General features: G+C 71.8%; 208 protein-coding genes, 5 pseudogenes and 3 riboswitches (1 of these 216 cut by a window edge). Of the genes and pseudogenes, 105 read left to right on the forward strand and 108 right to left on the reverse strand.

The window, feature by feature from the left end; genetic code table 11:
* Positions 1 to 331 precede the first annotated feature (331 nt).
* A complete protein-coding gene (locus tag A3IC_RS0102600) occupies positions 332 to 1,219 on the forward strand; it encodes a class I SAM-dependent methyltransferase (RefSeq protein ID WP_020548503.1) in 888 nt (295 codons plus the stop codon).
* Between the two features lie 193 nt (positions 1,220 to 1,412).
* Here A3IC_RS0102600 and A3IC_RS0102605 read toward each other — a convergent pair whose 3' ends face one another.
* Entirely contained in the window at positions 1,413 to 3,092 is a 1,680-nt protein-coding gene (locus tag A3IC_RS0102605) for an MFS transporter (protein WP_020548504.1), read from the reverse strand.
* Positions 3,093 to 3,322: 230 nt separating this feature from the next.
* Between A3IC_RS0102605 and A3IC_RS0102610 the strand changes: the two genes are divergently transcribed.
* Positions 3,323 to 4,300, forward strand: coding sequence for a TetR/AcrR family transcriptional regulator C-terminal domain-containing protein (locus tag A3IC_RS0102610; protein ID WP_020548505.1), 978 nt, complete (start codon positions 3,323 to 3,325; stop codon positions 4,298 to 4,300).
* A 37-nt stretch (positions 4,301 to 4,337) separates the two neighbouring features.
* On the opposite strand, the gene A3IC_RS0102615 is transcribed toward A3IC_RS0102610, so the two are convergent.
* Entirely contained in the window at positions 4,338 to 4,766 is a 429-nt protein-coding gene (locus A3IC_RS0102615) for a response regulator (RefSeq protein ID WP_020548506.1), read from the reverse strand.
* A gap of 218 nt (positions 4,767 to 4,984) precedes the next feature.
* On the opposite strand from A3IC_RS0102615, the gene A3IC_RS0102620 reads away from it, so the two are divergent.
* The 7 genes from A3IC_RS0102620 to A3IC_RS52145 all read left to right on the forward strand — a co-directional run bounded on the left by A3IC_RS0102620 (position 4,985) and on the right by A3IC_RS52145 (position 11,560).
* On the forward strand, positions 4,985 to 5,590 hold the full coding sequence (locus tag A3IC_RS0102620) for a class I SAM-dependent methyltransferase (RefSeq protein WP_245599128.1): 606 nt from the start codon (positions 4,985 to 4,987) through the stop codon (positions 5,588 to 5,590).
* Positions 5,591 to 5,700: 110 nt separating this feature from the next.
* A complete protein-coding gene (locus tag A3IC_RS0102625) occupies positions 5,701 to 6,477 on the forward strand; it encodes an SGNH/GDSL hydrolase family protein (RefSeq protein ID WP_020548508.1) in 777 nt (258 codons plus the stop codon).
* A 127-nt stretch (positions 6,478 to 6,604) separates the two neighbouring features.
* Positions 6,605 to 7,450 carry a siderophore-interacting protein gene (locus A3IC_RS0102630; protein ID WP_020548509.1) on the forward strand — a complete coding sequence of 282 codons (846 nt, stop codon included), beginning with the start codon at positions 6,605 to 6,607 and terminating at the stop codon, positions 7,448 to 7,450.
* Positions 7,451 to 7,636: 186 nt separating this feature from the next.
* A complete protein-coding gene (locus tag A3IC_RS0102635; RefSeq protein WP_020548510.1) occupies positions 7,637 to 9,088 on the forward strand; it encodes a M1 family metallopeptidase in 1,452 nt (483 codons plus the stop codon).
* Positions 9,089 to 9,268: 180 nt separating this feature from the next.
* The gene (locus tag A3IC_RS0102645) at positions 9,269 to 10,522 is read left to right on the forward strand and encodes an MFS transporter (protein WP_020548512.1); all 1,254 of its coding nucleotides are present in this window, start codon (positions 9,269 to 9,271) and stop codon (positions 10,520 to 10,522) included.
* A 74-nt stretch (positions 10,523 to 10,596) separates the two neighbouring features.
* Positions 10,597 to 11,106 (forward strand): TetR/AcrR family transcriptional regulator, encoded by a 510-nt coding sequence (locus tag A3IC_RS52140; protein ID WP_020548513.1) that lies wholly within the window; start codon positions 10,597 to 10,599, stop codon positions 11,104 to 11,106.
* A gap of 34 nt (positions 11,107 to 11,140) precedes the next feature.
* Complete coding sequence (locus A3IC_RS52145) at positions 11,141 to 11,560, forward strand: YchJ family protein (RefSeq protein ID WP_026217809.1); 420 nt, start codon at positions 11,141 to 11,143, stop codon at positions 11,558 to 11,560.
* A gap of 4 nt (positions 11,561 to 11,564) precedes the next feature.
* On the opposite strand, the gene A3IC_RS0102660 is transcribed toward A3IC_RS52145, so the two are convergent.
* Positions 11,565 to 12,236, reverse strand: a complete 672-nt coding sequence (locus A3IC_RS0102660) for a B3/B4 domain-containing protein (protein ID WP_020548515.1) — start codon at positions 12,234 to 12,236, stop codon at positions 11,565 to 11,567.
* A gap of 62 nt (positions 12,237 to 12,298) precedes the next feature.
* Here A3IC_RS0102660 and A3IC_RS0102665 point away from each other — a divergent pair, with 62 nt between their 5' ends.
* On the forward strand, positions 12,299 to 12,907 hold the full coding sequence (locus tag A3IC_RS0102665) for a helix-turn-helix domain-containing protein (RefSeq protein ID WP_020548516.1): 609 nt from the start codon (positions 12,299 to 12,301) through the stop codon (positions 12,905 to 12,907).
* A 46-nt stretch (positions 12,908 to 12,953) separates the two neighbouring features.
* On the opposite strand, the gene A3IC_RS0102670 is transcribed toward A3IC_RS0102665, so the two are convergent.
* On the reverse strand, positions 12,954 to 13,781 hold the full coding sequence (locus A3IC_RS0102670; protein ID WP_020548517.1) for an MOSC domain-containing protein: 828 nt from the start codon (positions 13,779 to 13,781) through the stop codon (positions 12,954 to 12,956).
* Between the two features lie 207 nt (positions 13,782 to 13,988).
* The gene (locus A3IC_RS0102675; protein WP_020548518.1) at positions 13,989 to 14,831 is read right to left on the reverse strand and encodes an SDR family NAD(P)-dependent oxidoreductase; all 843 of its coding nucleotides are present in this window, start codon (positions 14,829 to 14,831) and stop codon (positions 13,989 to 13,991) included.
* Between the two features lie 110 nt (positions 14,832 to 14,941).
* Between A3IC_RS0102675 and A3IC_RS0102680 the strand changes: the two genes are divergently transcribed.
* Entirely contained in the window at positions 14,942 to 15,628 is a 687-nt protein-coding gene (locus tag A3IC_RS0102680) for an HAD family hydrolase (protein WP_020548519.1), read from the forward strand.
* Here the strand turns inward: A3IC_RS0102680 and A3IC_RS0102685 are convergent, their stop codons facing one another.
* Positions 15,629 to 16,009, reverse strand: coding sequence for an alpha/beta fold hydrolase (locus A3IC_RS0102685; RefSeq protein ID WP_020548520.1), 381 nt, complete (start codon positions 16,007 to 16,009; stop codon positions 15,629 to 15,631). It lies immediately after the preceding gene.
* Positions 16,006 to 16,185 (reverse strand): hypothetical protein, encoded by a 180-nt coding sequence (locus A3IC_RS0102690; protein ID WP_020548521.1) that lies wholly within the window; start codon positions 16,183 to 16,185, stop codon positions 16,006 to 16,008. The genes A3IC_RS0102685 and A3IC_RS0102690 overlap by 4 nt, the downstream gene beginning before the upstream one ends.
* A 305-nt stretch (positions 16,186 to 16,490) precedes the next feature.
* Between A3IC_RS0102690 and A3IC_RS0102695 the strand changes: the two genes are divergently transcribed.
* Positions 16,491 to 16,985, forward strand: coding sequence for a hypothetical protein (locus A3IC_RS0102695; RefSeq protein WP_020548522.1), 495 nt, complete (start codon positions 16,491 to 16,493; stop codon positions 16,983 to 16,985).
* A gap of 254 nt (positions 16,986 to 17,239) precedes the next feature.
* On the opposite strand, the gene A3IC_RS0102700 is transcribed toward A3IC_RS0102695, so the two are convergent.
* Complete coding sequence (locus tag A3IC_RS0102700) at positions 17,240 to 17,932, reverse strand: TetR/AcrR family transcriptional regulator (protein WP_020548523.1); 693 nt, start codon at positions 17,930 to 17,932, stop codon at positions 17,240 to 17,242.
* 201 nt (positions 17,933 to 18,133) lie between these two features.
* Between A3IC_RS0102700 and A3IC_RS0102705 the strand changes: the two genes are divergently transcribed.
* Positions 18,134 to 19,747 (forward strand): MFS transporter, encoded by a 1,614-nt coding sequence (locus A3IC_RS0102705; protein ID WP_020548524.1) that lies wholly within the window; start codon positions 18,134 to 18,136, stop codon positions 19,745 to 19,747.
* Positions 19,748 to 19,838: 91 nt separating this feature from the next.
* Here A3IC_RS0102705 and A3IC_RS52150 read toward each other — a convergent pair whose 3' ends face one another.
* Complete coding sequence (locus A3IC_RS52150) at positions 19,839 to 20,690, reverse strand: phosphotransferase family protein (RefSeq protein ID WP_020548525.1); 852 nt, start codon at positions 20,688 to 20,690, stop codon at positions 19,839 to 19,841.
* Positions 20,691 to 21,146: 456 nt separating this feature from the next.
* On the opposite strand from A3IC_RS52150, the gene A3IC_RS61725 reads away from it, so the two are divergent.
* Positions 21,147 to 22,301: an SMI1/KNR4 family protein gene (locus A3IC_RS61725; protein WP_158695781.1), complete on the forward strand. Its 1,155-nt coding sequence runs from the start codon at positions 21,147 to 21,149 to the stop codon at positions 22,299 to 22,301.
* A 279-nt stretch (positions 22,302 to 22,580) separates the two neighbouring features.
* Here the strand turns inward: A3IC_RS61725 and A3IC_RS0102720 are convergent, their stop codons facing one another.
* Positions 22,581 to 22,847, reverse strand: a complete 267-nt coding sequence (locus A3IC_RS0102720) for a helix-turn-helix domain-containing protein (RefSeq protein ID WP_020548527.1) — start codon at positions 22,845 to 22,847, stop codon at positions 22,581 to 22,583.
* Between the two features lie 48 nt (positions 22,848 to 22,895).
* Here A3IC_RS0102720 and map point away from each other — a divergent pair, with 48 nt between their 5' ends.
* The gene (gene map, locus A3IC_RS0102725) at positions 22,896 to 23,663 is read left to right on the forward strand and encodes a type I methionyl aminopeptidase (RefSeq protein WP_020548528.1); all 768 of its coding nucleotides are present in this window, start codon (positions 22,896 to 22,898) and stop codon (positions 23,661 to 23,663) included.
* Between the two features lie 167 nt (positions 23,664 to 23,830).
* On the opposite strand, the gene A3IC_RS0102730 is transcribed toward map, so the two are convergent.
* Positions 23,831 to 24,808, reverse strand: a complete 978-nt coding sequence (locus A3IC_RS0102730) for a Gfo/Idh/MocA family protein (protein ID WP_281174452.1) — start codon at positions 24,806 to 24,808, stop codon at positions 23,831 to 23,833.
* Positions 24,809 to 25,100: 292 nt separating this feature from the next.
* On the opposite strand from A3IC_RS0102730, the gene A3IC_RS0102735 reads away from it, so the two are divergent.
* The gene (locus A3IC_RS0102735; RefSeq protein ID WP_020548530.1) at positions 25,101 to 25,883 is read left to right on the forward strand and encodes a L,D-transpeptidase family protein; all 783 of its coding nucleotides are present in this window, start codon (positions 25,101 to 25,103) and stop codon (positions 25,881 to 25,883) included.
* 23 nt (positions 25,884 to 25,906) lie between these two features.
* On the forward strand, positions 25,907 to 26,431 hold the full coding sequence (locus A3IC_RS0102740; RefSeq protein WP_020548531.1) for an HD domain-containing protein: 525 nt from the start codon (positions 25,907 to 25,909) through the stop codon (positions 26,429 to 26,431).
* Between the two features lie 107 nt (positions 26,432 to 26,538).
* Here A3IC_RS0102740 and dprE2 read toward each other — a convergent pair whose 3' ends face one another.
* Positions 26,539 to 27,282 carry a decaprenylphospho-beta-D-erythro-pentofuranosid-2-ulose 2-reductase gene (gene dprE2, locus A3IC_RS0102745; protein ID WP_026217811.1) on the reverse strand — a complete coding sequence of 248 codons (744 nt, stop codon included), beginning with the start codon at positions 27,280 to 27,282 and terminating at the stop codon, positions 26,539 to 26,541.
* Positions 27,283 to 27,354: 72 nt separating this feature from the next.
* On the opposite strand from dprE2, the gene A3IC_RS0102750 reads away from it, so the two are divergent.
* From A3IC_RS0102750 to A3IC_RS0102760, 3 genes are all read left to right on the forward strand, one after another.
* Positions 27,355 to 27,966 (forward strand): GNAT family N-acetyltransferase, encoded by a 612-nt coding sequence (locus A3IC_RS0102750; RefSeq protein WP_020548533.1) that lies wholly within the window; start codon positions 27,355 to 27,357, stop codon positions 27,964 to 27,966.
* Positions 27,967 to 28,130: 164 nt separating this feature from the next.
* Positions 28,131 to 29,066 (forward strand): acyltransferase domain-containing protein, encoded by a 936-nt coding sequence (locus tag A3IC_RS0102755; protein ID WP_026217812.1) that lies wholly within the window; start codon positions 28,131 to 28,133, stop codon positions 29,064 to 29,066.
* 187 nt (positions 29,067 to 29,253) lie between these two features.
* Complete coding sequence (locus tag A3IC_RS0102760; RefSeq protein ID WP_020548535.1) at positions 29,254 to 30,054, forward strand: APH(3') family aminoglycoside O-phosphotransferase; 801 nt, start codon at positions 29,254 to 29,256, stop codon at positions 30,052 to 30,054.
* Between the two features lie 190 nt (positions 30,055 to 30,244).
* Here the strand turns inward: A3IC_RS0102760 and A3IC_RS0102770 are convergent, their stop codons facing one another.
* Positions 30,245 to 30,853 (reverse strand): TetR/AcrR family transcriptional regulator, encoded by a 609-nt coding sequence (locus A3IC_RS0102770; RefSeq protein WP_106668766.1) that lies wholly within the window; start codon positions 30,851 to 30,853, stop codon positions 30,245 to 30,247.
* A 281-nt stretch (positions 30,854 to 31,134) separates the two neighbouring features.
* Here A3IC_RS0102770 and A3IC_RS0102780 point away from each other — a divergent pair, with 281 nt between their 5' ends.
* From A3IC_RS0102780 to A3IC_RS0102800, 5 genes are all read left to right on the forward strand, one after another.
* Positions 31,135 to 32,022: a Vgb family protein gene (locus A3IC_RS0102780; RefSeq protein WP_020548539.1), complete on the forward strand. Its 888-nt coding sequence runs from the start codon at positions 31,135 to 31,137 to the stop codon at positions 32,020 to 32,022.
* 247 nt (positions 32,023 to 32,269) lie between these two features.
* The gene (locus A3IC_RS63835; protein WP_026217813.1) at positions 32,270 to 32,455 is read left to right on the forward strand and encodes a hypothetical protein; all 186 of its coding nucleotides are present in this window, start codon (positions 32,270 to 32,272) and stop codon (positions 32,453 to 32,455) included.
* Positions 32,456 to 32,509: 54 nt separating this feature from the next.
* A complete protein-coding gene (locus A3IC_RS52160; protein WP_020548541.1) occupies positions 32,510 to 33,247 on the forward strand; it encodes a hypothetical protein in 738 nt (245 codons plus the stop codon).
* On the forward strand, positions 33,244 to 34,188 hold the full coding sequence (locus A3IC_RS66625; RefSeq protein WP_020548542.1) for a DUF6895 family protein: 945 nt from the start codon (positions 33,244 to 33,246) through the stop codon (positions 34,186 to 34,188). The genes A3IC_RS52160 and A3IC_RS66625 overlap by 4 nt, the downstream gene beginning before the upstream one ends.
* Complete coding sequence (locus A3IC_RS0102800; protein WP_020548543.1) at positions 34,185 to 35,195, forward strand: serine hydrolase domain-containing protein; 1,011 nt, start codon at positions 34,185 to 34,187, stop codon at positions 35,193 to 35,195. The genes A3IC_RS66625 and A3IC_RS0102800 overlap by 4 nt, the downstream gene beginning before the upstream one ends.
* Positions 35,196 to 35,478: 283 nt before the next feature.
* Here A3IC_RS0102800 and dhaL read toward each other — a convergent pair whose 3' ends face one another.
* The gene (gene dhaL, locus A3IC_RS0102805; RefSeq protein WP_020548544.1) at positions 35,479 to 37,170 is read right to left on the reverse strand and encodes a dihydroxyacetone kinase subunit DhaL; all 1,692 of its coding nucleotides are present in this window, start codon (positions 37,168 to 37,170) and stop codon (positions 35,479 to 35,481) included.
* A 161-nt stretch (positions 37,171 to 37,331) separates the two neighbouring features.
* Positions 37,332 to 37,673, reverse strand: a complete 342-nt coding sequence (locus tag A3IC_RS0102810) for a S26 family signal peptidase (protein WP_245599130.1) — start codon at positions 37,671 to 37,673, stop codon at positions 37,332 to 37,334.
* Between the two features lie 333 nt (positions 37,674 to 38,006).
* On the opposite strand from A3IC_RS0102810, the gene A3IC_RS0102815 reads away from it, so the two are divergent.
* Complete coding sequence (locus A3IC_RS0102815) at positions 38,007 to 38,603, forward strand: LysE family translocator (RefSeq protein WP_205354170.1); 597 nt, start codon at positions 38,007 to 38,009, stop codon at positions 38,601 to 38,603.
* A 165-nt stretch (positions 38,604 to 38,768) separates the two neighbouring features.
* On the opposite strand, the gene A3IC_RS0102820 is transcribed toward A3IC_RS0102815, so the two are convergent.
* On the reverse strand, positions 38,769 to 39,473 hold the full coding sequence (locus tag A3IC_RS0102820) for an MOSC domain-containing protein (protein ID WP_020548547.1): 705 nt from the start codon (positions 39,471 to 39,473) through the stop codon (positions 38,769 to 38,771).
* Positions 39,474 to 39,625: 152 nt separating this feature from the next.
* On the opposite strand from A3IC_RS0102820, the gene A3IC_RS68250 reads away from it, so the two are divergent.
* Entirely contained in the window at positions 39,626 to 39,784 is a 159-nt protein-coding gene (locus A3IC_RS68250; protein WP_020548548.1) for a hypothetical protein, read from the forward strand.
* A gap of 100 nt (positions 39,785 to 39,884) precedes the next feature.
* Here A3IC_RS68250 and A3IC_RS0102830 read toward each other — a convergent pair whose 3' ends face one another.
* Complete coding sequence (locus A3IC_RS0102830) at positions 39,885 to 40,262, reverse strand: VOC family protein (protein WP_026217815.1); 378 nt, start codon at positions 40,260 to 40,262, stop codon at positions 39,885 to 39,887.
* 212 nt (positions 40,263 to 40,474) lie between these two features.
* Between A3IC_RS0102830 and A3IC_RS0102835 the strand changes: the two genes are divergently transcribed.
* The 4 genes from A3IC_RS0102835 to A3IC_RS0102855 all read left to right on the forward strand — a co-directional run bounded on the left by A3IC_RS0102835 (position 40,475) and on the right by A3IC_RS0102855 (position 46,163).
* The gene (locus A3IC_RS0102835) at positions 40,475 to 41,299 is read left to right on the forward strand and encodes a GNAT family N-acetyltransferase (RefSeq protein ID WP_020548550.1); all 825 of its coding nucleotides are present in this window, start codon (positions 40,475 to 40,477) and stop codon (positions 41,297 to 41,299) included.
* Complete coding sequence (mug, locus tag A3IC_RS52165) at positions 41,296 to 41,991, forward strand: G/U mismatch-specific DNA glycosylase (protein WP_020548551.1); 696 nt, start codon at positions 41,296 to 41,298, stop codon at positions 41,989 to 41,991. Before A3IC_RS0102835 ends, mug begins: the two co-directional genes overlap by 4 nt.
* A 515-nt stretch (positions 41,992 to 42,506) precedes the next feature.
* Positions 42,507 to 42,756, forward strand: a riboswitch (cobalamin riboswitch).
* A gap of 78 nt (positions 42,757 to 42,834) precedes the next feature.
* Positions 42,835 to 45,168 (forward strand): ribonucleoside-diphosphate reductase subunit alpha, encoded by a 2,334-nt coding sequence (locus A3IC_RS0102850; protein WP_079026230.1) that lies wholly within the window; start codon positions 42,835 to 42,837, stop codon positions 45,166 to 45,168.
* A 17-nt stretch (positions 45,169 to 45,185) separates the two neighbouring features.
* Positions 45,186 to 46,163, forward strand: a complete 978-nt coding sequence (locus tag A3IC_RS0102855) for a ribonucleotide-diphosphate reductase subunit beta (RefSeq protein WP_052173188.1) — start codon at positions 45,186 to 45,188, stop codon at positions 46,161 to 46,163.
* 112 nt (positions 46,164 to 46,275) lie between these two features.
* On the opposite strand, the gene A3IC_RS0102860 is transcribed toward A3IC_RS0102855, so the two are convergent.
* Positions 46,276 to 47,085 carry a helix-turn-helix domain-containing protein gene (locus A3IC_RS0102860; protein WP_020548555.1) on the reverse strand — a complete coding sequence of 270 codons (810 nt, stop codon included), beginning with the start codon at positions 47,083 to 47,085 and terminating at the stop codon, positions 46,276 to 46,278.
* Positions 47,086 to 47,217: 132 nt separating this feature from the next.
* Here A3IC_RS0102860 and A3IC_RS0102865 point away from each other — a divergent pair, with 132 nt between their 5' ends.
* Positions 47,218 to 48,231, forward strand: a complete 1,014-nt coding sequence (locus A3IC_RS0102865; protein WP_020548556.1) for a zinc-dependent alcohol dehydrogenase family protein — start codon at positions 47,218 to 47,220, stop codon at positions 48,229 to 48,231.
* Positions 48,232 to 48,309: 78 nt separating this feature from the next.
* On the opposite strand, the gene A3IC_RS0102870 is transcribed toward A3IC_RS0102865, so the two are convergent.
* Entirely contained in the window at positions 48,310 to 50,025 is a 1,716-nt protein-coding gene (locus A3IC_RS0102870; protein ID WP_020548557.1) for an alkaline phosphatase D family protein, read from the reverse strand.
* A gap of 236 nt (positions 50,026 to 50,261) precedes the next feature.
* On the opposite strand from A3IC_RS0102870, the gene A3IC_RS0102875 reads away from it, so the two are divergent.
* Complete coding sequence (locus A3IC_RS0102875) at positions 50,262 to 51,116, forward strand: amidohydrolase family protein (protein WP_245599131.1); 855 nt, start codon at positions 50,262 to 50,264, stop codon at positions 51,114 to 51,116.
* A gap of 37 nt (positions 51,117 to 51,153) precedes the next feature.
* Here the strand turns inward: A3IC_RS0102875 and A3IC_RS0102880 are convergent, their stop codons facing one another.
* Positions 51,154 to 52,695, reverse strand: coding sequence for an ATP-dependent DNA ligase (locus A3IC_RS0102880; protein ID WP_040876075.1), 1,542 nt, complete (start codon positions 52,693 to 52,695; stop codon positions 51,154 to 51,156).
* Positions 52,696 to 53,254: 559 nt separating this feature from the next.
* The gene (gene purB, locus A3IC_RS0102885) at positions 53,255 to 54,697 is read right to left on the reverse strand and encodes an adenylosuccinate lyase (RefSeq protein ID WP_026217817.1); all 1,443 of its coding nucleotides are present in this window, start codon (positions 54,695 to 54,697) and stop codon (positions 53,255 to 53,257) included.
* Positions 54,698 to 54,837: 140 nt separating this feature from the next.
* On the opposite strand from purB, the gene A3IC_RS0102890 reads away from it, so the two are divergent.
* The 3 genes and pseudogenes from A3IC_RS0102890 to A3IC_RS70560 form a co-directional block, all read left to right on the forward strand.
* Entirely contained in the window at positions 54,838 to 55,170 is a 333-nt protein-coding gene (locus A3IC_RS0102890; RefSeq protein WP_020548561.1) for a YnfA family protein, read from the forward strand.
* Positions 55,171 to 55,259: 89 nt separating this feature from the next.
* A complete protein-coding gene (locus A3IC_RS52170; RefSeq protein WP_020548562.1) occupies positions 55,260 to 56,552 on the forward strand; it encodes a YihY/virulence factor BrkB family protein in 1,293 nt (430 codons plus the stop codon).
* A gap of 12 nt (positions 56,553 to 56,564) precedes the next feature.
* Positions 56,565 to 56,966: pseudogene (locus A3IC_RS70560) on the forward strand (class I SAM-dependent methyltransferase); the annotation flags it as partial.
* A 16-nt stretch (positions 56,967 to 56,982) separates the two neighbouring features.
* On the opposite strand, the gene A3IC_RS0102905 reads toward A3IC_RS70560, so the two are convergent.
* The 6 genes and pseudogenes from A3IC_RS0102905 to A3IC_RS0102930 form a co-directional block, all read right to left on the reverse strand.
* Positions 56,983 to 58,017 carry an EamA family transporter gene (locus A3IC_RS0102905; protein WP_020548564.1) on the reverse strand — a complete coding sequence of 345 codons (1,035 nt, stop codon included), beginning with the start codon at positions 58,015 to 58,017 and terminating at the stop codon, positions 56,983 to 56,985.
* Between the two features lie 31 nt (positions 58,018 to 58,048).
* On the reverse strand, positions 58,049 to 58,714 hold the full coding sequence (locus tag A3IC_RS0102910; RefSeq protein WP_020548565.1) for a GOLPH3/VPS74 family protein: 666 nt from the start codon (positions 58,712 to 58,714) through the stop codon (positions 58,049 to 58,051).
* Positions 58,715 to 58,959: 245 nt separating this feature from the next.
* Positions 58,960 to 59,154: pseudogene (locus A3IC_RS52175) on the reverse strand (type II toxin-antitoxin system antitoxin); the annotation flags it as partial.
* Between the two features lie 9 nt (positions 59,155 to 59,163).
* A complete protein-coding gene (locus A3IC_RS0102920; protein WP_020548567.1) occupies positions 59,164 to 60,087 on the reverse strand; it encodes an SPFH domain-containing protein in 924 nt (307 codons plus the stop codon).
* A 639-nt stretch (positions 60,088 to 60,726) separates the two neighbouring features.
* On the reverse strand, positions 60,727 to 61,377 hold the full coding sequence (locus tag A3IC_RS0102925; protein ID WP_026217819.1) for a response regulator transcription factor: 651 nt from the start codon (positions 61,375 to 61,377) through the stop codon (positions 60,727 to 60,729).
* A complete protein-coding gene (locus A3IC_RS0102930; protein ID WP_026217820.1) occupies positions 61,374 to 62,627 on the reverse strand; it encodes a sensor histidine kinase in 1,254 nt (417 codons plus the stop codon). Before A3IC_RS0102930 ends, A3IC_RS0102925 begins: the two co-directional genes overlap by 4 nt.
* Positions 62,628 to 62,814: 187 nt before the next feature.
* Here A3IC_RS0102930 and A3IC_RS0102935 point away from each other — a divergent pair, with 187 nt between their 5' ends.
* Both A3IC_RS0102935 and A3IC_RS0102940 read left to right on the forward strand, forming a co-directional pair.
* Positions 62,815 to 64,191 (forward strand): FtsW/RodA/SpoVE family cell cycle protein, encoded by a 1,377-nt coding sequence (locus A3IC_RS0102935; protein ID WP_020548570.1) that lies wholly within the window; start codon positions 62,815 to 62,817, stop codon positions 64,189 to 64,191.
* The gene (locus tag A3IC_RS0102940; protein WP_020548571.1) at positions 64,188 to 65,654 is read left to right on the forward strand and encodes a penicillin-binding transpeptidase domain-containing protein; all 1,467 of its coding nucleotides are present in this window, start codon (positions 64,188 to 64,190) and stop codon (positions 65,652 to 65,654) included. Before A3IC_RS0102935 ends, A3IC_RS0102940 begins: the two co-directional genes overlap by 4 nt.
* A gap of 42 nt (positions 65,655 to 65,696) precedes the next feature.
* Here the strand turns inward: A3IC_RS0102940 and A3IC_RS0102945 are convergent, their stop codons facing one another.
* Positions 65,697 to 66,305: a TetR/AcrR family transcriptional regulator gene (locus tag A3IC_RS0102945; RefSeq protein WP_020548572.1), complete on the reverse strand. Its 609-nt coding sequence runs from the start codon at positions 66,303 to 66,305 to the stop codon at positions 65,697 to 65,699.
* A gap of 140 nt (positions 66,306 to 66,445) precedes the next feature.
* Between A3IC_RS0102945 and hpnH the strand changes: the two genes are divergently transcribed.
* Entirely contained in the window at positions 66,446 to 67,450 is a 1,005-nt protein-coding gene (gene hpnH / locus A3IC_RS0102950) for an adenosyl-hopene transferase HpnH (protein ID WP_020548573.1), read from the forward strand.
* An 87-nt stretch (positions 67,451 to 67,537) separates the two neighbouring features.
* Positions 67,538 to 68,238, forward strand: a pseudogene (locus A3IC_RS72910) (Tn3 family transposase); the annotation flags it as partial.
* Between the two features lie 72 nt (positions 68,239 to 68,310).
* Here the strand turns inward: A3IC_RS72910 and A3IC_RS0102965 are convergent.
* Entirely contained in the window at positions 68,311 to 69,285 is a 975-nt protein-coding gene (locus A3IC_RS0102965; protein WP_245599139.1) for a LysR family transcriptional regulator, read from the reverse strand.
* A 116-nt stretch (positions 69,286 to 69,401) separates the two neighbouring features.
* Between A3IC_RS0102965 and A3IC_RS0102970 the strand changes: the two genes are divergently transcribed.
* From A3IC_RS0102970 to A3IC_RS0102975, 3 genes and pseudogenes are all read left to right on the forward strand, one after another.
* Positions 69,402 to 69,695: a DUF1330 domain-containing protein gene (locus tag A3IC_RS0102970; protein ID WP_020548577.1), complete on the forward strand. Its 294-nt coding sequence runs from the start codon at positions 69,402 to 69,404 to the stop codon at positions 69,693 to 69,695.
* Between the two features lie 123 nt (positions 69,696 to 69,818).
* Positions 69,819 to 70,130 (forward strand): annotated as a pseudogene (locus A3IC_RS72915) (EthD family reductase); the annotation flags it as partial.
* A gap of 155 nt (positions 70,131 to 70,285) precedes the next feature.
* Positions 70,286 to 71,167, forward strand: coding sequence for a PhzF family phenazine biosynthesis protein (locus A3IC_RS0102975; protein ID WP_020548578.1), 882 nt, complete (start codon positions 70,286 to 70,288; stop codon positions 71,165 to 71,167).
* A gap of 312 nt (positions 71,168 to 71,479) precedes the next feature.
* On the opposite strand, the gene A3IC_RS0102980 is transcribed toward A3IC_RS0102975, so the two are convergent.
* The gene (locus A3IC_RS0102980) at positions 71,480 to 71,854 is read right to left on the reverse strand and encodes a VOC family protein (protein ID WP_040876040.1); all 375 of its coding nucleotides are present in this window, start codon (positions 71,852 to 71,854) and stop codon (positions 71,480 to 71,482) included.
* Between the two features lie 39 nt (positions 71,855 to 71,893).
* Positions 71,894 to 72,769: an acyl-CoA thioesterase gene (locus A3IC_RS0102985; RefSeq protein ID WP_020548580.1), complete on the reverse strand. Its 876-nt coding sequence runs from the start codon at positions 72,767 to 72,769 to the stop codon at positions 71,894 to 71,896.
* A gap of 78 nt (positions 72,770 to 72,847) precedes the next feature.
* Here A3IC_RS0102985 and A3IC_RS0102990 point away from each other — a divergent pair, with 78 nt between their 5' ends.
* Entirely contained in the window at positions 72,848 to 74,068 is a 1,221-nt protein-coding gene (locus A3IC_RS0102990; protein ID WP_191864139.1) for an MFS transporter, read from the forward strand.
* Between the two features lie 49 nt (positions 74,069 to 74,117).
* Positions 74,118 to 74,372 carry a hypothetical protein gene (locus A3IC_RS0102995; RefSeq protein WP_158695782.1) on the forward strand — a complete coding sequence of 85 codons (255 nt, stop codon included), beginning with the start codon at positions 74,118 to 74,120 and terminating at the stop codon, positions 74,370 to 74,372.
* Between the two features lie 137 nt (positions 74,373 to 74,509).
* On the opposite strand, the gene A3IC_RS0103000 is transcribed toward A3IC_RS0102995, so the two are convergent.
* From A3IC_RS0103000 to A3IC_RS0103015, 3 genes are all read right to left on the reverse strand, one after another.
* Entirely contained in the window at positions 74,510 to 74,965 is a 456-nt protein-coding gene (locus A3IC_RS0103000; protein ID WP_020548583.1) for a GNAT family N-acetyltransferase, read from the reverse strand.
* Positions 74,962 to 75,930: a helix-turn-helix domain-containing protein gene (locus tag A3IC_RS0103005; protein WP_020548584.1), complete on the reverse strand. Its 969-nt coding sequence runs from the start codon at positions 75,928 to 75,930 to the stop codon at positions 74,962 to 74,964. The genes A3IC_RS0103000 and A3IC_RS0103005 overlap by 4 nt, the downstream gene beginning before the upstream one ends.
* A 367-nt stretch (positions 75,931 to 76,297) precedes the next feature.
* Complete coding sequence (locus tag A3IC_RS0103015; RefSeq protein WP_158695783.1) at positions 76,298 to 76,615, reverse strand: hypothetical protein; 318 nt, start codon at positions 76,613 to 76,615, stop codon at positions 76,298 to 76,300.
* A 553-nt stretch (positions 76,616 to 77,168) separates the two neighbouring features.
* On the opposite strand from A3IC_RS0103015, the gene A3IC_RS0103025 reads away from it, so the two are divergent.
* The 6 genes from A3IC_RS0103025 (at position 77,169) to A3IC_RS0103050 (ending at position 83,139) form a co-directional block, all read left to right on the forward strand.
* Positions 77,169 to 77,948, forward strand: a complete 780-nt coding sequence (locus A3IC_RS0103025) for an enoyl-CoA hydratase/isomerase family protein (RefSeq protein WP_020548588.1) — start codon at positions 77,169 to 77,171, stop codon at positions 77,946 to 77,948.
* A gap of 5 nt (positions 77,949 to 77,953) precedes the next feature.
* Complete coding sequence (locus A3IC_RS0103030; RefSeq protein WP_020548589.1) at positions 77,954 to 78,850, forward strand: SDR family oxidoreductase; 897 nt, start codon at positions 77,954 to 77,956, stop codon at positions 78,848 to 78,850.
* Positions 78,851 to 79,083: 233 nt separating this feature from the next.
* On the forward strand, positions 79,084 to 80,223 hold the full coding sequence (locus tag A3IC_RS0103035) for a magnesium and cobalt transport protein CorA (protein ID WP_020548590.1): 1,140 nt from the start codon (positions 79,084 to 79,086) through the stop codon (positions 80,221 to 80,223).
* A gap of 102 nt (positions 80,224 to 80,325) precedes the next feature.
* Positions 80,326 to 81,066 (forward strand): alpha/beta fold hydrolase, encoded by a 741-nt coding sequence (locus A3IC_RS0103040; protein ID WP_020548591.1) that lies wholly within the window; start codon positions 80,326 to 80,328, stop codon positions 81,064 to 81,066.
* Positions 81,067 to 81,211: 145 nt separating this feature from the next.
* Positions 81,212 to 82,525 (forward strand): sensor histidine kinase, encoded by a 1,314-nt coding sequence (locus tag A3IC_RS0103045; protein WP_052173177.1) that lies wholly within the window; start codon positions 81,212 to 81,214, stop codon positions 82,523 to 82,525.
* The gene (locus A3IC_RS0103050) at positions 82,489 to 83,139 is read left to right on the forward strand and encodes a LuxR C-terminal-related transcriptional regulator (protein WP_020548593.1); all 651 of its coding nucleotides are present in this window, start codon (positions 82,489 to 82,491) and stop codon (positions 83,137 to 83,139) included. Before A3IC_RS0103045 ends, A3IC_RS0103050 begins: the two co-directional genes overlap by 37 nt.
* Positions 83,140 to 83,280: 141 nt before the next feature.
* Here A3IC_RS0103050 and A3IC_RS0103055 read toward each other — a convergent pair whose 3' ends face one another.
* On the reverse strand, positions 83,281 to 83,484 hold the full coding sequence (locus A3IC_RS0103055; protein WP_158695784.1) for a hypothetical protein: 204 nt from the start codon (positions 83,482 to 83,484) through the stop codon (positions 83,281 to 83,283).
* A gap of 556 nt (positions 83,485 to 84,040) precedes the next feature.
* Between A3IC_RS0103055 and A3IC_RS52180 the strand changes: the two genes are divergently transcribed.
* The gene (locus A3IC_RS52180; protein ID WP_020548595.1) at positions 84,041 to 85,468 is read left to right on the forward strand and encodes a hemolysin family protein; all 1,428 of its coding nucleotides are present in this window, start codon (positions 84,041 to 84,043) and stop codon (positions 85,466 to 85,468) included.
* Positions 85,465 to 86,532 (forward strand): hemolysin family protein, encoded by a 1,068-nt coding sequence (locus A3IC_RS0103065; RefSeq protein ID WP_020548596.1) that lies wholly within the window; start codon positions 85,465 to 85,467, stop codon positions 86,530 to 86,532. Before A3IC_RS52180 ends, A3IC_RS0103065 begins: the two co-directional genes overlap by 4 nt.
* 93 nt (positions 86,533 to 86,625) lie before the next feature.
* On the opposite strand, the gene A3IC_RS0103070 is transcribed toward A3IC_RS0103065, so the two are convergent.
* A complete protein-coding gene (locus A3IC_RS0103070; protein ID WP_020548597.1) occupies positions 86,626 to 87,774 on the reverse strand; it encodes an epoxide hydrolase family protein in 1,149 nt (382 codons plus the stop codon).
* A gap of 33 nt (positions 87,775 to 87,807) precedes the next feature.
* Complete coding sequence (locus tag A3IC_RS0103075) at positions 87,808 to 88,098, reverse strand: hypothetical protein (protein WP_020548598.1); 291 nt, start codon at positions 88,096 to 88,098, stop codon at positions 87,808 to 87,810.
* Positions 88,099 to 88,509: 411 nt separating this feature from the next.
* Here A3IC_RS0103075 and A3IC_RS52185 point away from each other — a divergent pair, with 411 nt between their 5' ends.
* The 3 genes from A3IC_RS52185 to A3IC_RS0103090 all read left to right on the forward strand — a co-directional run bounded on the left by A3IC_RS52185 (position 88,510) and on the right by A3IC_RS0103090 (position 91,333).
* Positions 88,510 to 89,031, forward strand: a complete 522-nt coding sequence (locus tag A3IC_RS52185; RefSeq protein ID WP_020548599.1) for a pyridoxamine 5'-phosphate oxidase family protein — start codon at positions 88,510 to 88,512, stop codon at positions 89,029 to 89,031.
* A gap of 54 nt (positions 89,032 to 89,085) precedes the next feature.
* Positions 89,086 to 89,637, forward strand: coding sequence for a TetR/AcrR family transcriptional regulator (locus A3IC_RS0103085; RefSeq protein ID WP_020548600.1), 552 nt, complete (start codon positions 89,086 to 89,088; stop codon positions 89,635 to 89,637).
* 127 nt (positions 89,638 to 89,764) lie between these two features.
* A complete protein-coding gene (locus A3IC_RS0103090; protein WP_026217827.1) occupies positions 89,765 to 91,333 on the forward strand; it encodes an MFS transporter in 1,569 nt (522 codons plus the stop codon).
* 144 nt (positions 91,334 to 91,477) lie between these two features.
* Here A3IC_RS0103090 and A3IC_RS0103095 read toward each other — a convergent pair whose 3' ends face one another.
* Entirely contained in the window at positions 91,478 to 91,954 is a 477-nt protein-coding gene (locus tag A3IC_RS0103095; protein ID WP_020548602.1) for a GNAT family N-acetyltransferase, read from the reverse strand.
* A gap of 139 nt (positions 91,955 to 92,093) precedes the next feature.
* On the opposite strand from A3IC_RS0103095, the gene A3IC_RS0103100 reads away from it, so the two are divergent.
* Entirely contained in the window at positions 92,094 to 92,936 is an 843-nt protein-coding gene (locus A3IC_RS0103100; RefSeq protein WP_020548603.1) for a metallophosphoesterase, read from the forward strand.
* A gap of 125 nt (positions 92,937 to 93,061) precedes the next feature.
* On the opposite strand, the gene A3IC_RS0103105 is transcribed toward A3IC_RS0103100, so the two are convergent.
* Positions 93,062 to 93,469 carry a VOC family protein gene (locus A3IC_RS0103105; protein WP_020548604.1) on the reverse strand — a complete coding sequence of 136 codons (408 nt, stop codon included), beginning with the start codon at positions 93,467 to 93,469 and terminating at the stop codon, positions 93,062 to 93,064.
* Positions 93,470 to 93,612: 143 nt separating this feature from the next.
* On the reverse strand, positions 93,613 to 94,449 hold the full coding sequence (locus A3IC_RS0103110) for a helix-turn-helix domain-containing protein (protein ID WP_158695785.1): 837 nt from the start codon (positions 94,447 to 94,449) through the stop codon (positions 93,613 to 93,615).
* 76 nt (positions 94,450 to 94,525) lie between these two features.
* Here A3IC_RS0103110 and A3IC_RS0103115 point away from each other — a divergent pair, with 76 nt between their 5' ends.
* Positions 94,526 to 94,978: an RpiB/LacA/LacB family sugar-phosphate isomerase gene (locus tag A3IC_RS0103115; protein WP_020548606.1), complete on the forward strand. Its 453-nt coding sequence runs from the start codon at positions 94,526 to 94,528 to the stop codon at positions 94,976 to 94,978.
* Here A3IC_RS0103115 and A3IC_RS61730 read toward each other — a convergent pair.
* On the reverse strand, positions 94,944 to 95,702 hold the full coding sequence (locus A3IC_RS61730; protein WP_158695786.1) for an HAD family hydrolase: 759 nt from the start codon (positions 95,700 to 95,702) through the stop codon (positions 94,944 to 94,946). The two genes, A3IC_RS0103115 and A3IC_RS61730, sit on opposite strands and share 35 nt — an antisense overlap.
* 30 nt (positions 95,703 to 95,732) lie before the next feature.
* Positions 95,733 to 96,889 (reverse strand): annotated as a pseudogene (locus tag A3IC_RS52195) (MFS transporter).
* Between the two features lie 189 nt (positions 96,890 to 97,078).
* Here A3IC_RS52195 and A3IC_RS0103130 point away from each other — a divergent pair.
* Positions 97,079 to 97,843, forward strand: coding sequence for an AraC family transcriptional regulator (locus tag A3IC_RS0103130; protein WP_040876084.1), 765 nt, complete (start codon positions 97,079 to 97,081; stop codon positions 97,841 to 97,843).
* 127 nt (positions 97,844 to 97,970) lie between these two features.
* Here the strand turns inward: A3IC_RS0103130 and A3IC_RS0103135 are convergent, their stop codons facing one another.
* Positions 97,971 to 98,747 (reverse strand): VOC family protein, encoded by a 777-nt coding sequence (locus tag A3IC_RS0103135; RefSeq protein WP_020548610.1) that lies wholly within the window; start codon positions 98,745 to 98,747, stop codon positions 97,971 to 97,973.
* A 278-nt stretch (positions 98,748 to 99,025) separates the two neighbouring features.
* The gene (locus A3IC_RS67225; RefSeq protein WP_158695787.1) at positions 99,026 to 99,646 is read right to left on the reverse strand and encodes a hypothetical protein; all 621 of its coding nucleotides are present in this window, start codon (positions 99,644 to 99,646) and stop codon (positions 99,026 to 99,028) included.
* A gap of 291 nt (positions 99,647 to 99,937) precedes the next feature.
* Between A3IC_RS67225 and A3IC_RS61740 the strand changes: the two genes are divergently transcribed.
* Genes A3IC_RS61740 through A3IC_RS0103170 form a run of 6 tightly spaced genes read left to right on the forward strand, consistent with a single transcriptional unit; the run spans position 99,938 to position 106,651 of the window.
* On the forward strand, positions 99,938 to 101,467 hold the full coding sequence (locus A3IC_RS61740) for an efflux RND transporter periplasmic adaptor subunit (RefSeq protein WP_020548612.1): 1,530 nt from the start codon (positions 99,938 to 99,940) through the stop codon (positions 101,465 to 101,467).
* Entirely contained in the window at positions 101,464 to 102,318 is an 855-nt protein-coding gene (locus tag A3IC_RS0103150) for an ABC transporter ATP-binding protein (protein ID WP_020548613.1), read from the forward strand. Before A3IC_RS61740 ends, A3IC_RS0103150 begins: the two co-directional genes overlap by 4 nt.
* Positions 102,315 to 103,535 (forward strand): ABC transporter permease, encoded by a 1,221-nt coding sequence (locus tag A3IC_RS0103155; protein ID WP_020548614.1) that lies wholly within the window; start codon positions 102,315 to 102,317, stop codon positions 103,533 to 103,535. The genes A3IC_RS0103150 and A3IC_RS0103155 overlap by 4 nt, the downstream gene beginning before the upstream one ends.
* Positions 103,536 to 103,595: 60 nt before the next feature.
* Positions 103,596 to 104,441 carry a DUF5666 domain-containing protein gene (locus A3IC_RS61745; protein ID WP_020548615.1) on the forward strand — a complete coding sequence of 282 codons (846 nt, stop codon included), beginning with the start codon at positions 103,596 to 103,598 and terminating at the stop codon, positions 104,439 to 104,441.
* 1 nt (position 104,442) lies between these two features.
* Complete coding sequence (locus tag A3IC_RS0103165) at positions 104,443 to 105,174, forward strand: response regulator transcription factor (RefSeq protein ID WP_020548616.1); 732 nt, start codon at positions 104,443 to 104,445, stop codon at positions 105,172 to 105,174.
* 10 nt (positions 105,175 to 105,184) lie between these two features.
* Positions 105,185 to 106,651 carry a sensor histidine kinase gene (locus A3IC_RS0103170; RefSeq protein ID WP_020548617.1) on the forward strand — a complete coding sequence of 489 codons (1,467 nt, stop codon included), beginning with the start codon at positions 105,185 to 105,187 and terminating at the stop codon, positions 106,649 to 106,651.
* Positions 106,652 to 106,751: 100 nt separating this feature from the next.
* Here A3IC_RS0103170 and A3IC_RS0103175 read toward each other — a convergent pair whose 3' ends face one another.
* Complete coding sequence (locus A3IC_RS0103175) at positions 106,752 to 107,162, reverse strand: VOC family protein (protein ID WP_020548618.1); 411 nt, start codon at positions 107,160 to 107,162, stop codon at positions 106,752 to 106,754.
* A gap of 583 nt (positions 107,163 to 107,745) precedes the next feature.
* Between A3IC_RS0103175 and A3IC_RS0103185 the strand changes: the two genes are divergently transcribed.
* From A3IC_RS0103185 to A3IC_RS73335, 5 genes are all read left to right on the forward strand, one after another.
* The gene (locus A3IC_RS0103185) at positions 107,746 to 108,588 is read left to right on the forward strand and encodes an FG-GAP-like repeat-containing protein (RefSeq protein WP_158695788.1); all 843 of its coding nucleotides are present in this window, start codon (positions 107,746 to 107,748) and stop codon (positions 108,586 to 108,588) included.
* A complete protein-coding gene (locus tag A3IC_RS0103190) occupies positions 108,576 to 108,833 on the forward strand; it encodes a hypothetical protein (RefSeq protein ID WP_026217831.1) in 258 nt (85 codons plus the stop codon). The genes A3IC_RS0103185 and A3IC_RS0103190 overlap by 13 nt, the downstream gene beginning before the upstream one ends.
* Positions 108,834 to 109,223: 390 nt before the next feature.
* Positions 109,224 to 111,164: a sensor histidine kinase gene (locus tag A3IC_RS61750; protein ID WP_158695789.1), complete on the forward strand. Its 1,941-nt coding sequence runs from the start codon at positions 109,224 to 109,226 to the stop codon at positions 111,162 to 111,164.
* A gap of 238 nt (positions 111,165 to 111,402) precedes the next feature.
* Entirely contained in the window at positions 111,403 to 111,978 is a 576-nt protein-coding gene (locus tag A3IC_RS0103205; RefSeq protein WP_020548622.1) for a TerD family protein, read from the forward strand.
* 192 nt (positions 111,979 to 112,170) lie between these two features.
* Positions 112,171 to 112,290 carry an Rv0909 family putative TA system antitoxin gene (locus A3IC_RS73335; RefSeq protein ID WP_379989414.1) on the forward strand — a complete coding sequence of 40 codons (120 nt, stop codon included), beginning with the start codon at positions 112,171 to 112,173 and terminating at the stop codon, positions 112,288 to 112,290.
* A 122-nt stretch (positions 112,291 to 112,412) separates the two neighbouring features.
* Here the strand turns inward: A3IC_RS73335 and A3IC_RS0103215 are convergent, their stop codons facing one another.
* Positions 112,413 to 113,195, reverse strand: coding sequence for a TetR/AcrR family transcriptional regulator (locus tag A3IC_RS0103215; protein WP_020548624.1), 783 nt, complete (start codon positions 113,193 to 113,195; stop codon positions 112,413 to 112,415).
* 69 nt (positions 113,196 to 113,264) lie between these two features.
* Between A3IC_RS0103215 and A3IC_RS0103220 the strand changes: the two genes are divergently transcribed.
* Positions 113,265 to 113,714 carry a PaaI family thioesterase gene (locus A3IC_RS0103220; protein WP_026217832.1) on the forward strand — a complete coding sequence of 150 codons (450 nt, stop codon included), beginning with the start codon at positions 113,265 to 113,267 and terminating at the stop codon, positions 113,712 to 113,714.
* A gap of 6 nt (positions 113,715 to 113,720) precedes the next feature.
* Here the strand turns inward: A3IC_RS0103220 and A3IC_RS72370 are convergent, their stop codons facing one another.
* Positions 113,721 to 113,843 carry a hypothetical protein gene (locus tag A3IC_RS72370; protein WP_020548626.1) on the reverse strand — a complete coding sequence of 41 codons (123 nt, stop codon included), beginning with the start codon at positions 113,841 to 113,843 and terminating at the stop codon, positions 113,721 to 113,723.
* Entirely contained in the window at positions 113,836 to 114,756 is a 921-nt protein-coding gene (locus tag A3IC_RS0103230) for a LysR family transcriptional regulator (RefSeq protein WP_020548627.1), read from the reverse strand. Before A3IC_RS0103230 ends, A3IC_RS72370 begins: the two co-directional genes overlap by 8 nt.
* Positions 114,757 to 114,844: 88 nt before the next feature.
* Here A3IC_RS0103230 and A3IC_RS0103235 point away from each other — a divergent pair, with 88 nt between their 5' ends.
* From A3IC_RS0103235 to A3IC_RS0103245, 3 genes are read left to right on the forward strand one after another with little or no spacing between them, the layout of a single operon-like run.
* Positions 114,845 to 115,558, forward strand: coding sequence for a succinate dehydrogenase cytochrome b subunit (locus A3IC_RS0103235; RefSeq protein ID WP_020548628.1), 714 nt, complete (start codon positions 114,845 to 114,847; stop codon positions 115,556 to 115,558).
* 5 nt (positions 115,559 to 115,563) lie between these two features.
* Positions 115,564 to 117,558: a fumarate reductase/succinate dehydrogenase flavoprotein subunit gene (locus A3IC_RS0103240; RefSeq protein ID WP_079026231.1), complete on the forward strand. Its 1,995-nt coding sequence runs from the start codon at positions 115,564 to 115,566 to the stop codon at positions 117,556 to 117,558.
* Positions 117,555 to 118,301 (forward strand): succinate dehydrogenase/fumarate reductase iron-sulfur subunit, encoded by a 747-nt coding sequence (locus A3IC_RS0103245; RefSeq protein ID WP_020548630.1) that lies wholly within the window; start codon positions 117,555 to 117,557, stop codon positions 118,299 to 118,301. The genes A3IC_RS0103240 and A3IC_RS0103245 overlap by 4 nt, the downstream gene beginning before the upstream one ends.
* A gap of 127 nt (positions 118,302 to 118,428) precedes the next feature.
* Here A3IC_RS0103245 and A3IC_RS52220 read toward each other — a convergent pair whose 3' ends face one another.
* Entirely contained in the window at positions 118,429 to 119,205 is a 777-nt protein-coding gene (locus tag A3IC_RS52220; protein WP_020548631.1) for a FadR/GntR family transcriptional regulator, read from the reverse strand.
* Positions 119,202 to 120,137, reverse strand: a complete 936-nt coding sequence (locus A3IC_RS0103255; protein ID WP_245599132.1) for an aldo/keto reductase — start codon at positions 120,135 to 120,137, stop codon at positions 119,202 to 119,204. Before A3IC_RS0103255 ends, A3IC_RS52220 begins: the two co-directional genes overlap by 4 nt.
* A gap of 115 nt (positions 120,138 to 120,252) precedes the next feature.
* Here A3IC_RS0103255 and A3IC_RS0103260 point away from each other — a divergent pair, with 115 nt between their 5' ends.
* The gene (locus A3IC_RS0103260) at positions 120,253 to 121,458 is read left to right on the forward strand and encodes a DegT/DnrJ/EryC1/StrS family aminotransferase (protein WP_020548633.1); all 1,206 of its coding nucleotides are present in this window, start codon (positions 120,253 to 120,255) and stop codon (positions 121,456 to 121,458) included.
* 99 nt (positions 121,459 to 121,557) lie between these two features.
* Positions 121,558 to 122,073, forward strand: a complete 516-nt coding sequence (locus A3IC_RS0103265; protein WP_052173178.1) for a MarR family winged helix-turn-helix transcriptional regulator — start codon at positions 121,558 to 121,560, stop codon at positions 122,071 to 122,073.
* Positions 122,074 to 122,262: 189 nt separating this feature from the next.
* Here A3IC_RS0103265 and A3IC_RS0103270 read toward each other — a convergent pair whose 3' ends face one another.
* Entirely contained in the window at positions 122,263 to 123,009 is a 747-nt protein-coding gene (locus A3IC_RS0103270; protein ID WP_026217837.1) for a nucleotidyltransferase family protein, read from the reverse strand.
* 126 nt (positions 123,010 to 123,135) lie between these two features.
* On the opposite strand from A3IC_RS0103270, the gene A3IC_RS0103275 reads away from it, so the two are divergent.
* The 3 genes from A3IC_RS0103275 to A3IC_RS0103285 all read left to right on the forward strand — a co-directional run bounded on the left by A3IC_RS0103275 (position 123,136) and on the right by A3IC_RS0103285 (position 125,027).
* The gene (locus A3IC_RS0103275) at positions 123,136 to 123,864 is read left to right on the forward strand and encodes a DUF3558 family protein (protein WP_158695790.1); all 729 of its coding nucleotides are present in this window, start codon (positions 123,136 to 123,138) and stop codon (positions 123,862 to 123,864) included.
* A complete protein-coding gene (locus A3IC_RS0103280; protein ID WP_020548636.1) occupies positions 123,861 to 124,451 on the forward strand; it encodes a DUF3558 domain-containing protein in 591 nt (196 codons plus the stop codon). The genes A3IC_RS0103275 and A3IC_RS0103280 overlap by 4 nt, the downstream gene beginning before the upstream one ends.
* A 111-nt stretch (positions 124,452 to 124,562) precedes the next feature.
* A complete protein-coding gene (locus tag A3IC_RS0103285; protein ID WP_020548637.1) occupies positions 124,563 to 125,027 on the forward strand; it encodes a glycoside hydrolase family 3 protein in 465 nt (154 codons plus the stop codon).
* A gap of 29 nt (positions 125,028 to 125,056) precedes the next feature.
* Here A3IC_RS0103285 and A3IC_RS52225 read toward each other — a convergent pair whose 3' ends face one another.
* The gene (locus A3IC_RS52225; protein WP_040876091.1) at positions 125,057 to 127,243 is read right to left on the reverse strand and encodes a phosphoinositide-specific phospholipase C-related protein; all 2,187 of its coding nucleotides are present in this window, start codon (positions 127,241 to 127,243) and stop codon (positions 125,057 to 125,059) included.
* Positions 127,244 to 127,451: 208 nt separating this feature from the next.
* Positions 127,452 to 127,916, reverse strand: coding sequence for a DUF4442 domain-containing protein (locus A3IC_RS0103295; protein ID WP_020548639.1), 465 nt, complete (start codon positions 127,914 to 127,916; stop codon positions 127,452 to 127,454).
* Between the two features lie 88 nt (positions 127,917 to 128,004).
* Between A3IC_RS0103295 and A3IC_RS0103300 the strand changes: the two genes are divergently transcribed.
* Positions 128,005 to 128,811 carry an enoyl-CoA hydratase/isomerase family protein gene (locus tag A3IC_RS0103300; protein ID WP_020548640.1) on the forward strand — a complete coding sequence of 269 codons (807 nt, stop codon included), beginning with the start codon at positions 128,005 to 128,007 and terminating at the stop codon, positions 128,809 to 128,811.
* 23 nt (positions 128,812 to 128,834) lie between these two features.
* Here A3IC_RS0103300 and A3IC_RS52230 read toward each other — a convergent pair whose 3' ends face one another.
* On the reverse strand, positions 128,835 to 129,191 hold the full coding sequence (locus tag A3IC_RS52230) for a hypothetical protein (RefSeq protein ID WP_020548641.1): 357 nt from the start codon (positions 129,189 to 129,191) through the stop codon (positions 128,835 to 128,837).
* Between the two features lie 201 nt (positions 129,192 to 129,392).
* Between A3IC_RS52230 and A3IC_RS0103310 the strand changes: the two genes are divergently transcribed.
* Positions 129,393 to 130,766, forward strand: a complete 1,374-nt coding sequence (locus tag A3IC_RS0103310) for a CoA transferase (protein WP_020548642.1) — start codon at positions 129,393 to 129,395, stop codon at positions 130,764 to 130,766.
* Positions 130,767 to 130,966: 200 nt separating this feature from the next.
* Complete coding sequence (locus A3IC_RS0103315; protein WP_158695791.1) at positions 130,967 to 131,473, forward strand: hypothetical protein; 507 nt, start codon at positions 130,967 to 130,969, stop codon at positions 131,471 to 131,473.
* A gap of 66 nt (positions 131,474 to 131,539) precedes the next feature.
* Here A3IC_RS0103315 and A3IC_RS52235 read toward each other — a convergent pair whose 3' ends face one another.
* Positions 131,540 to 132,220 carry an SAM-dependent methyltransferase gene (locus A3IC_RS52235; RefSeq protein WP_040876041.1) on the reverse strand — a complete coding sequence of 227 codons (681 nt, stop codon included), beginning with the start codon at positions 132,218 to 132,220 and terminating at the stop codon, positions 131,540 to 131,542.
* A 188-nt stretch (positions 132,221 to 132,408) separates the two neighbouring features.
* On the opposite strand from A3IC_RS52235, the gene A3IC_RS0103325 reads away from it, so the two are divergent.
* Positions 132,409 to 132,828 (forward strand): STAS domain-containing protein, encoded by a 420-nt coding sequence (locus A3IC_RS0103325; RefSeq protein ID WP_026217839.1) that lies wholly within the window; start codon positions 132,409 to 132,411, stop codon positions 132,826 to 132,828.
* Here A3IC_RS0103325 and A3IC_RS0103330 read toward each other — a convergent pair.
* Together A3IC_RS0103330 and A3IC_RS0103335 are read right to left on the reverse strand one after the other, a co-directional pair.
* Positions 132,733 to 133,728, reverse strand: coding sequence for a sigma-70 family RNA polymerase sigma factor (locus A3IC_RS0103330; protein WP_020548646.1), 996 nt, complete (start codon positions 133,726 to 133,728; stop codon positions 132,733 to 132,735). The two genes, A3IC_RS0103325 and A3IC_RS0103330, sit on opposite strands and share 96 nt — an antisense overlap.
* A gap of 107 nt (positions 133,729 to 133,835) precedes the next feature.
* A complete protein-coding gene (locus A3IC_RS0103335; RefSeq protein WP_052173179.1) occupies positions 133,836 to 134,159 on the reverse strand; it encodes a ubiquitin carboxyl-terminal hydrolase 14 in 324 nt (107 codons plus the stop codon).
* Between the two features lie 243 nt (positions 134,160 to 134,402).
* Here A3IC_RS0103335 and A3IC_RS0103340 point away from each other — a divergent pair, with 243 nt between their 5' ends.
* The 3 genes from A3IC_RS0103340 to A3IC_RS52245 all read left to right on the forward strand — a co-directional run bounded on the left by A3IC_RS0103340 (position 134,403) and on the right by A3IC_RS52245 (position 137,903).
* Entirely contained in the window at positions 134,403 to 135,887 is a 1,485-nt protein-coding gene (locus A3IC_RS0103340) for a flavin-containing monooxygenase (RefSeq protein ID WP_020548648.1), read from the forward strand.
* Positions 135,888 to 136,012: 125 nt separating this feature from the next.
* Positions 136,013 to 136,936: an SDR family NAD(P)-dependent oxidoreductase gene (locus A3IC_RS52240; protein WP_020548649.1), complete on the forward strand. Its 924-nt coding sequence runs from the start codon at positions 136,013 to 136,015 to the stop codon at positions 136,934 to 136,936.
* Positions 136,937 to 136,967: 31 nt separating this feature from the next.
* Positions 136,968 to 137,903 (forward strand): alpha/beta fold hydrolase, encoded by a 936-nt coding sequence (locus A3IC_RS52245; protein ID WP_020548650.1) that lies wholly within the window; start codon positions 136,968 to 136,970, stop codon positions 137,901 to 137,903.
* Positions 137,904 to 137,985: 82 nt separating this feature from the next.
* On the opposite strand, the gene A3IC_RS0103355 is transcribed toward A3IC_RS52245, so the two are convergent.
* The 6 genes from A3IC_RS0103355 to A3IC_RS0103380 form a co-directional block, all read right to left on the reverse strand.
* Positions 137,986 to 140,214, reverse strand: a complete 2,229-nt coding sequence (locus A3IC_RS0103355; protein ID WP_020548651.1) for a HelD family protein — start codon at positions 140,212 to 140,214, stop codon at positions 137,986 to 137,988.
* 291 nt (positions 140,215 to 140,505) lie between these two features.
* A complete protein-coding gene (locus tag A3IC_RS0103360; protein ID WP_020548652.1) occupies positions 140,506 to 142,077 on the reverse strand; it encodes a putative Ig domain-containing protein in 1,572 nt (523 codons plus the stop codon).
* 784 nt (positions 142,078 to 142,861) lie between these two features.
* Complete coding sequence (locus A3IC_RS0103365; protein ID WP_020548653.1) at positions 142,862 to 143,878, reverse strand: TIGR03617 family F420-dependent LLM class oxidoreductase; 1,017 nt, start codon at positions 143,876 to 143,878, stop codon at positions 142,862 to 142,864.
* The gene (locus tag A3IC_RS0103370; protein ID WP_020548654.1) at positions 143,875 to 144,780 is read right to left on the reverse strand and encodes an SDR family NAD(P)-dependent oxidoreductase; all 906 of its coding nucleotides are present in this window, start codon (positions 144,778 to 144,780) and stop codon (positions 143,875 to 143,877) included. The genes A3IC_RS0103365 and A3IC_RS0103370 overlap by 4 nt, the downstream gene beginning before the upstream one ends.
* Positions 144,781 to 144,885: 105 nt before the next feature.
* Entirely contained in the window at positions 144,886 to 145,518 is a 633-nt protein-coding gene (locus tag A3IC_RS0103375; protein WP_020548655.1) for a response regulator, read from the reverse strand.
* The gene (locus A3IC_RS0103380; protein WP_020548656.1) at positions 145,515 to 146,732 is read right to left on the reverse strand and encodes a sensor histidine kinase; all 1,218 of its coding nucleotides are present in this window, start codon (positions 146,730 to 146,732) and stop codon (positions 145,515 to 145,517) included. Before A3IC_RS0103380 ends, A3IC_RS0103375 begins: the two co-directional genes overlap by 4 nt.
* 270 nt (positions 146,733 to 147,002) lie before the next feature.
* Here A3IC_RS0103380 and A3IC_RS0103385 point away from each other — a divergent pair, with 270 nt between their 5' ends.
* A complete protein-coding gene (locus A3IC_RS0103385) occupies positions 147,003 to 147,560 on the forward strand; it encodes a GlcG/HbpS family heme-binding protein (RefSeq protein ID WP_020548657.1) in 558 nt (185 codons plus the stop codon).
* 188 nt (positions 147,561 to 147,748) lie between these two features.
* Here A3IC_RS0103385 and A3IC_RS0103390 read toward each other — a convergent pair whose 3' ends face one another.
* Entirely contained in the window at positions 147,749 to 147,952 is a 204-nt protein-coding gene (locus A3IC_RS0103390) for a hypothetical protein (protein WP_020548658.1), read from the reverse strand.
* Between the two features lie 963 nt (positions 147,953 to 148,915).
* On the opposite strand from A3IC_RS0103390, the gene A3IC_RS0103395 reads away from it, so the two are divergent.
* Positions 148,916 to 152,776 carry an ABC transporter ATP-binding protein gene (locus A3IC_RS0103395; RefSeq protein WP_020548659.1) on the forward strand — a complete coding sequence of 1,287 codons (3,861 nt, stop codon included), beginning with the start codon at positions 148,916 to 148,918 and terminating at the stop codon, positions 152,774 to 152,776.
* 654 nt (positions 152,777 to 153,430) lie between these two features.
* Here the strand turns inward: A3IC_RS0103395 and A3IC_RS0103400 are convergent.
* Genes A3IC_RS0103400 through A3IC_RS61755 form a run of 3 tightly spaced genes read right to left on the reverse strand, consistent with a single transcriptional unit; the run spans position 153,431 to position 157,437 of the window.
* Positions 153,431 to 155,971, reverse strand: a complete 2,541-nt coding sequence (locus A3IC_RS0103400) for an FtsX-like permease family protein (protein ID WP_020548660.1) — start codon at positions 155,969 to 155,971, stop codon at positions 153,431 to 153,433.
* A gap of 6 nt (positions 155,972 to 155,977) precedes the next feature.
* The gene (locus A3IC_RS0103405) at positions 155,978 to 156,757 is read right to left on the reverse strand and encodes an ABC transporter ATP-binding protein (RefSeq protein ID WP_020548661.1); all 780 of its coding nucleotides are present in this window, start codon (positions 156,755 to 156,757) and stop codon (positions 155,978 to 155,980) included.
* On the reverse strand, positions 156,754 to 157,437 hold the full coding sequence (locus A3IC_RS61755; protein WP_158695792.1) for a DUF2269 family protein: 684 nt from the start codon (positions 157,435 to 157,437) through the stop codon (positions 156,754 to 156,756). Before A3IC_RS61755 ends, A3IC_RS0103405 begins: the two co-directional genes overlap by 4 nt.
* A 314-nt stretch (positions 157,438 to 157,751) precedes the next feature.
* Here A3IC_RS61755 and A3IC_RS52255 point away from each other — a divergent pair, with 314 nt between their 5' ends.
* Both A3IC_RS52255 and A3IC_RS0103425 read left to right on the forward strand, forming a co-directional pair.
* A complete protein-coding gene (locus A3IC_RS52255) occupies positions 157,752 to 159,131 on the forward strand; it encodes a sensor histidine kinase (RefSeq protein ID WP_020548663.1) in 1,380 nt (459 codons plus the stop codon).
* Positions 159,128 to 159,802, forward strand: coding sequence for a response regulator (locus tag A3IC_RS0103425; protein ID WP_020548664.1), 675 nt, complete (start codon positions 159,128 to 159,130; stop codon positions 159,800 to 159,802). Before A3IC_RS52255 ends, A3IC_RS0103425 begins: the two co-directional genes overlap by 4 nt.
* Positions 159,803 to 159,990: 188 nt before the next feature.
* On the opposite strand, the gene A3IC_RS0103430 is transcribed toward A3IC_RS0103425, so the two are convergent.
* The 3 genes from A3IC_RS0103430 to A3IC_RS0103440 form a co-directional block, all read right to left on the reverse strand.
* Positions 159,991 to 162,525, reverse strand: coding sequence for an ABC transporter permease (locus A3IC_RS0103430; RefSeq protein WP_026217843.1), 2,535 nt, complete (start codon positions 162,523 to 162,525; stop codon positions 159,991 to 159,993).
* Positions 162,525 to 163,358, reverse strand: a complete 834-nt coding sequence (locus A3IC_RS0103435; protein ID WP_020548666.1) for an ABC transporter ATP-binding protein — start codon at positions 163,356 to 163,358, stop codon at positions 162,525 to 162,527. The genes A3IC_RS0103430 and A3IC_RS0103435 overlap by 1 nt, the downstream gene beginning before the upstream one ends.
* A gap of 167 nt (positions 163,359 to 163,525) precedes the next feature.
* Positions 163,526 to 164,992 (reverse strand): MFS transporter, encoded by a 1,467-nt coding sequence (locus A3IC_RS0103440; RefSeq protein ID WP_205354154.1) that lies wholly within the window; start codon positions 164,990 to 164,992, stop codon positions 163,526 to 163,528.
* Between the two features lie 256 nt (positions 164,993 to 165,248).
* Here A3IC_RS0103440 and A3IC_RS0103445 point away from each other — a divergent pair, with 256 nt between their 5' ends.
* Entirely contained in the window at positions 165,249 to 165,740 is a 492-nt protein-coding gene (locus A3IC_RS0103445) for a hypothetical protein (RefSeq protein ID WP_020548668.1), read from the forward strand.
* A 433-nt stretch (positions 165,741 to 166,173) separates the two neighbouring features.
* Entirely contained in the window at positions 166,174 to 167,253 is a 1,080-nt protein-coding gene (locus A3IC_RS0103450) for an aminotransferase class V-fold PLP-dependent enzyme (protein ID WP_020548669.1), read from the forward strand.
* A 331-nt stretch (positions 167,254 to 167,584) separates the two neighbouring features.
* Here A3IC_RS0103450 and A3IC_RS0103455 read toward each other — a convergent pair whose 3' ends face one another.
* Positions 167,585 to 168,466, reverse strand: coding sequence for a TIGR03620 family F420-dependent LLM class oxidoreductase (locus A3IC_RS0103455; protein WP_020548670.1), 882 nt, complete (start codon positions 168,464 to 168,466; stop codon positions 167,585 to 167,587).
* A gap of 267 nt (positions 168,467 to 168,733) precedes the next feature.
* Between A3IC_RS0103455 and A3IC_RS72375 the strand changes: the two genes are divergently transcribed.
* On the forward strand, positions 168,734 to 169,663 hold the full coding sequence (locus A3IC_RS72375; RefSeq protein ID WP_281174454.1) for an AIM24 family protein: 930 nt from the start codon (positions 168,734 to 168,736) through the stop codon (positions 169,661 to 169,663).
* 88 nt (positions 169,664 to 169,751) lie between these two features.
* Here the strand turns inward: A3IC_RS72375 and A3IC_RS0103465 are convergent, their stop codons facing one another.
* The 3 genes from A3IC_RS0103465 to A3IC_RS0103475 all read right to left on the reverse strand — a co-directional run bounded on the left by A3IC_RS0103465 (position 169,752) and on the right by A3IC_RS0103475 (position 171,530).
* Positions 169,752 to 170,612: a thioesterase family protein gene (locus A3IC_RS0103465; protein ID WP_020548672.1), complete on the reverse strand. Its 861-nt coding sequence runs from the start codon at positions 170,610 to 170,612 to the stop codon at positions 169,752 to 169,754.
* 114 nt (positions 170,613 to 170,726) lie between these two features.
* On the reverse strand, positions 170,727 to 171,155 hold the full coding sequence (locus A3IC_RS52265) for a proteasome activator (RefSeq protein WP_020548673.1): 429 nt from the start codon (positions 171,153 to 171,155) through the stop codon (positions 170,727 to 170,729).
* A gap of 45 nt (positions 171,156 to 171,200) precedes the next feature.
* A complete protein-coding gene (locus A3IC_RS0103475; protein WP_020548674.1) occupies positions 171,201 to 171,530 on the reverse strand; it encodes a hypothetical protein in 330 nt (109 codons plus the stop codon).
* Positions 171,531 to 172,021: 491 nt separating this feature from the next.
* Here A3IC_RS0103475 and A3IC_RS64180 point away from each other — a divergent pair, with 491 nt between their 5' ends.
* Positions 172,022 to 172,627, forward strand: coding sequence for a PadR family transcriptional regulator (locus A3IC_RS64180; protein ID WP_079026232.1), 606 nt, complete (start codon positions 172,022 to 172,024; stop codon positions 172,625 to 172,627).
* Positions 172,628 to 172,782: 155 nt separating this feature from the next.
* Here A3IC_RS64180 and A3IC_RS0103490 read toward each other — a convergent pair whose 3' ends face one another.
* The 3 genes from A3IC_RS0103490 to A3IC_RS52270 form a co-directional block, all read right to left on the reverse strand.
* Positions 172,783 to 174,156 (reverse strand): SDR family NAD(P)-dependent oxidoreductase, encoded by a 1,374-nt coding sequence (locus A3IC_RS0103490; RefSeq protein ID WP_020548676.1) that lies wholly within the window; start codon positions 174,154 to 174,156, stop codon positions 172,783 to 172,785.
* A 256-nt stretch (positions 174,157 to 174,412) separates the two neighbouring features.
* Positions 174,413 to 175,396, reverse strand: a complete 984-nt coding sequence (locus A3IC_RS0103495) for a ketopantoate reductase family protein (RefSeq protein ID WP_020548677.1) — start codon at positions 175,394 to 175,396, stop codon at positions 174,413 to 174,415.
* Positions 175,397 to 175,552: 156 nt separating this feature from the next.
* Positions 175,553 to 176,074, reverse strand: coding sequence for a GNAT family N-acetyltransferase (locus A3IC_RS52270; RefSeq protein WP_020548678.1), 522 nt, complete (start codon positions 176,072 to 176,074; stop codon positions 175,553 to 175,555).
* Positions 176,075 to 176,374: 300 nt separating this feature from the next.
* Between A3IC_RS52270 and A3IC_RS0103505 the strand changes: the two genes are divergently transcribed.
* The gene (locus A3IC_RS0103505) at positions 176,375 to 177,589 is read left to right on the forward strand and encodes a pyridoxal phosphate-dependent aminotransferase (protein WP_020548679.1); all 1,215 of its coding nucleotides are present in this window, start codon (positions 176,375 to 176,377) and stop codon (positions 177,587 to 177,589) included.
* Between the two features lie 74 nt (positions 177,590 to 177,663).
* Here A3IC_RS0103505 and A3IC_RS52275 read toward each other — a convergent pair whose 3' ends face one another.
* Together A3IC_RS52275 and A3IC_RS52280 are read right to left on the reverse strand one after the other, a co-directional pair.
* Complete coding sequence (locus tag A3IC_RS52275) at positions 177,664 to 178,581, reverse strand: LLM class F420-dependent oxidoreductase (protein WP_020548680.1); 918 nt, start codon at positions 178,579 to 178,581, stop codon at positions 177,664 to 177,666.
* Positions 178,582 to 178,634: 53 nt separating this feature from the next.
* Positions 178,635 to 179,585 (reverse strand): glutamate ABC transporter substrate-binding protein, encoded by a 951-nt coding sequence (locus A3IC_RS52280; RefSeq protein ID WP_158695793.1) that lies wholly within the window; start codon positions 179,583 to 179,585, stop codon positions 178,635 to 178,637.
* 190 nt (positions 179,586 to 179,775) lie between these two features.
* On the opposite strand from A3IC_RS52280, the gene gdhA reads away from it, so the two are divergent.
* From gdhA to A3IC_RS0103530, 3 genes are all read left to right on the forward strand, one after another.
* A complete protein-coding gene (gene gdhA / locus A3IC_RS0103520; RefSeq protein WP_020548682.1) occupies positions 179,776 to 181,137 on the forward strand; it encodes an NADP-specific glutamate dehydrogenase in 1,362 nt (453 codons plus the stop codon).
* A gap of 547 nt (positions 181,138 to 181,684) precedes the next feature.
* On the forward strand, positions 181,685 to 182,068 hold the full coding sequence (locus A3IC_RS0103525) for an RNHCP domain-containing protein (protein ID WP_020548683.1): 384 nt from the start codon (positions 181,685 to 181,687) through the stop codon (positions 182,066 to 182,068).
* 2 nt (positions 182,069 to 182,070) lie between these two features.
* A complete protein-coding gene (locus A3IC_RS0103530) occupies positions 182,071 to 182,478 on the forward strand; it encodes an RNHCP domain-containing protein (protein ID WP_026217847.1) in 408 nt (135 codons plus the stop codon).
* 180 nt (positions 182,479 to 182,658) lie between these two features.
* On the opposite strand, the gene A3IC_RS0103535 is transcribed toward A3IC_RS0103530, so the two are convergent.
* Together A3IC_RS0103535 and A3IC_RS0103540 are read right to left on the reverse strand one after the other, a co-directional pair.
* Positions 182,659 to 183,429: a siderophore-interacting protein gene (locus tag A3IC_RS0103535; protein WP_020548685.1), complete on the reverse strand. Its 771-nt coding sequence runs from the start codon at positions 183,427 to 183,429 to the stop codon at positions 182,659 to 182,661.
* A complete protein-coding gene (locus A3IC_RS0103540; protein WP_020548686.1) occupies positions 183,426 to 184,928 on the reverse strand; it encodes an MFS transporter in 1,503 nt (500 codons plus the stop codon). Before A3IC_RS0103540 ends, A3IC_RS0103535 begins: the two co-directional genes overlap by 4 nt.
* Before the next feature lie 123 nt (positions 184,929 to 185,051).
* Here A3IC_RS0103540 and A3IC_RS0103545 point away from each other — a divergent pair, with 123 nt between their 5' ends.
* A complete protein-coding gene (locus A3IC_RS0103545; RefSeq protein WP_020548687.1) occupies positions 185,052 to 185,963 on the forward strand; it encodes a LysR family transcriptional regulator in 912 nt (303 codons plus the stop codon).
* Between the two features lie 22 nt (positions 185,964 to 185,985).
* Here A3IC_RS0103545 and A3IC_RS0103550 read toward each other — a convergent pair whose 3' ends face one another.
* The 14 genes from A3IC_RS0103550 to A3IC_RS0103615 form a co-directional block, all read right to left on the reverse strand.
* Positions 185,986 to 186,438 carry a VOC family protein gene (locus A3IC_RS0103550; protein WP_020548688.1) on the reverse strand — a complete coding sequence of 151 codons (453 nt, stop codon included), beginning with the start codon at positions 186,436 to 186,438 and terminating at the stop codon, positions 185,986 to 185,988.
* Positions 186,439 to 186,626: 188 nt separating this feature from the next.
* On the reverse strand, positions 186,627 to 187,424 hold the full coding sequence (locus A3IC_RS0103555; RefSeq protein WP_026217849.1) for a PhzF family phenazine biosynthesis protein: 798 nt from the start codon (positions 187,422 to 187,424) through the stop codon (positions 186,627 to 186,629).
* A gap of 5 nt (positions 187,425 to 187,429) precedes the next feature.
* Positions 187,430 to 191,146, reverse strand: a complete 3,717-nt coding sequence (locus A3IC_RS0103560; RefSeq protein ID WP_026217850.1) for a vWA domain-containing protein — start codon at positions 191,144 to 191,146, stop codon at positions 187,430 to 187,432.
* Positions 191,147 to 191,206: 60 nt separating this feature from the next.
* Positions 191,207 to 193,126, reverse strand: a complete 1,920-nt coding sequence (locus tag A3IC_RS0103565; protein WP_158695794.1) for a vWA domain-containing protein — start codon at positions 193,124 to 193,126, stop codon at positions 191,207 to 191,209.
* A 3-nt stretch (positions 193,127 to 193,129) separates the two neighbouring features.
* Positions 193,130 to 194,140, reverse strand: coding sequence for a hypothetical protein (locus A3IC_RS0103570; protein WP_020548691.1), 1,011 nt, complete (start codon positions 194,138 to 194,140; stop codon positions 193,130 to 193,132).
* A complete protein-coding gene (locus tag A3IC_RS0103575; RefSeq protein WP_020548692.1) occupies positions 194,140 to 196,071 on the reverse strand; it encodes a hypothetical protein in 1,932 nt (643 codons plus the stop codon). Before A3IC_RS0103575 ends, A3IC_RS0103570 begins: the two co-directional genes overlap by 1 nt.
* Positions 196,072 to 196,343: 272 nt before the next feature.
* Complete coding sequence (locus A3IC_RS0103580; RefSeq protein WP_026217851.1) at positions 196,344 to 199,118, reverse strand: SAV_2336 N-terminal domain-related protein; 2,775 nt, start codon at positions 199,116 to 199,118, stop codon at positions 196,344 to 196,346.
* Between the two features lie 3 nt (positions 199,119 to 199,121).
* A complete protein-coding gene (locus A3IC_RS52285) occupies positions 199,122 to 200,291 on the reverse strand; it encodes an AAA family ATPase (protein ID WP_020548693.1) in 1,170 nt (389 codons plus the stop codon).
* Positions 200,284 to 201,150, reverse strand: coding sequence for a VMAP-C domain-containing protein (locus A3IC_RS0103590; RefSeq protein ID WP_020548694.1), 867 nt, complete (start codon positions 201,148 to 201,150; stop codon positions 200,284 to 200,286). Before A3IC_RS0103590 ends, A3IC_RS52285 begins: the two co-directional genes overlap by 8 nt.
* A 31-nt stretch (positions 201,151 to 201,181) precedes the next feature.
* The gene (locus A3IC_RS0103595; RefSeq protein WP_020548695.1) at positions 201,182 to 202,315 is read right to left on the reverse strand and encodes a caspase family protein; all 1,134 of its coding nucleotides are present in this window, start codon (positions 202,313 to 202,315) and stop codon (positions 201,182 to 201,184) included.
* Positions 202,312 to 203,538, reverse strand: coding sequence for a hypothetical protein (locus A3IC_RS61760; protein WP_020548696.1), 1,227 nt, complete (start codon positions 203,536 to 203,538; stop codon positions 202,312 to 202,314). Before A3IC_RS61760 ends, A3IC_RS0103595 begins: the two co-directional genes overlap by 4 nt.
* Positions 203,539 to 203,634: 96 nt before the next feature.
* Positions 203,635 to 204,216 carry a hypothetical protein gene (locus A3IC_RS0103605; RefSeq protein WP_020548697.1) on the reverse strand — a complete coding sequence of 194 codons (582 nt, stop codon included), beginning with the start codon at positions 204,214 to 204,216 and terminating at the stop codon, positions 203,635 to 203,637.
* A gap of 150 nt (positions 204,217 to 204,366) precedes the next feature.
* Positions 204,367 to 205,164, reverse strand: coding sequence for a CPBP family intramembrane glutamic endopeptidase (locus tag A3IC_RS0103610; protein WP_020548698.1), 798 nt, complete (start codon positions 205,162 to 205,164; stop codon positions 204,367 to 204,369).
* 28 nt (positions 205,165 to 205,192) lie between these two features.
* Positions 205,193 to 206,671 carry a glutamate-cysteine ligase family protein gene (locus A3IC_RS0103615; protein ID WP_020548699.1) on the reverse strand — a complete coding sequence of 493 codons (1,479 nt, stop codon included), beginning with the start codon at positions 206,669 to 206,671 and terminating at the stop codon, positions 205,193 to 205,195.
* A gap of 323 nt (positions 206,672 to 206,994) precedes the next feature.
* Here A3IC_RS0103615 and A3IC_RS0103620 point away from each other — a divergent pair, with 323 nt between their 5' ends.
* The 6 genes from A3IC_RS0103620 (at position 206,995) to A3IC_RS52300 (ending at position 212,059) form a co-directional block, all read left to right on the forward strand.
* The gene (locus A3IC_RS0103620) at positions 206,995 to 207,813 is read left to right on the forward strand and encodes a polysaccharide deacetylase family protein (RefSeq protein WP_079026218.1); all 819 of its coding nucleotides are present in this window, start codon (positions 206,995 to 206,997) and stop codon (positions 207,811 to 207,813) included.
* Between the two features lie 126 nt (positions 207,814 to 207,939).
* Positions 207,940 to 209,172 (forward strand): hemolysin family protein, encoded by a 1,233-nt coding sequence (locus A3IC_RS0103625; protein WP_245599141.1) that lies wholly within the window; start codon positions 207,940 to 207,942, stop codon positions 209,170 to 209,172.
* Complete coding sequence (locus tag A3IC_RS0103630; protein WP_020548702.1) at positions 209,172 to 210,158, forward strand: hemolysin family protein; 987 nt, start codon at positions 209,172 to 209,174, stop codon at positions 210,156 to 210,158. The genes A3IC_RS0103625 and A3IC_RS0103630 overlap by 1 nt, the downstream gene beginning before the upstream one ends.
* A 221-nt stretch (positions 210,159 to 210,379) precedes the next feature.
* Positions 210,380 to 210,949, forward strand: coding sequence for a hypothetical protein (locus tag A3IC_RS52295; RefSeq protein WP_020548703.1), 570 nt, complete (start codon positions 210,380 to 210,382; stop codon positions 210,947 to 210,949).
* Positions 210,950 to 211,103: 154 nt separating this feature from the next.
* On the forward strand, positions 211,104 to 211,304 hold the full coding sequence (locus tag A3IC_RS0103640) for a DUF5999 family protein (RefSeq protein WP_026217855.1): 201 nt from the start codon (positions 211,104 to 211,106) through the stop codon (positions 211,302 to 211,304).
* 164 nt (positions 211,305 to 211,468) lie between these two features.
* Positions 211,469 to 212,059: a TetR/AcrR family transcriptional regulator gene (locus A3IC_RS52300; RefSeq protein ID WP_020548705.1), complete on the forward strand. Its 591-nt coding sequence runs from the start codon at positions 211,469 to 211,471 to the stop codon at positions 212,057 to 212,059.
* Between the two features lie 42 nt (positions 212,060 to 212,101).
* Here the strand turns inward: A3IC_RS52300 and gcvP are convergent, their stop codons facing one another.
* The 13 genes from gcvP to A3IC_RS0103710 all read right to left on the reverse strand — a co-directional run.
* Positions 212,102 to 215,023, reverse strand: coding sequence for an aminomethyl-transferring glycine dehydrogenase (gcvP, locus tag A3IC_RS0103650; RefSeq protein WP_079026220.1), 2,922 nt, complete (start codon positions 215,021 to 215,023; stop codon positions 212,102 to 212,104).
* A gap of 61 nt (positions 215,024 to 215,084) precedes the next feature.
* A riboswitch (glycine riboswitch) is annotated at positions 215,085 to 215,221 on the reverse strand.
* Positions 215,222 to 215,223: 2 nt separating this feature from the next.
* A riboswitch (glycine riboswitch) is annotated at positions 215,224 to 215,320 on the reverse strand.
* A gap of 48 nt (positions 215,321 to 215,368) precedes the next feature.
* Complete coding sequence (locus tag A3IC_RS0103655; RefSeq protein WP_245599133.1) at positions 215,369 to 216,061, reverse strand: DUF4230 domain-containing protein; 693 nt, start codon at positions 216,059 to 216,061, stop codon at positions 215,369 to 215,371.
* 56 nt (positions 216,062 to 216,117) lie between these two features.
* A complete protein-coding gene (locus A3IC_RS0103660) occupies positions 216,118 to 217,467 on the reverse strand; it encodes a DNA polymerase IV (RefSeq protein ID WP_040876044.1) in 1,350 nt (449 codons plus the stop codon).
* A 49-nt stretch (positions 217,468 to 217,516) separates the two neighbouring features.
* A complete protein-coding gene (locus A3IC_RS0103665; RefSeq protein ID WP_020548709.1) occupies positions 217,517 to 218,203 on the reverse strand; it encodes a SanA/YdcF family protein in 687 nt (228 codons plus the stop codon).
* Between the two features lie 46 nt (positions 218,204 to 218,249).
* Entirely contained in the window at positions 218,250 to 218,864 is a 615-nt protein-coding gene (locus tag A3IC_RS0103670; protein ID WP_020548710.1) for a MerR family transcriptional regulator, read from the reverse strand.
* 425 nt (positions 218,865 to 219,289) lie between these two features.
* A complete protein-coding gene (locus A3IC_RS0103675; RefSeq protein WP_020548711.1) occupies positions 219,290 to 219,763 on the reverse strand; it encodes a bifunctional nuclease family protein in 474 nt (157 codons plus the stop codon).
* 146 nt (positions 219,764 to 219,909) lie between these two features.
* Complete coding sequence (gene ftsR / locus A3IC_RS0103680; RefSeq protein ID WP_020548712.1) at positions 219,910 to 220,662, reverse strand: transcriptional regulator FtsR; 753 nt, start codon at positions 220,660 to 220,662, stop codon at positions 219,910 to 219,912.
* Positions 220,659 to 221,177: an FHA domain-containing protein gene (locus A3IC_RS72925; RefSeq protein WP_020548713.1), complete on the reverse strand. Its 519-nt coding sequence runs from the start codon at positions 221,175 to 221,177 to the stop codon at positions 220,659 to 220,661. Before A3IC_RS72925 ends, ftsR begins: the two co-directional genes overlap by 4 nt.
* Before the next feature lie 373 nt (positions 221,178 to 221,550).
* On the reverse strand, positions 221,551 to 221,937 hold the full coding sequence (gcvH, locus tag A3IC_RS0103690) for a glycine cleavage system protein GcvH (protein WP_026217856.1): 387 nt from the start codon (positions 221,935 to 221,937) through the stop codon (positions 221,551 to 221,553).
* Positions 221,938 to 222,011: 74 nt separating this feature from the next.
* On the reverse strand, positions 222,012 to 222,941 hold the full coding sequence (locus A3IC_RS52305; RefSeq protein WP_425387298.1) for a DUF881 domain-containing protein: 930 nt from the start codon (positions 222,939 to 222,941) through the stop codon (positions 222,012 to 222,014).
* Positions 222,942 to 223,309: 368 nt separating this feature from the next.
* Positions 223,310 to 223,642, reverse strand: a complete 333-nt coding sequence (locus A3IC_RS0103700) for a small basic family protein (RefSeq protein WP_020548716.1) — start codon at positions 223,640 to 223,642, stop codon at positions 223,310 to 223,312.
* The gene (locus A3IC_RS52310) at positions 223,639 to 224,619 is read right to left on the reverse strand and encodes a DUF881 domain-containing protein (protein WP_020548717.1); all 981 of its coding nucleotides are present in this window, start codon (positions 224,617 to 224,619) and stop codon (positions 223,639 to 223,641) included. The genes A3IC_RS0103700 and A3IC_RS52310 overlap by 4 nt, the downstream gene beginning before the upstream one ends.
* A gap of 202 nt (positions 224,620 to 224,821) precedes the next feature.
* A protein-coding gene (locus A3IC_RS0103710) for a mannose-1-phosphate guanyltransferase (protein ID WP_020548718.1) crosses the window boundary here: on the reverse strand, positions 224,822 to 226,882 show its 3' portion. 435 nt of this gene lie beyond the right edge of the window; only the last 2,061 of its 2,496 coding nucleotides appear in the window; its start codon lies beyond the right edge, outside the window; the stop codon is at positions 224,822 to 224,824.

Raw genomic sequence — 226,882 nt, forward strand, 5'->3', positions numbered from 1 at the left:
AGAGCGGCGGAGCCGCCAGTTTGGACGGTGTGACCCGGAGCGAAGCGGAGGGACACACCGTCCCGAGCGAGGGGCCGCCTTTTTCTCGGAGGAGCGAAGCGGGGGAGAGAAAAAGGTGGTGCCTCGCGAGCCGGCGACGAAGTCGCCCAACAAGCAACCCCTCGCGAGCCGGCGACGAAGTCGCCCAACAAGCAACCCCTCGCGAGCCGGCGACGAAGTCGCCCAACAAGCAGGATTACCGCGCCCATGCCCCGACGTTGTCCCCCGCAACGCACAAGATCGGACCCGGCCGCCCACCGCGATGAGCGCCCCGACCTCGGGAGACCCAGCGATGACCATCCACTCCAGCCCCGACGATCTGGATCGGGACGCCGCCGGTCGGCACCTCGAACGCGAGGCCGAGCTGCATGCCCCGTTCCTGGAGCAGGCCGCCGCGCGCCTGCGCGATCTCGCGCTGTACGGCGACCACACGCTGGCCCGGGTGGACCGCATCCTCGACCTCGGCGGCGGCCCGGGGATCGCCTCCTGCCTGCTGGCTCGCTACTTCCCCAACGCCGACGTGGTCACGGGCGCGCCCAATCCGGGCCTGCTGGCCCGAGCCGGTGCCCGGGCCAGGCGCGAGGGCCTGGGCCACCGGGTTCGCACCCACCGAGTGGACCTGCCCGCCGACCTGCATACGCTGGGCAGCGCCGACCTGGTCTGGGCCGGCGACGTCGTACACCACCTGGGCGACCAACAGGCCGCGTTGGACGCGCTGGCTCGGGTGCTGCGTCCCGGCGGAGTGATCGCGGTCGCCGAACGCGGCCTGGCCCCACGCTTCTTGCCCCGGGACATCGGCATCGGCCGGCCGGGTCTGCAGGCCCGGCTGGACGCCGCTCACGAGGACTGGTTCGCCGAGTTGCGCGCGGCCCTGCCCGGATCCCGCGCCGAGGTCGAGGACTGGCCGGCCATGCTGGCCCGCGCGGGTTTGGTACCCACCGGTTCGCACTCGTTCCTGATCGACCTGCCGTCGCCCCTGGACGCCGCGCCCCGCGAACACCTGTACGCCGAACTGGCACATCGCCGGACCCTGTTGGCCGACCGCCTCGACGGGCGGGACCTGGCCACCCTGGACGCCCTGCTCGACACCGACGCCGACACCGGCATCCTGTGGCGCCCGGACGCCTTCTACCTCGCCGCCACCACCATCCACACCGCCCGCGCCTGCACCCGAAATTGACCCGCGTCCATCACTCGCGCGAGCCCCGGGACCGGATCGACGCACGGGCCCGGCCACCGGACGACCGCGGACATCCGCTCGAGCGGCGGGAAAGCGGGTACGACCGGCACCGAGCCAACCGTGTCCCCGTCCCCGTCCCCGCCGCCCGCCCACTCACCGCCGGTCCGACGCCTCCCCGACCCCAACCGCCGCCCTATCGCCCACTCACTCCACCCGAACCCGCACCGAAGCCCACGCCCACACCCGCGACCGAATCCCTACCCGCACGCGAATCCGCGCCCGCATCCGCGCCCGACCCCGCATCTCCCGAACGAACGCCCTCCCCCGCAGCGGCGCCATCCCCCGCACCACCACCGCTCGCGACCGGCACACCCCGCAGGAACCGGGCGCAGTACCCCGCCGCGACCAGCATCACCACCAACGCCCCGATCGCGGCCGCGTTCAGCCCGTCGCAGAACGCGTCCCGAGCCGAGTCCACCAGCGCCCGTCCGGAGTCTCCCGGCAGGTGCGCCGCGACCGCCTGTGCCCCACCGAGCGTCTCCCGGGCCGGGCCGCTCGGCGCCGTGTCCGCCATCGCGCGGTGATAGACCGCGTCGCCGATCGTGCCGAGCAGCGCCATGCCCAGCGCGCCGCCCAGTTCGCTCCCCGATTCCAACACCGCGGAGGCGGACGCGGCCCGATCGGCCGGCGCGACGCCCATCGCCATCTCGGTCACCTGGCTCATCACCGCGACCACGCCCGCCGCGTACACGGCCGCCCCACTGAGCACCACCCCCAACGAGGACTCCGGCCGCGCCCCGCTCAGCACCGCGAACCCGCCCGCGGCCAGTACGAACCCGCCGCACATCACCCACGCCCGATCGATCCGCCGGGCCAGCACGGTGGCCACCGGAGTGGCCACCGCAACCGCCAGCGATGGCACCAGACTCCACAGCGCGGCCCGCAACGGGCTCATCCCCAGCACCGATTGCAGATACTGCGTGGTGAAGATGGCGAAGCCGACGATCGCGAACATCGACAACACGTTGGCCACCACCGACCCGCCGAATGCCCGCACGCGCAGCAGCTCCAGATCCAACAGGGGGTGTGCGGCGGTGAGTTGACGACGCACGAACAGGGCGCCGACGAGCAACCCGAAGCCGATGCTCAGCACCGGCAGGACGGCCGCGCCGGAGCGGGCGATCTCCTTGATCCCGTACACCACCGGCAACAGCGTGCCCAGCGACAACACCGCGCCGATCAGGTCGAACGGCCCCTGGGCAAGGCCCCGATGGCGCGGCACGAACACCGGGACCAACAGCAGCAGAAGCGCCATCGCCGGCACGTTGATCAGGAAGATCGAACCCCACCAGAAGTGTTCGACGAGCACGCCGGACAGGATCGGCCCGAGCGAGATCCCGCCGGTCATCACGGCCGTCCAGATCGCGATCGCGGTCCCGCGCTGCCTGGGGTCGGCGAACATGGTGCGAATCAGCGCGAGCGTGGACGGCATCAGCGCCGCGCCGCCCACACCCAGCAGCGCCCGGGTCGCGATCAACGTCTCCGCGTTGTGCGCGTACGCCGCCGCCAGCGACGCGCCGCCGAACAACGCCGCGCCCACCAGCAGCAGTCGGCGGCGGCCGATCCGGTCGCCGAGCGCGCCCATCACGATCAGCAGGCCGGAGAGCACGAATCCGTACATGTCCAGGATCCACAACTGCTGCGTACCGGTGGGCTCCAGCGCGCGGCCGATGAACGGCACCGCGAAGTAGAGCACCGACACGTCCATGCTCACCAGCAGCAGCGGCAACAGCAGAACGGCCAGCCCGATCCACTCCCGCCGCCCCGCCAACGGCACCGACTCGGGCCGCTCGGATGTCTCGATGTTCGTCACTGGAGCTCTCCCCCGCTGATGCACCAATACGGCGTACGCCTTCGAGCGTACAGAGTATGCAAGGCCGACCGGCACATGCAATGGCGCCACCACCTGGGCAGATAAAGGCTTATTCAAGTAGTGCACCGAAACTAGTGCACCAAATCCCCACGCCGTGCGTGCCCTATAGTGCACTGACCGTCGCCCTAGTGCACCGCCGAACCGCCCGCCCCACCGCCCGGGAGGCCCCGATGCCCCGCCCCACCACCGCGACCACCCCCACGGCCCGGATCGTCGCCGAACTGCGCCGCCGGATCGAGACCGGCGAGTTGCGGCCCGGCGACCGGGTCCCCTCCACCCGGGCGATCACCGTCGAGTGGGGCGTGGCGATGGCCACCGCCACCAAGGCCCTGACCGCGCTGCGCGAGGCCGGCCTGGTTCGCGCCGTACGTGGCATCGGTACCGTGGTCGCCGACCACCCCGATCGCACCGGCCGCACCGAGGGCGCCGACCGCCCGCGTCCGCGCGCCGCGACCATCGCCGTACCGCCCGTGCATCCACCGCGCACCGACGCCGAACTCACCCGCGAACGTGTCGTGTCGGCGGCCGTGGCGATCGCCGACGAACGCGGCCTGGCCGCGGTGTCGATGCGCCAGATCGCCGCCGAACTGGGCGTGGCCGCGATGACCTTGTACCGGCACGTGCCCGGCAAGGAGGATCTGCTCGCGGCGATGGCCGACAGCGCGTTCGCCGAGCAGCCCATCCCGTCCCACGAGCGGGTGGGCTGGCGGGCCCGGTTGGAGATTTCGGCCCGGTTGCAGTGGCGGATGTACCGCGAACACCCGTGGCTTGCCCAGGTCATGTCGATGACCCGCCCGCTGCCGACCATGCGCGGCATGGCGCATGTGGAGTGGGCGATGGCCGAGTTCACCGGGCTGTCGCCGCAGGTGATGGTGCACATCGCGGTGACGATGTTGAACTACGTACGCGGTACCGCCGTCAACATCGCGGCCGAGTTCGAGGCCGAGCGGGCCACCGGCATCTCCAGCGAGGAGTGGATTCAGGCGCAGGACGAGACGATGGACCTGATCCTGCGCAACGGTCACTTCCCGATGTACGCCGCCGCGCTCAGCGATCCGGAGGTGGAAATGGACCTCGATTCGCTGTTCGGCTTCGGACTCGACTGCCTGTTGGACGGCATCGCCCTGCTGCTCCCCCCGACCGGGTGAGCGGGCCGCACCCGAACGGCGGGGTGTCGAGCACCGCTCACCCGCGCGGCAGGGTCACCAACCGCAGGAAGAACTCGTCGATGCCGCGCACCGCCGCCAGGAACGACTCCAACTCCACCGGCTTGGTCACGAACGCGTTGGCGTGCAGGTCGTAGCTGCGCCGTACGTCGTCCGGCGCGGCCGACGTGGTCAGCACCACCACCGGGATCGTCCGCCACCGCTCGTCGGCCTTCATCGCCGACAACAACTCGCGGCCGTCCATCCGCGGCATGTTCAGGTCCAGGATCACCAGGTCCGGCCGGGGGTGGGCGCGCAACCACTCCAGGGCCTCCATGCCGTCCGCGGCCCGGCACAGCGTGTGTCCCCCATCGCGATCGAGCAACGCCTCCTCGATCATCAACGCGTCGCCCGGATCGTCCTCCACCAGCAACACCGTCAGCGTTCCTGCCATCGCGGTCCGGCTCATCGCACCACCTTCGGTCGCCCCGACCGACCCGCTCCCCGGACCGGCATCACTCGACGAATTCGGCGCGCTCGCACCACCGACCCGCGTCACGAAGGCTAACGCCTCTCGTCCGTCGCGCAGGCGGGCGCACCGCACCCGCCGCTCACATCCTTGACGCCGCCCATGACATGGCCCATCGTGGTGCGCCGACCACACTCGGCGACCAGGGGGAGCACGCCATGCGGATGAACACGGTCGAGAAGATCGTCGTTGCCGGCCCCCTCCGCCGAGCGCCGCAGATCTGGTACGAGACGCCGTTGCTGCTGCGCCTGGGCGGGCGGCTCGACCCCGGTGCGCACGCCCTGGAGATCGGTTGCGGCACCGGCCGGGGCATCGAGCTGATCCTGAACCGGTTCGGCGCCGCTCGGGTTGACGGCATCGACCTGGACTCCGCGTTGCTCGCCAAGGCCCGCCGACGCTGGCACGGCAACAGCCGGGTGGCGCTGGTCGAGTGTTCGGCCACCGACCTGCGGGCCGGCATCGGCGCGGCGGACGCGAGCTACGACGCCGTCTTCGACTTCGCCATTGTGCACCACATCATCGACTGGCGTGCCTGTCTGGCCGAGGTAGGCCGGGTATTGCGCCCCGGCGGCCGGTTCTACTTCTCCGAGATGACCGCTCGCGCGCTGGCCCGGCCCAGCCTCGCCTTCCTGTTCGACCACCCCACCGAAGACCGGTTCGGCGATCGGGACTTCCTCGACGAACTCCCCCGGCACGGGCTCGACGTGATCGGCAGCAAGTCCCTGCTCGGCGACTACTTCTTCGGCGTGGCCCGCCGTCGCTGAGCGGCCGACCGTCGCCGAGTCCCGACCGTCGCCGGGCGGGCCGCCGGCACCGAGCGGCCGAGTCCGGCCGGTGCGCACCCCACGTCGACCGGGGCTAGGATTTTCCGGCCATGCACACACCACATCCCACCTTCACGAGTTTCGTCGCGGTCGGTGACTCCTTCACCGAGGGCATGTCCGATCTCGCCGCCGACGGCACCTACCGCGGTTGGGCCGACCTGCTCGCCGACCGGCTGTCCCTCGACACGCCGACGCTGCGCTACGCCAACCTCGCCGTGCGCGGGAAGCTGATCCGGCAGATCGCCGACGAACAGGTCGACACCGCCGTCGCGCTCGGCGGCGACCTGATCACCCTCGCCGGCGGTCTGAACGACGTGCTGCGCCCGCGTTGCGACGTCGGCGCGGTCTGCGCGGTGTTCGAACAGGCCGCCGCCAAGCTCGCCGCCGGCGGCGCGCATCTGGTGCTGTTCCGCAGCACCGACCCCACCCGCCGGCTGCGCTCCTCGGCCCGACTGATGCCCCGGATCGAGCAGTTGGTCGCCTTCGTGGACACCGTCGCCGCGCGGCACGACGCCACCGTCGTCGACCTGTTCACCGCGCGCGTGTTCGACGACCCTCGAATGTGGGCCGACGATCGTCTGCATCTGTCCACCGAGGGGCACCGCCGAGTCGCCGAGGCCACCGCACAGGCCCTGGGCCTGCCCGTCGAGTACGACTGGCGCGCGCCGCTGCCCGCCGCCGCGCCGCGGGCCTGGACCGATCGCCGACGCGCCGACGTGCGCTGGGCCAGGACCCATCTGGGCCCGTGGCTCGCCCGCCGCGCCACCGGCCGCTCCTCCGGCGACGGCCGCCCGCCCAAGCGCGCCGATCTCACCCCGTGGCGGTGAACGTGCGCCCGGGCGGGCACACCCTGCGCAGGAGAGCCACCCCCGAGGAACGGCCCGCGATCCGTGCTGGTTAGGTATACCTAACTGGCACGGCACCAGTCGCACAGTGCAGGTGAGGAGAACCTCCATGGCGGAACGCCCGGTACGCAAGAACCGCAAACTGATCGAACTCCAGGTACACAGCAGCGAACGGGTCGGTCCGCACCTGGTCCGGATCGTCGCCGGCGGCGACGGATACCGACACTTCACCGACAACGGCTACACCGACGCCTACGTCAAGGTGCTCTTCCCGCTGCCCGGGGTGACCTACCCCGAGCCGTTCGACATGGAGACCATCCGTGCCGAACTCCCGCGCGAGGACTGGCCGCGCACCCGTACCTACACCGTGCGCGCGAACAACCCGAACACCGGCGAGCTGACCATCGACTTCGTCCACCACGGCGACGAGGGCCTGGCCGGCCCGTGGGCGGCGAGTGCGCGCCCCGGCGACACGCTGCGTCTGATCGGCCCCGGCGGCGCCTACGCGCCCGACCCCGAGGCGGACTGGCACCTGTTCATCGGCGACGAGAGCGCGTACCCCGCGATCAGTGCCTCGCTGGAACGGCTCCCCGCCGCGGCCAAGGCGATCGCCCTCCTGGAGGTGGGCACCGCCGCCGAGGCCCCCACCGGCACCCTGCCCGCCACCCACCCCGAGGTGGATCTCGACCTCGCCTGGATCACCCGCGACGCGGGTCCCGATCTGCTCGAGGCGCTGCGCAAGCTCGACTTCCCCGCCGGCCGGGTGCACGCGTTCGTGCACGGCGAGGCCGGCGTGGTCAAGGAGTTGCGCCGACACCTGGTCGACGAGCGCGGGGTCGAGCGCGCCGACATCTCCTTCTCCGGCTACTGGCGCAAGGGCCGCGACGAGGACGGCTTCCAGGCGGACAAGGCCGCCGAGAAGGCCGCCGAACGCGCCGCCGAACCGCGCGCCTGACCCGCGACCGGCGGTCGGCGACCCGGGGTGGGCAACCGTCCCGGGCCGCCGAGCGGGTCGCCTACGAGCGTTCACCCGTCCGGTTGCCGACAATTGTGGCAAACCTCCGGAACGGGCCACGCCACGCGGGTGAAAGGGCGCATCGGGCACTACCGCGCGCGACGACGCCGGCACAAGGTAAGGCGCATGAGACATCCACCACATGCCCTCCTCGCCATCGCGACCGCCCTGACCCTCACCGCGGCCGGCGCGGCCGGCGCACACGCGAGCGACGCCCGGCCCACTCCCGGCGCACCCGGCATCGGCGACCCGCTACTGCCGCTGAGCGGCAACGGCGGCTACCGCGCCGACCATTACACGCTGGACTTCGACTGGCGGGCCCCCGGCGCGGCGTTCCCGGCGACCACCACCATGGAGGCCACCGCCACCCAGGCGCTGTCCCGGTTCGACCTCGACTTCGCGGGCAACACGCTCGGCCGCGTCACGGTCGACGGCAGGGCCGCGACCGCCACCCGCGAGGGTGACGAGCTGGTGATCACCCCGGCCCGACCGTTGCCCAAGGGCCGCTCGTTCACGGTGCGCGTCGAGTACACCGCCGACCCCACCCAACAGCGGCACCGCGACGACGCGATCGAGACGTTCGGCTGGATTCCCACGCCCGACGGCACGGTGATCTACCCGCAACCCGACGGCGCCAAGATGATCTTCCCGAGCAACGACCATCCCAGCCTGCGCACCCGCACGACGGTCGACATCACCGCCGCCGACGACCTCGTCGCGCTGTCCAACGGCACTCTCACGCACAAGCGCCGGGTCGCACCGGGCCGCACCCGCTGGACCTACGACAGCCGGCAACCCGTGGCCGGCCAGCTCTTCCAGCTCGCCGTCGGCAAGTACACGCCGATCGACGGCCGGGCCGCCGACGGCACCCGACTGCGCGACGCGGTGCCGCCGCAACTGGTCGACCAGGTCGAGCAGTACCGCTCGCTGACCCCCCGTCACCTGGCCTGGGTGGAGAGCAGGCTCGGCCCCTACCCGTTCGACAGCTACGGGCTGCTCGTGGCGGACACCGACCTGGGCGTCGCGCTGGAGACCCAGTCGTTGTCCCTGATCCCGAAGGCCGACCTGCTGGGCGACAGGATCAACGCCGAACGCAACATGGTGCACGAACTCGTACACCAGTGGACCGGCGACAGCGTGGCCATGAAGCGCTGGTCCGATTTGTGGCTGAGCGAGGGGCACGCCCGCTACTACGAGCGGGTCTACAGCGAGGAGAACGGCGGCGCCAACCTCGAGGCGCTGATGCGCGATGCCTACCGGCAGCACGACATCTGGCGCCGTGACACCGGCGCGCCCGCCGAGCCCACCGAGCCCAACCTGTTCAAGCGCATGCGCTACGACGGCTCGGCACTGGTCTTGTACGCGCTGCGCATCGAGGTCGGCGCGGACACCTTCGCCCGGATCGAGCGCGCCTGGACCACCCGCTACCGAGGCCGCGCCGCGGGCACGGCCGACTACATCAAGCTCGCGTCCGAGGTTGCCGGACGCGACCTGGCCCCGTTCCTGAACCCGTGGCTGTACGGCTCCCACGCGCCGCCGATGCCCGGTCATCCCGACTGGACGGTCGACCCGGCCTGAGCGGGCCCGATCCGGTGACGCGGCGGTCGGCGAACGAGCAGGCCGCCGCGTCGGCGTATCGGCGTGTCGGCGTATCGGGCAAGCCGATCGAGGTCGGAAAGCGGCTTGGCGCACCGCACGTCCCGTGATAGAAACTGGAACGAACGTCCCACTTTATTTTTTCTATCGACGGGAAATCCCGTGCGCAACCCCTACCGAGACATCTTCACCGCGCCCGGCGCCAAGGGATTCTCGGCAGCCGGCTTCATCGCCCGCATGCCCATCTCGATGACCGGCATCGGCATCGTCACCATGCTCTCCGAACTGCGCGGCGAGTACGGCCTCGCCGGCGCCGTGGCCGCCACGTTCGCGCTGGCCACCGCGCTGATCGCACCGCAGATCTCGCGCATCGTGGACCGCTACGGCCAGGGCAGGGTACTCGTCCCGGCCACCGCCGTCAGCGTCCTGGCGATGGGCGTACTGCTGCTCTGCGCCCGCTACGACGCCCCGGACTGGACCCTGTTCGCGTGCGCGGTACCCGCCGGCTGCATGCCCAGCATGGGCGCCATGGTCCGCTCCCGCTGGCTGGTGCTGTACCGGGGCTCGCCGCACCTGCACACCGCGTTCTCGTTCGAGTCCGTCGTGGACGAGCTGTGCTTCATCCTCGGCCCGATCATCGCCGTACAACTCTCCGTCGCGGCGTTCCCCGAGGCCGGCCCACTGGCCGCGATCGTCTTCTTCACCGTCGGCGTGCTGCTGTTCATCGTGCAGCGCGGCACCGAGCCCCCGCCGCACCCGCGCGTCGCCGGCAAGACCACGTCGGTGATGCGCATCCGCGGCCTCCAGGTGCTCGTGGTCACCCTGATCGCGATCGGCGCGATCTTCGGCACGGTGGACGTGGTCACCATCGCGTTCGCCGAGGAGCACGGCCAACGCGGCTCCGCGAGCTTCGTGTTGGCCACCTACGCGGCCGGCTCCTGTGTGGCCGGAATCGCCTTCGGCGCCTTCAGGTTCGCCACCCCGCTGCCCCGGATGTTGCTGATCAGCATCGGCTGCACCGCCGTGACCATCCCGCCGCTGCTGCTCGCGGGCAACCTGCCCGTACTCGCCGCGACCGTCTTCGTCGCCGGCATGTCGATCTCGCCCACCATGATCCTGACCATCAGCCTGGTCGAGCGCCTGGTCCCGCCCGCACGGCTGACCGAGGGAATGACCTGGACCACCACCGGCATCGGTATCGGCGTCGCGGCCGGCTCCTCGCTGTCCGGCATGGTCGTCGACCACTTCGGGGCTCGGGCGGGCTTCGGCGTCGCCGCCGGCGCGGCCCTGCTCGCGGCCTCGGTGGCCCTCGGTGGATACCGTGTGCTGCGCCGCACCGCGCCGCGCGCGACCACCGTCGCGCACAGCGGCTCGTTGGCCCGCGCCACCCCCGTACGAGAAGGTGAACCCCACTGATCGAGGAAGCCGTCGACGGCCGCCGAGCCAAGGGCGACCGCCGCCGTCGGGCGCTGATCGAGGCCACGCTGCGCGTGGTCGAGCGCGACGGTGCGGCCGGGGTCAGCCACCGCACCGTCTCGCGCGAGGCGGGCCTGCCGACCAGTGCCTCCACGTACTACTTCGCCGGCGTCGACGACCTGCTCACCGCGGCGCTCACCTCGTGCATGACCGCGGACGCGATACACGTGCGCTCGATCGCCGCCGCCCCCGGCGACACCAGGCGCGCACTGGCCGAACACCTGAACCACATCTGCACCTCGCCCGGCCTGTTGGTCGCCGAGTACGAGCTGTTCCTGCTCGCCGCCCGGCGACCGGAGCTGCGCGAGTCCACCGATCACTGGATGGCCGCGGTCACCGACTTCGCGCTGCGCTTCACCACCGACCCGGTCCGGGTCCGGGTCTTCGTCGGCGCCCTGGACGGCCTGCTCATCCAGGCCCTGCTCACCGACGCGCCGCCGAGCACCGACGAGTGGGAGGCGATGATCCGCGACCTGTTGCCGGGCCCGTGCCTGGCACCGTCACCGCCGGCCCACACCGGGTAGGCGCGACGCGACCCGGTTGGGCCAGAATCGGGGCATGTCCCGACGCACCCCACGCCCTCGACCGAACGCCGTCACCGCGAGTTCGCCGTGCCCATGCGGCCTGCCCGACACCTACGGCGCGTGCTGCGGCGCACGGCACGCCGGTTCCCCCGCGCCCACCGCGGAATCGCTGATGCGCTCGCGCTACAGCGCGTTCGCCGTGCACGACGCGGCCTACCTGCTGCGCACCTGGCATCCCGACACCCGGCCGCAGCGGGTCGATGTGGACGAGCACACCCGGTGGCTGGGCCTGGAGGTGCTCGCGAGCACCGACGGCGGGCCGTTCCACCAGGAGGGCACCGTCGAGTTCATCGCGACCTACCGCGAGCACGGACACCGGGACACACTGCGCGAGCACAGCCGGTTCGTCCGCCACGACGGCGCCTGGGTGTACGTCGGCCCGCTGCCTCGCTGATGCCTCAGGCGCCGATCAGGCGGCTCTCGATCCGCACCGCCGGGGACAGGTCACGCAGCCGCTTGGTCAGGTCCTCGCCCGCCTCGCGCAGCGCGTCCAACGTCATCGGCGCCAGCCGCTCCAACAGGAACAGCGCCTCGGTGGTGTCCTCGGTGATCCGGGTGCGCACACACTGGCGCCAGTTCCATCGGCGGCAGGTGACGCCCTCGTCGTCGCACCACACCACCTCGCCCGGCGAGGGATGGTCGATCGCGGGCACCCCGGCCTCCAGGACCTCGAACGGCTCGGTGCCCTCGGCCCGGAGCAGGCGGGCCGCGCCGCGGTAGCGGGACAGGTCCTCGCCGCCCACCGGCAGCACGTGTCGCACCGAGACCACGTTGTACAGGTCGACCAGGCGGTTCACCTCGGGCAGCCCGCCGCGCCGCATCAGCGCCTCCACCGAGCAGCGGGTGCGTTGCGGTTTGGCACCGAAGGCCCGGTACGCCTCCCGCCACGCGATGACGTTCGGGTGCTCCTCCGGCGGGGTCACGGGCAGCGACAGGGTCGCCTCGGCCAGCGCGGCGCGGGAGCCGTCGTCGCTCGGGCCGCCCGGCAGCCCGGTGGCGACCAGGGCCAGGACGACCGCGTCGGGACGCAGCGCGTGCACGGCCGGGTCGATGGTGATGGACGTGAGCACGTTCGGCTTCTCCTCCGCGAGCTGTCGACCCGATCGGGCCGTGGTCCATTAGTGTGAACCACATGGAACAAAATAATGACCCGTTGGCCGATCCCGGTCAAACCGCGGTCAGCCGCGCGATCGCGGCCAACGTCCGCGCCGCTCGCACCGCGCGCGGCTGGTCCCTGGAGGCGCTCGCGACGCGCAGCGGCCTGAGCAAGGGCGCGCTCGTGGGCGTCGAACAGGGCCGGGGCAACCCTGGCGTGCTCACCCTGGCCCGGATCGCCGACGCGCTCGGTCTGCCGCTGACCGGCCTGGTCGACCGGGCGCCCGCGCCGATCGTCGAGGTGGTCCCGGCGGGCGCCGGCACCCGGTTGTGGCGGGGCGAACACGGCGGCCACGGCGACCTGTTGATCGGCAGCGACCCGCCGGTCTCGGCCGAGCTGTGGCGCTGGACGCTGGCGCCCGGCGACACGCACGTCAGCGCGGCGCACGGCGCGGGCGTGCGGGAACTGGTCACCGTCCTGGACGGCACCCTCACCCTGGAGGTGGCCGGCGAGCGCGTCGACGTCGCCACCGGCGCGTGTGCGCGTTTCGCGGCCGACCGGGCACACGCCTACCGCAACGAGGGCACGAGCGCCGCGCGGTTCGTCGGCGTCGTGCTCCTGCCCGGCCGGCCTGACCTCGGCTGAGCACACCGACGCCGCCGCGTCGGGCAGCGGCGCGGCGGCCGCCGCGCTACACCTCGGCCGTACCCCACTCGGTGACGGCCAGTTCGTCGCCGACCGACAACTTGCCCGGCCGCAGTACGGCGAACTTGCCGCCGAAAGCCACCCCGCCCTGGGGCGCGCGCCGGTAGTCGGCGAAGGCGCGCAGCGGTTCCCGGCCCGCCTTGATGCCGGTCTCCTGGTCCACCAGCGTGACCGCACAGCGGATCGCGAGCTTGGCGTAGCCGAGTTCGGCCTCGCCGACCGTGCATCGGCGGACCCGGTCCTCGGTATGCGGCTCGGCCCAGCCCTCGACCACGACGTTGGGCCGGAAGCGGGTCATCGGCAGCGGCGCCTCGCCACGCTCGCCCAGGCGGGCGTTGAGCAGGTCCAGCGAGGTGCGCGAAAGCATGTGCAGCGGCGAGCTGTCCGCGTAGCCGGCGGTGCCCGGGATCGCGCCGTCGGTCACCCGCGCGTGCTCCGGCGGCACGCGGACCAGCCGGCTTTCCGCGCCGAGCGCCTGCGACAGCCAGTCGGCGGCCGCGTCGCCCTGGTCGATGCCCCGGAACGGGTTGCCGAACAGGTGCACGTCGCCCCGGGGACCGGTGGTGTCCACCTCGATCGTCACCGGGGCGGCGTCGGGTCGACGCAGGGTGAGGCGTTCGCCGGCGGCGTCGATGTGCGGGCGGATCCTCGCCAGTTGCGGATCGCGGCGCTGGGTGCGGAAGACGCCGTCCCCGTCGACCACCATGAAGGCGCGGTCGTGGGCGAGGCCGGCGGGGGTCAGCAGCGCCCGCTCGCACGGCGTGCCGGCGCAGCCCTTGATCGGATAGCAGATCAGTTCGACGACTGTGGCCATCGTGCGACCCTATCGACGGCGATCCCGCTCGGGCGCGCCGGCCCACCGGGCGCCGCGCCCGCCCGGGCGTATCGTGCCGGCCGTTCGCGCCGGACGTTCGCGCCGGACGGCGCGGCCACGGACCGGGCGCGGCCTCGGCGTCGCACGATCGGAGGGACCGCGCGCAAGCGTGGGATCGCCCGCAACCGTCGGAGCGCGCGCGGCCGCTCACGCGTCGGCCGGATGCAGTTCCTTCCAGACTCGCTGGGCGAACACCGTCTCGCCCGCGAAGCGATCGGCGTCGGCGGCGGTGGCGAGCCAGCCGACGATCTCGCCCGGGATGTCGGGCGTGGCCGCGGTGAAGTTGGCCTGGAGGTGGCCGCTCGATCCACGAGCCTTCTGCGACTCGGTGAGCACAAAGCCGGGGTCGACGTTGAACGCGCGCAGCCCACGCTCGCGATACTCCGCGTGCAGTACGCCGGCGACCCGCCCGAACGCGGCCTTGGACGCGGCGTAGGCGACACCCCAGCCGCCCGCGCCCGCCGGACCGGGCGGATTCAGTCGGGCCGAGCCCGAGGTCATGTTCATCACGTGGCTGCGCGGGTGTTCGAGCAGGTGCGGCAACAGCCTTTGGATCAGCACGAGTTGATGGAGGTAATTGCCCACGAGCAGGTCCTGCGCGGCCTCGATCGGCAGGTCGAGGATTCGGTCCATCGCACCGGGGCCTTGGTGAATGGCGTTGTTGAAGAGCAGGTCGATCCGACCCCAGGCGTCCAGGGCCGCGTCGCAGGCGTCGAGGATGGAGCGCCTGTCCATCAGGTCCATGCGAATCGGCAGCGCCCGCCGGCCCAGCGCCTCGATCTCGCCGGCGGTGGTCTCCAGGCTGCCGGGAATCGCGAACGGCGTCGGATCCGCCGTGGACGAGGTGGGCCCGCCGCGGCCCTCCCCCTCGCGGACGGTGCGGGCGGTAAGTACGACGTCGTAGCCGGCGCGGGCCAGGGCGATGGCTCCGCAACGGCCGATGCCGCGGCTGGCGCCGGTGACGAGAGCGACGGGAGTGTGGTGAGGCATGCGCCGACCATGCCGGATTACCTTGACGGAGTCCAGTAAATCTCCACGGAAACTCCGCCCTGGTCCGCCCCCCACGCCGCTCGGGAGGCGTGGCGCTCTAGGCTCCGTTCATGATCAACTCTGTGGGACTCGTCATCTTCGATTGCGACGGCGTCCTCGTCGACAGCGAGCCGATCGCCATCCGCGTGCACGTGGCACTGGGCGCCGAGCACGGCTGGCCGCTCACTCCGGCCGAGGTGATCGAGCGGTTCGTCGGCCGCTCCTCGACGTCGATCGCCGAGCAGATCGCCGAGCGCGTCGGGGCGGACACCGCCGCCGAGTGGACGCGTGGTTTCGAGCGCCTGCACCGGATCGAGGTGGACACCGCGCTGAGTCCGGTCGAGGGCATCGAGTACGCGGTGGACACCCTCGCCGAACTCGGCCTGCCCACGTGCGTGGCCTCCAGCGGAAGCCACGACAAGATGGCGCACACCCTGGGCCGCACCGGCCTGTACGACCGGTTCGCCGGCCGGATCTTCAGCGCGAGCGAGGTCGCCCACGGCAAGCCCGCGCCCGACGTGTTCCTGCACGCCGCGGCCCGCATGGGGGTGGCCCCCGAGCGGTGCGTGGTGGTCGAGGACAGCGTCAACGGCCTGCTCGCGGCCCGCGCGGCCGGGATGCGTTCGTTCGCCTACGCGAGCGACCTGATCGCGCCGCACCTGCTGGAGGGTCCGAACACCACCGTCTTCAAATCCATGCGCGACCTGCCGGCCCTGGTCACCGATTCGGGCCGACCCCCGACGACGCCATCGGCGTGATCAGCGAAACAGCTCGCGCAGTGCCCCGGCCACCTGGGTGGGCGCCTCCTCGGCCATGAAGTGCCCGCACGAGACCGTGGTGTGCCGCAGGTCCGGCGCCCATGCCCGCCACCGGGCCGCCGCGTCGAAGCCCAGCGCGGTACCCCGGTCCTGTTGGAGTACGGCCACCGGCATCCGCAGCCGCCGACCCGCCACGCGGTCGGCCTCGTCGTGTTCGACGTCGATGAACGCCGAAGCGCGGTAGTCGGCCACGATCGAGGAAATCGCCTCTCGCGAGGCCCGCAGATAGGCGGCCCGGATGTCGGCGGGAATGGCCGCCGGATCGTTGGTCCACAGGTCCGGGAAGTGGCCGACGAAGGCGTCCGGGTCGCCACCGATCAATGCGCCGCGTCCGCCGGCACGCCGCCGCCGCGCAGGTCCTGGAACGCCTGCGTCCCGAGGATGTCGACGCGCTCGCCCACCACTTCGTGCGGGCCGAGGGCCGGGTACCGGCCGAGCGGACCGCGCACCATACCCGGGCCGCCGCCGAGCGGGCCGAGCGGCGCTTCGCCCCGCACGAGGCGGCCCGGTTGTGGCGCGCGGCGGTCGACGCGCTGGACCGTGCCCCGGCCGATGCGGGCCCCGACGCCGACCGGGCCCGGGCGCGACTCGAAGCGGTCATGGGGCTGGTCCGGGCGCCGGCGGCCCGTACCGACTTCGCCGCCGCCGATCGACAGGCCGAGGCGGCCGACCGGCTCGCCGAGCGCTACGAGGTCCCGCTCGTCTCGGTCTTCACCGACGGCTGGGCCGCGCTGCGGCTGACCGCCCCGATTCGGCGGCAGCCGCGTACCGGGCTCTCGCGGCCCGGCTGCCGGATACCGGCATGCACGGATTGGCGGACGGTTTCCTGTCGTTCGCGCTCGCGTGCCTGCGAGTCCAGGCGGACCACCCGGTCGAACCGACACCGGAGGCCGAGGCCGACCCGGACGCACCCTGGATTCGTCCGCTCGAACTGCTCGCGCTCGGACGGCGGGACGAGGCGGCCCGGGCATTGCGACGGTTGCCCGAGTCACCTCGCGACCTGCTCCTCGAAGCCCGCCTGTGCCTGGCCGCGAGGGCCGCGCTCGACGACCGGCCGGCAATGGCCCGGATCCACGCCGACCTGCTGCCCGCGTCGGCCGAACTGGCGGGCGCAGGCAGCGGGTTGCTCACGCTGGGACCCGTCGCCCGGCATCCGGGCGACCTGTGCACGGCGACCGGCCGACCCGACCGGGCCCGCGAACACTACCGGCGCGCACTCGAACCGGCCCACCGGGCCGCGGCGCCGCACTGGGCCGCCGCGGCCCGTAGCGCACTCGAAGGGTCGGCAAACGGCTGAGCCCGTTCGGTACCCGGGCACGAGGACAACCGCCACACACCACACCGCCACCCCGACCCGACCCGACCAGCCGGCACCGCCGGACATCGCCGAATCGGGCCGAGTCGTCCCGGACCGTGCCTCGCCGTGCCGGCGAAGCGACCGCGCTGCGATTCCCTTCCGCTGCCTGCCCGATGCGGTGGGCGCGGCGAGGAGCCCGCAGGGCGGATCTCGGCGGTGGCGGAGCGGCGCGGCCGAGATCCGCCGGACGAGGTTCAAACCGTGTCCGCCGCCTCGGCCTCGTCCGCAGCGGCGACCCGGGTGACCACCTCGACCGCCCGGTCGGCCGGCACGCCCAGCGCGACCAACGAAGCCACCGCCTGGTCCACCGCGGTCACCTTCACGTCCTCGTTCACCGCCTGGAGCAGTGCCACGCACATCCCCTCCAGCGCGAGCGCCAGCACCGGCGCCGGCAGGTGGTCGGCGAACACGCCGGTGCGCTGACCCGCGGCGATCAGTTCGATCGAACGCTCCCGCACCGGCGCCAACATGGCCGGGATCCCGCCGTCGTCCAGATTGCGCTGGGCGAAGCTGATCAGCAGCCGATATCGATCACCGCCGCGCCAGGCGGCGAGATCGAAGCGGGCCACCGCCTCCTCGGGCGAGTCCTCGTCCCGCATCGCGCCCTCGACCGCACCCAGGATGTCCCGCCGTGCCTCCTCGGCCAGGCCCGCGACCAGCGCCTCACGGCTGGGGAAGTGCCCGTACACGGTGCGCCGCACCACGCCCGCCGCCCGCGCGATGTCGTCCATCGACGCGTCCGCGTCCCGGATCAGTTCGGTCCGGGCCACCGCCAGGATGCGCGCCCGATTGGACTGCGCGTGGCGCCGACGAGGCGGCGTGGCGGCGGCCGCCTGCGCGTGGCCGGCCTCGGCCGGAGCCCGCTCGGCTCCCGGTTTCGTCTGCATCGCGCGTTCCTTCCTGGGGTGACCTGGAGCCTGCCAGAAATTCGCTCCCGCCGGCATCGATCCCCGCGCCGAGTCGGAGAATCACCCGATTCACACCGACTTGTTCCAGCATATTTGCACAGCGTTGTGCAATCAACTAAGTTGCACATTGTTGTGCAATTACTGCGGCTACGCCGGCCGCCTGTCCCGAAAGGCGGATTGATGTCCGTATTCGCCACCACGCCGGTCGACCGGATGGACCGGCCGTACTCGCGCCGCTGGTGGGCGCTGGGCGTGCTCTGCCTGAGCCTGCTGATCATCGTCATGGCCAACACGTCGCTGATCGTGGCCGCGCCCGACATGACCCGCGATCTGGGCCTGTCCAGTCGCGACCTGCAATGGGTGATCGACGCCTACACCGTTCCGTACGCGGCGCTGATGCTCGTGTTGGGCGCGATCGGCGACAAGTACAGCCGGCGCGGCGCGCTGATCACCGGCCTGGTGATCTTCGCGGCGGGCTCGATCGGCGGTTCGCTGGTGCACTCGACGTCGGGCGTGATCATCGCTCGCGCGGTGATGGGCCTGGGTGCCGCGGTGATCATGCCCGCGACGTTGTCCCTGTTGGTCGCGTCCTTCCCGCGCAGCGAGCGGGCCAAGGCGATCACCGCGTGGACCGCGACCTCGGGCCTGGCGATCGCGCTCGGCCCGCTGCTCGCGGGCTGGTTGCTGGAGAGTCACGCGTGGGGTTCCACGTTCCTGATCAACGTGCCGGTCGCGCTGATCGCCGTGGTCGCCGCGCTGTTCGTGGTCCCGCCGTCGAAGGCGCACGACTACGGCCGGCTCGACCTGGTCGGCGGCGCGCTGTCGATCGCGACGCTGGGCTCGCTGGTCTACGCGATCATCGAGGGTCCGCACTTCGGCTGGGGCGGCGGCCCGGTGGCCGCGCTGGTCGTCTTCGTCCTCGGTCTGGCCTCGTTCATCGCGTGGGAACTGCGGCACCCGCGCCCGATCTTCGACCTGCGCAAGTTCGGCGAGCGGGTGTTCTCCGGCTCGATGCTCGCCGTACTGCTGTTCTTCCTGGGCACCTTCGGCGCGATCTACTTCCTCACCCAGCACCTGCAGTTCGTGCTCGGGTACAGCCCGCTGGAGACCGGTGTGCGACTGCTGCCGCTGGCCGGCGCGGTGTGCCTGGGCGCGATCGCCACCGGGCAGCTCACCCCGCGGCTGGGCATGCGGGTGACGGTGACCACCGGCATGGCGCTGGGCACGATCGGTGTGCTGCTGATGACGCGCGTCTCGGACGGCTCCGGCTACGCCGACTTCCTGGCTCCACTGCTGCTGCTCGGTGTCGCCATCGGCCTCAGCGTGTCGCCGTGCACGGAGGCGATCATGGGCTCGTTCCCGGAGAACGAACTGGGCGCGGGCGGCGGCGTCAACGACACCGCGGTGGAACTGGGCGGCGCCCTGGGCATCGCGATCCTGGGCTCGGTGCTGGCCACCTCCTACGAGTCGGAGCTGACCAAGGCCGTCGAGGGCAAGCTGCCGCCGGCCGCGATGGACGTCGCCACGGATTCGATCGGCGGCGCGCTCGCCGCGGCCGATCAGGTCGGCCGGGTCGCGGGCCCGCAGCAGGCTCACGCACTGGTCCAGGCCGCCGATCACGCGTTCACCCAGGCGGTCGCGCACACCAGCCTGGTCGGCGGGATCGTACTCGCCGTGGGCACGATCCTGGTCGGCCTGATCCTGCCGAACCGGGCCCGCACCCAGGCGGCGCGCGCGGACGTGACGGACGAAAGTACTGACGCGCCGGAGCGGGAGAAGCAGTCGGTGGGCTGAGCCACCGGTACGGCGACAAGGGCGGTCGACCTCGCGTCGACCGCCCTTTCGGCTGCCCGAGTCCCGGCCCCGGGCCCGTGTCACCCTCGTGTCAGCCCTTGGGCAGCGTCCGTACCGCGCGGCCCACCCACGCCTCGAAGCGCTGCCACTCGACGATCTGCGCACGGGTCTCCGGCTCCGGCCAGTCGAGCAGCGCGTCGCCCGCGTCGAGCAGATCCCAGTAGGGATGGTGGTCGTCGGTCCGGCCGGACGCCTTCGTGTAGGCGGGCAGGAACTCCTCTGCGACGGCCACCCCGTGGGTCAGCGCGAGATTGAGCCGGAACCGCGCCAGGTCGATGCCGCGCGGGCCGACACATCCGGTGGTCCAGTCCACGACCCCGGCGATCCGCTCGTCCAGCCACAGCAGTTGCTCCGCGTGGAAGTCCCGGTGGATGAAACCGGTTGCGGCGTCCGGGGGTTCCTCGGCCAGCGCGGCAAACATCCGCTGCCACACGCGCGGGCGCGTGGTCCAGCTCGGCACGGTCCGCGCACCGTCGACCGCCGGGTCGTAGTAGGGCGCGTACGCCGCCGGGTCTGCGTCGGTCGGATCCACCGCATGGATCGTCGCCAGCAACTCGGCCGCGCACGAGAGCAGTACGGCCGGATCGCCCGGCGGCTCGGGCGTGCCGGGTACGCGCGTGGTCAACAGCGCCGGGGTCGGACCGTCGAGGCGGGCCGCGATCAACTCCGGTGCGGGGACGGCGGTGTCCGCCAGCAGCCGCAACGTGCGGGCCTCCCGCTCCGGCCGGTACCACGGGTCGGCGGCCAGTCGGTCGGTGTCATGGAAGACCCGCAGGACCAGGTCGCCGACGGCGTAGAGCCGGTTGGCCCCGACACCCATGGGCTCGATCGGGACGTCGCCGACGAGTTCGCGCAGCCAGGCGAGAGTCTCGGCATTCGGCATGGGCACGGACGGTGCTCCTTCTCCTCGGGTCCGCTTCGCGACGGACCGCCGTGTGGCGAGCCGAGCCGGCGCCGGGCGAACCGGGCCACCGCGTGGCGCTGTGCCGACCAGCCTGCCAGGACCGACGCCGAGCTCGAACTTCACCCGCGCCGAGCGCAAGCCCGCCGGGAGCCGGGCGCGGCGGTACCAGCGGCGACCGGGCTGCCGCCGATCGCGAGCGCGCACCGGGGCCAACCACACAACATGCCCGCCGCCAGGCCGGCGACCACGCATACGCGGCGGGCGCCTCGGCGGTGATGTACGGCGTCGCGGCGCTCGCCACGGCCACCGCCGGGCTCGCGCTGATCCTGGTCCGACCACGCGTCCTGACGCCCGAAGGGGCCTCGACGCAACGGGAGTCGCTGATCATTGGCAGGATCTGGTGCCGCCGGAGTATGTGTTCGAACAGTGGCGTGCATGGGGGATCGGGTGAGTGGGATGGAGTGGCTTCCGTTTCTGCGGACGTGGAGCGAGGAGTGGATCGACGCACTGGAGCCGGAGGAGGCCGAGGTCTTCCCGCAGTCGGCGCGAGCGGCGGGCTGGCTCGGGTACGCGCCGGCCGGCGAGGAGCGCATCCGGGCGCTGGAGGAGCGGTTGGCACAGCCCTTGCCGCCGTCGTACCGCTCGTTCCTCGCGATCAGCAACGGGTGGCGCAACGTGGGCGAGTTCATCTACGCCCTGGGCTCGACCGAACAGGTGGGCCCGTTCCGGGAATTGTCCTCCCAATGGTGCCGGATTCTGCTCGAGTCGGAGGACGACGAGCACTTCCGCGCCGTCTTCGGCCGCGCGCTGCAGATCTCGCTGGAGGGGGACGCCGCGGTGCTGCTGCTGGATCCGGGCGAGGTGGACGCCGACGGCGAGTGGACGGCGTACTTCCATGCCTCGTGGACCGGTGACGTGCCGCGGCGATACGCCGGGTTCGCCGCGTTGATGCGGAACGAGTACCGCTCGTTCCACCGGCTGCGCAAGCCGGACAACGCGACGTCCCGGGCGTTGGAGGTGCGGATCGAGGAGGCCAGGGTGGCCTGTCTGGCCGGCGCGGTGGACGAGCCGCTCGCGGTATTCGAACAGGGCAGCGCGTTCGGCCGCCTTCGTGCGGAGTTGCTCCGCTTTCAACTGCACGCGCTGCTCGGCGGGTCGGTGGAGGCGAAACGAGCCTTCGCCACCATCGTGCGCGGCGAGCAGGACGATCCGGCGCGACGCGCGTTGATCGGCCGCGAACTGGTGCCGGCCTTCGGCGCGCTGGACCGCGATCAACGGCGGCCCGCCCTGGCGCAGAGCATCTTCGAGCGCGAACTCGACGAGCTGCGCGAGCGGTTCGGCGGCGCGGCGATCGGCGACGGTGACCCGGACGGCCCATGGGCAGAGGTGCTCGCGCAGGCTCGCACGGCTGCGGAGGCGGGTGCGGGGGACGCGGCCTGGCGCATGGTACTGGGCGGGCTGCCGCACTGGCGGCCACTGGGCCCGGATCACCTCGCGCCGGTCGCACTGCTGGGCGACCCGGTCCTGGGCCCGCTGTGCACTCCGGAACGGGGTCGCGAACTGCTCGGCCTCACGCGGGCGAGCCGCTGACCGAGCACGGTCGCAGGCCAACAACCTCCGACACGGCGCTCCACAGAGCGGGGGCGGTGCGTGACCGCCCCCGACTCGGCGAGCAAGTCGCGGGCCGGGCTCCACGCGTGAGTCGTGGACCCGGCCCGGCGGGCGCACCGTCGACCCGGCCGGATGAACGAGTCGTGGCCCCGACTCGGCGGGCGCGCCATCGGCCCGGCTACGCGGGCGTCGTGGGCACGGTTTCGCAGGTGAATCGTCGGCCGGGCTCCGCCGACCGAACCGAGCACCCGGACAGCCTCAAGCCGAGAGTGCGTCGGGATCCGGGATCACACACGCGGCGGCGACCTCGTCCAGTGAGAGGTCCAGTTCGAGGGCGAGCGCGACGATCGTGAAGAACGCGGGCGTGGGAGCGCGACCGGTCTCGATCTTGCGCAGCGTTTCCGGAGACAGACCCGCCGCAACGGCAACGTGGCCGATGCTGCGATCTCCGCGCGCGCTACGCAACAACGCGCCGAGATGCAGGCCGCGCTCGCGCTCCAGTGGGGTCAGTGGGGTTCGCACCATGAGCGTGATACTAATACCGGTATAAGAATTGGTCGAGGAGGGGACCTCATGGTCGAGATAAAAACCCGAGCCGAAATCGCCGCGATGCGCGAGGCCGGCCGCATCGTGGGAATCGCCTTGGAGGCGACCCGCAAGGTCGCCGCCATCGGCGTGTCGCTCAACGAGTTGGACGAGGTCGCCCACGCGGTACTGCGCGAGGCGGGAGCCACGTCCCCGTTCCTGGGCTACAAGCCGTCGTCCGCCCCGGTGCCGTTCCCGGGCGTGATCTGCGCGTCGGTCAACGACGTGGTGGTACACGGCATCCCGAACAACTACCGGCTGCGCGACGGCGACCTGGTGAGCATCGACTTCGGCGCGACGCTGCACGGCTGGACCGGCGACGCCGCGATCACCTTCACCGTGGGCACACCCCGTCCGAGCGACCTCGAGCTGATCGCCGCGACCCGAAGCGCGCTGGAGGCGGGCATCGCGGCGGCCGTCCCCGGCGGGCGCCTGGGCGACATCTCCGCCGCGATCGGCGCGGTCGCCCGCGGTGCGGGTTACGGCATGCCGCAGGGCTGGGGCGGCCACGGCATCGGCCGCACGATGCACGAGGACCCGCACGTAAGCAACGAAGGCCGCCCGGGTCGAGGCATGCTGCTGCGCCCGGGGCTGACCCTGGCCCTGGAGCCGATGCTGATCGCCGGCGGCAAGGACCGCTACTTCACCGCCAAGGACGGCTGGACCATCCACACCGCCGACGGCTCCCGAGCCGCCCACATCGAACACACCATCGCAATCACCGAGGAAGGCCCACAAATCCTCACCCTGCCGTAGCAGTCGATCAGCACAGGTCGGCATCGGGCGAGCACAGGTCGGGCGCGGTGGGCACGGCGGGCGCGGGTCGGTACGGTCCGCGCGGCGGGCCCGTCAACGCGGGTCCACACCGCCCGGCCCGGCAAGCACACTGCGGGAATGGCGGCCACACCCGCAGACAGCCGGCCCTATCGCACCCGCACCGTGCGTCCCTCCCGGCGGGACACCACGCACGCCTCGGCCACGGACTGGGCCGCGATGGCGTCCGGGCCGGGGCACGGGCTGGGGATTTCGCCGGCGGCCATGGTGACGAACGCGGCGAGTTCCGCGCGGTAGGCGTCGCCGAATCGGGTCAGGAAATCGCCCTCGGTGACGCCGCCGCACGCGTGCGTACCGTCCGTGCCCGCCAGTTCGAGCCGTACGTCGTATCCCGGCTCGTGCTGCCGACCCGCGTGCGCGGTGCCGAGGGTGCCGTCGGCGAGGCGGAAGAGCACCGCCGACACGTCGACGTCGTCGTACTCGCGGAACACCGCCGCGCCCCGGTTCGCGCCGATCGCGGTCACCTCCACGATCGGCATGCCGGTGACCCACGGCACGATGTCGAAGTCGTGGATGTGCGTGTCCCGGTAGATACCACCCGAGGTCGGCACGAACTCCGGCGGCGGGGGCCGACGATCCACGCTCACCGCGTGCACCCGGGTCAGCGTGCCGAGCGTGCCCGCGCGCACCGCCGTCCGAGCCGCGATGTACATCGGATCGAACCGGCGTTGAAAGCCCACCTGGAGCTCCGCGCCGCGTGCCCGCACGTACTCGACGATCTCGCGCGCGATCGTCGGGTCGAGCGCGATCGGCTTCTCGCACAGGATCGGCAGCCGCACGTCCGCCGCCCGGCGCAACAGCTCCACGTGTGCCGCCGTCGGCGCCGCGATCACGACCGCGTCGATCCCGGCGAACACCTCGGGCAACCGCGTCGCCTCGACCCCGGCTCGCGCCGCGAACGCCTCGGCGCGCCCGTGGTCCGCGTCCGCGACCACGACCCGCTCGACCGCCTCCATCCCACTCAGCGCCCGGGCGTGAAACGCCCCGATCCGCCCGACCCCAAGCACGCCGACCCGCATCGCTCCCCTTTCCGACATCCGATCCCGTCGACCATCCCACCGGCCCACCCGCACCCGACACCCGGCCCCACCGCCGATTCCGCGACATATGACCCTCGCCCGCCGCGGCGCGCCCTCGCAGCGCCCACCAAAACGACCACCGGTTCCCACCAAAGCCCCCACAGAGCACCCTCGAAGCACCCGCCGAAGCGCTCACTGCGGCACCAATCACAACACCCGCCCCAGCACCACCAAAGCCTCCCCCAATGAGTGACCCCGAACAGGGCCGACCGGGTGATGCCCCCGGACACACCCGTCACCGTGCACGCGTAGGTCGCGGAGAGCGGGTAGTCGTGGGCGAATGACGATCTCCCGACGCTCGCTGTTCCGCACGGCCCCCATCGCGCTCGCCCTGATCGCCGTGCCCTCCACCCGCAACGCCCTGATCACCGGATCCGGCCCCGGCAACGACGCCCGCACGGTCGCGAGCACCGCCACCGGCACCACCGCCGATCCGATCCCGGCCCAACCGCCGATGCCGGCCGCCGTCCCGACCGGCATCGGCCCCCGCTGGGCAGCCGAAATCCCGGCCGAGACCACCCAGTTGTTGCTGGTGGCCGGCGAGCACCCGGACAACGACCGCGCCACGGCCTCGTTGTGGACCCGGGGCCCGAGCGGCTGGCACACCCAAGGCGGCCAACCCGCGCGCAACGGCCGGCTCGGCTGGACGCACGACCACCACGAGGGCGATCTCCGCTCGCCGATCGGTGTCTTCACCCTCACCGACGCCGGCGGCCTGCGACCCGACCCCGGCACCAGGCTGTCCTACGACCGCTCCGACGACTTCGCCATCGACGGCATCGGGTTCGCCGGAGAACCGCTCGCCGGCACCTTCGACCACGTGATCGCGATCGACTACAACCGGGTCCGCGGCACCTCGCCACTGGACCCGACCCGCCCACGTGGCGATCGATTCGGCGGCAGCATCTGGCTGCACATCGACCACGGCGGACCCACCCACGGCTGTGTCACGCTGCCGGCGGAAGCGCTGCCGGAGCTGCTGCGCGCACTGGACCCGGCGGCACACCCGGTCGTGGTGATGGGCGATGCGCCGACCCTGGCGCTGGGCGGCCCCGCTTCCTGATGCCGTGGCGGGACTCTTACCCTGTGCGGGTGACCTCCGCCAAGCTCCGTCCGCTGCCCCCCGAAGTGGCCGTCCTTCTGGATCAACTCACGCCCTGCCCACGCCTGGTCGAACACCTGCGCATCGTGCACGACGTCGCGTACCGGCTGTGCGACTGGATCGAGGCGGCCTACCCGGACCTGGCCTTCGACCGCGACGCGGTGCTGTTCGGCGCCGCCACCCACGACATCGGCAAGACCCTGCACCCGGCGGAGTTGGCCGGCCCCGGGTCGTGCCACGAGCAGGCCGGCTACGACCTGCTGACCGCCCAGGGTGTGCCGCCCGCCCGGGCCCGCTTCGCCCGCACGCACGCGGCGTGGAATCCGAATGATCCGGACGAACTGCTCGTGAGCCTGGCCGACAAGGCGTGGAAGGGCAAGCGGGTCACGGCCCTGGAACAGGACCTGATCAGGCTGCTCGCGACCGCCTCCGGCTGCCCCGAGTGGGAAATCTTCCAGGCCCTCGACGACTTCCTGACCACGATCGACACCGACACCCCGCTGCTCTGACCACCACAGGCACCCGGCATAAGCACTCGGCACAGACACCCACCGCCCGCGACGACACCGGGCGGCGTCCGCCGCCCGCCCCTGCCCGGACCACATCCACCGACCGATCAGCGCGGCAACCTGCGCCACACCCGCCGCGGCACCAGCCGCATGCCCGCGAACACCGGCTGCAGTACGGCCGGCACCCACACCTCGCCCTTCCCGCGCAGCAACGCCCGGATCGTCGCGTCGGCCACCTGGTCCGGGGTGCTGGACAGCGGCGCGGGCGACATGCCCTCGGTCATCCGACCCACCACGAAGCCGGGCCGAACCAGCAGCAGCCGCACCCCGCTGCCCTCGAGCGCGTCGGCCAGGCCGCTCGCGAAGCCGTCCAGACCGGCCTTGGCCGAGCCGTACACGTAGTTCGCGCGGCGCACCCGCACACCCGCCACCGACGAGAACACGATCAACCGGCCGTGCCCCTGCGCCCGCAGCACACCGGCCAGGTGGGTCAGGACGCTCACGTGCGCCGTGTAGTCGGTGTGTACGACGGCGACCGCGTGCGCCGCGTCCGACTCGGCCCGGCGCTGATCGCCCAGAATGCCGAACGCGGTGACCACGATGTCCAACGGGCCGTGCCGAGCGATCACCTCGTCCAGCATCGGCCGATGCCCGGCCAGGTCGTCGGCGTCGAACTCGACCCGATCCACGTGCCGGGCGCCGGCCTTGCGCAGCAGCGCCTCCTCGTCGTCGAGGTCGTAACTGCGGCGCGCCGCCAACACGATGGTCCGCGCCCCGCGGGCGGCCAGCCGCTCGGCGACCGCCAATCCGATCTCGCTGCGGCCCCCGAGGACCAATACGGTTCCACTCACCCGCACAGTCTGCCGGATTCGGCCGGCGCCCCCGCTCCCCACGATCCATCCGGACTCAATAACCTTGCCTGCGTGACGGTGAACACGAACGCGGGTGCCCCCCCCGGGACCACGACGGCGGGTACGAGCACGAACCGGGACGAGGACCGGAACGGGCGACGGTTCGTGGTGCGCGCACCGGATGCCATCGAGCATGCGGTCGAGCCGGTGCACACGATCCTGAGCGAACTGGTCCTGGGCGGTGCCGCGCTCGGCTGGGTGGCCCCGCCCCCGCGTGCCGAGGTGGCCGCACTGCTCACCGACCTGGCCGCGGCCCAGCGCGCGGGCAACGCGTCGGTGCGGTTCGCCTACGCGGGCGAGGAACTGCTCGGGTTCGGCTACTGGCGCCGGTACACCCGCCCCACCCACCGCCCGAACGCCGACCTGGAGAAGCTCGCGGTCGCCCGGTCGGCACACGGTCGCGGAATCGGCCGGTTGCTCACCATGGCGCTGATCGAGGACGCCCGCGCCGAGGCGATCGAGATCCTCACCCTCGACGCCCGCGGCGACAACGTGAACGCGCTGCACCTGTACCGTTCGCTCGGTTTCGTCGAGTACGGCCGGCTGCACGACTTCGTGGCCATCGGCTCGGCCCGCTACGACAAGATCTTCTGCTCCATCGATCTACGGACACCCACCGCGTGACCGGATGGCGTGGGACCGCCGGCCGGCGATGGCGCGGTGCCAGGACCGGATCCGGGGCGGCGGTCGACCGGCGCCGGCCGAGTGGCCCGACGCCCGACGGCGCGGCGTCGCTTCGAGTCGAGTCGCTTCGTGCGGAGCCGCGGCTGGCCGCGTGGGTGGACGGGTTGGCCGATTTCGCGACCGGTGTCGAGGTGGCCCTGCCCGCGGACGACGACTTGGTCGCGGCGCTCTTGGACTTGGCCGTCCCACACGAGGACTTCAACGAACTCGTCGCGACCCGGGCGGGGCTGCTCGCCGATCCGGAGCTGCGCGCGTTGTTCGAGCAGGCTGTCCGGGCCTTGGTCGCGGGTATCGGCACGGTCGAGCAGCACCTGGAAGTCCCGCCGCTGCCGGCCGCGTCGGGCCCGGTCGGGCGCTGGTTCCATGTGTACGTGTTCATCGCCGCGCGCCCGTTCGTGCTGGCCTATCATCGCTCCCTCGGCATCCCCGCCGACGTCTCCCGCCGTACGCTCGCCGACCTCGGCCGGCACCTCGCGGTGCACCGACGTCGACGCGGCACCGGTGGGTTGCTCGCGCTGCACTGGCCCAAGCTGCACTTTCGCGGTGAGCTGTATCAGCTGGGCAGGCTGCAATTCCAACGCTCGTCGGTGCTCGAACGAGCCGCCACGAGCGCCGCCGAGCAGGGCCTCGCCTACCGGCCGCAGGATCCCGCGCTCGCGCTGCACATCCCGGACTTCCACGGCCCGCTGACCCCTGCGGCGTGCGACGAATCGCTGCGCCTGGCCGGCGAGTTCTTCCCGCGTCACTTCCCGACCGAGCGCTATCGGCTCGCGGTGTGCGGCTCGTGGCTGTTGGATCCACAACTGGGCGAATACCTGCCGGAGCACTCCAACATCATCCGCTTCCAGCGCCGCTTCCACCTGGACACCGAGTCGTCCGAGCGAACCTGCGACGACACCGCCGCGATCGGCTTCGTCTTCGGCGACCCCGACCTGCCGGCCGAGTCCCTCCCCCGGGACACCACCCTCCAGCGCGCCATCGGCGACCACCTCCGCGCCGGCCGCCACTGGCACGTCCGCACCGGCTGGTTCGAACTCTGACCCCGCCACCGCACCCCACTCCCGGCATGCGCCGGGCCCGCTGATCACCTCGACGTACGGTCCGGGCGGCCTGCCGACCGGCGAGGCGGTGGCGACCACGGCGGGCGCGCTGCCTGCCCGATGGGTGATCCCGGGGCCGCGTGAAAATTCGCCGGCGGGGGTGCGTCGCGCGAGTGAGGATGTCGTGATGACCAACGATCTTCGGCGCCGGTTCGCGGCGTATGCCTGGGAACCGGTCACGGTGGGCGCCTCCGGGACCGATGTGCATCGGTTGCGCCGGCATGGCGAGGAGTTCTACCTCAAGGTCGGCACGCCGAGCGCGCACCCGGATTCCGGCTTCCATCTCTCCGCCGAGTTGGCCCGCGGGCTGTGGGCGGCCGAGCACGGGATTCCCGTCGCCGAGATCCTCGACCACGACGTCGAGGCGCCCGTCGGCTGGCTGCTCACCCGTGCCGTGCCCGGCCGCTCGGCGGACGACCTCTGGCCCGTCGACCAACGCGACGCCGTCGTCGACGCACTCGCCGACACCGCCCGCGCCCTCCACGAACTCCCAGTCGAGGAATGCCCGTTCGACCGCAGTCTCGCGGTCACCGTCCCGGCCGCGGAGCACGCCCTCGCGGCCGGCCTGGTCGACCTCGACGACCTGGACGAACACCGCGTCGGCCGCACCGAAGCCGAACTCCTGGCCGAACTGATCGCGACCATGCCGGCCGACGAGGAGCCGGTCGTCGGCCACGGCGACTACTCCCCGCCCAACGTCCTGCTCGACCCGGAAACCCTGCGCGTGAGCGGCCTGATCGACCTCGGCCGACTGGGCCGCACCGACCGGCACGCGGACCCGGCCCTGCTCACCCGCAGCCTCCTCGACGACGACAACGGGCAGTACTCCCCCGCCCACGTGGCCCGCTTCCTGGCCCGCTACGACCCGCGGGACACCCTCGACCCGAAGCGCCTGGAGTTCTATCGCCTGCTCGACGAGTTCTGCTGACCACGCGCCGCCGGGCGAAGACGCGGTTCAGTCCTCGATCGGTCCCGGGAACAGCGCGGTCGGCCGAGGCGACCGCCTGTGCGTCCACGGGTCGTCGTCGAAGTCGAAATCCTCGCCGATCGGTTCGTCCGCCCGGTGCCGATCGAGGGCCCGCGACAACGCGTGAGCCGACCTCGCGACAGCGGCCCGCTCACGCCTCGTCGCGGACGAACACCCCCGCGCGCGCCGCCACCACCGCCGCGTCGGCCGAGCGCCGCGCCTGCCCGGCGTCGACGGGCTCGTGCGTGATGAACAACCGGTAGTAGAGCGCGCCCACGGCCGTGCGCACCACCTCGCCCGCATCGGTACCGGCCGGCAACTCGCCCCGCGCGATCGCCCGTTCGACGACCTCCTCGGCCTGCCCGAGCCGGCCCACCAGGAACCCGTGCAGGGCTTCGCCCATGGTCGGCTCGTGCACCGCCGCAACCACCAACGCCCGCGCGGTGGGCCCTCGGTCGGGGTCCTCGAATCCGCTCACCACCATCGCGGCGATCGCCCGCAGATCACCCTGCACGGAGCCGGTGTCCGGGAGCGGCCACGGCTCCTCCGCCGCCAGATCCAACGCGTCCGCAGCCAGCCCGGCGGCATTCCGCCAGCGCCGATACACCGTGGTCTTGTGCACTCCCGAGCGCGCGGCGACGGCCTCCACGGTCAGCCCGTCGAAGCCCTTCTCCGCCAATTCGGCCAACGTCGCCCGCCGGACCGCGTCCCGCGTGCGCGCCGTCCGCCCACCGGGCCGCACCCCACCGACGCCACTCACGCGCCGTCCCCCACCGACCGAACCCCCGACCCCACCGCGATCCGCATCCGCGCCGACCACATCCGGACCGACCAAAAGCAACCCAGTTGCATTAGTGCTCCTCCATCCGCCATGCTCACCTTAATGCAACCATGTTGCATTAGCCGCATCAACCCCGTGCAGCCGTCCGCCCAACCCCCGCCCGGCGCGTTCACCGGCGCGCTCGTCGCGACCTCCCACGACCGGACCCTGCCCCGGCGCTTCACCGGAACCCCGATCCGCCCGACCGAGGGAACCCTCGCATGACGACCACCACCATCCGCGAACTCCCGCTCGCCGGGTCCGAGTCCGGCCCGTACGCGATCACCCTGGGCCCGGACGGCGCACTGTGGTTCACCCTCGTGCACGCGGGCCGGATCGACCGGCTGGACCCGGCCGGGACGCATACCACCCACGACCTCGGCGACCCCGCGTGCGGACCGACCGTCCTCACTGCGGGCCCGGACGGCGCACTGTGGTTCACCGAGTACAAGGCACATCGCATCGGCCGGATCACCACCGCCGGTGCGGTCACCCACTTCGACCTGCCCACCGCGGCATCCGGTCCGTTCGGGATCACCTCCGGGCCGGACGGCGCGCTGTGGTTCACCGAGACGGCCGCGAACCGGATCGGCCGGATCGACCCGGCCGGCAACGCCACCGATTTCGCGTTGCCGATCGCGGACGCGTTCCCCTCCGCGATCACCGCCGGTGCCGACGGCGCGCTGTGGTTCACGCTGAACGCCGCCGACGCGCTCGGGCGAATCACCACGAACGGCCGGGTGACGGTGCATCCGTTGCCCACCAAGGGCGCCGCCCCGGTCGGAATCGCGGCGTCCGCGGACGGCTCGTTGTGGTTCACCGAGATCGGCGCGGGCGCGATCGGTCGGCTCGGCCCCACCGGGGACTACCGCCAATTCCCGCTCCCGGACCCGCGGTCTCGCCCCCACGCGGTGGCGCTGGACACGGCCGGCCACTGCTGGTTCACCGAATGGGGCACCGGACGAGTCGGCCGACTCGCCGGCGGGGGCACTCTGACGGAGTACGACTTGCCGATCCCCGGAGCCGAACCACACGGCCTCGTACAGGGCCCGGACGGCGCAGTCTGGGTCGCCCTGGAAATCGGCGCCCTGGCCCGGATCACCCCCTGAAGAACATCGAAAACGCCCTGGTGAGCGCCGATTCACCGGACGCGGCAGCCGCGCCGAACGCATCCGGTCGGACACGACGCGAACGAAACGCACTCCCCCTGACACGCCCCCGACACACGCCCCCACGCATCAACGCAATGTCGGCAACACGTCACCAAATGATGCGATTCGCCGCAGAAACTGCCTATGGTCAGAGCACGGGGGCATCGCCGAGCCCGGCGGTGAAGCCACGATGAGGGAGCACCCGATGCTTACTCAAGACATCCGTCAGTCCGCGCCCGTCACGCCGACCCAAGCGGGTACCGTCGCGACGCTCATGATCGAGGAGGAGACGACCATCAGTGACGCGCCGCTGTTCGTGCCGGAAGACATCGGCGCCGGACTGCTGCTGCTCGGCCTACTGCTGTCGCCGAAGCCCCCGAAGGAGCGCTAGGCCGGCTCAGATGTCCATGACATCACCGGTTTCGACGGGAAGTTGATCTCACCCATGCCCTTCGCCGACACCTCGCCACACGAGGACTACACGGCGGCGGTCGAGCGAGTGGCAGGTCGTGCCCTCGGCGTCCTCATGGACGTCGAGGGCACGGTCGTACCCGCCGGCTTCGCCCCCGCCGATCCTCGATTGGCCGACCCCCACGACCCCGACGCCGACCTGCCCGGCCTGCGTGTGCTGGGTTCCGACGCATTCGCTCCGCACGTACTGCGCGGCACGCCGCTGCCGGCCGATCAAGCCGAGGCCGCCGCCCGCGCCTTCTCCCTGTTCCCGCCCGACACGCTGGGCGCCTCGCCCGAGACCGCGTGGATCATCACCTGGCGCGACTGGGCCACCGCCCGCACCCTGACCCGCTTCGGCCTGGCCTTGGACGTGCCCCTGCCGGGCGACGGCGCCCAGGTCGCCGACGCCACGACCTGGCAGGCCTGGTCGGTGCGGATGGCCCAACTGTCCTCCCTGGCCCTGCCCGGCCTGGACGGCCCGATCCACGCCGCGGCGCGGCGAAACGCCGACTCGCTGGCCCGCGGAGTGGTGCGGGCGATGTTGCGCCGCGACTACCGCACCGCCGCGCGGATCGCCCGCTGGCTCGCCCTGCTGGCCGCCGACGGCGTCGACTCCCCCCTGGAGTTGGACCCGCTGCTGCGCCATGTGCGCCTGTTCGGCGGCGGCAGCACCCGCACCGTGCTCGACACCCGCATCGCCCAACACGTGACCGGACTGGAGGAGTCATGACCGGGGGACTCGTGCGCGGCGACGTGCTCAAGACCGCCCACACGATCGGCTCGCGGGCGCTGCGCTGGCTCCAGGACAACGCCCGGTTCGGCCCGTTGCCCACGCACACCGTGGTCGACTTCAACGACCGCGACAGCGCGTACAAGCCGCTCGGTGAGATCGCGCTGGCCGGCTCCCTGGTGCTGCGCGAGGGCGTCGCCGGACCCGGCGACCTGGCCGCCGCCCGCGCGTTGATCGACTACGCGTGGGGGCAGTTCCGCAACGGGGACTTCCTGTACGAACGCCAGGTGCGGCACCCGTTGATGACCGATCCGCTGGAGACGTACGCGCACTTCGTCCGGGCCGGCATCCGGCACGAGCGGATGGATCGGCTGCTGGTCCACCTGTCCGAGCTGCGGTCGGTGCACGCGATCGAGATGATGCCCAACCGCCGGCTCGCGGTGGCCAACGCGAGTCGGGTCGCCGGGTTGGCCCGGCGCCCGGACTGGCCCGCGCTCGCGGCCGATTCGTGGCTGGGCAGGACACCCGAGCCGTGGGTGATCGACTGGATGACCGCGTACAACATGACGCACGCGGTGTTCCACATCACCGACTGGGGCGCACACCCCGAGCTGTTGCCCGTCGAGATCCGCGACTACCTGAGGGTGTGGCTGCCGGTCTGGGTCGACGTGTGGGCGGAGGTGGCCCAGTACGACCTGGTGGGCGAGCTGTTGATCGTCGACGCGTGCCTGGCCGAACCGGTCTGCGACGCGCAGGGGTGGCAGACGCTCGCGGCGGCGCAACGCCCGAACGGGCTGCTCCCGCGCGATGCGGACCCGGTGGACGAGGACCCGGAGCGAGCGTTCAAGGACCACGAGCACACGGCGGTGGTGGCGGTCGTGGCCGGCACCGTCACGCTGGCCCGTTCACTGGGCACCGCGCCGGCGGCCACACTCGGGTGAGCGACGCGAACGGGGCGCCGATCGCGCCGCTGCTGCGGGCCGTACCCGCGACGGGTGCGCTCGTGGTGGCCACCATCCGGGCGGGCGAACACTCGGTGGTGTGTCGCGGGACGGCGGTGGATGCGGACTCCCGCTTCGAACTGGGCTCGGTGACCAAGACGTTCACCGCGCTGCTGCTCGCCGACGCGGTCGCCCGCGGCGAGGCCCGGTTGAACGATCCGCTGATCACCTACCTGCCACCGACCGCGCGCCCGCGTTGGTCTTCGGACATCACGCTGTTGCATCTGGCCACGCATACCTCCGGGTTGCCCAGGCTGCCGCGCGGTTCGCTGCGCACGGCGCTGCCGGCGTGGTACTCGAACCCCTACGCGGGCTACGACGACAAGCGCCTGTTCGCGCTGCTGGAGCGGGCCCGGCCGCACGCGCGTCCGGGCGCCCGGGTGTCCTATTCCAACCTGGGCGTGGGTCTGCTCGGACACGCGCTCGCGCGCGCCGCCGGGCAGCCCTACCCCGACCTGGTGGTCTCCCGGCTGGGCGTGCCGCTGGGCCTGACGATGACCACCTGCGACCCGAACGGCCCACAGGTGACCGGGTATCTGTGCGGCCGGCCCCGGCCGCCGTGGCGGATGCCGGGGCTGCCCGCGGCGGGCGCGCTGCGCAGCACCGGGACGGACCTGACCCGGTACCTGGCCGCGCACCTGGAGCCGGCCGGCGTGCAACCGGGCTCGCTCGCACGGGCGTTGGTCGAGGTGCGCCGCCCCCGGCTGATCGCGCCGCACACCGGCGATCGGCTGTGCCTGGTGTGGAATCTGCGCCCGCGCACCGGGCACGACCTGATCTTCCACGGCGGGGCGACCCGAGGCTTCACCGCATTCGTGGGCTTCAGCCCGCAGGCCGGGGTCGCCCTGGCGGCGCTGGTGAACACGGCGGCGGGGCCGCGGGCGCCGTTCCTCCAGGTCGCGTACGAGTGCCTACGCGACCTCGCGGCGACGGCGATACCGGGCTGAGCCCGAACAGGCGCGCCGGGCAGCGGGGTTGGGGACGCGAACGGATGGCCCGGGCAACGGGGTTCAAGAGCGCGCAAGCGGGCGGCCCGCGCGCCGGAGGGCGGCCCCGGCCGTGGTGGCCGTCACGGATCCGGTGATCGCCCCGGGCACCCGGAAGCCCGACTCGAACTCCCCTGCCCAGGCGGGCAGCCCGGCGCATCCACCCGGATCGCCGTCGCCTCCGCCCCCGGCGCCCGGCGCCCCGAAGCGCGTCAAGAAATCACCGCCCGGTCGGATCGGGCCGTTACGCGTTCCCCTCGTCGGCGTCCAGCGAGTCGGCGATTGCCCGGAGCCAGATCACCACCGCCTCGGCGCCCGGGTCGACGGTGCCGATCGCGCGGTCCCCGAGGTAGCTGCTGCGGCCCCGGCGGGCGCTGTGGTCGGCCGTCTCCTCGGTGCCGGCCGCGGCCGCGTCGATCGCCTCGGCCAGACTCGCGCCGCCCGCCAGCGTCTCACCGGCCGGTACGAGGGCGTCCAGCATGGTCCGGTCGCCGACCTGCGCCCCGCCGAGTTCGCCGATCGCCCGCGCGCCCGCGGCCAGTACCTCGCGCCAACCGCGCGGGCCGGTGTCCTGCGCCACGACCGCGGCCGCGCGCAGGAGCAGCACCGAGTACAGCGGGCCGGACGTGCCGCCGAGCGCCCGCCGCACGGTGTCCGCCAGGCCGCGCAGCACGGCGGCCGGCGTACCGCCGCCGTAGCCGGGCAACTCGCGCCGGATCGCTTCGGCCCCGCGCGCGAGGCTGATGCCCAGGTCACCGTCGCCGACGATCCGGTCCAGCTCGGTCAGGTGCGGTTCGGCCTCGGTCAGCGCCGCGCACACGGCCTCGATCGCCCGGGTCAGCGGCGTCGGGTCGGTCAGTGGCGTGCCGGCGTCGGTGCTGCCGGGCGCGGGCGCGGCCGGCAGCACGGTGACCCGACCCACGCGGCCGACCACCGGGGTCGGCCAGGCGGGCGCCGAGGTGGCCGCGTCCAGCCGGGTCAACCGGGCATCGTCGACCCGGAGCAGGGACAACGACATGCCGGCCATCTCCAGCGCGGTCAGGAACGAGCCGCGCCAGGCGCGTTCCAGGACCAGGCCCCGACGCGCGAGGTAGTGCACCGCGCCCCGCAACACGATGTCGAGTTCCATCGTGGGGGTGCCGCCGAGGTTGTTGACCAGCAATGCGACCCGGTCCCCGGCGGCCAGGCCGGTCTCCGCGACGATCCGGTCGAGCAGTTCGGTGACGAAGTCGTCGGCGGGGGCGACCTTGTCCCGCCGTACGCCTGCCTCGCCGTGGATGCCCAGGCCCAATTCGACCTCGTCCGCGCCGAGTTCGAACCCGGGCCGGCCGGCCGCCGGCACCGTGCCCGGGGTCAGTGCGACGCCCATCGTGCCGATCGCGCGTGCCGCGGCGTCGGCCTCGGCCGCGACCTCGGCCAGGGTCGCGCCGGCCTCCGCCGCGGCGCCCGCGACCTTGTGCACGAACACCGTCCCGGCGATCCCGCGCCGGCCCGCGGTGTCGTCGCCGGTCGCGAGCGCCACGTCGTCCGCGACCACGACGATCTCGACGGCGATTCCCTCGGCCCGTGCCAACTCGGCGGCGAGCCCGAAGTTGAGCCGGTCCCCGGTATACGACTTGACCACCAGCAGCACGCCCGCCGGCCCGGCGACGGTGCGGATCGCGGCCAGGATGGTGTCGGTGGACGGCGAGGTGAACACGTCTCCCGACACGGCCGCGGTGAGCATCCCGGGCCCGACGTACCCCGCGTGTGCGGGTTCGTGGCCGGCTCCCCCACCGGAGATCACCGCGACTCGGCCGCGCTCCGCGTGGGCCCGGGCGTCGGCGCGCAGCGCGACGTTCGCATCGGCCAGCAGCGCGATGTCGGGATGGGCGAGGGCCAACCCTTCGAGCATCTCGGGGACGACGTCGCGGGCGGCATTGATCAGCTTCTTCATGGCTGAATCTCTACCTGGAAGCGCACCGGACCAACCCCATCGGGGGGTTGCGGAGCGCGCGACCCGGTGCACGGCACCCGGGTACCCGCGGCCCGGTCGATCGTTTCCGAGGCGCACTCGACGGCCGACCGGCCGGCGGCGCCGGCCGACTTCGACGCGGGCTACTCCGTCGACACCGGTGCGCGTACCTTCCGGGAGGCGCCCGGTCGTGGGACGCCGTCCACCGACACGCAGATCCCGTACACCCGGGCCTGCGACGTCCAGCCGTTGGCACGGCCCCGGTTGTTGCTGATCTGCACGCGCGCGCGGGTGTCGTCCAGCGCGGAGACCAGGTGGAGGTACATCTTTCCGGCGACCCGGGCGAGCACGATGTCACCGATTTCGAGGTGGGCCGGATCGACCGGCGCGACGGTCACGAGTTGGCGACTGCGGATAAGCGGGACCATGGAGGCCCCGCGCGGGCGAAACTCGACGGTGGCGCCGTGCGCCACCTTGGCGGCCATGCTGTCCATCATCCCCATCGCGCAACAGGATGACGGATGAGCGCCGAGCCTGCCACGGGTTTTTTCTCGCCTCCGGGCGCAGGCCCGGGAAACCGGTCTCCCGGACGAGTTGGCCCGGAAGCGACGGATGGTGGGTCCCGAGGGTCGGTGGGCTCGAACGTCTCCGAGACCGGTCACCGGACAACCCGGTTGCCGGGAAAAGCGGGGACCGGACACAATCGCCCGACCAGCGAACGGCGGCGGCGACGATTGCGGCGACCGCCCGTATCACCTGCGGGGGCAAGTGTGATCGAGACCAGCGCGATACTCGGGGTGAGCGCCGTGGCGCTCGGGATGGTACTGACCCCCGGGCCGAACATGATGTACGTGACCTCCCGCAGCATCACCCAGGGCCGCCGGGCCGGTCTGGTATCGCTGCTCGGCGTCGGGCTCGGCTTCCTGATCTACATGTCGATGGCCAACCTCGGCCTGTCCGCGGTGTTCCTGGTGGTGCCGGAGCTGTACATGGCGGTCAAGCTCGCCGGTGCGGCCTACCTCGGCTGGCTCGCGTGGCAGGCGCTGCGGCCCGGTGGCATTTCGGCGTTCGCCCCGCAGGAGCTCGCGCCGGACTCGAATCGGCGGTTGTTCACGATGGGTCTGTTGACGAACCTGCTGAACCCCAAGGCCGCGATCATGTACCTGTCGCTGATCCCGCAGTTCGTCGACCCGGCCGCCGGGCACGTCCTGCTCCAGGGATTCGCTCTGGGCACCATCCAGATCCTGATCAGTCTCACGGTGAACACGATCCTGGTCCTGGCGGCGGGCACGATCGCGGTGTTCCTGGCCCGGCGGCCGTCCTGGCTGCGGATCCAGCGCTACGTGATGGGCACCGTCCTGGGCGGACTCGCCGTCAAGATGGCCACCGATCGCAGCCACCCGGCAACGGCGTGACTCGCCTCGCGACGCGGAGATCGGCACGCGGCTCGACGAGTACGCGAAGCAGGACGCCATCGGTCCGCGCGCCGATTCGGGCCGGCGAGGTCACCGCGGCCGAGGTCGAGCAGGCCGCGACCTTCGTCGGATGACACCGGGGCGAGCGGCCGTCGGCCGGACCGGCTACTCGGCGACCGGTTCGGGCAACGCGACCGGCACGGGGGTCGCGGCGGTGCGCTTGCGGGCCGACTCGCGTGTGTACTCGGGCAGTTCCTCGACGTCGAGCAGTCGTGGCAGCAGGTCGGCCTCGGTGGTCAGGGCCCGGAAACACTCACCGATGGTGAGGTCGTGGTGGGCGGGGCGGAAGACGATCGTGATCGCATCCCCCGAACCGATCTCGCCCGGTTCGATCACCCGCAGGTACGTACCCGGCAGTGCGCGTTCGGTGAACCTGCGCACCCAGCGCCGCTCGTCCAGCCACAGCGCGAAGGTCGCACACGGAATGCGCGGGAGGGATACCTCCAACAGCGGTCCGGCCGCGCCCACTCGCCAGCGCTCGCCTATCAGCGCGGCCTCCAGGTCCAGGCCGGACGTGGTGAGGTTCTCCCCGAAGCTGCCGTTGCCCAACTCGCGCCCGAGCTCCAGCGCCCACATGTCCAGGTTCTCGCGCGAATAGGCATAGACGGCCTGATCGTCCCCGCCGTGGTTGTGTCGGTCGTACACCCCGTCGCCGACCAACCCGCTGCCCAGCCCCTCGGGTCCGGATCCGGGTGCACGCACGGCGACCGGCTGGTCGACGGGTCGTTTGTCGATTCCGGTCGTTTCGACGCCGGACTTGGTCGGGTTGGGGCGCGGCCGGGCAAGGTTCACCGAGATCACATGCGGCATGTCGGCAGGCTACCGGGCCAACGGCGGCCCGGATTGGGCCGATTGCGGCGGCGCCGACCGCTTATTGGGGCCAGACCGGGGCAAAAACCTGTTATCGGCGCCCTCGGGGACGCCGTGGCCCGTCTGTCCGGGCTTCAGGGAGGGACCACGACATGAGTTCGCTGTCGAAGACGATCAAGAAGATCCAGAGTTATATCCGCCGCAATCCGCGCCAGGTCGAGCAGGGCCGTCGGCTCGTGCGCGACCGGCTCGGCCGCCGGCGCGGCGGCAGCGGGCAGGGCCCGGGCAACCCGCCGAGCAACACGGCCTGATCCGACCGACCCGGGGCGAACGCACCGCACTCGCACGCCGACTCGGCGCGTGCGCCCCGGCTCCCGCGACCGAGCGCGGTGCCATCGAGTGCGGTGCCACTCATTCGATCAGGGTCCGCTTGGCACGCACGACGCAGAACTCGTTGCCTTCCGGGTCGGCGAGTACCGTCCACGATTCGGTGCCGGTTTGGCCGACGTCCACGCGGCGGGCGCCGAGGGCGAGGACGCGCTCGATCTCCGCCTCCCGCTCGCCGGGACCGGCGCCCGGGGTCAGGTCCAGGTGCAGCCGGTTCTTGACCGTCTTGACGTCCGTCACCGGCATGAAGCAGATGCCGATCGGCGCACCCGGCTCGGTCCCGATGACCACCTCGCGGTCGCGCACCGACAAAATCTCCCACCCCAGCACGTCGGCCCAGAAGCGGGCAAGGCCCGGCAGGTCGTGCGCGTCGATGACGATGTGGTGCAAGGAAATGGCCATGCCCGCCATTGTGTGACCCGGGATCGATCGATCCAACGGGATTTCCGCTCACCCGCGCACCCGCGCCGCCCGCCGCCCGGACGCCGGCGATCACGCGTCGGCTCGGCGTATCCGGCCCGGTTCGACGACGCCCGGCCACCGCGCACCCGGCCGGTCGGCACCGCGCCCGCCGGGCGAAGTGGCAACGGAGCGGTCGTGTCACACTGGCCCGCATGCCGAAGTCCGCCGCAGAGATGCGCGCCCGCTTGGAGACGTTCTACGACGCGATGGCACGTCGGTCCACTCGCGCGGAGACGTTCGGCGGGTTGACCCTGTTCGTCCGGGAGGGCCAGGGGTGGCCCCGTTACGCACGACCCACGCTCGGCGGTTCCGTCGAGCCCACCGCCGCGGACGTCCGCGCGGTGCGGGCGCGGCAGAGAGAGTTGAAAGTGCCCGAGTCGTTCGAATGGGTCGACGAGACCACCCCGGCGCTGCGTGCGGCCGCGATCGAGGCCGAGTTGCACGTGCACGAGCACCCGCTGATGGTGCTCGATCCCAGCGAACGCCCCGCCGAACGCCCGGAGCTGCCGGACCTGGTGACGGTGCGTCGAGTCCGGGCGGACGCGACCGACCTGGCGATCGTGCACAGTGTCGCGACGGTCGGGTTCGCGAACCCGGGCACCGCGTCCGGAACCGACGGCCCGACCGAGCGGGACACCACCGCACTCGTCCAGGACCCGGACCTGCTGTCCTATCTCAACGAGCGGCTGCGCTCCGGCGAGACGGTGATGTTCGCCGCGTACAGCTCGGCCGGACCATTGTGCGTGGGCAGCTACCAGCAGTTGTACGACACGACCGAGATCGTCGGTGTGGCCACTCTCCCGGCGGCCCGGCGCGGTGGCCTCGCCGCCGCGGTGACCTGGGAGTTGGCCGGGCATGCGCTCGACGGCGGGAGCGACACGGTGTTCCTGTCGGCGGGCGACCAGGACGTGGCGCGCATGTACGGCCGACTCGGCTTCCGGTCGGTGGGCACGGCGCTGATCGCCGAGGCACCGTGAGCGGCGGGAAGGAATCCGAGTCGGGCCCCGCGAAGCCGCTCGTGCTGCCCGTCCCGCCGGGCCGCAATCCCACCGCCGCCGAGATGGCCGCCGCACACGGCCGGACCATCCCGGATGTGATCGGGCCGAACCTGCGGGTGTTGTTCTGCGGGATCAACCCGGGCCTGTGGTCCGGCGCCACCGACCGGCACTTCGCGCGTCCCGGGAACCGGTTCTGGCCCGCGCTGTACGCGAGCGGGTTCACCCCTCGGCTGCTCGCTCCGACCGAGCAGGACGAGTTGCTCGCGCTCGGCCTCGGCATCACCAACGTGGTGGCCCGCACCACCGCCCGCGCGGACGAGTTGACCAGGGACGAGTACGTCGCCGGCGGCGCGGCGCTCACGGCCAGGGTGCACAAGTACCGACCGGCCTGGCTGGCGGTGTTGGGCATCGGCGCCTACCGGACCGGCTTCGGCCGGTCCAAGGCGGTGGTCGGCCGGCAGCGGGAGACGATCGGCGACACCGGTATCTGGGTGCTGCCGAACCCCAGCGGCCTGAACGCGCACTGGACGGCGGCGGCCCTGGCCGAGGCGTTCGCCGAACTCCGCGCGGCGAGCGATCCCGACCCGGACTCGGGGTCGGTGTCGGGCTCGGGGTCGGCGGCCTCGGAAGCCCCGGACCCGGACGGACAAGGCGGCGCGCCGCCCGCATGACGCGGCCCGGGCCGGCGACCCCGCCCGCGGCCGGCCGCCCGCCGTCCGCCGGCGCCCGGCGTGCCCGTGCCCCGGGCGCGTCGGGATCGTTTCGACGACCTGTATCCGAGTCGACACGTCAACCGACCGAGTGGCATCACCCGGTTGGTGGTTACTTCGCGCCTCCTCGCGCGGTTGGATCGGCATGAAGATCCTGCGGGCCCCGTTCGGGCCGTGGCCCACCGAGACGTTCGAGACCCCCGTCTACGAGGCGTTGGTCGCGGAGTGGCGCGATTCGGGCCGGGAGGTGCCGCAACCGCTGGATCGATCTCACGACCGCCCGGCCCGGCACGCGCGCCCGCCCCGCCTCGGGCCCCGAACCGGTCGTCCCTGAGCCCGCAGGGCGCCGTAGCGCCCGGTGTCGAGGGCCGCGCCGCCGGGGGGGTGTGCCCGCCCTGCGGTGATCCGTGGTAAGTCGCGAACACGCGACACGACACAACACCTGGGGGTGCGACGAGCACCCCGCCACTACATATATGCTCTGCGACGCAGCTGGTTCGCCGTTCCGAGTTCAGCGGAAGGGCGAAGCAAGAGGGAATCCGGTGCGAAGCCGGGACTGCCCCCGCAGCGGTGAGCGGGAACGAACGTCGTCATGGAGCGCCGAACGCCGAGAGGCTTTCGGGAAGCGACGACCACTAGGCACTCCGCGGTCCGCCGAGCACGCCGTGCCCGGCGGTGCCCCGGCATGCCCGCGAGTCCGAATACCTGCCGGCTGCCCGTGCCCTCGGGCGCGGGGTCACTTGTACGTACGAGCTCGCGAGGAGAGAGCACGTGACCGTTGTGGACAGCGTGGGCGCGACCCGGATGCGGATCGACGAAAGCCCCGAGGACCAACTGGCGACGCTGGTGCGCACCCAGGCGCGCGATCTGCCGGAGGTCGATCCGGATCGGGTCGTCCGCCGGGTCGTCGCGGGCCTGAACGAGGGCGCGGACCAGGGTGCGGCCGCAGACCTGGCGGTGCGTACCGCCGCCGAGCTGATCGCCGAGGAGCCCGCCTATTCGCGGCTCGCCGCGCGCCTGCTCGCCCGCCGGATCGCGGACGAGGCCCGGGAGGCCGGCGCCGGCTCGTTCAGCGCCGGCATCGCGCTCGGTCACCGGGAGGGCGTCATCGGCGCGGAGACCGCGGCGTTCGTCGCCGAGCACGCCGCCGAGTTGGACGCCGCCGTGGACGTCGAGGGCGACCGCCGGTTCGAGTACTTCGGCCTGCGCACCGTGTACGACCGCTACCTGCTGCGCCACCCGGTTTCGCGCAAGGTGGTCGAGACGCCGCAGCACTTCCTGCTGCGGGTCGCGTGCGGCCTGGCCCAGGAGCCCGGCGAGGCGATCGGCTTCTACCGGCTGATGTCCTCGCTCGCCTACCTGCCCAGTTCGCCGACGCTGTTCAACTCCGGCACGGTGCACACCCAGATGTCCTCGTGCTACCTGCTCGACTCGCCCAAGGACGAGTTGGAGTCGATCTACGACATGTACGGGCGGATCGCCCGGCTGTCGAAGTTCGCCGGCGGCATCGGCGTGGCGTGGTCGCGGGTGCGTTCGCGCGGCTCGCTGATCCGGGGTACCAACGGGCACTCCAACGGCATCGTGCCGTGGCTCAAGACGCTCGACTCGTCGGTGGCCGCGGTCAACCAGGGCGGTCGGCGCAAGGGCGCGGCCTGCGTGTACCTGGAGACCTGGCACCCCGACATCCTGGAGTTCCTCGAACTGCGCGAGAACACCGGTGAGGACGCGCGCCGCGCGCACAACCTCAACCTGGCCAACTGGGTGCCGGACCTGTTCATGCGCCGGGTCGAGGAGGACGGCGTCTGGTCGCTGTTCGACCCGAACGAGCTGCCCGAACTGCCCGACCTGTGGGGCGCCGAGTTCGACAGGGTCTACGAAGCCGCCGAGCGCGAGGGCCGGTTCGTCCGGCAGCTGCCCGCGCGCGACCTGTACGCCCGGATGATGCGCACGCTCGCGCAGACCGGCAACGGCTGGATGACCTTCAAGGACGCCGCCAACCGCACCTGCAACCAGGCCGCGGAGCCGGGCAACGTGGTGCACCTGTCCAACCTGTGCACCGAGATCCTCGAGGTCACCAGCGACGGCGAGACGGCCGTGTGCAACCTCGGCTCGGTCAACCTCGGCGCGCACGTGACCGCCGGCGAGGGCATGGACTGGGACAAGCTGCGCGCGACGGTTCGCACCGCGGTGGTCTTCCTGGACCGGGTGATCGACATCAACTACTACCCGACCGACCAGGCCGCCGCGTCCAACCCGCGCTGGCGCCCGGTGGGCCTGGGTCTGATGGGCCTGCAGGACGTGTTCTTCACGCTCGGCATGCCGTTCGACTCGGTCGAGGCACGCGAGTTGTCCACGCTGATCTCCGAGGAGATCTACCTCACCGCGCTGGAGACCTCCTCGGCGCTCGCCGAGGTGCACGGCCCGCACCCGGCCTACGCCGAGACGCACGCCGCACGCGGCCGGCTCCAGCCGGACCTGTGGGAGGGCGTGTACCCGTCCCAGACCAAGCGCTGGGACGCGCTGCGCACGCGCGTGGCCGAGCACGGCCTGCGCAACTCGCTGCTCGTGGCGATCGCGCCGACCGCGACCATCGCCTCGATCGCGGGCGCGTACGAGTGCATCGAGCCGCAGGTGTCGAACCTGTTCAAGCGCGAGACGTTGTCCGGCGAATTCCTCCAGATCAACGCGTACCTGGTGCGCGAGCTCAAGGCCCGCGGCCTGTGGACCCCCCAGGTCCGCGACCGCATCAAGCGCGCCGAGGGCTCGGTCCAGGGCATCGCTGAACTGCCCGAGGACGTACGCGAGTTGTACCGCACCGCGTGGGAACTCCCGCAGCGCGCGCTGATCGACCTGGCGGCGGCCCGCTCGCCGTACATCGACCAGTCGCAGTCGCTGAACCTGTTCATGGCCGACCCGACCATCGGCAAGCTGTCCTCGATGTACCGCTACGCGTGGTCCACCGGCCTGAAGACCACGTACTACCTGCGCTCGCGCCCCGCGACGCGGATCCAGCAGGCGACCGTGCCGGCGCAGGCCACTGCCGCGCCGATCGAGGAGATCTCGGACCTCGCCCCCTCCGATGTCGAGATCATCGCCTGCTCGCTGGAGAACCCCGAAGCCTGTGAGGCGTGCACGTGAGCCTGCTCGATCCCGGAATGAACCTCACGCTGCGCCCGATGCAGTACCCGGACTTCTACGAGAAGTACCGCGCGGCGATCCGCAACACCTGGACGGTCGAAGAGGTCGACCTGCACAGCGACCTCGCCGACCTGGACAAGCTCAGCCCGGCGGAGCGACACCTCGTACAGCGCCTGGTCGCGTTCTTCGCGACCGGTGACACGATCGTGGCGAACAACCTGGTGCTGAACCTGTACCGACACATCAACTCGCCCGAGGGCCGGTTGTATTTGTCGCGGCAACTGTTCGAAGAGGCCGTCCATGTGCAGTTCTACCTGACCCTGCTCGACACCTACATGCCCGACCACGAGGAGCGCGAGCAGGCGTTCGCCGCGGTCGAGCACATCCCCTCGATCCGGCGCAAGGCGGAGTTCTGCTTCCGCTGGATCGACTCGGCGATGGGCCTGGACCGGCTCGAATCGCGGGAGGACCGGCGGCAGTTCCTGCTCAACCTGATCTGCTTCGCCGCGTGCATCGAGGGCCTGTTCTTCTACGGCGCCTTCGCGTACGTGTACTTCCTGCGCTCGCGCGGCCTGCTCAACGGCCTCGCCTCGGGGACCAACTGGGTCTTCCGCGACGAGTCCGCGCACATGGACTTCGCGTTCTCCGTGGTCGAGACCGTGCGGGCCGAGGAACCCGATCTGTTCGACGACGAACTCGCCGCGGACGTCCGGCGCATGCTGGCCGAGGCGGTCGAGGCGGAGACGGCGTTCGCCGAGGACCTGCTCCAGGGCGGGGTGTCCGGGATGACGGTCGCGGACATGCGCTCCTACCTGGAGCACGTGGCCGACCGCCGGCTGGCTCAGCTGGGCATGGCGCCGGTCTACGGCTCGGCGAATCCGTTCGGCTTCATGGAACTCCAGGACGTGCAGGAGCTCGCCAACTTCTTCGAGCGGCGGGTCTCCGCCTACCAGGTCGCGGTCACCGGCTCGGTGTCCTTCGACGAGGACTTCTGAGCCTGCGGCGTTGCGCTCGACACAACCGCCGTGCCGTCCCGGAAACGGGACGGCACGGCGGTTTTCGCGTTCTCGCGTGGTGCGGCCCGGTCGGCGGCGGCGCGGGATCGGCTCACGAGCGTTCGGCCGCCCGGCGGCGCAGTGCCGTGGCCGTGGCCTCGTCGGCCGGGAGGAACGCCTCCAAGTGCAGTTCGGCCAGGGTGATGTCGGTGGCCGTCGCGAAGGACGTCAGCGTCGTCAGCAGCCGCAGTTCGCCCGGGCCGTCGAGTTCGCGAAGGCGTAGCGGGACGGCGAAACCCAGGTGGTCGGGGCCGAGTTCGGCGTCCGGGACGTAGCCGCGCAGCTCCTCGACGAAGGCGTCCAGCAGCGGGTCCGGGCTGCGCAGCGCCTGGGCGCGCATGTTCTCCAACACGTGGTGGCCCCACGCGTTCAGGTTCCGCACGCGCGGCGCCATGCCCTCGGGATGCAACATCAGCCGCAGCATGTTCATCGGAGCCCGGAGCAGTTCCGGGGACGCTCCTTCGGTCAGTACGTCGACCGCGGCGTTCGCGGCGACGATCTGCCCGTACGGGCGCAGCACCATCGCCGGGTAGGGCAGGTGTCCTTCGAGCACCGCGCGCAGTGCGTCGTGTACGGGTCGCAACATCGGCGCGTCCAGGTCCGATTCGGGGAAGACCGGGGCGTATCCGGCGGTGTGCAGCAGTGCGTTGCGTTCGCGCAGGGACAGGCCGAGCGACTCGGCGAGTCGGATGATCATGGTCCGGCCGGGGCGGGATCGGCCGCTCTCGATGAAGCTGAGGTGGCGTTGGGAAGTCTCCGCGCGGGCGGCGAGTTCGAGTTGGCTCAACCGCCGGGCGGTGCGCCAGCGCCGCAACTCGGCGGGGAAGTCCGGGCCGTTGGCCCGGGTCGTCATCGTGCTCATGAGGCAGTTCTAGGCAGCCGAGGGTATCGCCGGCAATTCCCTCGCGGGAATTGTCCACCCCCGGCGCCGGTCGCATGATCGTCCCCACGGCCCGCCGAACGGACGGGCCGACCGGTCGAGGAAGGCAATCCGATGAAGAGCTACCACCTGCGGCCCGGCGCCGGCATCGAGGGCATCACGATCCGTGAGCACGAGCAGCCGGAGCCGGGTGCCGGTCGGGTGCTGGTCCGGGTCCGGGCGACCTCGCTGAGTCTGCGCGAACTGCTGGTCCTGGACGGCGGCTACCCGCTGCCGGTGCTGCCCGACACCATCCCGGGCTGCGCCGGGGTCGGCGAGGTGGTCGCGGTCGGCGCGGGCGTCACCCGCTTCCGGACCGGCGACCGGGTGGCCGCGACCGTGTTCCCGGACTGGATCGACGGGCCGTTCGCACTGGAGTACGCCGCGCAGCTGGGTAGTTCGCGCGACGGGATGCTGACCGAGTTCGCGGTGGTCGGCGAGCAGGCGCTCGTACACATTCCCGAGCACCTGTCGTTCGAGGAGGCCGCCGCCTTCCCGCTGACCGCGGTGACGGCGTGGAACGCGCTGACCGGGGGCCGCGCCCTGCTGCCCGGCGAGACGGTGCTCACGCTCGGCACCGGTGCCGTGTCGCTGTTCGCGGTGCAGTTCGCCAAGGTGTTCGGCGCGCGGGTGATCGCCACCACGTCGAGCCCGGACAAGGCGGCGCGGCTGCGTGCGCTGGGCGCGGACGAAGTGGTCGACTACCGCGAACACCCGCGCTGGGGCGAGGAGGTACGCCGCGTGACCGGCGGACGCGGGGTCGACCAAGTCGTCGACGTCGCGGGCAACTTGACCCAGTCGCTCGCGGCGACCGCGCTCGGCGGCGAGATCGCCTTCGTCGGGCACTGGCTGGGTGCGGACGCCCCCGACGCGTCGCCCTCGGCGTCGGCGCTGTTCAACGCGGGCGCCGTGCTGCGCCCGCTCGCGGTGGGCAGCCGCGCGCAGTTCGAGGCGCTGAACCGCGCGGTGCGGGGCGCGCGGCTGCGCCCGCTGATCCACCGCGAGTTCTCCTTCGACGAGGTTCCGGAGGCGCTGCGCTACTACCGCAAGGGCGGCTTCATGGGCAATGTCGTGATCGGCCACCCCTGAGCACGCACCCGCACCGCCCGGGAGCCGTCCGGCCGGATACCCGTCGCCCCGTCCACCTGTGCCGGGTGGGCCGTGCGCTCACTGCTTGCGCAGTGCCGCTCGGCCCACCCGGCGCAGGTGCGCGGCGCGGTTTCGCCGGCCGCCCTCCGCGCGCTCCAGCGTCAGCTCGGCTCGGCGGCCCCGCAGCGTGAGCGTCATCAGGTGGTTGCCGAACCACGGACCACCCAGCTTCGTCCACTCGACCGGCAGCGGGTTCAGCCGCGCGTGCCGGGCCAGGGCGCGGCCCAGTCGGGTCGCGATGCGCCCCCAGCCGAAGCGGAAGCCGATCCGGATCGCCGGCGGGACCGAGTTGTGCACCGGCGAGCAGGTCAGCTGGTAGACCCGGGCCGACTCGTCCGAATCCTCCCCGGCCCGTGGCCCCTCCCCCGGTACGAGCCAATGCGCCTCGGCCGCGTACACGTGGTGCACGTCCCCCGACAACACGCACACGGTCGCCGGCACCGGCCCGCCCGCGCGGGGTCCGTGCAGTGCGATCCGGCCGAGCAGCGCGGACAACGCCTCGAACGAGTCGCGGAACGCGGCCCAGTGCTCCAGGTCGCCCGCCCGCCGCAGCCACTCGCTCCACACCGCGACCCGAGGCCCGCGGGCGCCCGCGCACAGCGCCTCGTTCCACGACTCCAGGTCGTGGATGCCGTGCGGCAGCAACCAGGGCAGCGAGGTGCCGATCAACAGGTGGTCGTAACCGCCCTCGTCCGCCTGCTCGGTGATCCAGGCCAACTCGTCCGCGCCGATCATCGCCCGGCCGTCGCCGGTCAGCACCCGGCCGGCGCGCGAGTCGATCATCAGCAGACGGGTTCGGCCGAAGTCGCGTCGGAAGCTCCACCGTGTGGTCGCCTTGCCGTCCGCCTCCGCGTCCGCGCGCAGTGCGAACTCGTGCAGCAGCGGGCCGACGTCCTCGCCCGGCGCCGCCGCCCGGACGGCCGCCAGCACTTCGTCACGAGCCAGCGCGGCCGGGTCGAGATTGCCCACGTGCTGGTAGATCCAGTACGACGCGAGCGCGCCCGCGATCCGCTCGGACCACCAGTCGGTCGCGGCCATGTCGGCACGCCACGCATGCGAGGTGTTCCAGTCGTCGATCACGTCGTGGTCGTCGAAGATCATCGCGCTCGGCACGGTGGACAACAACCAGCGGATCTGCGGATCGGACCACGACTCGTGATAGAGCAGCGTGTACTCCTCGAAGTCGGCGATCTGCGGACCCGGCGCCTTGCTCAGGTCACGCCGGCGGGCGAGCCGGTTCTGCATCGCGCGCGAGGTCTCGTCCGCGTACACCTGATCGCCGAGCAACAACAACGCGTCCGGCAGGGGTTCGTCGGGCGAGCGCATGAGCCGGCGGGCGAGCGTGTCCAGCGCGTCCGGGTCCATCCGGCGCTCCTCGCCCGCCTCGGTGCTCGGCGGACTCGACCACCGGCAGGACCCGAACACCACCCGCAGGTCCCGCTCCTCCTCGTCGTCCGAGGCGGTGCGCAGCACGCTCGGCGGCCGGCTCGAATGCTCCTGCGGCCAGCACACCCGCTCGTCCAGCAGCACCCGGTACTCCCGCGACCGTCCCGGCGTGAGCCCTTCGAGCACCACCAGTACGTAGTGGTGCCCGAACACGTTCCAGGTGGCGGCCTCGGCCACGCCGTCCTCGCACGCCACGGTCACCACACACGGCGCGTCGGTCTCCACCCACACGGTGGCACTCGTACGATCCACGTGCCGCAGCACGGGACCGAGCAACAACTCGGCCATCGTCCTCGGCCCTCCCACCTTCGTCGACGCCCTCCGTGGCAGGTGCCTGCCCCGCACCGCGGGCGCCAATACTCGTCCTGCCCGCGGACTCTCGGACACGGTATGCGGCTTCCGCGCGGCTTGCGGGGTACGGCGGACTCGAACCGTTACGGTTTTCCGCGTAGCCGAGCCGTTCCCGGGTCGTTCCCGGGTCGTTCCTTGCCGGGCCGTTCCCGAGCCGCAACGGAGGTCGCGCCGTGCACGATTCGCCCACCGCGTCGCGAGACCCGAGCGCCCGACCGGTGTCCGACCGGCCGGCGGTCGAGCGCCCGGTGTTCGAGCGCCCGGTGTTCGATGCGCACCTGCACATCGTCGATCCGCGCTTCCCGCTGGTCGCCAATCACGGCTACCTGCCGCCGACCTTCACCGTCGACGACTACCTCGCCCGAACCGCCTCCCTCGGCGTGATCGGCGGCGCTGTGGTGTCCGGCTCGTTCCAGGGCTTGGACCGCACCCATCTGCTCGACGCGCTGCGCCGGCTCGGTCCGGGCTTCGTCGGCGTGACCCAACTCCCGGCCGACGTCGCGGACCACACGATCCTCGAACTGCACGCGGCGGGCGTGCGCGCGGTCCGGTTCAACATCCGTCGAGGCGGCTCCGCACGGGTCGAGCGACTGAATCGGCTCGCCCGGCGCGTGTACGAGCTGGCCGGGTGGCATGTCGAGCTGTACGTCGACGCCCGCGATCTGCCCGACCTGGCGCCCGTGTCGGCCAGGCTCCCGAAGCTGAGCATCGACCACCTGGGCCTGTCCCGGGAGGGCCTGCCGCATCTGCTGCGCCTGGTCGAACGCGGGGCCTACGTCAAGGCCACCGGTTTCGGCCGAGTCGACCTGGACGTCCCCGCCGCGCTGCGGGCCGTGCTCGCCGTCGCCCCGCACGCGCTCGTGGCCGGCACCGACCTGCCCTCCACCCGCGCGCCCAGGCCCTTCCGCGACACCGACCTCGACGTGATCGCCGAGGCGGCCGGCCCGGATCTGGCCGGCGCCGTACTGCACGACAACGCGCGGGCTCTGTACCGCCCGCGTCGGGACGCGGAACCGGCACCCGACTGACCGGGCGACCCGCCGTCGGGCCCGGTCGATCGCCGGGTCAGTCGCCGGCGGCCAATGCGCGGACCGTGTCCATGTCGTCCGCCTCCGCCGCCGTCTTGTCCTCGCGATAACGCAGCACCCGGGCGAACCGCAGCGCCAGCCCGCCCGGATAGCGGGTACTGGTCTGCAACCCGTCGAAGGCGATCTCGACCACGAGTTCGGGCCGCACCCACACGGTCCAGTCGTCCCGACGAACGGCCATTTCCTGCAATCGCTCGGTCTGCCACGCGAGCAGTTCGTCGGTGAGCCCCTTGAACGTCTTGCCCAGCATCACGAACCCGTCCCCACCCGGGTCCCGCGCGCCCAGGTGCAGGTTGCTCAGCGTCCCGCGGCGACGCCCGTGACCCCACTCGGCGGCCAGCACCACCAGGTCGAGGGTGTGCCGCGGTTTGACCTTGACCCACCCGGCGCCGCGCCTGCCCGCCGTATAGGGCGTATCCGACGACTTGACCATCACCCCCTCGTGCCCGCGCGCGACCGCGTCGGCGAAGAACGCGTCGGCGGCCGCGTCGTCCCCGGTGACCAGGCGAGGCACCAGCAGTTCGGCAGGCGCGAGCGCTTCGAGCGCGGCCCAGCGCTCGGCGCCCGGCCGGTCGATCAGGTCCGCGCCGTCCACGTGCAACGCGTCGAACAGGTACACCGTCAACGGCGTCTCGGCCCGCAGCCGCGCGGCGTCGTGGGTGCCGGTCCGGGATGCGGTGATCTGGAACGGATGCGGCCGGCCGTCCGGGCGCAGCGCGATCGCCTCGCCGTCCAGCACCACGGTGCGTACCGGCAGCGCGCGCACCGCCTCGACCAACTCCGGGACGCGCGTGGTGATGTCGTCCAGGCTGCGGGTGAACACCGCGACGTGGTCGCCGTCGCGGTGGATCTGCACCCGGATGCCGTCGATCTTCCATTCCAGCGCGACCCTGGCATCCGGGTCCTTGGCCCGCAGCTTGGCGAGCGCGGCGGGCACGTCCGGTGCGGAGGCGGCCAGCATGGGACGCACCGGGTGGCCCACCTGCAGGGTGAAGGCGGCGAGCGCGGCCTTGCCGCCGGCGAGCGCCGCGGCGGCCACCGGGCCGGCGGCGCCACGCAACATCAGCGCCCGGCGCACCGCCGCCACCGGCACCTCGGCGGCGCGCGCGACGGCGTCCGCCATCACCCCGTCCAGCGCGCCCTGCCGCACCTCGCCGACCAACAACCCGACCAGGAACCGCTGCTCGACCGCGGTCGCCCGGGCGAACAGGGCCTCGATCAGCGCCCGTCGAGCGGCCTGCGACCCGGCGCCGGTGGTGGTACCGATCGCCTCCAGCGCGGTGTCGACCTCCAGCAGGGTCAGCGACGGTGTGTCGGCCGGCTCCGGCAACGCGCGCAACGCGGCGGGCCCGACGCCGATCTGCCGCTGGGTGAGCGCGCCCGCCAGGTAGGCCACCAACACGGTCGCCTCCGCCGGATCCGCGCGCCGCAGACACCCGGCCACCAACTCCGCCTTCGCGGTCCGCCCACCCTCGCTCGCGATCTCCCGCGACACGACAGCCACCTCATGAAACAACAGCGACCCCACGCCACGACTCCTCACACCGAACGCCTCCCCCAACCATCGCCCCACCCACCCCGACTCATGCGCCCAACCCCCGGCCGGCCGAGCCACCCCGAACAAACGCACACCGGGCAAACACAGCGGGACCACACCGGCGCGGCAGAGCGGGGCGGGGCGCGGGCACGGCCATGCCAACGGAGCACGACGGGACGGACCGAGCGAAGCGCGGCACGGCAGAGCGCGACTGGACGGGGCGGAGCACCGCGGGCACGGCGAGGTGGACGGAGTGCGGCGGGACGGAGCGGGCGAAGCGCGGCACGATAGAGCGCGGCTGGACGGGGCGGAGCACGGCGGGCACGGCGACGCGGACGACGCGCGGCGAGGCCAAGCGGGCGAGGCGGAGCGCGGCACGACAGCGCGACGCGGGCCAGGCACAACACGGCGCGACAACCCGCGCGCGTCTGACGAAACTCGGGATCTCGGCCCCGAAGCGCCAATGGCCGGGACCCGGGGCAAGCCCCCGGATCCCGGCCCGGCACGGCGATCGATGCGGCGAGCCGCGAGACCGATTCGGCTACAGGATCGCGCCCGGGCGGTACTTCGCCGCCTCCGGGTGCTTTGCGGCCACCGTCTCCACCCGCCGGACCACCTCGGCCACCTGGGCCGCCGCCGCGCCGGTGAAGGACAGGCGGTCGGCGAGCAGCGTGTCCAGTGCCGCGCGGTCCAGCGGCAGCCGCTCGTCGGCGGCCAGCCGGTCGAGCAGTTCGTTGCGCTCGACGCCCTCGCGCAGCGCCAACGCGGAGGCGACCGCGTGCTCCTTGATCACCTCGTGTGCGGCCTCACGCCCCACCCCGCCACGGATCGCGGCCATCAGCACCTTGGTCGTGGCCAGGAACGGCAGGTAGCGATCCAGTTCGCGAGCGACCACGGCCGGGAACGCGCCGAACTCCTCCAGCACGGTCAGGAACGTCTCGATCAGGCCGTCGAACGCGAAGAACGCGTCCGGCAGCGCCACCCGACGCACCACCGAGCAGGACACATCGCCCTCGTTCCACTGGTCACCCGCGAGCTCGCCGACCATCGAGGCGTAGCCGCGCAGGATCACCGTGAAGCCGTTCACCCGCTCGCACGAGCGCGTGTTCATCTTGTGCGGCATCGCGGACGAGCCGACCTGGCCGGGCTGGAAGCCCTCGGTGACCAGCTCGTGCCCGGCCATCAGCCGGATGGTCTTGGCCAGCGACGACGGCGCGGCGGCCAGCTGCACCAGCGCGGTGACCACGTCGTAGTCGAGCGAGCGCGGGTAGACCTGGCCGACCGAGACGAACGCGTGCTCGAAGCCCAGGTGCGCCGCGACGCGCCCCTCCAACTCGGCCAGCTTGTCCTCGTCGCCGCCGAGCAGGTCGAGCATGTCCTGCGCGGTGCCCACCGGTCCCTTGATCCCGCGCAGCGGATAGCGGGTGATCAGGTCGTCGAGGCGGTTGTAGGCGACCAGCAGCTCGTCGGTCGCCGAGGCGAACCGCTTGCCCAGCGTGGTGGCCTGCGCGGCGACGTTGTGCGAGCGGCCCGCCATGACCAGCTCGGCGTGCTGCGCGGACAGCTCGGCCAGCCGCACCAGCAGGGCCACCACGCGGTCGCGGACCAGTTCCAGCGACGAGCGGATCTGCAACTGCTCGACGTTCTCGGTCAGGTCGCGCGAGGTCATGCCCTTGTGCACGTGCTCGTGGCCGGCGAGGGCGTTGAACTCCTCGATCCGGGCCTTGACGTCGTGCCGGGTGACCCGCTCACGCTCGGCGATCGAGGCCAGGTCGACCTGGTCGATCACCCGCTCGTAGTCGGCGACCGCACCCTCGGGCACCTCGATGCCCAGGTCGGCCTGGGCACGCAGGACCGCGAGCCACAGTCGGCGCTCCAGCACCACCTTGTGCTCGGGGGACCACAGCGTGGCCAGCGCCGGGGAGGCGTAGCGGTTGGCCAGAACGTTCGGAATGCGGGGCTTGCGCACAGGCTGGGACGTCACGAGCGGCGAGTTTACCGAGCCGTGGCGGCCGCTCATGACGTACGTCCACGTTCGCGCCCCGCGGCGCCGGCTCGCGCGGTCCGCCGACCCGTCCGCGAGCGGGCTTCACCCTGGTTCCGACGCGGCCCTAACGTACGTCCATGATCGTCGCGCGCTCGCTGGTCCTGTTCGTGCTCGCCGCGCTCGCCGAGATCGGTGGTGCGTGGCTGGTCTGGCAGTCCGTACGCGAGCATCGGCCGTGGTGGATGGCCGGTCTCGGGGTGATCGCGCTGGGCGTGTACGGCTTCGCCGCCACCCTCCAGTCGGACCCGAACTTCGGCCGGATCCTGGCCGCGTACGGCGGTGTCTTCGTCGCGGGTTCACTCGCGTGGGGGATGGCCGTGGACGGTTTCCGCCCGGACCGCTGGGACCTCGCCGGGGCAACCGTCTGCCTGGCCGGCGTCGCCCTGATCATGTACGCGCCGCGGCGCTGACGGCGCGTCACAACCCTTGTCCCGCACGGCATGTGCCGACCGCCGCCGGGTAGACGCCGGCCATCGCGGACGACGTTGGGGGCCGGCACATGGGCAGGTGGCAGGACGCACGAAACGCGCACAGGGAACGAGCCGAGCGCGAGGAGCGGACCGCCCGTGCGCTGCGTGGCGACGGCAGCCGGACGGCCGCGGACACCGAGCGGCCCGACGGCCCCGACGCGGCCGAGGAGCGAACCGGAAAGGTCCCGGGCCCGCGCAGGACCGCCCGCCCCGAATCCGAGCATCCGCCCGCCGACACGGTGGACCTCGCCAAGACCGAGCGCGACAGCAAGCACGGCACCGAGCACGGCACCGAGGACCCCGCCGAGGGCGCCGCCGAGCGTGCGCCGGCCCCCGAGAATCTCCCCGAGCGCCCCAGCGACCTGCCCAGGTCGTCGTGGTTCAAGGCCGCGTGGCGCACGATCCGGGAGTTCAAGGAGGACGACCTCAACATCTGGGCCGCCGCGCTCACCTATCAGAGCGTGCTGTCGATCTTCCCGGCACTGCTGGTCGTGGTCTCGCTGGTGGGCCTGGCCGGTCGCTCCGCCACCGACGCGCTGACCGAGAACGTGCAGAGCGTGGCACCCACCGAGACGCATCAGATCGTGATCAACGCGATCCAAAATCTCGAACACAGCCGAGGCACCGCCGGCCCGCTCGCGCTGGCCGGCCTGGGTCTGGCGTTGTGGTCGGCGTCCGGCTATGTCGCCGCGTTCATGCGCGCGTGCAACACGATCTACGACGTGCCCGAGGGCAGGCCGCTGTGGAAGACGGTGCCCACCCGGATCGCGGTCACCGTGGTGACCCTGCTGCTGCTGTCGGTCTGCGCGATCGCGGTGGTGTTCACCGGCTCGCTGGCCAAGCAGGCCGGACACGCATTGGGCGTGGGCGAGGCGGGCGTGCTGCTGTGGGACTACGCGAAGTGGCCGGTACTGATCGTGGTGGTCAACTTCCTGTTCGCGCTGCTGTACTGGGCCGCGCCGAACGCCAAACAGGGCTTTCGCTGGATCACCCCCGGCGGCGTCCTCGCGGTGCTGCTGTGGGCCGTCTTCTCCGCCGCGTTCGCCTACTACGTGGCCAACTTCGGCACCTACAACAAGACCTACGGCACGCTCGCCGCGGTGATCGTGTTCCTGATCTGGCTGTGGTTGACCAACATGGCAATCCTGCTCGGCGCCGAGTACAACGCCGAGATCGAACGGGCCCGGGCGATCGCCGGCGGCCACCCGCCGACGCTGGAGCCGTACGTCCGGATGCGCAACGCACCCAAGCCCAAGGGCGCCTGGAAACGATGGTTCCGGTTCGGTCGCACACCCGAGGCGGAGCGGGCGCGCGAGGAGTAGACAATCGAGGTCATGGACAAGATCCGGCCCGCGTACGAGGAACTGGGCGCCGAGGGCTTCTACGCCACGCACGGCGCGCGGTACCGCAACCCGCACGAGCCACGGGTGCGGGCGGTGCTGGCCCAGGCGTTGGCGGAGCCGGTGGCCGCCGAGCCGAAGCTCCTGGACAGCGTGCTCGACCTGGCCTGCGGCAGCGGCGAGGCCACCCTCGCACTGCGCGAACTCGGTGCGCGCGAGGTCTCGGGCATCGACCCGTACACGGGCGTCGCCTATCGCGAGCGGACCGGGATCGACGCCGAGGCGCTGCGCTTCGAGGAGATCGCGGCGGGCGCACTGGCGGGCCGCGCGTACTCGCTCGTGGTGTGCACATACGCCCTGCACCTGCTCGCCGAGTCCCGACTGCCCGCGCTGGCCTACGCGCTGACCGAGGTCACGTCAGCGTTCGTGGTGGTGACTCCGCACAAGCGTCCGGTATTGCGGCCGGAGTGGGGATGGCATCTGCGCCGGGAACTGGTGGTGGATCGGGCTCGGGCCCGGCTGTATCGGACTTCACCCGAACCCGTCGAGGCGACTGGGCCACGGTGACGCCGGCGCTGGCGATCACCACCAGCGCGATACCCGCGATCTGGATCGGCACGAGCGACTGGTGCAGCACGAGGAATCCGGCGATCGCGGCCACGGCCGGTTCCAGGCTGGCCAGCAGCCCGAACGTGGCGGGCGTCAGATGCTTCATCGCGAGCATCTCGAAGCTGTACGGCAGAGCCGAGGACAGCAGCGCGACACACGCGCCCAGGCCGAGCACCTCGGGCTCCAGGAGCGAACTCCCGGCCGTGGCCACGCCCAATGGGGTGACCAGCACCGCGGCCACCGCGAAGCCGAGCGCCAGGCCCTCGACGCCGTCGAAGCGCTTGGAGATCTTCGAGGCGACCACGATGTAGCCCGCCCAGCAGGCCGCCGCCGCCATCACGAAGGCGATGCCGACCGGATCCAGCCCGCTGAAGCCGCCGCGGCCCAGGAGCAGCACACCGACGGCCGCGAGCACGATCCACGTCATGTCGCGCAACCGGCGCGACAACACCACGGCCAGGCCGAGCGGCCCGAGGAACTCCAGCGTGACCGCCGGGCCCAGCGGCAGCCGGTCGATCGCCTCGTAGAAGAACATGTTCATGCCCGCGAACATCACGCCCAGGCCGACCACCACGACCCAGTCCGCCCGGGTGCGCCCGCGCAACCGCGGCCGGGCGAAGGCGAGCAGGATGCTCGCGGCCAACACCAGCCGCAGCGTGACCGCGCCGGCGGGTCCCACATACGGGAACAGCCGGGCCGCGAACGCCGCGCCGAACTGGATCGAGCACGCGCTCGCCAACACCAGCAACACCGAGCGCCCCTGTGCGCCCGGCAGCAGCCGGTCGACGAATGCGGGCAGCGCACGCGAGGTCGCGTCGGGGGTGGTGCGGGAGGTCATTCCTCGACACTACGGACATCGTCAAGCCGGTTCAGACGCCGGCCGTGGCGGATTTGCGATCCCGGACCACCTTGCGCAGGGCTTCGGGCACCGGGCCCAGGCCGGCTTCCAGCTCCCGGATACGGCTCTTGGCGGCCCGGCGTTCCCGACCACCGAGCACCACGCGCAGTTCACCCTCGTAGGCCAACGCGGCCAGCGCCGCGTCCGCCGCCGGGACACGTGCGACGGGTCGGCCCGGCTTGACCGCGTCCCACATCGCCCGGGTTGCGGCGGTGCGCAGTTGCGGTCGGCGCAAGAGCATCCGCCGGCTCGGGATGATGCCCAGGATCCGGTGCGACTCGAACCTGATCACCCGCTCGCGTTCGAGCCCGGCTCCGACGTGCCCGGTGGCCTGCCGGTCGCCCTTCTTGACCCAGTGGCGCCAGCGATGAGGCCGCTCGCTCGCGGTGATCCTGCCCAGCAGCTCGGCCGCCAGGTCGCAGTCCGGCACGGCGGCGCCCCGACGGGCGGTCGCCTTGACCTTGCCGGCGTCGTCATGGATGAGGCCCTGCTCGTAGAGGTCGTACAGGGCCGCCGCCTGGAGCGCGGCTCCCAGATTGCTTCGGCTCAGCAGTCGTTGCCGCTCGGGACTGTAGGCGAGCAGGAACACTCGCCGGGCCAGGGACACGTTCACGTGCACCTCCAGGGATACGTTCACGTCGACCTCCTCGGCGCCAGGGCGTCGCGTCGTCTTCGACCTTGTCGTCACGGCCCGGTACCGAGGTCGCCAGTGTCGCCACGGCCGCGGCCACGATTGCCGGGATCGCCAGGATCGTCTCGATCGCCACCGTCGCCTCCGCCGGACTCGGAATCGGACTCGGACTCGTGGGACTTGTGGGACTCGTCGGACTTGTCGGACTCGTCGGGCTCGGACTCGGCTTCGGGGGTCGGCCGGTGGGCGGAGTCGGTCTTGGGGGGTCGGCCCCGGCGGGCCGGACGGCCGGCGTTGCCCGGCATCCGGCCGGCGTCGCCCAGTGAACGCCGCAGCAGGAACTCGATCTGCGCGTTGGTGCTGCGCAGTTCGTCGGCGGCCCACTTGGCGATCGCATCGTGCACCGCCGGGTCCAGGCGAAGCAGGATCTTCTTGCGCTCGGTCACCGGGACCGGCTATGCGTAGAGGGAACCGGTGTTGACCACCGGCTGGGTGGCCTGTTCGCTGCACAGCACCACGAGCAGGTTGCTGACCATCGCCGCGCGGCGGTCGTCGTCCAGTTCGACCAGGTCGCCCTCCTCCAGCCGGTTCAGGGCGAGTTCGACCATGCCCACCGCACCCTCGACGATCCGCTGCCGGGCCGCGACCACCGCGCCCGCCTGCTGGCGGCGCAACATCGCCTGGGCGATCTCCGGCGCGTAGGCCAGCCGGGTGATCCGCGACTCGACGACGCTGACCCCGGCCGAGGCGACCCGCGCGCCGATCTCCGCGGAGAGCTTGCCGGTGATCTCGTCGGCGTTGTCGCGCAGGGACATACCGCCGTTGCCGTGGTCGTCGTAGGGGTAGCTGTTGGCGATGTGGCGCACCGCGGTCTCGGTCTGGATCGCGACGAACTCCTCGAAGTCGTCCACCTCGAACTTGGCCTGTGCGGTGTCCTCGACCTGCCACACCACAACCGCGGCGATCTCTATCGGATTGCCGTCGTTGTCGTTGACCTTGGCGGTCTGCGTCTCGTGGTTGCGGATGCGCGTGGACACCTTGGTGCGGTTGGTGAACGGGTTCACCCAGCGCAGGCCGTCGCGGCGCAGCGTGCCCTTGTAGTGCCCGAAGAGCTGGAGCACCCGAGCCTCACCCGGGGCGACGGTGGTCAAGCCGCAGAGCGCGAACAGCGACGCGACGATGATCACGATGCCGGCGATGACGGCCGCGACCTTCCCACCGTCGTGCAACAGGGCCCCGAAGATGATGAGCCCGACGCCACCGGCGACGAAGAGCACACCGACCGCGAGCGCGGACAAACCGGAGACACCGGTCACCACCTTCTCCCGGACCTGTGGGGCCGGCATTTCCACGATGGACTTGGGACCGATGTCACTCATGTGGTCACTCCTGCTCGATTTGATGTGCCATCAACACCATAGCAAAGTGATATCACTTTATGCCAGGGGCCACCCTCCCTCCCCGCCGGCCACCCGGGCGGGCGCGGACTCGCGAGCTGCGGGCGGTCGCGGACGTGCGAGAGACGCGAACGGCCGGGCGGCGCGGGCGCACGGGCGGGCGGCCCAGGTCAGCAAGCGCGGACGGCTGGGCGGGCGTCCCGGGTCGGCGAGCGCGGACGGCCTGGCCGCGCGGGCGGGCAGCGGTCGGCGGTGGGCACCCGGGCGCGGATAAGCGGTCGGCGCTGGTGGACGGTCGGTCCGGCGGGCGGTTCAGTGCGGGCGCACGGCCGGGCCGGCGCCCGCCGGTGTCGCTCCACGGTGGGCGGCAGGATCAGGCAGGCGAGCCCGACGAGTTCGGGGTGGCGCCCGACCACCGGAGCCTCGATGCGGCGCACTGCTCCCTGATCCAGCCCGCGGCGGCACAGGTCGACGAGATCCGCCCGGACCTGCCGGGCCCGCGGACGCTCCGGCCGCCCCGGACGCCGGAGCCCCGCAGTTCGGATCGGTCGGATCGGGTCGCCGGGTCGAGAGGCGCACCCCCGGGCATGTCGCGCCGCCGCTCCGCATCGGCGCCGCGCGTCAGCCGGGGCCGACGAAACCCGACTCGTAGGCGGCGATCACCGCCTGGGTGCGGTCACGGGCGCCCAACTTGCCCAGCACCGCGCTCACATGGCTCTTGACCGTCTCGGTACCCAGGAACAGTTCGGTGGCGATCTCGGCGTTGTTCAGCCCCCGGGCCATCGCCCGCAACACGTCGGCCTCGCGGTCGGTCAGATTGGCCCGGACCACCGTGTCACCGCGGGCCGCCTTCTTGTGCCGCTCGACCAACGCCCGCAGCTTGGCGGGGAACAGCAGGGAGTCTCCGGTGGCCAGTGCCCGCACCGCGCCGGTGATCTCGGCGGGGCGGGCCCGCTTGAGCAGGAAGCCGTGTGCCCCGACCCGCAGCGCCTCGTAGACGTATTCGTCGTTCTCGAAGGTGGTGATGATCAGGATCTTGGGCGGCTGTTCGAGATGCGCGAGCAGGTCCCGGGTGGCCTGGATCCCGTCCACGCGCGGCATCCGCACATCCATCGCGACCACGTCCGGGCGCAGCGCGCGAACCAGCGAGAGCACCCCCGCGCCGTCGTCGGCCTCGCCCACGACCTCCAGATCGGGCTGCGCGCCCAGGATGGCCCGCAGGCCCGCCCGAACCAGTTCGTCGTCGTCCACCAGCAGGATCCGGATCGTCACGACGCCCACCGTAGAGGCAAGCGCACGTGCACCCGCCAATAGCCCTCATGCGCACCGGCGGTGGCCTCGCCGCCGAGCAGCGCGGCCCGCTCGCGTATGCCGCGCAGCCCGCTGCCGCTGCCGGCGCCGACCACCCGCCGCTCGACTCCCGCCGCGGGCGCGCTGCTCAGCACGGTCAGCTCGACGTCGTGTTCGTCCACCGCCACGGTGACGTCGACCGGCACCGGGCCCGCGTGCCGCAGCACGTTGGTGAGCGACTCCTGCACGATCCGATAGCCCTCGCGCGAGATCACCGCCGGCACCGCGTCGACGGCGCCCGCCACCCGCAGTTCGACCGAGGCACCCGCGCCGCGGGTGCCGTCGACGAGCACCTTGAGCTCGGACAGGCCGGGTCGAGGCGCGGCCGGCTCCGGTGCGTCGCGCAACAGCAGCAGCATGCGTTCCAGGTCTTCCAGGGCCTGTCGGCCGGTCTCCTCGATAGCTTCGAGCGCCCGGTCCGCGAAGGCGGGATCGGTGTCGAGCAATTGCCGGGCGGCGCCGGCCTGAAGCACCGTCACGGACAGCGCGTGGCCGATCGAGTCGTGCAATTCGCGGGCGAGCCGATTGTGTTCGAGCAGTTGCTCGGTCCGCCGCTCGGCTATCGCGAGGCGCTCGGTCGCGGACGGCCCGAGCAGCCTGGTACCGAGCCGGGTGAGCAGCCAACCCACGCCGGCCAGGTAGTAGAGAGCCCCGACGATGACGAGCGCACCCAGGGGAATCAGCCACCAGTGCTCGGCACCGCCCGCGAAGGCGAGCCCGCCGAACGCCACGCCCGTATCCGTGGCCGGCGACATGATCATCGCGATTCCCACGAACACCCAGTGGCCCGTGAGTGCGAGACCGAGCCAGGCCAGGTCGACCCGCAACACCAGCCACAGCGCAGTGCGCCATCGGTCCCCCCACCCCTGGGACCGGGTGACCGCGATGTCGCTCTCGTCCCCGGGGCGCAGCAGCAGCCGGGCCAGGAAACCCTCGAACCGGCGCGCCTCGGCGAGCAGCCCGAACACGATCAGGATCGGAATCGGGACGACCAGCAGCGCGAGCCCGTCGGCCGGCCCGCTGTCGCCTTCCAGACCCGGGTACACCAGGGCGACCGCCACGCCCAGGGCCAGCGCCGTGAACAGGTGGAAGGCCCGCGTGTAGGTGGAGGCCGTGACGAGCGGCCGGGTGAGGCGGGTGAGCCAAGTGCGAAGCGGCGCGATCCGGGACATGCCGCCATCCTGCCGGGTCGCCGTGTGCACGACCTCCCCCGCCCGGGGGAGACCGTCCCCACGGTTGGGGGAATTGGCGCAGGGTCCCGAAATCGCAGTCGTGACGCGCCGCCACCACCGGCGGTACCCACCGCAAAGCAGCCGACCCTCCGGTTACCCAGGGTCACTTGTGGGCATCCCAGAGCGCATGTCCAGATGGCGGCGGCGCAAGACGGTGGCGGGAGAACCCCTGCCGCCCACCCGACGCAACACCGAGTTCCTGCTGCTCGTCTTCGCGGTCCTGGTCCCCGTCCTCGCGTATGCGAACGTCGGCCTGACCAAGGACGGCTCGGTTCCTCCGGATACCGCCGGATACGGACTCGGGCTCGGCTTCCTCGTGTTGGTCGCCCACATTCTGGTGCGCCGCTTCGCGCCGTATGCCGACCCGGTGCTGCTGCCGATCGCCGCACTGCTCAACGGCCTGGGGCTGGTGCTGATCTACCGACTCGACCTGGAGACGTCGAAGGCGCAGGCCGCGCCCTCGCAACTGGTGTGGTCGGCCGTCGGGGTGATCCTGTTCGCGGTGGTGATGATCGCCGTGCGCGATCACCGCACCCTGGGCAAATACGCGTACCTCGCGGCCGCCGTGGCCCTGTTCCTGATGATCGTCCCGGTCTTCTTCCCGGCCATCAACGGCGCCAAGGTGTGGATCCGACTCGGCCCCTTCTCGCTGCAGCCCGGCGAGTTCGCCAAGATCATCCTGGTGGTCTTCTTCGCGTCCCACCTCGCCACCACGCGCGAGACGCTGATGATGATCGGCCGTCGGTTCTGCGGCGTGAACCTGCCGCGCGGCCGCGACCTCGGCCCGGTCGTCGCGGTGTGGCTGACGTCGGTCGGCATCCTGGTCCTGGAGCGCGATCTGGGCACGTCCCTGCTCTACTTCGGCGCATTCGTGGTGATGCTCTACGTCGCGACCGCCCGCATCGGCTGGATCCTGGTCGGCCTCATCCTGATCGCACTCGGCGCGTTCGCGGTCGGCTCGGCCGAACCCCACGTGCACAGCCGCGTGCAGGACTGGCAGGACCCGTTCGCGAGCATCCACGCGGGGCTCGGACCGGGCCAACTGGCCCAGTCGTTGTTCTGTTTCGCGGCCGGCGGTCTGCTCGGCGCCGGCCTCGGCCTGGGGCACTCGATCCTGGTCGGCTTCTCCGCCAAGAGCGACTTCATCCTGGCCACCGTCGGCGAGGAACTCGGACTGACCGGCATCGCCGCGCTGTTCGTGCTCTACGCGCTGCTGGTCGCACGCGGCTTCCGGGCCGGCCTGACCGCGCCGGACCCGTTCGGCTCGCTGCTCGCCCACGGCCTCTCCGCCGTGCTGGCCATCCAGGTGTTCGTGGTCGCGGGCGGAGTGACCGCGCTGATCCCGCTCACCGGCATGACCATGCCCTTCCTCGCCCAGGGCGGCTCGTCCGTGGTCACCAACTGGGCGCTGATCGCACTGCTGATGAAGGTCAGCGACCGGGGTCGCCGACCACCCGCGCCGATCGAGGAGCCCAGCGCGCTTCCCGAGAAGGTGCTCGCGTGATCGTCACCGCCCGGCGAGCCGCCGGATTCTGTCTGCTGCTGCTCCTGGCACTGCTCGGCAACGCCACCTGGCTCATGGCGCACCAAGCCGACGCCTACGACCACATGGCGGGCAACCGCCGCCCACAGATCGTCCGTTACCAGCAGCCGCGCGGCGACATCCTGGTGGCCGGCCGACCGGTCACCGGTTCGCCGTACACCGCCACATCCTTCGACCCGGCCTACGGTCGCAGCTACACCGACGGCCCGCTCTACGCCCCGGTCACCGGCTTCGCGTCCCGGCTCTACGGCGCCACACTGCTCGAAGGCGTCGAGGACGACCTCCTGGCGGGCACCGACCCGCGTCTGGGCGCGTGGCCGGTGATCACCGCGATCACCCGAAGGCGCGGCCCCGCCGGCAACGTGGCCACCACGATCGTGCCCGCCGCACAGCAGGCCGCGTTCGCCGGTCTCGCGAACACCGGCAACAAGGGCGCGGTGGCCGCGCTCGACCCCGCCACCGGCGCGATCCTGGCCCTGGTGAGCACACCGTCCTACGACCCGGGCAGGCTGGCCGGTGGCGACAAGGCGACCCGGAGCGCATGGACCGCCCTGGACACCGACCCCGACCGGCCGATGCTCAACCGCGCGTTGCGCGAGACCTATCCCCCGGGCTCCACCTTCAAGGTGGTCACCGCCGCGGCGGCGCTTTCCTCGGGCATGGTGACCGATCCGGACGAGCCGACCGACTCGCCCGATCCCTATCCGCTGCCCGAATCGCAGGCCGGACTCGGCAACGCGGTGTCCGGCTGCCGCGACGCCTCGCTGCGCTACGCGCTGGCGATGTCCTGCAACACCGTGTTCGCCAAACTCGGGGTCGACATGGGTGCCGAGGTGATGCGCCGGCAGGCCGACGCGTTCGGCTTCGACCACCCGAAGCTGCGGATTCCGGTCGCGGTCACCGAGAGCGTGTTCCCGAAGCATCCGGATCGCCCGCAGACCGCGCTGTCCTCGATCGGCCAGTTCGACACCCGGGCCACCCCGCTCCAGATGGCGATGGTCGCGGCGGGCGTCGCCAATGACGGCGAGGTGATGCGGCCGTACCTGGTCGAGCGGCTCACCCGCCGCGACGGCAGCATCGTGCACGTCACCGACCGCGAGCCCCTGACCCGCGCGGTCTCCCCGCCGGTGGCCCGCCGACTACAGACGATGATGGAGGACGCGGTCGCCACCGGCACCGGCGGCAACGGGCGGATCGACGGCGCCGTCGTCGGCGGCAAGACCGGCACCGCCCAGCACGGCGAGAACAACCGGGCCGTGCCCTACGCGTGGTTCATCGCCTACGCGAAGGCCGACGCCGGACCCGCCGTGGCGGTCGCCGTCGTGGTCGAGGACGGCTCGGCCGACCGTGCCGACGTCACCGGCGGCGGCCTCGCCGCCCCGATCGCCAAGGCCGTGATGTCCGCGGTGCTGGACGCCCGATGATCCGCCGCCGGGCTCGCCTCGCGAACGGCTCCCGCGCGGCGGTCAGCTCTTGCGCAGCCCGGCCAGCACCCGGTCGATGACCTGGCCCACCTCGCGCCGGGCGTTCGCGGGGTCCGCCGCACGCGCGGTGTACATGCTCGCCTCGGAGATCAGCGATGCCAGCAGCCGGGCCAGCGGCCGCACCGGCAACTCGTCGATCTCGCCGTTGTCCATCGCCCTCCGCAACCAGGCGGCCAACAGCCCGTGTCCGTGCTCGTCCACGAGCGCGTCCCACGACCCGGGCCCGAGCACCGCCGGTCCGTCCACCAACACGATCCGCTGGAAGTCCCCGGTCGTGCACACGTCCAGGAACGATTGGAATCCGTGCCGCAGCTGATCCCACGGTTCGCTGGGGTGGTCCCGGGCATGACGCATCTCGTGGGCGACCAGCGCCTCGGCCGCCTCGGCCGCGACGGTCGCCATGACCGCGCGAAAGAGATCGGCCTTGTCCTTGAAGTGGTGATACAGCGCGCCCCGGGTCACTCGGGCTCGGGCCACGATCTCCTCGGTGCCGGTCTGCGCATAACCCTGGGTCGCGAACAGCTCGCGTGCCGCGGTCAGCAGCGCCGCACGGGTGTCCGCGACATGTTGTGCCCGACGCGTGACCGCCATACAACCCCCACGTTACGTACAGCCTGTATGTTGAAGATGTTGTCATCATCGGGCACACCCGGGCAACGACGCCACGCCGAGTCGAGTTTCAGCGGACGCCGACGCCCCCGGGTTCGGGGATAGAGAGGAAGCGAACGGTCATGGGCCTGCCGCTGAACCTGGCTGTGAAAATCGGCACTCACCTGGTCAAGCAGAAGATCAAGCGAGTCGACAAGTTCGCGATGATCGTGGAGGTCGAGCCGCTGTTCGCCTGCAACCTCAAGTGCGGCGGGTGCGGCAAGATTCAGCAGCCACACGACGTGTTGCGCAAGCGCATGTCGGTCGAGCAGGCCGTCGCGGCCGTCGAGGAATGCGGCGCGCCGATGGTGTCGCTGGCCGGCGGTGAGCCGTTGATGCACAAGCAGATCGATCTGATCGTCGAAGAACTGCTCAAGCGCAAGAAGTTCGTCATCATCTGCACCAACGCCGTGCTGCTGCCCAAGCACCTGCACAAGTTCAAGCCGAACAAGAACTTCGCGTGGATGGTGCACATCGACGGCCTGCGCGAGAAGCACGACCAGGCGGTGGACAAGGAAGGCGTCTTCGACGAGGCGGTGGCCGCGGTCAAGATGGCCAAGGCCGCGGGATTCCAGGTCTACACGAACAGCACGTTCTTCAACACGGACTCCCCCGAGAGCATCGTCGACGTGCTCAACTTCCTCAACGACGACCTCAAGGTCGACCGGATCCAGATCTCCCCGGCCTACGCCTACGAGAAGGCCCCGGTACAGAACCGCTTCCTGGGGGTCGAGCAGACCCGGAAGCTGTTCGCCTCCGCCTTCTCCGGCGGCAACCGCAAGAAGTGGCGGCTCAACCACTCCGCGCTCTTCCTCGACTTCCTGGAGGGCAAGCGCGACTTCGAGTGCACGCCGTGGGCCATCCCCTCCTACTCGCTGCTCGGTTGGCAGCAGCCCTGCTACCTGATGGGCGACGGCTACGTGCAGAGCTACCAGGAGTTGCTCACCGACACGGAGTGGGGGAATTACGGCCGCGGCAAGGACCCGCGCTGCGACAACTGCATGGCGCACTGCGGCTACGAGCCCACCGCCGTCCTGGCCACCATGGGCTCCCTCAAGGAAAGCCTGCGCGCGGTCGTCGCGGGCTGACCGCCCCCGGGGGTCGACGGACGAGGTTCCGTCGACCCCGGGCTTCGGTCGGGAACATCGGTACAGCGGCTGGCGCTGAGAACGATCTTGGTGTGCGTGCTGGAGCAGCTGTACCGGGCGCTGGTCAGCCGCGCGATCTTCGCTCCCCCTCGCACCGCTTCTCCAACCCGCGGGCCCGGCTGCTGGACGGCAAGCCGTGGCCGGCGGGGCGCGAGGGCGTACTGGCCGGCCTGAGCCTGGAGGCTCCCGTCGAGGAACATCCGGCGGAGCCGGTGCGGGTGCTGGACGCGGCGTGGAAGCAGATGGCCGAACACCTCGAAGAGGCCGGCGCGGATGCGAAGGTCAGCATCGAGGTGCAGCCCGACGGGCGGGCCAAGCTGAACGTGGACGCACTCGGGCCGCTCGGGGTGCCCAAGTCGCCGGCCTGGCTGCGCAAGCGGGTCGAGAAGATGCTCCCGAAGATCGACCTGCCGGACCTGTTGTTCGAGGTCGACCCGGTCGATGACACCTACCGGCGGCAGATGGGCAAGCAGCTCAGCGTCCAGGAGTCCCGCCACACCCTCGCCCGGGACATCTGCCACGGCAAGCGCGGCACCATCCACCAGGCATACCGGGACGGAATGGAAGATCAACCAGGGTCACTGGGACTGGTGTTGAACGCCGTCGTGCTCTGGACGACGAAGTACATCGACGCCGAGGTCGCCCGGCTGCGCGCCGAGGACAAGGAGATCAGCGATGAGGATGTCGCCCGCCTGTCCCCGCTGAAGTTCAAGAACCACAACGTCGTGCGGGGCGCGGGAGTGCCGCAAGGTCATCGGCCTCGCCACCGCGGAAGTTCGCCTGGCATGACCTGCTGCCCGTCAGTCCGGCAGCCAGTGCAGCTCGTGCGCCAGGGTTTTGGCGACGGCACGGACGCGGCGGTGCAGCGGCGACTGCTCGCGTGGGAGGACCAGGTGGATCGTCAGGCCGGGCGCGCCTCGCAGCGGTCGCCAGGTGAGACCGGCCGGTTGTGCCGTGGCTGCGGCTTCTCCGGCCGGGGCGAGGGTGACCCCGTCGCGCAGGTCGCGCTGAGACATGTCGAAAGAGACTGCGGGCGTGTGGAATCGGGGGTGTGGTCGGGTGTCTCGGAACAGTGCGGACAGCTGATCGTGGATCACGGGATTGGCCGCACGGTCCGGAAGTCGCAGCGGATACGCGGCCGCGTCGGCGATCTCGACCTCCGGGTGTTCGGCCAGCGGATGGTGCTGCGCCAGCTGGACCCCGACGCGCTGACGCCGCAGCAGGAACCGGCGCACGCCACGGCCCGGTTGTTCACCGCGGGTGATCCCGGCATCGATGCGGCCGTCGGCGACCGCGGGGGAGATCTCCGGTGTCGCCATCGGGACCGCGCCGACCTCGAGTCCGGGACTGCTGTGAATCAGCTTGTCCACCAGGGCCGGTGCCGTCTCGGCCCCGGTGCTGAGGCTGTATCCGATGCGCAGCGTGCCCAGTTCACCGGCCGCCGCGCTCCGGGCGGTGTCCCATGCCCGGTCCAGCGCCGCCAGCGCGGGCGGCGCGGACTCCGCCAAAGCCGCACCGGCCGTGGTCAATACGACGCTACGCGTGTTGCGGACCAGCAGGGCCGTACCGAGTTCCGCCTCCAATCGGCGCATCCGGGCGCTGAGTGCGGGCTGTGCGATACCGATTCGGGCGGCCGCGCGGGTGAAGTTCAACTCCTGCGCCAGCACCAGGAAGTACCGCAGGCTGACCGTGTCCGGTGCCACGTGCCCTCCCCGCCGATTGATAACGATCCGTTCTGAGTCTATCCCGTACCGGTCTTTCCCCCGACCGCACATCAAGCCCTAGCCTGCGCGTATGACGATCCAATTGACCGCAGTACCGGTCGGCGGGATCGATCGATCCGGGTGTCGATTCGAAGTCGGACGTGTCCGGCCGAACACAGGAGGTTTCCATGGCCAAGGGCTACTGGGTCAGTGTCTACCCCGCCATTTCCGACCCTGAGGCGCTGACCGCCTACGACAAGCTGGCCGGTCCGGCTGTCCAGGCTGGGGGCGGGCGCCTCCTGTCCCGTGGCGATCGAGTCGTCGCCCACGAGGCCGGAATCACGCAACGCGCCGTGCTGATCGAGTTCGACAGCCTCGAACAGGCCGTCGCGGCATACGAGAGCGAGGCATACCAGAAGGCGCTGGTGGCCCTCCCCGACGGCTACGAGCGCGACTTCCGCATCATCGAAGGCATCGACTGACCGGCGGGCCCAGCCATCGCCGAGCATCCGTCACCTGAAACGCACACGGTGCCGAACGACGACTCACGAGACGAGTTCGAAGCCATGCCCCGCGTCCCAGCAGGTGCGCTGCTCGCGCGCATGATGCCCGGGCGAACTGCCCGCGTGCGGTCACCGCACCGTTGCGGCGCCGGCCTCCCTCACCGAACGCATTCCAAACCCGCCGACCCTGACCACTTCCGCGACCGCTACGTGACCAACCACCTTCCACTGGTCACGAAATGGCCCGGCCTGCTTGCGTGGCGCCACAGCTTCGACGTGGCGGCGACCAAGGGAGAAGCGCCGTATTTCGCGGTCTTCGAAGGCGACTTCGCCGACGCCGCCGCCATGGCCGCGGCGCGGGCGTCGCCGCACGGCCGGCGGGTGGCCGCCGGTGTCGCCAACTACGCCACCGGCGGTGCGGTCATCATCCACTATCCGGTGCAGGACGGCACCGGCCGAGGCAGGACGGTACGCTCCGGGACGCGTTCGGTCGGCCGTCGCGGCCGGGTCCGGCCATCGGCGGAACGCCGTTCGCGGTCGCCGGTTCGTCGAGCGTCAAAGGTGGGCCGATGTCCTGGCCGGATGTCACGGTGGTTGATGCGTGCGTGCGGCGCGACGGCCGGGGCGGCAGCCCCACGGCCGTCACCGACGACGACCCGGCGGCGACGGACGCGGACCGGCGTGCGGTCGCTGCTGCGGCCGGCACCTCGCACGCGGCGTTCCTCGGCCCGGGGCGGACGCCGGACGGTGGCCGGCCGGTCCGGTTCTTCACCGCCACCGCCGAACTGTCCGGCTGCGGCCACGGCACCGTTGCCGCGCAGGCCGTCCGGTTGACCCGCACCGCGCTGGGCGAGCTGAACGACCGCCAACACACCGGCGGGCGCACGTTCGACACCGTCGCGATCCGCCGCCCCGCCGGCATCGAGGTGTGGTTCGACCAGGGCCTCGTCGCGCTGCGTCACCCGGAACCGGACGAGCGCGCCGCGATCGTCGCCGCGCTCGGGCTCACCGCGGACGACCCGCATCCGACCGACGCGCCACGGATCGCCGCGCCCGGCGCACCACGCATGCTGGTACCGGTCCACGACCGGTCGGCGCTGCTCCGAGTCCACCCACACCTCGGCAGGCTGACAGCGGCGTGCCGGCGGTACGGGCTCCTCGGCTGTTTCGTGTACGCACCGCCGGTGGGCGACCGACCGGGTGCGGCGCGGATGTTCGCGCCGGCGATCGGTGTCGACGAGGACGTCGCCAACGCCAACAGCACCGGCTGCCTGGCCGCCCACCTACTCGACACGACAGGGGCACAGACGGTCGCGATCGAGGTGGAGCAGGGTGACAGCCTCGGTCGACCGGCCGTCGTGCTCGCTTCGGCCCGACGCGGGCCGGCGGGCATCACGACCCGGGTCGGCGGGTTGGCGGTGGTCCGCGACGGACACCGAGGCGACAACTAGGCACCGCGTCCCGCTGACGGCCGCCACCGGCAGCCCGAAGGAAGGATGGACCAGACCCGCCCGCACTGCCGCGTCGTCTTCACCGTCTACGAGATGAAGCGCCTCGGCCGCGACGCCGCCGAACTCACCGCACTCGCCGACCACCTCACCGCCCGCGGCCTGGTCCCGGAGATGCTCGCCGGACCCCTGCCCAGCGCCAACCGCTGTACCGATGTTCCCCAAGCCCGGACCCCTACGTACCGATGCCGCCGCGTCCGGGGCCGCTCGGCCATGGCGGCACCGCGACGGCGCGGCGGCGTCGGCCGATGGCGGTCACGGGTTGCGCTGGGTCAATCCGTAGAAGTTGCCCTCGTTGTCGCGGAAGGTGGCCCACCAGCCCCATTCCTGCTGGGCGGGCTTGTCCGGGAAGTCGATGCCCCTGGCGACCAGTTCCCGGTACGTGCTCTGCAGGTCGTCGCACGTGAACAGCACGTTGTTGAGCGAGCCGACCTTCTCCATGTCGAAGCGGTGGCTGAACAGGATCAGCGTGATGCCGTCACCCGGAGCGCGGACCTCGATCCAGCGCGGGCTGCCGGCTTCGCCCATCGGCGTGTCCATGACCTCCTCGAAGCCCATCTTGTCGACCCAGAAGCGCTTCGCCGCGTCCTGGTCGCTGACGTTCAGTGAGACCTTTCCGACCTGCAACATGCGCACTCCCTCGGCAGGCGCCACCGGCCCTCGGCGGCATCACGACCGGTGTTCGACCGGCTCGCCGAACAGTGCCTCCTGACTCACCGTCGCAAACAGCGCGCCCGCCGCGTCGAAGATCCGGCCGTGCACCGTGCCGTGCGCGGCGTGCAGCGTGGTGCCCTCCTGGTCGTAGAGCCACCACCGGTCCGCGCGGAACGGGCGATGGAAGCGAATCGAGTGATCCAGGCTGGCCCGGGGAATCCAGCGCCGGCCCAGGGCCGCGGCGTGCGGCAGTACCAGCGTGTCCAGGATGCTCAGGTCGGTCGCGTAGGCGACGGCGCACGCGTGCAGCAGTGGGCGATCGGGCAGTTCGCCGTCGGCGCGGCACCACAGCGCGTTGTGCGGTGGTCGCGCCGTGGACGTCTCGTCGGCCCAGGTGGGCGGCTCGATGAAGCGCAGGTCCACCGGGTTGCGCCGGACCAACTGCGGCCGGCGCAACGGTCCGTTCAGCGCGTCCAGCCGCTGCGCGAGAGTGGGCAGCGTCGTCGGGTCGGGCACGGTGGGTGCGCTGGGCGCGTGGTCGAACGGCGACTCGGGCCGGGTCACCCGGAAGGACGCGACCAGGTGCACGACCACCTTGTCCGCCTGGAGCACGTCGACCTGACGATGGCTCAGTGTCCGGCCCTGCAGGGTCCGGATGACCCGGTAAATCAGCGGCAGCGTGGAGTCGGCCGGTCGCAGGAACGACGCGTGCAGCGAGTGGGGCACCCGGTCGCCGTCGACGGTGGCCCCGGCGGCGGCAAGCGCCTGCGCGACCAGCCAGCCGCCGAAGACTCGAAAGGCGTCCGGATCAGGGCTTTTCCCCTCGAATAGATCGGACTTGAGTCGGGTTGGCTCAACTTCTTCGACGAATTGGGTGACGGCGCTGCTCATGACTGCTAGTACAGCAAGGAGAGCCGCGACATCGACAACGAGGGGCACGGTGGGCACGTGGCGTGGGGTGCGGTAAAGGTGCTGAGGGATCGCAACGCGGGGCTGTACCTGAGCGGAGTGGTGATCTCCAGCTTCGGCAGCAGCGCGATGTCTCTGGTCGCGGGGGTTTGGGCCAAGACGCTGACCGGTTCCGACAGCGTGGCGGCGTTGATGGCGCTCGGGGTGTTCGCACCGACCCTGCTCGGCCCGCTGCTCGGCGCGGCCGCGGACCGATGGCCGGCCAAACGTCTGCTCCTGGCCGTCAATCTGGTGCTCGCGGCGCTGTTGACCCTCACCCTGACCGTGCGTTCGGGCGATCAGGTGTGGATCCTGTTCGCGGTGATGTTCGGTTACGGCATCGGCTTCGTGCTCCTGGACGCCGCCGAGTCGACCGCGCTCACGGCCGGCGTCGCGCCGGGCATCCTGGGCGATCTCAACGGGATGCGGCTCAGCGCGGCCGAGGGCATGAAGCTGATCGCCCCGCTGGCGGGCGCGGGTCTGTTCGCGTGGTCCGGCGGACACACCGTCGCCCTGTTGGACGCGGGCACGTTCGTCCTCGCCGCCGGCGTCTTCGCGCTGATGCGCTTCGATCAGCCGGTCCGGGCGAAGGCCGAGACCGGGTGGTGGGGGCAGGCCACGGCCGGCGCGGGTTACCTGTGGACGCATCGTCCGCTGCGCCGCCTGGTGTTCTCCGGCGGCCTGGCGATGCTGGTGTCCGGGGTCAGCGGCGGAGCGATCTACGCCGTGGTGGACCGGGGACTCGGCCGCTCACCGGCGTTCGTGGGCGTGCTGTACACCGCGCAGGGCGCCGGATCCGTGGTGGTCGGGCTGTGCGCGGGCACCCTGATCCGCCGGCTCGGTGCGCGCGGGTTCGCGGTGCTGGGTCTGGCGCTGTTCGCGGTCGGGGTGGGCTCGCGGGTGATCGAGTGGCTGCCCGTGGTCCTGGCCGGGAGCGTGGCGATCGGCTTCGGGCTGCCGGCGGTGCACGTGGCGGCGATGACCGTGTTGCAGCGGGAGACGCCGGGGCACCTGGTGGGCCGGGTCGCGGCGACCGCGGGGACGATCATGTTCGCGCCGACGGCCTTCGCCATCCTCGGCGTCGCGGGTCTGTTGACGGTGCTGGACTACCGCGTCATCCTGCTCGGCACGGCGGCTCTGGGCGGCGCGGTCGCGCTGTACTGCGCGGCGGGTCGCGGCGAGCGCGGGCCGGACCGGGAGCCGACGCCGGTGGAGGGTGCGCAGGATTCGCGCCACGTGTGACGCACGCATGTCCTAGGTCGAAGGCTGCTCGCCACCTACGATGATCCGCATGTATGAACCGGCGGAAATCCCGGCTGAGCTGGTTGCCCTCCAGCGGGACCGCGACCATGCGGCCGACGTCGTCACGACGTTCGCGCGCGAGAACCCCGGGCGGCTGGACGCCGAACTGACCCGTCAGTGGTCGGCGGCGGTTCGAGCGGAACGCAACGCCATACACGCGCTGCACGCGCACCCGATGATGGTGCTCGGACCGAACCGGTTCAAGATCATGCGGGCACTGCGCGCCGCCGCCAAGCTGACCTGACGACGGCCCGATCCGAACAGGGGCAAGAAAGCGTCGGACCGGACCGTCGAAGGACGTAGGTTACGCGGCCGCGCCGACAACCGGCGTCGACGTCGCGGACCGGTCCGCGTTCGGCTCCCGGCGTCGGGTGTTCGTGCTCACACCGACAGGCTTCGCTCGAACCGCATGCGGTCCGCGCCGGGGCCGTCCAGGTCCGCGACCGGGCCGTGCACGGTGAACCCCATCGCCGTGTGATAGCGGATCGAACCGGTGTTGACCGGGCCGGTGATCGCGCGCACCACCGTGCGCCCGTCCGCGCGCGCGAGAGCGAAGAAGCGCTCGTACAACTCCCGCGCCAACCCGGAGCGGCGCAGATCGGGCCGGACGCCGGCGAAGTGGATGTACGCCTGGTCCGGGTGCGCGGGCGAGAGCAGCCCGATCAGGAAGCCGCCGAGCCCGGCCTCGTCCTCGGCGACCAGGCTGGTCGGGTGGAAGTGGTCGAGGAACAGGCGGGGCAGCATGCCGGTCATCGGCCGGCCCCACCAGGCGTCCAGGACCGCGACGATGGCGTCGTAGTCGTCGGCGCGGGCGGTGCGGATCAGCGGTGCGGTCATGCGGTGGCGCTCTCGGGGCAGAAGGTCCGACGGTAGTTCTGCGGCGTGGTGCCGCGCCGGCGCAGGAAGTGGTGGCGCAGCGTCGCCGCGCTGCCGAAGCCCGAGCGCTCGGCGACGATGTCGATCGGCAGGTCGGTCTGCTCCAGCAGTTCCTGGGCCAGCAACACGCGCTGCGCGGTGAGCCATTCGTAGGGTGTGGTGCCGGTCTCCTGCTGGAACCGGCGGGCGAAGGTACGCGGCGACATCAGCGCGTGCTCGGCCATCTGATCGACCGTCACCTCCCGGGCCAGGCGCTCCTCCATCCACAGGAGGGTGGCCTGGAGCGGGCTGCCGGAACGCTCGGGCAGCGGCCGCGCGATGTACTGCGCCTGGCCGCCCTCGCGGTGCGGCGGCACGACCATGCGGCGGGCGATCGCGTTGGCCACCCGGGTGCCGTCCTCCAGTCGGACCAGGTGCAGGCACGCGTCGATGCCGGCGGCGGTACCGGCGCTGGTGATCACCCGCCGGTCCTCGACGTAGAGCACGTCCGGCTCGACGACGGCCTTCGGATACAGGCGGGCGAGGCGATCCGTGTACTTCCAGTGCGACGTGCAGCGCCGGCCGTCCAACAAGCCGGCCCGGGCCAGCGTGAAGGCGCCCGTACAGACGCTCATGATCCACGCGCCCCGGGCCTCGGCGGCCCGCAGCGCGGCTAGGAGCAGCGGATCGGGCGTCACGTTCTCGTCGTGCTCGGCGGACGCGGGAATCGCGACCAGATCCGCGTGCGCGACCCGGTCGAGGCCGTGCTCGACGTACAGGTCGTAGCCGGCCTTGGCCCGGACCCGGCCGGGGGTGACCGCGCACACCGCGAAGTCGTAGACCGGGCAGCCCTCCTCGCTCCGGTCGATGCCGAACACCTCGCACAGCACCCCGAGTTCGAAGGGCGCGACCCCGTCCTGAACGATCACGACCACATTGCGCAGCATGTGGCCAGCATGCCGGCAGTCCGGCCGAGATGGCAGGATATTGCGCACATAAGGCAGTCCTGCCACTCGATGCATGTGCAAGCATCGGGCAGTCTTGAGGCATGACAGTTCTGGCGGTTTTCCTGGTGATCACGATGGTTCTCGGTGGTCTGTCGGCCCTGGGCCGATCGGCCGACACGCGCGATCGGGACAAGTCCCGGTCGTGGCACCACTGAACGGCACGCGGGCCCGGCGGCGCTCGGGGCCGACGACGCTTCGGGTGAAAGACCGCGCGCCCGGCCCAAGGGACATGGGCCGGGCGCGCGGTGTGTTCCGGAACGAACGGGAGCGCTCGCTCGCGGAGCGCCTGATCGGGCGGAGCGCTCGATCAGTTGCGGCGCTTGAGTGCCCGCCAGACGAAGAAGATGATGATCGCGACGACGATGATGCCGATGATCGCGAAGATGAACTTGCCGGCCTTCTTGAAGAAGCTCTTCTTCTTTTTCTTGGCCTTCTTCTTGGCCGGGTGGCTCTGCTGCGCCGCGGCCTGGTGCGATGTGCTTCGGGCCGAGGTATCCGCGACCGTCTGCACGCCGGTCGAGGTGAGCACGGTCGACACCGTCGCGGACGAGACCTGGCGCACCTGCGCCTGAGCCGGCGCGGACGCGGCCTGCGCGGGCACGGCGGTCAGCACGGCCGCGAACACCGCGAGCAGGATCGGACCGGCGAGACGCCGGAGAAGACGATGAACCATCTGACAAGCCCCCATTTCAACCCGCGGAACACACGCCTCGCGGTATCGCCATGGCCCCGTGGTGGACCGATAGGCGCGCGAATCTACCCGACACGCCGGTGTCCACGCGCCACGAAGGGTCAAGATTTGGTTCGGAGCCGACCCATGCGACACGTGTCAACGACCATTCCGGTACGCTGACGATTCATCAGGTTGTGGCAGCCCGGTTGCCGGTGAGGGGTGACCGGGCTTCCCAATCCCGCCCACCCGCCTCGCGGGCGCGGCCACCGCCCGAACCGCATCCGGTGGCGGCCCACGGCGTCACCGGACCACCGCGTTGCCGTCGCTGTCGACCCGCCCGGTCCAGCCGCGGTCGCCGGTCTCGATCCCGCGTCCGATCCACATCCGGTGGTCCGCCGCGCCGCACACCGCGGGTCCCCTGCCGGTTGTGATCTTGCCCGCTTGGGGTCGTCGCGGTCGTCGTGGGTCTCGATTCCTGCGCGGCGTTGGGATATCCCAGGGTGTCATGGCGGACAAGGTGCTTCTCGACTACGACGGACCCATCGCGACGATCACGAACAACAACCCGGACAAGCACAACGCGTTCGACGACGACATGGATCAGCTGCTGTGGCAGATCCTCGGCGAATTGCGGCAGCGGCCCGAGGTGCGGGCGGTGATCTGGCGCGCGGAGGGCAGGTCCTTCTCCTCCGGGCGCGACGTGTCCTCGATCGGGGGTCACCGGGTCGAGTTGACGCACCATCAGCTGATGACGCGTGGGCATCGCGGTGTGCAGCAGTTGTTCGAGTTGGACGCTCCGGTGCTGGTGGCCTGCCAGGGCTGGTCGATCGGCGCGTCCTTCCAACGCGCGCTGTTGTGCGACATCCGGGTGGCCGCCGAGGGCGCTCGGTTCATGCTGCCGGAAACCACGCACGGGGTGATTCCGGACACCGGCGGCGTGGCTCGGCTCCACCAGATCTGTGGGCCCGGGGTGGCCGCCGACATGGTGCTCACCGGCCGCCCGATGCACGCCGCCGAGGCCTACGCGCACGGCATCGTCTCGCGCGTGGTGCCCGCCGCCGAACTGGACGCCACGGTGCGCGAGATGGCCGAGCGAATCGCGGCCGCGCCGGCGGTGACCGTCAAGATGGCCCGGCGCGTACTCGGCCACCTCGCCGAACCCGCCGTGCGCGCCTCGATGGCCGAGGAACTGATCGCGCAGACCTTCGTCAACAAGTCGGACGACTACGCCGAGTTCCGCGCCGCCCGCGCCGAACAGCGGCCCGCCCACTACACCGGGAGCTGACCCCCATGACCGAGGCATCCGACGGCATCATCGGCCTGCCCGAACCGCCCGCCCTGGGCGCCGGCGCGCTGCCGGCCGGGACCTACGCGGACCGTACGGTGTTCGTCACCGGCGGCGGCACCGGCCTGGGCAAGGCGATCGCGATCGAGTTCGCCCGACTGGGCGCGAATCTGGTGGTGGCCAGCCGCAAGGAGGACCATCTGGACGCGGCCCGCGAGGCACTGACCGAGGCCGGCGCCAAGGTGCGGACCGTGGCCTGCGACATCCGCGAGCCGGCCGAGATCGCGGCGGCCTTCGACGCGGCCGTCGACGCGTTCGGGCTCCCGGACGTGCTGATCAACAACGCGGCGGCCAACTTCCCGGTGCCGGCCGAGGAGATGTCCCCCAACGCGTGGCGCACCGTCGTGGACATCACCCTCAACGGCACCTATTTCTGCGCGCGCGAGTTCGCCCGCCGACACCTGGCGGCCGGCACGCCCGGTTCGATCGTCAACATCGGCGCGTCCTACGCCTGGACCGGCGGCCCCGGCTTCGCCCACAGCGCGGCGGCCAAGGCGGGCGTGAAGAACATGGTCGAGACCCTGGCCGTCGAGTGGGGCCCGTACGGAATCCAGGTCAACGGCCTGGTCCCGGGCCTGTTCCCGCACGAGGACATGACCGCCGACATCAAGGGCAACCTGGCCGGCACCCACGACAAGGATCCGTGCCAGCCCGCGATGCGCGTCGGCCGACCGCGCGAACTGGGCTGGGCCGCGACCTTCCTGGCCTCGCCCTACGCGCGCTTCATCTCCGGCCACACCCTGGTCGTGGACGGTGCCAACTGGCAGCGCCGCGGCCTGGTCAACCCGCCGGTGGTCACCGTGCGGCAACAAATGGGCAAGGGCCCGTTCGAGCTGCCGTAGGCCCCATCGGTCGCTCCGCCGGCAAACGCCCCGGCGCTTCGACACTTCGGTGCCGCGCCCCCGGCAGGCCGGGTTCTCCGGTTCGCCGGTAAGCAAACCGCCATATTGCATAAATCCGTGATATCTGCGCGCAAAGATGGACAATACGTTGGTCGGGTCGGTCGCGATTTCCCGGCGCGACCGGCCCGAGGTCACGTCCGTGCTGTTCGCCGCCCAGTGTCTCGGAGCCCCGCATGTCCGATCGGCGTCTGCCCTTCCGCGCCCGCAGACACGGTGCGAGCGAACCCCCCGAACCGCCGGAGCGCTCGATGGACCCGCGGGCGGCGGACTCTCCGGAGCCGCCGCCCGTCGAACACAGCCTGATCGACGCGGCGATCTACGTGGACGGGGTACGGGTCGCCTCGCCGAGCACGCTCGCCGACACCTACCGCGAACTGCACGTCCGGCCTGGCGCCATGGCCTGGATCGGCCTCTACCGCCCCTCCGAGAGCCAACTTCTCTCCGCCGCGGACGAGTTCGACCTGCACGCGCTGGCCATCGAGGACGCCATCGTGGCCCACCAGCGGCCCAAGCTCGAACGCTACGGGGAAACGTTGTTCGTGGTGCTGCGCGCGGCCCGCTACCTCGACGACCTCGAGGAGGTCGACTTCGGCGAGCTGCACGTCTTCCTCGGTGCCAACTTCGTGGTCACCGTCCGCCACTCCGAGTCCCCCGACCTGCGCGCGGTCCGCCGCTGGGCCGAGGACCGGCCCGAACTCCTGCGCCAGGGCCCGGAAGCGGTGCTGTACGCGATTCTGGACAGCGTCGTGGACGCCTACGCCCCGGTCGTCGGCGGCCTGCAGAACGACATCGACGAGATCGAGGCGGAGGCATTCCTCGGCGCCCCGAACGTGTCCCGGCGGATCTACGAACTCTCCCGCGAGGTGATCGAGTTCCAGCGCGCGACCCGCCCGCTCCTGCTCATGCTCACCGACCTGTCCACCGGTTTCGACAAGTACCACGTGGACCAGGAGCTGCGCCGCTACCTGCGCGACGTCCAGGACCACGCGACGATCGCCGTCGAACGCGTGGTCGGCTTCCGACAACTGCTCGAAGGCATCATGCGAGTCAACGCGATCGTGGTGACCCAGGCCCAGAACGAGGAGATGAGGCAGCTCACCGCGGCCAGCAACGCGCAGAACGAGGAGGTCAAGAAGATCTCCGCGTACGCCGCCATCCTGTTCGCACCGACCCTGATCGGCACCGTGTACGGGATGAACTTCGACGACATGCCCGAACTGCACTGGACCCTCGGCTACCCCTTCGCGGTCGGCCTGATGGTCGTGGTCTGCGTCGTCCTCTATCTCATCTTCAAACGCCGGAACTGGCTCTGAGCAGCACACCGGAGCGGAAACCTGTCGCGTTCTGTCAGGTATGCCGTCCAGGATCGTTCTCGCAAGGACGACGCAAAAGAACACCACCGGAGGAGCTCCACCATGGCGCACATCGTTCTCGTTCCCGGTTACTGGCTCGGCGCGTGGGCCTGGGACCGGGTGGCCGAACCGCTGCGGGCCGCCGGGCACGACGTGCTCGCGGTGACCTTGGCGGGCCTGACGGACGAGGCCGCCGACGCCGCCGGCATCGACCTCGCGGCGCAGACCGACGCCCTGGTCGAGGAGATCACCTCGCGCGACCTCACCGACGTGGTCCTGGCCGCCCACTCGGGTGGCGCTTTCACCGCCTACGCGGCACTGGGGCGGATCCCGGACCGGATCGCCCGGATCGTCTACGTGGACTCCGGCCCGGTGGCCGAGGGCGTCTCGCTCCTGGACCTGACCGATCCCACCGACCGGGCCCGGATCGAGGCCGAGGTGGCCGAACGAGGCGACGGTCGATACACCTACCCGTGGGATCCGACGAAGGCGCCCGAGATGCTCGACGGACTCACCCCCGCCGACCTCGAGATGTTGCGCACCCGCGCGGTGGCGCAGCCGTACGCGGTCGCGGCCGGTGGCGAGCGGGTCGGCGACCCGGCCCGGCTCAAGGTGCCCGCGCACATGATCACGTGCCTGTACCCGGCCGAGCAGGTCGAGGCCATGATCGCGCAGGGGCACCCGTTCATGGCCGAGTTCGCGCTGGCCGAGGACAGGAGCGTGCACGGACTGCCGACCGGTCACTGGCCGATGTTCTCCCGCCCCGAGGAACTGGCCCGGTTGTTGTCGGACATCGCTTCCTGAATTCGAGCGCGGAGCCGGCAAACCGGTGCGCGGGGGTGGGTTCAGCCCCACCCCCGCGCGGGGTGCCTCCCCAGTGACCTGCGCGCTCGTCGCCCGACACACTGGTGCAACCAGCAGCGCACGGTACATCCACGGGAGGACCCTCATGAGCACGCTCACGCCGCACAGCGCCGATCCACCGGCAAGGGGTCGGTGGTTGGGCCGGGCGCTGCTGTCCGCCTGGCGTGGCTTCGTGCTGGTCTTCCTCTCCGTACCGGCCCTCGCACTGTTCATCACCTGCGTCGTGTTCATGGCACTCGTGCCGCTGGGCGTCGGCCTGCTGTTCTTCTTTCCGCTGATACTGCTGCTGCGCGCCACCGCCAACCTGACCCGGACCGCGATGGGCTCGTGGTCCGACGTCCCGATCGCGGTCCCCTACCGGCGGTTGCCGCAGGGCAGGGGCGTGACCGGGCTGTGGCGGCGGACCCGGCAGGCGATCACCGAGGGGGCCACCTGGCGGGACCTGCTGTGGGCACTGTTGTACCTGCCGTCGAGCCTGCTGCTCGCGTGCCTGCCGATGATGCTGATCGTGAACGGCCTGCACGGCGTGCTGATGCCCTTCCTGTGGGAGGTGGCCTACCGACACGTCGACCCGCAGTGGTACACGTTCATCAAGGTGGACAGCTCGCAACGGGCCGGCCTCGCGCTGCCGTGGGGCCTGGTCCAGATGATCGCCGGCCTGGCCCTCGCCCCCTGGTTCGCCCGAGTCAACGCACTGTGGAACCGGTCCCTGCTCGCCCCCACCAAGGAGGCCGAGTTGGCGCTGCGGGTCCAGCACCTGACCGAGAGCCGGACCGACGCCGTGGACGCCTCGGCGGCCGAACTGCGCCGGATCGAGCGCGACCTGCACGACGGCGCGCAGGCCCGCCTGGTCGCGATGGGCATGAACCTGGGCGCCGCGGAGGCGCTGCTGAGCACCGACCCGGAGGCCGCCCGCACGCTGCTCGCGGAGACCCGTGCCGCCTCCGCCAAGGCCCTGCACGAACTGCGCGACCTGGTCCGGGGCATCCACCCGCCGGTGCTCTCCGACCGCGGTCTGGGCGACGCGGTGCGCGCGGTGGCCCTGGAGAGCCCGCTCGACGTCAACGTCAACGTCACGCTGCCCGCCCGGCCCGAGCTTCCGCTGGAATCCGCGGCCTACTTCGCGGTCACCGAGGTGCTCACCAACGCGGCCAAGCACTCCGGCGGACAACACGTCGAGATCGATCTGACCTACGTGGACGGCAAGTTGCGGATCACCGTCACCGACGACGGCGTCGGTGGTGCCGACCTGATGAAGGGCACCGGTCTGCGCGGCATCGAGCGGCGACTCGATACATTCGACGGAACGCTCGCCCTCGACTCCCCCGAGGGCGGCCCGACGACTGTGATCATGGAGCTGCCGTGCGACTTGTCCTCGCGGAAGACCTCGCTCTCCTGAGGGACGGGCTCGTCCGCCTGCTCCAGGCCCACGGCTTCGAGATCGTCGCCGCCGTGGACAACGGTCCCGAACTGCTCAGGGCCCTGGTGGAACACAAGCCGGACGTCGCGGTCGTCGACGTCCGGCTGCCGCCGACCTTCACCGACGAGGGCCTCCAGGCCGCCCTGGAGGCCCGTCGGCGTGTTCCGGGGCTGCCGATTCTGGTGCTGTCGCAGTACGTCGAGCAGCTGTACGCCCGCGAATTGCTCGCGGACGGCACCGGTGCGGTCGGCTACCTGCTCAAGGATCGGGTGTTCAACACGGACGAGTTCGTGGACGCGGTCCGCCGAGTGGCGTCGGGGGGCACCGCGATGGACCCCGAGGTGATCTCGAAGCTGCTCGCCCGCAATGTGCGGGACAAACCGCTGGCGCAGCTGACACCGCGCGAGCGCGAGGTGCTCGAGCTGATGGCCGAGGGCTGTTCGAACGCGGCCATCGCGGGGCGGCTGTTCGTCTCGGAGGGTGCGGTGAGCAAGCACACCACGAACATCTTCGCGAAGTTGTCGATCGACACGTCGGACGAGACGAATCGGCGCGTACTCGCCGTGCTGGCCTATCTCAACGGGAGCAACTGACACGCAGTCGACGGGGCCGGGACGCTTGTGGCAGGCCGGGGAACCTCCGACGAAGGCGACCGGACGAGGCAGTCGACCACACGGGCGATCGGTGGAAACGCTCTCACGACGGACGACCGGGTCGGGTCGCCGCGCGGGCGGTCACGAACCGGTGGTCAGCCGCAACAACCGGTCCCGTTCCTCCTCCACGATGCGCTGCGCGCGCAGCACGACGGCCTCGGGCACGCCGTCCGGCAGTTCTCCGAAATCGCGGAATCGGCGGAGGTCGCGTGGACGAACACCGGTGATGTCGTAGGCCTTCAACGCGGCGAGCGACACGGCGTAGTCGTCGAGTGTGCGAGGCATGGTCTCCTTCTCGCGCGCTGGGAGGTCCGATGCGGGCACCTCGGGCGAGCCGGCGTCGGCCGGATCAGGGCTGCTGTCGTACACGCTGCCCCCGTCTGATGTTGTCAACGTCATTGCGGCGGTGCAGGTTCCCGGTACCAATCTTCCGGACGGGAAGGCGCGGGTCGCTCCCCCGTACGGATGAACTTCACGACGCCTTCCGCAGGAGGCGCCGCACTTCTGTACTCCCCTCGCCACAGCGCACGAGCCGCACGCACTCGACGAAGGCTGATCACCACACGGTGTTCGAGGAAGCACAGATTGTCATGACGCGGGGCACAAAGCCAAGCATCTTTTGCTACCGGTTCGAATCCGACGCCTTTCGCACGGTTCCGCGCCCGGGCCCGGGGAACAAGCGCGCACGATGATACGTTCGGCCTGGTAAGTGTTTTGACCCTGAATTGCCCGTTGAGCAAGTCGAACAAGGAGCGTGCGTGTCCGCCCAAGAGACGGACCCCCCTAGTACCGGTCCCTCCCGAGACTGTGATCGAAGCCGCGACGTCCGGGAGGCGGTCTCATGACCGCGGCTCTGGGCATAGCCGCGATCGTCGTGCTGACCCTCGGTACCGGTTTCTTCGTCGCCCAGGAGTTCGCCTACGTGGCGGCCGATCGCAGCCTGCTGCGCCGCCGTGCCGAATCCGGCGACAAGGCCGCGGCCCGGGCGATGACGGTGATGGGGCGACTTTCGTTCATGCTGTCCGGTGCCCAGTTGGGCATCACCGTGACGGCCCTGCTGGTCGGCTTCATCGCCGAACCCGCGCTCGCGGCGGTGATCTCCCCCCTCCTGGACCTGATCGCCGTCCCCGACGGCGTGGTCCCGGTGATCTCGCTGATCCTCGGCTTCGCGGTGGCCACCGCGATCCAGATGGTGCTCGGTGAGCTGGTCCCCAAGAACTGGGGCATCGCCGAACCCGAACGGGTGGCGATCCTGCTCGGCCGACCCACGCTGGTCTACCTCAAGGTCGCCGGCCCGCTGATCCGCCTCTTCGACACGCTGGCCAACCGCATCGTGCGGGCGATAGGCATCGAGCCGGTCGAGGAGCTGCACGGCGGCGCCACCACCGAGGAACTCGCGCACATCGTCGACGAGGCCGGCCGGGACGGCGACCTCGACCCCGCTCTGTCCGGGATCCTGCGCCGCGCGATCGCCTTCGGCGACCTGACCGTGGATCAGGTGATGGTGCCGCGTCCGGACGTGGTCCGGGTGCGGGCCGAGACCACCGCCGCCGAGTTGATCGAGCTGGTCGCCGAGTGCGGCCACTCGCACTATCCGGTGGTCGGCGAGCGGGTGGACGACGTACTGGGCGTGGTCGGGGTGGCCTGCCTCCTGGAGGTGGCGCCCGAGGACGCCGCGCACGTGAGCGCCGGGTCGATCGCGCGCCCCGCGCTGCTCGTCCCGGACACCGCCGGGCTGGCCTCGCTGCTCGAACAGCTACGGGCCGCGCACGAGGAGTTCGCGGTCGTGCTGGACGAGCACGGCGGCCTGGCCGGGATCGTCACCTACGAGGACGTGGCCGAGGAACTGGTCGGCGAGATCGCCGACGAGAGCGACGACGAGGACCCCGTCGACACCGAGCCCGAGGACGGCTGGTGGCGGCTGGACGCGGGGCTGCGCGTGGACGAGACCGAGCGGATCGTCGGCGCGGAGCTGCCGGACGGCCCGTACGACACCCTCGGCGGCCTGGTCATCGCGCACCTGGGCCGACTGCCCGAGGTGGGCGATCGGATCAGGGTGCCCGACCCCGACGAGGTGCGCGCCGGGCGCACGCCCGACGAGGACGACGAACCGATCCGCTACACCGAGATCGAGGTGCTCGAGGTCGAGCGGCACGTGCCGGCGCTGGTCCGGATCCGCGTACTGACCTCGGCCCCCGCGTTCCCCCGGGACGCTTCCGAATGGAGCGCCGAGGGGCGCTCCAAGCGCAACACAGAGGTGACCGCATGACCCCGTCCCTGGCCTCCGGGGGTGGCCTGGGCTCGCTGGAACTGGGCCTGTGGCCGGCGCTGGCCGTCACCATCGCGCTGCTCGTGGGCAACGCGTTCTTCGTCGCGGCCGAGTTCGCGATGGTGGCCGCGCGCCGGCATCGCCTGGAGGCGCTGGTCGCCGAGCGCAAGCGCGGCGCGAAGTCGGCGCTGGCCGGCGTGCGCGAGCTGTCGCTGATGCTGGCCGGCGCCCAGCTCGGTATCACCATGTGTTCGCTGGGCCTGGGCATCGTCTCCGAACCGGCCATCGCGACCATGCTCGACCCGCTCTTCGACGCGGTCGGCATGCCGGCCGCGGCGGGGCACGCGGTGGCGTTCACGATCGCGCTGGTGGTCGTGGTGATCCTGCACATGGTGCTGGGCGAGATGGCGCCCAAGTCCTGGGCGATCGCCGGCCCGGAGAAGGTCGCGCTCGTGCTCGCGCCGTCCTTCCGCGGCTACACCCGGGTGGTGCGGCCGCTCTTGCTGGCGATGAACGGGGTCAGCAACGCGATCCTGCGGCTGGCCCGGGTCGACCCCAAGGACGAGCTGTCCCATCCCAAGGACGCGGAGGGACTGCGCCGCCTGGTCGGCGAGTCCCGCCGACTCGGCCTGATCGACGGTTCGTCGCACGACGTGCTCTCCGGCACGCTGCGCACGCACACCGAACCGCTGGCCCGACTGGTCGTGCCGACCGCCGAGATCGACTCGGTGCCGGCCGACGCGGGACCGGACGAGATCGTCGCGATGTCCCGGCGCAACGGCCGCAACCGGCTGCTGGTGCGGAGCGAGGACGGCACGCTGTTCGGCGTGGTGCACATCCGCAAGGTGCTCACGTCGCGCACCCAGAGTTCCGGCAACACCGCCGGCGAGTTGGCCACTTCGGTGCTCACTCTGGGCGTGGACACCCCGATCCAGCGTGCCGTGGCCGCCCTTCAGGAACGCCGCGCGTCGCTGGCCCTGGTACACGCCGCCGACGGCACCCTGCTGGGCCTGGTCGGCCTCGACGACCTCCTGGGCAGCGTCCTGGGCGCGAGCGCGGCGTAGCGCGCGACGCGCGAGGTCCCGCCCGACTCCGGTCGCGGCGGGGCCTCGCGCCCGACCACCCCTCCCGTGCCGCCGGGGTCGAAGTGGCCCGGCTCAGCCGCGGATCAGGCGGAAGAAGCGGCGGACCTCCTCGACGAAGGTTTCCGGTTGTTCGAAGGCCGCGAAATGGCCGCCTCGGTCGAGTTCGTTCCAGTAGCGCAGATCGGTGAAGCGGTTGGCGGCCCAGCGGCGCGAGGAACGGATGATCTCCCGCGGGAAGATCGAGCAGCCGGTCGGGACGCCGACCTCGGACAGGTCGGGGTCGCGGTAGCTCTCCCAGTACAGCCGGGCCGAGGACGCGGCCGTGTCGGTGAGCCAGTACAGCATCACGTTGTCCAGCATGTGATCGCGGGACAGCACGTTTTCCGGATGGCCGTCGCAGTCGGTCCACTGCTGGAACTTCTCCACGATCCAGGCCAGTTGGCCGACCGGCGAGTCGGCCAGCCCGTAGCCGAGCGTCTGCGGCCGGGTGGACTGGATCTTGCTGTAGCCCGCACCCCACTCGGAGTGCGTGCCCAGGTCGGCCAGCGCCTGCCGTTCGGCCGGCGTCGGATCCTTCATCGCCTCCGCGTCCGGCATCGCCACCGGCATGTTCAGGTGGATGCCGAGCACATGCTCGGGGTCCTGCCGACCGATGGACGCGGTGACCATCGACCCCCAGTCGCCGCCCTGCGCGCCGTAGCGCGGGTAGCCCAGGTCGGCCATCAGCGCGGCCCACGCCCGGGCGATCCGGTCGATCCCCCAGCCGGTCTCGGCCGGCCGGTCACTGAAGCCGTAGCCGGGCAGCGAGGGCAGCACCACGTGGAACGCGTCGGCCGCGTCGCCGCCGTGCGCGGTGGGGTCGGTCAACGGGTCGATCACGTCCATGAATTCGACGATCGACCCGGGCCAGCCGTGGGTCAGGATCAGCGGCAGCGCGTCCGGATGCCGCGAGGGCGCGTGCAGGAAGTGGATACCCAGGCCGTCGAGTTCGGCCTTGAAGTGGGCATGGGCGTTCAGCCGCGCCTCGGTCTTGCGCCAGTCGTAGGTGGTTCGCCAGTACTCGGCCAACTCGCGCGTATAGGCCAGCGGGATGCCCTGCGACCAATCGTCCACCGGCTCGGCCTCGGGCCATCGGGTGCGCGCCAGGCGCACCCGCAGGTCCACCAGGTCGGCGTCGGGTACGTCGATTCGAAACGGCGTGATGTGCGACGGGGTGGGCATCGACCGGCAACTCCATCCGTGGCGGCGATCGGTTCACGGAGACGATTGCGGGCCACGACCGTCGTCGACGATCGGCGCGACCGGGTCGGGGCTCCTGTCGTGCGTCTCCAGGTTGGTACTCAACCCGATCACCAGGGCCCCGCACCAGAGCGCCGCGACCACGGACAGCACGAGTTTGGTCATCGGCGTCCATCGGGTGACCATCCACATCAGCACCGCGCCGATCGGCGGCAGGACCACGAGCAGGAGCAGGATCCACCGCTGTTTGGTGAACCAGGGGCGTTCGTTCTCGATGCGCCGCTGCCGGTGGCTGGTGCGTATCACTGGTTCCGCCCCCTAGGGACACCCGACGGACCGCCCGCGGGTGGGTCGCACGACGTCTGCCCGGCCGAGCGCGGCTCAGTCCCGCCGGATCGCGGGCCGGCCCGACTGGGCGCACCGGGTTCCTCCCGCGTCGACGCGCGTGCTCGGCGTGGGGCCGAACGGGTGAAGTCCGCGCCGGAAGTGCCCGGTCGGCTTCCGTCCGGGCCCGCGGACCGGACAGGTTGTTGATTTCGTCCGCCTCCGGAAGGCCCCGATGAACCGTCACCTCCGCACCGGGGTCACGACCGGGCCCTGCCCGGATCATGCCGCCGGCCTCGTACGACTTCCCGTCGGGCCTTTAGGGTCGCGCGCGTTCACGACAGTATGGGCGGTGACGTGCCGGGCCGTCAGGACGAGACAGGGGTTGCCGCCATGACCGATCTGGATACCGCGGCCCCGGCCTTCATCGCCATGGCGCACTCGATCGTGTGGGCGTCGATCGCCACCGTGGACAGCGCGGGTCGGCCGCGAACCCGGATCCTGCATCCGTACTGGGTGTGGGAGCACGGGCGGTTGACCGGTTGGGTGGCCACCGCGCCCACCCCGACCAAGCGCGCGCACATCGCCCGCAATCCGTTCGTGTCGTGCAACTACTGGTCGCCCTCACACGACACGTGCGCGGCCGAGTGCCGCGCGGATCTGCTCTTCGAGCCGGAGATCCGCGAGCGGGTGTGGAATCTGTTCCGGGACACCCCCGAGCCGCTGGGCTACGACCCGGCCGGGATCGGGGTGCCCGGCTGGGAGCACCCCCTGTCGCCGGGCTTCGCGGTGATGCGCCTGTCGCCGTGGCGGCTGCGGATCTTTCCCGGCGCGGTGCTTCGGGGCGGGGCCACCGAGCCGGTGCTGACCTGGCAGGAGCCGCGACCGGAACTGACGCCACAGGGTTCCAACTGAATCCATCGGGTAAATAATGAGACATAGATGTCTCACCTGGGCTAGAGTTGATCCATGCCCACCGACAACGAGCACGTGCTGCGCGCCGCCGTCACCCTGCTGCTCCGGCGACCCGCGTCGTCCATGGACGAGATCGCCCGAGCCGCCGGGATCAGCCGGGCCACGCTGCACCGGATGTTCCCGGGCCGGCCGGCGCTGATCGCCGCGCTCGGCGCGCAGGCGTCGGCGCAGATCGGCCGTGCGATCGACGCCGCCGACCTGACCGCCGGCGAGGACGTGCCGGCGGTGCTGCGCGGTCTGGTGGACCGCCTCATGCCGTGCGCCGAATATCTGGCGTTCCTGTACGGGGAGAGCTCACTCGTCGGTGATCCGGGCCTGGAGCAGGCCTGGAGCGTGATGGACGAGCAGGTCGCCGCCGCGGTCCGGCGCGGCCAGGAGAACGGCTCGATGCGGGTGGACCTCACCGCGCAATGGGTCTCCGAGGCGCTGTTCTCGTTCGTCGCCGCCGCCGGCTGGGCGGTCCACGAGGGCCGGCTCGCCGGCCGTGACGCGGCCCGCTCGGTGGCCGAACTCCTGCTCGGCGGCGCCGCCCGCCGCCCCGGCTGATCCGGGTCCGGCGCGAATCGGCCTCCGCGGCCCGCCCACGCCGCCGCCTCGGCGCCGGCAACCGTTCCACCGCGACTCCCCGGCTGCTCCACACAGCCGACCCGTCTCTTTGCTTGGAATCCTGATCATGGCCAGTGGCACGACTTCCTCAACCCCCGTTCATACCGGCACCGGCAGCTCCGAAAAGGGTGCGCCGGGCCGTTGGATCGCCCTGGGTGTACTGACCCTTTCGGTGCTGCTCGTGGCGATCGACGCCACGGTCCTCGGCCTGGCGATCCCGTTCCTCAGCGAGGACCTCGAACCGACCGGCACCCAGTTGTTGTGGATCGGCGACGTCTACTCGTTCGTCATCGCCGGTCTGCTGGTCACCGCCGGCACCCTGGGCGACCGGATCGGCCGCAAGAAGCTGCTGCTGTGGGGCTCGGCCGCGTTCGGCGCGCTGTCCGTGGTGGCCGCCTACGCGCCCAGCGCCGAGGCGCTGATCGCGGCCCGCGTCGCGATGGGCGTGGCCGGTGCGTCGCTGATGCCGTCCACCCTCGCACTGGTCCGCAACATCTTTCCGGACGCGCGCGAGCGCAGTTTCGCGATCGGTGTGTGGGGCGCGATGTCGATGGCCGGCGCCGCGTTCGGCCCGGTGGTCGGCGGCTTTTTGCTCGAACACTTCTGGTGGGGCTCGGTCTTCCTGATCAATCTGCCGGTGATGGCGGTGCTGATCGTGGTCGGCATCAAGATGCTGCCGGAGTCGCGCAATCCGAACCCGGGCCCGTGGGACATGCTCAGCGCGACGCTGTCGCTGGTCGGCATGATCGCCACCGTCTACGCGATCAAGGAGGCCGCCACACACGGCCTGCTGCGCTGGGACGTGTGGGCGGCGCTGGTGATCGGCGTGGGCGCACTGGTGTGGTTCGGCCGCCGGCAGTTGTCGCTGCCGGTGCCGCTCCTGGACATGCGGCTGTTTCGCAACCGGGCCTTCAGCGGCTCGGTGCTCGCCGACCTGCTCTCGGTGCTCGGCATGTCCGGGCTGATCTTCTTCCTGTCCCAGTTCCTGCAACTGGTCCAGGGCCGCAGCCCGTTGCAGGCCGGCCTGGCCGAACTGCCGGCCACGGCCGGGGCGATCGTCTCGGGTCTGCTCGCGGGTCTGGCCGCACGCCGGCTCACCCCGCGCGTGGTGGTGACGAGTGGGCTGACCGCGATCGGCCTCGCCCTCGGCGCGCTGACCGTGCTGTCCGAGGACACGCCGTACCTCTACCTGGGCGGTGTGCTGCTCCTGGTCGGGGCCGGCGCGGGCTTCTCGTTCACCGTCACCGCCGACCTGATCCTGGGCAGCGCGCCGAAGGAGAACGCGGGCGCGGCCTCGGCGGTCTCGGAGACCGCGTACGAATTGGGCGCGGCGCTGGGCATCGCGCTGCTGGGTTCGGTGGTCACCGGGATCTACCGTGGCCACGTGGCGATACCCGAGGGCGTTTCCGCGGACGTGGCCTCCGACGCGCGCGAGTCGCTCGCGGGCGCCGCGGAGGCGGCCGGGACGGTGCACGGGCAGGTCGCGGCGGACCTCACCCACTCGGCGAACGACGCGTTTTTGGAGGGGCTGCGGATCGCGGCCGGCGCGGGCGCGGCGGTACTGCTCGCGGCGGCCGTCGCGGCCTGGTTCATGCTGCGCGGCGCGCGGACGGCCGAATCGGACGTCGAGCACTGAGGGTCGAGGGGCCGGCGGCGGGGTCGATCCCGCCGCCGGCCCCTCGACGTGGAGCAGGCCCTCCAGCCATCGCCAACCGATGGGGCGGGACGCCCTGAACGACGTCTCTCGGCACCCGGTCGGCCCGCGTCGCGGGACTGCCGCTCAGAGCACCTTCGCGAAGCACATGCTGTTCTCGTGGTCCTTGTAGTACCCGAACCCGCGTATCGGTTCGTAGCCGCACGAGCGGTACAGCGCTATCGCCTCGGGCTGCTTGTCGCCGGTCTCCAGGACCAGGCGCAGCCGGCCGGCCGCGCGGGCGGACTCCTCCAGGTGCGCGAGCATCACCCGGGACAGGCCGCGCCCGCGCGCGTGCGGCACCACGTACATGCGCTTGAGTTCGGCGTCGCCCGCCCGCAGGCTCGGATCGTCGTCCGCGGCGCCGCGGGCCCGCCAGCCGCCGCTGGCCACCGGGGCGTCGTCCTGGTAGGCCACGCAGAACAGGCCCTCCGGCGGCAGGAAGTCGGCCGGGTCGACCGCCGACTCGTCGGGGTCGCCGTAGCGCTCCACGTATTCCTGCTGCACATCGGCGACCAGCTTGCGCACGTCGGGGTGGTCGTACCCCAGAGTCTTGATCTCCACGGGAAAACGCTAGCCCGTGCGTTGGAGCGGGTCGGCGGCAGGTCGATCGGGGAAATGCTTGACCTTGTCGCCTATCGGCGATGGACTGTGCCTCCCCGGGTGACACGTGTCGCGTCGCCCTGCCCGCAGGAGGATTGCCGTGCGTATCCCGCGCCAGACGCTGGTCCAGTTCAGCGACGTGCACCTGGTCCCGGAGGGTGAGCTGCTGCTCGACCGGCTGGACACCGCCGAACAGCTGCGCCAAGCGCTCGCGGCGGTCGAGGCGGCCGACCTCGCCCCCACCGCCCTGCTGTTCACCGGCGACCTCGCGGACACCGGCGACCCGCGGGCCTATCGGCGACTGCGGGCGCTGCTGGCCGAGGCCGGGCCGCGGATCGGCGCGCCGGCGCTGTACGGGATGGGCAACCACGACGACCGCGCGGCGTTTCGCGAGGGGCTGCTCGGCACGACCGCGTCCACCGACCCGCACGACTTCGTGCACACGGCCGGCGAAGTACGGGTGATCATGCTGGACAGCACCACACCCGGCAGCCACTCCGGCGACCTGACGGAAGATCAGCTGCAGTGGCTGCGCGCCGAGTTGGCCACGCCGGCGGCCGGCGGCACGGTGCTCGGCCTGCATCACCCGCCGATTCCCACCCCGCTCGCGTTCCTGGAACGGCTCTCGCTGCGCGACCCGGCCCGGTTGGGCGCGGTGATCGCCGGGACCGACGTGCGGATCGTGCTGACCGGCCACAATCACCACGCGACCTGCGGGGTGCTGGCCGGGGTGCCGGTGTGGGCGGCTCCGGCCGTCGCCTACCGCGCCGACGTGTTCCCGCCGGCGGGCATGTACCAGGGGGTGGCCGGCGTCGGCTACACCCGGGTGGACCTGTACGAGGACTGCGCGACGGCGACCTTCGTCCCGGTCGCCCCGATCGAGCCGGTGTACGCGTACGAGCGAGCCAAGGTGGACCGCTACCTCGCGGCGCACGAGGGCTGAGCGCGGTTCGGCCGGTGGGATCGAGGCGGCGCCCCGCGTCGCCGCCTCGACCCCGTCCGGCGGCCGTGGCCCCGCCGAAAGCCGCCGGACAGGGCCTGGACCGCCGGCCGGACCGCGCTCACGGCTCAGACCTGCGGGCGGTACGTCCCGAAGCTCCACAGGTTGCCCTCCGGGTCGCGCACCGTGTAGCCGCGGCCGCCGTAGTCCTCGTCCTTCGGCTCACGCACCACGGTCGCGCCCGCCGCCACCGCCCGGGCGCAGTGCGCGTCCACGTCGCCGTCGACGATGCCGTAGACGGCCGAGCCGCCGACCGGCCAACGCAGTTGGTCGCCGCAGCCCTCGGGCAGGTTGGTGCCGAGCATGATCATGCCGTTGCCGAACGCCAGCTCCGCGTGCGCGACGGTGTCGTCGTCGCCGGGAACCACCAGGACCGCGCTCATCCCGAACGCGTTCTCGAGGAAGGTGATCGCCGCCGTCGCGTCGTTGTAGCGCAGCGTCGGGACCAGGTCGGAGACGAGGGCCTTGTCGCTCATGGTGCACTCCTTGATGCCGGATGTTGCCGAGGCCGCCGGACGCGGTGCGTTGCCTCCGGGGCCTGCCGGGTAGTCGACTCCAGCTTCCGGCGAGTGACCTCGTGCGGTATTGGATAAACGGGAACGGTCGGCGCGCCGGCCGGTCAGCCCACCAGGCCGCCGCCGGCGGGCATCCGGTCGGCCAGATAGGCGCGGGGAGTGCAGCCCGCGAGCACCTTGAACTCGCGGTTGAAGTGCGCCTGGTCGTAGTAGCCCGCCTCGGTCGCGATCTCCGCCCAACCGCGCGGCGGCCCGTCGAGCAGCTCGATCGCATGCCGAAAGCGCAGCACCCGGGCCACCGTCTTGGGCGGCAGTCCGAGCGTCTCCCGAAAGCGTGCGCCCAGGTGGCGCCGGCTCCAGCCGGTCTCCCGGGCGAGGGCGGTGACCTCGATCCGGCCCGCGCTCGCCCTGATCAGCTCCCAGCAGCGGACCACCTCGGGCAGCGGTACGGGGCCCTGCTCGCGGCGACGCAGCAGGATCCGGTCCAGGTGCGCGAACCGGGCGGACCAGTTCGGCGCGGACCGCAACCGGTCGACCAGCGCGCCGGCGTCCCACCCGGGCAGGTCGTCGAGGTGCACGACCCGGTCGGCGATCTCCGCGAGCGGCAGGCCGAGCAGCGTGTAGGCGCCCAGCGGGGTGAGGTCGATCTGGATGCCGGCCTGGTGACCGTCGTGCTCGACGATCGCGGGCCCGTCGTGCAGGCCGGCCACGAACGAGCTGGTGGTCCCCGGGCCGTACCCCGGGTCGCGTGGGGACCACACCCGCACCGGGGCGAAGCCGATGACGACGGTGATCGATCCGGTCGCCGGCTCGCGGCGGCGCAACGGCGCGAGGGTGTGTTCGTCGTACCCGCGGTAGGCGTCGATCAGCGTCGCGAGCGCGGGATGCGGGGGCCCGGACCCGATCTCCATGGACCCGAGCGCGGAGGTGTGTCGGGTCACGTGCACAGTGTCCGTGGGGACCATGCTTTCCAGTCTCACACCCGGCACCGACAATGCACCGACCAAGGAGTGTCCGATGCGCATCGCGATCTCGGCCGACCAGATCAAGGGCTGTGGCGTCTATCTCGCCGACGAACTGCGGAAGCGCGGTCACGAGGTGCTGCCCTTCGGCGCCTTCGACCCGCACCACCGGCCGGAGTTCGCCGACGACTGGGCGCCGGTGAGCGCGGCCGCCGCGCGGGAGGTGACCGCGGGTCGGGCCGATCAGGCGATCGTGTGCTGCTGGACCGGTACGGGCGCCTCGATCGCGGCGAACAAGGTGGACGGGATCCGGGCGGCGCTGTGCACGGACGCGGCCACGGCGTCCGGTGCGCGGCGCTGGAACCACGCCAACGTGCTCGCGCTGAGCCTGCGGTTGACCTCCGGGCCGGTGCTGATCGAGATCCTGGACGCGTGGTTCGCCACCGCCGAGAGCCAGGACATCGCCGACGTGCTCAACGTGGAGCGCGTGGCGGACATTCGGGCCTGACCCCGCCCGGGTCCGCTTCACCCGCGGCGGCCCGATCGAGGTAATCGGGGAGGTCGGCGAAGTGGTCGATCACCCCGATCGCCTCGGCCAGCCCCGTGGGGCGTCCGGTCGGCGCGATCAACACCGCCTGCATGCCGTACACGTGTGGCGCGGTGGCGTCCTTGGTCGGGGTGTTCCCGACGAACATGATCTGCTCGCGGGCGATGTTGCCGCACGCGCGTTCGACCTCGGCGTAGAACTGCGGATTCGGTTTGCGCAGGCCGATCGTGCTGGACAGCACGACGGCGTCGAAGCACGCCTCGATGCCCGCCTCGGCCAGCGTCCGCCGGCGCACCGACTCGGGGCGCTGGGTATCGCAGGCGAGCACGCACACCAGGTCGCGGCGATCGCGAATGCGCCGCAACGCCTCGGCGGCCCGGCGGATGACCCGCGAATCGGGGATGTGCTCGAAGACCGGCTCGACGACCGCCTCGGGGTGTGGCACGCGCGCTCCGCACAGGGCGGCGGCATGCCGGATCTCGTCGGCGAACGCGGTGTGCGTGTCCCGGACCCGGTCGCCCTCGCGGGTGATGCGGTGCACGTGCTCGAAGGCGGCGACGAACGTGTCCGGGACGTCGGTGCCGGGCATCCGGCGCAGCACCTCCAGGACCGTGTGGCCGTCCGGACCCGGCCCGGGGACGGCCAGGGTGTCGCCGAAGTCCAGGGCCAGGGCGCGAAGGGTCATGATCACGTGGGTCCCCGGAAGGGGCCGGGCCTATTCCTTCCCGGGCGGGGTCGATGCGGGGTCCGGGGACTGCGGCTCGGGGTCGGTCAGGCTTCGGGACAGGAACCAGGCGAGGGCGCACAGCACGATCAGTGGGGCCAGGGCCGCGCGCAGGGTGGTGAGTTCGGCGAGGGCGCCGATCGCGGGGGTGGCCACGCCGCCGATGCTGACGGCCAGGCCCAGGGTGACGCCGCTCGCGGTGCCGACGCGGTTGGGCAGGTAGTCCTGGCCGAGGGTGACGTGCAGGGAGAACGGGACGTAGAGGGCGATCGCGGCGGCCGCGATGAAGAGGTACAGGGCCGGGCCGGGCCGGGCACGAGCACGATGCCGGCGGTGGCCGGGACGGAGGCGGCGTACGCGCGGCGCAGGGTGCGGATGCGGCCCCGGCGCGCGGCGAGTCGGCCGCCGAGCACGGTGCCGATCGCGCCGCCCGCGAAGAGGGTGAACAGGGCGATGGAGCCGGCCGTCGAGCCGCCGGCCGTGTGCTGTTCGGCGTACAGCGCGATGAAGGTGCTCAGGCCGATGAAGACGATCGAACGGCAGACGATGACGGCGGACAGCCGGGCGAACCTCGGCCAGTCGTCCGCAGGGCGCACGCCGCCGCCGGCGCGGGTCGCGGCCGCGTGTCGGGCCAGTCCGCGGATCACCGACGCGGTCACCAGGACCCCGGCGACCGCGGGCAGCAGCAGCCACGGGGTGGCGCCCAGGCCGCCCGCGGACAGGATCGGCGAGGCGACGACCGGCGCGAGCGCGAAGCCGATGTTGCCGCCGAGCGAGTACCAGCCCATCGCGACGTGGCTGCCCCGGCAGGCCACCCGGGCCAGCCGGGCCGACTCCGGGTGGTAGGCGGCGACGCCCATCCCGGACAGCGCGATCGCGAGCCAGGTGAGCACGTACGAGTCGGCGGGCCCGGCCAGTGCGATGCCCAGGCCCGCGCCGGTCGTGCTGACCGGGATCAACCACGGCATGGTCCAGCGGTCGGTGAGGGCGCCGAACAGCGGCTGCACGATCGAGGAGAGCAGCGTGGCGGCGAGCACGATTCCGGAGGCGGCGACGTAGCCGTAGTGCCGTTCGGCCACCAGGAACGGGACCAGGCAGGGCACGGCGCCCTGGTAGAAGTCCACGGTGGCGTGGCCGATCGCCATCATCGGGATGGCTCGACGCTCGGCGCGGGTCACGGGGGTCGACGGCGCGGCGACGCGAGCATGCGCGGCCGGCGCCGGATGCTCGGCGAGGGCGGCGGGGTCGAGGGCGCCGGGGGGTTCGACGGGTACGGGATCGCTCACCCGTCGATGATCGAAGCCGACGGGTCCGGCGGACTTCCGATAATCTGCCAGATGATGCCGATCTCCCGCCAACCCCTTGCCGAGCCGCCGACCGGGCTGAGCACGATCACCCGCCACCTGCCCGCGGGCGGTGGCGTGACCGCGCATCGGCACGACGTGCACCAGATCGTCCATGCCGGTCGCGGCGTGTTGTCGGTGATCACCGACGCCGGCAGCTGGGTCGCGCCGGCCACCCGCGCGTTGTGGATCCCGGCCGGCACCGTGCACCGACATCGCGCGCACGGGCAAACCGTCCTGCACGCGGTGGGCATCCCGGCCGACAACAACCCACTGGGCCTGGATCGGCCCGCCGTGCTCGCGGTCGGTCCGCTGCTGCGCGAGCTGATCATCGCCTACAGCCGGCCCGAACTCGTGGACACCGACGAGGGTTCCCGAATCCTGGCGGTGCTCCTGGACCAGCTCCGGCACAGCCCGCAGCAGGCGCTGCACCTGCCCGTCGGCCGGGACTCGCGTCTGGTCGCGGTGTGCGAGCTGCTGCGCGCCGATCCCGCCGACCAGCGCACGCTCGCCGCGCTGGGCGCCGACGTGGGGGCCGGAGAGCGCACGCTGACCCGGCTGTTCGCCGCCGAGATGGGCATGACGTTCCCGCAGTGGCGCACCCAGTTGCGCCTGCACCACGCGCTGCGCCTGCTCGCCGAGGACGTGGCGGTGACCACCGTCGCGCACCGCTGCGGGTGGTCCTCGGCGAGCGCGTTCATCGACGTGTTCCGCCGCGCGTTCGGACACACCCCGGGAGCACACCGCGCGGCCGGCTGAGGCGGCGCGACCTCGTTTTTCACCGACCAGGTTGCTTGGACCACCCCGGTGGGTGATCCACACGCCGGAAAAGCGACCCGACCGGGCGCTCGCGTCACCCGATCGGGTCGGCCCCGCGGTCCGCCGCTCACTTGGCCGGCGGAATGCCCTTGATGATCGCGAAGCGCGCGCCGAAGATGTCGCTCAGCATCGCGATCCGGCCGACGTCCGGGATGTCGTACGGCGCCGTCAGCTCGGTCGCGCCCAGTTCGATCGCCCTGGCGAACGACGCGTCACAGTCCTCGACGCCGATGTAGATCTGCCACTGCGGGGCGGTCTGCCCGGGATCGACCTCCATCACGCCGCCGTGCATGGCGTCCACGTCCTCGCCCGGGTAGGCGAGGCTGTAGATGCCGGCGGGCGAGGGGAAGTCCTGGTAGTTCCAGCCGAACACCGAGTGGTAGAAGCCGGTGGCCGCGACCCGGTCGGCGGTGTACAGCTCGGTCCAACACAGCGCACCGACGTCCTGGACCAGTTCCAGGCCCTTGTTCGTGCCCTGCTGCCACGCCATGAAGCCCACGCCGGTGGAGTCGACGTACCCGGCCATCCGGCCCATGTCCATGACGTCCATCGGCGGGAGCAGCACCCGACCGCCGGCCTGCTCGACCGCCTTGGTGGTGGCGTCGATGTTCGGGGCGTGGAAGTACACGGACCACGCGGGGGGCGCGCTTTGGTCCATCAGCGGGGCGAACGCGGCGACGCTCTTGCCGTCCTTGCGCAGGATCCCGTAGCCGCCGGTCTCGGGACCGGTGATCTCCAGATCCCACCCGAACAGGTCGCCGTAGAACGCGCCGGCCGCCGGAAGGTCGGGCACCCCGAGGTCGATCCAGAGCGGGGCGCCGGGGGCAAAATCGGTCGTGAGCATGGCTGGTCACTCTCCAGTGGGTCGATCGCGGTGCGGATCGCGGTGTCGCCTGTACAGAGGTGGACCGGACCGGGCCGAAGAACTCATCGCTCCACGACCGTGCGGCATTCCGCGCCTTCATACGATCTTCCCGAATGCCCCATTCACCGGGATTGACACAGTCGGCGAAAACCGAGACGCGCGCCGGCCCCGAACGGCCGCGAGCAAGGCTCGGGTGACACGCGACCCGGCCGCCTCCCGGCGACGGGTCGGCCGGTACGACTGCGGGCCGCCTCCGGCTACGTCGTCGGCACCGCCGTGGGCGTGCCCGCGCCCGCAGTCGGCGCCGTCGGCAGGAGCGCCTGGCAAATCTTCAGCGCCTCGGCGACCTTCGGATCGGACCGGTCCAGTGCGGCGGCCCCGCCCGCCGGCAACTCGACTCGATGATCCTTGAGGCAGCCCGCGAATGCCTGCGCGGCCGAGTCGGCACCGCGCCTGGGGCCGTCCGTACCGCCGCCCGGCCCCCTCGTGGGCCGCCACTTCGCGCACGCCTCCTCGGCCTTGCGGTAGGCCGGATCGGTCGCGCGCGGAGCGGGCCGCCCGCTCGGGAACCCGGTGGGCCGTTCGCCGGCCGGTCGACTCGGGCGAGCCGACGGGCGACCGGACGGGCGGCCCGCGCCCGGGGGACGGGTGCCGCCGTCCGGTCGACCCGTCGGTACCTCGACCCCGTTCGCACGCAGGCAGTCGGTGTACGCCTTGCCGGCGTCCCCACCACCGCTCGCCGCGTTCGACGGGGCCGAGGCACTCGTGCTCTTGTTGTCGCCGCTCCCCCCACATCCGGCGAGCAACAACACGAGTGCCGAGGCGGCGACCGGCACCACCGTTGTGGTCCACACCGGTCGAGCCGGGTACCTCGTCATGACGTCCTTCCCACGACCCTCGGGGTCGGCGCCGGACGGCGCACCGCCCATCCACCCCGGACTCAAGCACGGCGGGGTGGCCGCAGCCCGCGCGCCGGCTGGGAGTTGCCTGGGAGCCGGACCCCGGCCCGGGCGCGGCCCCGCCCGAACCGGCGCGCGACTTGTCGCGATCGGGCTCGATTTCGGCGGGTCCGAACACCGGCCGCGGGCCCCGGGCCGATGTTGCGCTCCCAGACAACTCCCAGGTGCCGGACAGCCTTCGAGGACGTGCCCGGACCAGGCTGTGCCCCCATGAGGCGTGTACGACTCCGACGCAAGTCGGTTCTGATCAACCTGACCCTGGCCACCGCGATGGTGACCGGTGCCGGCTTCGCCTACGCGGCCGTGGACGACGGTGGTGGATCCTCCCGCGCCGCCAGGACGCGCACCGGGAAGGTGACCAAGGGGACGGTACTGGCCACGGTGTCCGCGTCGGGGTCGTTGAGCTCCCCCTCGGATGTGGGCGTCGGCTTCACCGCCGCCGGCAAGGTCACCACCCTCGCGGTCAAGGTCGGCGACACCGTGACCGCCGGCCAGGTCCTCGCGCAGATCGACCCGACCCAGGCGCAGGAGGCGCTGGACGCGGCGAAGGCGGCCGTCACGGTGGCCCAGGCGAATCTGACCAAGGCCCGGGCGGGCACTTCGGTCCAGCAGAACGGCGGCGGCGGCAACAGCGGTGGCGGCAATCAGGGCACGAACGCCCAGAACACGGTCCTGCGCGGCTCGACCGGCGGCGGCGCCACGAGCGGCGGCAACGGCACCGACGCTGTGCCCACCGCCACGTCCACGACGGCGCCGCCCCGGACCACGTCGTCCCCCGTCACCCAGCCGCACCCGACCATCACCGTCACCGTCACCAAGACCCCGACGGCCACCCCGTCGCCGAGCACGACGGTGGACGCGGCGGCGGTAAGTCAGGCCGAGTCGGCCCTGATCACGGCGAACAACAAACTCGCCGACGCCCAACGGGCCCTGGACGGCTGCGTACTCAAGGCGCCGTCGGCGGGCATCGTGGCCTCGGTGTCCGGGAAGGTCGGCGACACCGTCTCCGCGAGCGGGTCCGGCGGATCGAGCGGATCCGGCGGCACGAGCGGCGGCGGCCAGGGCGGTTCTTCGTCCGCGTCGTCGTCGAGCACCGCCGCGACCGGTTTCGTGGTGATCGCCAACCCGACCGGCATGGAGACCCGGGTGTCCTTCCCGGAGGCCGATGCCGCCAAGGTCAAGGCGGGTCAGCCGGCCACGGTGACGCTCAACGTGAACTCCGCGATCCGGCTGAACGCCAAGGTGGTCAGCGTGAATCCGCTGCCGGACAGCGGCTCGACCTCGGGTTCGGTCAAGTACGGCGCGACGATCGCGCTGGAGGGTGACGTGTCCGCGCTGCGCACCGGACAGACCGCGAACATCTCGGTGGTCGTCGCCGAGGCCGACAACGCGTTGCAGGTGCCCTCGGCCGCGGTCTCCGGCACCGGCGCGACGGCCTCGGTACGGGTACTGGTCGACGGGGTCGAACAGCGCCGCACGGTGACCGCGGGCGTGGTCGGCGACCAGACCACGCAGATCGTCTCCGGTCTGGCCGAGGGCGACGAGATCGTGATCGGCACCGTCGCCACGACCGGCGGTAGCGGCTCCACGTCGGGGCGGTCCGGCCAGTCCACCCGAGGCGGCACGGCCGGCGGCGGGGTGCCCGCCCCGGGCGTCGGCAACTTCCCCGGCGGCGGCGCGATCGGCGGCGGCGCGGCAGGCGGGTCCGGCGGCGGCGTCCCGCGCGGCGGTTCGCGATGACCGGGCCGGACGCGGGCCGACCCGCGCCGGTGATCGACGTACGCGCGGTGACCAAGTCGTACGGGCACGGCGCCGCCTCGGTGCACGCGCTGCGCGGCGTCGAGCTGACCATCGAGAGCGGCGAATACGTTGCCATCATGGGCAGTTCGGGCTCGGGCAAGTCGACCCTGATGAACGTGCTCGGCTGCCTGGACGTACCCACCTCGGGCCGCTACCTCCTCGACGGCCTCGACGTCGGCCGGCTGGACGAGCACCAACTCGCGCTGGTCCGCAATCGCCGAATCGGCTTCGTCTTCCAGTCGTTCAACCTGATCCCGCGCACCAGCGCCCTCGCCCAGGTCGAACTCCCGCTCTCCTACGCCGGCGTACGGGGCAAGGAGCGCCGCCGTCGGGCACTGGCCGCGCTCGACCTGGTCGGCCTGGCCGACCGCACCGACCACGCGCCCAACGAACTCTCCGGCGGCCAGCAACAACGCGTGGCGCTGGCACGGGCGTTGGTCACCGCGCCGGCGCTGCTGCTGGCCGACGAGCCGACCGGCAACCTGGACAGCCACAGCACCGCCGAGGTGCTCGGCATCCTGGACCGGCTGCACGACGCCGGGCGCACGATCGTGATCATCACCCACGAGGACGAGGTGGCCGCGCGCGCCGAGCGGGTCCTGCGCCTGGTCGACGGCCTGGTGGTCGCCGACCATCGCCGCCCACCGGTACGGGCGTCCGTGCCGCCACCGACCACATCCGTTCCGGTCGGCGCATCCGGCCCGGCGGTCCCGTTCGGAGCTTGCGGCGCTCCCGGCGCTCCCGGCGCTTTCGGCCATTCCGGCAATGCCGGTGAAGGAGCCCACCGGTGAACCCCGTCGAGGTACTGCGCTTCGCCGTCCTGGGTCTGGCCGCCAACAAGATCCGCACCGCGCTGACCATGCTCGGCGTACTGATCGGCGTCGGCGCGGTGATCCTGCTGGTCGCCGTCGGCAACGGCTCGTCCAAGTCCGTCCAGGCATCGATCCAGCGGCTGGGCACCAACCTGCTGACCGTCTCGCACACCGCCGGCGGTGGCCGCTTCGGCGCCGCCGGGCAGGGCGGTGCGCTCAAGGACCTCACCCCGGACGACGCCCAGGCGCTCGTCGACAAGACGCTGGCCCCGCACGTGGAGTCGGCCGCGCCGGTGCAGACCACGTCGCAGAGCATCACCTACGCCGGCCAGTCGGTGACCGTGTCCCAGATCGTCGGCACCACGCCGGACTGGTTCGCCACCACCAACCACGACCTCGGCCGGGGCGCGCTGTTCGGCACCGAGGACGTGACCGCCCGCCGCAAGGTCGCCGTCCTGGGCAGCACCACGGTGGAGAACGTGTTCGGTACGGAGAACCCGATCGACCGGGAAATCCTGATCGGCGGCATACCGTTCCGGGTCGCCGGCGTGCTGGAGACCAAGGGCGGCAACGGCGCGGCCGACTCCGACGACACGATCGTGTTGCCGGTGACCACGCTGCGCGACAGCCTGACCGGCTACGGCTCGTTGTCCTCGATCGCGGTCCGGGCCACCTCCTCCACCGACACCGCGCTCGCCCAGGACGAGGTCACCTCGATCCTGAACAACCGGCACCGGATCACCGGTTCCGCGCAGAGCGACTTCCGGATCACCAACCAGCAGTCGCTGCTGAGCGCCAACGACGAGACCAACAAGACCTTCACCGTGCTGCTCGCGGCGGTCGCGGCGATCTCGCTGCTGGTCGGCGGGATCGGGATCACCAACATCATGCTGGTGACCGTCGCCGAGCGGACCCGCGAGATCGGCATCCGCAAGGCGATCGGTGCCCCGCGCGGCGCGATCCTGGGCCAGTTCCTCGCCGAGTCGACCCTGCTGTCCGTGCTCGGCGGCGGTCTGGGCGTGGCCGCCGGACTGTTCGCGGCGCGCTTCGAGGTGGTCGGGATCACGCCGGTCGTGGTGCCGAGTTCGGTGATCGGATCGTTCGCCGTGTCGGTGGCCATCGGCCTGTTCTTCGGCGGCTACCCGGCCGCGCGTGCCGCCGCGCTGCGGCCGATCGAGGCGCTGCGGCACGAGTAGGCCGGAGGAACAGCCCGACGAGCCCCGCCGTTCCCGCGTCCCAGGAGGAGACCCGAGACCATGACGCCCAAGCACGACGCCGGCCGGCACGACACCCGGCCGCTGAACCCCGTCCCCGACGAGCCGCGGCCCGACTCCGAGGCCCTCGACCCCCGTTCCCGCCTCCCCGCGCCCGGTGACCGCGAGTCGGCGGCGGACACGGCAACCGAGACCGGGTTCGTCGCCGGCTTCCGAACCGAGGCGGAAGCCGGCGACGAGCCCCACTCCGACGAGTCGCCGGAGGACATCCTCGGCCGCCCGCCGGCCGCGCGCGACGTCGCCGCCGAACTCGCCGCCCCGCCCCGGCGCAGGTTGCCCCTGCTCACCCTGGCGCTGGGCGCGGGCGTGTTCGCGTCGGTCGGCTTCCTGGCCGGCGTCGAGGTGCAGAAGGACCACGGCGGCGGGCCGAACCAGGCCGCCGGGCCCGCCGCCGGTGCGGCGCAGGGCGCGAACCCGTACGGCGTCCGGGCAGCGGGTGGCGGTGCGGCGGGCGGCGGTGCGGCCACGACCGGCGGCCAACCGGGCACCGGTCGCACCGGCGGCGGCACGGGCGGCACCGGCGCCGCAGCGGACCTCACCACGGGCACCGTGAAGGTTGTGGACGACTCTTTCATCTACGTCTCAGATTCAGCCGGCAACATCGTCAAGGTGAAAACCGACGCCGATACCAGGATCCAGGTCGTCCGCGACGGCAAAACCGTCGACCTCAAGCCCGGCGACGCCGTCGTGGTACGCGGCGCCACCGGCGCCGACGGCTCGGTGACCGCCACCTCGGTCACCGAGGGCACCGGCGCGGCCGGACGTCCCGGAGGCGGCTTCGCCGCGGCCGGCGGCGGGGCGGGCACCGGCACGGGCGGAGCGGGCTGACGTGGCAGCGCCCGCGGAGGTCGGCGCCCCGGCCCGCCTGCTGGTCGTCGACGACGAGCCCAACATTCGCGAACTCCTGTCCGCCAGCCTGCGCTTCGCCGGCTTCGAGGTCGACTCGGCGGCGGACGGCGCGGACGCGCTGGCGGCGGTGGCACGTTGTCGGCCGAGCCTGGTCGTGCTCGACGTGATGCTCCCGGACCTGGACGGCTTCGAGGTGGTCCGCCGGCTGCGCGCCGACGGTACGCACCTGCCGGTGTTGTTCCTGACCGCCAAGGACACCACCAAGGACAAGATCACCGGGTTGACCCTGGGCGGGGACGACTACGTCACCAAGCCGTTCAGCCTGGAGGAGTTGATCGCCCGCATCCACGCGGTGCTGCGCCGGGTGGACGGCGGCGCGGGCGTACCGACATCCTCGAACCGGATCGTGGTCGCCGACCTCGAACTCGATCCGGACGGCCACGAGGTGCTGCGCGGCGGCCGACCGGTGCCGCTCTCGCCCACGGAGTTCAAGCTGCTGCGCTACCTGATGCTCAACACCGGCCGGGTGGTGTCCAAGACCCAGATCCTGGACCACGTCTGGCAGTACGACTTCGGCGGCGACCTGAGCATCGTCGAGTCCTACATCAGCTATCTGCGACGCAAGGTCGAACTCGACGTCGGCGGTTGCAAGTTGATCCACACCGTGCGCGGCGTCGGCTACGTGCTGCGCCGCCCGCAACCGACGATCTGACGGCGCGTCGATGCGCCTCCCGCACCCGAGCCGATCCTCGCTGCGCGTTCGGGTCCTGATCATCGCGATGGCCCTGGTCGCCGTCGCGTTGCTGGTCAGCCAGACGGTCGTGGTGGGTTCGCTGCGCGGCTATCTCACCGATCAGGTGGACCGGCAACTGGGCCAGGCCGCACGCGGGATGGCGTTCCGCCTGCCGGAGGGCCCCGGCGAGCAACGCGGCGGCCCCTCGGGCAACCGCGGCCGGGCACCGGGAGTCCTGCCGAGCCGGATCGTGGCCGAGTACCTGTATCCGGACGGCGGTACCCGCCAGCGAATCCGCTCGCCGGGCACCGAGGAGGAGCTGGGGCCGCGGTTGCCGAGGCTGGATATCGCGGCCGTCCTGGCGCTGAACCGGCGCCCGTTCGAGACCGATTCGGTGACCGGCGGCGCGCGCTGGCGGGTGCTCGCGGTGCCGATGGCAGGCGGCGAGGGCAGCGTGGTGCTGGCCCAGCCGATGAACGACGTCCGGGCCACGGTGGATCGCATGCGCACGGTGTGCCTGGTGATCGGCCTGACCTGCCTGGCCGTACTGGCGGCAGCCGGCTGGTTCGCGCTGCGCGGCGGCCTGCGTCCGCTGCGCCGGATCGAGGAGACGGCGGCGGCGATCGCGGCCGGCGACCTCTCGCATCGAGTCCCGGTGCCCGCGCCCGGAACCGAGATCGGCCGGCTGTCCACATCGATCAACGGCATGCTCGCGCAGATCGAGACCGCGTTCGCGGCCCGGGCCGAATCGGAGACCCGGATGCGCCGCTTCGTCGCCGACGCCGGCCACGAACTGCGCACCCCGCTGGCCAGCGTGCGCGGCTTCGCCGAGTTGTACCGGATGGGCGCGCTCACCGATCCGGCCGAGGTGGCCCGCACCATGCGCCGGATCGAGGACGAGGCGATCCGGATGGGCGGCCTGGTCGAGGACCTGCTGCAACTGGCCCGCCTGGACGAGCAGCGCCCCCTCTGCAACGAGCCGGTGGACCTGCGCATCCTGGCCGCCGACGCGGTGCACGACATCAAGACACTGGCCCCGGACCGCTCGGTGACCCTCACCGGGCTGGACGGCGGCGCGGCCCATCCGGTGACCGTCCTCGGCGACGAGTCGCGACTGCGCCAAGTGGTGGCCAACCTGGTCTCCAACGCGCTGACCCACACCCCGGCCGAAACCGCGATCCGCATCGCGGTGGGCCGAACCCGCGCCCCGGACCCGTGCGCGGTCCTGGAGGTCACCGACGCCGGCCCCGGCCTGGCCCCCGCCGACGCCCAACGCGTCTTCGAACGCTTCTACCGCGTCGACTCCTCCCGCAGCCGAGCCGCGGGCGGCGGCTCGGGCCTGGGTCTGGCCATCGTCGCCGCCCTGGTCAACGCCCACGGCGGCCGGGTCGAGGTACGCACGTCCCCCGGCGCGGGCGCAGCCTTCCGGGTGCTGCTGCCGGCGCCGCCGGGGTGACCCTCGGGCCGCGCGGGGCGGCCTCCCGCACAGCCGACCCGACCACGCCGGCGGATCGGCTCGCAGGCCGGCGCAACGTGGGCGCAGGGATACGTCGCGGTCAGTCCTGCGCGGGCATCGCCGACATGTCCATGTACACGACCTCCCACAGGTGCCCGTCCGGATCCTGGAAGCTGCGCCCGTACATGAACCCTTCCTCCATCGGGTCGTTCGACGTGCCCGCACCGGCCGCGAACGCCTTCTCGACCAACGCGTCGACACCCTCGCGGCTCTCCGCGCTCAGACACACGATCGCCTCGGTGGTCCGCGTCGCGTCGGCGACCTCCTTCTTGGTGAAGGTCTTGAAGAAGGGCTCGGCGAGCACCATCAGGTGGATCGTGTCACTGATCGCGAACGAGCTCGCGTTCTCGTCACTGAACTGCGCGTTCCGCTCGAACCCGAGCGCGGCGTAGAACGCGGTCGCCTTCGCGAGGTCCTTCACCGGCAGATTCACAAAGATCATCGTGGCCATGATGCGGTCCCATCTCGTACGTCTCGGTCCGTTGCAGGGGTAGACGCCCCCACCGACCGAAACTCATCGCTCTCGCGGCACCGGATTCGGCCGGCCAACCCGTGGACGGGCAACTGCGGACACGGCCGGGCCGGTGTGGGCTCCTCCGCCCGCGTCCCCGTACCCGCGCCGGAAAGTACCCGAACCGCGTCATCCGCTCCACCGAGATCCGCCGGACAGGGCTAGTCGTCCGAAACCTCTCCATTGCCCGCTGCCTCACTCTGGACTGCGGCAACGTCCGCGGCGGTTCCGAGGACGGTGAGTCTCGGCTGCGCCTCCCCGATGCGGTCGGCTTCGGTGTAGGGCAGGACGTATACCGCTACATCCGCGCCGCCCGGCGTGTGACCGATCTCCGCCAACCACGTCCCGGGTTGTAGGTGATATCCGAGGTGTACCAGGATTTACCGGACATGCTGATCGGAAGCCCGGCCGCGTTGTACCGGAAGATGACCTTTTCCGACTCCAGCCCGCCCGCCGCCGGCAGCGCCCGGGACACCTCCGGCGCTGTCTCCGACCTCAACGGCAAGCCGGGCGGCTCCATCCCGTGCCAGTTCACGTGGACAAGAGCGCGCCCAACGCGCCCTCGGTGACCTCGCCGCAGTATCCAGGCGGCAAGGCCGGGGACTGGGCGGAAGGAGCCAAGTACGGCACGACGGGCGAGTTCACCCTCGGCGCCAACGGCAGCAACGACACCGTCGAGTACGCGTACAGCTTCGACACCACGTCGTTCGTGAACCGCATCAAACCGCTCGACGCGGGCGGGGCGGCGATCGTCCGCTTCATCCCGACCCATGCCGGGCCCAACGTGCTCTACGTCAAGGCGAAGGACGCCACCGGCAACCTCTCCACGCAGACCGCCTACACCTTCTTCGTCGAGCCGCGGGACACCGTCGACGGTCGGATGGACCTCACCGGCGACCAGCGTCCCGACCTGCCGGCCATCGACGGTGCGGGCAACCTGCGTGTGTTCCCCTCCTTCTCGGGTGGTCGACTCGGCCAGTCGCTCGACGGCGCCGACCTGGTCGGCGGCGCAGTGCCGGCGGGCTACTGGAAGAACGCGTTGATCACCCATCACGGCGACTACTGGGGTGGGGACGGTTTCCAGGACCTGATCGCCCGGATGCCCGACGGCAGGTTGTGGGTCTACCCGGGCAGCGGTCGCGGCGGCGTGGACGTCGCGAAACGAATGGAGTTGTCGCTTCCGAGCGGATCACCCGCATCCGCGACCTTCACCCGGATCCTATCGGTCGGTGACATCACCGGCGACGGTCACCCGGACCTGTTCGCGATCGCCGGCGCGGACCTGTGGTTCTTCGACGGCTACACCGGCGCCGCGATGAGCGGCGCGCGCAAGGTCAAGGTGGTCGCAACGCGATGTTCACCATGACCGCCGAACCCGACGGCGGCTTCAACGACGACTTCGCCAGTTGGCAGACCCCGAACGGCACCTGGTGGGCGGACAACACCGGTGCGGCGGTGGCCGGCGATGTCGACGGTGACGGTCGTGAGGATGTGGCGATCATGTACAACTACGCGGACGGCGCCACTCGGGCGATGACCTTCAAGAGCCGCCCCGACGGTGGCACCGACGGTGAATTCCGGAGTTGGGGCGCCCCACCGGGCACCTGGTAGTCGCCCGGCATCGAAAGGAGCCGAGAATCCGAAAGGGGGCGGGGGCTCGACGCGACGGCGTCGGCCCCGCCCCTTCTGACGGATACCGCTACCTGACGGATACCGCTACCTCACGTCCCCGTCGGACGAGCCCCAGGGCCGCGCCAGTGGGATGAGCCGTGCGAGTGACCCACTCGCGTCCGTGCCGGCGGCGCGCTCGAGGTGCGCCCGGCCGGGGCTTCCGGGCACGGTCGACCCGGAGGTGACGGCGGGATGTCCGGTCGGTACGGTTTGCCTGCCGTCGAGACCCGGGCCGCGGCCCGGTGCGGCGTCCGGGACCGGCCGCCGTGCTCGACGGCGCCGCCGTCGGCGGCCGCATCGCCGCATCGCGGAAGAGCACAGGGGATGGTCATGGTGGCGTCGAGGGTTCGCCGCGGCGCACCGCGGGCCGCCTTCGGTCCGCACCCGGACGCCGGTCCTGCGGCGCTGCTCGCGCGGGTCGTGGTCACGGCGGTCACCTGCGGGTTCTTCTTCGGCGGCTTCGTGGGTCTGGTCGAATCGACCCGATTGTCGACCGGCGCCAAGGCGATCGCGCTGGGACTTCTGCTCGCGCTGGTCACCCTGCATCTGCGCAACTGCGTACGCCCGGCGGACGGCTCGCGGCCGACCGGGTGGGTGTGCACGCTCGGTGCGCAGGCCGTGCTCACCTATCTGCCGATGACCTGGTTCCACGAGACCTGGTACGGCAACCCGGGCTTCTTGGCCGGCGCCGCGCTGCTCCTGCTGCGACCCGCCTGGGCGCGCTGGGCCGGGTTCCTGGCGGTGGTGGCCGTCCAGGTGCCGGTCGGCCTGGCGGTGCGGCCGACCGTGGTGGAAGCGCTGTACCTGGTGGTGGGGCAGGCCGTGCTGGTCGGCCTGGCGGTGTACGCCCTGGCCGGGCTGGCCGACCTGGTGGCCGCGCTGGCCGCGACCCGCACCGCGCTCGCCGACGCCGAGGTCGCCCGCGAACGGCTGGGCTTCGCCCGGCAGCTGACCGACGGCGTCGGGGCGAGCCTGAACCGGATCCTGGACCGCGGCGACGCGCTGCTCGCCGGACTGCGCGAGCACCCCGAGCGTGCCCGTCCGGAGCTGGCCGACGCGCTGGCCGAGGCCAGGGGCGCGATGACCTCGGCCCGGGCCTTCGCGCACGCGCACAAGAACACCGAGAGCACCGCGCCGCCCGCGATCACCGACGAACCGACGCCGCGCGCGGTCGCGGTGCTGCGGGTGGTGATCCTGGTGCTGATCATCGTGCCGCTGCCGCTGCGGGTGCTGGCCGCGAGCGACTACTCGCCCGGCCGCCGGGCACTGTTCGCAATCCTGCTGGTCGCCTTCGTCGCGCTGTACATCCGCAACTGCTCGCCGGCCCCGGGTGGGCGACCCCGGTGGTGGCAGTGGACGTTCGCGGCGCAGATCGCGCTCGCCTACGCGCCGCTCGTGGTGTTCGACGCCCGGGTCTGGTCGGTGGGGCTGTTCCTGGCCGGGCTCGCGCTGGTACTGCTGCGCGGCCCGTGGCGGGTGCTCGCCGTGGCCGGGTTCGCCTGCCACGACCTGTACTTCGGCACCTGGAGCCTGACTGCCCTCGACCACGTGTACCACGTGGTGTGGATCCTGGAGCGCGCGGCGCTGGTGTACGGGCTGGTCCGGATGGCCGACCTGGCGCGGGCGTTGTGCGTGGCCCGGGTCGAGTTGGCCGCCGCACATGTGGCCCGCGAGCGGCTGCGGTTCGGGCACGACCTGCACGACCTGCTCGGCTTCAGCCTGTCCGCGCTGGTACTCAAGAGCCAACTGGCGCTGCGCCTGGCCGAGCGCGATCCGGAGTCGGCGGCGACCCAGCTCGCCGAGGGCCTGGCGATGGCCCGACAGGCGCTGGCCGACGTGGGCACGGTCGCGGGCGGGTATCGCGGGATGTCGTTGGCGGTGGAGGCGCGCGCCGCCCGGGACGTGCTGGCCGGGGCCGGAATGGTGGTGGAGGTCGCCGTCGACGTGGGCGAGTTGCCCGCCGGCACCGACACCGTGCTGGCGACCGTACTGCGCGAGGGCGCCACCAACGTGTTGCGGCACAGCGCCGCGAGCCGGTGCGCGATCACCGCGACGGTCGAGTCGGACGGTACGGTCGTCCTGGTCCTGACCAACGACGGCGTCCGCGCCGGCGCCGGTCCCGCGCCGATCGGGGCGGGGCTGGGGCTGCGTTCGCTCGACGGGCGGCTGGCGACCCTGGGCGGGACGCTCACCGCCGGCGTCGTCGACGAGGCGTTCCGCTTGTCCGCGCGGGTGCCCGGCCAGGGGCGGACAGCGCCCGCGGATGCGTGAATTCGCCCGGATGTGGCCGAAACAACGGGCCCGGACCGAGAGTTCGGCTGCCCGTTGTCGTCCGTCGATGGTGGGATGGGGTATCACTGCATTGGCGATCGCACGTCACACGACATGCGCACGTCGCGCCGGCGCACGCCGGGCTTCTACAGTCCTGTAGATTTACCCATCGGGCGGCCGTCGCGTGATCACCCGATCCGCCTGTACCCCGATATGCACGAGGGAAGGAAGCACTGCCATGGGAGTCAGTCTCGCCAAGGGCGGCAACGTATCCCTGTCCAAGGCCGCGCCCGGCCTCACCGCGGTGGCGGTGGGTCTCGGATGGGATGCGCGCAGCACGACCGGTGCGGACTTCGACCTCGACGCGAGCGCACTGCTGCTCGGCAACGACGGTCGGGTGCTGTCCGATCTGCACTTCGTCTTCTACAACAACCTGACCAGCCCCGACGGCTCGGTCCAGCACACCGGCGACAACCTCACCGGTGAGGGCGAGGGCGACGACGAGACCGTCAACGTCGACCTGGCGTCCGTGCCGGCCGACGTCCAGCGGGTCGTCTTCCCGGTGTCCATCCACGACGCGGTGGCCCGGGACCAGTCCTTCGGCCAGGTGCGCAACGCGTACATCCGGGTCGTCAACCGCGCGGACAACAACGAGCTCGCGCGCTACGACCTCACCGAGGACGCGTCCACCGAGACCGCGATGGTCTTCGGTGAGCTGTACCGCAACGGCAACGAGTGGAAGTTCCGCGCGGTCGGCCAGGGCTACGCCTCGGGTCTCGCCGGCATCGCGAAGGACTTCGGCGTCAACGTCTGAGCCGATTCCCGGGATCGCACCCGGGTGTACGACCCGCACGCGCCGTGCAGCAGGGCCGCATCGTCTTCGATGCGGCCCTGACGTCGAATCGGGGGAACGATTCGACCCGGGCGGCGGTTGATCCTGAACCAGGGCACGAAACAGCACGGCGGCGGTGCCACCACCGCCCCGTACCGAACAAGGAGTGGCGTCATGGCCGGTCTCGACAAGCTGATCAAGAAGGCGACCGACTACGCCAAGAAGAACCCGGACAAGGTCAAGTCCATCGTGGACAAGGTGAAGAAGCAGGCGGACAAGCGCAAGGGTCACTGACCCCGACGCCCACCGGGCGCGCGGCCGCCTCCCCCGCCTGCCGCTACGGGAGCGGCCCGCCGCCCGAGGGCTCGGCACCCTCGGGTGTGCCGTTCGAGGGTTCGGCGCCCGGGGTCTCGCCGTCAGGGGGGTTCGGTGCCCGGAGGTTCGGCGCTCGCGGATTCGGTGTCGTCCGGGTGGAGGGTCGCGGCCGGGTTCGCGCTCTCCGCCCCGTGCAGCCGCCGCGCCAGCGCGTCGAAGCCCGCCGCGAACGCGCTCGTGCTCGGCGCGGGCCCGGGACCGCGCAGTCGTCCGGCGAGCGCCGAGCCCAACCCGGCCATCCGGGTCACCTCGTCCGCCATCGTCTCCACGTCGTCCGGCCACGGATAGTCCGGCTGCGCGAGATACAGCGCGACCAGCCCGTGCAGCGCCGCGAGCATCTGTAGGGTCAACCGGGTCGGGTCGCCGACCAGGACACCCGCGTCCAGACACGGCTGGATCGCCTCGCCGACATAGGCCAGGCACGCGTCCGCCGCGGTCCATCCGGTCTGCGCATCGGACCTCGGCCGCATCATCAACAGGCGGTACTGCACCGGGTGTTCGAGCCCGAAGCGAACGAACGCCGCACCGCGCCGGCGCATCGACTGGTACGGGTCCTCGACGCCGGCTCCCTCCTCGCGCATCCGCCGCCCGAGGTCCTCCCACACCGCGAGGCAGACCGCCTCGACCAGGTCCTGCTTGTTCGCGAAGTGCAGGTATACCGACGGAGTCGTCACGCCCACCCGCGCGGCCACCGCGCGCAGCGTCAGCGCGGACTCCTCGCCGGCCTCCTCCAGCAGCGCGGTCGCCGCGCGCAGGATCTCGTCGCGCAGCAGCGCCCCGTCTCCGGGACGGGCGCGAGTGCGGGATCGGCTGGTGGCAGGCACGAGCCCAGTTGACAGCCGTCGAGTTGACGTTGTCAACTTGACAACGTCAACTCAGGTGAGGGGTTCGGGATGAGCACTACGTCGTCGACTGCGGGACCGACCGGTCTGGAGCAGCTCCAGGCACTGCGGGACCACGGCATGCCCACGGGAATCGGTCCGTTCATCGGCATGGAGCCGGAAGAGGTCGAGGACGGCCGGGTCGTGTTCAGCGCGTCCGCCCGCCCCGAGTTCGCCAACCCGATCGGCACCATGCACGGCGGCATCGCGGCCACCCTGCTCGACTCCGCGATGGCCTGCGCGGTGCACACCACGCTGCCGCCCGCCACCGGCTACACGTCGCTGGACATCTCGGTGCGCTACCTGCGCCCGGGCCCGCTGGACGGCAGCAAGCTGCGTGCCGAGGGCCGAGTGATTCACCGGGGTCGCACCGTGCGCACCGCCGAGGCCGAACTCACCGACCACCAGGGTCGGTTGCTCGCCACCGCAACCACGACCTGCCTGATCATGCCGCCGGCCTGAGGCCCGCTACGGCTCCGGCGGCGAGGCATCGGACCGGGCGCCCGCCGCCGGGGCCTCGGGCCGGCGCGGCATGAACTCGTAGCCGAACGGGCCGCTGTCCCATCCGCCCACCAGCAGTGGATCACGCATCGGCGGCGCCGATCCGCTCGACTCCCGCCGGAAGCCGAGCCGGGAGCAGGAACGCGCGCAGTTCCTCCCGGAAGGCGCGCGCCGCGTGGGTGAGCGCGGCGTCGCTGCGATGCGCGAGCGCGATGGTGCGGGACAGGCCCGGCGGGGTGAGCGGTGTCGCGATCAGGCCCGGCCGCCCGGCCAGCACCATGCTCGGCACGATGGCCGGCCCCAGGCCCACCTCCACGAACCGCAGCACCGCGTCCATCTCGCCTCCCTCGATCGCGAACTCCGGCTCGAAACCCGCCTCGTGACACGCCGTCAAAGTCGCCTCGCGCAGGTCGTAGCCGTCCCGGAACATCACCAGGCGCACCCCGCGCAGCGCCTCGATCGGCACCGTAGCGCCGGCCACCGGCGGCGTTCCCGCGAGCACCAGATCCTCGCGCAGCAGCGGCTCGGTGGTCAGCGCCGCGCCCACCCCCTGCGGCGGCACCACGATCAGGGCCAGATCCAGGTCGCCGCGCAGCAGCGAGCGCACCAGGTCGCGCGAGCCGTTCTCGTCGACCAGGAGCCGGATGCCCGCGTAGCGCTCCTGGAAGCTGCGCAACACCTCGGCCAGCAGGCTCGCCGACAACGACGGCGTCGCGCCGATCCGTACCCGGCCCGAGCGCAGCCCGACCAGCTCGGCCACCTCCAAGTACGCCACGTCCACGTCCGCCAGGATCCGCCGCGCGATCGGCAACAGCCGCTCCCCTGCCGGGGTCAACGCGATGTTTCCGCGCACGCGCGTGAACAACTCGGCACCCAACTCGTGCTCCAGGGCCCGAATCTGCTTGGACAACGACGGCTGGGCGACGTGCGTGCGCGCCGCCGCGCGGGTGAAGTGCCGGGTCTCGGCGACCGCGACGAAGTAGACGAGCTGCTGAAACTGCATACGTCAAGCCTCGCATAGCCACCGGCTATCGAAACGAGGCATTTCCGGTCTTGGACGGCATGACCTTGGCCCGCCTACCGTCGAACACATGGCGACCCTGACCCGCGCTCCCGCATCCGCCGGGCGGCGCAGGCAGGGAGCGTCGCACCGCTCGACCGTCGTGATGAAAATCGCGATGGCGATCAGCGGTGCCGTGCTCCTTGCCTATCTGACCGCCCACATGCTGGGCAATCTGAAGATCTTCTTCGGCGAGTCGAGCTTCGACCACTACGCCCACTGGCTGCGCACCATCGGCGAACCGCTGGTCCCGCACGAGGGCACGCTGTGGATCATTCGTGCGGCACTGACGGCGAGCGTGGTCGTGCACATGGCGATGGCGATCCTGCTCACCCGGCGCGCCCGCCGGGCCCGGCCGGTCAAGTACGCGCACCGCCCACCGGTGCAGGGCTCGTACGCGGCTCGCACGATGCGCTGGGGCGGTGTGATCATCGCCCTGTTCGTGGTCTACCACCTGCTCGACCTCACCGTCGGGGTGGCCAACCCGGTCGGCGCCTCCGGGAAGCCGTACACGAACGTCACCGCCGACTTCGAGCACTGGTACATCACCGCGATCTACACGGTCGCGGTCGTCGCGGTCGGCTTCCACCTGCGGCACGGCGTGTGGAGCATGACGCGCACCCTCGGTCGGCAACGACCGGGGACCGAGCGGCTGATCGCCCGGATCTCGACCGGCTACGCCGTACTGATGACGGTCGGATTCCTGTCCGTGCCGTTCGCCGTGACCGTGGGAATCGTGGGGTGAACGTGATGGATCCGCACACCGAGTACACCGAGAACACCGAGTCCGCCGAGTCCGCCGGGCGCACCGGGTACGCGCGCTACACCGTCGGCGCGGAGATCGCCGACCACGCCGCCCCCGCCGGTGACCTGGCCGGGCGCTGGGAGCAGCGCCGACTGGCCGCGCGGCTGGTCAACCCGGCGAACCGGCGCCGCCTCCCGGTGATCGTGGTCGGCACCGGCCTGGCCGGCGCCTCCGCCGCCGCGACGCTGGCCGAACTCGGCCACCCGGTCACCTCGTTCTGCTACCAGGACTCGCCGCGCCGGGCGCACAGCATCGCCGCGCAGGGCGGCATCAACGCCGCCAAGAACTACCGCGGCGACGGCGACAGTGTGGCCCGGCTGTTCAAGGACACGATCAAGGGCGGCGACTTCCGCGCCCGCGAGTCCAATGTGCACCGGCTGGCCGAGGTCAGCACCCAGATCATCGACCAGTGCGTCGCGCAGGGCGTGCCGTTCGCGCGTGACTACGGCGGCCTGCTGGACACCCGTTCGTTCGGCGGCGCCCAGGTCTCCCGGACCTTCTACGCGCGTGGCCAGACCGGCCAGCAACTCCTGCTCGGCGCCTACCAGGCGATGTCGCGCCAGGTCGCGGCCGGCAACGTCACCGTGCACGCGCGCACCGAGATGCTCGACCTGGTGGTGGTGGACGGGCGGGCCCGCGGCGTGGTGGTGCGCGACCTGGTCACCGGCGAGGTGACCACCCACCTGGCCGAGGCGGTCGTACTGGCCACCGGCGGCTACGGCAACGCCTACTTCCTGTCCACGAACGCGATGGGCTGCAACGCGAGCGCGGTGTGGCGCGCGCATCGGCGCGGCGCGCTGTTCGCCAATCCGTGCTTCACCCAGATCCACCCGACCTGCATCCCGGTCTCCGGCGAGCATCAGTCCAAGCTCACCCTGATGAGCGAGTCGCTGCGCAACGACGGCCGGGTGTGGGTGCCCACCACCGGCGGCGACACCCGTGCGCCGGGGAACATCCCGGCGGCGGAGCGGGACTACTTCCTGGAGCGCATGTATCCGGCCTTCGGCAATCTCGTCCCGCGCGACATCGCCTCGCGCGCGGCCAAGCGGGTCTGCGACGAGGGTCGCGGCGTGGGACCGGGCGGGCTGGGCGTCTATCTCGACTTCGCGGACGCCATCGAGCGACTGGGCGCGCCGGCCGTCGAGGAGAAGTACGGCAACCTCTTCGCGATGTACGAGCGGATCACCGGCGAGGACCCGTACACCGTGCCGATGCGGATCTACCCGGCGGTGCACTACACGATGGGCGGGTTGTGGGTCGACTACGACCTCCAGTCCACCATCCCGGGCCTGTTCGTGATCGGCGAGGCGAACTTCTCCGACCACGGCGCGAACCGGCTGGGCGCCTCGGCGCTCATGCAGGGTCTGGCCGACGGCTACTTCGTGCTGCCGACCACGCTCACCCACTACCTCGCGGCGGGGCCGTTCGCACCGGTGGACGCGGACGATCCCGAGTTGGTGGCCACCCAGGCGGGCGTCCAGGATCGGGTCAAGCGGCTGCTCACGATCGACGGCGACCTGTCCGCGGACCATTTCCACCGCGAGCTGGGTCTGCTGATGTGGGAGAAGTGCGGCATGGAGCGCGACGCGGCCGGGCTGCGCGAGGCGCTGGCCCGGATCCCGGAGCTGCGCGCGCAGTTCTGGTCGCGGCTGCGGGTGCCGGGCACCGGTGCCGGGTTGAACCAGTCGCTGGAGAAGGCCGGCCGGGTCGCCGACTTCCTCGAACTCGCCGAGCTGATGTGCCTGGACGCGCTGCACCGCGAGGAGTCCTGCGGCGGCCACTTCCGCGCCGAACACCAAAGCCCCGGCGGCGAGGCGGCCCGAGACGACGAGGCATTCGCCTACGTCGCCGCGTGGGAGTACACGGACGGGCCGCCGATCCTGCACCGCGAGCGACTCACCTTCGACAACGTCACTCTGGCCACAAGGAATTACGCGTGAAACTCACCCTGCGCATCTGGCGGCAGAAGGGTCCCGCGGATCGGGGCGGCATGGTCGCCTACGACGTGCCGGACGCGTCGGCGGACATGTCCTTCCTGGAACTGCTCGACGTGCTCAACGAGCGGCTCACCGAGAGCGGCGAGGAGCCGGTGGCCTTCGACCACGACTGCCGCGAGGGCATCTGCGGCGCGTGCAGCCTGGTCATCGACGGAGTTCCGCACGGGCCGCAGAAGGCCACCACGACCTGCCAGTTGCACCTGCGGCACTTTCGCGACGGGCAGACCATCGACGTCGAGCCGTGGCGTGCGGCGGCCTTCCCGGTGGTCAAGGACCTGGTGGTGGACCGCTCCGGCCTGGACCGGATCATCGAGGCGGGCGGCTATGTGACCGCACCCACCGGCTCGGCCCCCGAGGCGCACGCGACGCCCATTGCCAAGGCCGACGCGGACGCCGCGTTCGAGGCCGCGACCTGTATCGGCTGCGGCGCGTGTGTGGCGGCGTGCCCGAACGGCTCGGCGATGTTGTTCACCGCCGCGAAGGCCACCCACCTGGGCCTGTTGCCGCAGGGCAGGGTGGAGCAGGACACGCGCGTGGAGGCGATGATCCACGCCCACGACGAGGCGGACTTCGGCGGCTGCACCAACACCGGCGAATGCACCGCGGTGTGCCCCAAGGGCATCCCGCTGGGCGTCATCGGCCGCTTCAACGGCGACGTCCTCGGTGCGCTCTGGCGGGGCCGCTAGGGTTGCGGTGCTCGTCGCCGCATGGCGCCGCACCGAACCGGCCTCCGGCCGATCGGCCTCAAACGCCGGCCGGGCTACTTCGCCTCATGCGCCGGCGGGGCTGCTTCGCCGGCGTTTGAGGTCGGTGTCAGGCCGATGTGATGGGTGCTTCGCCGCGACCCCGCAAGGGGTAGTCCTGCGCCGCCTCCAAGTGCCGTACCGACTCGCGGTAGACCTCGCTCTCGTCGCCCGCCTCGATCAGCGCGATCAACCGCTCGTGATCACGCAATCCCGCGCGTCGAACCCGCTCCCCCGTGTCGGCCAGCGCCGCCTGGGCCCACTCCCGCTCCTGCTGCGCCCACAGCACCTCGACCGCACCGAGCAGGATCTTCATCGTCTCGTTGCCGCACAACAGCACCAGCGCCTCGTGGAAGTCGCGCCCGGCCCGGATGTAGGCCGGCCCGTCCTCGACCGCGCGTTCCATCCGCGCGTGCACCTCGCGCAACCACGGCAACACCTCGGTGGCCCGGTCCGGACGCGCCGCGCACAACGCCGCGCAGACCGGTTCCAGCCGGCGCAGCGCCTGGGCGAGGTCGTCCAGGCGGACCTGGCGCGCGTGCATCACCATGCCGAACATGTGTGCCGCGTCCGCGGGTTGCGGCACGTGTACCACCGCACCGCCGGTGTTGCCGCGTTTGACGGTGATCAGGCCCTCGGTCTCCAGGATCCGAAACGCCTGCCGCAGCGTGGTGCGGCCGACGCCGAACTCGGCGATCAGGTCGTCCTGCTTGGGCAGCATGTCCCCGTCGCGCAGCGGACCGTCCAGGATCCGGCGGCGCAGCCGGCGGGCGAGTTCGTCCGCGATGCCGGCGTTGCGCAGGGATCGTTCGGTGCCGGCACGGACCGGCTGCGCCGCCGGGTTCACGCCGGTACCGCCGCTGCGAGTTCGGCGATTTCGGCGACCTGGGTCGCGGTCAGTTCGACGACCGCGGCGGCGTTGGCCGATGCCTGCTCGGGGCGGGTCGCGCCGACCAGGACGGAGGCGACCTCGGGTTGCGCGGCCAACCAGGACAGCGCGAGTTGGAGCAGGGTCAGGTCCTGGCTCTCGGCGTAGGCGGTGAGCCGTTCGACGATGGCGAAGTTCTCGTCGGTGGCCACGTTCCGGGCGAAGGACGGGATGGCCGCGAACCGGCTGTCCCGGGGGAACTCCTCGCCGTGCCGGTACTTGCCGCTGAGCAGGCCGGACGCGAGGGGGAAGTACGGGATGACGCCGACGCCGAAGTGTCGGGCGGCGGGCACCATGTCCCGCTCGACGGTGCGCTCCAGCAGGCTCCACTCGATCTGCGCGGCGACGAAGCGGGTGGAGCCGGCGAGGTGTGCGGCGTCGGCGAGTTGCCACGCGGCCAGGTTGGAGGTGCCCACATAGCGCACCTTGCCCGCCCGGACCAGGTCGTCGAGCGCGCCGAGCGTTTCCTCGATCGGGGTCTCTGGGTCGGCGTAGTGCTGGTAGTAGAGGTCGATGTGGTCGGTGCCCAGGCGCCGGAGGCTGCCTTCGCAGCTGCGCACGATGTGCCGGCGCGAGGAGCCGCGGCCGTACGGTCCCTCGGCGACCTTGGCGCCGAACTTGGTCGCCACCACCACGTCCTCGCGGCGGTCGCCCAGCGCCTTGCCCAGCAGCACCTCGGACCGGCCGCCGCCGTACATGTCGGCGGTGTCGAACAGGGTCACTCCCGCGTCGAGCGCGGCGCCGACCACCTTGTCGGCGCCGTCCTGGTCGATCCGCATGCCGAAGTTGTTGCAGCCGAGGCCGATCGCGGAGACCTTCAGACCCGATTTGCCCACAGTGGTGTACCGCACGCTCAGCTCCCGTCGTCTTGTTCGCCCATCATAGCCATGATAGCTATGACACATCGTCAGCTGACGCTTCGTCAGCCGTGCTGCGATCGCGACATCACCACGAGGGTAGGCACTCATGCGCAAGATCCCGTACGCCGGCAGCGTGCACGACCAGAGCGAGATCGACGCGATGTTGGCGGTGCTGAACGGGCCGCCCTCGGCGATGGGCATCGGGCGCAACGTGGCGGCCATGGAGACCCGCGTGGCGCAGTTGTTCGGCAAGCGCAACGGCCTGATGTGCAACTCGGGTTCCTCCGCGCTCTACCTCGCGATCGAATTGTTGCGACTGTCCCCCGGCGACGAGATCATCACCTCCACCCTGACCTTCTCCACGGACATCGCGCCGATGGTCAAGGCCGGTCTGGTGCCGGTGCTCGCGGACGTCGAGCCGGACACCTACCAGATCGACCCGGCCCGGATCGAGGCCCTGATCGGCCCGCGCACCCGGGCGATCCTGACCCCCAACCTCGCGGGCAACGCCCCCGACTGGGACGTGATCCGCACGATCGCGGACCGGCACGGCCTCAAGGTGATCGAGGACTCCTGCGATGCGCTCGGCGCCACCTTGCGCGGGACGCCGACGGGTACCCGCGCGGACATCTCGGTGACCAGTTTCGCGATGTCGCACATCATCACCTGCGCGGGCAACGGCGGCATGGTGCTGACCGACGACGAGGACCTGCGCGATCGGGGCCTGATGCTGCGGCGTTGGGGCCGGCGCAGCGAGTTGCAGCTGTTCGGCTCCAAGCGCGGCAACCGCGACTTCTTCGAGGAGATCGACGGCGTGCTGTACGACAACCTGTTCATCTTCGACGAGATCGGCTGGAACTTCGAGCCCTCCGAGCTGGGCGCCGCCTTCGGTCTGGCCCAACTCGCCAAGCTGCCCCGGTTCCTGGCCACCCGCCGGGAGCACTTCGCGGCGCATCACGCCTACTTCGACGCGCGTCCCGAGTTCACCGCGCCGCGGCAGACGGAGGGCCTGGAGACGGGGTGGCTCAACTTCCCCATCCTGCTGAACGAGGGATTGCCCTTCACCCGCGGCGAGATGCAGGCCTGGCTGGAGGAGCGCGGGGTGTCCACCCGCACGGTGTGGTCGGGCAACATCCTGCGCCAGCCGGGCTTCAAGGACATCGCGCATCGCGCCGACCCGGCCGGCTACCCGAACGCCGACCGGGTGATGGAGCACGCGCTGATCGTGCCGATGAACCACCGGATGGACGCCGAGGACGTGGCCTACATCCACGAACAGGTGGACGCGTTCCTGGCGACCCGCCGAGTGTGAGACCGTCGGCCGGGGAATGTAGTTGCCTTGGGGATATTACACTTTGCAATATCTTTTGCTCAGATATTCCGCATAGCAACTACTCGCTATGATAGGGGCATGCACACTCCCCCAAGAGCCGCATCCCCCGCCCCGACGACCGCCCCCATCACCCCCTTCGACGATCCGCGCATCACCGCCATGGGACTGCTCGTGGAGGTCTACACCGGCCTGATGGACCGACTCGGCCCGCAGTTGGGCGAGCACGGCCTGTCCACGGTCGACTTCAACGTGCTGGTGCGACTGTCCCGCTCGGCCGAGCAGCGTTTGCGGATGAGCGATCTCGCCGCCCAGACGTCACTGTCCACATCCGGCGTGACCCGGGTGGTGGATCGCCTGGAAAAGGAAGGACTGGTCGCCCGGGAGAACTGTCCCACCGACCGCCGGGCACTGTTCGCGGTGCTCACCCGCGACGGCGCGGACCGGATCGGCGGCGTGCTGCCCGGCCATGTCGACCTGTTGCAGACCTGGCTGATCGACCCGTTGACCGAGGGTCAGCTCGCCGGTCTGCTGGACGGACTGCGGATGGTGCGCGACACCGCCAACCCGGGTGCCCGTGCGGGCATCACGTCCTGACACCGCGGCCACCGAGTAGCTCAGTACGCTCAAACCCGTGGCCGCGGGGGTCACGGGAAGCGCGCACACGAGACCCCGAACAACCCACTCGCTGACGGAGGAAGCCGCCAGGAAAATCCCCGGGAGAACGGTCCGGCCCCGGCCGCCGAGCGGCTGGGGCCGGACCCGTTCGACCCGAAGGGGACGCGCTCAGCCGTCGCCGCGCAGCTCCCTGGCCGCCTCGGACAGGTCCTTGGCGGTGTCGATCGCGCGCCAGTAGGCACCCTGCGGAATCGGGAAACCGGCCAGCCGCTGGGCCCGGGCGAGCCCGGGGAACGTGGTGCGCTCGTGGTCGCCGACGTCCGGCAGCAGTGCGGTGAACTCGGGCGCGAACACGTACACGCCCGCGTTGATCAGGTACGGCGAGGGCGGCGCCTCGATGAAGTCCAGGACGTGGCCGTACTTGTCGGTCTCCACCACCCCCCACGGAATCCGGGGCCGGGCCAGCGCGAGCGTGGCCAGCGCGGTGCGCTCGTGGTGGAAGGCGGCCATCTCGGTGAGCGAGAACCGGGTCCAGATGTCGCCGTTGGTGGCGTACCACGGCTCGTCCGGACGCGGCAGCGCGGCGGCGGCGAACTTCAACCCGCCGCCTCGCCCCAGCGGCTCGGTCTCCACGACGGTCTCCACGCGCACCGGCAGATCGGCGCTCTTGAGCCAGTCCTGGAGCACCTCCGCGAGGTGCCCGCAGGAGACCACCACATCGCGCACGCCCTCGGCGGCCAGCCAGCGCAACTGGTGTCCGATGATCGGGGTGCCGGTGCCGGGGATCTCCACCATCGGCTTGGGTCGATCGTCGGTATAGGGGCGCAGCCGGGACCCCTGCCCGCCGGCGAGGATCACGGCCTGCGTCACCGCGCGAGCCCCCGGATGGGTGGTTGAGTGTGGTGCGGAAGTCATGGGCGCATTATCGCGCCCTCACATCCCCCTCGACTTCCAAGGGAGGTACCACTCGTTCGGGAACCCCGAGGGCCCTAGGTTCATCTCATGGACGACTGCACTTCGAACACCGGGGGGAACAGCAAAGTGCGCACCAGGACTGTCCGCACGGGCGTGATCGCGGTACTCGTCGCGCTGACCGTCGGGGCCGGCGTCGCCGGCTGCGGCAACAACGACAGGTCGCCGCTGGACACCGTTCGCGCGCTCGAGAGCGCCAAGCCGACGCCGACGAGCGGGCCGACCGGTCGACCGACGAGCACCCCGACCAAGCCGCCGCGCCGCACCACCGCGCCACCCACCGACGGCGCCTCGGCGTCCGCGAGCTCCTCGGCCACAGCCTCGCCGAGCACCTCCTCGACCGGCACCTCGGCGCCGGCGACCGGAACGACCGGGCCCTACATCAACGACCCGTGCCGCTTCTTCACCGCGGCCGAGGTGGCCACGCTGCTCGGACTGCCGGTGGTCAAGGCGGAGGTCGACCAAAAGCTCAAGAGCTCGAGCAGCTCGTTCTGCGATTACCGGGACGCGCGAGGGTTGTCCATGATGACCGTGATGATGTCCTCCTCCGATGCCAAGTACAGCACCGCCGAGCAGGCCGCCAAGGGCACCATCGACGGAGGCGACAACCCCACGGCCCTGCCCGGGGTGGGCGACGCGGCCTTCACCTACCGCGACTCGACCGCCAACGGCGTGGTCTGGGCCAAGCTGCTCGGCGACACCTACCTGGACGCCGACGTCTACGTCGGCCGCAGCGACAAGGACGTGTCGGCCGACGTCCTGGCCGGCATCGCCCGGACGATGGTCGGCCGGCTGTGACCGCGCGCGTCGGGCCCGCCGCCACCCTGGTGGGGGTGGTGGGCCTGGCGTGCCTGCTCGGCGGCTGTGACGACTCGGACGCGCCGCCTCGGCACGCGGCCGTCTCCGCACCCGCGCCCGGCGACAACGCGGGCGCACCACCGCGGCCCACCCCCTCCCCGGTGAGCAGCGGCACCTCACCCGCCGACAGTTGCGACCTGCTCTCGCCCACCCGGGTCGAGGAGGTGCTCGCGGTCGGCCCCGTGCACACCAGGCCCGCGGACGCCGGGCGTACCTGCGAATACCTCGACTCCGGAGGCCGGCGCGTACTGTCGGTCACCGTCGGGCAGTTGCCGCAGGCGATGGTCGGCGGACCGCTGGACACCGCGCGCTCGACCGCCACCGGTCCCGGCCCGCACGAGGCGCTGCCCGGGATCTCGGACGCGGCGGTGCTCTACCGCGATCCCGCGCGCGGCGACGGCATCGCCTTCGCCCGCGCCCGCGGCGATCTGGTCACCTCGGTGGACATCACCATCCCGGTCGTCGATCGCGAGCGGCTGGTCGCGCTGGCCCGCACCGCGGCGGCGGCGCTGGACGCGCCCGGCTGAGCGGGCGGGTTCGGGGTAGGCACCGGCAACCTGGTGCCCGAGACGTCGTCCCCGGCGCGTAGGGTCCGGGGTCAGGGCGGCGCCTGCCGCGGCCGGGAGGAGGGCTCACCCATGACGGATCGGGATCCGCACGCCGTCGTGCTGCTCACGAACCGCATCAGCTCACGGATCAGCACGAGCGGCGGACCGGCCCTACCCCTGCGCGACGCGTTGCGCGTGTACACCGAACACGTGGACACCGGCGTCGCGGCCCGCTACGCGACCGTGGTGGCCGACCTCGCGGACGCCGACGTGGCCCTGCTGCGCCTGCCCGAGGACCATCAGGGCGCCGAGTTGGACCGGATCGTGGACATCGCCGCGTCGGTGCCCACGGTCGCGGTGATCGATCTGTATCGGCCGGCCGCGGTGGCCGATCTGGTGGGCTACTGCGCCGCGTTGCTGGGCACCCGGGGTGCGGACGACGAGGGTGTGCTCGATGTCGTCTTCGGCCGCTACGCGCCCGCCGGCCGGCTCGTCGACGACCTGCCCGCGGACGCGGAGCCGCTCTTCGAAATCGGACACGGCCTGTCCTACTGATCCTCGACTGTCGATAAATTGACGGCCCGTCAGTGTGTTTTTCGGGTGATGTTCAACACGTCCACCGCGCCCTTCGCGTCGCCGATGGTGGCGAAGTCGACCGCGACGAAGTTCACCTGCGCACCGCGTTCGCGTTCGCACCGACGGGTGCGATCCAGCAGGAAGGGCCGCGAGTTGACCTGGCCGGCGTCGATCCGGCTGCCGCCGGTGGAGGTGATGAAGTTGTTCAGCAGGAACAGCCGCTTGCCCACGTCGCCGCGATTGGGCGAGCAGTTCATCTCGGCCGGGCTCGCGTAGGCGTAGGGCGTCTCCATCCCGTACTTGTAGAAGTTGCGGTACCACGGGACGGGCCCGTCGGCGCGTTCGGCGAAGACCACCAGGCGGCGGTTCTTCTCGATCATCGAGCCGAGCGTGGGCCACGGCTCGCCCGGGTCGGCCGCCGGCGTGAACAGCAGTCGCTCCAGGCCCGCCTCGCGGAACGCCCATTCGGTCTGCTGTGCGGTGATCGCGTCCTGCACGATCATGGTGACCACTTCCTGCGGGTTGCGATCCATCCACTGGCCCACCGCGCGCAGCGTCTCCACCATCGGCAACGCACCGCCCCGGCACACCGAGTGGCACAACCACAACCCGGGTCTGGCCGGCGCGACGTCGTTGACCACCCCGGCGACGATCTTGCGCGACTCGGGATCCAGGTCCGACTCGGCGAGCCGGCCGGCCACCTCCTCGGGTGCCTCCCACGTGTACGAGTCCACCAGCAGGGCGCGCACGCCGGCGTCCAACTGGGTGACGATGTCCGCGTCCTGGAGCGGGCTGAGGAAGCGGGCCGCGGTGGAGGACATCGAGTTGTGCGTGGCCAGGTAGGCGACCTGGTCGTAGCGCCGGTTGCACAGTTCGGTCATCCCGTTGCAGCGCTTGGCGTCGGAACCGGACCCGGAGGTGGGCACCGGAACGAAGATGGTCAGCGCGATCGCCCCGACCGCGACCACCGCGGCGCCGGAGGTGAGCACCCGCCGGGTGGTGTGCCGCACCGGCGCGGCCCGCCGGTGCTTGTGCTTGTCCCACAGCGCGACGGCGCCGAAGGTGAGGCCGCCGAACACCAGCGGCACCGCCGCCGCGGCCAGCCAGACCCCGACGATGTCGCGCGCCGCGGCCTCCTGCAGGTCGCCGGTCAACCGGACCACCGAGGGCGCCCAGCCGTCCCGGTTCTCCGAGACCACGTGCGGCAGCAGACCCCACGCGACGAGGCACCCCAGCCCGGCGAGCAGCCCGCCGCCCGCCAGGGCCAGCGCGGGCAGCCGCAGCCGGGCCGCGCCGCGCGCCGACCCGGTCCGCCACAGCACCACCAGGCCCAGCAGCGCGGTCACGCTCGCCACGCCGAGCAGCCGGCTCAGGCCGAACACCGTCATCGCGCGCAGTTGTTCGAGCTGACCCAGCTTCAGCCTGGTGTCCCGGTCGGCCTGGCTCGCCCGCAGATCCAGGGTCAGGTCCCACATGCCGCCGCCCGAGAGGCCGGTCAGGCCGAGCTGCGCCTGCCGAACCTTCTCCCCGAAGATCACCGGGACGACCGCCACCAGCACGCCGCCCAGGTCGTCGGCGCGCAGCGAGGCGACCACCTGTCCGCGGATGGGCGCGCGCGCCTCCGCCGGCAACCGGGCCAGGATCAGGTCGGCCACCTCGGGAGCCGCGGCCGGGTCCAGGTGCAGCGCCGGCAGCGCCTCGGGCGCACGGCCCTGCGCGAGCGCGTCCAGTGCCTTGGACACGCCGTCCACCAGCGCCGGCGCGTTGTCCTCGGTCACCCGGGGCACGTCGCCGGTGAGGTCGCCGACGAACACGTCGGCGACCTTGCCCAGGTTGTTGATCACCGGCTTGAGGTCGACGGACAACCGCAGCTCGCGCTCGTCGCCGCGCAGATAGCCGACGGTGTGCCCGACCTGGTCGCGCACCATTCCACGCAGCGTGGACGGCGGCAGCACCAGGCGCAGGTTGGCGGTGACCTGGTTGGGCGGTATCGGCAGCCGGCCCAGCAGGTCGTTGGTGACCCCGGCGAGGCGGGGGTCGACCAGCACCTCGTCGTAGAGCCGGTCGTAGGCGTGCTCGCGTTCGAGCACGCCGTCGTACCAGTCGGCGGAGAGCACGGTGACCCGCGCGACCCCGAGTCCGGTGACCACCGTGATGGACAACACCACCAAAGCCGTCGTCAGGGCCCGCAACACGCGGCGCCAACGTCGCCACGCCTCGTGGACCCTGAGTCGGCGGGACACCTTGCCCACCACGATCGGCCCGGTCGTCCGAACAGAATTAGAAACCATCACCAACCCGAAGCAAAAACATGATCGGGACGTTCCCGACCGGCACGGGCCCTTGCCTGCCCTGGCGCCGTGACCGGAAACGTCCACCGGTCACCGCGCCAGTGTGCGCCTTTCAGGCGCGGTTGGGGCGCAGCGTCCAAGTGACGGTCATCTCCGCGGTGGTGGTACCCGCTTCGTCGCGAATGATGACTCCGACCACGAACTCCGGGCGCTTGCCCGCGTCCAGTTCGGCGATCACCTCGGCGGCGGGGCGGCCCAGGCGGGCCTCGGCCAGCACCGGACCGCGCGCGACCTTGAGGTAGCGGATCGCGGCGTCCACCGCGAGCGGCGTCGCGCGCGGGAGCTGCTCGCCGAACGCGGCGAGCACGATCGCCCCGGAGGCGGACTCGGCGAGGGTGAACATGGCGCCCGCGTGCGGACCCCCGATGTGGTTGTGGTGTGCGGACTCGTCCGGAAGCCGCAACACGGCGCGGTCGGCGGCGAGCTCCACGAACTCCAGGCCGAGGGTGCGCACGAAGGGCACCGAGGCGCGCAGGCCCTCGGCGACGGCGTCGAAGTCGGTCGTCGATTCAGTCATGAGCGCGATGCTACCGGCAGGTAACTTCGCCGGGCACGGCGCCTCGCGGGCATTTCCTTCACCCTGTGAATATGTTTGACTGAGTCACATGAAATACGTGCGCGTCGAGCGTCCCGAACCCCGCGTCGCCATCGTCCGGCTGGATCGGCCGGACCGGCTCAACGCACTCTCCGCGACCATGGTGAGCGACCTGAAGACCGCCTTCGCCGGGCTGCACCGCGAACGCGGGCTGCGCGCGATCGTGCTGACCGGCGAGGGCCGCGGATTCTGCTCCGGCGCCGACCTCTCCGGCGACCCGGACCACGCCCCCGACGCCGAGGACCGCGGCCCGGTCGGACACGTCTACCGTTCGCAGGAACACCTGTCCGAACTGATCCTGGCCGTGCACGAATGCGAGAAGCCGGTGATCGCCGCCGTGCACGGCGCGGCCGTCGGCGGCGGCCTGGCGCTGGCGCTGGCCTGCGACCTGCGGGTCGCGGACGAGAGCACCCGCTTCGGCTCGGTGTTCATCAAGGTCGGCCTGTCCTCCGCCGACGTGGGCACCAGCTACCTGCTGCCGCGCCTGGTCGGTCCCACCCGCGCGGCCGAACTCATGCTCACCGGAAGGCACTTCGACGCCGCCGAAGCCGACGCCTACGGCCTGCTCAACGCCCGCGTGCCGACCGGCGAACACCTGCCCGCCGCACTGGACCTGGCCCGGGCCATCGCCGCCAACAGCGAGTACGGCGTGTGGATGACCAAGAAGGGCCTGTGGTCCGGGATCGGCGCCACCTCGCTGCGCCAGCAACTCGAACTGGAGAACCGCACCCAGGTGCTCGGCACCTTCACCGGCAACATGACCGAGGCCGCCGCGGCCTTTCGCGAGCGCCGGTCCCCGACCTGGCAGGACATGTAGACCGCCCCGCCCGCGAACGACGCTCAGCCGCCGGCCGGATGCCCGGGTCCCGCCCAGCGGAACCGCCGCCCGGCCGCGGCCGCGTGCTCGCCCGGATTCGCCGCGAGCCGAACCTCCTCGATCGCTCTCCCGTGCGCGTCGCGACCCGGGACCCGGGTCAGGTAGCCGGCCGCGGCCAACTCGTCCAGATAGCCGGCGATCGACTCGGCGCTCTCCCCCGGCCGGGTGCCCAACACCCGCGGATCCGGGCGGGCACCGTCCGGCAACAACAGCAGGTACACCGCGAGGCCGCGCGCCGGCACGCTCAGCCGGGCGTCCTTCAGGAGCGCGTCGTGGCGCCCGAGCCCCGACCCGCCGTCCTCGCCCCAGATACGCCTCATGGCCTCAAGTCTCGAACACGACCGCGCCCGAGAGGGCAAACCGCACAACCCCTCCACAAACGAGTGACCAATCGTTTGCCCGGGCGCCCACAGTGCGGACGCGGACACACTCGGGCACCGGGGACCCGCTAGTTTGCCCTCCGGAACTCCTCGAACAGGTGGTTCCACCGGCTCCCCAGTCGCGAGAACCGTGAGGCTTCGATGCGTACCACCCCCGCGCAGCTCCTCGACCATGCCTGGCGCGCCCTCGGCGGCAACCCCGCCGACCGCGCGCACATCACCCTCACCGGCCCCGAGTACGCCCTCTCCTCCGCGCTGCCGGTGACCGCACTCGCCCAGGCATCGATCGGCGCCGTCGCGCTCGCCGCGCGCGAACTCGGCGCCGCCCGCGGCGGATCCTTCGCCGCACCGGTGGTCCTGGACAGCCGCGCCGCGGCCACGGCGATCGCCAGTGACCGGCATCTGCGCCTGGCCGGCGAGCCGCTGGTGTCGATGCACCCGCTCTCGCGCTTCCATCGCAGCGCCGACGGCTGGGTGCGCCTGCACGGCAACTACCCGCACCACCGCGCCGCGGCGTTCACCGCGCTCGGCGTGGACTCGGTGGAGGCCGCGATCGACGCACTGGCCGGGCTCACCGGCGGGCAGATCGAGGAACTGCTCGCGGCCCACGGCGCGTTGGGCTTCGCCGTGCGCGAACCGAGCGAATGGGCCACGCACCCGCAAGGCGCCTCGATCGCCGCCCTGCCGCTGTTGGACCTGACCCGCACCGCGGCCGGCGACCCGTGGTGCCCCGCGCCCGACCCCGCGCCCGCCGCCGGCGTCCGGATCCTGGACCTGACCCGGGTGCTCGCCGGCCCCACCGGCACCCGCACCCTCGCCCATCTGGGCGCCGACGTCCTGCGCGTGGACTCGCCGAACCTGCCGGAGAACCCGGGCGAGTACTGGGACAACGCGTTCGGCAAACGCTCCTCCCTGCTCGACCTGCGCGATCGCGCCGATCGTGCCCGCTTCGACGAACTGCTCGGTCAAGCGGACGTGTTGATCACCGGCTACCGCACCGACGCGATGGCCGCGCTGGGCCTGGACCAGGACACGCTCGGCGCTCGGCACCCGGGGCTGATCACCGCCGCGTTCAACGCGTGGGGCCCCGGGCCGTGGGCGAACCGGCGCGGCTTCGACAGCCTGGTCCAAGGCGCCTGCGGAATCGCCCGGATCGAGGCGGGCGAAGCGCCGGACCCGGGCGCGCTGCCGACCCAGGCACTGGACCGGGCCACCGGATACCTGCTCGCGGCGGCCGTCCTGCGCGCGTTGACGCTGCGCCTGGCCGACCACCGGGGCAGCCGGATCGACCTCGCACTGGCCCGCACCGCCCACTGGTTGACCGGCGCCCACGCTCCCGGCGAGCCCGAGGTCGCCGAGCCGTACGACCCGACCCCGTATCTGGCCACGACCGACACGGCCGTGGGCCCGCTCACCCACGCGCTGCCGCCGTTCGAACTGCCCGGACTGCCCGCGGCATGGGCCCATCCGCCCACCCCCTGGGGCTCCGACGCACCGGTATGGCGCAGCGCCTGAACCACCGCGTCGTCACGCCTTCGGCCGGCCCCGGCGAACCTCCCGACCCACGGTCAACTCCCTTACCAGCAAACGGACTTGTCCGACCAATGCGCACGTCGCACGGGTCCCGATGTCGGTGCCGGGTGGGATGCTTGACACATGGGTTGAGCGCCACCGCGGCCGACCCGCCGCGGCTCGACGCAGAGGAGGATCCCTCGATGTCCACTGTCAACACCATGATCCGGCTGACCCCCGTGAAACCCGCGACCGTGCGCCGGGCCCTGACCCGGATCGACACCAAGACCGTGCGCACCCACCCGGACGGCGTGCGGCCCGGCGCGCCCGGCATCTCGGTGCGCACGCTGGCCACTCTCCAGCGCCGGCGGCTGGTCCGACTCGGCGCCGAAGTACCGCTGCGCGGACGGAACATGGGCATCACCAGGGCCGGCCGACAGGCGCTGATCGCGCGCGGCGCGCACCGCAAGGGCGCCTGGGCGCGGCTGCTGCGCGAGGAACTGACCTGGACCACCGCGGGCGGCGAGGTGCTGGAGATCGCCGACATGCATCCCTACCACTGCGCGAACGCGGCCGCCTGGCTCCAGCGCAACGCGTCCGCGATCCGCGCCGACGCCGAACCGCGCCGGCGCGGCGACGCGGTCGCCTGGATCGACCGGACGCCGCTGATGCGCGCGCTGGTCGCGGCGGTCGAAGGCGCCCTGCCGTAAGGCGCGTCGAGTCCGGCGTTCGTCCACCGAACCGGTGGTCGAGCGCCGGACTCGGGCCGGCGCCGCCTAAGCCTTGCGGCCGACCGCGGTGTAGATCCACGACGGCGCCGGCCGCTCGGGCGACAGGTCCGCGTCCTCTTCCGGACGCCACAACGGCGCCTGGACCAGGCCGGGTTCGACCAGTTCCACGCCGGTCAGGAAGGACGCGATCTCGGCGTACGGGCGCGGCAGCATGAACTCGGCGTCGTCGTTGATCTCCAGCACCCGCTCTGCGGAGATCGGCGGCAGGAAGTCCGACGTGGTGTGCGAGGCGATCAGCAGGCTGCCCGAAGGCACCGCCTCCAGCAGCCGGTTCACCACGCCCGCCGGGTCCTCGGCGGCCGAGACGTAGTGCAGGATCGCCACCGGCATCAGCGCGCGGGCGTGCGCGAGCACGATCGGATCGTTGTCCACGTAGGCCACCCGGGCCGACGGAACGATCTCCTGGGCGACCTCGTGCGTGTTGCCGGGAGCCGGGATCCCGGTCCCGATGTCGAGGAACCGGTCGATGCCCTGCTCCGCCGCGTACCGCACCGCGCGCCCGAGAAAGGCCCGGTTGTCCCGCGCGGTGACCGAGGTCTGCGGGGCGACCTCGATGAACCGTTCCGCCGGATAGTTGGTCTTGCCGCCGATGTGGTAGTCGTACACACGGGCGGGATGGGGACGACTGACGTCGATCCCGGTGGGTGCCCAGTCCTGCCCGGACAACGTGTCATCCCCTCGAAGTCGGTGCGGCGCCGGCCTACGACACGCCAAACAGCCCGTTCGACAAGGGACTTGCCACGCCTTGCACCCCCACCGGGAAACCCTCGACGACCTCCCGGCAAACCCGGGTGATGAGTTTTGTCCGCGACAGCGGTCATAACCGGGTACAGCGTCGTCACAGGAGGTCGTCGATGGTCGCTTCACCCGAAACACCCACCGCGCCACCCGGCGCACTGATCGTGTACGCGCCGCTCGTCCGCGCGGACGTCCCGGGTCTGTGCGCCCGGCTGCTCGTCCTGCTGAGCAGCGACCGGGCCGACCCGTTCCCGTGCGACGTGAGCGCGCTGACCCGTCCGGATCTGGCCGCGATCGAGGCACTGGCCCGGCTCCAGCTCACCGCCCGCGGCCTGCACCGGCGGATCCGATTGCACGGCGCGAGCGGTGAGTTGTGCGACCTGCTCACCCTGACCGGCCTGGACACGATCGTCCCGACCGGCCCGGGCCCGGCCGCGACCCTAGGACGTGGCGTCCAGTGTCGGCGGGAGACCGAACAGCGGGAACAGGTGCGGGACGTCGAGGAACGAGTTGAGGCCGATGATCTGCCCCTGTGACATCTCGATCACCTGGAGCGCCCACGGCTCGAAGCTGCCGCCGGGACCGCTGGGGCGGTACTGGCCGAAGCCCGGCGTGCCGTTCGCCACGATCGGGACCAGCCGCGAGCCCCGGCAGCCGTGGCCGGTGCCCAGGAACCACGCACGGATGTCCTCGTGCCCGCGCAGCCACAGCTCGTACGGCGGCATCGACAGGGTCGCGTCCTCGCGCAGCAGGGCGGTGAGCGAGTCGAGGTCGTAGCGCTCGAACGCGTCCACATAGCGGGCGAGCAGCGACTGCTGCTCCTCGTCCAGCGGCCGGACCGGGTCGGTCGCGGCGACCTCGTTCTCCGCGAGTGCGGCCCGGGCCCGCTGGAGCGCGCTGTTCACCGACGCCACCGTGCTGCCGAGCAACTCGGCCACCTCGCTCGCCTTCCAGGCCAGCACCTCGCGCAGGATCAGCACGGCGCGCTGCCGGGGCGGCAGGTGTTGCAGCGCGGCGATGAAGGCGAGCCGCACACTCTCGCGCGCGACGGCCAACTCGGCCGGGTCGGCCACGCTCGGCACGACCCGGCCGTCCGGGATCGGCTCGATCCAGGTGGCCTCGGGCAGCGCGGGGGTCAGCGCCGAGGAGGCGGGCACGGGCGAGGACAGGTCCATCGGTCGGGCCCGACGCTCGCGCCCGTTGAGGCTGTCCAGACACACGTTGGTGGCGATCCGATACAGCCAGGAGCGGACCGAGGAGCGGCCCTCGAATCGGTCGAAGCTCTTCCAGGCCCGCACCATGGTGTCCTGGACCGCGTCCTCCGCCTCGAAGACCGAGCCCAGCATCCGATAGCAGTAGCCGGTGAGCTCCACCCGAAACGGCTCGAAGTGCACCTCCACCACGTCGGCGCCGTCCGTTGCCACGAGATCACTCATCGGGTACTCCCAATGCCTTCGACTGTGTCGACCACACCCCGGAGTCTAGGCAGCCGCACCGACACTCGCCTCGGCATCAGGGTTCGTCGCCGCCCCGTCCCGGGGCGTCACTCCACCGGCACCGCGACGAGCTCGTCCGCATAGCACCACGCCCACTCCTCGCCCGGCTCGAACGAGCGCACCAGCGGATGATCCGCAGCATGCCAGTGCGCGGTCGCGTGCCGGTTCGGCGAGCTGTCGCAACAGCCGATGTGACCGCACGTCAGGCACTCGCGCAGGTGCACCCACTGCGTACCGTCGCGCAGGCAGTCCTCGCAGCCCTGCGTCGAGCCCGGAACCACCGTCTCGGGCAGCGTGCCCAGGTGCTCGCAGGGCCCGTTCGAGGGTTGCCCGGCGCCGTCCTGGACCACCTGGTAACGCGTCCCTGCCATCGTCGTACTCCTCACCACAGCGCCACGGGCGTCCCACGAGCCCGATTCGATCTCCTCTTCCCTACCACGCCGGGCCGTACCCGTGCCCGGGCAACCGCGCGCGGGCGTTGGGCCCGGGGCGGCGCGGCGGCACCACGACGCGACGGGAACGATGGACGCAAGGGTCGCGTCCGGTCTTCCGCGCCGAGGCTACTTGTCAGTAGCCTCCAGGTGCAGGGCCCCAATCCGGTTACGGAGGCCGCAGTGGACACGACGCACGTTCGGGTGGCCGTGATCGGAGCGGGCTTCTCCGGCCTGGCCGCCGGCCATCGGCTTCGCCGGCACGCCGGCATCGAGGACTTCGTCATCCTGGAGCGCGCCCACGACGTCGGCGGCACCTGGCGGGACAACACGTATCCGGGCGCGGCCTGCGACGTGCCGTCCAACCTGTACTGCTTCTCGTACGCGCCGAACCCGGCCTGGTCGCACGCGTTCTCGGCGGGCGCGGAGATCCAGGCGTATCTGCGCCGCTGTGCGCGCGAGTTCGGTCTGCTGCCGCACCTGCGGCTCGGCCACGAGGTGACCGCCGCCCGATGGGAGCACGAGCGGGCGCGCTGGCGACTGACCACCGGCGCCGGCAACTACACCGCCGACGTGGTGATCGCCGGGACCGGCCCGCTCACCGAGCCGGCGCTGCCCGCGCTGCCCGGTCTGGAGGACTTCGGCGGGCACGTGTTCCACTCCGCGCGCTGGGACCACGAGCACGACCTGGCCGGCAGGCACGTCGCGGTGGTGGGCACCGGCGCATCCTCGGTCCAGTTCGTCCCGCGGATCCAGCCGCGGGCGAGCCGCCTGGACGTGTATCAGCGCACCCCGCCGTGGATCATGCCGCGCCACGACCGACCGCTGCCCGACTGGCAGCGGCGGCTCTACCGACGAGTGCCGGCCGCGCAGCACGTGGTGCGTCAGGGGTTGTACTGGCAGCGCGAGGCCACCCTGGGCGCGTTCTTGGGGCCGCGCGACGCGGTCACCGCACTGGCCACGAAGCAGGCCCTGGCGCACCTGCGCGAGCAGGTCGCGGATGCCCGGCTGCGCGCCCGACTGACCCCCGACTATCGGCTCGGCTGCAAGCGGGTGCTGCTGTCGAACGACTACTATCCGGCGCTGACCAGGCCCAACGTCGAGGTCGTGACCTCCGCGATCACCGCGGTGCGCCCGGGCGCGTTGGTCACCGCGGACGGGATCGAGCACAAGGCGGACACCATCGTCTTCGGCACCGGGTTCACCGCCACCCGGCCGCCGATCGCGAGCATCGTCACCGGGCGCGACGGGCGCACGCTGAGCGAGGCGTGGCGCGAGGGAATGGCGGCCCACCAGGGGTCGATGGTGGCCGGCTTCCCGAATCTGTTCCTGGTGATCGGTCCGGGCACCGGGCTTGGGCACTCGTCGATGACCGTGGTGATCGAGGCGCAGGTGCGCTACGCGGTGGACGCGATCCGGCAGATGCACGATCAGGGCATCGCCGACGTCGAGGTGCTGCCCGAGACGCAGGACGCCTACAACGCGTGGCTCGACGAGCGGATGAGCCGCACGGTGTGGACCACGGGCGGGTGTACGAGTTGGTACATGGACGAGCGCAACGGCCGGGTCACCGCGCTGTGGCCGGGGTCGCTGACCGGGTTTCGCCGGATGAGTCGACGCTTCTCGCCGGAGGGCCATCGCGCGCGGCGGTGGGATCGGCTCGCCTAGGCCAGTTATCGGATCATCAGACTTATCCGACCGCCGGAATCTGATGAGATGCAGGCGGTCCCGCGCGCGGTGCGAGCAGCGTCGGCGGTCGCGAGGGCTTCGGGCGATACGAACAGGGAGTGCGTGTGATCCGGGAATTCACAGGTCGGGTGTGCGTCGTCACCGGCGCGGGATCGGGCATCGGGCGGGCCCTGGCGTACGAGCTGGCCGCGCACGGCGCGCGGCTCGCGCTCGCCGACGTGGACGCGGCGGGGCTCGACGAGACCAAGGCCTCGGCCACACGGCTGGGCGCACGGGAGATCCACTGCGCGGTCCTCGACGTCGCCGACCGCGTGGCCGTGCTCGCCTGGGCGGACGCCACCGCGGAGCGGTTCGGCGGGGTCGACCTCGTGGTCAACAACGCCGGCGTCGCACTGACCGCGGACGTCGAGGAGATGTCCTGGGACGACTTCGAGTGGCTGATGGGGATCAACTTCTGGGGCGTCGCCTACGGCACCAAGGCGTTCCTGCCACACCTGCGCCGGTCGCCCGAGGGGCATCTGGTGAACATCTCGTCGGTGTTCGGATTGTTCGGCGTGCCCTCGCAGAGCGCGTACTGCGCGGCCAAGTACGCGGTGCGCGGCTTCACCGAGTCGGTGCGCCAGGAAATGCGGCTCTCCGGTTCCGGGGTCGGGGTGACCACCGTGCACCCGGGCGGGATAAAGACGAACATCGTGCGCAACTCGCGCGCCGCCGCCGGGCACGACAAAAACGAGGTGGTGGCGCTGCACGACGCGGCCTCGCGCACCTCGGCGCAGCGCGCGGCCCGGATCATCCTGCGCGGCGTGCGCCGGGGCAGGGCCCGTGTGTTCGTCGGCGCCGACGCGACCGCGATCGACGTCGGCTCCCGACTGCTGGGGTCGATATTCGAACCGGTGGTGCGCGTGGTGTCCAAGCGCACGGGTCCCACCACCCTGTTGCCCGGCCGACGCCCGGCGCCGGCCGGGCCGCCCGCCCCGGTGCCGGTTTTGCCGCCGAATAGGTATTCAGACCCCGTTACCGGCGGGTAGAAAAGAGGGAGGGCGTGAGCGGGAGGCGAACATGACGGCGGACATCACGGGCACCGAGGCACTCGTACTACAGGACGTCACGGTCCGCACCGGCGACGGCGCGGACCTTCGGGTGAACGTGTCGGGGCCGCCGGACGCGGCCGTCACGGTCGTCTTCGCCCACGGGTGGACGCTGCACGGCGACATCTGGCGGGCCCAGGTCGAGGCGCTGGTGTCGGCGGGCGTGCGGACGGTCAGCTACGACCATCGCGGACACGGCCGGTCCACCGCCGGGCGAGCCGCGCCGTGGACGATCGACCTGCTGGGCGACGACCTCGCCGACGTGATCGACGCGGTCGCGCCGAACGGCCCGGTGCTGCTGTGCGGACACTCCATGGGCGGCATGACGATCATGGCGCTGGCCGCGTCGCGGCCCGAGTTGTTCGGGTCGCGGGTGACCGGCGTGGTCCTGGTCGGCACCTCGGCGGGCGACCTGGTGCCCACCGGACGCGGGCTGCCCGCATCGGTGCGGCTCAAGTCCGCCGCGCAGACCCGGTTCTTCCTGTTCGGACAGCGCCACCCGCGCCTGGTGACCCGGGGGCGGACCCTGCTGCCGGGTCCGGACCGGCCGGGTCACCTGCGGATCGTGCGGCGCAGTCTGTTCGGCCCGACGGCGGACCCGATGGTGGTGCGCGCCTGCGCGCGGATGTTGTTCGCGACGCCGATGACGACGGTGTGCGGGTTCTTCCCGGCGCTGGCCGGCCACGACAAGGCCGGCGCGCTGACCGCGCTCGCGGACGTGCCGGTGCACATCGTGGTGGGCGCCCACGACCGGCTCACCCCGCTCGCGCACAGCCGGGCGCTGGCGGCCGAGCTGCCCGAGGCCACGCTGCACATCGAGCCCGACTGCGGGCACATGGTCTTCACCGAACGCCCGGACAGCGTGACCGGACCACTGCGCGCCCTGTGTGCCGGCATCGCCGCGTAGGACGTGGCCTGTCGCGAACGCCGGACGGGCCAGGGCCGACGGTCCGTCCGGCGTTCGCGATCGGCCTGCCACCGCGGGATCGTCAGCGCGGTTCGATCCCCAGCAACTCCGCGGTCCAGTCCGGATCCGCCGTGACCACGGCCAACAGCCGGGTGGCCCGGGTCAGCGCCACATAGAGCGTGCGCATGCCGTTGGGCGACTGCTCGACGATCCCGCGCGGGTCGACGATCACCGCGACGTCGAACTCCAGGCCCTTGGCGTCGAGCGCGTCCATCGGCTGCACCCGCGCGTCCAGGCCCGCCAACTCGGCCGCCAGTTCCTCGGTCGCGCCGACCGGGGTGACCACGCCGATGGTGCCCTCGACCGTCTCCAGCAGTTCGCGCACCAGCTTGCGCACCACCGGCCCGGTCCGCTCCCCCGCCGTGGCGTGCACGGTCGGCGGCTCGCCGCCGCTGCGCACCGCCCGGGCCGGCCGGGCCCCGGGCACCGCCCGCACCAGCACCCGCGCGGCGACGTCGGCCACCTCCACCGGGTTGCGGTAGTTGGTGGTCAGCTCGAACTCGTACCGACCCCGCTCACGCAACGCCTCGGCCATCGCCGCCGCCGACGCGCTCGGGTCCTCCCACGCGCTCTGCGCGGGGTCCTCGACGATGGTCCAGGTGGCGTGCAAACCTCGCCGACCGAGCATGCGCCACTGCATCGGGGTCAGGTCCTGCGCCTCGTCGATAACGATGTGCGCGTACTCGACCGGCTCGTCCTCGTCCTCGTCGCGCGGCCTGCGTGCGCCGCGCCCGCCGGCCATCCGGTCCGCGTAGGTGGTCACCTCGGTGATCTCGTCCGGGACGTCCCGGCCGACCGTCTCGCCGCTGAAGATGTCCCGGCCGTCCACCACGTACGGGTTGTCCTCGTCCGGGTTGCCGTAGGCCACCGTGCGCTTGCGCGGCAGCGGCCCCAGCAGGCCGGTCAGCTCGTCCATCAGCGCCACGTCGTGGAAGGAGACCTCGCCGGTGCGCGCGGTGCGTGCCCAGGAGTTCGCCAGCACCGACACCTGCGCGGGCGTCAGGTCGCGTTCGTAGCGGCGCAGCCGCTCCGGGTCGGCCAGCCCGGCGAGCACGTCCGCGGGCCGCTGGAGCGGCCACCACGCGCGCAGGAACGCGGCGAACTCGTCGCGCGCGGCCACGTCCTCGTGGAACGCGTCCTTCTCGCCGCGTCCGGCGCCGCGCGAGAGCAGTCGGCCCCACAGTTCGGTGAGCAGTTGGCGGGCCACCTGGAGTCGGGCGGTGTTGGGGCCGCCTCGGTTCTTGGCCAGCACCTCACGGCGGATCCGGCGCAGCGCCTTGTGGTCGAGCACGATCCTGGTGCCCCGGTGCGAGATCGCGAACTCGGTCGGCGCGCCGGCCGGCACGTCGGCGACCGCCCGGCGGAGCAGGTGGGTCATCGTGGCGGCACCCTTGAGCTTGGCCGCCGCCGCGTCGTCGTGGTAGGCCGCCTCGACGCCCTCGACCATGTCGCCCAGCGAGCGCAGCACCGCGCCGCCTTCGCCGAGCGAGGGCAGCACGCGTTCGATGTAGGCGGTGAAGCGCGGGTTGGGGCCGACCACGAGCACGCCACGGGAGCCGAAGCGGCGGCGGTGCTGGAACATCAGGTACGCGACCCGGTGCAGCGCGACGGCTGTCTTGCCGGTGCCCGGGCCGCCGCGCACGATCACCGAACGGTCGATCGGCGCCCGGATGGCCTCGTCCTGCTCGCGTTGGATGGTGGCCACGATGTCGTGCATCGAACCGTCCCGGGTGCGCGAGAGCGCGGCCAGGAAGGCGCCGTCGCCGACGATCACCATGTCGCCGGCGGCGTCCGGGTCGAGCAGGTCGTCCTCGATGTCGACCACCGAGCGGCCTCGGCAGTGCAGCACCCGGCGGCGGATGACGCCGCGCGGGTCGTCCGGGGTGGCCCGGTAGAAGGCCTCCGCGGCGGGGGCGCGCCAGTCGACGACGAGCACTTCGCTGTCCTCGTCGCGGATGCCGATCCGGCCGATGTGGCGGACCTCGTCGTCGAGCTGGTCGAGTCGGCCGAAGACGAGTCCGTCGTCGGCGGCGTCGAGTGAGCGGGCCCACAGTTCGGCGCGGTAGACCATGACGTCCCGCTCGACCAGTGCCGCGCGCGTGCCGACCTGCGCCTGCCGGTAGCCCTGTTGGAGCAGCGCCTGGGCTTCGTCGCGCATGTGTTCCAGGCGCGTGTAGGAGCGATCGACATGGCCCTGTTCCGCGGCGAGCTCGCGTTCCTTGGCCTGGGGGTCGCCTGCCGGCGCGGGCATAGTGATGCTCCTTGTGATGTGACACAGGTCTGCGCCCACGGTGGACGAGGCGCCGACGATCGTATGGCGTCGCCGGCACCGTCCCCCGCGGGCCGATCCGCCCACGGGGGTTGCGGCTGGGGTCGGGGGTGCTCCCCCGAGGGACACAGTATTCGGGACCCGCCTCGGTCTTCGCGACGCCCGGCCCCGGCGAGGCCGATCACGGTCGGTCCGAGACCGGCTGCGGGACGCGCCCGGCGGGGCCGCTCGGCTGTTGCCCGGCCGTTGCCCCGGGCGCTGTCCGGGCCCTGGTCAGCCCTGCCTGGCGCGCAGCCGACGCACCGCGACGAGGACGCCGATCAGGCCCAGAAGTCCGAGTATCCCCCACAACCAGGTGCTCACCTTCGACCCGCCGTCCCCGCCGGTGCCGCTCGGCGTGAGCGCGGCCTGCGCGGATCCGGCGGACGCCGCGGCCGGGGCCGTCACGGTGATCCCGAAGCGGGCCTTGGCCTCGTGCCTGGTCGGCGCGTTGTCCGAGACGGTGATCCCGAATCCGGTCTCGCCGGAGGCGGTGGGGGTGCCGGTGATCACACCGCCGTCCGGATCCAGGGTCAGCCCCGGCGGCAGCGGGTCGTCGGCGACCCAGTGGTAGGGGGCGGTGCCGCCCTGGACGGTGAGCTTGGCGGTGTAGGGCTGTCCGACGGTCGCCGGCGGCAGCGCGGCCGCGGGCAGCACGAGTGCGGCCGAGGGCACCGCGTCGACGGGCGTGGACGGGTCGGATTCGCCCACCGCGTTGATCGCGACCATCGCGTACGAGTAGGTGGTGCCGTTGTCCAGGGCCTGGTCGGTATAGGTCAGAGTGTCCGCGCCCAGGGTGGCCAGCGGCGGCGCCGACCCGGGTTCGCCGTTGGTCGAGCGCAGGATCCGGTAGCCGGTGATCGGGCTGTCGCCGGTGTCCGCCGGTGGCATCCAGGACAGCACCGCCTGGCCCTGCCCGGCGGTGACGGCCAGGCCGCCGGGTGCGCCGGGCTTGGCGCTGGCCACTCCGGACAGGGTGATCGTGCGGCTGCCGCCGGGGATGTTGCCGGTCAGGGTGAGCGTGCCGGTGGCCGAGCCGCGTTTGGTCGGGGTGAAGGTGATCGCGAAGGAGCACGCGGAGCCGCCGGGCACGTTGGTGTCCGAGCCGGAGGCGCATGTGGTGCCGGTGGTGTCGATCGCGAAGGGGCCGTCGACCTTCGCGGACGCGATCATGAACGGCACGTCGCCGGTCACGGTGATCGGCAGGTTGCGGGTGACCTTTCGGCCGACCGGCGAGGTGCCGAAGTCGATGGCCGGAAGCAGGTCGCCGACCTCGGCGGCGGGCACCGTGAAGGACAGCAGTGCGTGCCCGTCGCCGACCCCGCCGGCGGCGGAGGTCTGCGCGCCGGGGAAGACGATCGGGTCCGCGTACGCGCCGTTCCCGCCGGCGGCGGGGGCGAACAGCCAGGGCAGTGGGGCCGTCACCGAGGACAGCGTGGTGCCGTTGTCGGCGATCCCGACCACCAGGGTCGCGCCGGCCCGGACCGGACCGTTCGCGGCGACCGCGCTCGAACCGGCCACCGACGCTCCGGGGACGGTGCCGGCCGCCTTGCCGTACACGGTCGCGGTCATCGCGGTGGCGCCGACCGGCACGGTCACCCGGTGGTCGCCGTTGCCGGTGACCGCCGTCTGCACCTGGGTCGTGCCGCCGGGCGCCGTCGGCGCGGCGGGCCGAACCCGGACGGCATTCGGCCGGTCGGCGCCGGCGACCGCCGACGGCGCGAGCGCGGCGAGTGCGCACAGCGTCGCGAGCAGCCCCGCACCGAGTGCTCCGGGGCGGATACGACGGCGGATGGCGCTGTGCATGGAGATGGACCCCCGGGTGGGCTGCGGCTGTCGATACCGGACGGCACCGGACGGCCCACCGCGGTCCCCGAATCACGGGTTCGGCGGATTCCGCGCGCACGGCTTTCCGGCAGCTCCTCAGCGCGGATGCTAGCGCTCACAGGGAGCGACCGGGAGAGCCCCCGACGAGAAGATCACCCGATGGAATTCGCTGGTCCGGACCGCCTGTACGAGTGCGACCCGGCAAATCTGACCATCCATCAGATTTCGCGGGCGCCGACACGGTGCGCAGCGGCACCGGTTCGCCGGCCGCCGGCGGGTCGGGTGGGTCGACGACCGGCGTCCGGGCTCGCTCCCGGGCCGCGGACCAATCCGCGCCGTCGCGCGAATCGGCACCGAACAGGGGGCCGAGCAGGGCGGTCCCCACGATGAACGGGACCAGGGACCAGGCGACATACGCGTTCACGACACACTCCCGATGGCACGGTGGAATCGGCCTGCGCGACAACCAGGCCAGTTCCCATTCTTCGCCCGACTGGCCTGCCCACAAAGAGCCAATCCGCAGGAGGTGGACTGTGTTCGACAACCTGGGGGATCGGATATGCGATCCTCCGGCGCGAAGGGGTACCGACGCGGCATCGTGTCCTCAAGCTCCCGCCGGGCCCGGGACGGTACCGGCGGGGCGGCCGGCGGCGTGCACCTCCCCCCAGTGCGCCGCCGAGGAAGGCGGGCCCGCGGGCATTCCCCCCGCTCGCGGGCCCGTCGCCCCACTCGCACCGCCGATCGACGGCCCGGCGCGCCCGGTTCAGCGCAGCGCGAGCACCACGTCCCGAATCCGTGCGTCGTGCGCCGGATCGGCCGGCAGCGGCACGGTGATCGCATCCACCACGCCGCCCCAGCGCGCCCGGACCAGCGCGGGCAACTCCTCGTACGTCGCCATCGGCACGAGTGTGTCGAGCACCTCGTCGGTGACGTATCGCGCCAACTCGGTCCAGTCGTCGCGGCGGATCATCAGCCGCAACCGGTCCTGGAGTTCGCCCCACCCGTACAGGTCGAGCGTGCCGCGATACGCGGGCGTCGAGTACAAGAACGCGAACAGCCGTCGCTGCCGCTCGCGTTCCGCCTGCAACCCGGCCCGGTCCGGGCCCGCGATCAGTTGCGTGCCGGCCACGAGTTCGAACGCACGCGGGACCGCCGCGCGAGCCAGGCCCTCGGCCACCGCGGGGCGGGCCACGGTGTCCAGCCAGCGTGGACCGGAGTTGGTGGGATGGGTGACCAGACCGTCCGCGAGTTCGCCGGCGAGCGTGCACATCGCCCGGCCGACCCCGCCCAGCAGAATGCGCGGGGCGACGGTGTCCGGATCCGGGCCGGGGTTGAAGTACGGCTGCATCCGGGTGAGTCGGTGATGCGGCCCCTCGTGCGCGGGCGGTTCACCGGTCCGGAACGCCTCGAAGGCGGCCCGCACCGCGCCCACGTAGTCGCGCATCCGGGCCACCGGCGGCGACCACGGCATCCCGTACCGATCCTCGATGTTCTGCCGCACCTGGCTGCCCAGGCCGAGTTGGAACCGCCCGCCGGAGAACCGGGCCAGATCCCACGCGCCGTACGCGGTCAGCAGCGGCGAGCGCACGAAGGCCAGCGCGACCGATGTGCGCACCACGATCCGCTCGGTGTGCTCGAGTGCGAGCAACGCGACCGCGAACGCGTCGTGCACCGTCTCGGCCACGTGCAACCCGTCGAACCCGGCCGCCTCGGCCCGGCGCGCGTGCGCCGCCACCTCGCGCAGCGGCAACCGCGGATCCATCCCGGTGTAGATCCTCACCAGGGGAAGTCTTCGCCGACCAGGCCCTCGGACAGCGTCCACAAGCGCGCGGCGTCCGCCTCGTCCAGCGCCCACGGCGCGTGCTCGGTGCTGATCGCGCAGTCCGCGAGGTAGACGCCGCCCACGTCCGCGAGTTCGCTCCCGACCGCCGCCCAGACCTGGGTCGCCGCGCCGCTCGCGACCCGCTTGATCGGCGGCATGTTCGCGGCGGTGACCTTCTTTTGCAGATCGCGCCCGGCGTCGCGGGTCATGTGCCGACCGAGGTTGGTCGCCACCATGCCCGGGTGCACCGCGAGGGAGCGTATGCCGCGCCCGCGCAGTCGGCGGTCCAGTTCGACGGTGAACAGGATGTTCGCGGTCTTGGACGCGCCGTACGCCTGCCAGGGGTGGTATTCCTCCGGCGCGCTCTCGTAGTTGGGGTCGGCCCAGCGGACCTTGGACGCGACGTGTCCGGCGGAACTGAGGTTGACCACCCGCGCGCCCGCGCCCAGGGTGGGCACCAGCAGGTTGGTCCACAGGAAGTGGCCCACATGGTTGGTGCCGAATTGCAGCTCGAACCCGTCGGCGGTACGGGCGAACGGGGTCGCCATCACTCCCGCGTTGTTGACGAGTACGTCCAACCGCGGGAATCGCTCGCGCAGTTCGGTGGCCGCGGCGCGGATCGAGGCGAGCGAGGTGAGGTCCAGGACGGCGTACTCCACCTTTTCGGGCAGGTCCGCGACCGCCGCCCGACCCTTGTCCGCGTCGCGTGCGGTCAGCACCACATGCGCACCGGCCGCGGCGAGTGCCCGCGCGCTCTCCAGACCCAGGCCGGAGGTGCCGCCGGTGATCACGATGGTGCGGCCGGTCGGGTCGAGGCCCGCCAGGACCTCGTCGGTGGTGGTGTCGGGTCCGAATGGCATGGCACACTCCGCCGGATAGATGCTTGACTGTGTTGAGCACTATGCGGCGCGAGTGGCGGGTTTGCAAGGCCGTGAGGGCGGTCACGCCGCCGGGATGACGGGCCGTCAGGTCAGCCGGATCAGGCGCCGCTCGGTGGCCACGCTCACCGCGGCGGTCCGGGTGTCCACACCGAGCTTGGCGTAGATGTGGCCCAGGTGGGTCTTCACGGTGGCCTGCGAGATGAACAGTTCCCGGGCGATCTCCGCGTTGCCGACACCGCGCGCGAGCAGATGCAGGATCTCCACCTCGCGGGCGGTGAGCGTGCTGTCCGGCTTGCGCATGCGACTGAACAGGCGCGCGGCCACCTCGGGGGCCAGTACGGTCCGACCGGCCGCCGCGTCGTGCACCGCCCGGAACAGGTCCTCGGGGCTGCCCGCCTTGAGCAGGTAACCGGCCGCGCCCGCCTCGATCGCGCGGGAGACGTCGGCGTCCGTGTCGTACATGGTCAACACCAACACGTGCGGCGGCTCGGGCAGCGCGAGCAGGCGCCGGGTGGCCTCCACGCCGTCGATCCCGCCGACCAGTTGCAGATCCATCAGCACCACGTCGGGGCGCAGCGCGGCGGCCAGCCGAACCGCCTCCTCCCCGCTCGCCGCCTCGCCCGCCACCTCGATGCCCGCCTCGCCGGCGAACAACGCGAGCAGGCCGGCCCGGACCACGGCGTGGTCGTCGCACACGATCAGGCGGATCGGGTTCACGGGGCGGCTCCGGGGCTCGGGTGGGAGGTCGGCTCGGTGCGGGCGACGGAGTCGGCATCCGCGGCGCGGGGCAGGTCGGCCTGCGGCGGGTCGGGCGGGTCGGGGACGGTGGCGGCCACGGCGGTGCCCTCACCGGGGGCGCTCTCGACGGTGAGTTCGCCGCCCACCTCGGCCAGCCGGCGGCGCAACGACGGGAGGCCGTAGCCGCGCAGGTCGCCCGCTCGGGTGCGGCCGGGCTCGAAGCCGATGCCGTCGTCGCGGATGTCCAGCGCGACCCGGTCCGGCAGGTAGGTGAGGGTCACGTGCACGGCCTCGGCCCGAGCGTGTTCCCGCACATTGGCCAGCGCGCCCTGGGCGGTCCTGGTGAGCGCGGCCTGCACCGGCTCGGCCAGCGGACGGATCCGGCCGTCCACGGCGAGTGTGACGCTCGGCCCGTCCTCGGCCCGAAAACGCTCGACGACCCGGGCCAGGCCGCCCGCGAGGCCGGGGTCGTCGGCGAGTTCGGCGGGCGCCAGGTCGCGGACGAACCGGCGGATCTCCTCGACGCCGAGCGCCGCCACCTGCTCCGCCCGGTGCACGTGCGCGCGGGCGGCGGCGGGATCGGTGTCCCAACTGCGGTCCGCGGCCTGGAGCAGCATCCGCAGGCTGGAGGTGCCCTGCGCGATGGTGTCGTGGATCTCCCGGGAAAGCCGCTCACGTTCGGCCAGCACACCCGCTCGGCGCTCGCTGACCCCCAGTTCGGCGACGGTCTCGCGCAGCCGTCGCTCGTCGCTGCGCATCCGGGTGAACACGGCGGTGGCGATCGCGGCCACGGCGGGCGGGCCGAGGAACAGGCTGGGGTCGATGGTGTCGGCGAGTCGGTACTGGGCGATCACCACGGCGGTGGTGAGCAGTACCACCGTGCCGATCGCCGCGCGCGTCGACAACACCCGCAGCCCGGTGTACAGCAGCGGCACCGCGCACCACGCGAAGCTCGGTGCGACGGTGACCAGGGCCAGCCACGTGGCGAGCACCGCGGTCAGCCAGGCCGCTCGCGCGGGCGAGGGATCCTCGGGCAGGGTCAGGCCCGCCAGGTAGAGCACGGCGAGCAGCAGCGCCAGCGCGAGCACCCACGGGGCCCGTCCGTCGGTGCCGTGTCGAACGGTGTACCGGGCCAGCGACGCGGCGAGCAGCAGCAGGAAACCCGCGTGGATCACCAGGCCGGCGTGCCGCACCGGCCATGGCTCTGTTCGCTGTCGTGGCACGACGTACCTGTTCCCTGTCCCGCTCGGCTCGATCACGCGCGACGCGCGCGGATCGACGATCCCCTCCACCGTGGACCGGCGCGCCGGGGTCCGGATCGGCCGATCGGTTGATCTTCGCACCGCCCGACCGGCGCGCCGGGACCGGCGATTTCGCCGATGGCGGGCGGGCGGATCGACGGGAGCGTGGAGGCATCGGGGCAGCCGCCCGGGAACGACGCAGGAACCGAAGGAGTACGGACGATGAGCAGCTTTTCCACCCGGGGTCGGGTGCTGACCGGGGTCTTCTCGCTCGCGGCGGTCGGCGCGGTCACCGCCGGTGTCGCGGCGGCCCAGGTGCCCGGCACCACGGAGGCCAAGCACGACGAACGCCCGGCGGCGGCCGTGGTGTCGGTCAAGACGCTGGGTGTGGACGCCGCGAGCAAGGCGGCCCAGGCCGCGCTCGACGCCGCCGAGAAGGAGGGCCAGAAGGTCACCGTTGTCGTGGTGGCTCGGGACGGCTCCACCCGCGTGGTGCTCAAGGGCGACGGCGCCGGCCCGCAGTCGGAGGAGTCCGCCCGGCGCAAGGCGTACACCGCCGTGTCCTGGAACGCCCCGACCTCGACGCTCGCCCAGCGGGTCACCGCGCCGGGCGCATCGCTTCGGGACATCCCCGGCACGCTGTTCCTGGCCGGCGCGGTGCCGGTCGCCGTGGACGGCGCCCCGATCGTGGGCATCGGGGTGGCCGGTGCCCCCGGTGGCGACCTGGACGAGAAGTACGCCGCCGAGGGCCTCAAGGCGATCGCCGGTCAGCTGAAGTAGCCGACCGCTGAAGCAACCGACCGCCGCACGCGGCCGGGCACCCGACGCGGCCGAGCGCCGGGGACGATCCCGGGCCACGGGCGGTCCCGGGTCGAGAGGACGAGGCGCCGCTCCTCGCCCCTCGACTCCGGGACCGCCGCCGGCGCCGCCCGTGCCGGCGGCGGTGGCATGCGGCGGGCGGTGCGCGGTCAGCCGAAGACCACCGCGCCCTGGGTGTTGAAGACCGCGCTCTGGAAGGGCAGCAGCAGTTGGGCCGGCAGGAAGCTGTCCGGCATCAGCGGCTCGCGGGGCGTCTGCGCGGCGCGGGCCGCGGGAATGTACAGCGAGGCCATCGAGCCGAAGATGACCGCCGTGACGATCACGGCCGCCTTGCGAAATCCGTGCTTGACCATGGAATTGCCCTTCACCGGGGACGTCGGGGGGAACGAATCGGCGTCCCGCCGCACCCGGGAATTCCGGACACGGCTCCGCCGCGCCGCCCGGGGATTTCATGGCGGCGCGGCAACTCTAAGGTTTTGTCGGCAAAGGAAATGACGTCGTTCGCCCTCCCGGGTGACGTCATCGGTTGGCCCAGGGCCCAGGACACGCAATTTCACTCGGAAGGGTGAGGATTATGCGCCTGCGCGCTCCCGCACGTGTCCATGTCCTGTGCCGAGCGTTATTCGGGCCGCCCGACACCCATTCACTCGCACCACCATCGGCAGGACGCTCGCGGCGCACGGATCCCGATCGGGAAGTCGACATGGATCGAGCCGAACGCTGGTGACAGCCCCCGGGCGGCCCCGGGCGGCTCATCTCACCGTCGCGGGACCGGCAGCGGCTTCCCCGAAGTGCGCCGTGATTCGATGTCGACATGGGCCTGATGGGCCGCACCCGGCGGGTGTCGCTCGGTGATGTCACCTCGATTTCGCCCGCGCGGACCTTTTCGAACAGATCCCCGGCGTACCCGAGCAGCAATTCCCGACCGTGGATGTGGTCCTCGAATACGGCGTAGGTGATTCGGATACTCCCGGGCGGATCGAGCTTCCGCACCGTCGGGGATGTCGCCGATCGGCGGACCTGGTGACGAGAGTGCCGACCCGCCGCGAAACCTCGATCGACGGCCGGAACGTGCCGGCGCCTCCGCCGTCGACGACCGCGTGCACACCCTCGCCATCGGTGAGAGCCGGCACTCGGCCCACGAAGACGCCATTCGAGGAGACGACCACCTTGTCGGCGCCGGGGGACGGGCCCGGGGATGGCCAGAGGGTCGTCCTACCCGGGCGACCGCACTTCCGCGCGCGCCGTGTGTGGTCCAGGGTGTGATCGGCTCGTCCGAACATCGTTTTGTCGGTCGACAATTAGAATGGTTGTCCATGACAACCGGACCCGCGCCAGGCCACCCCGAACACGGCTGGCTGCGCCGCCTGATGGCCGCCTCCTGGCGGTATCGAAGCAGCGTGCTGATCGCGTTCGGCGCTTCCCTGCTGGGCATGGCCGTCACCGCGCTGGTCCCGCTGGTGCAGCGCAGGGTGGTCGACGACGCGGTCGCCGGCGAGCTGGGCGGGCTGCTGCCGTTGTCGGTCCTGTTGCTGGGCGCGGCCGTGGTGATCTTCGGCTGTACGTACGCGCGGCGCTACGTCGGCGGCAAGTTGTCCCTGGATGTGCAGTACGACCTGCGGACCCGCATCTTCGGCGCGCTCTCCCGACTGGACGGCGCGCGGCAGGACCAATTGCAGACCGGGCAGATCGTCAGCCGGGGTATCTCCGACGTGACGATGGTCCAGGGTTTCCTGGCGATGATCCCGATGATGACCGGCAGCCTGCTGCTCTTCGTCATCTCGTTGGGCGTGATGTTCTGGCTGTCGCCGCTGCTCACGCTGGTGTCGCTGGCGGTGGGGCCGGGGTTGTTCGCGGTGGCCTACCTGTCCCGCAAGCGGCTGTTCCCCGCCACGTGGCAGGCCCAGCAGGACGCCGCCGCGCTGGCCGGCGTCGTGGAGAGCGCGGTGACCGGGGTCCGGGTGGTCAAGGGCTTCGGGCAGGAGGAGCAGGAGTTGCACCGGCTGGAGACGGCCGGTCGCAGGCTGTTCGCCTCCCGGCTGCGCTCGGTCCGGTTGAACAGTCGCTACACGCCGACGCTTGCGGCGATCCCCGCGTTCGGCCAGGTCGGGGTGCTCGCGCTCGGCGGCTGGTTGGCCGTCCGGGGTGAGATCACTTTGGGAACTTTTCTGGCCTTCTCCACCTATTTGGGCCAATTGGTCGGGCCGGTGCGGATGCTTTCCGGCCTGTTGACGTTCGGCCAGCAGGCCCGGGCCAGCGTCGAGCGCATCTTCGAGGTGATCGACTCGCAGCCGATCGTGACCCAGAAGCCGGACGCCGAGGTGCTGCCGGTGGTCGCCGCCTCGGTCGAGTTGACCGACGTACGGTTCGGCTACGTCGCCTCACGGCCGGTGCTCGACGGGTTGTCGCTGCGGGTGGAGCCGGGCGAGACGCTGGCTCTGGTGGGCACCTCCGGATCGGGCAAGTCCACCGTGTCGATGCTGCTGCCCCGGTTCTACGACGTGCAGGCCGGCGCGATCCTGGTGGACGGGCGCGACGTGCGGGATCTGACCTTCGACTCGCTGCGCTCGGCGATCGGGCTGGTGATGGAGGACAGCTTCCTGTTCTCGGACACCGTGCGGGCCAACATCGCGTACGGTCGGCCGGACGCGACCGAGGAACAGGTGCTCGCGGCGGCACGGGCGGCCGAGGCCGACGCGTTCATCCGCGAACTGCCCGCCGGCTACGACACGGTGGTCGGCGAGCAGGGGCTGACGCTGTCCGGCGGGCAACGGCAGCGGGTGGCGCTCGCCCGGGCGTTGCTCACCGATCCGCGGATCCTGCTGCTGGACGACGCCACCTCGGCGGTGGACCCCAAGGTCGAGGCGGAGATCCACGCCACGCTGCACCGGGTGATGGCCGGGCGCACCACGATCCTGGTCGCGCACCGCCGCTCGACGCTGCAGCTGGCCGACCGAATCGCGGTTTTGGATCGGGGCCGGCTGGTGGACGTGGGCAGCCACGACGAACTGAGCGCGCGTTGCCCGCTGTACCGGCTGCTGCTGTCCGGGCCGGGCGAGGACGCCGAGGGTGTGGACGCGCACGAGCCGCTTCCGCTCGCCGAGCCGGGCGCGCCGCCGGCCGCGAGCGGGGTGACGCCCGCGCTGTGGGACCGCTCGGCGCCGACCGACCCGGTGCCCGCGGCCGCGGCCGGCGCGATCGCCCGGACCGGGACGGGGGGCGGCCCGCGCGGTTGGGCGTCGATGCTTCAGGCCACGCCGGAGTTGCTCGCCCAGGTGGACAAGCTTCCGCCCGCGACGGATCGGCCCGACGTAGACGACGCGCAGGCGCGTCGCTCCGACTCGGCGTTCGATCTGCGCTCGTTGTTGCGGCCGTTCCGGTGGGCGCTGTTGCTCGCTTTCGTCCTGGTGATCCTGGACACCGGCGCGCAACTCGCGCTGCCCGCGCTGATCCGGGACGGGATCGACCGGGGTATCGACGACGGGGCGACCGGCGCGATCATGACGGTGTCGCTGATCGCCGTGGTGATCGTGGCGGCCGACTGGTTCGTCAACGTCGCCCAGGCCCTGATCGCGGGCCGCACCGGCGAGCGGTTGCTCTACACCCTGCGGGTGAAGACGTTCGCGCACCTGCAACGGCTGGGCCTGGACTACTACGAACGCGAGTTGTCCGGGCGGATCATGACCCGGATGACCACCGACGTGGACGCGCTGTCCACGTTCCTGCAAACCGGGTTGATCAGCGCGGTGGTCAGCGTGTTGACCTTCTTCGGGATCATGATCGCGCTGCTCGTGCTCGATTGGGAGCTCGGACTGATCGTGATGAGCGTGCTGCCGATCCTGATCGCGGCCACCGTGGTGTTCCGGTCCAAGTCGTCCAAGGCGTACACGGAGGCGCGCGAGAAGGTCAGTGTGGTCAACGCCGATCTCCAGGAGAACGTCGCGGGGTTGCGGGTTTCGCAGGCGTTTCGCCGCGAGGGCCGCAACTCGGAGCGGTTCGCCGAACGCAGTGACGACTACCGCGCATCGCGACTGCGGGCGCAGCGCTACATCGCGCTCTACTTCCCGTTCGGGCAGTTCCTGTCCAATGTCGCGGCGGGCATCGCGTTGATCGTCGGCGCGCATCGGGTCGGCGGCGGGACGCTGTCGGCGGGTGCGTTGATCGCCTACCTGCTCTACATCGACATGTTCTTCTCGCCGATCCAGCAGCTCTCCCAGGTCTTCGACGGCTACCAGCAGGCGGCGGTGGGGCTGCGCCGGATCCGCGACCTGCTGCGCACGCCCACCACGACACCGCCTCCGGCCGTGCCGGTACCGGTGCCGGCGAGTGGGCTCAAGGGGACGATCACCTTCGAGAACGTACGGTTCGCGTACAACGCGCCCGCGTTCGCGGACTCGGTGGACTCGACGAACGCCGTGGACGAGGGTGCCGCCGCCGCTGTCGCCACCGCGGCGGGCGACGGTGGGTCGGCGGCGGCTTCGCCCGAGGTGTTGTCCGGCATCTCGCTGCACATCGAGCCGGGCGAGACGGTCGCGCTGGTGGGAGAGACCGGGGCGGGCAAGTCCACGCTGGTCAAGCTGGTGGCCCGGTTCTACGACGTAACCGCCGGCGCGGTGCTGGTGGACGGGGTGGACGTGCGCGACTACGACCTCTCGGCCTACCGACACCGGCTCGGCATCGTCCCGCAGGAGGCGTATCTGGCCCCGGGCAGCGTGCGGGACGCGATCGCGTACGGCCGCCCCGAGGCCACGGACGCCGAGGTCGAGGCGGCGGCCCGTGCGGTCGGCGCGCACGCCGCGATCGCCGAGCTGAACGGGGGTTACCTGCACGACGTCGGCGAGCGTGGGCGCAATCTGTCGGCGGGTCAGCGCCAACTGATCGCGCTCGCCCGCGCCTACCTGGTCGCCCCGGACATCCTCCTGCTCGACGAGGCCACCGCCGCGCTCGACCTGGCCACCGAGGGCGCGGTCACCCGCGCCACCGAGGCGCTCACCGGCCGCCGCACCACCCTGGTCGTCGCCCACCGCCTGACCACCGCCGCACGCGCGGACCGCATCGCCGTCATCGACCGAGGCCGCCTCGTCGAACTCGGCACCCACACCCAACTCCTCACCCAGGCAGGCCCCTACGCCTCCCTATGGGCAGCCTTCACCGGCGCGAGGGAACACGTGGCATAGGACGTCCTCCGGGTGCCGCGCCGGACGGCCCCGGGTGTTGGCGATGATCACATGGTCGAACGCGGGCGGCCCGAGAGATCGATGACGACGAGGGCAGACGGCTACCACGGATCGCCCGCCGGGGCACAGGGGTGCCGGCGGCCCGGCGGCGAGCTCGGACGGCGCTGCCGGCCGCTCGGTCCATGCCCGTGGCGAAGATCGCGGAGGTGACGTCCACCGGGAGATCGCGAAGTCCAGGCCGGCGGCCATCCTGGTCGGCGAGGGATGAAACGAGCGCGCCGACGCCGAACGCCTCCGCGTGGTCGTCGACGCGAACATCGCCTATCCGGCACTGAAAACCTCTGCCCGATCGGCCTTCGAAGGCCGACAAGCCAACTCCCCCACACCACAGGCGCAAACGCGAACGCCGAAGCCAAACCGCCTGCTCGGCCGGCGTCTCCGCCCACAGGCGCGCGCCACACCACAGACGCGAGCACACACGCCCACCGACCGGCATCGCCGGCCCCGGCCCGCGACCGAGCAGCCTCGCCACATCACAAACGCACCCACAAACGCCGACCGGGCCGAATCATCCAGCCCGACCGGCGTTTGAGGCCACCTCGGCCGGAGGTCGGATTCGACCAGCCCGTCCGGCGCTTGAGGACGACGACGTACCTACTCGGTCGCAACCGAGCGCAGGACCGGCAACCGCGCAGCCCGCGCAGCGGGCCTCGCCCCGGCCGCCAGGCCACCGAGCGCGCCCACCCCCACCAGCACCGCCAGTTGCACCGTGGGCACCGAGAACGGCAGCGCCGCCCCCGTGTTCGCACCGCCGATCGCGCGGATCGCCACCCAGCCCAGGAACAGGCCCACCACGAGCCCGCTCGCCGCCCCGATCACCGCGACCAGCGTCGACTCCCAGCGCAGCGCCGACCGCACCTGGGAGCGCGCCGCGCCGATCGCCCGCAACAGACCCAGTTCGCGGGTGCGTTCGTAGGCCGCCAGGGACAGCGTGTTGGCGATCCCGCCGAGCGCGATCACCAGTGCGAGCGCCAGCAGCACGTAGACCACCGCCACCAGCGTCTGCAACATCGCGGCCCGCGCCCGCACGAACCCTTCCCGGTCGCGTACCGGCGGCGCGCCGTAGTCCTTGGCCAACCGCTCGACCGCGGCCTCGACCGTGTCCGTCGAGGTGCCCGGCGCCAACCGCAGCACCGTCGCCGCGTCCAGGGCCGCGTCCGCATGCGACTCCCACGCGATGCGATCGATGAGGTAGTCGCCGACCACGGCCGTGCGGTCGTACAGCCCGGTGACCGTGAACGACTGCCGCGCGCCGTCCGGGAAGGTGACCTCGGCGGTCGAACCGAGCTGCCACCCCCGGTCCTTGGCGCTGTCCGCGGACACCGCCATACCGTTCGCGCCGAGCCCGGTGACCCGCCCCTTCTTCACGTCGAGATCGAACAGCCGGTCCAGCCGGGCCGAGTCCACGGCCAGCAGTTGCCGACTGTGCCCGTCCACGAGCGCGCCCGCGTTGCGGATCCCGGTCGCCGCGACCACGCCTGGCAACTCGGCGGCCCTGCGGGTGAGTTCGGGGCTGTGGCCGCCACCGGCCCAGCCGCCGGGCGAAGATCCGCCGATCACCAGCTGTCCCGCGATCACCTTGCGGGTCTGGTCGCCGGCGCCCTCCTTGAGCGAGGCCGCGAACACCGCGAACAGTGTGACGATGGCGATCCCGAGCAGCATCGCGGTCGCCGCACCGGCCGTCCGGCGCGGGCTGCGCAGCAGGTTGCCGCGGGCCAACGCGCCCGGCGCTCCCCGCAGTCGCGGCAGCGGCGCGGTCAGCGGTCCGCCGGCCGCCCGGATGCCCGCCGGGGCGACCAGCAGCACCCCCGCGAGCAGGGCCGGGGCGGCGATCGCCAGGCCCACCAGGCCACCGCCGGCGATGCCCACCGCGAGGCCGGCCGCGAGTAGCACCAAGCCCACGATCAACCGCCGGCGCGGCAGCTCGGTGCGCTCCGCGCCCGCCCCGCGCAGCGCCGTCACCGGTGCCACCCGCGAGCCGCGCACGGCCGGCACCAGGGCTGCGAACGCGGTCACCAGGATGCCGACGGGCAGCACCGTGAGCGCGGTGGACGCCTTGAACGTCAGTCCCCGGGCGGGTAGTTCGAAGCCCAGTCCGGCGAACAGCTCCTTGAGTCCGGCGGCCAGGCCGAGCCCGGCCGCCAGGCCGAGCGCGGAGGCCACCACGCCGATCACCAGGGCCTCGATCAGGGCCTGCCGCAGCGCCTGACTCCGACTCGCGCCCAGCGCCCGCATCAGCGCGACCTCGCGGGTGCGCTGTGCGGCCACCACGGAGAACGTGTGGTTGATCGAGAAGGCCGCGACGACCAGCGCGATCGCGGCGAAGACGGTCAGGAACGTGCGGAAGACGCGCAGGAAGCTGTCCTCCACGGCGGACACCGCCTCGCCGGTGGCCACACTGCCGGGCACCGCCTGGACGTCGGCCGGCAGCGCCCGCTGGATCCGCGCGGCCAAGTCCTTCTGGTCGGTGCCGGACACGGCCCGGACCGCGATCGTGCCGACCTTGCCGGGGTCGCGCATCACGTACCGGCGCGCGCCGTCGAGGTCGAAGGCGGTGTAGGAGCCGCCGCCGAAGGCGTCCAGGTCACCGAAGGTGGCCACGCCCACGATGGTCACCGGCACCGGCCCGGGGGTGAGCACGGTGACCCGGTCTCCGGGCCTCAGGTGCCCCTGCTTGGCGCTACCCCGGTCGATCACCACCTCGTCGGGCGCCGTCGGCGCGCGGCCGGTGGCCAGCCGATACGGCGTCAGGGCCGGGTCGGCTATCCAATTGCCCGCCATCCGAGGGCCGTTGCCGGTCAGCGCCTTGCCGTCCTTGCCGACCACCTGGCCATAACCCTGGATCACCGGTTCGGCGCCCGCGACACCGGGCACCGCCCGGACCCGGTCCACCAGCACCGCGTCGATCGCGCCGCGCTGGGTGCCGGGTCGGTCGGTGACCGAGGTGGCGTTGCGCACCACCACGTCGGTACCGGCGCCGCTGTCTCGGATCAGCCCGCCGACGGAGGAGTTCATCGTGTCGGCGAGCACGAGCGCGCCGGAGAGGAAGGCCGTGCCCAGCAGCACGGCGAGGGCCAGTCCCACGAGCCGGCGTTTGCGAGCCCACAGGTTGGCGAGCGAGAGTCGAATCAGCATCGAATGTCACTCCCCTCGGGCGCCGGCACCCGCGGCGACGCGGTCGAACGCCTTCATCCGGTCCAACACCCGATCCGGTGTCGGCGCCTGCATGTGGTCGGCTATCCGACCGTCGGCCAGGAAGACCACGCTGTCCGCGTAACCCGCGGCGACCGGGTCGTGGGTGACCATCAGCACGGTCTGCCCCAGTTCGTTCACGGCGTCGCGCAGCAGTGCCAGCACCTCGGCGCCGGAGCGCGAGTCGAGGTTGCCGGTCGGCTCGTCGGCCATCACGATCTCCGGCCGGCCGACCAGTGCCCGGGCCACCGCGACCCGCTGCTGTTGCCCGCCGGAGAGCTCGCCGGGTCGGTGGTGCAGCCGCTGCTCCAACCCGACCGCGGCGACCACCCGGTCCAGCCAGGCCGGGTCCGACTTGCGGCCCGCGAGTGACGCGGGCAGCACGATGTTCTCCAGCGCGGTCATCGTGGGCAGCAGATTGAACGCCTGGAAGACGAACCCGATCCGGTCCCGGCGCAACCGGGTGAGCTGCCGGTCGGTGAGCGAGCCCAGCTCGGTGTCACCGAGGAAGACCGCGCCGTCGGTGACGTCGTCGAGGCCGGCCAGGCAGTGCAGCAGCGTGGACTTGCCGGATCCCGAGGGACCCATCACGGCGGTGAACCTGCCGCGCGGGAAGCCGATGGTGACGTCGTCCAGGGCGCGCACGACGGTGTCCCCCTCGCCGTGCACCCGTGCGACGTGTTCGGCGCGCGCCGCGTAGTCGTTCGTGGGGTCGATGGTGGTGGTCATGACGATCCTTCTCGGGAGAGGGGACGAGACGAACGAAGGGATGCGGGTCGGCCCGTACCGGCGGGCACCCGCTTGGCGTCGGCCGGGTCGTCCTCGACGACGACGGCCGAGGCGCGTCGAGCGCGCGGCGTAGCGTCTGTGCGCCGGCCGGACCGGGGCCGACCGCGGTCGCGGTCGCGGTCGCCGGAGGGCTTGAAGACGGACAGCGCCGTCGAGACGATCAGCGCGAGCAGCTGGAAGATCACCACGATCAGGTGCCAGGTCTGCAGCGGCGGCAGCGCGTCCGCGTTTCCGCCGGAGGCGGAGGCGGCGATCATCCGATGCGCGAACTGGCTGACCACGCCGGCGCCGGCCACGATCACCGCGATCAGCAGCACGATCTTGATCTTGATCCACAGGTGCCGCCACAACCCCCACGGCGTCCGCAGACACAGCAGCACGCCGGTGATCAGGGACAACACAGCGAACGGGATGCCACCCGCCAGCGCGAATATCCGCATCAGCTGATAGGCGCCGTGTCGCAGCGCGGGGTCGTCGGTCCAGCGGGCCACGACGGCGATCAGCAACATGACCCACTCGACGCCCAGCAGGCCGACCGCGAACACGACGTGCCCGGAGTTGACCGCTCTGCGCACCGACCTCGAATAGCGCCGTTTCCCGGTCGTCGGGGACGCGTTCACGGTGACCTCCTGGAAGCATCGGCGGGCGGGGCGCGGGGTCGGGGCGTGGACCCGAACCGCGGCGGCGAGGTGCGGAAGCGGCTTCGCTCCGGGGCCTCGTCGACGGGATCAACTCTCCCGATTCGCGGCCCGGCCGGCGTCCGGCCGGGGGATGCACCGGACCTGCTGCCCCGGCAGGTCGAAGGGGCCGTCGACCAGCACGTTCCTGCTTCCTGGGGAGCAGTCCGCACGGCCCCGCCTGCTTCCCCGGGAGCATGCGACAAGCCCACGCGCAGCCGACGCGCGCGGCCCCCACGCCCCCTACCGTTGATCACATGACGTGCCCTTCGAACCTCCCGACCCGGCGTCCGGGCTCGCGGCCCGAACCACCGTGGTCGCGGGTTCCCCGCCCCGGCGCGCACTGGCTCGCGCACACCCTCGGCCCGGTCCCGCCCGTCGTGCGCGACATCGCGCTCGGGGTGCTGGTCTGCGTGGTGCAACTGGGCACGATGCTCTTCGCGGCGCACCGCCAACCGGACGCCGCCGTGGGCATGGACGTGTGGGGTGTGCTGCTGATCGTCGCCGGTCCCCTGGCGCTGATCGTGCGCCGCCGCCACCGCGCCGGCGTACTTTTGGTCGCGGTCGGCACGGCGCTGACCTACACGATGCTCGACTATCCGCGCGGTCCGATCTTCTTCGCGATGATCATCGCGCTGTGGGGCGCCTTCGCCGCCGGACTGCGCCTGTTGGCGTATGTGGTCCTGGTGCTGGGCTACACCGGCTTCGTCTGGATCTCGCCGCTGGTGACCTCCGAGTCGACGCCCGACCTCGCACCCGCGTTCGGCATCGCCGCGTGGCTGCTGGTGCTCGCGGGCATCGGCGAGGTGGTCCGACTGCGCCGCGCGTTCAACCTCGCCGAGGCGCAGCGGGCCCGGGTGCAGTCGCTCGGCCTGGCCGAGGCCGAGCGCCGCCGAGCGGGCGACGAACGGCTGCGGATCGCCCGCGAGTTGCACGACGTGCTCGCACACCACATCTCGCTGATGAACGTGCAGGCGTCGGTGGGCCTGGAGTTGATGGACTCCTCGCCGGAGCAGGCCCGCGAGGCGCTGACCGCGGTCAAGTACGCGAGTCGGGAGGCGCTGCGCGAGTTGCGCTCGGTGCTGGACATCCTCAAGGGCGACTCGGTCGACCGATCGGGTCCGGACGGCGCCCCGCGCGCGCCCACCGCGGGTCTGGATCGGCTCGACGACCTGGTCGCGCGCACCTCGGCCGGCGGGCTGACCGTGCGGGTCGAGCGCGCCGGCACCGCCCGCCCACTGAGCTCGGCGGTGGACCTGGCGGCATACCGGATCGTGCAGGAGGCGCTGACCAACACGCTGCGGCACGCCGCGGCGAGCGAGGCCGTGGTCGGGGTGACCTACGGCGAGACCGGTTTGGAGTTGTCGATCCGCGACAACGGCCGAGGTCCCGAGCCGAGGCCGGCCCCCGCCGACGCGCTGACCTCCGGCGGCAACGGACTGCACGGCATGCGCCAACGGGCCGCCGCGCTCGGTGGCCGCTGTATGGCGGGGCCGGTGCCCGGGCGTGGCTTTCACGTCCAGGCGCACCTGCCCTACGGTGATCGCGCCGACGGGCATGATGGCAGCGGACATGCGCCGACCGAGTCGGCGGCGATAGCCGGCGGCCCGACGCGGCCCATCGAGGGGGACACATGATCAGGTTGGTGCTGGCCGACGACCAGGCCCTGGTGCGCGCGGGCTTTCGGGCGCTGCTGTCCGCGCAGCCGGACATGGAGGTCGTGGGCGAGGCGGGCGAGGGCACCGAGGCGATCCGGCTCACCCGCGAACTGCGCCCCGATGTCGTGCTGATGGACATTCGCATGCCGGGCATGGACGGCCTGGAGGCGGCCCGGGTGATCGCGGCGGACCCGGTGCTGACCGACGTGCGGGTGGTCATCCTGACCACGTTCGACCTCGACGAGTACGTCTTCGAGGCGCTGCGCAACGGTGCGAGCGGCTTCCTGGTCAAGGACACCGAACCGGCCGAACTCCTGCGCGGGGTGCGGGTGGTCGCAGCGGGCGACGCGTTGTTGTCGCCGAATGTGACCCGCCGGTTGATCGAGGAGTACGCGGCCGGCGCCTCGCGCCCCACCGCCTCGCCCTCCGCCGAACTGGCCCTGCTCACCGAACGCGAGCGGGAGATCGTCGGGCTGGTCGGTCGCGGGCTGTCCAACGACGAGATCGCCGAACACCTGGTGCTCAGCCCGCTCACCGCGAAGACCCACGTGAGCCGGGCGATGACCAAGCTGTCCGTGCGCGATCGGGCCCAACTGGTGGTCTTCGCCTACGAAACGGGCCTGGTCACGCCGGGCCGCACGTCCCCTTGAGCAATCGAGGCGACCCGGCCCGACCCGGGCCCGGCTGACGAACCGACGAACCGCGGCGGGGCCGCACCGCCCGGCAACGCCGGGCAGGGCCCGGTCGCGAAGCACACGAAGGCGCCGGACGGACCGGAATCGGTCCGTCCGGCGTTCGTGGTGCGCCTACTTCGGCCCCCGGCCCACTGTCACGCGCCCTACTCCTTGGCGCCGACCGCGTCGATCGGAGCCAGCCGCAACAACCGGCGGGCCACCGGGGCCACCGTCAGCGGCGCCAGGAGCAGCGCCGCCGCGCTGATCGCCAGGCAGAGCGGCAGCGGCACATACGGGACGGTGGTGCCGTACGAGCCCTTGTTGACCGGGACCAGTGTGGCCAGCGCCACCGACAGGCCCAGCCCCAGACCGATCACACCCACCATGATCGCCTCGCGGCGGATCACCGCCCGGACCTGACCGGTGGTGCTGCCGATCATCCGCATCAGGCCCAACTCCCGTGTACGAGCCGCGGTGGTGACCGCCATCGTGTTGATCGCGGCGATCGTCGCGAAGCCGGCGAGGATGACCAGCATCACGTAGTTCAGCCACTTGTTGGTCTCGCGGTCCTTGTCCACCTGGGTGGCATAGCCGGCCCGATCCGCGACCGAAGCGCCCGGGTGACGGCCGGTCAGCGTGGTCAGCGCCGCGTCGGTGGCGCGGGTGTCCGCACCGCCGGCGAACTTCACCAGCAAACGTGTGTCCATCGCGCTCTGCACGTGTCCGGCAACCGCGGCCCGCGGCAGCGTCACGGCCGCGGTGCCCAGACCCCGGTCGTACAGGGCCACCACGGTCGGCCTGATCTCCGTGCCGTCGCCGAGCCACATCGACACCTGCCCGCCGACCCTGCCGTGCAGCGCCGAGGCGATCATCCGGTCCAACGCGACCGCTCCGCCCGCCGGTTGCGGCGCGCCGGGCCGCAGGGCGTCGGTGGCGCCCTCGCGCACGTCCAGGTCCAGCGTGTTCGCCAGGTCCTGTGTGGTGCCGCCGATACCCTGCGCGCTCTGCTTCTCCAGGCCGCCGCTGCGGACGATCACGACCGAGGTGTTCAGCACCGAGGTCACCGACGCGACTCCGGGAGTGCCCGCGACATCGGCGGCGGTCTGCGCGGTGAATCCGGGCCCGGCGAGCACCCGGTCCGCGGTCACCGCGTCCTTGGACTGCACGCTCGCATAGTGGTCCTCGGCGGCGAACATGAAGCTCAGCGTCGCGGCGAAGGCGACCGACAGCGCGATCGGGGTGATCGCCGAGGCCAGGCGCCGGGAGTTGGCCCGGGCGTTGTCGAACGCGAGTTGCCCGGTGGTGCCGAACAGGCTTCCCACCCAACCGAGCAACGACACCAGCACGTGCGCCAGGCTCGGGCCGAGCAGGCCGATCGCGACCATGAACAGCATGATCACGCCACCGGCCGCGCCGACCGCGTCGTCGCCGGTCGCGTTCAGCGCGACCCGGGTCACCGCGATCGCGCCACCGAGCGCGCCGAGACCGAGCACCAGCCGGAACCAGCCGACGAAGGCCCTTTCGGTGGCGGCGTCGCCCAGTGCCTCGGTGGGCCTGATCTTCGCACTGCGCCGGGCCGCGAGCAGCCCCGCGCCCAGTGCGGTGAGCGTGCCCGCCCCGACCGCGACGAGCATCGGGATCGGGCCCACCGACAGCGTGACGCCGTGCGCGATCAGGCCGCGATCGTCCATCGCGTCGAACCACCAGCGAGCCAGCAGCGTGCCGGGCAGCGCCCCGAGGACGCCCGCGACCAGCGAGACCAGGCCGGTCTCGGTCGCGATCATCCGGCGGATCTGCCACGGCGTGGCGCCCACGGCGCGCAGCAGGGCGATGTCGCGGCGGCGCTGGCCGACCGACAGCGCGGTCGCGCCGGCGACCACGAAGATCGCCACCGCGAGCACGATGCCGCCCAGGGTGCCGCCGATGGAGGTGAGCATTTCCTTGGTGTCGCCGAACAGGGCATACTCGGCCACACCGCGGGCGTCGCCGGTGGACACCTTCGCGCCGGTGCCGGCCAGCGCGGTGCGCACGTCCCGGGCGACCTTGCCGGTGTCCGCGCCGGCCGCCGGGAGCACCCCGATCGCGGTGACCGTGCCGGGGTGTCCGGCCAGTCGCTGCGCCTCCGCGTCCGCCACGTACAGGTGTGCGCCGCGGCCCGGCACCACGCCGCTCACCCGCAGCGCGACCTCGCCGCCGGGTGTGGCCACCCGCAGCGTGTCGCCGACCTTGGTCGAACCCGCGGCGGCCGTGGTCAGTACGGCCTGCCCCGCTCCGGGCGCGGTGCCCTCGCGGGTGCCGGCCAGCGGCGCCGAGGACCACCCGTGGGCGTCCAGGACGGCCCGGTCGGTCTGCGCCGGGAAGGTCAGGTCGGGAATGACCGTACGCACTCCGGGCACCGCGGCGATCCGGCCCGCGAGCCCGGCGTCGATCCGGGAGCGCTCGGGCAGCGGCGCCGACTCGGTGTAGGTGCCCTCACCGTGGCCCAGCCGCTTGCTCACCTTGTCCGGGCCGCTGACCAGCACGGGTGTGTCGGCGTAGCGCTCGGGCGCGGCGTGCGCGCGCAGACCGCTCTCCATGAACACGCCGCACATCGTGACCAGCATCGCGGCGAACATCATCGCCACGAACGAGCCCGCGAAGGACGCGGGTCGAAAGCGCACCGAGGTGCGCGCGAGGCCGTTGGGTCGAAGAAGAGACATCAGGCGGCCTGTTCCTGTCGGGTGCCCACCTGCGAGAGGTCGACCATCCGGGCGGCGACCGCCTCGGGGGTGGGCCGGTGCAGCTCACCCGCGAGGTTGCCCGCGGCCAGGAAGACCACCCGGTCCGCGTAGGACGCGGCGACCGGGTCGTGGGTGACCATGACGACGGTGGCGCCGGTGTGGTCCACCGCGCGGCGCAGCAGGGTGAGCACCTCGGCGGCGGTGGTGGTGTCCAGTGCGCCGGTGGGCTCGTCCGCGAACAGCACGTCGGGCCGGGTGACCAGCGCGCGGGCGATCGCCACGCGCTGTTGCTGGCCGCCGGACAGTTGGGCGGGCCGCCGGCTCGCGTGCCGGTCCAGGCCGACCATCGCGAGCACCTCGGCGGCACGCCTGCGGTCGGCGCGTACCCCCGCCAGGCGCAGTGGGAGCAGGACGTTCTTCTCCACGGTCAGCGACGGCAGCAGGTTGAACGCCTGGAAGACGAAGCCGAGCCGAGTCCGGCGCAGCCGGGTGAGGTCGTTCTCCTTCATCGCGGTCAGGTCGTCGGTGCCCAACAGCACCCGGCCGCCGTCCGGCCGGTCCAGGCCCGCGGCGCAGTGCAGGAATGTGCTCTTGCCGGATCCGGACGGACCCATCACGGCGGTGAACGTGCCCCTGGGGATGGCCAGGTCGATGCCGCGCAGCGCGTGCACCGCCGACGCGCCCTTGCCGTACGCCTTGGTCACCGCGTCCAACCGCACCGCGCAGTCGACCGACGCGGGCGCCGCGTACCGCGGGGTGTGCGCGGCATCCTTCTTCGCCTGCCGTGCACCGCGACCGCCTCGCCCGAACATGCTGCCTCCCGTACTTCGTAACGCCCTGTCGAAACCAACAGGTTCGACGCTACGGATCGGGGGGTGTGCGGCACGAGGGTGCGACCACGCGGATCGGGGGTGGGGTCAACCCCACCCCCGGGCGGGGGCAGGAACGCGAGGCGCCGGGGCGACGCCCCGGCCGGTGCTCAGGCGACGGGGCGGGCGGCCGGCTTGGCCCGGCTGGGCACCACGAAGGTGACGCCGAGGGCGACGAGCGCGGCGACGGCGGCGCAGACGAAGGTCAGGACGAAGCCGCGTTCGGCGGGCAGTCCGCCCGGACCGGGGTTGGCGGTGAGCAGCGTCGTGGATATCGCGCTCGCGCAGGACATGCCCACGGTGCGGGCGATCGTGTTGATGCCGGTGGCGATGCCGGTCTGCTCGACCGGGACGGCGCCCACGATCAGGTTGGCCATCGCCGACATGGCGAGCCCGATGCCGATGCCGAAGACGAACATGGCGACCAGGATGTGCCAGCCGCTGGTGTGCAGCAGCGCCAGGAACGCGAAGCCCGCGGCCATCAGTACGCAGCCGGCGACCATCGCCATCTTCGAGCCGAACCGTTTGTCGATCACGCCCGCCATCGGGCCGATCAGCAACATCGCGAAGGCTTGCGGGAGCACGTACAGACCGGACACGGTCACCGTCGTGCCGAAGCCGTAGCCGGTGCTCTCGGGCATCTGCAGAAAGCGCGGGACCAGCAGCATGCCCGCCATCATCGAGAAGCCGACGAGCAGGCCGCCGAGGTTGGTCGCCCACACTCCGCGCAACCGCATCACCCGCATGTCCACGAGCGGTTCGTCCGCGCGCGACTCGGCGAACACCCACAGCCCGAGGAAGACGAAGCCGGCCACGAACAGGCCGACGGTGTTCGGCGAACCCCAACCCCAGGACTCGCCCTTGCTCAGCGCCAGCATCACGCCGACCAGGCCGAGCGACAACAACGCGCCGCCGAGCCAGTGGATCCTCGCCTTGACCCGGACCGGCGATTCGGGGATCAGGAACCACGAGGCGATCGCGGTGACCAGGCAGGTCGTCATCGGGATCCAGAACAGCCAGTGGTAGGACAGGTGGTCCATGATCGGGCCGGTGACCACGATGCCTATACCGCCGCCGATGCCCATGATCGCGGACATCAGACCGATCGCACCGGCCCGGCGCTCCGGCGGGAACTCGTCGCGCACGATGCCGAAGGAGAGCGGGAACACCGCGCCGCCGAAGCCCTGGATCACCCGGCCGATGATCATCAGTCCGACCGAGTCGGCGAGCGCGCACACCAACGAGCCGAACGCGAGCATGCCGATGGTGAACACGAACAGGCGCTTCTTGCCGTACATGTCGCCCAGGCGCCCGAGGATGGGCGTGGTCACCGAGGCGCACAGCAGGTAGCCGGTCATCAGCCACGAGGTGGCGTCGGCGCTCGCACCGATCTCGGTCTGGATCTGCGGAAGGGCCGGCGCCAGCATCGACTGGAGCAGCGAGTAGGTCAGCGCACCCATGATCAGGACGAGCAGAACGAAACCCGTCCGGCTCATGCCCGCGGGCGAGGTCGTGAGCGGGGTTCGGGGTGCGACGGGCGGGACAGTGGCGGACGGCGCCTGCTGCGCGCTCTTCAAGGCTGGTTCCTTACATGTACGGGCCACCGACAGGAATACACGGCGCCCCGTGACAGGGTTTTTGGTTGGGTGTACCAACCGACTTTATGCGCCCTCGGAACACTTGATCCCCGCCCGACGAGGACCAGGGGTAAATTCCCCGTAAGTATTTGATGAGCAGAAGCCGGCAACTCGCCAAATACCGGGCCAAACTCGACATGGGATTCTGTGCCAAGATCGATCTGACGCATCGTCACTTCCTGGGAAGGCAACCCCCGTGGCGGATCGAGAGCCCGAACTGCGCATCACCCACATCTCCGAAACCCCATGGCACGAGGTAAAGGCCCAGTCGCACGGCGGCCGACGCACCTCGGTCTGGGAGAAGTTCCTGGAGTGGTCCCCCGAGCGGATGGTCATCTACGCCCGCTACGACGCGGGGGTCGTGGTCGAACGGCACGGCCACATGTCCGAGCACTACGTCTTCGTGCTCGCCGGCGAGGTCCTGATCGGCGACCGCCCCTGCCCCACCGGCACCCACATCACCCTCGAACAGGGCGCCGCCTTCGGCCCCCTGATCGCCGGCCCCGAGGGCGCCACCCTGTACGAGATCATGTGCGGCGACCCCCGAGCGGTCCCGGCCGACCGCGAGGGCTTCGACCGCCTGTGCGCCGAACGCGACATCACCCCCCTCCCCAACCCCCCGGTCCCCTGGCCCAGCTGGCTCGCCACCCGCACCGACGGCGACCCGGGCGACGCGGACCGGCGCTAGGCGCCGGCGCACGATCCGAGGGGCGGCGGTCCTGTCGGCCCGGAATTCGACACGGGGCGGCCGATGGGGCGCCGCGCGGATCCGGATGGAGCGTGCGTGGCGTGGCCGGGTGCGACGGCCCCGCTGCGGCCGCCCGCCCCTGCGCCCGGAGCGGGGTGCGTCGCGGGTCGGAAGGCGGCACGCGGTGGCGGTGGGCGGATGGCGCGGGCCCTGGGGCATGCCGCCACCGCACGGAGCCGAGCGGCCTCCACCTCGGACCGAGCACGCGGCGCGCGGGTGTGAGCGGCTCGGCACGGTGGTCCGCTGGGCAGCCGGGTCGACCACCGGTGCGCATCCGCGCATGAGCGCAGCCTCCTCCTGCTCGCTGGAAATCAGGCCACCTGCCACAAGGTGGATCTGTTTCCGGAGGCCGCGAGGCGCCTAGCCTCGGGGCATGGACCTGAAACTGGACCCGAATCCGACCACGGACCCCAACTCGGTGCCGAGCCCGGCGCTTTCGCACTGGAGTGCCGAGCCCGGCTGGCTCAACACCGCGAGCAGCGGACTGCCACCGGACGTCGCCCTCGCGGCGCTGACCCGGGCCCAGGAGACCTGGCATCGCGGGCGTACCGACATGGACGGTTTCCACGCTGCCGGTGAGCGTGCGCGAGCGGCCTTCGGGCGTATCGTCGGCGCGCCGGCCGAGGCGATCATGGCGGGCAACACCACCTCCGGGCTGCTCGCACCGTTCGCCGCCGGGTTGCCGGCCGGTGGGCGACTCGTGGTGCCGGAGGTCGAGTTCACCTCGAACCTGTTCCCGTGGCTGGTCCAGGAGGCGCGGGGCGTCGAGGTGGTTACCGTGCCGGCTTCCGAACTCGTCGCGGCGATCGACGAACGCACCACCGCCGTCGCGTTCAGCCTGGTCCAGTCCGCCGACGGGTCGATCGCCGCCGAGTCGGACATCGTCGCGGCGGCCCGCGCGTACGGCGCGAGCGTCTACGTGGACGGCACGCAGGCGTGCGGGTGGCTGCCGGTGGACGCGACGCGGTACGACCTGTTCGTGGTCAGCGCCTACAAGTGGCTGATGACCCCGCGCGGCGCGGCCTACGGCTACGTCGCGCCGGAACTGGCCGCCCGCACCCTGCCGCACGCCGCCAACTGGTACGCCGGCGCGCCGGACGTCGACCCCTACTACGGTCCTCCGCTGCGCCTGACCGACACCGCGCGCCGGTTCGACACCTCGCCGTCGTGGTTCTGCCAGGTGGGCGCCGATCCCGCGCTCGAACTGGTCGAGCGGATCGGCGTCGAGCACATCCACGCCCACGACGTCGCCCTGGCCAACCGCTTCCTGGCCGGCCTGGGCCTGCCTCCCGGCGACAGCGCGATCGTCGCGATCGACCTCCCCGACGCCCGGGCCCGCCTCGAGTCCGCCGACATCCGCGTCTCGGCCCGCGCGGGCCGCACCCGGCTCGCCTTCCACGTGTACAACACCGACGCCGACGTGGACGCGGCCGTCACCGCACTCACGTCCTGACCTCCCAAGACCCCGACGGCCACACCAAACAAGGCGAAACACCGAGCCGGCCGAAGCACGACGCCACGCGAGGCGGGACCCCCTGCCGCCGAGCGGAACGCCGAGTCGCGCGGGACGGGGAGCCGAGCCGGGTACGGCGGAACACCATGCCGCGCGGAGCACAAGGCCGGGCCGGCAAGGCGGAACGTCGAGCGGCGCGGAGCGGGACCCTGAGCCTGACGGGACGCCGGGCCGCGCGGAGCGCAACGCCGGGCCCGGCGAGACGAAACGCCGAGCGGCCCCACGGCCCCCACCCCCGCGCCCCGTCGCGCGCCGCGCCCCCGGGGGTGCCTCAGAGCAGTACCGCGGCCAGCGATCGCCAATCCGCCATCGGTGCGTCGGTCATCGTCTCGCCGAGGACCTGGACGCACACGTGGTCGGCGCCGGCGGCGAAGTGCGCGTCCACGCCCGAGCGGATCGCCGATTCGTCGCCCGAGACCACCAGTCGGTCGACCAGTCGTTCGCTGCCGCCGTCGGCGAAGTCGTCCTCGCTCAGACCCAGACGCAGCAGGTTGCGGCGGTAGTTGGGCAGTTCGAGGTAGATCCGCAGGTGCTCGCGGGCGCGCCGCAACACCGTCTCCCGGTCCGTGGCGACGACCACGGCCTGCTCCACCGCGAGCAAACGATCCGGACCCAACGCCGCGCGCGCCTGGGCGGTGTGCTCGGGCGTGACCAGATAGGTGTGCGCGCCCTCGGCCCGCTCCCGAGCCAGCTCCAGCATCCGCGGGCCGAGCGCCGCGAGCACGCGCGGCGGGCGCGGGGCATCGCCGCCGGCCGCGAAGTACAGCGCGGAGTCCATCGCGTCCAGGTACTCCCGCATGTGCGCGAGCGGCTTCTCGTATTTGCGCCCACCGGGCCGCAGTCCCTCGACCAACCCGCCGTGGCTGATCCCCAGTCCGGCCAGGAAGCGCCCCGGGTACGCCTCGTGCACCGTGCGCGTCGCCGCGTTGGCGGCCATCGCGTCCCGGGCCCACACGTTCGCGATGCCCGTCGCCGCGGCGATGCGCGGTGCGGCGCCCAGCACCAGGAGCGCCTGGGTGAACGCCTCACGGCCCACCGTCTCGCCCCACCACAGTGCGCCGTAGCCGAGTTCGTCGAACTCGGCCACGGTCTCGCGCAACCGCGGCACGGGCAGGAAGTCGAGCGCGGCGGTCCACAGCCCGATCCGGCCCAAACCCGGAACCAGCCCTCCCGCGGGCCCCTCCGACGGCCGAGGCCCGGCCGATGTCGGCATCGCCGACGGTATCGGTGTAGGTGCCGGTGTGGTCATGACGCACTCCCGAGATTCTGTAACGCTGTAACAGAGAGATTCCTCCGCACCCTACCCGTCGACATGGGTCACCCGTGGTTCCGAGGGAACCATCGACGCGGAATCATGGTCTGGTCACACGAACCAAGTGCCAACCGCACCCATGCCGTTGCCGGATCCGTCGGAGACCTCGTGCAGAGTCCGCTGTTCAACCACACGGTGAGCCAGTCCACAGAGCGCTACAGCCTGCAGAACGCGCACATGCTCCGGGTACTGCTGGCCCCGGAGGTGGGCACCGAGGTGCTCGCCCGCAAGGGCGCGATGGTGGCCTACCAGGGAAACGTGCAGTTCGAGGGGGCGTTCCAGACCGCCGCCGAGATCCGCACCGGCGCGCTGACCGGCGACATGCTCGATCTGATGCGCTGCCACGGACACGGCACGGTCTACCTGGCCAACCAGGCGCAGAGCATCCACATCCTGAATCTGCGCAACGAGTCGCTGATCGTCGAGGACGAGAACGTCCTGGCCCTGGACAACACGCTGAACTGGAGCGTCGTCCAGATCGACGCGGGCTACAACGTGGGCGGCATGGGCGCCTATTCGATGCAGATCGGCGGCACCGGCAAGATCGTGATCACCACGTCCGGCGCACCGCTGGTACTGCGCGCCTCCAACGACCGCGAGGTGTTCGCGGACGCCGACGCGGTGATCGCCTGGACCGCCGGCCTGCAGACCAGCCTCCAGGCGCAGACCACGTCGTCGCGGATCTGGCGCCGTCGCCGACAGACCGGCGAGGGCTGGACGATGGCCTTCATCGGCGAGGGCTACGTGGTGGTCCAGCCCAGCGAGATCCTGCCCGCCAACCTGACCGCGATGGACGGGAACCGCCTCGTGGGCATGGGCCGAGACGGCTTCCGGAACAACACGTGGGGCGGCCCCGGCGGCCCGCACGGCGCCCCGCCCCCGGCACCCGGGCCCGGCCCGTACGGCGCACCCGGTCCCTACGCCCCGGGCCAACCGGGCCCGTACGGCCCCGGCCCCCAAGGCCCCCAGGGTCCCTACGGCCCGCCCGGCCCGCAGGGCCCCTACGGTCCTCCCGGGCCGTACGGACCCCCGCGCTGACCCACGCCGGCCCACCGGCCCCCGCGCCGAGGCCACGGTCGGCCGCCTCACCCGCAAGCGGCCGACCCGCACCGCCGGCCGACCCGCCCTACGCCTCCCGCCGCCGAGGCGCCCGCGCCAACTGCCGGGACTGCGCGACCAGTCGATCCGCCGAATCCCACACCTCGCCGTCCTCCTCCAGGTAGCCGCCGGCCAGGTTGCGCGTGGTCAACGACACCCGCAGCCACCCCGGCACCGGCCTGGCCCGCACGTGCACGGTCAGCTCCACGGTCGGCACCCAGCCGCGCAGGCCCAGGTCGAACGCGGTCGGCGGGAGCGCGTCGACCGCGAGCAGCAGCGCGAGCGGATCCGGGTCACGGCCGTCCGCGAGCCGCCACCACGCGCGCATCTCGCCGCGTCCGGACGGCTTCCCGGTGAGCCAACCGGCCGTCGCCGGATCGAGCAATTGCTCGGTCCGGTCCATGAACGTGGTGCGCCGAAACGGCGCCACATCGGCAAAGCTCGCGGCGCACTCCGCGGGCGAGGGCAGTTCCGGCGGCCGGACGCCGGTCCGCACCTGCGGGTCCAACCCGGCCAGATCGCCGTACGAGGCGGTCACGTGCACCCGGGTCTCGCCGTCCTGCACGATCCGGGCGGTGCCGGTGCTGAGCGTGCGCCCCGTGCGCAATACCTCCGTCCGCACCTCGGCCGGCCCCGGGTGCGAGGTGGTCAGGTAGTGCGCGGTGATCGTGAACGGGTCGGGATGCGGCAGGGCCGCACCGAGCGCGCGGCCGGCGAGGGCGAGCAGGTACCCGCCGTTGAGGCCCATGCCGAACGCCCAGTCCGGCGAGAGCGTGGTGTCGTAGGTGCCCGGTGCGTCCGGGCGCGGGACGCACGTGGTGTCCCGATCCAGTTCGTGGCGCGGCGCGGCGGCGGCCGGCCCGGTCTCGGCGGATGCCTGCTCGGTCATGGTGACGACTCCACGGATGCTCGGCTGACGAGCAATCAGCTTGGCACAGTCATGGATTCGGGCCGCCGCCGCTCCCTCGCGGCCGGCGACCCGATGCCCGGCGTGGCCAAACGCTCACAGATACGAGCCGTCGTCCTCTCCGCCCGGGAACCCGTTCGGTGGTCCCACCTCGGCGTTGTTCCGCAACATCAGGCTCAACCGAATGCCGCCCCACAGCCCTTCCAGCCAGCCGATCAGCTGGGCGTGCACTATCCGCAATTCCGCCACGCTCGGCGCTCCGCCGTCGGCGAAGGGCCGGGCGAGCCGCTCCAGTTCCTCGTACAGGTCGGGTGCGAGCGAGCGCCGCAGCTCGGGCAACGAGCGCTCGTAGACCAGCCGCACCCGGCCGCGGCCGGACTCGTCCAGCGGCGCGTCGCGCAGTTCCTCCAAGAGGTGGCGGATCATCTCGGCGACACGCATCACGCGGTCCGGCGCCGGCACCAGTTCGCCGAGTGGACGCTGGTCATCCCCGTCCTGGGTGGTCGTGACAATCGGATCAACCATGCGCCGCGCCTACCCTGCGCAGAAGCCGGAAAACCGCCACCGGCTTCAGCCCCGGGACCGCGAGGCGGGCGGAGCGGGCGGCCCGGACTGTTCCCCATCGCACTCACGCACCGGCCCGGCGTGCTCGTCGGGCAGTGGATGAGCACGTGCCTCGTCGCCCTCGACCACCGGCTCGGCCGCCGGCCGATCACCCCGGGAAACCGGCGCGATCACCTCTGTCGACTCCCCCGCCGGCGTCGGCACCGGTACCCCGACCGCTTGCACATCCGCGGCCCGCTCCACCCGCGCCCGCGCCTTGGCGGCCCGAAGCACCACGATCACGCACGCAAGGAACGCCAGGTATGCGAGCACCCCCACCACCAACCAGGTCCACACAGCCCTCTCCCCACGCCGGTCGATCACCAAGAGCTATCAACCGAAATCTACCCGTTAGCGCGGCTCGCCCAACGCGTCTGGTGCGTCCGCCTCGTGCGGGTTCCGTGGAGAACCTGCGCAGGCCCGCCATCCGAAGGGGGACAACCGGTCGCCCGACCGGTCGGCGGCCCTCACGCCCCCGAAGGACGCGCGAGGGCCGGCCGGAGTTCCCCGACCCGCCCAACCCGATTCGTCGCGACCCTTTCACCTCGCCGATCGCACCGCAGCTCCCCGATCGAAGGCACTCCACACCACACGCTTGCGAAAGAAGCACTCCCGATATATCGTTGAGCCATCGCGAACGGTCGCGATACGTACAGAAGATCGATGCGGAAGATCAACGCGGAGGATCGACCGGGACAAACCGCAAGGCCAACCGCAAGACCAACCGCAAAATCGAACGCAAGGTCGACCGGCGGCTCGACGAGTCGCCTCCACACAAGGAGAAACCCATGCACCGCAGCAAAGGACGCCCCCAGTGGGGCGCTGAAGGACAAAACCGCCCGGCCTTCGGACCGTGGGGCCCGCCCGGCCCCGGTCCGTGGGGGCGCGGGCACGGCCACGGCGGCCGTGGCGGACCGGAGGGGCGCGGTCGAGGCCGTGGGCGTGGTCGCGCCCGGCGCGGCGACGTACGGGCCTCGATCCTGGCCCTGCTCACCGAACGGCCGATGCACGGCTACGAGATGATCCAGGAGATCGGCGAACGCACCGGCGGCGTGTGGAAGCCCAGCCCCGGTTCGGTCTACCCGACCCTCCAGCTCCTGGAGGACGAGGGTGTGATCGAGGGTGTCGAGGGCAGCGGCCGCAAGCTGTTCACCCTCACCGACGCCGGCCGCGAGGAGGCCGCCGCACTCCCCGAGGGCACCAAGCCCTGGGACGAGGCCAGCCAGGGCGTCGACTTCGAGGCGGTCCACGACCTGCGCTCGGCGATGCACGGCATCGGCGACGCACTGCGCCAGCTGATGATGAACGGCACCGAGGCGCAGCGGGCGAAGGCCCTGGAGGTCGTCACCGACACGCGCAAGCGGCTCTACCTGATCCTGGCCGAGGCCGACTGATGTGGGTCGCCCGGATCACCGATCACCGTCTGCGGCTCGGCAAGCCCGTGCCGCCGCACCGGCGGGTTCCGCGCAGGGTGTCCCGGTAGTCGAAACCGACTGCCGGGGCACCCTCCGGTCCGCTGGCCGAACCCGACCGTCGGGGTGCCCCTCGATCACCAGGGCGCGACCCGATAGTCCTTGAGGAAACACCCGAACACCGGCTCGCCCCGCTCCCCGCGCACGATGGGGTCGTACACCCGGGCCGCACCGTCGACGATGTCCAATGGCGTACGGAATCCGGCCGCCGCGACCCGCGCCTTGGCCGGCAGCGGTTTCTCGTCGGTGATCCAGCCCGTGTCCACGCTGGTCATATACACACCATCGGTGGCCAGTTCCTCGGCGCTGGTTCGGGTCAGCATGTTGAGCGCGGCCTTGGCCATGTTGGTGTGCGGATGCCCGGGCGACTTGTACGCGCGCCCGAACTGGCCCTCCACCGCCGACACGTTGACGATGTAGCGCCGCTCGCGCCCGGCCGCGCGCAGCAACGGCAGCAACCGGCTCACCAGCACGAACGGCGCGGTGACATTGACGAGTTGCACTTCGAGCAACTCCACCGGATCCACCTCGTCCACCCGCTTGGACCACGAGTTGGCCGAAGTCCGGTCCGGAATCAGCCCCGCCGCGTCCGGCTCGACCCGGGCCGGCTGCGCACCGAGCGGCGCGGCCGGGTCCCACCCGTCGGCGGGCGATCGGTCCGGCGCGAACGCACCGACCCCGGGCGCGAACTCGAACGCGCCGGCCCCCAGCGCGGCCCGCTCGGCCGCCAGCAACGGCCCGTACGCCGACGCCGGGCGCCGGATCGTCTGCGCCGCGTTGTTGACCAGGATGTCCAGCGGGCGGCCCTCGGCCACAAGTCGATCGCACCACGCCACCAGGCCGCCGAGATCGCGCAGGTCGATCGCGTGCACGTGCAGCCGGTGTACCCACGCGTCGTGGTCCGGCGCGGCGGCGAACCGCTCGTGCGTGTCGTGCGGGAAGCGCGACGTCACGATCACCTCCGCGCCGTCGCGCAGGAGCTTGAGCACCAGTTCGTGGCCGATCTTGACCCGACCGCCGGTGACCAGCGCCCGCCGCCCGGTCAGGTCGGTGCGCGCGTGGCGTCGTTGTCGGTTCTCCACCGCGCACGAGGGGCAGAGCCGGTGGTAGAAGCCGTCGACTCGCCGGTAGGGCTGCTTGCAGACGTAGCAGCGCAGCCCCATCTCGACCACGCCGACGCACGAGGGCAACCCGGTGTCGTCCAGCGGGAGGTCCTCGATCCGGTCGGCGGCGCCGAGCGCGGTCCGCTCGGTCACCGCGGTGCGCTCTCGGGTACGCAGCGCGCGCTGCTCGGCCCGGCGGCGATGGCGTCCGGAACGGATGAAGGAGGCGAGCACCTGCTCGATCCGCCGCCGCTCGGGTGCCTCCGGCGCCAGGTCGGACAGCGCGCCGAGTACGGCGAGGCAGTCCTCGAGGGATGGTGAGTCAGAGCGTGTGTCCGGGTCGTTCATGGGTCCCCCCGAGGGACGTGCGGCGGATCCGGCGGCCGGCCCTATGGCTCCGCGGGATCCGCGAGGCGGGCGTCAACCGGGCGCACTGGCGGCTCCCATCGGTTTGCTCCCTTCGCGGGCGGATCGTGGGCGCCTGCCGACGAAGCGTCGGGTCGGCACGTCGGCGGATCGCCGACGGAGCGTCAGGTTAGCGAGCGGCCGACATGCCGGTCACCGGCTTTTCCCGGCCGCTCCCGAATCGCGCGGCCCGGTGTCCTCAGCGAGCCGAATCCCGACCGTCCACGACGGCGCGCAGCAGGTCGAGTTCGGATACCGAGCCGGGTTCGCCGCCGGTCGCGACCAATCGGTTCGCCGCGCGCTGCAACTCGGCGTTGACCGGGGTCGGTACCCCGTGCAGTCGGCCGATCCGGACGATCTCGCCGTTGAGGTAGTCGGTCTCGATACCGCCGGTGTGGCGGTACAGGCTCTGCCAGGACGAGCCGCCGGGCCGCCGCTCACCACGCACCGGACGCACCTGGACGAGGGTGCTCACCGGCGCGAACTCGGCGTGGATGCCGGCCGAGAAGAGCACCGTGCGAGCCTCGTCCATGGCCAATCGGTCCAGATTGCCGCCGCGCGCGCTCGGGCCACACAGGGCCTCGACCGCGTTGCCCAGATTGGTCACCAGTTTGCCGTACTTGTACGCGGTGATGTCCTCGTACACCTCGGAGCCGTAGCCGGCCCCGGACAAGACACGTGACACCTGGGCCGCGAAGGTGTCCCGGCCGCGCGGGTGGCGGCCGATGTCCAGGACTCCGGTCACCGGCGACGAGTACGCGCGCACGATGCCCGGTTCCAGGAAGGCGGTCGGGCACGCGACCAGGACGCCGTAGACGTTCGCGAACAGGCGCAGCGCGGTGTCCTCGTTGGCCACGCCGTTTTGCGCGCACAGGATCGGCACCCGGGAATCGGCGTACCGGGCCAGCTGCCGCAGTGCGTCGGCGGTGTCGTGGGACTTCACGCACAGCACCACCGCGTCCACTTCGGCCCAGTCCACGCGCGGGTCCAGCGTCGCGATGTCGGTCACCGCGTCGAGACGCACCACGTCCTCACCGTCCGGGGACTGAACCCGCAGTCCGTGCGTGCGAATGGCGTCGACATGGGCGCGCCGGCCCACCAGGTGGACGTCGTGCCCCGCCTGCGCGAGGCGAGCACCGAGGACGCTGCCGATTGCCCCGGCCCCCAGGACTACAAATCGCATGGCCGATCCCTCCCCGACGCGAGAGGCCATCCAAACACGTCCCGGCATCGCCGTGGGGCCGGCGAGGCCACCGGTTTCCGGCCGGCGCGATGCCGCGGATCGTGCGGTGGGATCGGTACGCGGTCGGATCGGCGTCCGTCCGGAGCGACGCCCCGCTCAGGTGGACGCCCACGCGGGCACGTACCCACCGCCCCGATGCCCCGGACCGGACCCGCCGGACGGCGCCGGCGCGCGTCGTGCCGCGGGGACGTGCCGGATCGAGGTGTGCGGCTCGCCGTCCACGACGGTGCGCCCGCCGCGCGGCTCGAAGCCCCGACGGGTGAACCAGTCGGCGCTGCGCGCGTACACGTCGGAGATCACCGGGCGCGGGCCCGCCAGGACCAGGGCGTGCCGGACCAGGACGGTGGCGTGGCCCTGGCGCCGGTGCGACAACAACGTACACACGCGGCCCATCCGCAACAGGCCGTCCCCCTCCTCGGTCAGGCGCAGCGTGGACACCGCCACCCCGTCCTGTTCCGCCCACAGGTGCGCGGTACCGGGCTCGATGTCACGGCCGTCGGGATCGAGCCAGGGCTGTCGGCGTGCGACCACGAATACCCGGCTGCGCAGGGACAACAGCCGGTACAGACTCGCGGCGTCGATTTCGCCCGCAGTTCCGTAGAAGTACGACACGTCCATATGCCGCAGAGTGGCATCGCGAGCGCGCCGTCGGGTGTTTTGGATCTGCCACGCGGGCAACGCGCGGATGAACTCTTGTCGGCCAACCGGCGGCGTCACGAGTGGGTGCCGGCGCGGTCCCGAGCGGGTACCGGGTGATCCACGTGGCAAATATCCCACTGCGTGCCGGACCTCGGGCGTGGAAGACTCGCAGCGTCGCCCGCCCACACCGTGCACCCGAGGATCGCGCGGGCGATTGCCCTGCGAGGAGGAGATATCCAGGTGAGCGTCGAAGAGTTGTCGCAGCCACAACATCGTCCGTTGCCCGAGGTACGTCAATCGGGGAAGCTCGCGGACGTCTGTTACGACATCCGCGGCCCGGTCCTCGACGAGGCGAAACGCCTGGAGGACGAGGGCCACCGGATCCTCAAGCTGAACATCGGCAACCCGGCGCCGTTCGGCTTCGAGGCCCCCGACGAGATCCTGCACGACATGATCCGCAACCTCCCGGCCGCGCAGGGCTACTCGGATTCCAAGGGTGTGCTGTCCGCCCGCAGGGCGGTGGTGCAGCACTACCAGACGCGTGGCATCGAGGGCGTCGACGTCGACGACGTCTATCTGGGCAACGGCGTGTCCGAGCTGATCGTGATGGCTCTGCAGGCGCTGTTGAACAACGGCGACGAGGTGCTCGTGCCGATGCCGGACTACCCGCTGTGGACGGCCGCGGTGAGCCTGTCCGGCGGCACCCCGGTGCACTACCTGTGCGACGAGGGCGCGGAGTGGTACCCCGACCTCGACGACATCGCGGCCAAGATCACCGACCGTACCCGCGCGATCGTGGTGATCAATCCGAACAACCCGACCGGTTCGGTCTATCCGCAGCCGATCCTGGAAGGCATCGTCGACCTCGCCCGCCGGCACGGACTCCTCCTCCTCGCCGACGAGATCTACGACAAGATCCTCTACGACGACGCCGTCCACGTCCCGCTCGCCTCACTCGCGCCGGACCTGCTGTGTCTGACCTTCAACGGCCTGTCCAAGGCATACCGGGTGGCCGGATTCCGCTCCGGATGGCTGCTGTTGTCCGGCCCCAAGCGGCACGCGGCCAGCTACATCGAGGGCCTGAACATCCTGGCCAACATGCGCCTGTGCGCGAACGTGCCCTCGCAACACGCGATCGCCACCGCACTGGGCGGCTACCAGAGCATCAACGATCTGATCCTGCCCGGCGGCCGGCTGCACGCCCAGCGCGACGCCGCGTACGAGGCACTGACCTCGATCCCGGGGGTGACCTGCGTCAAGCCGAAGGGCGCGCTGTACGCGTTCCCGCGGATCGACCCGGACGTGTGCAAGATCGTCGACGACGAGAAGTTCGTCCTCGACCTGCTCCGGAGCCAGCGGATCCTGGTCGTGCAGGGCACCGGATTCAACTGGCACCAGCCGGACCACTTCCGCGTGGTGACCCTCCCCCAGGTCGACGACCTGACCGACGCGATCACCCGGATCGGCGACTTCATCGGCTCCTACAGCCAGTGACCCCACGATGACGCGAGGGCCCGGCGCCGGATGAGCGTCGGGCCCTGCCGCTCAGTCCGAAAGCGGGCGGCCGTTCAGCCCAGGAGCGGGCGCACGGCCAACTTCCGGACATGCGGCACCACCAGTTCGCCGAACGCGGCGGTCTGCTCCAGGTACTGCGCCCGTGACGTGGCCGGCAGGGTCAGCGTCACTCCGGTCACCCCGGCCTCGGCCTGCTCGGTCAGGTCCGCGACGATCGCCTCGTGGTCGATGCCGTCGCCGTCGAACATGCTCATCCCGCGCGGCATGAAGGTGACGTCGATCGGGTCGGTACGGCCCACCGAGGCCGCGTACTCGCGGGCGTAGTCCAGCCGCGCCGCCAGGTCGGCGAGCGTCTCCAGGCCCGGGGTCTTGAGGTACTTGGACGCGCCCGCCGGGGCCGGCATCGGCAACCAGCCGTCGCACAGGTCCACCACCCGGCGGATCGCCCGCTTGCTGTTGCCGCCCACCCAGATCGGGATCCGCGACTGCGCCGGACGCGGGCGCATGGTGTTGCCGCCCACACTCTCCCCGGTCCACGCCGCGCGCATCGCCCGCAGCGCGTCGTCCAGCACGTCGTTGCGGTTCGCGTAGTCGGCGCCCAGCGCGGCGAACTCGGACTCCAGGTAGCCCGCGCCCACACCCAGGATCACCCGGCCGCCGGACAACGCGTCCAGCGAGGAGATCATCTTCGCGGACAGATAAGGATTGCGGTACGCCGGTACGAACAGGTTGGTGTGCAATCGCAGCCGAGTGGTGGCCGCCGCCGCGAAGGACAGCGTGACCATCGGGTCGAGCGTGTGGTGGCCGCCGTGGGCGAGCCACTGGTCGCCGGGGAACGGGTGGTCGGTGGTGAAGACCGCGTCGAACCCGGCGGACTCGGCCGCGCGGGACATCTCCATCACGGCTTCGGCGCTGATCAGATCGGCGCCGGCCTCGACCAGGTGCGTGGGCAGTCCGAGCGAAAGGAACATGGCGGCAACGTAGCAGCGACCTGACGCATCGTCAGTAACCGCTGCCACAACGGTCATCCGCCGTAGGTGGTGGTCGGCGGCTTGGCCGGACCGAGCGCCGCGCGCAGCCACTTGTCGTACAGCGCCTGCCACCGGTCGTTGCTCTTCAGTTGCTCCAGCACGCCGTTGAGGAAGCGCACGAAGTCGGTCTGCCCCTTGGGTATCGCAATGCCCTTGACCTCCTCCACGGCGGTCGGCCCGACCACCTCCAGCCACGGGTCCTGCTCGCGCAGGCTCTCCAGGAGCGACGCATTGGTGTACGCCGCCGCCACCCGGCCCTCCTGGAGCGCGACCAGGCAGTCGGTGCGGTCCGCGACCGCGTACACCCGGGCCTTGGACTCGGCCACCCGGCGCTCGGGCGTGGTGTTCGAGGACACGCACACGTACTGTCCGGCCAGATCGGCCAGGCTCGCCACCTTGCTGCCCTTGGGCACCAAAAAGCGCAGCGCGTCGTCCAGGTACACGCCGGAGAACTCCACCTGTTGCCGGCGCTCGCAGGTGATGGTCATCGCGTCCACGACCATGTCCACCTGGCCCTCGACCAGGACGTCGATCCGGCGACCGGGCGGGATGGTCTTGAACTGGATCCGGTCGGCGTCGCCGAAGATCGCCTTGGAAACCTCGCGGGCCAGGTCGATGTCGAAGCCCTCGAGGGCTCCGGTGCTCGGATTGCGCGCGGCGAACATCCGGGTGTTCTGGTCGACGCCGACCCGCAGCCGACCTCGCTCCTGGATCGCCCGCATGGTCGAACCGGCGGGCATCGCGCCCGCCCGGTCCGGGGTGGTCGGGGTCAGGCTCCGACTCGGATCGCACGGCGGCGCCGGGACCGGTGGCGCGATCACCGGATCGGGCACGCCGACCTCGATCGGCGTGTACCGGGCCGGCGGCTCGGACCGCGCGTCGGCGCCGTCCGACCCGCTCGCCGCGCACGCGGTCGTCAGGAGCACAAGTGCCAGGGCCGCCACTCGACGTGACGCTGCATCAAATCTTATGGGCCACACGGGATGCAGCATCGCAGGTGGGGGCTCGACACGAACGAGGGCGTTCCCTCATCCCGACACGAACGCGACCAGCGATCATCCGGGTCCGCAGGACGGATAGCGTGACCGCACGCGATCGCCCGCGACGCGCCCGTCGACGGAAGGACAACCACCCATGAGTCCCCAGACATTCGCCGAGCTGACCGGCCCCGCAGCGACGACCTTCGACGAGGTGCTGCGTCGCAACCCCGGCGAGCCCGAGTTCCACCAGGCGGTGCACGAGGTGTTGGAAAGCCTCGCCGCGGCGCTCGCCAAGCGGCCCGAACTCGCCGACGCGGCGCTCTTGGAGCGGCTCGTGGAGCCCGAACGTCAGGTGCTGTTCCGGGTGCCGTGGACCGACGACTCCGGTCGGGTCCGGGTCAACCGCGGCTTTCGGGTCGAGTTCAACGGTGCGCTCGGTCCGTACAAGGGCGGGCTGCGCTTTCATCCCTCGGTCAACCTGAGCGTGGTCAAGTTCCTCGGCTTCGAACAGATCTTCAAGAACGCCCTCACCGGGCTGGGCATCGGCGGCGGGAAGGGCGGTTCGGACTTCGACCCGAAGGGCCGCTCGGACGCCGAGGTGATGCGCTTTTGTCAGTCGTTCATGACCGAGTTGTACCGACACCTGGGCGAGCACACCGACGTGCCGGCGGGCGACATCGGCGTCGGCGGGCGGGAGATCGGCTACCTGTTCGGCCAGTACCGGCGGATCACCAACCGGTACGAGTCCGGCGTGCTCACCGGCAAGGGCCTGGGCTGGGGCGGATCGCAGGTGCGCACCGAGGCGACCGGCTACGGCTGTGTGTACTTCCTGGCCGAGATGTTGCGGGTGCGCGGCGACGACCTGGTGGATCGCCGTGCGGTGGTCTCCGGTTCGGGCAACGTGTCGATCTTCGCGATCGAGAAGGCCCGCGAACTCGGCGCCCAGGTCGTGGCGGCGTCCGACTCGGCCGGCTACATCGTCGACGACAAGGGCATCGACCTGGATCTGCTCAAGGAGATCAAGCTGGAGCGGCGCGGCCGGATCGCGGACTACGCGGATCGTGTGCCGCACGCGCGCTACGTGTCGGGCGGCTCGGTCTGGGAGGTCCCGTGCGATGTCGCACTGCCCTGCGCGACGCAGAACGAACTCTCCGGTGCGGCTGCCACGCACCTGGTCAAGCACGGCCTGGCCGCGGTCGCGGAGGGCGCCAACATGCCGTGCACACCGGACGCGGTGCACGTCTTCCGGGCGGCGGGCGTGCCGTTCGCGCCCGGCAAGGCGGCGAACGCGGGCGGCGTGGCCACCTCGGCGCTGGAGATGGCGCAGAACGCGGCACGCACGTCGTGGAGCTTCGCCGACACCGACGCCCGGCTGGGCGCCATCATGCGTGACATCCACGCCATGTGCCTGGAGACGGCCGCCGAGCACGGCCACGAGGGCGACTACGTGCTGGGCGCCAACGTGGCCGGCTTCCTGCGCGTCGCCGAGGCGATGACCGCCTTCGGCGTGGTGTGACCGGGTAGACCCCGCGTCGTTGTCGTCGCCCGACCGTCTTCGCCCGACCGTCGGCGCCGGTCGGGCGACGACGTGCGGTCGACCGGCCGACGGAACACCTGTCGCGCACGCCCTCCGATCCGGGCTCGGCGGGCTCCGCGGCGACGCAGCCGAGCAACGCGTAAAGACGCGGGAACCGCCCTGGAACGGGCGCTCGGGGCGGTCCCGTCGCGGGTTCGGGCGACGGCCTCACCCGGCGGCTTCGCGGCGGGCGAAAATCGTTGGCCGGTCGCCGCTTCCGCTGTTACGTTCGCCGGGTCGCGTCCGCTCAGCGCGGACGTCCGCCCTCATCGGAAATCAGGTGTTGATGCCCCTGCCCGCGCCGAGCGCGCCTCATTCGACCGCGGCCGGATCCGGCGTCGGGAACCCTCCCGACCGCCACTGATCCTCCCGGTGGGCCGCCGGCCTGTCCGCGCCCGCCACGGCGGGCCGTGCCGACGGCCCCTCCCGAGAGCGCTCGGCGCTTCCTTGCTGCCTTTGCTTCCGCCTCCGGCAAGGAGATTTCCGAGTGTCCACCGGCAACCCCAACTCCGGTAAGCAGCACACCGTCCCACCACGCACCGACACCTTCGACTGTGTCCGCTGCGGCCTCACCGTGACCACCGTCGACCCGGCCGGCGGCCGGCGCAACCACTGCCCGAGCTGCCTGCATTCCCGGCACGTCCTCGACCGGGTCGAGGGCGGCCCGTCCGAGTGCATGGCGCGGATGTCGCCGATCTCGATCGCGGTGCTGCGCAGCGGCGACTGGATGATCGTGCACCGGTGCATCCGGTGTGACGAACTGACCTCGAACACGATCGCTCCGGACGACAATCAGCTCATCCTGATTCGGATGGCCGTCCGGCCGCTGGCCCAACCCCCGTTCCCGCTCGAAGTGTTCGGAGAGTGGTGACGGTGGCCCGGCGCAAACCGGCCGGTCGGCGCCCGCAGCGGTACAAGGACGTCACCCACGGGCGGACCGGGCGCGGCGACGCCTTCCGCTGCGTGGGTTGTCGGCTGGACGTGCCGTTGCTCGCGCCCGGTACGGCACATCGCAACCACTGTCCGCACTGCCTCACCAGCCTGCACCTCGACCGCCGCGTCCCGGGCGATCGAGCGGCCGACTGCCGGGGCCGAATGAGCGTGCTGAGCATGTCCGTTCGGGCGGACGGCGAATGGCAGCTGATCCATCAGTGCCAGTCCTGTGGGGCGCTGGGCGCGAACCGGATCGCCGGCGACGACAATCCGCTCGCCCTGATCCGGCTGGCGATGCGCCCGCTGACCGATCCGACCCGCCCGATCCGCGCGTTGCTCACGCTGTAGCGGAACCCGACCGGGTGACCCGGAATCCGGGCCCCGGCAATGGGCGGGTGGGGCGCCGGTCGTGTCGACGTCGACTCGACCGGCGCCCCAGGTCGGGGCCGACGCCGGGGATCGGCTCGACGGACCGGGCGGCCCCGGCGAGCCGACCGGTCCGGACAAGCCGGGCCGGGCCGGCCGCGGTCACTCCATGCCCGTTCGGCCCGGCGACCAGAAGGGCTTGGTGATCACCGAGCGGCGGTCCCACCCGTGGTCGGCGACGAGCCGATCGCGGACCAGCTTGACCGTCTTCGCCTCGCCCGCCACGTAGGCGATGCCCGGCGTCGCCGGCAGTGCCAGCCGGCCGACCGCCTCGGCCGGCATCGTCGAGGAAGCCGCCGACGCGTCGCCGCGGGTCAGCCAGGTGAGCCGCTCGGCGTGCGGCACCGGCAGCCGATCGGCCTCGGTCGCGGTCTCGATCACCCCGTACACGTTCACCGCGGGACCCACCGCCGCGATCATCGCGCCCAGCGCCACCGACGCGGTCTCCTCGCCGACGAACACGTGGTACGGCGCATCCGACCGCAGCACGAAGCGGCCCTCGGGTCGGCCGAACCGGACCCGGTCGCCGGGCCGCGCCGTCCGGCCCCACGCGGCTCCCGGTCCCGGCCCGCCGTCGTGGTCCAGCACGCACAAATCCAGCGTCCCGGCCGCCGGGTCGTTGTCCCACACCGAGTAGGTGCGCAGCAGATTGCCCGCGCCCTGGCGCCAACCGGCCGGCGAGAGCACGTCGTTCACATGCACCCGGACCTGCTGTCCGGGTTGGCAGGCCAGTCCGCGCAACGTGGCGTCGCCGATCCGGATCCGCCGCATCCGGGCCGCGATCGCCTCGGTCTCCACGATCGTGCCGGTCAGGAACACCCGGTCGAGCAGCCGCCCCACCGGCCCGCGTCGCCGACTGGTCACCCGGTTCATGCGGCACCGCCCGAGGCGGCCGGGGCGGCCGAGGCCACCGCGCGATCGCGATAGCCCATCGCGACCACCGCCGTGGCCACCAGCAGCAGGCCGCCCACCACCAGGAAGCCGACCGACATCGCGTCGGTGAACGAGTCCACGACACGCGCGTGTTCCGCGCCCGTGGTCCGGGACAGTTCCGCGGCCGGTTGACCGGAGAACCGGACGGCCAGGATGGTGCCGAACACCGCGACCCCCAACGCGGCGCCGACCTCGCGCGCGGCGGTGTTCAGTCCCGAGCCCAACCCCGACTGGTGGGCCGGGAGTTCGGAGACCACCCCGAAGGACAGCGCGGGCGCGCACAGACCGGTGCCCACCGAGAGGATCAACAGGAATCCGGCGTACACCGCGTACGGGGTGTGGGCGTCCACGCTCGCCATGCACAGCAGCCCGATCCCGATCAGGCTCAGCCCGAGCACCACCACCGGCCGGGTGCCGTAGCGCTGTTGAGCCTTGACCGCGACCTTGGGCGCGAGCGCCATGCCGACCGTGAGCGGGATGATCGCGAAGCCGGTGCGCAGCGCCGAGAAGCCCTTCACGTATTGCAGGTACTGGGCGTTGATGAAGAACAGCGAGAACAGCCCGAAGAAGCTCGCACCGATCCCGAGCACGCCCGCCCGCAGCTTGGCGGACTTGAACACGCGCGGGTCGAGCAGCGGGTGCTCGGCGCGCAGCGCGTGCGACACGAAGCCGGTCAGCAGCAGGGCGCCGAGCGCGAAGCCGCCGATCACATGAGCGGAGCCCCAGCCGAATTCCGGGCCCTCGATGATCCCGTACAGCAGCGCGACCAGGCCGGTGATCAGCAGTGCGGATCCGATCGGGTCGAGCACGGCCGGGTGGGTGGCGGTACGCGGGGTGACCCACTGGACGACCGCGGCCAGCACCGCGGCCAGGGGGACCATGATCCAGAACAGCCCCTGCCAGGGCAGGTACTCCTGGACCAGACCGCCGCCCACGTTGCCGAGCAGACCGCCCAGGCCGACCGCCAGGGTCCAGGACGCCATCGCCTGCGGTCGGCGTTCGGCCGGGAAGACGTGCATCAGGATGGACATGGTCGCGGGCATGATCAGCGCGGCACCCGCGCCGGAGATGCCGCGGCCGGCGATCAGCGTGGCCGAGTCGGTGGCGAGGGCGCTGACCGCGGCGCCGGCGGCGAACACGCCGAGCCCGGCGAGCAGCGCGCCCTTGCGACCGTAGCGGTCACCGAGGGCGCCGGCGGGGATCAACAGTCCGGCGAAGACGATCACGTAGGCGTCGACGATCCACAGGATGCTGTCGGCGGACGGGTGCAGCCGGGACGCGGCCAGTTGCGGAATGGCCAGGTTGATCGCGGCGACCATGCTCTGCGCGACCAGCACGCAGGCGCACATCGCGATCAGTACGGCGCGCGACGCACCGGCGCGACCGGGTTCGGCGCCGCCGGCGCGATGCGCCGGCGCGGCCAGGACAGGCGTGGACATGGGTCCCCCAGGAAGAGCCGACTGACGGAAGAGGAAGGGGTGATGCGGGGAACTGCGTGTCCGGACCCCTTCACCGTAGGCTGGGACGTCGAGTGACTCCAGTGCATGTTTTGCATGGGAAGGATGCGTGTGACGCAATCGGGAATCGACCTCAACCTGCTCACCGCACTGGACGCGCTCCTGGAGGAGTGCAGCGTCTCCGGCGCGGCGCGGCGCATGCACCTGTCCGAGCCCGCGATGAGCCGTACCCTCGGCCGGATCCGCAAGGCGCTGGGCGATCCGGTCCTGGTCCGGGCCGGCCGCTCGATGGTGCCCACTCCGCACGCACTGGCCATCCGGGCCGAGGTGCGGATCATCGTGGAACGCGCCCAAACCCTGTTCAGCACCGCCGGCGAGGTGGATCTGCGCACCCTGTCGCGCACCTTCACCGTACTCGCGCACGACGCCTTCACCGCGGCGTGCGCCACGCCGCTGTTCGAGCGGGCGGCGCGGGAGGCGCCGGGGGTGCGGCTGAAGTTCCTCGCGGAGAGCTACGTCGACACCCCGGCGCTGCGCGAGGGGGTCGCCGACCTGGAGGTGGGCGTGATCGACACCGTCTCGCCGGAGGTGCGCACCGAGCACCTCCACAACGACCACATGGTCGCGTGCGTCCGGGTCGGTCACCCGCTGCTGAACGGTCGGTGCACCGCCGAGCGGTTCGCCGCCGCCGAGCACCTGATCGTCTCGCGCCGGGGCAAGCTGCACGGACCGGTCGACTCCGCGCTGGCCGAACTGGGCCTGACCCGACGGGTGGTGGGCACCGTCCCGACCTTCCCGTCCTCGCTGTTCATCCTCCGGGCCGGCGACCTGGTCGGCTTGGTCGCGAACCAACTCACCACGATGGTCGAGCAGATGGGGCTGCGCACGTTCGAGGTGCCGTTGGACCTGCCGCCGCTGCCGATGGGCCTGGCCTGGCATCCGCGCAACGACGCCGATCCGGGGCACGCGTGGCTGCGCCGGTGTCTGCGCGACGCGATGACGACGTTGACCCGGTGAGCGAGCGCGAGTCCCGGCCGGGTCAGCCGTCCAGCTTCATCAGTTCCACTCGGGTCCCGTCCGGGTCGGCCAGGAAGACCAGTTCGGTCGAGCCGGTGTCGCTGCGCAGACTGGCCCGCGTGTCGGCCAGCAGCGTGCCGCCGTGCGCGACCAGGCGCGCCGCGGCGGCGTCCACGTCCTCGACGATGAAGGACAGGTGGGTCAGCCCGAGTTGGTTGCGCCGCCGCGACGGCTCGCCCAGCGGGTCCGGCGAGGTGTAGTGCAGCAGTTCCACGACCATGCCCGCCTTGGCGATCATCTGCGACACCAGGCGCACATCGCCCTCGACCTCCAGGGTGTGGGCGACCTCGTTGCCCACGTCGTAGCGCACCACCGGAGCGAAGCCCAGGCCGTCGCAGTAGAACCTCAGCGCCCGGTCCAGATCGGTGACACACAGACCCAGGTGGGACGCGTTGTAGCTGATGGCCTCGGACATGGTGCGACTCCCGGCTTTGCTGACGGTGCGTCAGGTCGGTTGGTGCCCGCACGCTAGCAACGGCGGGCACAATGATCCACCGTCGTATCCGGCCCGCCCGCGCGCTGCGGCCCCACCCGATGCCGATCCGCGCAGTGCCGATCCGCCGGTCCCGCCCCGCGCGCCCCCGCCGCTCCGCCGTGCCCCGCTCAGTCGGTGACCAGGTCGCCCTCCAGCACCGTGACCGCCCCTCCCGACAGCCGCACCCGGTCGCCGACCAACTCCACGCCGACCGTGCCGCCGCGCGCCGACAGTTGCGCGCCGTTCATCCGCCTGCGGTCCAGGCGCGGCGCCCAGTACGGACCGAGCACGCAGTGCGCCGAACCGGTGACCGGATCCTCGGCGACGCCCACCGAGGGGGCGAACACGCGCGAGACGAAGTCGGCCCGACCCTCGCCCGCGGCGGTGATGATCAGCGCCCGGTACGGCAGCGCGGCGATCATCTCCAGGTCCGGGACCACCGCCCGTACGGCCGCCTCGGACGCCACCTCGACCAGCAGGTCGTCACCACCCGCGGCCACCCGGATCGGCTCGACCCCCAGGGCCAGACCCAGGTCGGCCGGTACCGGCACCTCGCGCGGCGGCAGCGCGGGGAAGTCCAGGAGCACACCGGAACTGTCCAGGGTCGCGGTGAGCACCCCGCTGCGGGTCGCGAAGCGGATCCGCGAAGCGCTCGCCAGGCCCTGCCCGAACAGCACGTGCGCGGTCGCCAGGGTCGCGTGCCCGCACAGGTCCACCTCGGTCTGCGGGGTGAACCAGCGCAGCGTGAAGTCCGCGTCGACGCCCGCCGCGGGCACCGCGAACGCGGTCTCGGAATGCCGCATCTCGGCCGCGACCGACTGCATCCAGGCGACGTCGTCGGCATGCGCGGAGTCGGGCAGACACACCCCCGCCGGATTGCCTCGGAACGGTCGATCGGTGAACGCGTCCACGATAAAAATCCGCATGCCGGTCACGGTACCCGGCGGTGTCGAACACGGGGACGTACCCACGACCACCCGAACCACACGGCGCCGCCGAACGTGAGCGTGCCCAGGCCCACCAGCAGCCACGGCCACCAGCTGAGGTCCACCCGTTCGTCGCCCCGATAGAGCAGGTCGTCGCCGGACACCTCCGGTCGCAGTTCGAGCCGGGTGTTCGGCAGGTGCTCCTTGAACGACTCGGCCAGCGGCGTGTGCACCTCGCCGACCACGCGCGCCCTGGCCTCGTAGTGGCCGGCGTCCGCCCACATGCCGTCGGTGCGGTGCGTACGCGCGGCGAGGTTGACCGAGAAATAGACCGGTCGACCCGGCGACAACAACGGCGCGCCGTCCTTGAGGCCGACCACCCCGACGCCGTCCACCCGCAGCCGGGTGACCTGGAGCGGGACCCGGGTCGTGGTCGCGACCAGGCGCAGGCACAATTCGCGGCCCGAGGACAGGTCGAGCCGGGTGTTCGGCGGCACCGGTTGGAACGTGCGGCAGTCCAGCGCGTCCGGCTGCTCGGCCGGCGGCATCAACCACGTCGCCTGCACACCCCGGTCCCGGTCCGCCGCCACGATCCGGGCGGCGCTGCGCAGTTGCAGACCGGTTCGGGCCTGGGTCAGGCCGGCGCCCGGGTCGGCCGGGTTGTCCCGCAGGACGCGCGTGTCCGACAACACCCGTTGCAGGGCCGGCCCCGCGCTGCTGTCGCTCGCCAGCGGGATCGCGAAGCCGGTGACCGTGCGACCCTCCTCGCCGAGCCGGTCGAAGTCCTTGCGCAGGTCCGGGCCGACCGCGTCGCGGGCCGCGTCCGAGAGCAGCAGCACCCCGTTCACCGAGTTCGGCGCGGAGGTGCGCAGTACGGTCAGCGCCCGGTCCAGCGCCGCATGCAGATCGGCGGGCTCCGATGCCCGAGTCGACGGCGGGGTGCCGGCCGAGCCGCCCTCCGGCGGATCACCGGCCCGCGGGGCGGGCAACCGCGCGGCCATCGCGGCCGGATCGGTGACCGGTTCGAGGCCGTTGCCGTACTCGGTCGCGGTGCCGTCGAAGCTGATCAGCGAGACCCGGTCGGACGCAGTGAACCGGCCCAGGAACGCGGTCATCGCGGTCTTGACCGCGGCGTAGCGACCGGTGCGGTTCATCGACTCCGAAGCGTCGACCAGGATCACGTAGTTCGCGCCCTCGCGGTCCGCGCCCAGGCTCGCGATCAGCCGCTCGGCGCCGTACGGATCTGCCGGCTCGGCACCGACCGCCGCCGGCCGCGCGGCCGCCGCCGAGTCGTGCGCGGGCACCGCGGCCCACAGCGCGATCAGGGTCAGGACCACCGCGACGGCGAGCGCCCGCGGCCCCTCGCCGTGTTTGAGCGCGGCCCGCAGTTGTTTGAGGTGTCGGCGGAACGCGTCGAACTCGTCCTGTTCGCGCTCGACGATCAGCAGTGCCGCCTCCGGCCCCCAGCTGTGCGCGGCGATCAGCACCCGAATCGCCCGCAGTTCCTCGCGTGCCTGCGCCGGGGTCGGCCCGCGGGCGGTCAGTTCGCGTTCCAGATGGGGCAGCAGCAGGTCGCGCTCGCGGTCGCCGGCGCCGTGCCACCAGCGGCCGACCTCGCGCACGTACAGGTCGCGGCGCGCCCGGGCCGGACCGTCGACGATCTCACCCGCCCACACCCGGGCCGCCGCTTCGGCGTCCGCCCCGAGCAGCGCGTCGCGGAACCAGCCGCTCGCGGCGCGCGCGGCCAGTTCCGGGCGGGCCCGGGCGACCGCCGCCCACCACTCGTTGTCCAGACCGGGCAGTTCGGCCAGGCGGGGGTCGGCGAGTACCGCGTCCGCGACCGCGGCGGTGACCGCGGGATCGCCGGAGCGGACGAGTTCGCCGAGCAGTTCGGCGGTGACCGGCACGGCACGCAGCAGCGCGGCGATCCAACCGGCGAACCGCCCCTCGGCGACCGGCTCGTGCCGCAGCGCCAACAGGTCCGCCGCGACGTACGGCCCGTCCGCGGGCGCGCCGCCCAGCGCGAGCCGCAGCACGTCGGCGCGTACCCGGGCGGCGACCGGGGCCTGGGCACCCAGCGGGGTGCCCAGGAGGGCGGCCAGGCCCTGTGCGGCGGGATCCGCGCGGCGGTCGGTGAGCGGGACCAGGGTCGGCCACAGGTCGTGCAGGACGGCGGCGATCGTCGCGGAGTCGGTGTGCCCGGCCAGGCGCAGCGTGAACACCGCCTCGGCACTCGGTATTTCGGCCGTCCGCAGGCGCTCGCCCGCCAACAGCGCGTACGGCGCGAGCCATTCGGGCGCGCGATCGTCCCACGGCCGAATCACCTCCAGCCACGCGCGCAGATCCGCGCCCGAGGTGTCCAGGAGCCGGCGCAGCACCACCGGGTGGTTCCACAGCGCGTCGTAGAGCGCGGGCACGTCGGTGGTCGGCGCCGGGCCCAACAGTCGGCACAGGTCGGCGATCAGCGCCTCGGGCGAGACCGAACCGGCGTCGACCCGGCTCGCGCCGTCCGCCGCCGGGTCCGCGCCGCGCGGGGCTCGCGGTTCGGTGCCGGCGGGCGGGGTGGCGCCGGCCAGCAGCGGTGGCACCGGGCCCAGCAGGACGTGCACGAGCCGATCGCCTCGCCCCGCCGCCACCGCCGTGTTCCAGCCGACCGCCAACCCCGCCGGCCGGGCCCGCAGCGCGGCGGCCATGTCCCGGGTCACCTCGTCGCCGTCCTCCGCGCGCCAGCGCTCGGCGATCGGGGCGGCCAGCGTGGTGTCCCCGCTCAACAACCGGTCCAGCGCGGACGCGGGACGTGCCTCGATCGCGGGCGCCCGCGCGGCGGGGCCGGCCGCGGCGGCGCCCACGAACTCGGCGGCCGAGCGCCGCGTATCGACGCCCTCGCCCACCCCGGCGGCCCGCGCGCCCGCCTCGGCGAGCAACCCGAGCAGGTGATCCCCGGCGGCGGGCATGCCGGGTTCGTGCAGCGTCGCGAGTGCGGCGATCAGCGGGTCGAGCCCGACGCGGCGGCGCAGCGTGGTCAGTTCGCCCAGATAGGCGCGGGCCGCGGGCAGATCGGGCAGATCGGGCATGCCGTCCAGGGCGACCCGCACCGTGCCAGGGGCGGGCACCCGGCCGAAGGCCAGCCGCGGTCGCAGTCGTCCGGTGGAGCCCATCGAGGTGGCGAAGCGCAGCCCGGCGCGGCAGCCGTACGGCAACAACGCGGCCACTCGGTCCAGGAGTTCCAGTCGGCCCCGGGTGTCCAGGCGGTCCGCGCCGGTGATCACCACCGGGCCGGCCAGGACCGCCGCCGCGACGCCCGCGAGCCATCCGAAGTCGCCCGCCCGAACACCGACCTCGGCCGGCGAGCCGGGCAGCCGGACCCGCAGCGGTCGCTCCCGGTCGGTGGGCAGTTCGATGCCGCGAAAGGCCAGCCACAGCGCGGTGTAGCCGGCCGTGGCGGCGGCGATCTCGGCGTACGGCGCGGTGAAGTAGCGGACGCCGTCCGCATCGCGCAGGGTCATCGCGACGAACGGGTCCTCGCGTCCGGTGCTGGTCAGTCCCACCCACCCGGGCGGCGCGTACTCGTCCAGGGTCGGTCGCACCAGCCGCTCGAAGTGTGCCCGTCGTTCCGGCCCCGCGCTGCACGCCGGCACCCGACCGTCGTGGTACCAGGCCCAATGCGCCCGCAGCGTGCCCGCGGTCTCGCGAGGGCGGTCGTGTCGGTCGGTCGCGTCCACGTGAGCCTTTCTGTGCGCGGGGTGGCGGTCGGGGCAGGGGCCGGTCCGGTCTTCCGGGGTTCAGCCGGGCGGCTGGGGTGTCGTCGGACGAAGGGACAGTGGTGGTTTCGCCGATTTCGGTTGTTCCCCGTCAACGGTCGATGTGACCCCCTCGGGGTCCACGTTCTGCGGATGCTCCTCGACCCGTGCGCAGTGCTCCGGCTCCTCGCTCGGCGTGTCGTCCTCGGGTCGTTCGAATACGAAATTCGGTCGATACGGCGCCGAGTCGCTGTGCTCGACCGGTTCCGGTCGGCGGCGCACCCGGACACAGACGCCGTACAGCATGGTGCTCTCGTCGATGCTCAGGCGCCGCCGGGCCGTGCTCGTACGGCCCTCGTGTTCGTGTCGTGCGGTGATGGTCACCCCGCGCCCGGCTCGGGGCCGGCGACCCCGGGCCAGGAAGGATGTGGTGGCGCCCTTGATCGGCGCGTCCCTGTCCCACTCGTGGCGCATGCCCCGGACCCGCCATGCGGCGGCATCGGGGAACTCGGGCCTCGTCTGCTCCCCCAGGCTCAGTTCGATGGACACGCCCTCGGGAAACACCCGCCAGTACGTGGTCGCCGCCGCCGCCGTGAGCGCGAGTGCGAGCACGATCCAGGCCCACACCGACCAGGTGACCGAACCGCGCACGCTCCCGGTGTAGTCGAGCCCACCACCCAGCAGGTCGGGAGCCACGTACGGACCGTCGGCCCGCAGGAGGTCGGCGAATTCGGCGGCCCGGGTGGCCGTCACGGTGCCGCGCAGCCTGGTCGCCGCCGCGTAGCCGCGGGAGGTGCCGAACGAGTCGGATCGGGTGCGGTCGGGAGCCCGGAGTTCGACCAGGACGTGGCGCGGGATGCCCGGTTCCAGCGTGATCGGCATGTGCGGCAGTCCGCGGTCCAGCTCCGGGTCGCCGGTGTGCAGTTCGGCGACGGTCACCCGGATGTGCCGAGCGCTCGATGTCAGGGTCAGGCACAACACGGTGGGCGCGGACAGGTCGACCGGTTCGGCCGGGGCCTGGGAATCGGCACAGTCGGCGGCATCGGGGGCCACGCCACGCGCGTGTGCGGGCCCCGGTCCGAAGCCGGCCCGGACCGCCGCGCCTTGATCCGAGCGCACCAGCGCGACGCCCTTGCGCTTGCGCGCGTCCTGTTCGAGGTCGCGCAGCCGGGCGGCCTGTTGGCTGACCGTGCCGCTGAGCGTCTGCGCCTTGGGCAGCACCTCGGCGATCAGGTCGACACCGCGTGCGTTCTCGCCGAGCGGCAGCGCGTAGGCGCCGATCGGTCCGCGCCGCTCGACCGCCTTCGCGTACTCCTGCCGCAGCGTCGCCCAACCGGGCGACTTGGCGTTCGCGAACGCCGGATTGCCCGGCGCGTACAACTGGGCGTCGGTGAGCACCACGATCGCGGTGGGCGGCAGGTACCCGGCCGTGAGCCGGTCGTCGGCGGCGATGATCTCGGACACCGACACCATCGCGGCGCCGAAGTCGCTCTCGGTGTCGTTCGGCTTGGGCAGCGCGGCGAGGAAGTCCGCGATCGCCTTGTCGCCCTGCGGTGCCTTGGTCAGCGGCAGATGGGTGGTGGTCTTCGCGCCGAACCTGATCACCGAGATCCGGTCGTTGGCGGGCATCGCCGACAGGAAGTCCTTCAGGGCCGTCTTGGCCGCGTCGTAGTTGCCGTCGTCCAGCATCGAGGTCGAGACGTCGAGCACGACGTAGAAGTCGGCCGGTTGGGTATCCGCGCCCAACTCGTCGAGCAGTTGCCCGGTGGCCGCGGCCGGGTCGGTGGTCCGCGGGTCGTCCGACCGGCGGGCGGCGGGCGTGGCGGGCGCGCACAGCAGCACGAGCAGGAGTGCCGGCAGGCCGAGCAGGAGCAGCCGAGTTCGACGCGAGGCCCGGCGCATGTGGCTCGACGCGGATCGGGGTATCGACGCGGACCGGGGTACGGATGCGGATCGGGACAACGGTCACCCCTCCTTGGCCGTGCTCGTGGCACGCATCTCCAGGATCGGCTCGACGATCCCTTGCGGGCGCGGCCGGCCCTCGCAGCGCTTCCGGTCCGAGGTGACGTTGCGGCAACTTTCCGGGTCGATCCGCTTGTGCTCGGGGCTGCGAAAGCCGGCCGAGCTGGTCGCGTAGTAGCGAATCCGGGCGAAGTATCGGGCCAACAACTCGGGCAGTTCGGCCGCCCCCGCTCCGAACTTGCTTCTCGGGTCGCACAGCCAGTGGAAGAACGCCTCGGGGTCGCGCACCCGGACCCGGCCGTGTCGATCCAGCTCTGCCCACGCGCCCGACCTGGCCTCGCTGAACACGCGCTCGTGGTCGATCTTGGAGATACACACCGCCAACTCGATCGGCAGCCGGTCGACGTCCTTGGTCCGGTTCTGCTGATAGGCGATCGCTCCCCGGAGCAGACGTCGCAGGTCGTCGAACCAGTCGACGTCCTCGCAGGTCGGGTCGAACAGCAGGATCAAGCCGGTACGGGTGTTCAGATCGGCCTGCACCGCCTGGTAATCGGAGCCGGTCGGGGTCGGCAGTTCGCGCACGGCGGCCACGAATCGGGTGCGGTCGGCGAGCCCGCGCAGCAGCCGGAGGCGCGGGCGGCGGCGGAACAGGAAGCGGTACTCCTGTGGCTCGGGCGACCACGTCGGGAACGCGTAGGGTTCGGACAGCATGGCCCGAGCCTTCTCCTGGAGCTCGAAGGTGGCCTGGTCGCCGGCACGGACCCGCCAACCCGGGTTGTGCTGCTCCGAGTTCCGACCCTGTTCGACCCGTCGGCAGGACTCCTCGGCGGCCTCCTCGACCATCGCGAGAAAGGTGGTCCGGCCCGAACCCGGCGCGCCCCACAGGGCTATGCGCTTCTCCGGGACGGTGCCCACCGGCGGATACCCGGTCGTATGCCCGACCACAAGGTCGGCCACGCTGTCGGTGGCCGCCTCGACCACTTCGCCGGCCGCGTTCTCGATCGGGTCGCTCATCAACGGTCCTCCCTCGGCCCGGCCGGGTCCGCCTCGGGCCGGGCGACCAAGTCGAGCAGCAGCGGCGGTCCACCCGCGTCGGTGGCCGCGACATGACCGAAGCGCAGCAGATCCGCGGGCTTGCTCCGACCCAGGGTGAAGCACCCGCTCGCACCCAGCAGATGCCATGCCTTCATGGTGCGTCGACGGGCCGAGGGCTCCAGCGAACGCGGGTACCCGGGGTCGTCGGTGACCAGCATGTGTCGTACCGGCCGGGCGGCCTGATACGCCATCAGGTCCACATCCCAGCGGTAACCGCCGTGCGCGCGAGCGGGGTCCAGGCCCGCGACATAGGGATGTGGGCCGCGTCGACCGACGGTGAGCACGAGGGTGGGCCGGTGCGACGACCAGGCCAGCCTGTTCCCGCGCAACAGCGCACACACCCGCTCCAGGGGTGCGGCATAGGGATCCACGATCGGCGAGCCGGTCCACTCCGCGATCGCCTCCCGGGCCGCGGCCGGGTCGGTGAAGTCGACGCGGTGAAGTGGATCGTGGCCGGCTCGCCAGGGTTGCGGGTGGTCGTGGTAACCCACCACACAGGCTCGGCCCCAGCGCGGATCCTCGTTCGGGGGATCCGCCGCCGTCAGCAACAGCGCCCGGACCAGATCCAGTCGGGCCCGCGTCCGGTCGGGCTCGCCGCCGAGTTCGACCGCGCACAACAGGTCACAGGTGGTCTGCTCACGCGGCCACCACGGCCGCTGCGTCACCGGCCCGCGCGCCGCAGGCGCGACCGGACGAAACTCCGCGGGTTCCTCGGCCACCTCCCAGGCGGCGCCGTGCCCGGAGGCGAACTCCACCCGACCGGGCGCGGGCATCCGTATCGCGAAGCGAACCTCACCCGGCGGGGCGATCACCTTGACCCGCGCCATCTCCGGCCACTCGTGCGCGTGCGTCGAGTCGGCGACCACAAGCGCCACGTCGTGCCCCTCCCCCGCCTCGCCGCGCAATGCCAACGTGATCTCGGCGAGCGGCGCGGCCTCGGCACCGGGAATGGCGCCGCGTCCGAGCAACACGTCGTGCCGCTCCCGACCCGGCTCGTTCGCCCGTGGGTCCCCGCTGACCAGGTGCACGGCATGCCGAACCGGGACGTCCAGGGCCAACTGCTCGACCAGCAGCGGAAGTGCGGTCTCCTCGGCGGCGAACGGGCCGCCGCGCAGCACCGCGGCGGGCGGCAGCGCCTCGTGCACGATCTCGGCCGCGAGCGCACACCAGCTCCAGTCCGGGCGCCGCTCGACCAATACGAAGGCCCATGCCTGCTCCGCGAGATCGGCGGCGCCCTCTCGCAACTCGGCCAGTGCCCGGCCCCAGTTGTCGCGCAGCATGTGCCGCGCCCGCGGACCCAGCGCCTGTGGAGCCTGCTCCGTGCCCAAGGCGGGCCTGCGGCCCACTCCGCCGGCCAGGGTCAACTCCCGGGCCGCGACGTTCTTCGGCAGCCACGGCACCACCGTCCGCCATTCCTGGCGGACCCGGTCCTGCGCCGATGCCCGGACGAAGCCGAAATCGTCGAGCCGCACCCACTGAGTGGACAGGTGCCGCGTGCCGATCTCCAGGAACAGCACCATGTCCAGTTCACCCGCGGTCATCGCGGTGAGCAGGGTCAGCGCCGCAGCCCGACCGGACGGAGCGGCGGATTCGGCGGCCGGGAACGCGATACCGGGCCGCATCGGTCCGAACCTGACCAGCTCGGCCAGGTCGTCGGGCACGCCGGTGTGCCCGCGCGCGTGCGCCACCCGGATCGCGGCGGCGTGGTCGAACGCCCGCGCGGCGTCCCGATAGGCGGTGGGTCCCGGCGCAGGGGGCGGCCAGCCACAGGTGGGGCAACGCCCGGTGGGCGCGAGCAGGCCCCAGCAGACGGGACACACCACCTCGGCGACTCGGTCCTGGTCGCTCACCGCATCCGAACCCGTCGGACGGCCCGCCCCGATCCGCTCATCCGTCGCTGAACCCCCGGCACGAATCCCCCTGTTCGTCCCATTCGGCAAGCCCGGCGCAAGGCTCGCCGACGGTGGAACCACACTCGCCGCCGACCGCGGCGCCGGCCGGGCAGGCCGGCTCGCGGTGACGACCACTTACCCGCAGTGGCCGATCGTAGTCCCGGGCGTGGCCGAGTCGTGGCGTTTCCCGCGGGTTGTGATCGCACCTTGGCGTGCGTCATCCGCGCCGGTCAGTCGACCACCACCGGCTCGTGCAGTGCGGTCACCTTCCCGTCGAGGCCCGCCAGGATCAGTTGCCCGTACGCTCCGCCGGCCACGGACACCCCCGTGGTGGAACGAATTTCGGCCAACCGACGGCCGGTGTCCGCGTCGTAGGTGCGAATCCCTCCGGCGGCGCCGGCGACATGCAGGAGCGGGCCGACGACGGTGACCCGCAGATCGGGTTGCGGCTCGTCGGCAGCGCGCCAGACCACCTCGCCGGTCGCCGCGTCGAGCGCGTACACGAACCCGTCCGCGGTCGCGGCCAACACCCGCCCACCCGCGAGTTGCGGCGCGGTCAGCACCCCACCGGCGAGTTCGGCGGCCCACGCGACGTCCCCGGTGTCCCAGCGCAGGGCGGTGACGCCACGCAGCGCGAGCGGAACGTACACCCGTTCGTCGTCCGCCGCCGGGGTGCCGTGCACGGCTCCGGGCAGCCGCGTGATCCAGCACTCCTCGTGCTCGCGACCCGCACGCCAGGCCCGCACGCACCCACCGCGTTCGAGCACCGCGAGCCGACCGTCGCCGGCGCACACGCCCACCGGCTCGCCCGGTGCGGCCGACATCCGGGCGCGCGCTCCCGCGTGCGGATCGCCGAGCACCGTGACCGCGCCGTCCAGGGTCGCCACGAGCACGGCGTCCGTGCCGACCGGTGCCATCGCCACGACGGCGCCCGCTCCGGCGGGGACGAGGGATTCCCGCCGGGTCAGGGTCGTCGGGTCGAACCGGTGCACCCGGCCGGACTTCCCGCCCACCCACAGGACTCCGGGCGTGACGACGGGCGCACACGGTACTCGTTCGCCCACCTCGGCGGTGTGCCGGGACATGCCCGTCATCGAGTCGATCACCACCAACCCGCCCGCCGTGTCGAGCACCACGACCAGCCCGTCCAGCGAAATCGGACGCGCTCGGACCGGCTGGTCCATCGATCGGGTCCACCAGTGGGTGATGTCCTTGCGCCGCCACAACATCGGCCCGTCGGCTCGGGCTTCCAGGCGTTTCGCGATCTGTCGGTAATCGGGTCCCAACTGGTGCAGCAGGGCCGCGCCGACCCGGGCCAGCGGGCGGCTGTGCGGGCCGATCAGGCCGACCGGGAGGGGCTCGCGCGCGGTGAGCAGGTCGTGGAAGTCGAACTCGACCCGCCCGAGTCGCTCGTCCATGAACCGGGCGACGCGAAAGTACACCTCCAGAGCCGACTGCCGGCTCATCCCGCTCAGCAACGTCTCGCGAACCCCCGCGTCCAGGTCGTACAGCACGTCGTCCGCTCTCGCCTCGGCCACCCGGTCGCGGGAGGGGACGAGCAGGCCGCTGAGGAACACCTCGGCGGCGAACGCCGGATCCTCCACCTCGAGCACCGACGATTGCACCACGCGTACCGTGGCGAGACTGATCGGCGCGGCGGCGAGCCTGCCGAGCAGTTCGACGGCGGTCGCGGACGCGCCGGCCCGGAATTCGGCGAGCCGCGCCGCCGGCGTGCGGGCGTCCTCGGGTGGTACGGACACCGGGTCCGCAAGGTCGGCCCGGCGCCTCGGATCGAGCACCCACGCGGAGTTGGCGAACTCCCGACCGCGTTCGTCGGTGACCATCCGTGTCCAGCGGGAAAGCTCGCTCCACCGGCCGGACCGCCGATCCGGCGCGTCGCCCGGTCGCAGGCCGTCCGGATGCACGCCGATCACCGGGATCGCGACCCGTTCGTGCGAGTACGTCCAGCGCTTGCCGTGTCGGAGCCGAAAGGCCGACCGGCGCGCCGGGCCCGTGCCCTGGCTGCGAAAGACGACCGGGGTCAGCGGGACGCGTGAGCGTTCCCACCAACGTCGGGGCAGCAGGTTCACGAACACGACCGGTCCCTGCTTCGCCCAGGTCGCCAGCATCGCCGCCGTGCCCGGATCCGACCACGCGCGACCGACGCCGTCGCTGATCACCATGATGATCCGCCGGCCGGTGACGCCTACGGGCGCGGCGCTGCGACTGGTGGTGCCGATCGGCGTGCGCAACACCGCGCGGCCGTCGACCTCGGTGTCCAGCGACCAGCTCCGCACCGCGCGAAAGGTGCCGTTCCCATCGAGCAGCCGAGCGAACTCGGCCAGCAGTCGGCGCCACGGGTCGATCGAGGCCGCGCTGTCCACGACGAGGGCCAGTTCGAACCAGCGCTCCCGGGCCGGGGCGAGGATCGGCACGATCAGGTCGGTCAGCGCGGCGTGTTCGGCGGTCGCGTCCTCGTCCAGGACCACCGAGTTCGGCGCGGCGCCGAACTCGCGCAACCGACGCAGCAGGCGCGCCAGTTCCAGCCGATCAGGGAGCACGAACGCGGCCGGCGCGGGTGCTTCGCCGAGCCACTCGGGCACCCGTAACCCGGGAACGCGCGAGCCGATACCGCCGGCCGGCCCGACCTCGGTGGGCACCAGGGTGTAGCCGGAGTCGCAGGCCGGACCCGTGGGCTTCGTGGAAAGGCCGAAGTCGTCGATCGAGCCCGGCTGATCCGTGGAGTACCCGGAGCCGGTGGCCCGGTCCCGGCCCCGCATCGACTGCGCCGGTGGGTCGACCCCTTGCTCGTCCGCCGTGTCCGGAGCCGATTCGGTCACCGATCCGGAGTCGGCCGGCGGGGCGACCGTCGGCCGCGGCAGGACCGAGGGCGGACCCGCCCGGATCCCCGGGAATCGCTCGTTCGGAGCGCCGACGACCGCGCGCATCCAGGCCCAGTCCAGCAGCGAGTCGACGGTGACCTTGTCGGGGTCCGCTTCGGCCACCGCTCACCCCTCGTTCAGGTCGTGGAACAGGAGGGCGGCCAACAGGTCGTTGTCCAACGAGTGATCGGCGTGATCGGGTCGGTTTTGGACCTGGGACCGGAACTGGAGGGCGTTGAGGAGTTGATCGGGTGGGAATAGGCATCCGTCGTTCCGGTTCGCCCTGTCCAGATAGTCGTCCAGCAGGCGTTCGTCGATCTGCACTCGCTCGTCCAGCCTGCTTCGGGCGATCCGCAGCAGCACGTCCCGCTGCGGCAGTTCGAGATGCAAAGGCACGCAGCGCCGTCGAAACGCCGCCGAAAACGCGCGCTCGCCGTTGCTGGTGAGAATGACGATCGGAAAGGCGGCGCACTGGACCAGGCCGTTGCGTACCTCGACCCGATCTCCCGAATCACCGTCGTACGGGGTCACCCGCGCGGTGTCCAGCCCGACTCGACGAAGCTCGGGAATCTCGAAGCCACCCGTCTCGAAGACGTGTAGGAGGTCGTTGGGCAGGTCGACGTCGCCCTTGTCGATCTCGTCGATCAGCAACACGCGCGGTCGGGGTCGGCGCAACAGGGCGTCGCCGAGCGGGCCGAGTCTGATGTATGTGCCGATGTCGTCGCCGGCGTCCCGACCGCCGTCCACACCGGCGTCCCGGGCGGTGTCCGGGCCGGTGTTCCTCCCGGTGGTCGTGCCGGTGACTCCCCGCACGCCGTTCAGGCGCAGATTCATGTCGTGGAGCCGACCGAGCACGTCGTACTCGTACAGACCTTCACGCAAGGTGGAGCGGCTCGTTATCCCCCAGCGGAGCACCGGGCCCAGTTTCAGGCGCGTGGCGATGCTCTTGGCCAATGTGGTCTTGCCGGTGCCGGGGTTCCCGGTCACCAGGAGCGGGCGGCGCAGGTAGATCGCGGCGTTGACCAGGTTGTACACCATCGTGTCGCCGTAGAACTCGCCGGAATACGGCTCGCCGCGTCGATCACCGGGCAGCTTCGCGTCGGCTGCGACATCGGGCCCGGTGTCGTTCGTGCCGAAGCTGCGCCAGGGTGGTGGATCCGGGAGCGTGATCAAAGCGGACTCGGGTCCCGACGCGGCATCGTGGCCGATGTCGCCGCGATAGACCCACCACGGCGCGGGCGTGATGTCGGGCTCGGCGACTCTCGCGGCGTTCGCATCCGGTACCGACTCAACCATGCTGTGTCCCCTTCTCCACCAAGACGCTGTCCAGCCGTCCCGTACCCGCCCACGGACACCAGCCCGGATCGTCGAAGAGGAGCACGACTCGTTGCGGTGACGGTCCACCGTCACCAAGGGTGCGCCGCAGGCGCGACACGACGGAAGGCAATCGGCTGAGCTTGTGGTCCTCCGCCTCCAGCATCCGGTGCAGGAGGTTGCCCACGGCACCACCGGGGCACGGGTCGTTCGCGCCGTTCGCACCGGTACAGCCGCCGGTACACGTCATCCCGTGCGTCCACACCAGCGCCCATTTTCCGCGCCCGAGTTCGTACTCGACCGTCCCGCGCCCGCCGGGGCCGGGCTCCCACCGGTAGTCCTGGAGAAACCCGACGGCCTCTCGGCCGCAGAGTTCGAGGCGGTTGCCGCAGCGATGTCGATTCAGGTGCGACAGCGCGGAACCCGAGCGCAGCTGTACCGATTCGGTCCACGCGCCGTAGTGCATCGGTTTGTCGAGACCATGGCGCACGATCGGCCTGAGCACGAGTTCGTGGTGCTCACCGAGCACGATGAAATCGTCGTCGGAACCGGCCCGGGCCAGCTCGAAGGGCTCGTTGAACAGCTCGGTCGGCACGACGACTTGCACTCTCGCCTGGGTGATCGAGGTCCAGTGGGCCCGAACCGACTGATAGAAGTCGACCAGGTGACGGTCCAGCCGTTCGCGGGGCAGGTCGGCTCCGGACGGCAGGCCCTCGGGCAGCGCGAAGCGCTCGGCGCCGACATAGAACTGCGGTTCCGCGTCGTAGCGGACCAGCTTCGGGTCGTCGGGTGATTGCTCGTTCTCCCGAATGAACATCACCAGGGTCAACGGTTGGCGCACGCCTACGTCGGCCGGCCGGAAATCGTCGATGTCACCGCTGTTCCTCCAGTCGTTCCGCCCATTCCGCCACCCACGTCTGCCGGCCCCGGGTGAACAGCCATTCCAGCAGGTGCCGAATGGGATGTCGGCCCGGCGGCGCCGCGAGTGCCATCAGCGCCTTCGCCCACGCGACAGGATCGTCCTCGACGAAGACGCTCGCGGGAACACCTCGTTCGCGCAGGTAGGTTCGCAGCAGCGTCCGCTCGGCCAGGCCGATCCGCGCGTCCCGCAGCGCGGAGAGCAACCGGGTGCCGCCCATCTCGAACCGGTTCTCCGGGTCCCGTTCGGCCGGTCGCCAGTCCGTGGTATTCGGCCCGCGATACAGCGGTGACTGGCTCAGGCGCCGACCTTCGGGAACGGATCGAACGAGTTCGGTATCGATCGCGTCGAACATCTTCTTGAACTCGATCTCGGTCAGCGCATCGGGCCCTCGTGCGATCAGTTGCTCGATCAGGGCTCCGGTGAAAATCGCCTTGTCCGCCCGGCCGTACGCGAATTGGCCCTCGCCCGCCGCGAAGGCGGCGGACAGTCGCGCCTTGGCCGACTTGGTGATCGGCCGCTCTTCGAGCACATTCAGCACGACGCTCGCCGACTCGATCCGGTCGTCGGCGCAGACCTCGAACACCGCGAACTGGTCGACGTGACGGGCGACCGAGGCGAAGCGGGCCAGGAGGTCGTCCACATCGATCGCCTTCTGCCAGGGCTCTCGGAAGTCGGGCACGTGAAAGGCGGGCAGTTCGAGCCGCCGTCTCCCTTCGTGCCGATAACCGTGCCCCGTCCAGTACAACAGGAAGCGGTCGCCGTCCTGCCAATCGTCGGGGGCGCGTCGGATCGCCGACTCGAAGTGTGTGGGCGACAGTTCGCCGGGGACGCCGTCGTGGAGGACGCCGCCGGGGCCGAGCAGTACCGAGCGTTTGTTCACCAGCTCGGCCAACCGGTCGGTGACCGGCTTCGACGCCGCGGATATCGAGGCGAGCACGGTGATGTGCTCGCGATCGGCCGCCCCGGTCCCGGACAACCACTCCGCGAGTTCCAGTGTCTGGGCCGACACACCGACCAGGTCGGGTGGGCTTCCCGCGTACTCGGGATAGTGCTCGACGCAGACCAACAGGGCGTGCGTCGTCACCGATCGCCCCCCACCACGCGCGCGATCTCCGCGTAGAGCGCGTCGCACCTCCAGTAGGCGCTGTGTGCCTGGGGAAACGGTCGCCGGGCCCGCACCTCGACATCGCGCACCGCCTCGGCGAAAACCGGCTCGGCCCGGAAGGACAACCAGTCGCGCGCGTTCCACACGTTGATCCACGGGATCGACGGGTGTGTGGGCGGGCCGCCCTGCGCGGGTTGCGTCGCGAGGGCGCCGAGAGCGCCGAAGTAGCCGATCTGGGATCCGACGGTGATCAGCGCGCGCACGCCGGGCAACAGGTGGCGGGGATGGTCCGGTTCGGTCGCCGACCGGGCCTGGGTCAGCGTCTCGAACGAGGCGATGCCGCCGAGGGAGTGGGCGAGCACCACGACCGGTCCCTGTATCCGGGCGATCCGCGCGGCGAGGTAGGCGCGCAGGACCTCGCCGTGGGCCTGGTAGTACAGGATGTCGCCGATCGCGGGCACGCTGCCGCCCAGGGTTCCCCCGCGCAGCAGGTTCTGCAGTGGCCAACTCGCGTACATCAGGCTGCTCTTGAGCGCCCCCGAGACTCGCCCGCCACCCGCCGCGCGACCACCGCAGGCGTCCCGCACCGCAGCGACGAGCAGGTCGCGCCACTCCGTCGGCCACGGGCCCGCGCCGTCCGCGCGCCCGGCGAGGGCCTGCCCGAACGCCCCCACCACGGCGCGTGCGATCACGTCGTGGTCGGCGGTCGCGGCGAGCACATCCGCCGCCGCCTCGAACTCGGCCGAGTGGGCGACGTCGCGCGCCGCCGCGGTGAACGACTCGGCCCACTCGGCCGGCCCGCCGGGGAGCACGGCCGCGAGGTCGATTTCGATCACCGCGTGCCGAACCGCCCAGCGAAGATCCTCGGCCGCCTCGGTGGGCCGGCGCGCTCCGGCCTGTGCTCGCGCCTCGGCGACCGCGCGCAGCTCGTGCAGGGGGTGACTCTCCAGCGTCACACCCAATCGCAGCTCGGCCTCCGCCGGGTCGATCTCGACCGACCGGCCGCGTTCCTCGGGGTCTGCGATGCCGATCAGGGTGCGCAGCGCCAGCGACACCTCGACGCCGAACGCCGCGCCCCAGTCCACCGCCTCCACCCGCACGCCCGGCAATCGCTCGGCCACCCTCGCGGTGACGGTGCGCACCGTCGACGAGTCGGCGATCTCGCGCACGCCGGTTCCGTGCACGAACAGAATCGTGGTCATGGGCTCCCCCGGATACGAAGTCGATCCGCCCTTGCCCGCCCACGCTATGGATCCAACCGACCCGATGGGGTCACTTTCGGCGCTGTTGTCGATCCGTCAACTCGTGCACGCGGGCACCTGTTTGCTCAGGTCGCCGCCGCTCTCCAGGAATATCGCGGGAACGAAACCGGTCTTGCCCTCCACGTCGATCTGCACCCAGGTGCGGCTGGAGGAGCCCGCGTAGTAGGCGATCGAGCCCTCGGCGTGGCAGTTGGCCCGAACCTGGGTACCAGTGGCGATCTGCACGACCTTGTCCGACTGGTACGACGTGCCCTTGTACATCGCCAGCCGGCCGCCGGTGTGCACGGTGGCCGCGACCGATCCGGGCCTGGGCCCGGCGGCGCTCTGCCCGGTACCGGAAGTGGCCTTGCCGGTGCCGGACTTGGCCGGGCTCGGCGAGGCCGAAGAGCTCTTGCTCGAACCGGTACCGGCCGTCTTGGTCTTCTTGTCGCCCGAACCGCCGCCGTCCACCGTGAGCAGCGCCACGAAGAAGACGATCACCAACAGGATCAGCCCGCCGACCACCATCAGGATCCGCACCGGATGCCGACTCAGCCCGTTCAGTCCGAACCGCCCACGCGGCGGCCCGCCGATGGGCGTCGGCGTGGAAAAGAACTCCACCCGCCTCCGGTTGTCCATACGACCCCCTGCGTCCCCGCGTCGCCCGATATGCATCTGTCCGTGACGAACCCCTCTCGGAGAGGTCTGCCCACAATGACCATCAGACACCAACGACGCGCTCGAGACGTACCAACGAGTCCACAAATCGATCGCCGATCACAGCGACGGTCAGGGCGTCGGGACCCAGTCCACCCTGCCCGCGAGCAGCACGTAGCCCACGAACGCCACGATGTCGATCAGCGCGTGTGCCACCAGGAGCGGCATCACCCGGCCCCAACGCTTGTACAGCAGGCAGAACACGACGCCCATCACCACGTTCCCGAAGAACCCGCCGATGCCCTGGTACAGGTGATACGAGCCGCGCACCACCGCGCTGATCAGCACCGCCTTGACCCACGGCACCTCCAACTGGCCGAGCCGGCGCAGCAGATAGCCCAGGACGATCACTTCCTCCAGGGCCGCGTTCTGGATCGCGGACAACACGAGCACCGGGATCCGCCACCACACGTCCGGCAGCGTTGTCGGCACCACGGTCAGATTCGCGCCCGCCGCGTGCGCGCCCAGGTACAGCGCCAGGCCCGACCCGCCGATCGCCGCCGCGACGCCCGCCCCGCGCCCCAGGTCCCACCACGGCCGGGTCCGGTCGACCCCGAGCACCCGCAGCGAGCCGCCCTCGCGCATCAGCAGGTGCGCGACCAGGAACACCGGCACCAGTGCGGTGGCGATCCCGAACAGTTGCCAGGCCAGATCCAGCCACGGCCGATCCACCGCCCGCGAGCCGTTGAGCACCGCGGCCTTGTGTCCCAGTCCGCCCGGTGCGGTCAACGAGCCGAGGAAGGAGATCAGCGAGGAAACCCCGGACGCGCCCAGGGACAACGCCAGCACCAGCACCACTTCCGAGCGCAGCACTCGGCGCCGGGGCACGGTGGGGGTCTCGACGGACTCGGGCTCGGTGATCACCCGCACACGTTACCGAGCGCGGATAAGCCCGCCGTCAGCCCACGGGCCACGTGTGCACGGCGTCCCCACCGCGCATGTGCTCGGCATAGCGCAGGGTCATCGCACGCAGGGCCTCCAACCGATCCATGCCCTTGGTGTCCCGATAATGGTGGTACTGCGCGCTCTGCCAGGTCGCCCCGTTGGCGCGCAGCAGGCAGCGTTGCTCGATGATGCCCAGGTACTCGTCCCGCTCGCGCGGGTCGATCCCCCACCGGTCCAGCCCCTCGTAGGCGCGCGGCAGCAGGTCCTCCAGCACCAGTTCGGTGACCGGGACGGTGCCGTGGCCCGGCCAGTTCAGCCGCGCGTCGATGCCGTATCGGGCACCGGCGTGGAAGTTGTCGGTGGCGACCTCGAATGGCATGCGTTCCCAGACCGGGTGCTCCTCGTCCACCAGCGAACGCACCACGCCGTAGTAGAACGCCGCGTTGGCCATGGTGTCCACCACCGTCGGCCCGGCCGGCAACACCCGGTTCTCCACCCGCAGGTGCGGTTTGCCGCGGGCCACGTCGTAGACCGGGCGATTCCATCGGTAGATCGTGCCGTTGTGCAGCTTGAGTTCGCGCAGGTGCGGAACGTCGCCGCGATCCAGTGCCTCGATCGGGTCCTCGTCGTCGCAGATCGGCAACAGCGACGGGAAGTATTTGAGGTTCTCCTCGAACAGGTCCACGACCGAATCGATCCACCGCTCGCCGAACCAGGTCAGCGGCCGAACGCCCTGCGCGATCAGCTCCTCGGGCCGAGTATCGCATGCTTGTTCGAATAGGATCGGGCGGGTCTCGCGCCACAACTCGCGGCCGAACAGGAACGGTGAATTCGCCCCGATTCCGCACTGCACCCCGGTGATGGATTGCGCCGCGTTCCATAGTGCCCCGAAATTTTTCGGGGTGACCTGGAGATGGAACTGCACGGATGTACAGGCGGCCTCGGAGACAATCGTGGTGGCGGTCGTGTCGAGCCGCTCGACGCCCTCGATATGCAGCCGTATGTCCTCGCCGCGGGCGTTGAGGATCTGATCGTTGAGAAGGGTGTAACGGGCGTTGTCGGATATGGTCTCGAACGCCATGTGCGCATCGGTCAGCGTCGGCAGAATGCCGATCATCACGATCCGCGCATCGAGTTCCGCGGCCTTGCGGTCGGCGTAGTCCAGACTCGTGCGAAGTTCCTCGACCAATTCGGAGAACACCGGTCCGGTGAGCCGATGGGGCGGAATGTTGACCTCGATGTTGAACTGACCCAGCTCGGTCTGAAAGTCCGGGCTGGCGATCCGGCGCAACACCTCGGCATTGCTCATCCGAGGTCGGCCGGCGGCGTCGGCCAGGTTGAGTTCTATCTCGACGCCCATGAGCTTGCGGGCGCTCTCGAACCGGTCCTCGTCCAGCATGCGCTGCAGCGTTTCCAGGCAGCGTCGCAACTTGTGCCGGTATCGCTGCCGATCGGATCGGCCGAACTCGGTGACCTCGACCTTTTCGCCCATGAATGCCCCTCCCTCGTGAACCCGACTCCCGCGCGGAGCCGGTCGAGTGGTCGCAATCCGGTACCTGTCGGATCGGGACGACCTGATCGTTCCCGCCGACGTTCTCCCAAACCGATGCATCGGGCCGACATTGGGAACATTACCGATCGACCGTGACGAATCACAGGGGAACCGCAGGGCCGCGAAACACGTCACTGATCACATCGAAGGAAGCACCTGCCGGCCGATCTTCAAGGCTTGCCGGGGATCACCTAGGGTGTCTTCCTGCCGTGGCGGGCGCAGCGAGATCCATGGGGGTTGCCGTGCGAGGGCTGGTTCGGGCGATGCCCATACAGGGACTGCGTTTTCAGGTCGTGGTCACGATGATCTCGATACTCGTCTGCGGTGCCCTGATCTGGAATGTCGGCAATGCCGGCCGGTGGTCACAGGCGGCCGCCTCTCCCCGGGCCTCGAATGCGCCCAAGGAGATACAGGCCCCGCCGCTGCCGCCGGGCAACCCCAACGCCCAGGAGCCGGCCACCCCGCCCGCCGCGCCGCCGCCGCCGGTGGATTCCACGCTGGTGTACAAGGTCAAGGGCGAGGGCAATCTGGTCGCGCTGACCCTGGACGACGGGCCGTGGCCGGAGTGGACCGACAAGGCGCTGTCGCTGCTCGCCCGCCACGACGTCAAGGCCACCTTCTGCATGGTGGGCCAGCAGGCCAAGGACCATCCCGACCTGGTCCGCAAGGTGGTCGCCGCCGGCCACGGGCTGTGCAACCACACCATGACGCACGACATCAACCTGAAGAAGCGCTCGCCGGACGAGATGCGCGGCCAGATGCAGCAGACCCTGGAGTGGATCCACAAGGCGTCCCCGGGCACCCCCGTGCGCTGGTTCCGCGCGCCGGGCGGCAACTGGTCCGACGAGGTGCGCCAGACCGCCGCGTCGCTGGGCATGGGCTCGTTGCACTGGACGGTGGACACCAACGACTGGCAAAAGCCGGGCCTGGCCAAGATGCTCGAGAACGTGCACGGCCAACTGGGCCCGCGCGGCGTGATCCTGTGCCACGACGGCGGCGGCGAACGCAGTCAGACGATCGCCATGCTGGAGCGGATAATTCCCGAACTCAAGGCCGCCGGCTACACCTTCGTCATCCCGTAGCCCCCGGAATCGCCGACCCGCGCACCCCGCGCCCGAGCGCATAGCCCGGCCGCCCACCGGGCATGTGTGCGAGGCCCACACACCTCGCAACCGGGAGGCCGCCCGATCGACGCCGCCTTGGCCATCGTGCTGCTCGTGCTGCTGATCGCCGGCAACGGCATGTTCGTCGCCGCCGAGTTCTCCCTGGTCACCGTCGAACGCGGTGACCTGGCGGCCCGGGCCGAGGCCGGCGATCGAGGCGCGAGCCGGGTGCTGGGCGCGGTGCGCACCCTGTCCTTCCAGCTGTCCGGTGCCCAACTGGGCATCACGCTGACCTCGCTGATCGCCGGCTACCTCGCCGAGGCGGCGTTTCGGCTTCCCAGGTTCGCCGCCCTGGTACTGGCCTCCGGGCTGCAGATGGTGCTCGGCGAACTCGTCCCCAAGAACGCCGCGATCGCCCGCCCGCTGGGCGTCGCCCGCGTCGCGGGCCCCTTCCAGGTCGGCTTCTCCCGGCTGTGCCGACCACTGATCGTCTTCCTCAACGGCTCCGCCAACTACTTCGTGCGCAAGCTCGGCATCGAGCCGCAGGAGGAGTTGGGCTCGGCCCGCTCGTCCGACGAACTGGCCCAACTGGTCCGGCACTCCGCACGTGCGGGGGCGCTCCCCGCAGGTACCGCCCGGGTACTGAACCGGGCGCTGCGCTTCGCCGACAAGCAGGCCGCCGAGGCGATGACCCCGCGCACCGAAATGGTCACCCTGCCGGCGACCGCGTCGGTGACCGAACTGATGGACACCGCGCGGGCGTGCGGCCACAGCCGGATCCCGGTCCGCGGCCAGGACTTGGACGAGATCGTCGGCGTGGCGGTGTTCCGCGACGCGCTGCGGGTGCCCGCCGCCGATCGGGCGCGCACCCCGCTCGCCCGGATCGCCCGCGCCCCGGTCCTGGTGCCGACCTCGCTCGACCTCAAGCGGGCGGTCGAACGGCTGCGCGAGGGCCGGACCCAGCTCGCGATCGTGGTGGACGAGTACGGCGGCACGGCCGGGGTGCTCACCGCCGAGGACCTCGCCGAGGAGTTGGTGGGCGATCTCGCCGACGAGCACGACCCGGCGGACGAGCCGGACGCGCCGCCGCAACGGGTGCCGAGCTCGCGCGTGTTGCGGTTGTCCGGGCTGCTGCGCGCGGACGAGGTCGAGGAGGCCAGCGGCTGGCGTCTGCCGGACGGCGACTACAGCACGCTGGCCGGGCTGATCCTGGCCGAGCTGGGTCGGCTGCCCGCGGTCGGCGACCACGTGGACGTGGACGGCCGGCGGCTGACCGTGGTCGCCATGGACCGGCACCGGATCGACGAGGTCGAGCTGCGGACGGAGGCCGACTCCTGATGGGCGACCTGCTGCTCTCCCTGGTCCTGCTCGCGGCCAACGCCTTCTTCGTCGGCGCCGAGTTCTCGGTGATCTCGGCCCGGCGCACCCGGATCGCACCGCAGGCCGAGGCCGGCTCGCGCCGGGCCGCGATGGTGCTCGTCGCGATGGGCCGGCTGTCCACCATGCTCGCCGCCGCCCAACTGGGCATCACCGTGGCCTCGCTCGGCCTGGGCGCGGTCGCCGAACCCGCGCTGGCACACCCCCTGGCCGGCCCGGTCGAGGCGATCGGGCTGCCCGCCGGGGCGGTGCATGCCATCGCGTTCGTGCTCGCCCTGGCGGTGGTGGTGTTCTGCCACATGGTGCTCGGCGAGATGGTGCCCAAGAACATCGCCCTGGCCGGGCCGGAGGAATGTGCGCTGTGGCTGACCCCGCCGCTGCTGCTGTTCGCCCGGCTGACCGCGCCGATCCTGTGGCTGTTCAACCACGTGGCCAATCTGTGCCTGCGCGCCTTTCGGGTGCGGCCGGTGGACGAGGTCCGCAGCGTGTACACCGCCGAGGAACTCCCGGCGCTGCTCGCCGAGTCGCGCGAGCACGACCTGCTGGACGTGGGCGAGCACGACCGGCTCTCCGGCGCGCTGGCGCTGCACTCCAGCCCCGCCGCCTCGGTGCTGCGGCCGTGGACCGACGTGGTGGCACTGCCCCGACCGGTCTCGGCGGCGGCCCTGGAAGAAGTCGCGGTGCGCACCGGGCTGTCCCGCTTCCCGGTCCTGGACGCGGCCGACCGGCCGGCGGGCTACGTACACGTGCTCGACGTGCTGGCCCCCGAAGCGGACGGTTCGGTACCGGTCTACCCCCTCGTCACGATCGGCCCGGACGCCACACTCACCACCGTGTTGGCCCGCATGCGCGGCTCGCGCACACACCTGGCCCTGGTCGGCGAACCGGGCGCGGTCCCGCTGGGCCTGGTCACCCTCGACGACGTGATGTCCTCATTGTTCCCCTGATCAAGACCGTTCCAAAAGGTCTTCAAACGGGTGTCAGTTCGCAATACACCGTTACTTTTCGGAGCCGTTTCGGTACAATGCGCTGACCGGCCCTGCCGGGTCCCTCAGTACGCCGCCGGGTCGTCCCCCGGCCGGATACCCGGTTCCCCACAGCACAGCGCCGCTTTCCCCTCCCCGGATTCTCCGGGTTTTTGGACTCTGCATCGAAATGAGGCGGTCTCATGGTCCTGCGTGTGCCCGAGGCTCCCGAGTCGGCCCGCCGAGCGGCCCGAGCCGTGCTGGAATCCCGCGCGTTGCTCCCCGCCGACTGCCGCACCGATCAAGCCGCGCTCACGGCCGGATTCCCGCACCGCGTCTTCGAGATCGACCTGCTCGACCTGGTCGCCGATCAGGGTGTACGCAGCGCCCGCCCGGTGGGTTGGCGCTGGCTCATGTGGTCCGGCGACGTGGTCGTCGGCGGCATCGAGGTGCGCCCCGACCCGACCGGTCACGGCGTCGGCCGATTCGTCGAGGGACCGTTCACCATCGCCACCGCACCGGCCGCCGCAGCGGCCCGGGCGCTCCCGCAGACCATGCTCCGCCGCGACGAGGCGCGCCTGCTGAACGTGCCCGGGATGTACATGGTCGCGTTGTGGTTGGCCGACGAGGCGGGCGGGGTGGACCTGCTGATCCCGCTCGCGCCGGCGCCGTGCGGCGTGCAGGCGTTGCGCTGCTACACCGCGGCCGAACTGGCCGCGGTGTTGGCCGCGCGCACCCGCCGGCCGGCCGCCGTGGGGGCTCCGGACAGCTGATCACACCCGCGCGTTCACACGTGTGGTCACATCTTGGGCGCAGTCGGGTGAGAACTGCGAGAAGTCCTGCGCGAGAGGCTTTCGAGGCGGACACTGTGAGCTGCCGGGCAAGGCTGCCCGACGCGCTCCGCGCAGACACCGAGAAGGTACGAGGATGTGCCAGCACCGACCGCATTGCCCACCGGCGGACAGTCCCGATCGTGAGGCCGCCGCCGTTGTGGCCGCTCATTTCGAACAGGGATGGAGCCTGCTGTGCAACGGCGTCGTCCTGTTCGAGGACACGGGCGAACTGCTGCCGGACGGACGCACCATCGCCCCGCACCGCCCCCCTGTGGGGTTGGTTTCGGCGGCCTGATTCGTTCGCACGGCCCCAACGAGCCGGAGGTCACCTCCCGACGACCTCCGGCTCCGGCCTGCCCGGGGCCGGTCGGGCCGCCTTCCCGGTACAGTCCCAGCGGCAACATGCTGCGATGCAGCGACACGATGTTGGGCGCGACGACGACTCGGAGTTCCATCCCCATGCCCACTGGCGGCACCCCTCGGCCCGGTCGCCCGCGTGATCCACGCACCGACGAACTGATCCTGGCCGCGGCCCGCGAACTGGTCGCCGAGCAGGGCTACAACCGGGTCAGCATCGACGCCGTCGCCCGCCGCGCGGGTGTGACCAGGCCGACCGTGTACCGCCGCTGGCCCTCGAAGGCGCACCTGGTGCACGAGGCGGTCTACCCGGCCCGCGAGATGAGCTTTCGGCCGCTGCCGCACGAGAACTTCGCGACCGGCGTGCTGCGCTTCGCCGAGGCCGCGCTCGAGTCGTTCCGGCGTCCGGAGACCGCGGCCGCGGTGCCGGGGCTGCTCGCCGAGTATCGCGACCAGCCCGAACTCAAGGAACTGCTGGTGGCCCGGATGGACCCGGTCCGGGCGATCTTCCGGGCCTTCGTGGCGGACGCGGTCGCACGCGGCCAGGCCCGCCCCGAGGTGGACGCCGACCTGCTCTTCGAATCACTCAGCGGCGCGTTGATGTTCGGCGTCCTGGGCAGCGACCTGGCCGCGAAGCCGGGTTTCGCCGCGTCGGTGGCCGACCTGCTGACCCACGGCGCGGCCCGCCCCTGATCGGAAGATGTGCGATCGGGAGCGGGCCGCGCGTCGCCGGCGTCAGTTGTTGCCGTACGCCTCGATCGGCGGGCACGAGCAGACCAGGTTGCGGTCGCCCTGGGCGCCGTCGATCCGACGCACCGGCGGCCAGTACTTCTCGGCCGGCACCACCCCGGCCGGGAAGACCGCCTCCTCGCGGCTGTAGGCGTGCGCCCACTCGCCGGCGAGCAGCGCGGCGGTGTGCGGCGCGTTGCCGAGCGGGTTGTCGTCGGCGGGCAGGTCACCCGACGCGACCCGGTCGATCTCGCCCTTGATGGCAATCATCGCGTCGCAGAACCGGTCGATCTCGTGCAGGTTCTCGCTCTCCGTCGGCTCGATCATCAGCGTGCCGGGCACCGGGAACGACATGGTCGGCGCGTGGAACCCGTAGTCGATCAGCCGCTTGGCGACGTCGTCGACACTGACCCCGGTGGCCTTGGTGATCCCTCGCACGTCGATGATGCACTCGTGCGCGACCAGGCCGTTCGGGCCGGTGTAGAGCACCGGGAAGTGCGGGGCGAGCCGCTTGGCGATGTAGTTGGCGCCCAGCACCGCGACCTGGGTGGCCTCCTTGAGCCCGTCCGGGCCCATCAGCCGCAGGTAGGTCCACGGGATCGGCAGAATCGCCGCCGAGCCCCACGGGGCGGCCGAGATCGGCCCCACGCCGGTTTCCGGGCCCGCCGTGGGCTGGAGCGGGTGGTTGGGCAGGTACGGCGCCAGGTGCGCGCGCACCGCGACCGGGCCGACGCCCGGACCGCCGCCGCCGTGCGGGATGCAGAACGTCTTGTGCAGGTTCAGGTGCGATACGTCGGCGCCGATCGCGCCGCCCGGCTGGGCCAGTCCGACCAGCGCGTTCAGGTTCGCACCGTCCACGTACACCTGACCGCCGGCCTCGTGGACGGCCGCGCACACCTGCTCGATGCCCTCCTCGAACACGCCGTGCGTGGACGGGTAGGTCACCATCAGCACCGCGAGCGTGTCCCGGTGCTGCTCGATCTTCGCGTGCAGGTCGACCAGGTCCACGTCGCCGTTCTCGCCGGTCTTGACCACCACGACGCGCATGCCCGCCATCACCGCGCTGGCCGCGTTGGTGCCGTGCGCGGAGGAGGGGATCAGGCACACGTCGCGGGCGGTGTCGCCGCCCGCGTGGTGGTAGGCGCGCACCGCGAGCAGGCCCGCGAGTTCGCCCTGCGAACCGGCGTTGGGCTGGAGCGAGACCTTGGCGTAGCCGGTGATCCGAGCCAGCGAGTCGGCCAGGCCGTCGATCAGCTCCAGGTATCCCGCCGCCTGGTCCACCGGCGCGAACGGGTGCAGGTTCGCGAACTCGGGCCAGGTGATCGGTTCCATCTCGACCGTGGCGTTGAGCTTCATCGTGCACGACCCGAGCGGGATCATGCCCCGGTCGAGCGCGTAGTCCTTGTCCGCGAGCCGCTTGAGGTAGCGCAGCATGTCGGTCTCGGAGCGGTGGGTGTGGAAGACCGGGTGGGTCAGGAACTCGGTGTCGCGCAGCAGCGACTGCGGCAGCGCGTCGGCGGTCTCCGCGTCCAGCGCGGCCACGTCGCCGGTGACCCCGAACGCGCCCCAGACCGCCTCGACATGCGCCCGCAGCGTGGTCTCGTCGCAGGTGATCCCCACGTGGTCGGCGTCCACCGGGCGCAGGTTGACCCCGGCCGCGCGGGCCGCGGCGAGCACCTGCTCGGCCCGGCCGGGCACGCGCACGGCGATCGTGTCGAAGAAGTCGCCGTGCACGACCTCGACGCCGCCCGCCCGCAGGCCGGCCGCGAGCACGGCCGCGTACCGGTGGGTGCGGCGCGCGATCGAGGTGAGCCCGTCCGGTCCGTGGTAGACCGCGTACATCCCGGCCATCACGGCCAGCAGGACCTGCGCGGTGCAGATGTTGCTGGTCGCCTTCTCCCTGCGGATGTGCTGTTCGCGAGTCTGCAGCGCGAGCCGGTATGCGGGCGCGCCGTCGGCGTCCACCGACACCCCGACCAGCCGGCCCGGCATGCTGCGGGTGAGCTTCTCGCGAACCGCCATGTACCCCGCGTGCGGACCGCCGAAGGCCATCGGCACACCGAACCGCTGGCTCGTGCCGACCGCGATGTCGGCGCCCATCGCACCCGGCGCGCGCAGCACGGTGAGCGCGAGCAGGTCGGCGGCGACCGCCACCAGCGCACCCTGCGCGTGCGCCGCCTCGATCACCGGCGCCAGGTCGCGGACCCGGCCGTCGGCGCCGGGGTACTGGAGCAGCACGCCGAAGCAGCCGCCCTCGGGCAGCCCGTCGGTGGTGTCGGCGACCACGACCTCGATGCCCAGCGCCTGTGCGCGCGTGCGCACCACGGCGACGGTCTGCGGCAGCGTGGCCGCGTCCACGACGAAGACGTCGCTCTTGGCCCGACCGGCCCGCCGGGCCAGGGTCATCGCCTCGGCGGCGGCGGTGGCCTCGTCGAGCAGCGACGCGCCGGCCACGTCCAGGCCGGTCAGGTCGGTGACCACGGTCTGGAAGTTGAGCAGCGCCTCCAGCCGGCCCTGCGAGATCTCCGGCTGGTAGGGCGTGTAGGCCGTGTACCAGGCGGGGTTCTCCAGCACGTTGCGGGTGATCACCGGCGGGGTGAAGGTGCCGTGGTAGCCGAGCCCGATCATCGAGGTCAGCACGCTGTTGCGGGAGGCCAGTTCGCGCAGTTCGGCGAGCACCTCGGCCTCGGAGCGCGCGGCGGGCAACGCGAAGCCCTCCAGCGCGCGGATCGCGGCGGGCACCGCCGCGTCGGTCAGCTCGTCCAGGGATCCGTAGCCGATCGCGGCGAGCATCTTGGCCTGCTCGTCGGCGTCCGGACCGATATGCCGGCCGGTGAACGGCGACGCGGCCTCCAGGCCGGTCAACGAGCCGGGACCGGAGGGGAGTACGGCGTGAGCACGCGTCGGGGCAGGGGTGCGCGGGGTCATCGCGAAAGGCCTCCTGGATCGCTCCTGGACGGACACGCGGGTCGCGCGTCCACCGGCCTCCCCCTCTGTCATCTGTACCTGAGAGCTTCACCGCGCCCGGAGCACCGGTGGAACCGGTTCCCACGGGCGCGATTTGCACCGTCGGCGAGGATCCGACCCGACTCGGCGAGCCACGTGCGGATCCTGCTTTCCAGAGTGCCCACGACCACGCGGTACGGGTGCCTGAGAGATTCCGGGGAGGAGTTGCTCCTTCGGCGCCTCGTGTGCACGACACGAGGACTCTCCCGCGTGGACGTAATGGGCGACCTCAACGGTATCAGCGTGAGACCCACCGGGGCCTGCGCACTAGGCGTAGGTCACAGTGGTTGTCGGATAGCCCAGGGACCGCATCATCCCCTGAAGCATGTTGGTGGTGTTCTTCTCCGCGCGCTCCACCAGTCCGGCGGTCTTGGCCGCGTCGTCGATCTTCTTGGTCGCCAACACGTAGAGCTGCTGCTGATCGCCGGGATTACTGGAGAAGAAGTCGCCGAAGCGGTCGAACAGGCCCTTGTCCTGGGCGATCACATGGCTGTTCTTCTGGTCGAGCGCGGCGGGCGCGAGCCGCGCGTGCGGGAGCTTGACGGTCACGCTCTTGTTGTCCGGCGAGGTCTGGATCGCGTCCTGCCCGATGCCGCCGAACTCGACGAAACCGCCGACCTGGCCCACCCCGACGAACAGCGTGCGCTGGCCGCGGACGGCGTCCGGGAGGAACTTGGCGTCCTTCTCCAGGTCCACCACGACCTGGAAGGTGCCGCTGACCGCCTCGTAGCGGCTGAGATCCTGCACCGCCTTGAGCATCACCGGTCCGCTGTGGTCCTTGGTGGTCTCGCCGAACGGGTTGAACTTGCCGGGCAACAGGTTGACCAGGCCCACCAGCACCAGGGCCAGCACGATGAAGCCGACCAGGAGCGTGATCAGGAACGCGGGCAGGCCGAGCTTGCGGCGAGCCGATCGGAAGGCACCTTGCCCTCGCATCGGCCGCTCTTTGACATCAGTCATGGTGGGGACACCCCCGAGAAGTCGTCTGGCCCGGCGCCTGCCCCGGATCGCCGCGGCTATCCCCGGTCGAGGGCGGGTAGCGGAATCGGTTCCCCCGGTCGCAGCGCCGGATCGGTGATCGCGAACGTGCGCACCCGGCCCGGCCGGCCGCCCGGCACCTCGAACCGCACGGTGACCCGACCGACGCCGCTCCCCTGCACCCAGCCGGGCCCGAACTCCTCGTGCACCACATCCTGGCCCGGCGACCAGGACAGCCGCTCCGGGGCGGCCTCCGCGGGCGTTTCCGCGCCGGTGTCCTCCTCCGCCTCGACCGGCTCGCCGAGCTCCGGGGCGGCCGCGCCGAACAGGTCCTGCTGGGCGAAGTCGGCCAAGCCGCTCACGCCCACCCCGAGCAGCCGCACGCCGCCCGTGACGTCCACCTGCGCGGCCAGCCGGCGGATCGTCTCGCGCACCACTCCCGGATCGTCGGTGGGGCCGCGCAGCGTCTCCGAGCGGGTCAGCGTGCTGAAGTCGTAGCGGCGCAGCTTGAGCACGATCGTGCGCCCCGAGCGCCCGGCGGCGCGCAGCCGCTCCACGCACCGGATCGTAAGCCGGTCCAGCTCCCGCGCGATGCGCTCGCGGTCCACCAGGTCGGTGGCGAAGGTGTCCTCCACCGACACCGATTTCGCGTCCCGGTCGGCGACCACCGGGCGCGCGTCCAGGCCGGCGGCCAGCACGTGCAGGCCGTGTCCGTGCGCCTGGCCGAGCAGCCGCACCAGCTCGCTCTCGTCGACGGCGGCCAGGTCGGCCACGGTGTCCAGGCCGGCCCGGCGCAGCACGTCGCCGGTGGCCGGGCCGACCCCGGGCAGCGCGCGCACCGGCAGCGGGTCCAGCATCGCCCGCTCGGCGCCCGGCGCCACCACGCACAGCCCGTCCGGCTTGTCCGCCTCGGACGCGATCTTGGCCAGCAGTTTGGAGGTGGCCGCGCCGACCGAGCAGGTCAGCCCGGTGGCCGCGTGGATGTCGGCGCGCAGGCGCACGGCGATCCCGGTGACTTGGTCGGTGTCCAGCGCGCCGCCGTGCGGGCCCGCCTCCAGGTCGACGAACGCCTCGTCCAGACTGAGCGGCTCCACCAGCGGCGAGAGCCGATGCAGCAGCTCCATCACGGTGTCGCTGACCTGCCGGTACAGCGCGAAGCGCGGGCTGAGGAAGGCGGCGTTGGGGCAGCGTCGGCGGGCCTCGCCGATCGACATCGCCGAGCGCACGCCGAACACTCGGGCCTCATAGGAGGCGGTGGCCACCACGCCGCGCGCGCCGATGCCGCCGACGATCACCGCCTTGCCGGCCAGGCTGGGCTTCGCGACCTGCTCGACCGACGCGTAGAACGCGTCCATGTCGAGGTGAAGGATGCCCGGGGCCTGTCTCACACCGCGCAATGATGACGCACGGGACCGACATCCGGGTGCGTTCGCTCGCTCAGTCGCTCAGCGCGCGGCGGATCCGGTCGTTCCCCGGGTCGTGGGCACGTGGATCCGGTTTGAGCACGATCTGTCCGGTCGCCTTGATCGCGGCGAGCATCTCGCGCCCGGTGCCGTACACCGTGGGCCCGATGTGACCCCACGTGAAGGACTCGTCCGGGACGCCGTACGCGGATATTCCGGCGGCCCGGCACAGCCCGAGCGCACGCCGCAGATGGAAGCTCTGCGTAACCACGATGACCCGGTCGATCCCGTAGACGCGCTTCGCGCGGATGCAGGACTCCCAGGTGGAGAATCCCGATTCGTCGGTCACGATCCGGTGCTGCGGGATTCCCCGGTCCGCGAGGTAGCGCCGCATCACCCCGGTCTCGTCGTAGCGGTTGCCGCCGCCGTCGCCGCTGACCAGGATCACCCGGGTCTTGCCGGCCCGGTACAACCCGAGCGCGACGTCCAGCCGGCGGGCCAGCAGATCGGACGGCCGGTCCCCGTGCACACCCGCGCCGAGCACCATCGTGACGTCCTGGTAGGGCACGTCGGCCGGCGAGCGGACCCGGCTCCCGGCGTACAGGTGCAGCCCCGTGATCGGGGCCAGTCCGGCCACGGTGAGCAGGACGGCGGCCTGGTAACCGCGTCGTTGGGCGCGCCGCGAGCGCGGCAGGGTCGGCCGACGAATGATCACGTCCATGGGGACGTCCTGCCCGTCGGACCGGTTCCCATCCGCTTCGGGCGCCTCAGACCGCCTTGTCGCGCCGCCTGCGGGCCAATTCGTCACCGGGATGGACCGGCGTGATCGGGTCTCCGGTGCCGGTGTCCTCGCCCTGGAGTTGCGCGAGCGAGCCCTCGACCTCGCGCCACACCGCCCCCACGGCGATCCCGAAGACCCCCTGGCCGCCCTGGACCAGGTCGATGACCTCGTCGTACGACGTGCACTCGTACACACTGGCGCCGTCGCTCATCAGCGTCATCCCGGCCAGGTCGCCGATCCCGCGGCCGCGCAGGTGGGCCACCGCGATCCGGATGTTCTGCAGCGAGACGCCGGTGTCCAGGAGTCGCTTGACGATCTTGAGCACCAGGATGTCGCGGAAGCCGTACAGGCGTTGGGTGCCCGAGCCGTGGGCCGGGCGGACCGTGGGCTCGACCAGGCCGGTGCGCGCCCAGTAGTCGAGTTGGCGATAGGTGATCCCGGCCGCCGCGCAGGCCGTCGGGCCTCGGTAGCCGATGTCCTCCGACGGGGTGCCGGCCGGCGAGACGTCCTGCCGCCGGGGGCCCGCACCGGGGTCGGTCGCCGGCAGAGGACGTGCCGTGCGGGCGCGTTCCGCCGCCGTGATGTCGCCGGTGCTGCTCACGCCGACCTCCCTTTCGTCTCCCCCCGCCCGGGTACGGCGTAAGGAGTCTCTTCAGTCCCGGGCCGCAGGCGGCGAGGTGCAACGCGCAGGGGTCATCCCGGAACTGTCGTTTTCGACGGTAGGCAGTCACCAACAGCGCGTCAACGACCGCGCCGTTCGGCACGCCGAGTGACGCTCCTCGCACGAGTGGTTTGAACCCGGGAGCCAGGGGTAGGTCTGGCCACTTTGTCGCTGATCGAAACGGATCGAGTCCGATCGATCCCGACCACCGCCGCGCCGCGGTCTGCGGCGCGGCCCGGTCGGTTCCGCGCGGCCGCCCCGGCCGGTCCCCGAACGCAAAGAACCGCCGACCGGTACCCCTCGCCGAGGACGGCGGGCAGAGACGGTCGGCGGCTTCGGACGCGCACCGGGCCGAGGCGGGCCGGCTATTGGCTCGTGGTGCCGAAGTCCTCGGGCGAGATGTCGTTCAGGAACTCCCTGAACTTCTCGATCTCGTCCTCCTGCTCGTTGGGGATCACGATGCCCGCCTCGTCCAGGACCGCGTCGCTGCCGACGATCGACGTCCCGGTCCGCAGCGCGAGCGCGATCGCATCCGACGGGCGCGCGCTGACCTCCACGCCGCCGGAGAAGACCAGCTCGGCGTAGAACACGCCCTCGCGCAGGTCGGTGATCCGGATCTGGGTCAATTCCTGCCCCAACGCCTCCAGCACGTCCCGGAAGAGATCGTGCGTGAGAGGACGCGCGGGTACCACGCCCTGTTGGGCGAACGCGATGGCCGTCGCCTCTACCGGGCCGATCCAGATGGGGAGATAACGATCGCCCCCCGTCTCCCGTAGGAGCACGATCGGCTGGTTAGAGGGCATCTCCACCCGGACGCCCACAACCTCTAGCTCGTTCACATCGCCACACTAGCGCGCCCGACTGTCGGTCACCGATCCCCAGGGGCCGAATAGGTCGGGGATTCGTCGTTTTTTCTTCGTGACGCGAGACGCGTGCCCGAGATCGCCGCGTACCCGGGATCACCGGTGGCCCGATGCCGGAGCGCTCAGCGGCCCAGGCGGGGCGCGAGCGCCGTGGTGACCAGGACGGTGTGCAGACGCGAGGTGAGCGCGAGCAGGTCGCGCACGGTCTCCTCGGCCCCCGCCTTGGCGCGCGCACCGCGGCGATGCAGGAGCGGGGCGACGATCTGTTCGACCAGGGCGGCCTCGCGGTCCGCGGCGGCCTTGGTCTGGCGCAGGTGCCGAGGTTCGACGCCGTAGCGGCCCAGCGCGGCCACCAGCCGGGCCACCACCAAGGCGTCGCCGTCGTAGAGCACCGCGTGCTCGCCGTCGGTGCCGCCCGGACGCGGGCGGTGTGGCTGGATCAGGCCGAATTCCTCCAGCCGCGCCAGGTCCACGTCCTGGATGCCGGCCGCGGCGATCAGGCCCGGCCGGTCGAGCAGCACCGTGGTGCCCTCCCGACCGGCCGACCCGGGATCGCCGTCCGCGTCCTGAAAACGCTCGGCTTCGGCCGGGGTCGGGCCGGCCGGTTCGAGCCCGCGATCCATCGCCTCCAGTTGATCCTTGATCACTCGGAGCGGCAGATAGCGGTCGCGCTGCACGCGCAGCACGTAGCGCAGTCGTTCGATGTCGGCGGCGCCGAACTTGCGGTAGCCCGACGGGCTCCGCTGCGGCTCGATGAGCCCTTCCGCCTCGAGGAACCGGATCTTGGAGATGCTGATGTCCGGAAACTCGGGACGCAGCAGGGTCAACACCCCGCCGATGCTCAAGGAGACCGAGCCGGCCGCCGCCGGACTCACCCGATCTGCCCTTGCCGACTGGGGAAGAAGACCAGTCGGTACTTGCCGATCTGCACCTCGTCGCCCGGTGTCAGCGGGACCTCGTCGATCCGCTCGCGACCCACGTAGGTGCCGTTGAGGCTGCCCACGTCGGCCACCGCGAAGCCGCCGGCGGTGCGGCGGAACTCGGCGTGCTTGCGCGAGACCGTCACGTCGTCGAGGAAGATGTCGCTCTGCGGATGCCGACCGGCCGTGGTGCGGTCCGAGTCGAGCAGGAAGCGACTGCCCGAGTTGGGCCCCCGGCGGACCACGAGCAGCGCGGTGCCCGGCGGCAGCGCGTCCACCGCGGCCTGGGCCTCGGGGGTGAGGATCTCGCGGGGCGCGGGTTCCGCGTCCAGCGCCTCGATGCCGCTGATCGAGATGGTCGAGGTCTGCTCGGACGCACGCTCGGCGCCCGCGCCCAGGCGGGCGCCACAGTTGGAACAGAACCGGCCACCGGGCGGATTGTGATGCCCACACGTGCTGCAGACCACCACGTCGGCCTCCTGACCCGTTCCGGTCGAACCTCGACCTTCGGTCGAGAGTTGCCCGAAACTTATGCGCGCCGTGTGTTCGTGGTCAACAGCGACATGCCCGGTGGTCGCGTCGGACTCGCCCGACTGCGGAGCGGGTGCGGGAGATGAGCCGGCGGACGCCCCGTACGGGGTGCCCGGCGGCATCGTCGGCGGGGCGGCCGGCGGGTTGCCGGCCCTCCCCGCATCGGCAGCCGACGCGTCGCCGGAGCGACGGGAACGACCGAACAATTTCGCGAACAACTTCACGGGCGAACCTCCCCGAGAGAACCTGGCCCGCCCGTGGGGCAGGAGGAGTGGGTCGTGGTGATGGACTGCCTACCGCTTCGCCGGGCCGTCAGGAGCCCAGGCTGTTCTGATAGGCGGCCGCGTCCAAGAGCGCGGCCGGTGCGGCGGGATCGTCGAGGCGCACCTCGAACATCCAACCGTCGCCGTAGGGATCGGAGTTGACCAACTCCGGTGCGCCGTCGAGCACGTCGTTGACGGTGGTCACGACGCCGTCGAGCGGCGCGAAGAGGTCGCTGACACTCTTGGTCGATTCCAGTTCGCCGCAGGGCTGTCCGGCCACGACGCGAGTGCCGACCGGCGGCAGCGTGACGTAGACGATGTCACCGAGCGCGTCCTGCGCGAATTCGGTGATGCCGATCCGCACCGTCCCGGAGATCTCTTCCATGACGCGCACCCATTCGTGCTCCGTCGTGTACGCGAGATCTGCGGGGTACATGCGGACAGCCTGCCCTTCTTGCCTGATGAGTGGTGCACCGACGGCGACCGGCGGACTGATTCTGTCAGGTGTACTCACCCGTTACCGGCGCCCGGTGCCGAGCGAGCGTAACCAGGCTTGTTCGCAGGCCGCAAGGCGTCGATCAGCACCTCCTGCGAGGGGGTGACGATGGCCCCCGCCTGCTTCTTCTCCAGGGTCTTCACGACGCCCCCGGGGATGTTGAGCGCGGGCTGGAGATCCTGCGGGTTGCCGATCACCTTGAACACGTACGGCGGCAGCACCTTGGTGCCGTCGATCACGATGTCGCCGGGCGGCGTGCCGTTGAACCAGGTGCCCGCCACCACGCGCACGTCGTTGATCTGGATCACCTCGGCGCCCGCCGCGCGCAGCTCCTGGAGCGTGTCCAGCAGCACGTCGCCGCTGACCGTGCGCTGCGGGTCGGTGATGGTCAGTGTGATACCGGGCCCGGTGGCCTTGACGGTGCCCGCGAGCACACCCAGGGCGTCCGCCTTGGCCGCGTTCTGCTCGCGCGCCTCCTGGACCCGGTCGTTGCTGTTCTGCAACTGGGTACGGCTGTTCTCCAAACGGTGCTTCTCGTCCTCCAACCGCCTGGTGCGCTCGCCGAGTTCGTCCAGGACCCGGACCAGGTCCTCCTGCCGCGCACCGCGCAGCGGGTCGGACTCGGTGTTCGAGCGCACCTGGATGGCCAGACCCGCGCCGAGCGCGAACAGCAGGACGGCACCCACGAGTTGAGCCCGACTCACCCGCGGCGGCCAGAACGCCTCGAGCAGCCTGCGCCGACCGGGCTGATCGTCGACCGGGTCGTGTGCGTGCGGCTCGGAAACCGGGTCGGAAACCGCGTGCGAATCCGTTTCCGTCTCGGGCGTGTCGCGCGCCGCCGCGTGCGCTCCCGCGTGCGGTGGCGCGAGCGGGTCGCGCGGATCACGCGGCCCGGGCGTCTCGCGCGCCCGGGGCGCTCCGGGCGCGGGCGGCGCGGGCACCAGTGGCGGTACCGGCGCGCGCGAGGCCCGGGGGTCCGGCTGCGGCCGCGGCGCCGGCGGTGTCTCGTGCGCCGACTCGCGGATCGGCGCGGTGATCGGCGGGATCTCCGAGGTCACCTCGGCGGCTTGCTCGCGGATCCGCTCCCGGATGTGCCGGCCCTCGTGGTAGAGGTCGACCGGGCGCCGGGTCTCGACCGTGGGCTTGCGCGTGGACGGCGCCTCGGGCTCCCGCTCGGGTTGGGATTCGGGTTCGGGTTCGGGTTCGGACTCCTCGGTGCTGCGCGCGATGCCCAGCTCCCGAGGGTCCTCGTCGTGGCGGGCGTGCCGCCCGCGCGTCTCGTCCGTTTCGTCGGCCATGTGCGACTCCCCCGTCAGGCCCGGAAGACGTGCCGGCGGATGGCCGCCGCGTTGGAGAAGATCCGGATGCCGAGCACGACCACCACGCCGGTGGACAGCTGTGCGCCGACGCCCAGTTTGTCGCCGAGGAAGACGATCAACGCGGCGACGACCACGTTCGACAGGAACGAGACCACGAAGACCTTGTCGTCGAAGATGCCGTCGAGCAGTGCGCGCAGTCCGCCGAAGACCGCGTCCAGCGCGGCCACCACCGCGATGGGCAGGTACGGCTCCAGCTCGTGCGGGATCACGGGTCGGGCGAGATACCCGACCACGACCCCGAGGACCAGGCCGAGGACCGCGATCACTGTTTACCCTTTCGTTCGGACGTCTTCTGCGACGGTGTCGGCGAGCCGGTCGGCGGCGCCGAACCGCTCGGCGGCGCCCCGCCGCGGCCCGAGGGCGTGGCGGGCGGTGTGCTCGGCGTCTGCTTCGCCGGCGCACTCGGCGGCGGACTCGTGGGCACGCCGCCCGGCACGTCCGCGTAGCGCAGCGAGGTGCCCAGCGCGGCGGGCAGCTTGAGCTTCTTTTGTGCGCTCAGGTTGACCCGGATCCCGAAATTCTCTTGCAGCTGGCGCAGATAGCGCCCGTCCGCGCCGACCATGAACTCGACCTGCATCGGCTTCGCGTCACCGATCGCCAGGATCGTATACGGCGGCGCGAGCGGCCGGTTGTCGACCAGGATCGAGGCGCCCGCGGCGCGGATCGCGGACAGCGCGGTCAGCCGTTGGTTGTTGATCGAGATGGCCTCGGCGCCGGCCTTCCACAGGCCGTTCACCAGGCGCTGGAGGTCGCGGTCCAGGATCCGGCCGTTCGCGGCCGCCTCGGCCTGGCGCGGGTCGGTCGAGCCGTCCGAGTTGTCCGAACCCTTGGCGTCGTCCGCGATCACCTTCAGGCCGGGGCCCTCGACCGGGTCGGATCCGGTGAGCAGCGCGAGCAGTTGCACCCGGTCCTTGGCTCCCTTGGGCAGCGAGACCTCCTGGATCGCGTCGACCTCGTCGCGCAACCGCTCGACCGTGGCCGTGAGCGAGTCCACCTCGGCCTCGTCGCTGTGGATCCGGTCCACCAGTTGGTGACGCTCCCGCTCGGCCTGCGGAGCGGCGGCGTGCACCTTCATCGCGGCGACCATCAGGATCATCGCGATCAGCGCGACGCCGACCACGGCCAGCACGCGGGCCAACGGGCCCTTGTTCATCCCGGTGTCGCCGCGCACCGCACGGCGCGCGGTGGCCTCCGCGTAGCCCGCGTCCAGGCTGTTCGTCATCATGTCCACGAGCAGGGACATCGAGGCGTCCGGCCGCCTGTACCGGCTCGTGCCTGGTGTCTCCCGCGATGACATGCGCCCCATCGTTCCATGCTCGACGGAGTGCTCGATGCAGGGTCCGACACCGGGTCCGGCCGCGGATCGCGGCAGGCGATCCACGGCCGGGGAAGACCCTACAAGACCGTCACCGGGCCCGCTCGGGTCGGCGGCCCGCGGTGTGCGGTCAGTCGCCCGCGTGCTCCACGACCCGGCTCCACTCGTCCAGGAGTTCGTCCGCGGCGTCGTCGTCCGGGCCTTCGGCCCACACGTGGGTGACCGCCTCGGCGGGATCCGGCAGCACCAGTGCCCAGCGGCCGTCGGCCTCCACGACCCGGACACCGTCGGTGGTGTCGATCTCGCGGTCGCCCGCCGCCTCCACGACCCGGCGCATGACCATGCCCTTGGCCGCCCACGGCGTCGGCACGTCCCGCCGGCGCACGTGGGCGCGCGGGATCCGCGCGTCGATCTGGCTCAGCGTCAGCTGGGTCCGGGCGACCAGCCCGATCAGCCGGACGAACGCGGCCGTGCCGTCGAAGACGGTGCTGAACTCGGGGATCACGAACCCGCCGCGGCCGTCGCCGCCGAAGATCGTGTCGTCGGACATGGCCACCCGCGCGAGGTCGTCCGGCGACGTGGTGGTCCACTGCACCTGGACCCCGTGATAGGCCGCGACCTGCTCGGCGATTCGGGTCGTGGTCACCGGCAGCGCGATCTTCCCGCCGCCGCGCTCGGCCGCGACGCAGTCCAGCAGTACCAGCAGCGCACGGTGGTCGTCGATGATCCGCCCCCGCTCGTCCACCAGCGACATGCGCTCGCCGACCGGGTCGAACCGCACACCGAAGCCGGACTTGGAGGAGGCCACGATCTCGCCCAGCCGCAACAGCCCCTCGTGCCGCTCGTCCGCGGTCTCGGTGGGCCGGGCGTCGTCCAGGCCGGAGTTGACGGTGAGGGCGTCGATGCCCAGCCGGCCCAGGATGCTGGGCAGCAGCAGGGCGGCGTTGCCGTGTGCGGCGTCCACCACCACCTTGAGCCCGGACTCGGGCACGCCGGTGATGTCCAGGGCCTTCAGCAGCGAGCCCGAATAGCTGTCGAACGGCCGTGCGGGGAACGTCAGTTCGCCGATCTCGCCGGGGAACGCGCGGCGATACTCCTGGCGGGAGAAGACCCGGTCGAGCTTGCGCTGGGCGGCCTGGGACAGGTCCGCACCGCGCTCGTCGAAGAACATGATGTCCACCGAGTCCGGCACCCCGGGTGTGGTGCGGATCATGATCCCGCCGGCCGAGCCGCGCGCGGTCTCCTGACGAGCCACCGGCATCGGCACGTTCTCCAGGTCGCGCACGTTGATCGCGGACGTCTGGAGCGCGGAGATGACCGCCCGCTTGAGCGCCCGGGCACCGCGCGAGTGGTCGCGCGCGGTGGTGACGGTGGCGCCCTTCTTGAGCGTGGTGGCGTAGGCGCCGGCCAAGCGCACGGCCAGTTCGGGGGTGATCTCGACGTTGAGGATGCCGGAGACCCCGCGCGGGCCGAACAGGTACTTCTGCCCGCGCGACTCCCAGATCACCGACGTGTTGACGACCGCGCCGGCCTCGATCGTCTTGAACGGGTAGATCCGCACGTCCCCGGAGACCAGGGACTCCTCCTCGATCAGGCATTCGTCGCCGATCACCGCGCCCTCTTCGATCCGGGCGGCGCGCATGACGTCGGTGTTCTTGCCGATCACGCAGCCGCGCAGATTGGTCTGCGGGCCGATGTAGACGTTGTCGTGCACGACCGCCTTGTGCAGGAAGGCGCCACGCTTGACCACGACGTTGGAGCCGAGCACGGTGTGCTCGCGGATCTCCACGCCGCCCTCGACCTTGGCGTAGTCGCCGATGTACAGCGGGCCCTTGAGGATCGCGTCCCGGTCCACCTCGGCGCCCTCGGCGACCCATACGCCCGGGGAGAGCTCGAAGCCGTCGATGTCCACGTCGACCTTGCCGGTGAGCACGTCGGCCTGCGCCTTGAGGTAGCTCTCGTGCGTGCCCACATCCTCCCAGTAACCCTCGGCGACATAGCCGTAGATCGGCTTGCCCTCCTTGAGCAACTTCGGGAACACGTCGCCCGACCAGTCCACGGACACACCCGCGGCGACGTAGTCGAAGACCTCGGGCTCCATCACGTAGATGCCGGTGTTGACGGTGTCCGAGAAGACCTGACCCCAGGTCGGCTTCTCCAGGAACCGGTCCACCCGACCCTCGTCGTCGAT

This window comes from Embleya scabrispora DSM 41855 (genome assembly GCF_000372745.1).
Taxonomy (GTDB): domain Bacteria; phylum Actinomycetota; class Actinomycetes; order Streptomycetales; family Streptomycetaceae; genus Embleya; species Embleya scabrispora.

Excerpts from the sequence above, each read along its gene's own strand:
- dhaL (WP_020548544.1), bottom strand. The coding sequence starts at position 37,170 with ATGAAGAAGCTGATCAATGCCGCCCGCGACGTCGTCCCCGAGATGCTC.
- A3IC_RS52285 (WP_020548693.1), bottom strand. The coding sequence starts at position 200,291 with ATGGTTGAGTCGGTACCGGATGCGAACGCCGCGAGAGTCGCCGAGCCC.
- A3IC_RS0103325 (WP_026217839.1), top strand. The coding sequence starts at position 132,409 with ATGGTCGCTTCACCCGAAACACCCACCGCGCCACCCGGCGCACTGATC.
- A3IC_RS0102670 (WP_020548517.1), bottom strand. The coding sequence starts at position 13,781 with ATGGCCACAGTCGTCGAACTGATCTGCTATCCGATCAAGGGCTGCGCC.
- A3IC_RS0103065 (WP_020548596.1), top strand. The coding sequence starts at position 85,465 with ATGACCCCGTCCCTGGCCTCCGGGGGTGGCCTGGGCTCGCTGGAACTG.
- A3IC_RS52230 (WP_020548641.1), bottom strand. The coding sequence starts at position 129,191 with ATGAGGCGTATCTGGGGCGAGGACGGCGGGTCGGGGCTCGGGCGCCAC.
- A3IC_RS0103270 (WP_026217837.1), bottom strand. The coding sequence starts at position 123,009 with ATGACTTCCGCACCACACTCAACCACCCATCCGGGGGCTCGCGCGGTG.
- A3IC_RS0103205 (WP_020548622.1), top strand. The coding sequence starts at position 111,403 with ATGGGAGTCAGTCTCGCCAAGGGCGGCAACGTATCCCTGTCCAAGGCC.
- A3IC_RS0102985 (WP_020548580.1), bottom strand. The coding sequence starts at position 72,769 with ATGAGCAGCGCCGTCACCCAATTCGTCGAAGAAGTTGAGCCAACCCGA.
- A3IC_RS0102835 (WP_020548550.1), top strand. The coding sequence starts at position 40,475 with ATGCCGAAGTCCGCCGCAGAGATGCGCGCCCGCTTGGAGACGTTCTAC.
- A3IC_RS0103085 (WP_020548600.1), top strand. The coding sequence starts at position 89,086 with ATGCCCACCGACAACGAGCACGTGCTGCGCGCCGCCGTCACCCTGCTG.
- A3IC_RS52160 (WP_020548541.1), top strand. The coding sequence starts at position 32,510 with ATGCCCTTCGCCGACACCTCGCCACACGAGGACTACACGGCGGCGGTC.
- A3IC_RS0103615 (WP_020548699.1), bottom strand. The coding sequence starts at position 206,671 with ATGGGCGAAAAGGTCGAGGTCACCGAGTTCGGCCGATCCGATCGGCAG.
- A3IC_RS0102630 (WP_020548509.1), top strand. The coding sequence starts at position 6,605 with ATGGCGGAACGCCCGGTACGCAAGAACCGCAAACTGATCGAACTCCAG.
- A3IC_RS0103605 (WP_020548697.1), bottom strand. The coding sequence starts at position 204,216 with ATGGACAACCGGAGGCGGGTGGAGTTCTTTTCCACGCCGACGCCCATC.
- A3IC_RS0103300 (WP_020548640.1), top strand. The coding sequence starts at position 128,005 with ATGAAATACGTGCGCGTCGAGCGTCCCGAACCCCGCGTCGCCATCGTC.
- A3IC_RS0102705 (WP_020548524.1), top strand. The coding sequence starts at position 18,134 with ATGTCCGTATTCGCCACCACGCCGGTCGACCGGATGGACCGGCCGTAC.
- A3IC_RS0102850 (WP_079026230.1), top strand. The coding sequence starts at position 42,835 with ATGCGGATCGACGAAAGCCCCGAGGACCAACTGGCGACGCTGGTGCGC.
- A3IC_RS0102965 (WP_245599139.1), bottom strand. The coding sequence starts at position 69,285 with ATGTGCGGTCGGGGGAAAGACCGGTACGGGATAGACTCAGAACGGATC.
- A3IC_RS0103220 (WP_026217832.1), top strand. The coding sequence starts at position 113,265 with ATGAGCACTACGTCGTCGACTGCGGGACCGACCGGTCTGGAGCAGCTC.
- A3IC_RS0102970 (WP_020548577.1), top strand. The coding sequence starts at position 69,402 with ATGGCCAAGGGCTACTGGGTCAGTGTCTACCCCGCCATTTCCGACCCT.
- A3IC_RS0103630 (WP_020548702.1), top strand. The coding sequence starts at position 209,172 with ATGGGCGACCTGCTGCTCTCCCTGGTCCTGCTCGCGGCCAACGCCTTC.
- A3IC_RS0102810 (WP_245599130.1), bottom strand. The coding sequence starts at position 37,673 with ATGGCCGCCAAGGTGGCGCACGGCGCCACCGTCGAGTTTCGCCCGCGC.
- A3IC_RS0103230 (WP_020548627.1), bottom strand. The coding sequence starts at position 114,756 with ATGCAGTTTCAGCAGCTCGTCTACTTCGTCGCGGTCGCCGAGACCCGG.
- A3IC_RS0103540 (WP_020548686.1), bottom strand. The coding sequence starts at position 184,928 with ATGTCCACGCCTGTCCTGGCCGCGCCGGCGCATCGCGCCGGCGGCGCC.
- A3IC_RS61725 (WP_158695781.1), top strand. The coding sequence starts at position 21,147 with ATGGGGGATCGGGTGAGTGGGATGGAGTGGCTTCCGTTTCTGCGGACG.
- A3IC_RS0103335 (WP_052173179.1), bottom strand. The coding sequence starts at position 134,159 with ATGGCAGGGACGCGTTACCAGGTGGTCCAGGACGGCGCCGGGCAACCC.
- A3IC_RS0103545 (WP_020548687.1), top strand. The coding sequence starts at position 185,052 with ATGCGTGTGACGCAATCGGGAATCGACCTCAACCTGCTCACCGCACTG.
- A3IC_RS0103030 (WP_020548589.1), top strand. The coding sequence starts at position 77,954 with ATGACCGAGGCATCCGACGGCATCATCGGCCTGCCCGAACCGCCCGCC.
- A3IC_RS61760 (WP_020548696.1), bottom strand. The coding sequence starts at position 203,538 with ATGACCACGATTCTGTTCGTGCACGGAACCGGCGTGCGCGAGATCGCC.
- A3IC_RS0103370 (WP_020548654.1), bottom strand. The coding sequence starts at position 144,780 with ATGCCATTCGGACCCGACACCACCACCGACGAGGTCCTGGCGGGCCTC.
- A3IC_RS0102615 (WP_020548506.1), bottom strand. The coding sequence starts at position 4,766 with ATGAGCCGGACCGCGATGGCAGGAACGCTGACGGTGTTGCTGGTGGAG.
- A3IC_RS0103070 (WP_020548597.1), bottom strand. The coding sequence starts at position 87,774 with ATGCCCACCCCGTCGCACATCACGCCGTTTCGAATCGACGTACCCGAC.
- A3IC_RS0103265 (WP_052173178.1), top strand. The coding sequence starts at position 121,558 with ATGCACACTCCCCCAAGAGCCGCATCCCCCGCCCCGACGACCGCCCCC.
- A3IC_RS0103570 (WP_020548691.1), bottom strand. The coding sequence starts at position 194,140 with ATGAGCGACCCGATCGAGAACGCGGCCGGCGAAGTGGTCGAGGCGGCC.
- A3IC_RS68250 (WP_020548548.1), top strand. The coding sequence starts at position 39,626 with ATGAGTTCGCTGTCGAAGACGATCAAGAAGATCCAGAGTTATATCCGC.
- A3IC_RS0102855 (WP_052173188.1), top strand. The coding sequence starts at position 45,186 with ATGAACCTCACGCTGCGCCCGATGCAGTACCCGGACTTCTACGAGAAG.
- A3IC_RS0103360 (WP_020548652.1), bottom strand. The coding sequence starts at position 142,077 with ATGCACAGCGCCATCCGCCGTCGTATCCGCCCCGGAGCACTCGGTGCG.
- A3IC_RS72370 (WP_020548626.1), bottom strand. The coding sequence starts at position 113,843 with ATGCGTGATCCACTGCTGGTGGGCGGATGGGACAGCGGCCCGTTCGGC.
- A3IC_RS52245 (WP_020548650.1), top strand. The coding sequence starts at position 136,968 with ATGACGGCGGACATCACGGGCACCGAGGCACTCGTACTACAGGACGTC.
- A3IC_RS0103105 (WP_020548604.1), bottom strand. The coding sequence starts at position 93,469 with ATGAGCGACAAGGCCCTCGTCTCCGACCTGGTCCCGACGCTGCGCTAC.
- A3IC_RS0103175 (WP_020548618.1), bottom strand. The coding sequence starts at position 107,162 with ATGGCCACGATGATCTTTGTGAATCTGCCGGTGAAGGACCTCGCGAAG.
- A3IC_RS0102720 (WP_020548527.1), bottom strand. The coding sequence starts at position 22,847 with ATGGTGCGAACCCCACTGACCCCACTGGAGCGCGAGCGCGGCCTGCAT.
- map (WP_020548528.1), top strand. The coding sequence starts at position 22,896 with ATGGTCGAGATAAAAACCCGAGCCGAAATCGCCGCGATGCGCGAGGCC.
- A3IC_RS0103005 (WP_020548584.1), bottom strand. The coding sequence starts at position 75,930 with ATGCTGCGCAATGTGGTCGTGATCGTTCAGGACGGGGTCGCGCCCTTC.
- A3IC_RS0103390 (WP_020548658.1), bottom strand. The coding sequence starts at position 147,952 with ATGGTCAAGCACGGATTTCGCAAGGCGGCCGTGATCGTCACGGCGGTC.
- A3IC_RS61730 (WP_158695786.1), bottom strand. The coding sequence starts at position 95,702 with ATGACCCTTCGCGCCCTGGCCCTGGACTTCGGCGACACCCTGGCCGTC.
- A3IC_RS0103035 (WP_020548590.1), top strand. The coding sequence starts at position 79,084 with ATGTCCGATCGGCGTCTGCCCTTCCGCGCCCGCAGACACGGTGCGAGC.
- A3IC_RS0103355 (WP_020548651.1), bottom strand. The coding sequence starts at position 140,214 with ATGCCCGCGCCGGCAGGCGACCCCCAGGCCAAGGAACGCGAGCTCGCC.
- A3IC_RS0102600 (WP_020548503.1), top strand. The coding sequence starts at position 332 with ATGACCATCCACTCCAGCCCCGACGATCTGGATCGGGACGCCGCCGGT.
- A3IC_RS0103315 (WP_158695791.1), top strand. The coding sequence starts at position 130,967 with ATGTCCACTGTCAACACCATGATCCGGCTGACCCCCGTGAAACCCGCG.
- A3IC_RS0103025 (WP_020548588.1), top strand. The coding sequence starts at position 77,169 with ATGGCGGACAAGGTGCTTCTCGACTACGACGGACCCATCGCGACGATC.
- A3IC_RS61750 (WP_158695789.1), top strand. The coding sequence starts at position 109,224 with ATGGTGGCGTCGAGGGTTCGCCGCGGCGCACCGCGGGCCGCCTTCGGT.
- A3IC_RS0103285 (WP_020548637.1), top strand. The coding sequence starts at position 124,563 with ATGACGGATCGGGATCCGCACGCCGTCGTGCTGCTCACGAACCGCATC.
- A3IC_RS73335 (WP_379989414.1), top strand. The coding sequence starts at position 112,171 with ATGGCCGGTCTCGACAAGCTGATCAAGAAGGCGACCGACTACGCCAAG.
- A3IC_RS0102995 (WP_158695782.1), top strand. The coding sequence starts at position 74,118 with ATGTATGAACCGGCGGAAATCCCGGCTGAGCTGGTTGCCCTCCAGCGG.
- A3IC_RS0102610 (WP_020548505.1), top strand. The coding sequence starts at position 3,323 with ATGCCCCGCCCCACCACCGCGACCACCCCCACGGCCCGGATCGTCGCC.
- A3IC_RS0103330 (WP_020548646.1), bottom strand. The coding sequence starts at position 133,728 with ATGAGTGATCTCGTGGCAACGGACGGCGCCGACGTGGTGGAGGTGCAC.
- A3IC_RS0103465 (WP_020548672.1), bottom strand. The coding sequence starts at position 170,612 with ATGACCGAGCAGGCATCCGCCGAGACCGGGCCGGCCGCCGCCGCGCCG.
- A3IC_RS0102680 (WP_020548519.1), top strand. The coding sequence starts at position 14,942 with ATGATCAACTCTGTGGGACTCGTCATCTTCGATTGCGACGGCGTCCTC.
- A3IC_RS0103430 (WP_026217843.1), bottom strand. The coding sequence starts at position 162,525 with ATGTCTCTTCTTCGACCCAACGGCCTCGCGCGCACCTCGGTGCGCTTT.
- A3IC_RS0102675 (WP_020548518.1), bottom strand. The coding sequence starts at position 14,831 with ATGCCTCACCACACTCCCGTCGCTCTCGTCACCGGCGCCAGCCGCGGC.
- A3IC_RS52255 (WP_020548663.1), top strand. The coding sequence starts at position 157,752 with ATGACGTGCCCTTCGAACCTCCCGACCCGGCGTCCGGGCTCGCGGCCC.
- A3IC_RS0103295 (WP_020548639.1), bottom strand. The coding sequence starts at position 127,916 with ATGACTGAATCGACGACCGACTTCGACGCCGTCGCCGAGGGCCTGCGC.
- A3IC_RS0103490 (WP_020548676.1), bottom strand. The coding sequence starts at position 174,156 with ATGAACGACCCGGACACACGCTCTGACTCACCATCCCTCGAGGACTGC.
- A3IC_RS0103425 (WP_020548664.1), top strand. The coding sequence starts at position 159,128 with ATGATCAGGTTGGTGCTGGCCGACGACCAGGCCCTGGTGCGCGCGGGC.
- A3IC_RS67225 (WP_158695787.1), bottom strand. The coding sequence starts at position 99,646 with ATGACGAGGTACCCGGCTCGACCGGTGTGGACCACAACGGTGGTGCCG.
- A3IC_RS0103495 (WP_020548677.1), bottom strand. The coding sequence starts at position 175,396 with ATGCGATTTGTAGTCCTGGGGGCCGGGGCAATCGGCAGCGTCCTCGGT.
- A3IC_RS0103045 (WP_052173177.1), top strand. The coding sequence starts at position 81,212 with ATGAGCACGCTCACGCCGCACAGCGCCGATCCACCGGCAAGGGGTCGG.
- A3IC_RS52275 (WP_020548680.1), bottom strand. The coding sequence starts at position 178,581 with ATGTTCCTTTCGCTCGGACTGCCCACGCACCTGGTCGAGGCCGGCGCC.
- A3IC_RS0102930 (WP_026217820.1), bottom strand. The coding sequence starts at position 62,627 with ATGTCCCGGATCGCGCCGCTTCGCACTTGGCTCACCCGCCTCACCCGG.
- A3IC_RS52185 (WP_020548599.1), top strand. The coding sequence starts at position 88,510 with ATGACCGATCTGGATACCGCGGCCCCGGCCTTCATCGCCATGGCGCAC.
- A3IC_RS52180 (WP_020548595.1), top strand. The coding sequence starts at position 84,041 with ATGACCGCGGCTCTGGGCATAGCCGCGATCGTCGTGCTGACCCTCGGT.
- A3IC_RS52150 (WP_020548525.1), bottom strand. The coding sequence starts at position 20,690 with ATGCCGAATGCCGAGACTCTCGCCTGGCTGCGCGAACTCGTCGGCGAC.
- gdhA (WP_020548682.1), top strand. The coding sequence starts at position 179,776 with ATGAGTCCCCAGACATTCGCCGAGCTGACCGGCCCCGCAGCGACGACC.
- A3IC_RS0103000 (WP_020548583.1), bottom strand. The coding sequence starts at position 74,965 with ATGACCGCACCGCTGATCCGCACCGCCCGCGCCGACGACTACGACGCC.
- A3IC_RS0103115 (WP_020548606.1), top strand. The coding sequence starts at position 94,526 with ATGCGCATCGCGATCTCGGCCGACCAGATCAAGGGCTGTGGCGTCTAT.
- A3IC_RS0102860 (WP_020548555.1), bottom strand. The coding sequence starts at position 47,085 with ATGAGCACGATGACGACCCGGGCCAACGGCCCGGACTTCCCCGCCGAG.
- A3IC_RS0103055 (WP_158695784.1), bottom strand. The coding sequence starts at position 83,484 with ATGCCTCGCACACTCGACGACTACGCCGTGTCGCTCGCCGCGTTGAAG.
- A3IC_RS0103435 (WP_020548666.1), bottom strand. The coding sequence starts at position 163,358 with ATGTTCGGGCGAGGCGGTCGCGGTGCACGGCAGGCGAAGAAGGATGCC.
- A3IC_RS0103170 (WP_020548617.1), top strand. The coding sequence starts at position 105,185 with ATGCGCCTCCCGCACCCGAGCCGATCCTCGCTGCGCGTTCGGGTCCTG.
- A3IC_RS0102695 (WP_020548522.1), top strand. The coding sequence starts at position 16,491 with ATGCACGGATTGGCGGACGGTTTCCTGTCGTTCGCGCTCGCGTGCCTG.
- A3IC_RS52145 (WP_026217809.1), top strand. The coding sequence starts at position 11,141 with ATGTCCCGACGCACCCCACGCCCTCGACCGAACGCCGTCACCGCGAGT.
- A3IC_RS0102920 (WP_020548567.1), bottom strand. The coding sequence starts at position 60,087 with ATGAGTGACATCGGTCCCAAGTCCATCGTGGAAATGCCGGCCCCACAG.
- A3IC_RS52270 (WP_020548678.1), bottom strand. The coding sequence starts at position 176,074 with ATGGACGTGTCGTACTTCTACGGAACTGCGGGCGAAATCGACGCCGCG.
- A3IC_RS0103640 (WP_026217855.1), top strand. The coding sequence starts at position 211,104 with ATGTGCCAGCACCGACCGCATTGCCCACCGGCGGACAGTCCCGATCGT.
- A3IC_RS0102830 (WP_026217815.1), bottom strand. The coding sequence starts at position 40,262 with ATGGCCATTTCCTTGCACCACATCGTCATCGACGCGCACGACCTGCCG.
- A3IC_RS0102665 (WP_020548516.1), top strand. The coding sequence starts at position 12,299 with ATGGAACAAAATAATGACCCGTTGGCCGATCCCGGTCAAACCGCGGTC.
- A3IC_RS0103235 (WP_020548628.1), top strand. The coding sequence starts at position 114,845 with ATGGCGACCCTGACCCGCGCTCCCGCATCCGCCGGGCGGCGCAGGCAG.
- A3IC_RS0103150 (WP_020548613.1), top strand. The coding sequence starts at position 101,464 with ATGACCGGGCCGGACGCGGGCCGACCCGCGCCGGTGATCGACGTACGC.
- A3IC_RS0103665 (WP_020548709.1), bottom strand. The coding sequence starts at position 218,203 with ATGGACGTGATCATTCGTCGGCCGACCCTGCCGCGCTCGCGGCGCGCC.
- A3IC_RS0103620 (WP_079026218.1), top strand. The coding sequence starts at position 206,995 with ATGCCCATACAGGGACTGCGTTTTCAGGTCGTGGTCACGATGATCTCG.
- A3IC_RS0102870 (WP_020548557.1), bottom strand. The coding sequence starts at position 50,025 with ATGGCCGAGTTGTTGCTCGGTCCCGTGCTGCGGCACGTGGATCGTACG.
- A3IC_RS52300 (WP_020548705.1), top strand. The coding sequence starts at position 211,469 with ATGCCCACTGGCGGCACCCCTCGGCCCGGTCGCCCGCGTGATCCACGC.
- A3IC_RS0103405 (WP_020548661.1), bottom strand. The coding sequence starts at position 156,757 with ATGACCACCACCATCGACCCCACGAACGACTACGCGGCGCGCGCCGAA.
- A3IC_RS0102760 (WP_020548535.1), top strand. The coding sequence starts at position 29,254 with ATGACCAACGATCTTCGGCGCCGGTTCGCGGCGTATGCCTGGGAACCG.
- gcvH (WP_026217856.1), bottom strand. The coding sequence starts at position 221,937 with ATGTACCCCGCAGATCTCGCGTACACGACGGAGCACGAATGGGTGCGC.
- A3IC_RS0103310 (WP_020548642.1), top strand. The coding sequence starts at position 129,393 with ATGCGTACCACCCCCGCGCAGCTCCTCGACCATGCCTGGCGCGCCCTC.
- A3IC_RS0103400 (WP_020548660.1), bottom strand. The coding sequence starts at position 155,971 with ATGCTGATTCGACTCTCGCTCGCCAACCTGTGGGCTCGCAAACGCCGG.
- A3IC_RS0103395 (WP_020548659.1), top strand. The coding sequence starts at position 148,916 with ATGACAACCGGACCCGCGCCAGGCCACCCCGAACACGGCTGGCTGCGC.
- A3IC_RS0103090 (WP_026217827.1), top strand. The coding sequence starts at position 89,765 with ATGGCCAGTGGCACGACTTCCTCAACCCCCGTTCATACCGGCACCGGC.
- A3IC_RS61740 (WP_020548612.1), top strand. The coding sequence starts at position 99,938 with ATGAGGCGTGTACGACTCCGACGCAAGTCGGTTCTGATCAACCTGACC.
- A3IC_RS0102905 (WP_020548564.1), bottom strand. The coding sequence starts at position 58,017 with ATGACCTCCCGCACCACCCCCGACGCGACCTCGCGTGCGCTGCCCGCA.
- gcvP (WP_079026220.1), bottom strand. The coding sequence starts at position 215,023 with ATGACCCCGCGCACCCCTGCCCCGACGCGTGCTCACGCCGTACTCCCC.
- A3IC_RS52265 (WP_020548673.1), bottom strand. The coding sequence starts at position 171,155 with ATGGTTGATCCGATTGTCACGACCACCCAGGACGGGGATGACCAGCGT.
- A3IC_RS0102620 (WP_245599128.1), top strand. The coding sequence starts at position 4,985 with ATGCGGATGAACACGGTCGAGAAGATCGTCGTTGCCGGCCCCCTCCGC.
- hpnH (WP_020548573.1), top strand. The coding sequence starts at position 66,446 with ATGGGCCTGCCGCTGAACCTGGCTGTGAAAATCGGCACTCACCTGGTC.
- A3IC_RS0103190 (WP_026217831.1), top strand. The coding sequence starts at position 108,576 with ATGTTCACCATGACCGCCGAACCCGACGGCGGCTTCAACGACGACTTC.
- A3IC_RS0103130 (WP_040876084.1), top strand. The coding sequence starts at position 97,079 with ATGATGCCGATCTCCCGCCAACCCCTTGCCGAGCCGCCGACCGGGCTG.
- A3IC_RS0102865 (WP_020548556.1), top strand. The coding sequence starts at position 47,218 with ATGAAGAGCTACCACCTGCGGCCCGGCGCCGGCATCGAGGGCATCACG.
- A3IC_RS0102890 (WP_020548561.1), top strand. The coding sequence starts at position 54,838 with ATGATCGTCGCGCGCTCGCTGGTCCTGTTCGTGCTCGCCGCGCTCGCC.
- A3IC_RS0102635 (WP_020548510.1), top strand. The coding sequence starts at position 7,637 with ATGAGACATCCACCACATGCCCTCCTCGCCATCGCGACCGCCCTGACC.
- A3IC_RS0102820 (WP_020548547.1), bottom strand. The coding sequence starts at position 39,473 with ATGCCGCATGTGATCTCGGTGAACCTTGCCCGGCCGCGCCCCAACCCG.
- A3IC_RS0102935 (WP_020548570.1), top strand. The coding sequence starts at position 62,815 with ATGTCCAGATGGCGGCGGCGCAAGACGGTGGCGGGAGAACCCCTGCCG.
- A3IC_RS52310 (WP_020548717.1), bottom strand. The coding sequence starts at position 224,619 with ATGTCCCTGCTCGTGGACATGATGACGAACAGCCTGGACGCGGGCTAC.
- A3IC_RS61745 (WP_020548615.1), top strand. The coding sequence starts at position 103,596 with ATGACGCCCAAGCACGACGCCGGCCGGCACGACACCCGGCCGCTGAAC.
- A3IC_RS0103240 (WP_079026231.1), top strand. The coding sequence starts at position 115,564 with ATGGATCCGCACACCGAGTACACCGAGAACACCGAGTCCGCCGAGTCC.
- A3IC_RS0103555 (WP_026217849.1), bottom strand. The coding sequence starts at position 187,424 with ATGCGGATTTTTATCGTGGACGCGTTCACCGATCGACCGTTCCGAGGC.
- A3IC_RS0103450 (WP_020548669.1), top strand. The coding sequence starts at position 166,174 with ATGGACCTGAAACTGGACCCGAATCCGACCACGGACCCCAACTCGGTG.
- A3IC_RS0102945 (WP_020548572.1), bottom strand. The coding sequence starts at position 66,305 with ATGGCGGTCACGCGTCGGGCACAACATGTCGCGGACACCCGTGCGGCG.
- A3IC_RS52170 (WP_020548562.1), top strand. The coding sequence starts at position 55,260 with ATGGGCAGGTGGCAGGACGCACGAAACGCGCACAGGGAACGAGCCGAG.
- A3IC_RS0102980 (WP_040876040.1), bottom strand. The coding sequence starts at position 71,854 with ATGTTGCAGGTCGGAAAGGTCTCACTGAACGTCAGCGACCAGGACGCG.
- A3IC_RS0102975 (WP_020548578.1), top strand. The coding sequence starts at position 70,286 with ATGTCCTGGCCGGATGTCACGGTGGTTGATGCGTGCGTGCGGCGCGAC.
- A3IC_RS66625 (WP_020548542.1), top strand. The coding sequence starts at position 33,244 with ATGACCGGGGGACTCGTGCGCGGCGACGTGCTCAAGACCGCCCACACG.
- A3IC_RS0103040 (WP_020548591.1), top strand. The coding sequence starts at position 80,326 with ATGGCGCACATCGTTCTCGTTCCCGGTTACTGGCTCGGCGCGTGGGCC.
- A3IC_RS0102815 (WP_205354170.1), top strand. The coding sequence starts at position 38,007 with ATGGTACTGACCCCCGGGCCGAACATGATGTACGTGACCTCCCGCAGC.
- A3IC_RS0103135 (WP_020548610.1), bottom strand. The coding sequence starts at position 98,747 with ATGCTCACGACCGATTTTGCCCCCGGCGCCCCGCTCTGGATCGACCTC.
- A3IC_RS52295 (WP_020548703.1), top strand. The coding sequence starts at position 210,380 with ATGGTCCTGCGTGTGCCCGAGGCTCCCGAGTCGGCCCGCCGAGCGGCC.
- A3IC_RS0103385 (WP_020548657.1), top strand. The coding sequence starts at position 147,003 with ATGAGCAGCTTTTCCACCCGGGGTCGGGTGCTGACCGGGGTCTTCTCG.
- A3IC_RS0103535 (WP_020548685.1), bottom strand. The coding sequence starts at position 183,429 with ATGAACCGGGTGACCAGTCGGCGACGCGGGCCGGTGGGGCGGCTGCTC.
- A3IC_RS0102625 (WP_020548508.1), top strand. The coding sequence starts at position 5,701 with ATGCACACACCACATCCCACCTTCACGAGTTTCGTCGCGGTCGGTGAC.
- A3IC_RS0103550 (WP_020548688.1), bottom strand. The coding sequence starts at position 186,438 with ATGTCCGAGGCCATCAGCTACAACGCGTCCCACCTGGGTCTGTGTGTC.
- A3IC_RS0102700 (WP_020548523.1), bottom strand. The coding sequence starts at position 17,932 with ATGCAGACGAAACCGGGAGCCGAGCGGGCTCCGGCCGAGGCCGGCCAC.
- A3IC_RS0102780 (WP_020548539.1), top strand. The coding sequence starts at position 31,135 with ATGACGACCACCACCATCCGCGAACTCCCGCTCGCCGGGTCCGAGTCC.
- A3IC_RS64180 (WP_079026232.1), top strand. The coding sequence starts at position 172,022 with ATGCACCGCAGCAAAGGACGCCCCCAGTGGGGCGCTGAAGGACAAAAC.
- A3IC_RS0103260 (WP_020548633.1), top strand. The coding sequence starts at position 120,253 with ATGCGCAAGATCCCGTACGCCGGCAGCGTGCACGACCAGAGCGAGATC.
- A3IC_RS0102735 (WP_020548530.1), top strand. The coding sequence starts at position 25,101 with ATGACGATCTCCCGACGCTCGCTGTTCCGCACGGCCCCCATCGCGCTC.
- A3IC_RS63835 (WP_026217813.1), top strand. The coding sequence starts at position 32,270 with ATGCTTACTCAAGACATCCGTCAGTCCGCGCCCGTCACGCCGACCCAA.
- A3IC_RS0103655 (WP_245599133.1), bottom strand. The coding sequence starts at position 216,061 with ATGACTGATGTCAAAGAGCGGCCGATGCGAGGGCAAGGTGCCTTCCGA.